This window comes from Agathobaculum massiliense (genome assembly GCF_900291975.1).
Classification (GTDB): domain Bacteria; phylum Bacillota; class Clostridia; order Oscillospirales; family Butyricicoccaceae; genus Agathobaculum; species Agathobaculum ammoniilyticum.
Map to the genome: position 1 here is coordinate 1,190,280 of NZ_OMPN01000001.1, position 225,493 is coordinate 1,415,772.

Annotated in this window: 221 protein-coding genes, 3 tRNA genes and 2 pseudogenes (2 of these 226 only partly in view); 62 read left to right on the forward strand and 164 right to left on the reverse strand. The window is 59.3% G+C overall.

The window, feature by feature from the left end:
* The 3 genes from cdaA to DBQ51_RS06225 form a co-directional block, all read right to left on the reverse strand.
* Positions 1-357 carry the start of a diadenylate cyclase CdaA gene (cdaA, locus tag DBQ51_RS06215; protein ID WP_054326659.1) on the reverse strand. The gene continues 546 nt to the left of window position 1, outside the view, so the window shows 357 of its 903 coding nt (coding positions 1-357); the start codon lies at positions 355-357; its stop codon lies beyond the left edge, outside the window.
* 104 nt (positions 358-461) lie between these two features.
* Entirely contained in the window at positions 462-1,589 is a 1,128-nt protein-coding gene (locus DBQ51_RS06220) for an aminotransferase class V-fold PLP-dependent enzyme (RefSeq protein ID WP_107631040.1), read from the reverse strand.
* Positions 1,586-1,825 (reverse strand): DUF3343 domain-containing protein, encoded by a 240-nt coding sequence (locus DBQ51_RS06225; RefSeq protein ID WP_054327471.1) that lies wholly within the window; start codon positions 1,823-1,825, stop codon positions 1,586-1,588. Before DBQ51_RS06225 ends, DBQ51_RS06220 begins: the two co-directional genes overlap by 4 nt.
* Before the next feature lie 109 nt (positions 1,826-1,934).
* On the opposite strand from DBQ51_RS06225, the gene DBQ51_RS06230 reads away from it, so the two are divergent.
* The gene (locus tag DBQ51_RS06230; protein WP_054327472.1) at positions 1,935-3,137 is read left to right on the forward strand and encodes an ATP-binding protein; all 1,203 of its coding nucleotides are present in this window, start codon (positions 1,935-1,937) and stop codon (positions 3,135-3,137) included.
* A gap of 216 nt (positions 3,138-3,353) precedes the next feature.
* Here DBQ51_RS06230 and DBQ51_RS06235 read toward each other — a convergent pair whose 3' ends face one another.
* The 3 genes from DBQ51_RS06235 to DBQ51_RS06245 all read right to left on the reverse strand — a co-directional run bounded on the left by DBQ51_RS06235 (position 3,354) and on the right by DBQ51_RS06245 (position 7,108).
* The gene (locus DBQ51_RS06235; RefSeq protein ID WP_054327473.1) at positions 3,354-4,823 is read right to left on the reverse strand and encodes a S1C family serine protease; all 1,470 of its coding nucleotides are present in this window, start codon (positions 4,821-4,823) and stop codon (positions 3,354-3,356) included.
* A 149-nt stretch (positions 4,824-4,972) separates the two neighbouring features.
* The gene (locus DBQ51_RS06240; protein ID WP_107631041.1) at positions 4,973-6,424 is read right to left on the reverse strand and encodes a HAMP domain-containing sensor histidine kinase; all 1,452 of its coding nucleotides are present in this window, start codon (positions 6,422-6,424) and stop codon (positions 4,973-4,975) included.
* A 3-nt stretch (positions 6,425-6,427) separates the two neighbouring features.
* Entirely contained in the window at positions 6,428-7,108 is a 681-nt protein-coding gene (locus DBQ51_RS06245) for a response regulator transcription factor (protein ID WP_054327475.1), read from the reverse strand.
* 163 nt (positions 7,109-7,271) lie between these two features.
* Here DBQ51_RS06245 and tsaA point away from each other — a divergent pair, with 163 nt between their 5' ends.
* Positions 7,272-7,952, forward strand: coding sequence for a tRNA (N6-threonylcarbamoyladenosine(37)-N6)-methyltransferase TrmO (gene tsaA, locus DBQ51_RS06250; protein WP_107631042.1), 681 nt, complete (start codon positions 7,272-7,274; stop codon positions 7,950-7,952).
* A 57-nt stretch (positions 7,953-8,009) separates the two neighbouring features.
* Here tsaA and DBQ51_RS06255 read toward each other — a convergent pair whose 3' ends face one another.
* Both DBQ51_RS06255 and DBQ51_RS06260 read right to left on the reverse strand, forming a co-directional pair.
* A complete protein-coding gene (locus DBQ51_RS06255; RefSeq protein ID WP_054327476.1) occupies positions 8,010-9,884 on the reverse strand; it encodes a DUF4914 family protein in 1,875 nt (624 codons plus the stop codon).
* Between the two features lie 258 nt (positions 9,885-10,142).
* Entirely contained in the window at positions 10,143-11,324 is a 1,182-nt protein-coding gene (locus DBQ51_RS06260) for a metallophosphoesterase (protein WP_107632143.1), read from the reverse strand.
* Between the two features lie 60 nt (positions 11,325-11,384).
* Here DBQ51_RS06260 and DBQ51_RS06265 point away from each other — a divergent pair, with 60 nt between their 5' ends.
* Positions 11,385-13,079: a DUF975 family protein gene (locus tag DBQ51_RS06265; protein ID WP_159068084.1), complete on the forward strand. Its 1,695-nt coding sequence runs from the start codon at positions 11,385-11,387 to the stop codon at positions 13,077-13,079.
* A gap of 3 nt (positions 13,080-13,082) precedes the next feature.
* On the opposite strand, the gene DBQ51_RS06270 is transcribed toward DBQ51_RS06265, so the two are convergent.
* The 6 genes from DBQ51_RS06270 to DBQ51_RS06295 form a co-directional block, all read right to left on the reverse strand.
* The gene (locus DBQ51_RS06270; RefSeq protein WP_107631044.1) at positions 13,083-13,868 is read right to left on the reverse strand and encodes a TIGR00282 family metallophosphoesterase; all 786 of its coding nucleotides are present in this window, start codon (positions 13,866-13,868) and stop codon (positions 13,083-13,085) included.
* Positions 13,869-14,078: 210 nt separating this feature from the next.
* A complete protein-coding gene (locus tag DBQ51_RS06275; RefSeq protein WP_054327481.1) occupies positions 14,079-14,606 on the reverse strand; it encodes a dihydrofolate reductase family protein in 528 nt (175 codons plus the stop codon).
* Between the two features lie 108 nt (positions 14,607-14,714).
* The gene (locus tag DBQ51_RS06280) at positions 14,715-15,674 is read right to left on the reverse strand and encodes a ribose-phosphate diphosphokinase (protein WP_054327482.1); all 960 of its coding nucleotides are present in this window, start codon (positions 15,672-15,674) and stop codon (positions 14,715-14,717) included.
* A 36-nt stretch (positions 15,675-15,710) separates the two neighbouring features.
* On the reverse strand, positions 15,711-16,961 hold the full coding sequence (locus tag DBQ51_RS06285; RefSeq protein ID WP_147574187.1) for a DapH/DapD/GlmU-related protein: 1,251 nt from the start codon (positions 16,959-16,961) through the stop codon (positions 15,711-15,713).
* 245 nt (positions 16,962-17,206) lie between these two features.
* Complete coding sequence (locus tag DBQ51_RS06290; RefSeq protein WP_107631045.1) at positions 17,207-17,650, reverse strand: NifB/NifX family molybdenum-iron cluster-binding protein; 444 nt, start codon at positions 17,648-17,650, stop codon at positions 17,207-17,209.
* The gene (locus DBQ51_RS06295) at positions 17,647-18,465 is read right to left on the reverse strand and encodes a P-loop NTPase (RefSeq protein ID WP_054327485.1); all 819 of its coding nucleotides are present in this window, start codon (positions 18,463-18,465) and stop codon (positions 17,647-17,649) included. The genes DBQ51_RS06290 and DBQ51_RS06295 overlap by 4 nt, the downstream gene beginning before the upstream one ends.
* Positions 18,466-18,578: 113 nt before the next feature.
* On the opposite strand from DBQ51_RS06295, the gene DBQ51_RS06300 reads away from it, so the two are divergent.
* Complete coding sequence (locus DBQ51_RS06300) at positions 18,579-19,082, forward strand: superoxide dismutase family protein (RefSeq protein WP_107631046.1); 504 nt, start codon at positions 18,579-18,581, stop codon at positions 19,080-19,082.
* Between the two features lie 686 nt (positions 19,083-19,768).
* On the opposite strand, the gene DBQ51_RS06305 is transcribed toward DBQ51_RS06300, so the two are convergent.
* From DBQ51_RS06305 to DBQ51_RS06320, 4 genes are all read right to left on the reverse strand, one after another.
* The gene (locus DBQ51_RS06305; RefSeq protein ID WP_054327487.1) at positions 19,769-20,761 is read right to left on the reverse strand and encodes an ATP-binding protein; all 993 of its coding nucleotides are present in this window, start codon (positions 20,759-20,761) and stop codon (positions 19,769-19,771) included.
* Positions 20,762-20,764: 3 nt separating this feature from the next.
* On the reverse strand, positions 20,765-21,694 hold the full coding sequence (locus DBQ51_RS06310) for a DnaD domain-containing protein (RefSeq protein WP_054327488.1): 930 nt from the start codon (positions 21,692-21,694) through the stop codon (positions 20,765-20,767).
* A 110-nt stretch (positions 21,695-21,804) separates the two neighbouring features.
* Positions 21,805-22,908, reverse strand: a complete 1,104-nt coding sequence (locus DBQ51_RS06315) for a DUF4179 domain-containing protein (protein WP_107631047.1) — start codon at positions 22,906-22,908, stop codon at positions 21,805-21,807.
* The gene (locus DBQ51_RS06320) at positions 22,892-23,386 is read right to left on the reverse strand and encodes an RNA polymerase sigma factor (RefSeq protein ID WP_107631048.1); all 495 of its coding nucleotides are present in this window, start codon (positions 23,384-23,386) and stop codon (positions 22,892-22,894) included. The genes DBQ51_RS06315 and DBQ51_RS06320 overlap by 17 nt, the downstream gene beginning before the upstream one ends.
* Positions 23,387-23,649: 263 nt before the next feature.
* Here DBQ51_RS06320 and DBQ51_RS17110 point away from each other — a divergent pair, with 263 nt between their 5' ends.
* Positions 23,650-23,907 carry a hypothetical protein gene (locus DBQ51_RS17110; protein WP_242977847.1) on the forward strand — a complete coding sequence of 86 codons (258 nt, stop codon included), beginning with the start codon at positions 23,650-23,652 and terminating at the stop codon, positions 23,905-23,907.
* Positions 23,908-24,325: 418 nt separating this feature from the next.
* On the opposite strand, the gene DBQ51_RS06330 is transcribed toward DBQ51_RS17110, so the two are convergent.
* Positions 24,326-25,789, reverse strand: coding sequence for a permease prefix domain 1-containing protein (locus DBQ51_RS06330; RefSeq protein WP_107631049.1), 1,464 nt, complete (start codon positions 25,787-25,789; stop codon positions 24,326-24,328).
* On the reverse strand, positions 25,776-26,123 hold the full coding sequence (locus DBQ51_RS06335) for a PadR family transcriptional regulator (protein WP_082397169.1): 348 nt from the start codon (positions 26,121-26,123) through the stop codon (positions 25,776-25,778). The genes DBQ51_RS06330 and DBQ51_RS06335 overlap by 14 nt, the downstream gene beginning before the upstream one ends.
* A 161-nt stretch (positions 26,124-26,284) precedes the next feature.
* Here DBQ51_RS06335 and DBQ51_RS06340 point away from each other — a divergent pair, with 161 nt between their 5' ends.
* The 5 genes from DBQ51_RS06340 to DBQ51_RS17435 all read left to right on the forward strand — a co-directional run bounded on the left by DBQ51_RS06340 (position 26,285) and on the right by DBQ51_RS17435 (position 29,690).
* Entirely contained in the window at positions 26,285-26,881 is a 597-nt protein-coding gene (locus DBQ51_RS06340) for a TetR/AcrR family transcriptional regulator (RefSeq protein WP_054327493.1), read from the forward strand.
* Positions 26,859-28,238, forward strand: a complete 1,380-nt coding sequence (locus DBQ51_RS06345) for an MATE family efflux transporter (RefSeq protein ID WP_107631050.1) — start codon at positions 26,859-26,861, stop codon at positions 28,236-28,238. The genes DBQ51_RS06340 and DBQ51_RS06345 overlap by 23 nt, the downstream gene beginning before the upstream one ends.
* A 49-nt stretch (positions 28,239-28,287) precedes the next feature.
* Positions 28,288-28,842, forward strand: a complete 555-nt coding sequence (locus DBQ51_RS06350; protein WP_107631051.1) for a prolyl-tRNA synthetase associated domain-containing protein — start codon at positions 28,288-28,290, stop codon at positions 28,840-28,842.
* An 83-nt stretch (positions 28,843-28,925) separates the two neighbouring features.
* A complete protein-coding gene (gene ndk, locus DBQ51_RS06355; protein ID WP_054327495.1) occupies positions 28,926-29,330 on the forward strand; it encodes a nucleoside-diphosphate kinase in 405 nt (134 codons plus the stop codon).
* A gap of 9 nt (positions 29,331-29,339) precedes the next feature.
* Positions 29,340-29,690: a hypothetical protein gene (locus tag DBQ51_RS17435; protein ID WP_199855186.1), complete on the forward strand. Its 351-nt coding sequence runs from the start codon at positions 29,340-29,342 to the stop codon at positions 29,688-29,690.
* 73 nt (positions 29,691-29,763) lie between these two features.
* Here DBQ51_RS17435 and DBQ51_RS06365 read toward each other — a convergent pair whose 3' ends face one another.
* The 4 genes from DBQ51_RS06365 to DBQ51_RS06380 all read right to left on the reverse strand — a co-directional run bounded on the left by DBQ51_RS06365 (position 29,764) and on the right by DBQ51_RS06380 (position 35,068).
* Positions 29,764-31,887 carry a polyribonucleotide nucleotidyltransferase gene (locus tag DBQ51_RS06365; protein ID WP_054327496.1) on the reverse strand — a complete coding sequence of 708 codons (2,124 nt, stop codon included), beginning with the start codon at positions 31,885-31,887 and terminating at the stop codon, positions 29,764-29,766.
* A gap of 172 nt (positions 31,888-32,059) precedes the next feature.
* A complete protein-coding gene (gene rpsO / locus DBQ51_RS06370; protein ID WP_031476090.1) occupies positions 32,060-32,326 on the reverse strand; it encodes a 30S ribosomal protein S15 in 267 nt (88 codons plus the stop codon).
* A 504-nt stretch (positions 32,327-32,830) separates the two neighbouring features.
* Positions 32,831-34,180, reverse strand: a complete 1,350-nt coding sequence (locus DBQ51_RS06375) for an MATE family efflux transporter (protein ID WP_107631052.1) — start codon at positions 34,178-34,180, stop codon at positions 32,831-32,833.
* 57 nt (positions 34,181-34,237) lie between these two features.
* Positions 34,238-35,068 carry a MerR family transcriptional regulator gene (locus DBQ51_RS06380; protein ID WP_107631053.1) on the reverse strand — a complete coding sequence of 277 codons (831 nt, stop codon included), beginning with the start codon at positions 35,066-35,068 and terminating at the stop codon, positions 34,238-34,240.
* A 123-nt stretch (positions 35,069-35,191) separates the two neighbouring features.
* On the opposite strand from DBQ51_RS06380, the gene DBQ51_RS06385 reads away from it, so the two are divergent.
* Positions 35,192-36,076, forward strand: a complete 885-nt coding sequence (locus DBQ51_RS06385) for an SPL family radical SAM protein (protein WP_107631054.1) — start codon at positions 35,192-35,194, stop codon at positions 36,074-36,076.
* A gap of 74 nt (positions 36,077-36,150) precedes the next feature.
* On the opposite strand, the gene DBQ51_RS06390 is transcribed toward DBQ51_RS06385, so the two are convergent.
* Positions 36,151-36,402 (reverse strand): helix-turn-helix domain-containing protein, encoded by a 252-nt coding sequence (locus DBQ51_RS06390; RefSeq protein WP_054327498.1) that lies wholly within the window; start codon positions 36,400-36,402, stop codon positions 36,151-36,153.
* A gap of 101 nt (positions 36,403-36,503) precedes the next feature.
* Here DBQ51_RS06390 and DBQ51_RS16500 point away from each other — a divergent pair, with 101 nt between their 5' ends.
* Positions 36,504-36,671 carry a hypothetical protein gene (locus DBQ51_RS16500; RefSeq protein ID WP_159068085.1) on the forward strand — a complete coding sequence of 56 codons (168 nt, stop codon included), beginning with the start codon at positions 36,504-36,506 and terminating at the stop codon, positions 36,669-36,671.
* A gap of 43 nt (positions 36,672-36,714) precedes the next feature.
* On the opposite strand, the gene DBQ51_RS06395 is transcribed toward DBQ51_RS16500, so the two are convergent.
* The 3 genes from DBQ51_RS06395 to DBQ51_RS06405 form a co-directional block, all read right to left on the reverse strand.
* On the reverse strand, positions 36,715-38,442 hold the full coding sequence (locus DBQ51_RS06395; protein WP_107631055.1) for a S41 family peptidase: 1,728 nt from the start codon (positions 38,440-38,442) through the stop codon (positions 36,715-36,717).
* A gap of 82 nt (positions 38,443-38,524) precedes the next feature.
* Positions 38,525-38,842 (reverse strand): RNA polymerase sigma factor, encoded by a 318-nt coding sequence (locus DBQ51_RS06400; protein ID WP_054327500.1) that lies wholly within the window; start codon positions 38,840-38,842, stop codon positions 38,525-38,527.
* Entirely contained in the window at positions 38,820-39,056 is a 237-nt protein-coding gene (locus DBQ51_RS06405) for a hypothetical protein (protein WP_054327501.1), read from the reverse strand. Before DBQ51_RS06405 ends, DBQ51_RS06400 begins: the two co-directional genes overlap by 23 nt.
* Before the next feature lie 148 nt (positions 39,057-39,204).
* On the opposite strand from DBQ51_RS06405, the gene spoIID reads away from it, so the two are divergent.
* Both spoIID and DBQ51_RS06415 read left to right on the forward strand, forming a co-directional pair.
* Positions 39,205-40,188: a stage II sporulation protein D gene (gene spoIID, locus DBQ51_RS06410; RefSeq protein WP_054327502.1), complete on the forward strand. Its 984-nt coding sequence runs from the start codon at positions 39,205-39,207 to the stop codon at positions 40,186-40,188.
* A 105-nt stretch (positions 40,189-40,293) separates the two neighbouring features.
* Positions 40,294-41,016, forward strand: a complete 723-nt coding sequence (locus DBQ51_RS06415) for a M23 family metallopeptidase (RefSeq protein WP_054327503.1) — start codon at positions 40,294-40,296, stop codon at positions 41,014-41,016.
* Between the two features lie 38 nt (positions 41,017-41,054).
* Here DBQ51_RS06415 and DBQ51_RS06420 read toward each other — a convergent pair whose 3' ends face one another.
* From DBQ51_RS06420 to DBQ51_RS06445, 6 genes are all read right to left on the reverse strand, one after another.
* Positions 41,055-41,744 (reverse strand): hypothetical protein, encoded by a 690-nt coding sequence (locus DBQ51_RS06420; protein WP_159068086.1) that lies wholly within the window; start codon positions 41,742-41,744, stop codon positions 41,055-41,057.
* Between the two features lie 93 nt (positions 41,745-41,837).
* Positions 41,838-44,954, reverse strand: coding sequence for an efflux RND transporter permease subunit (locus DBQ51_RS06425; protein WP_054327505.1), 3,117 nt, complete (start codon positions 44,952-44,954; stop codon positions 41,838-41,840).
* Between the two features lie 6 nt (positions 44,955-44,960).
* Positions 44,961-46,187, reverse strand: a complete 1,227-nt coding sequence (locus tag DBQ51_RS06430; RefSeq protein WP_159068087.1) for an efflux RND transporter periplasmic adaptor subunit — start codon at positions 46,185-46,187, stop codon at positions 44,961-44,963.
* A 38-nt stretch (positions 46,188-46,225) separates the two neighbouring features.
* Positions 46,226-47,476 (reverse strand): TolC family protein, encoded by a 1,251-nt coding sequence (locus DBQ51_RS06435; protein WP_054327507.1) that lies wholly within the window; start codon positions 47,474-47,476, stop codon positions 46,226-46,228.
* A gap of 16 nt (positions 47,477-47,492) precedes the next feature.
* The gene (locus DBQ51_RS06440; protein WP_054327508.1) at positions 47,493-48,758 is read right to left on the reverse strand and encodes a TolC family protein; all 1,266 of its coding nucleotides are present in this window, start codon (positions 48,756-48,758) and stop codon (positions 47,493-47,495) included.
* A gap of 26 nt (positions 48,759-48,784) precedes the next feature.
* On the reverse strand, positions 48,785-49,795 hold the full coding sequence (locus DBQ51_RS06445) for a LacI family DNA-binding transcriptional regulator (protein ID WP_054327509.1): 1,011 nt from the start codon (positions 49,793-49,795) through the stop codon (positions 48,785-48,787).
* A 311-nt stretch (positions 49,796-50,106) separates the two neighbouring features.
* Between DBQ51_RS06445 and DBQ51_RS06450 the strand changes: the two genes are divergently transcribed.
* On the forward strand, positions 50,107-51,204 hold the full coding sequence (locus tag DBQ51_RS06450) for a CobW family GTP-binding protein (RefSeq protein WP_107631058.1): 1,098 nt from the start codon (positions 50,107-50,109) through the stop codon (positions 51,202-51,204).
* A 12-nt stretch (positions 51,205-51,216) separates the two neighbouring features.
* The gene (locus DBQ51_RS06455) at positions 51,217-52,170 is read left to right on the forward strand and encodes a TIGR03943 family putative permease subunit (RefSeq protein WP_054327510.1); all 954 of its coding nucleotides are present in this window, start codon (positions 51,217-51,219) and stop codon (positions 52,168-52,170) included.
* A gap of 161 nt (positions 52,171-52,331) precedes the next feature.
* Here DBQ51_RS06455 and DBQ51_RS06460 read toward each other — a convergent pair whose 3' ends face one another.
* The 5 genes from DBQ51_RS06460 to DBQ51_RS06480 form a co-directional block, all read right to left on the reverse strand.
* Positions 52,332-54,158 (reverse strand): LTA synthase family protein, encoded by a 1,827-nt coding sequence (locus DBQ51_RS06460; RefSeq protein ID WP_107631059.1) that lies wholly within the window; start codon positions 54,156-54,158, stop codon positions 52,332-52,334.
* 73 nt (positions 54,159-54,231) lie between these two features.
* Positions 54,232-54,858: a VanZ family protein gene (locus DBQ51_RS06465; RefSeq protein WP_107631060.1), complete on the reverse strand. Its 627-nt coding sequence runs from the start codon at positions 54,856-54,858 to the stop codon at positions 54,232-54,234.
* A gap of 139 nt (positions 54,859-54,997) precedes the next feature.
* Entirely contained in the window at positions 54,998-55,336 is a 339-nt protein-coding gene (locus tag DBQ51_RS06470; protein WP_054327515.1) for a DUF1622 domain-containing protein, read from the reverse strand.
* A gap of 32 nt (positions 55,337-55,368) precedes the next feature.
* On the reverse strand, positions 55,369-56,739 hold the full coding sequence (locus DBQ51_RS06475; protein ID WP_107631061.1) for a TrpB-like pyridoxal phosphate-dependent enzyme: 1,371 nt from the start codon (positions 56,737-56,739) through the stop codon (positions 55,369-55,371).
* Positions 56,740-57,168: 429 nt separating this feature from the next.
* Positions 57,169-57,402, reverse strand: a complete 234-nt coding sequence (locus DBQ51_RS06480; protein WP_054327516.1) for a hypothetical protein — start codon at positions 57,400-57,402, stop codon at positions 57,169-57,171.
* A gap of 155 nt (positions 57,403-57,557) precedes the next feature.
* Between DBQ51_RS06480 and DBQ51_RS06485 the strand changes: the two genes are divergently transcribed.
* The 3 genes from DBQ51_RS06485 to DBQ51_RS06495 are packed head-to-tail and all read left to right on the forward strand — an operon-like array spanning position 57,558 to position 61,372.
* Positions 57,558-58,529 carry a leucine-rich repeat protein gene (locus DBQ51_RS06485; protein WP_107631062.1) on the forward strand — a complete coding sequence of 324 codons (972 nt, stop codon included), beginning with the start codon at positions 57,558-57,560 and terminating at the stop codon, positions 58,527-58,529.
* Positions 58,530-58,544: 15 nt separating this feature from the next.
* On the forward strand, positions 58,545-59,831 hold the full coding sequence (locus DBQ51_RS06490) for a vWA domain-containing protein (protein ID WP_107631063.1): 1,287 nt from the start codon (positions 58,545-58,547) through the stop codon (positions 59,829-59,831).
* A 53-nt stretch (positions 59,832-59,884) separates the two neighbouring features.
* A complete protein-coding gene (locus DBQ51_RS06495) occupies positions 59,885-61,372 on the forward strand; it encodes an AAA family ATPase (RefSeq protein WP_107631064.1) in 1,488 nt (495 codons plus the stop codon).
* A 377-nt stretch (positions 61,373-61,749) separates the two neighbouring features.
* On the opposite strand, the gene aguB is transcribed toward DBQ51_RS06495, so the two are convergent.
* Both aguB and aguA read right to left on the reverse strand, forming a co-directional pair.
* Positions 61,750-62,613 carry an N-carbamoylputrescine amidase gene (gene aguB / locus DBQ51_RS06500; RefSeq protein ID WP_054327520.1) on the reverse strand — a complete coding sequence of 288 codons (864 nt, stop codon included), beginning with the start codon at positions 62,611-62,613 and terminating at the stop codon, positions 61,750-61,752.
* A gap of 37 nt (positions 62,614-62,650) precedes the next feature.
* Positions 62,651-63,745: an agmatine deiminase gene (gene aguA, locus DBQ51_RS06505; RefSeq protein WP_107631065.1), complete on the reverse strand. Its 1,095-nt coding sequence runs from the start codon at positions 63,743-63,745 to the stop codon at positions 62,651-62,653.
* 121 nt (positions 63,746-63,866) lie between these two features.
* Here aguA and DBQ51_RS06510 point away from each other — a divergent pair, with 121 nt between their 5' ends.
* Positions 63,867-64,373 (forward strand): DUF4282 domain-containing protein, encoded by a 507-nt coding sequence (locus DBQ51_RS06510; RefSeq protein WP_107631066.1) that lies wholly within the window; start codon positions 63,867-63,869, stop codon positions 64,371-64,373.
* An 83-nt stretch (positions 64,374-64,456) separates the two neighbouring features.
* Here DBQ51_RS06510 and DBQ51_RS06515 read toward each other — a convergent pair whose 3' ends face one another.
* Positions 64,457-65,191: a YaaA family protein gene (locus DBQ51_RS06515; protein WP_159068088.1), complete on the reverse strand. Its 735-nt coding sequence runs from the start codon at positions 65,189-65,191 to the stop codon at positions 64,457-64,459.
* A 129-nt stretch (positions 65,192-65,320) separates the two neighbouring features.
* Between DBQ51_RS06515 and DBQ51_RS06520 the strand changes: the two genes are divergently transcribed.
* The 6 genes from DBQ51_RS06520 (at position 65,321) to DBQ51_RS06545 (ending at position 69,808) form a co-directional block, all read left to right on the forward strand.
* Positions 65,321-65,704 (forward strand): metal-dependent transcriptional regulator, encoded by a 384-nt coding sequence (locus DBQ51_RS06520; RefSeq protein WP_054327524.1) that lies wholly within the window; start codon positions 65,321-65,323, stop codon positions 65,702-65,704.
* A 65-nt stretch (positions 65,705-65,769) separates the two neighbouring features.
* Positions 65,770-66,459, forward strand: coding sequence for a tRNA1(Val) (adenine(37)-N6)-methyltransferase (locus tag DBQ51_RS06525; protein WP_107631068.1), 690 nt, complete (start codon positions 65,770-65,772; stop codon positions 66,457-66,459).
* Between the two features lie 20 nt (positions 66,460-66,479).
* Complete coding sequence (rsmI, locus tag DBQ51_RS06530) at positions 66,480-67,334, forward strand: 16S rRNA (cytidine(1402)-2'-O)-methyltransferase (protein ID WP_054327526.1); 855 nt, start codon at positions 66,480-66,482, stop codon at positions 67,332-67,334.
* Positions 67,335-67,411: 77 nt separating this feature from the next.
* Positions 67,412-68,092 carry a response regulator transcription factor gene (locus DBQ51_RS06535; protein WP_054327527.1) on the forward strand — a complete coding sequence of 227 codons (681 nt, stop codon included), beginning with the start codon at positions 67,412-67,414 and terminating at the stop codon, positions 68,090-68,092.
* A 10-nt stretch (positions 68,093-68,102) separates the two neighbouring features.
* Positions 68,103-69,644 carry a sensor histidine kinase gene (locus tag DBQ51_RS06540; RefSeq protein ID WP_054327528.1) on the forward strand — a complete coding sequence of 514 codons (1,542 nt, stop codon included), beginning with the start codon at positions 68,103-68,105 and terminating at the stop codon, positions 69,642-69,644.
* Between the two features lie 88 nt (positions 69,645-69,732).
* Positions 69,733-69,808: transfer RNA gene (locus DBQ51_RS06545), tRNA-Met, on the forward strand.
* A 142-nt stretch (positions 69,809-69,950) separates the two neighbouring features.
* On the opposite strand, the gene DBQ51_RS06550 is transcribed toward DBQ51_RS06545, so the two are convergent.
* The 15 genes from DBQ51_RS06550 to DBQ51_RS06620 all read right to left on the reverse strand — a co-directional run bounded on the left by DBQ51_RS06550 (position 69,951) and on the right by DBQ51_RS06620 (position 84,490).
* A complete protein-coding gene (locus tag DBQ51_RS06550; protein WP_107631069.1) occupies positions 69,951-72,065 on the reverse strand; it encodes a PTS transporter subunit IIABC in 2,115 nt (704 codons plus the stop codon).
* A gap of 5 nt (positions 72,066-72,070) precedes the next feature.
* A complete protein-coding gene (gene licT / locus DBQ51_RS06555; RefSeq protein ID WP_054327537.1) occupies positions 72,071-72,958 on the reverse strand; it encodes a BglG family transcription antiterminator LicT in 888 nt (295 codons plus the stop codon).
* Complete coding sequence (locus DBQ51_RS06560) at positions 72,955-73,212, reverse strand: HPr family phosphocarrier protein (protein ID WP_107631070.1); 258 nt, start codon at positions 73,210-73,212, stop codon at positions 72,955-72,957. The genes licT and DBQ51_RS06560 overlap by 4 nt, the downstream gene beginning before the upstream one ends.
* A 352-nt stretch (positions 73,213-73,564) precedes the next feature.
* Positions 73,565-74,659, reverse strand: coding sequence for a PTS transporter subunit IIC (locus DBQ51_RS06565; RefSeq protein WP_054327551.1), 1,095 nt, complete (start codon positions 74,657-74,659; stop codon positions 73,565-73,567).
* Between the two features lie 155 nt (positions 74,660-74,814).
* On the reverse strand, positions 74,815-75,855 hold the full coding sequence (locus DBQ51_RS06570) for an NAD(P)-dependent alcohol dehydrogenase (protein WP_107631071.1): 1,041 nt from the start codon (positions 75,853-75,855) through the stop codon (positions 74,815-74,817).
* A 10-nt stretch (positions 75,856-75,865) separates the two neighbouring features.
* Positions 75,866-76,831, reverse strand: coding sequence for a transketolase family protein (locus DBQ51_RS06575; RefSeq protein WP_107631072.1), 966 nt, complete (start codon positions 76,829-76,831; stop codon positions 75,866-75,868).
* 14 nt (positions 76,832-76,845) lie between these two features.
* Entirely contained in the window at positions 76,846-77,682 is an 837-nt protein-coding gene (locus tag DBQ51_RS06580) for a transketolase (protein ID WP_107631073.1), read from the reverse strand.
* A gap of 12 nt (positions 77,683-77,694) precedes the next feature.
* On the reverse strand, positions 77,695-78,174 hold the full coding sequence (locus tag DBQ51_RS06585) for an RpiB/LacA/LacB family sugar-phosphate isomerase (RefSeq protein WP_054327539.1): 480 nt from the start codon (positions 78,172-78,174) through the stop codon (positions 77,695-77,697).
* A 20-nt stretch (positions 78,175-78,194) separates the two neighbouring features.
* On the reverse strand, positions 78,195-79,316 hold the full coding sequence (locus DBQ51_RS06590; RefSeq protein ID WP_107631074.1) for an iron-containing alcohol dehydrogenase family protein: 1,122 nt from the start codon (positions 79,314-79,316) through the stop codon (positions 78,195-78,197).
* An 8-nt stretch (positions 79,317-79,324) separates the two neighbouring features.
* Positions 79,325-80,254 (reverse strand): DMT family transporter, encoded by a 930-nt coding sequence (locus DBQ51_RS06595; protein WP_054327540.1) that lies wholly within the window; start codon positions 80,252-80,254, stop codon positions 79,325-79,327.
* Positions 80,255-80,267: 13 nt separating this feature from the next.
* Positions 80,268-81,011, reverse strand: a complete 744-nt coding sequence (locus tag DBQ51_RS06600) for an ABC transporter ATP-binding protein (RefSeq protein WP_107631075.1) — start codon at positions 81,009-81,011, stop codon at positions 80,268-80,270.
* Between the two features lie 17 nt (positions 81,012-81,028).
* Positions 81,029-81,784, reverse strand: coding sequence for an ABC transporter ATP-binding protein (locus DBQ51_RS06605; protein WP_054327541.1), 756 nt, complete (start codon positions 81,782-81,784; stop codon positions 81,029-81,031).
* Positions 81,757-82,533 (reverse strand): ABC transporter permease, encoded by a 777-nt coding sequence (locus tag DBQ51_RS06610; RefSeq protein WP_054327542.1) that lies wholly within the window; start codon positions 82,531-82,533, stop codon positions 81,757-81,759. Before DBQ51_RS06610 ends, DBQ51_RS06605 begins: the two co-directional genes overlap by 28 nt.
* The gene (locus DBQ51_RS06615; RefSeq protein ID WP_054327543.1) at positions 82,533-83,312 is read right to left on the reverse strand and encodes an ABC transporter permease; all 780 of its coding nucleotides are present in this window, start codon (positions 83,310-83,312) and stop codon (positions 82,533-82,535) included. Before DBQ51_RS06615 ends, DBQ51_RS06610 begins: the two co-directional genes overlap by 1 nt.
* Positions 83,313-83,398: 86 nt before the next feature.
* Positions 83,399-84,490 carry an ABC transporter substrate-binding protein gene (locus tag DBQ51_RS06620; protein WP_082397182.1) on the reverse strand — a complete coding sequence of 364 codons (1,092 nt, stop codon included), beginning with the start codon at positions 84,488-84,490 and terminating at the stop codon, positions 83,399-83,401.
* A 242-nt stretch (positions 84,491-84,732) separates the two neighbouring features.
* On the opposite strand from DBQ51_RS06620, the gene DBQ51_RS06625 reads away from it, so the two are divergent.
* Together DBQ51_RS06625 and DBQ51_RS06630 are read left to right on the forward strand one after the other, a co-directional pair.
* A complete protein-coding gene (locus DBQ51_RS06625; RefSeq protein WP_107631076.1) occupies positions 84,733-85,587 on the forward strand; it encodes an SDR family oxidoreductase in 855 nt (284 codons plus the stop codon).
* 59 nt (positions 85,588-85,646) lie between these two features.
* Positions 85,647-86,855, forward strand: a complete 1,209-nt coding sequence (locus tag DBQ51_RS06630) for an ROK family transcriptional regulator (protein WP_054327545.1) — start codon at positions 85,647-85,649, stop codon at positions 86,853-86,855.
* Positions 86,856-86,982: 127 nt separating this feature from the next.
* Here DBQ51_RS06630 and sstT read toward each other — a convergent pair whose 3' ends face one another.
* Positions 86,983-88,197 carry a serine/threonine transporter SstT gene (sstT, locus tag DBQ51_RS06635; protein WP_107631077.1) on the reverse strand — a complete coding sequence of 405 codons (1,215 nt, stop codon included), beginning with the start codon at positions 88,195-88,197 and terminating at the stop codon, positions 86,983-86,985.
* A 202-nt stretch (positions 88,198-88,399) separates the two neighbouring features.
* Between sstT and DBQ51_RS06640 the strand changes: the two genes are divergently transcribed.
* From DBQ51_RS06640 to DBQ51_RS06655, 4 genes are all read left to right on the forward strand, one after another.
* The gene (locus DBQ51_RS06640; RefSeq protein ID WP_107631078.1) at positions 88,400-88,909 is read left to right on the forward strand and encodes a ferritin; all 510 of its coding nucleotides are present in this window, start codon (positions 88,400-88,402) and stop codon (positions 88,907-88,909) included.
* A gap of 160 nt (positions 88,910-89,069) precedes the next feature.
* Complete coding sequence (locus tag DBQ51_RS06645; RefSeq protein ID WP_107631079.1) at positions 89,070-89,990, forward strand: AraC family transcriptional regulator; 921 nt, start codon at positions 89,070-89,072, stop codon at positions 89,988-89,990.
* 192 nt (positions 89,991-90,182) lie between these two features.
* The gene (locus DBQ51_RS06650; RefSeq protein ID WP_107631080.1) at positions 90,183-90,452 is read left to right on the forward strand and encodes a DUF6110 family protein; all 270 of its coding nucleotides are present in this window, start codon (positions 90,183-90,185) and stop codon (positions 90,450-90,452) included.
* Positions 90,453-90,518: 66 nt separating this feature from the next.
* Positions 90,519-92,624 carry a heavy metal translocating P-type ATPase gene (locus tag DBQ51_RS06655; RefSeq protein WP_107631081.1) on the forward strand — a complete coding sequence of 702 codons (2,106 nt, stop codon included), beginning with the start codon at positions 90,519-90,521 and terminating at the stop codon, positions 92,622-92,624.
* 49 nt (positions 92,625-92,673) lie between these two features.
* On the opposite strand, the gene DBQ51_RS06660 is transcribed toward DBQ51_RS06655, so the two are convergent.
* From DBQ51_RS06660 to DBQ51_RS06670, 3 genes are all read right to left on the reverse strand, one after another.
* Complete coding sequence (locus DBQ51_RS06660; RefSeq protein WP_107631082.1) at positions 92,674-93,432, reverse strand: EFR1 family ferrodoxin; 759 nt, start codon at positions 93,430-93,432, stop codon at positions 92,674-92,676.
* Positions 93,433-93,553: 121 nt separating this feature from the next.
* A complete protein-coding gene (locus DBQ51_RS06665) occupies positions 93,554-95,035 on the reverse strand; it encodes a UxaA family hydrolase (RefSeq protein WP_107630736.1) in 1,482 nt (493 codons plus the stop codon).
* 13 nt (positions 95,036-95,048) lie between these two features.
* Positions 95,049-96,539, reverse strand: coding sequence for a tagaturonate reductase (locus tag DBQ51_RS06670; protein WP_107630737.1), 1,491 nt, complete (start codon positions 96,537-96,539; stop codon positions 95,049-95,051).
* 150 nt (positions 96,540-96,689) lie between these two features.
* On the opposite strand from DBQ51_RS06670, the gene DBQ51_RS06675 reads away from it, so the two are divergent.
* Positions 96,690-96,896 (forward strand): hypothetical protein, encoded by a 207-nt coding sequence (locus DBQ51_RS06675; protein WP_054328595.1) that lies wholly within the window; start codon positions 96,690-96,692, stop codon positions 96,894-96,896.
* Between the two features lie 37 nt (positions 96,897-96,933).
* On the opposite strand, the gene DBQ51_RS16505 is transcribed toward DBQ51_RS06675, so the two are convergent.
* The 11 genes from DBQ51_RS16505 to DBQ51_RS06725 all read right to left on the reverse strand — a co-directional run bounded on the left by DBQ51_RS16505 (position 96,934) and on the right by DBQ51_RS06725 (position 108,140).
* The gene (locus DBQ51_RS16505) at positions 96,934-97,098 is read right to left on the reverse strand and encodes a hypothetical protein (RefSeq protein WP_153802412.1); all 165 of its coding nucleotides are present in this window, start codon (positions 97,096-97,098) and stop codon (positions 96,934-96,936) included.
* A 157-nt stretch (positions 97,099-97,255) separates the two neighbouring features.
* Complete coding sequence (locus DBQ51_RS06680; protein WP_107631083.1) at positions 97,256-98,074, reverse strand: sugar phosphate isomerase/epimerase family protein; 819 nt, start codon at positions 98,072-98,074, stop codon at positions 97,256-97,258.
* 98 nt (positions 98,075-98,172) lie between these two features.
* Positions 98,173-99,291 carry a 3-dehydro-scyllo-inosose hydrolase gene (gene iolN / locus DBQ51_RS06685; RefSeq protein ID WP_054328598.1) on the reverse strand — a complete coding sequence of 373 codons (1,119 nt, stop codon included), beginning with the start codon at positions 99,289-99,291 and terminating at the stop codon, positions 98,173-98,175.
* 159 nt (positions 99,292-99,450) lie between these two features.
* Positions 99,451-100,440 (reverse strand): sugar ABC transporter substrate-binding protein, encoded by a 990-nt coding sequence (locus tag DBQ51_RS06690; protein WP_054328200.1) that lies wholly within the window; start codon positions 100,438-100,440, stop codon positions 99,451-99,453.
* 74 nt (positions 100,441-100,514) lie between these two features.
* On the reverse strand, positions 100,515-101,486 hold the full coding sequence (locus tag DBQ51_RS06695; protein ID WP_054328199.1) for an ABC transporter permease: 972 nt from the start codon (positions 101,484-101,486) through the stop codon (positions 100,515-100,517).
* A complete protein-coding gene (locus DBQ51_RS06700; protein ID WP_054328198.1) occupies positions 101,476-102,483 on the reverse strand; it encodes an ABC transporter permease in 1,008 nt (335 codons plus the stop codon). The genes DBQ51_RS06695 and DBQ51_RS06700 overlap by 11 nt, the downstream gene beginning before the upstream one ends.
* Complete coding sequence (locus DBQ51_RS06705) at positions 102,476-103,999, reverse strand: sugar ABC transporter ATP-binding protein (RefSeq protein WP_242977849.1); 1,524 nt, start codon at positions 103,997-103,999, stop codon at positions 102,476-102,478. The genes DBQ51_RS06700 and DBQ51_RS06705 overlap by 8 nt, the downstream gene beginning before the upstream one ends.
* Before the next feature lie 18 nt (positions 104,000-104,017).
* Complete coding sequence (locus DBQ51_RS06710) at positions 104,018-104,920, reverse strand: NAD(P)-dependent oxidoreductase (protein WP_107631084.1); 903 nt, start codon at positions 104,918-104,920, stop codon at positions 104,018-104,020.
* Entirely contained in the window at positions 104,917-105,951 is a 1,035-nt protein-coding gene (locus DBQ51_RS06715; RefSeq protein WP_107631085.1) for a zinc-dependent alcohol dehydrogenase, read from the reverse strand. The genes DBQ51_RS06710 and DBQ51_RS06715 overlap by 4 nt, the downstream gene beginning before the upstream one ends.
* A complete protein-coding gene (locus DBQ51_RS06720; protein WP_107631086.1) occupies positions 105,948-107,030 on the reverse strand; it encodes a zinc-dependent alcohol dehydrogenase in 1,083 nt (360 codons plus the stop codon). The genes DBQ51_RS06715 and DBQ51_RS06720 overlap by 4 nt, the downstream gene beginning before the upstream one ends.
* 12 nt (positions 107,031-107,042) lie before the next feature.
* Positions 107,043-108,140, reverse strand: a complete 1,098-nt coding sequence (locus DBQ51_RS06725; protein WP_242977850.1) for a zinc-dependent alcohol dehydrogenase — start codon at positions 108,138-108,140, stop codon at positions 107,043-107,045.
* 470 nt (positions 108,141-108,610) lie between these two features.
* Between DBQ51_RS06725 and iolN (DBQ51_RS06730) the strand changes: the two genes are divergently transcribed.
* The 4 genes from iolN (DBQ51_RS06730) (at position 108,611) to DBQ51_RS06745 (ending at position 112,763) form a co-directional block, all read left to right on the forward strand.
* Positions 108,611-109,561, forward strand: coding sequence for a 3-dehydro-scyllo-inosose hydrolase (gene iolN, locus DBQ51_RS06730; RefSeq protein ID WP_107632144.1), 951 nt, complete (start codon positions 108,611-108,613; stop codon positions 109,559-109,561).
* 20 nt (positions 109,562-109,581) lie between these two features.
* Positions 109,582-110,406, forward strand: a complete 825-nt coding sequence (locus DBQ51_RS06735) for a sugar phosphate isomerase/epimerase family protein (RefSeq protein WP_054328191.1) — start codon at positions 109,582-109,584, stop codon at positions 110,404-110,406.
* 96 nt (positions 110,407-110,502) lie between these two features.
* Complete coding sequence (locus DBQ51_RS06740; protein ID WP_107631088.1) at positions 110,503-111,180, forward strand: GntR family transcriptional regulator; 678 nt, start codon at positions 110,503-110,505, stop codon at positions 111,178-111,180.
* A 107-nt stretch (positions 111,181-111,287) separates the two neighbouring features.
* On the forward strand, positions 111,288-112,763 hold the full coding sequence (locus DBQ51_RS06745; protein ID WP_054328189.1) for a tagaturonate epimerase family protein: 1,476 nt from the start codon (positions 111,288-111,290) through the stop codon (positions 112,761-112,763).
* A 55-nt stretch (positions 112,764-112,818) separates the two neighbouring features.
* Here the strand turns inward: DBQ51_RS06745 and namA are convergent, their stop codons facing one another.
* Entirely contained in the window at positions 112,819-113,847 is a 1,029-nt protein-coding gene (gene namA, locus DBQ51_RS06750) for an NADPH dehydrogenase NamA (RefSeq protein WP_054328188.1), read from the reverse strand.
* Between the two features lie 310 nt (positions 113,848-114,157).
* Between namA and DBQ51_RS06760 the strand changes: the two genes are divergently transcribed.
* Complete coding sequence (locus DBQ51_RS06760) at positions 114,158-115,519, forward strand: condensation domain-containing protein (RefSeq protein ID WP_107631090.1); 1,362 nt, start codon at positions 114,158-114,160, stop codon at positions 115,517-115,519.
* 65 nt (positions 115,520-115,584) lie between these two features.
* Here DBQ51_RS06760 and DBQ51_RS06765 read toward each other — a convergent pair whose 3' ends face one another.
* The 4 genes from DBQ51_RS06765 to DBQ51_RS16510 all read right to left on the reverse strand — a co-directional run bounded on the left by DBQ51_RS06765 (position 115,585) and on the right by DBQ51_RS16510 (position 118,954).
* Positions 115,585-117,246 (reverse strand): SulP family inorganic anion transporter, encoded by a 1,662-nt coding sequence (locus tag DBQ51_RS06765; protein ID WP_054328185.1) that lies wholly within the window; start codon positions 117,244-117,246, stop codon positions 115,585-115,587.
* Between the two features lie 120 nt (positions 117,247-117,366).
* Entirely contained in the window at positions 117,367-118,239 is an 873-nt protein-coding gene (locus tag DBQ51_RS06770) for a glycerol dehydrogenase (RefSeq protein ID WP_199855187.1), read from the reverse strand.
* Positions 118,203-118,466, reverse strand: a complete 264-nt coding sequence (locus DBQ51_RS16815; RefSeq protein ID WP_199855188.1) for a hypothetical protein — start codon at positions 118,464-118,466, stop codon at positions 118,203-118,205. The genes DBQ51_RS06770 and DBQ51_RS16815 overlap by 37 nt, the downstream gene beginning before the upstream one ends.
* A 350-nt stretch (positions 118,467-118,816) precedes the next feature.
* Positions 118,817-118,954 carry a hypothetical protein gene (locus tag DBQ51_RS16510; protein WP_159068089.1) on the reverse strand — a complete coding sequence of 46 codons (138 nt, stop codon included), beginning with the start codon at positions 118,952-118,954 and terminating at the stop codon, positions 118,817-118,819.
* A 216-nt stretch (positions 118,955-119,170) separates the two neighbouring features.
* Between DBQ51_RS16510 and DBQ51_RS06775 the strand changes: the two genes are divergently transcribed.
* The gene (locus DBQ51_RS06775; protein WP_054328184.1) at positions 119,171-119,554 is read left to right on the forward strand and encodes a hypothetical protein; all 384 of its coding nucleotides are present in this window, start codon (positions 119,171-119,173) and stop codon (positions 119,552-119,554) included.
* Between the two features lie 626 nt (positions 119,555-120,180).
* On the opposite strand, the gene DBQ51_RS06785 is transcribed toward DBQ51_RS06775, so the two are convergent.
* The 12 genes from DBQ51_RS06785 to DBQ51_RS06840 form a co-directional block, all read right to left on the reverse strand.
* Positions 120,181-120,882 (reverse strand): response regulator, encoded by a 702-nt coding sequence (locus DBQ51_RS06785; protein WP_107631092.1) that lies wholly within the window; start codon positions 120,880-120,882, stop codon positions 120,181-120,183.
* A complete protein-coding gene (locus DBQ51_RS06790) occupies positions 120,875-123,496 on the reverse strand; it encodes a sensor histidine kinase (RefSeq protein ID WP_107631093.1) in 2,622 nt (873 codons plus the stop codon). The genes DBQ51_RS06785 and DBQ51_RS06790 overlap by 8 nt, the downstream gene beginning before the upstream one ends.
* 38 nt (positions 123,497-123,534) lie before the next feature.
* Positions 123,535-124,014 (reverse strand): hypothetical protein, encoded by a 480-nt coding sequence (locus DBQ51_RS06795; RefSeq protein WP_054328182.1) that lies wholly within the window; start codon positions 124,012-124,014, stop codon positions 123,535-123,537.
* A gap of 33 nt (positions 124,015-124,047) precedes the next feature.
* On the reverse strand, positions 124,048-124,698 hold the full coding sequence (locus tag DBQ51_RS06800) for a potassium channel family protein (RefSeq protein ID WP_054328181.1): 651 nt from the start codon (positions 124,696-124,698) through the stop codon (positions 124,048-124,050).
* Between the two features lie 30 nt (positions 124,699-124,728).
* The gene (locus DBQ51_RS06805) at positions 124,729-126,069 is read right to left on the reverse strand and encodes a TrkH family potassium uptake protein (RefSeq protein WP_082397368.1); all 1,341 of its coding nucleotides are present in this window, start codon (positions 126,067-126,069) and stop codon (positions 124,729-124,731) included.
* 137 nt (positions 126,070-126,206) lie between these two features.
* The gene (locus tag DBQ51_RS06810) at positions 126,207-126,401 is read right to left on the reverse strand and encodes a hypothetical protein (protein WP_054328180.1); all 195 of its coding nucleotides are present in this window, start codon (positions 126,399-126,401) and stop codon (positions 126,207-126,209) included.
* Between the two features lie 163 nt (positions 126,402-126,564).
* Entirely contained in the window at positions 126,565-127,233 is a 669-nt protein-coding gene (gene kdpC / locus DBQ51_RS06815) for a potassium-transporting ATPase subunit KdpC (protein WP_054328179.1), read from the reverse strand.
* Between the two features lie 18 nt (positions 127,234-127,251).
* Entirely contained in the window at positions 127,252-129,303 is a 2,052-nt protein-coding gene (gene kdpB / locus DBQ51_RS06820) for a potassium-transporting ATPase subunit KdpB (RefSeq protein WP_107631094.1), read from the reverse strand.
* A 16-nt stretch (positions 129,304-129,319) separates the two neighbouring features.
* A complete protein-coding gene (locus DBQ51_RS06825; protein WP_054328177.1) occupies positions 129,320-131,089 on the reverse strand; it encodes a potassium-transporting ATPase subunit KdpA in 1,770 nt (589 codons plus the stop codon).
* 33 nt (positions 131,090-131,122) lie between these two features.
* Positions 131,123-131,200 (reverse strand): K(+)-transporting ATPase subunit F, encoded by a 78-nt coding sequence (gene kdpF, locus DBQ51_RS17555; RefSeq protein WP_107632145.1) that lies wholly within the window; start codon positions 131,198-131,200, stop codon positions 131,123-131,125.
* Positions 131,201-131,467: 267 nt separating this feature from the next.
* The gene (locus tag DBQ51_RS06835) at positions 131,468-134,152 is read right to left on the reverse strand and encodes a sensor histidine kinase (protein ID WP_107631095.1); all 2,685 of its coding nucleotides are present in this window, start codon (positions 134,150-134,152) and stop codon (positions 131,468-131,470) included.
* 972 nt (positions 134,153-135,124) lie between these two features.
* Positions 135,125-135,310, reverse strand: coding sequence for a hypothetical protein (locus DBQ51_RS06840; protein ID WP_054328176.1), 186 nt, complete (start codon positions 135,308-135,310; stop codon positions 135,125-135,127).
* A 52-nt stretch (positions 135,311-135,362) separates the two neighbouring features.
* Between DBQ51_RS06840 and DBQ51_RS06845 the strand changes: the two genes are divergently transcribed.
* Positions 135,363-135,557, forward strand: a complete 195-nt coding sequence (locus tag DBQ51_RS06845; protein WP_082397366.1) for a helix-turn-helix transcriptional regulator — start codon at positions 135,363-135,365, stop codon at positions 135,555-135,557.
* A gap of 671 nt (positions 135,558-136,228) precedes the next feature.
* Positions 136,229-136,423: a hypothetical protein gene (locus DBQ51_RS06855; protein ID WP_054328173.1), complete on the forward strand. Its 195-nt coding sequence runs from the start codon at positions 136,229-136,231 to the stop codon at positions 136,421-136,423.
* 122 nt (positions 136,424-136,545) lie between these two features.
* Here DBQ51_RS06855 and DBQ51_RS06860 read toward each other — a convergent pair whose 3' ends face one another.
* From DBQ51_RS06860 to DBQ51_RS06890, 7 genes are all read right to left on the reverse strand, one after another.
* Positions 136,546-137,649 carry an NAD(P)-dependent alcohol dehydrogenase gene (locus DBQ51_RS06860; RefSeq protein ID WP_107631096.1) on the reverse strand — a complete coding sequence of 368 codons (1,104 nt, stop codon included), beginning with the start codon at positions 137,647-137,649 and terminating at the stop codon, positions 136,546-136,548.
* A gap of 88 nt (positions 137,650-137,737) precedes the next feature.
* Positions 137,738-139,684, reverse strand: coding sequence for an oxidoreductase (locus tag DBQ51_RS06865; RefSeq protein ID WP_107631097.1), 1,947 nt, complete (start codon positions 139,682-139,684; stop codon positions 137,738-137,740).
* A gap of 124 nt (positions 139,685-139,808) precedes the next feature.
* Positions 139,809-140,594, reverse strand: coding sequence for an SDR family oxidoreductase (locus DBQ51_RS06870; protein ID WP_107631098.1), 786 nt, complete (start codon positions 140,592-140,594; stop codon positions 139,809-139,811).
* An 89-nt stretch (positions 140,595-140,683) separates the two neighbouring features.
* A complete protein-coding gene (locus tag DBQ51_RS06875; RefSeq protein WP_054328321.1) occupies positions 140,684-141,658 on the reverse strand; it encodes a transketolase family protein in 975 nt (324 codons plus the stop codon).
* 6 nt (positions 141,659-141,664) lie between these two features.
* Positions 141,665-142,525, reverse strand: coding sequence for a transketolase (locus DBQ51_RS06880; protein ID WP_054328322.1), 861 nt, complete (start codon positions 142,523-142,525; stop codon positions 141,665-141,667).
* A gap of 24 nt (positions 142,526-142,549) precedes the next feature.
* Positions 142,550-143,614 (reverse strand): zinc-dependent alcohol dehydrogenase, encoded by a 1,065-nt coding sequence (locus tag DBQ51_RS06885; RefSeq protein WP_054328323.1) that lies wholly within the window; start codon positions 143,612-143,614, stop codon positions 142,550-142,552.
* A gap of 34 nt (positions 143,615-143,648) precedes the next feature.
* On the reverse strand, positions 143,649-145,082 hold the full coding sequence (locus DBQ51_RS06890) for an MFS transporter (protein WP_107631099.1): 1,434 nt from the start codon (positions 145,080-145,082) through the stop codon (positions 143,649-143,651).
* A 395-nt stretch (positions 145,083-145,477) separates the two neighbouring features.
* Here DBQ51_RS06890 and DBQ51_RS06895 point away from each other — a divergent pair, with 395 nt between their 5' ends.
* Entirely contained in the window at positions 145,478-146,389 is a 912-nt protein-coding gene (locus DBQ51_RS06895) for an AraC family transcriptional regulator (protein WP_107631100.1), read from the forward strand.
* 203 nt (positions 146,390-146,592) lie between these two features.
* Here DBQ51_RS06895 and DBQ51_RS06900 read toward each other — a convergent pair whose 3' ends face one another.
* The gene (locus DBQ51_RS06900; RefSeq protein WP_107631101.1) at positions 146,593-147,048 is read right to left on the reverse strand and encodes a hypothetical protein; all 456 of its coding nucleotides are present in this window, start codon (positions 147,046-147,048) and stop codon (positions 146,593-146,595) included.
* A gap of 1 nt (position 147,049) precedes the next feature.
* Here DBQ51_RS06900 and DBQ51_RS06905 point away from each other — a divergent pair, with 1 nt between their 5' ends.
* The 6 genes and pseudogenes from DBQ51_RS06905 (at position 147,050) to DBQ51_RS17120 (ending at position 149,877) form a co-directional block, all read left to right on the forward strand.
* Positions 147,050-147,271: a hypothetical protein gene (locus DBQ51_RS06905; protein WP_054328327.1), complete on the forward strand. Its 222-nt coding sequence runs from the start codon at positions 147,050-147,052 to the stop codon at positions 147,269-147,271.
* A complete protein-coding gene (locus DBQ51_RS06910) occupies positions 147,268-147,615 on the forward strand; it encodes a hypothetical protein (RefSeq protein WP_107631102.1) in 348 nt (115 codons plus the stop codon). Before DBQ51_RS06905 ends, DBQ51_RS06910 begins: the two co-directional genes overlap by 4 nt.
* A 223-nt stretch (positions 147,616-147,838) precedes the next feature.
* Positions 147,839-148,075, forward strand: coding sequence for a hypothetical protein (locus DBQ51_RS16515; protein WP_159068090.1), 237 nt, complete (start codon positions 147,839-147,841; stop codon positions 148,073-148,075).
* Positions 148,076-148,318: 243 nt separating this feature from the next.
* On the forward strand, positions 148,319-148,549 hold the full coding sequence (locus DBQ51_RS06915; protein ID WP_107631103.1) for a helix-turn-helix domain-containing protein: 231 nt from the start codon (positions 148,319-148,321) through the stop codon (positions 148,547-148,549).
* A 231-nt stretch (positions 148,550-148,780) separates the two neighbouring features.
* Positions 148,781-149,185, forward strand: a pseudogene (locus DBQ51_RS17560) (N-terminal phage integrase SAM-like domain-containing protein); the annotation flags it as partial.
* 293 nt (positions 149,186-149,478) lie between these two features.
* Positions 149,479-149,877 carry a tyrosine-type recombinase/integrase gene (locus DBQ51_RS17120; protein WP_407923233.1) on the forward strand — a complete coding sequence of 133 codons (399 nt, stop codon included), beginning with the start codon at positions 149,479-149,481 and terminating at the stop codon, positions 149,875-149,877.
* 143 nt (positions 149,878-150,020) lie between these two features.
* Here DBQ51_RS17120 and DBQ51_RS06930 read toward each other — a convergent pair.
* The 8 genes from DBQ51_RS06930 to DBQ51_RS06965 all read right to left on the reverse strand — a co-directional run bounded on the left by DBQ51_RS06930 (position 150,021) and on the right by DBQ51_RS06965 (position 155,491).
* Positions 150,021-150,111 (reverse strand) — tRNA-Ser (locus tag DBQ51_RS06930).
* A 33-nt stretch (positions 150,112-150,144) separates the two neighbouring features.
* Positions 150,145-150,233 (reverse strand) — tRNA-Ser (locus tag DBQ51_RS06935).
* Between the two features lie 105 nt (positions 150,234-150,338).
* Positions 150,339-150,692 carry an arsenate reductase family protein gene (locus DBQ51_RS06940; RefSeq protein WP_054328331.1) on the reverse strand — a complete coding sequence of 118 codons (354 nt, stop codon included), beginning with the start codon at positions 150,690-150,692 and terminating at the stop codon, positions 150,339-150,341.
* Positions 150,693-151,535 carry a hypothetical protein gene (locus DBQ51_RS06945; protein WP_107631105.1) on the reverse strand — a complete coding sequence of 281 codons (843 nt, stop codon included), beginning with the start codon at positions 151,533-151,535 and terminating at the stop codon, positions 150,693-150,695.
* A gap of 330 nt (positions 151,536-151,865) precedes the next feature.
* A complete protein-coding gene (locus DBQ51_RS06950; protein ID WP_054328333.1) occupies positions 151,866-153,092 on the reverse strand; it encodes a cation:proton antiporter in 1,227 nt (408 codons plus the stop codon).
* Between the two features lie 142 nt (positions 153,093-153,234).
* Positions 153,235-153,699 carry a hypothetical protein gene (locus DBQ51_RS06955; protein WP_054328334.1) on the reverse strand — a complete coding sequence of 155 codons (465 nt, stop codon included), beginning with the start codon at positions 153,697-153,699 and terminating at the stop codon, positions 153,235-153,237.
* Positions 153,700-153,732: 33 nt separating this feature from the next.
* Positions 153,733-155,001, reverse strand: a complete 1,269-nt coding sequence (locus DBQ51_RS06960; RefSeq protein ID WP_054328335.1) for an ArsB/NhaD family transporter — start codon at positions 154,999-155,001, stop codon at positions 153,733-153,735.
* Between the two features lie 319 nt (positions 155,002-155,320).
* On the reverse strand, positions 155,321-155,491 hold the full coding sequence (locus DBQ51_RS06965) for a DUF362 domain-containing protein (RefSeq protein ID WP_054328336.1): 171 nt from the start codon (positions 155,489-155,491) through the stop codon (positions 155,321-155,323).
* 311 nt (positions 155,492-155,802) lie between these two features.
* Between DBQ51_RS06965 and DBQ51_RS06970 the strand changes: the two genes are divergently transcribed.
* The 5 genes from DBQ51_RS06970 to DBQ51_RS06990 all read left to right on the forward strand — a co-directional run bounded on the left by DBQ51_RS06970 (position 155,803) and on the right by DBQ51_RS06990 (position 160,900).
* A complete protein-coding gene (locus DBQ51_RS06970; protein WP_054328337.1) occupies positions 155,803-156,258 on the forward strand; it encodes a CtsR family transcriptional regulator in 456 nt (151 codons plus the stop codon).
* Positions 156,259-156,310: 52 nt separating this feature from the next.
* Positions 156,311-156,856: a UvrB/UvrC motif-containing protein gene (locus DBQ51_RS06975; RefSeq protein WP_054328338.1), complete on the forward strand. Its 546-nt coding sequence runs from the start codon at positions 156,311-156,313 to the stop codon at positions 156,854-156,856.
* Positions 156,853-157,854, forward strand: coding sequence for an ATP--guanido phosphotransferase (locus DBQ51_RS06980; protein WP_107631106.1), 1,002 nt, complete (start codon positions 156,853-156,855; stop codon positions 157,852-157,854). Before DBQ51_RS06975 ends, DBQ51_RS06980 begins: the two co-directional genes overlap by 4 nt.
* Before the next feature lie 51 nt (positions 157,855-157,905).
* Positions 157,906-160,395, forward strand: a complete 2,490-nt coding sequence (locus DBQ51_RS06985; protein ID WP_107631107.1) for an ATP-dependent Clp protease ATP-binding subunit — start codon at positions 157,906-157,908, stop codon at positions 160,393-160,395.
* A 280-nt stretch (positions 160,396-160,675) separates the two neighbouring features.
* Entirely contained in the window at positions 160,676-160,900 is a 225-nt protein-coding gene (locus DBQ51_RS06990) for a helix-turn-helix domain-containing protein (protein ID WP_054328342.1), read from the forward strand.
* A gap of 54 nt (positions 160,901-160,954) precedes the next feature.
* Here the strand turns inward: DBQ51_RS06990 and acrA are convergent, their stop codons facing one another.
* From acrA to DBQ51_RS07005, 3 genes are read right to left on the reverse strand one after another with little or no spacing between them, the layout of a single operon-like run.
* Positions 160,955-162,064: an acryloyl-CoA reductase electron transfer subunit beta gene (gene acrA, locus DBQ51_RS06995; RefSeq protein ID WP_107631108.1), complete on the reverse strand. Its 1,110-nt coding sequence runs from the start codon at positions 162,062-162,064 to the stop codon at positions 160,955-160,957.
* 21 nt (positions 162,065-162,085) lie between these two features.
* Positions 162,086-162,886 (reverse strand): acryloyl-CoA reductase electron transfer subunit gamma, encoded by an 801-nt coding sequence (gene acrB / locus DBQ51_RS07000; RefSeq protein ID WP_054328585.1) that lies wholly within the window; start codon positions 162,884-162,886, stop codon positions 162,086-162,088.
* A gap of 21 nt (positions 162,887-162,907) precedes the next feature.
* Positions 162,908-164,059 carry an acyl-CoA dehydrogenase gene (locus DBQ51_RS07005; protein WP_054327986.1) on the reverse strand — a complete coding sequence of 384 codons (1,152 nt, stop codon included), beginning with the start codon at positions 164,057-164,059 and terminating at the stop codon, positions 162,908-162,910.
* Between the two features lie 326 nt (positions 164,060-164,385).
* Between DBQ51_RS07005 and asnB the strand changes: the two genes are divergently transcribed.
* Entirely contained in the window at positions 164,386-165,972 is a 1,587-nt protein-coding gene (asnB, locus tag DBQ51_RS07010; RefSeq protein WP_107631109.1) for an asparagine synthase (glutamine-hydrolyzing), read from the forward strand.
* Here asnB and pta read toward each other — a convergent pair.
* The 20 genes and pseudogenes from pta to eutS form a co-directional block, all read right to left on the reverse strand.
* Positions 165,886-166,857, reverse strand: coding sequence for a phosphate acetyltransferase (pta, locus tag DBQ51_RS07015; protein ID WP_054327927.1), 972 nt, complete (start codon positions 166,855-166,857; stop codon positions 165,886-165,888). The genes asnB and pta overlap by 87 nt on opposite strands.
* A gap of 15 nt (positions 166,858-166,872) precedes the next feature.
* A complete protein-coding gene (locus DBQ51_RS07020; protein WP_054327928.1) occupies positions 166,873-167,325 on the reverse strand; it encodes a cupin domain-containing protein in 453 nt (150 codons plus the stop codon).
* Positions 167,326-167,352: 27 nt separating this feature from the next.
* Positions 167,353-167,904, reverse strand: coding sequence for a BMC domain-containing protein (locus tag DBQ51_RS07025; RefSeq protein WP_107631110.1), 552 nt, complete (start codon positions 167,902-167,904; stop codon positions 167,353-167,355).
* 5 nt (positions 167,905-167,909) lie between these two features.
* Positions 167,910-169,259: a 4Fe-4S dicluster domain-containing protein gene (locus DBQ51_RS07030; RefSeq protein ID WP_107631111.1), complete on the reverse strand. Its 1,350-nt coding sequence runs from the start codon at positions 169,257-169,259 to the stop codon at positions 167,910-167,912.
* On the reverse strand, positions 169,256-169,561 hold the full coding sequence (locus DBQ51_RS07035) for a EutN/CcmL family microcompartment protein (RefSeq protein WP_107631112.1): 306 nt from the start codon (positions 169,559-169,561) through the stop codon (positions 169,256-169,258). The genes DBQ51_RS07030 and DBQ51_RS07035 overlap by 4 nt, the downstream gene beginning before the upstream one ends.
* A 61-nt stretch (positions 169,562-169,622) precedes the next feature.
* Positions 169,623-170,336, reverse strand: coding sequence for a hypothetical protein (locus DBQ51_RS07040; RefSeq protein WP_054327932.1), 714 nt, complete (start codon positions 170,334-170,336; stop codon positions 169,623-169,625).
* Positions 170,337-170,357: 21 nt separating this feature from the next.
* A complete protein-coding gene (eutJ, locus tag DBQ51_RS07045) occupies positions 170,358-171,173 on the reverse strand; it encodes an ethanolamine utilization protein EutJ (protein WP_107631113.1) in 816 nt (271 codons plus the stop codon).
* A 27-nt stretch (positions 171,174-171,200) separates the two neighbouring features.
* A complete protein-coding gene (locus DBQ51_RS07050) occupies positions 171,201-171,989 on the reverse strand; it encodes an ATP-binding protein (protein ID WP_242977853.1) in 789 nt (262 codons plus the stop codon).
* Positions 171,990-172,028: 39 nt separating this feature from the next.
* The gene (locus DBQ51_RS07055) at positions 172,029-172,313 is read right to left on the reverse strand and encodes a BMC domain-containing protein (protein ID WP_054327934.1); all 285 of its coding nucleotides are present in this window, start codon (positions 172,311-172,313) and stop codon (positions 172,029-172,031) included.
* Between the two features lie 34 nt (positions 172,314-172,347).
* Positions 172,348-172,638, reverse strand: coding sequence for a BMC domain-containing protein (locus tag DBQ51_RS07060; protein WP_054327935.1), 291 nt, complete (start codon positions 172,636-172,638; stop codon positions 172,348-172,350).
* Between the two features lie 43 nt (positions 172,639-172,681).
* Complete coding sequence (locus DBQ51_RS07065; RefSeq protein WP_107631114.1) at positions 172,682-174,166, reverse strand: acetaldehyde dehydrogenase (acetylating); 1,485 nt, start codon at positions 174,164-174,166, stop codon at positions 172,682-172,684.
* A gap of 278 nt (positions 174,167-174,444) precedes the next feature.
* Positions 174,445-174,687 (reverse strand): annotated as a pseudogene (locus tag DBQ51_RS17565) (BMC domain-containing protein); the annotation flags it as partial.
* 46 nt (positions 174,688-174,733) lie between these two features.
* Complete coding sequence (eutL, locus tag DBQ51_RS07075; protein ID WP_054327937.1) at positions 174,734-175,405, reverse strand: ethanolamine utilization microcompartment protein EutL; 672 nt, start codon at positions 175,403-175,405, stop codon at positions 174,734-174,736.
* Positions 175,406-175,426: 21 nt separating this feature from the next.
* On the reverse strand, positions 175,427-176,341 hold the full coding sequence (gene eutC / locus DBQ51_RS07080) for an ethanolamine ammonia-lyase subunit EutC (RefSeq protein WP_107631116.1): 915 nt from the start codon (positions 176,339-176,341) through the stop codon (positions 175,427-175,429).
* A gap of 17 nt (positions 176,342-176,358) precedes the next feature.
* Entirely contained in the window at positions 176,359-177,729 is a 1,371-nt protein-coding gene (locus DBQ51_RS07085) for an ethanolamine ammonia-lyase subunit EutB (RefSeq protein WP_107631117.1), read from the reverse strand.
* Positions 177,730-177,752: 23 nt separating this feature from the next.
* Positions 177,753-179,183, reverse strand: a complete 1,431-nt coding sequence (gene eutA / locus DBQ51_RS07090) for an ethanolamine ammonia-lyase reactivating factor EutA (RefSeq protein WP_107631118.1) — start codon at positions 179,181-179,183, stop codon at positions 177,753-177,755.
* 132 nt (positions 179,184-179,315) lie between these two features.
* Positions 179,316-180,716, reverse strand: coding sequence for a sensor histidine kinase (locus tag DBQ51_RS07095; protein WP_242977855.1), 1,401 nt, complete (start codon positions 180,714-180,716; stop codon positions 179,316-179,318).
* 2 nt (positions 180,717-180,718) lie between these two features.
* Positions 180,719-181,300, reverse strand: coding sequence for an ANTAR domain-containing response regulator (locus tag DBQ51_RS07100; RefSeq protein ID WP_307718889.1), 582 nt, complete (start codon positions 181,298-181,300; stop codon positions 180,719-180,721).
* A gap of 27 nt (positions 181,301-181,327) precedes the next feature.
* Positions 181,328-181,789 carry a EutP/PduV family microcompartment system protein gene (locus DBQ51_RS07105; RefSeq protein WP_054327941.1) on the reverse strand — a complete coding sequence of 154 codons (462 nt, stop codon included), beginning with the start codon at positions 181,787-181,789 and terminating at the stop codon, positions 181,328-181,330.
* A gap of 11 nt (positions 181,790-181,800) precedes the next feature.
* Positions 181,801-182,151, reverse strand: a complete 351-nt coding sequence (eutS, locus tag DBQ51_RS07110; protein ID WP_107631119.1) for an ethanolamine utilization microcompartment protein EutS — start codon at positions 182,149-182,151, stop codon at positions 181,801-181,803.
* A gap of 466 nt (positions 182,152-182,617) precedes the next feature.
* Between eutS and DBQ51_RS07115 the strand changes: the two genes are divergently transcribed.
* Positions 182,618-183,835, forward strand: a complete 1,218-nt coding sequence (locus tag DBQ51_RS07115) for a sugar diacid recognition domain-containing protein (RefSeq protein ID WP_159068092.1) — start codon at positions 182,618-182,620, stop codon at positions 183,833-183,835.
* Positions 183,836-183,934: 99 nt separating this feature from the next.
* Here DBQ51_RS07115 and DBQ51_RS07120 read toward each other — a convergent pair whose 3' ends face one another.
* The 5 genes from DBQ51_RS07120 to DBQ51_RS07140 form a co-directional block, all read right to left on the reverse strand.
* Positions 183,935-185,239 carry a TRAP transporter large permease gene (locus tag DBQ51_RS07120; protein WP_054327945.1) on the reverse strand — a complete coding sequence of 435 codons (1,305 nt, stop codon included), beginning with the start codon at positions 185,237-185,239 and terminating at the stop codon, positions 183,935-183,937.
* The gene (locus DBQ51_RS07125) at positions 185,239-185,772 is read right to left on the reverse strand and encodes a TRAP transporter small permease (RefSeq protein ID WP_242977969.1); all 534 of its coding nucleotides are present in this window, start codon (positions 185,770-185,772) and stop codon (positions 185,239-185,241) included. Before DBQ51_RS07125 ends, DBQ51_RS07120 begins: the two co-directional genes overlap by 1 nt.
* 34 nt (positions 185,773-185,806) lie before the next feature.
* Positions 185,807-186,865 carry a TRAP transporter substrate-binding protein DctP gene (dctP, locus tag DBQ51_RS07130; protein WP_054327947.1) on the reverse strand — a complete coding sequence of 353 codons (1,059 nt, stop codon included), beginning with the start codon at positions 186,863-186,865 and terminating at the stop codon, positions 185,807-185,809.
* Positions 186,866-186,989: 124 nt separating this feature from the next.
* A complete protein-coding gene (locus DBQ51_RS07135) occupies positions 186,990-187,775 on the reverse strand; it encodes an aspartate/glutamate racemase family protein (protein WP_082397312.1) in 786 nt (261 codons plus the stop codon).
* A 36-nt stretch (positions 187,776-187,811) separates the two neighbouring features.
* Positions 187,812-188,921, reverse strand: a complete 1,110-nt coding sequence (locus DBQ51_RS07140; RefSeq protein ID WP_054327949.1) for an NAD/NADP-dependent octopine/nopaline dehydrogenase family protein — start codon at positions 188,919-188,921, stop codon at positions 187,812-187,814.
* A 533-nt stretch (positions 188,922-189,454) separates the two neighbouring features.
* On the opposite strand from DBQ51_RS07140, the gene DBQ51_RS07145 reads away from it, so the two are divergent.
* The gene (locus DBQ51_RS07145; protein ID WP_262564626.1) at positions 189,455-190,981 is read left to right on the forward strand and encodes a recombinase family protein; all 1,527 of its coding nucleotides are present in this window, start codon (positions 189,455-189,457) and stop codon (positions 190,979-190,981) included.
* Between the two features lie 97 nt (positions 190,982-191,078).
* Here the strand turns inward: DBQ51_RS07145 and DBQ51_RS07150 are convergent, their stop codons facing one another.
* From DBQ51_RS07150 to DBQ51_RS07175, 6 genes are all read right to left on the reverse strand, one after another.
* A complete protein-coding gene (locus DBQ51_RS07150) occupies positions 191,079-191,669 on the reverse strand; it encodes a nucleotidyltransferase family protein (RefSeq protein WP_054327951.1) in 591 nt (196 codons plus the stop codon).
* Positions 191,666-193,966, reverse strand: coding sequence for a xanthine dehydrogenase family protein molybdopterin-binding subunit (locus tag DBQ51_RS07155; RefSeq protein WP_107631121.1), 2,301 nt, complete (start codon positions 193,964-193,966; stop codon positions 191,666-191,668). Before DBQ51_RS07155 ends, DBQ51_RS07150 begins: the two co-directional genes overlap by 4 nt.
* Complete coding sequence (locus tag DBQ51_RS07160) at positions 193,963-194,427, reverse strand: (2Fe-2S)-binding protein (RefSeq protein ID WP_054327953.1); 465 nt, start codon at positions 194,425-194,427, stop codon at positions 193,963-193,965. The genes DBQ51_RS07155 and DBQ51_RS07160 overlap by 4 nt, the downstream gene beginning before the upstream one ends.
* Positions 194,428-194,430: 3 nt before the next feature.
* Positions 194,431-195,225 (reverse strand): FAD binding domain-containing protein, encoded by a 795-nt coding sequence (locus DBQ51_RS07165; RefSeq protein ID WP_199855189.1) that lies wholly within the window; start codon positions 195,223-195,225, stop codon positions 194,431-194,433.
* Between the two features lie 177 nt (positions 195,226-195,402).
* Positions 195,403-196,821, reverse strand: coding sequence for a uracil-xanthine permease family protein (locus DBQ51_RS07170; RefSeq protein ID WP_054327954.1), 1,419 nt, complete (start codon positions 196,819-196,821; stop codon positions 195,403-195,405).
* A gap of 255 nt (positions 196,822-197,076) precedes the next feature.
* Complete coding sequence (locus DBQ51_RS07175) at positions 197,077-197,655, reverse strand: xanthine phosphoribosyltransferase (protein WP_054327955.1); 579 nt, start codon at positions 197,653-197,655, stop codon at positions 197,077-197,079.
* A gap of 141 nt (positions 197,656-197,796) precedes the next feature.
* Here DBQ51_RS07175 and DBQ51_RS07180 point away from each other — a divergent pair, with 141 nt between their 5' ends.
* Genes DBQ51_RS07180 through DBQ51_RS07195 form a run of 4 tightly spaced genes read left to right on the forward strand, consistent with a single transcriptional unit; the run spans position 197,797 to position 200,674 of the window.
* Complete coding sequence (locus tag DBQ51_RS07180; RefSeq protein ID WP_107631122.1) at positions 197,797-198,216, forward strand: asparagine synthase-related protein; 420 nt, start codon at positions 197,797-197,799, stop codon at positions 198,214-198,216.
* 41 nt (positions 198,217-198,257) lie between these two features.
* Positions 198,258-198,689 carry a hypothetical protein gene (locus tag DBQ51_RS07185; RefSeq protein ID WP_054327957.1) on the forward strand — a complete coding sequence of 144 codons (432 nt, stop codon included), beginning with the start codon at positions 198,258-198,260 and terminating at the stop codon, positions 198,687-198,689.
* A 6-nt stretch (positions 198,690-198,695) separates the two neighbouring features.
* Positions 198,696-200,126 carry a peptidoglycan-binding protein gene (locus tag DBQ51_RS07190; RefSeq protein ID WP_107631123.1) on the forward strand — a complete coding sequence of 477 codons (1,431 nt, stop codon included), beginning with the start codon at positions 198,696-198,698 and terminating at the stop codon, positions 200,124-200,126.
* Entirely contained in the window at positions 200,126-200,674 is a 549-nt protein-coding gene (locus DBQ51_RS07195; protein WP_054327959.1) for a peptidoglycan-binding domain-containing protein, read from the forward strand. The genes DBQ51_RS07190 and DBQ51_RS07195 overlap by 1 nt, the downstream gene beginning before the upstream one ends.
* Before the next feature lie 61 nt (positions 200,675-200,735).
* Here DBQ51_RS07195 and DBQ51_RS07200 read toward each other — a convergent pair whose 3' ends face one another.
* The 4 genes from DBQ51_RS07200 to DBQ51_RS07215 all read right to left on the reverse strand — a co-directional run bounded on the left by DBQ51_RS07200 (position 200,736) and on the right by DBQ51_RS07215 (position 205,305).
* Entirely contained in the window at positions 200,736-201,866 is a 1,131-nt protein-coding gene (locus DBQ51_RS07200) for a peptidylprolyl isomerase (protein WP_054327960.1), read from the reverse strand.
* 91 nt (positions 201,867-201,957) lie between these two features.
* A complete protein-coding gene (locus tag DBQ51_RS07205; protein WP_107631124.1) occupies positions 201,958-203,424 on the reverse strand; it encodes a hypothetical protein in 1,467 nt (488 codons plus the stop codon).
* Positions 203,421-203,948 carry an RNA polymerase sigma factor gene (locus tag DBQ51_RS07210; RefSeq protein ID WP_159068093.1) on the reverse strand — a complete coding sequence of 176 codons (528 nt, stop codon included), beginning with the start codon at positions 203,946-203,948 and terminating at the stop codon, positions 203,421-203,423. The genes DBQ51_RS07205 and DBQ51_RS07210 overlap by 4 nt, the downstream gene beginning before the upstream one ends.
* Positions 203,949-204,102: 154 nt before the next feature.
* Positions 204,103-205,305: a nucleotide sugar dehydrogenase gene (locus tag DBQ51_RS07215; RefSeq protein ID WP_107631126.1), complete on the reverse strand. Its 1,203-nt coding sequence runs from the start codon at positions 205,303-205,305 to the stop codon at positions 204,103-204,105.
* A 144-nt stretch (positions 205,306-205,449) separates the two neighbouring features.
* Between DBQ51_RS07215 and epsC the strand changes: the two genes are divergently transcribed.
* The gene (gene epsC / locus DBQ51_RS07220; protein ID WP_054327965.1) at positions 205,450-206,118 is read left to right on the forward strand and encodes a serine O-acetyltransferase EpsC; all 669 of its coding nucleotides are present in this window, start codon (positions 205,450-205,452) and stop codon (positions 206,116-206,118) included.
* 41 nt (positions 206,119-206,159) lie between these two features.
* Here epsC and DBQ51_RS07225 read toward each other — a convergent pair whose 3' ends face one another.
* From DBQ51_RS07225 to DBQ51_RS07300, 16 genes are all read right to left on the reverse strand, one after another.
* On the reverse strand, positions 206,160-206,324 hold the full coding sequence (locus DBQ51_RS07225) for a ribbon-helix-helix domain-containing protein (protein ID WP_107631127.1): 165 nt from the start codon (positions 206,322-206,324) through the stop codon (positions 206,160-206,162).
* Between the two features lie 289 nt (positions 206,325-206,613).
* Positions 206,614-207,018: a Mini-ribonuclease 3 gene (locus DBQ51_RS07230; protein WP_054327967.1), complete on the reverse strand. Its 405-nt coding sequence runs from the start codon at positions 207,016-207,018 to the stop codon at positions 206,614-206,616.
* Positions 207,018-207,926, reverse strand: a complete 909-nt coding sequence (locus tag DBQ51_RS07235) for an RnfABCDGE type electron transport complex subunit B (RefSeq protein ID WP_054327968.1) — start codon at positions 207,924-207,926, stop codon at positions 207,018-207,020. Before DBQ51_RS07235 ends, DBQ51_RS07230 begins: the two co-directional genes overlap by 1 nt.
* Positions 207,927-207,945: 19 nt before the next feature.
* Positions 207,946-208,557 carry an electron transport complex subunit RsxA gene (rsxA, locus tag DBQ51_RS07240; RefSeq protein WP_242977857.1) on the reverse strand — a complete coding sequence of 204 codons (612 nt, stop codon included), beginning with the start codon at positions 208,555-208,557 and terminating at the stop codon, positions 207,946-207,948.
* On the reverse strand, positions 208,558-209,205 hold the full coding sequence (gene rsxE, locus DBQ51_RS07245) for an electron transport complex subunit RsxE (protein ID WP_054327969.1): 648 nt from the start codon (positions 209,203-209,205) through the stop codon (positions 208,558-208,560). It abuts the gene before it with no gap.
* A gap of 15 nt (positions 209,206-209,220) precedes the next feature.
* Complete coding sequence (locus tag DBQ51_RS07250; protein WP_054327970.1) at positions 209,221-209,808, reverse strand: RnfABCDGE type electron transport complex subunit G; 588 nt, start codon at positions 209,806-209,808, stop codon at positions 209,221-209,223.
* Positions 209,809-209,811: 3 nt separating this feature from the next.
* The gene (locus tag DBQ51_RS07255) at positions 209,812-210,813 is read right to left on the reverse strand and encodes an RnfABCDGE type electron transport complex subunit D (protein ID WP_107631128.1); all 1,002 of its coding nucleotides are present in this window, start codon (positions 210,811-210,813) and stop codon (positions 209,812-209,814) included.
* A gap of 15 nt (positions 210,814-210,828) precedes the next feature.
* Entirely contained in the window at positions 210,829-212,205 is a 1,377-nt protein-coding gene (rsxC, locus tag DBQ51_RS07260; protein ID WP_107631129.1) for an electron transport complex subunit RsxC, read from the reverse strand.
* Positions 212,206-212,508: 303 nt separating this feature from the next.
* Positions 212,509-212,691 carry a hypothetical protein gene (locus DBQ51_RS07265; protein WP_054327973.1) on the reverse strand — a complete coding sequence of 61 codons (183 nt, stop codon included), beginning with the start codon at positions 212,689-212,691 and terminating at the stop codon, positions 212,509-212,511.
* A gap of 13 nt (positions 212,692-212,704) precedes the next feature.
* On the reverse strand, positions 212,705-213,247 hold the full coding sequence (locus DBQ51_RS07270; protein ID WP_107631130.1) for a stage V sporulation T C-terminal domain-containing protein: 543 nt from the start codon (positions 213,245-213,247) through the stop codon (positions 212,705-212,707).
* Positions 213,248-213,408: 161 nt separating this feature from the next.
* Positions 213,409-214,134, reverse strand: coding sequence for an alpha/beta hydrolase (locus DBQ51_RS07275; protein WP_107631131.1), 726 nt, complete (start codon positions 214,132-214,134; stop codon positions 213,409-213,411).
* 61 nt (positions 214,135-214,195) lie between these two features.
* Positions 214,196-215,464 (reverse strand): dihydroorotase, encoded by a 1,269-nt coding sequence (locus DBQ51_RS07280; protein WP_054327974.1) that lies wholly within the window; start codon positions 215,462-215,464, stop codon positions 214,196-214,198.
* Between the two features lie 103 nt (positions 215,465-215,567).
* Positions 215,568-216,734: a cation diffusion facilitator family transporter gene (locus DBQ51_RS07285; RefSeq protein ID WP_107631132.1), complete on the reverse strand. Its 1,167-nt coding sequence runs from the start codon at positions 216,732-216,734 to the stop codon at positions 215,568-215,570.
* On the reverse strand, positions 216,731-217,015 hold the full coding sequence (locus DBQ51_RS07290; protein ID WP_159068094.1) for a DUF1294 domain-containing protein: 285 nt from the start codon (positions 217,013-217,015) through the stop codon (positions 216,731-216,733). Before DBQ51_RS07290 ends, DBQ51_RS07285 begins: the two co-directional genes overlap by 4 nt.
* 149 nt (positions 217,016-217,164) lie before the next feature.
* Entirely contained in the window at positions 217,165-218,100 is a 936-nt protein-coding gene (locus DBQ51_RS07295; protein ID WP_107631133.1) for a zinc dependent phospholipase C family protein, read from the reverse strand.
* Positions 218,101-218,274: 174 nt separating this feature from the next.
* A complete protein-coding gene (locus DBQ51_RS07300; RefSeq protein WP_107631134.1) occupies positions 218,275-219,513 on the reverse strand; it encodes a glycerate kinase type-2 family protein in 1,239 nt (412 codons plus the stop codon).
* Between the two features lie 124 nt (positions 219,514-219,637).
* Between DBQ51_RS07300 and DBQ51_RS07305 the strand changes: the two genes are divergently transcribed.
* Entirely contained in the window at positions 219,638-220,297 is a 660-nt protein-coding gene (locus DBQ51_RS07305) for a GntR family transcriptional regulator (RefSeq protein ID WP_107631135.1), read from the forward strand.
* Between the two features lie 57 nt (positions 220,298-220,354).
* Here the strand turns inward: DBQ51_RS07305 and DBQ51_RS07310 are convergent, their stop codons facing one another.
* From DBQ51_RS07310 to DBQ51_RS07330, 5 genes are all read right to left on the reverse strand, one after another.
* Positions 220,355-221,800: a GntP family permease gene (locus tag DBQ51_RS07310; RefSeq protein ID WP_082397318.1), complete on the reverse strand. Its 1,446-nt coding sequence runs from the start codon at positions 221,798-221,800 to the stop codon at positions 220,355-220,357.
* A gap of 119 nt (positions 221,801-221,919) precedes the next feature.
* Complete coding sequence (locus tag DBQ51_RS07315; RefSeq protein WP_054327981.1) at positions 221,920-223,098, reverse strand: UxaA family hydrolase; 1,179 nt, start codon at positions 223,096-223,098, stop codon at positions 221,920-221,922.
* A gap of 14 nt (positions 223,099-223,112) precedes the next feature.
* Complete coding sequence (locus DBQ51_RS07320) at positions 223,113-223,412, reverse strand: UxaA family hydrolase (RefSeq protein ID WP_107631136.1); 300 nt, start codon at positions 223,410-223,412, stop codon at positions 223,113-223,115.
* Between the two features lie 12 nt (positions 223,413-223,424).
* A complete protein-coding gene (gene larA / locus DBQ51_RS07325; protein ID WP_054327982.1) occupies positions 223,425-224,702 on the reverse strand; it encodes a nickel-dependent lactate racemase in 1,278 nt (425 codons plus the stop codon).
* 308 nt (positions 224,703-225,010) lie between these two features.
* Positions 225,011-225,493: the 3' portion of a YebC/PmpR family DNA-binding transcriptional regulator gene (locus tag DBQ51_RS07330; RefSeq protein ID WP_054327983.1), read on the reverse strand. 261 nt of this gene lie beyond the right edge of the window; 483 of the gene's 744 nt are visible here — the last part of the coding sequence; its start codon lies off the right edge, out of view — the gene reads right to left on this strand; its stop codon occupies positions 225,011-225,013.

The window sequence follows — 225,493 nt, forward strand, 5'->3', positions numbered from 1 at the left end:
CAGGTTGCCCTTGCCGAGCTGCTCGAGCAGACGCCGCAGCTCGGGCTGGAAAATCACGATCACGGCGAACACGCCGATGCCCAGCGAATTGCGCAGGATAAACGAAATCGTGGTCAGTCCCGCCACGCTGGCGAGCAACATGACCAGCAGCAGCACGATGATGCCCTTGACCAGCCGCGCCGCGCTTGTATCCTTGAGCAGCTTCATCACGCGGTAAATGATATACGCGACGATCAAAACGTCGACCACGTCCATCAGGCCCGCTGTCTGAAGCGAGTTTACGCTGCTTCGCAGCGAGGACAGCAAATCGAAATTCTGGAACGCCGCTGTATTGAAAATATTTTGGAAAGTCTCCATAAAGCCACCTGTCCTGTGATTTTTCATTCCTCCGCACAGCAGGGGAGACGCGGGGTTTCAACATTACCTATACTACCACAATTCGCTTCCCCTGTATAGCGTATTCACAGATTTTTTACGGTTTTGCACAGCAAATCAGCCGCATGCTCCGCCGTGCGCGCGGTCGAATAAAAGGAGAAAGAGAAGCGCACGGTGCCGGTTTCCTCCGTGCCGGCCGTGCGGTGCGCGAGCGGCGCGCAGTGCAGGCCCGCGCGCACCGCGACCTGCCGCCGCGCCAGCTCCTCCGCCACGGTCTCGCAGGGCATCCCCCGCACCCGCAGCGACAGCACGCCGGTCTGCGGCGCGCCGGAAAAGCATTCGATCCGCTCCTCCCGCTCCAGCGCGCGCACAAACTCACGCCGGAGCGCCTGTTCATGCGCGAGGATGTTCTCTGGGCCGACCGCGCGCACAAACGCGATGCCCGCCGCAAGCCCCGCGATACCCGGCACATTGGGCGTGCCGCTCTCCAGCGCGTCCGGTAGGAAATCCGGCTGCCGCGGCTCTTCCGACAGGCTGCCCGTGCCGCCCGCCATCAGCGGCGCGGCCGTGATACGGTCGTCGAGCGCGAGCAGGATGCCCGTACCCTGCGGCCCGTACAGTCCCTTGTGGCCGGGCATGCACACTGCGGCAAGACAGGGATGGCGGCGCACGTCGATCCCGACCATACCGGCGGACTGGGACGCGTCGAGAATCAGCGGCACGCCCGCCGCATCCAGCAGCGCGGCGATCCCGTCGAGCGGCGCGGCAAAGCCAAACACATTGGACACATGGTTGAGGATGAACAGCTCCGTCCCCGCAGCCAGCGCTTCCCGCGCTTTCCGTTCCATCCCCGCGGCGTCCCAGAGCGGGGCGTCGAGCACGGCCGGCTCGATCCCGCGCAGCGTGAGCGGCCGCATGACCGCGTTGTGCTCATATCCGCCGACTGCGATCCGCATGCCCGGCTTCGCCAGCGCGTGAATAGCCAGATTGAGCGCGTGCGTGGCGTTCATCGTGAACACGACGCGCGCCGGATCGCGCACGCCGAACAGCGCCGCCGCCTGCTCGCGGCAGCCGTATACCAGCTCGCCCGCGCGCGCCGCCGCCGCGTAGCCGCCCCGCGCGTAGCCTGCCGCCGCGTGCATCGCGCGGCGCACCGCCTCATCCACCGCGCGCGGCTTATACAGCGTCGTCGCGGCGTTATCCAGATAGATCATGCGCCGCCCCCCTCGTCCGGCATGACGCGGCACGGCGAAAGCCCTAGCTGCCGCAGGCGGCGCACCGCCTCGTCCGCCTGCGACGCCCCGACGCGCACCGCCCAGCCGCACGACTCAGTCCGCTCGTGCCGCGGCGGCCGCGCGACCTCGCCCGGCACGCCCATCTGACCCAGATGGCGCCGCAGCCCGATCGCTTCCGTTTGGCTGCGGCATATCAAAAGCGCATATTGGCTCATTGTTTGTCTCTCCCTCCAAGCATAGTCTATTCTCATGCTATGTTGAAAAAGCCGCCGAAGTGTGTTATGCTGGAACCGATCGAAAAAATACAGTTTGGAAGTGAAACAAATGGAGCTTTCTATCCTTTCGCTGCGCGTGCGGGCGCTTTCCGTGCTGCGCGGCCTGCAGCGGCACCCGTTCGTCTCGTCCTACCTCGCGGTCTTTGACGCGCTCAAGACCGACGACGCGGATTTCGCGCGGGCCTACGGCGCGCTGTGCGCCCAGATCTTCGCCTGCGGCGACGTCAACCGCGCCATGCTGGACGCGGTGCATTTTGATGTCAACACCATGACCGATACGCTGGCCGCGCCCTCCGCCACCCTGCTGGGCGCGGCCACGCACGATATCCAGGCGCTCAACGCCCTGCTCGCCCTGGACGGCAATACGCTCAAGTCCGCGGCCGCCGGCGTGTACCGCATGCCCGCGCTACGCGACCTGCCGGATTATCCGGCCGCCGCTCCCCTGCCGTTCCGCGACGGGGCGGCGCTGGCCAGCTTTTACCGCGCGCAGGGCTACGGCTTTTTCGCACAGGCCTCCGCTTTCGCTGTACAGGATGACGGTACGGTGACGCCGATCGGGCATCCGGACGCCATCCGCCTGCGCGACCTGCCCGGCTATGAGCGCCAGAAGCAGCAGATCCTCAAAAATACCCGCGCGTTCCTGGATGGTCGCGAGGCCAACAACATCCTGCTCTACGGCGACAAGGGGACGGGCAAATCCTCTACCGTCAAGGCGGTGGTCAACGAATACGCCGAGCGCGGCCTGAAGATCATCGAGATGTCGCCGCGGCATATCGCCTGCTTCCCGCGCATCTTCGCGGACACGCTCCGTTCCCCGTTCCGCTTCATCGTATTCCTGGACGACCTCTCCTTCAGTCGGGAGGACGACAACTTCGCCGCGCTCAAGGCCTTTATCGAGGGCGGACTGGCGGGTAAGCCCTCCAATCTGGTCATCTATGCGACCAGCAACCGCCGCCACCTGATCCGCGAGACCTTCGCGGACCGCGAGGGCGACGAGGTGCGCGTGCGCGACAGCCTGGAAACCGTGACCTCGCTCTCCGACCGCTTCGGGCTGGAGATCACGTTCTCCGTGCCGGACAAGGACGAGTACCTGTACATCGTCGATCAGCTCGCCGCGGAGAACGGCCTGGCGCTGTCCGGCGAGCAGCTTCACCTGCTGGCCGAGCGCTTCGCGCTGCGCCGGAACGGGCGCTCCCCCCGCACGGCGCGCCAGTTCATCAGCCAGCAGCTCGCGGAGCAATACGAAAAGTAACCGCACACAAAAAACGCACCGCAAGGCGCGCATCAAACAGAAAACAGGCCGCAGAAGCGGCCTGTTTTCATAAAAGCCGAGGACAAGCGCCTCGGCTTTTATACCAGTGTGGAGTAAGGCTTCGCGCGCTGCGCGCGCCGGAGCTTTGGACGCATCCGCGGCCGCGCCGCGGTGCGTCCCACCTCACTGAAATCCGTATGCGTTCAGTGAGGTACGTTACCAGCCGAAGAACGGAAACGGGCTTTGGTAATACTGCGAACCATCATCCTGCTGGCTCTGCGCGTCCTGCGCAGCCGGATCCTCGCCCTCCAGGTCGTGCGCGTCCATCAGTGTGATCGTGACGTTGAGCCGTTTGCCGGTCGAAATGCGGTAAACCGTCAACGTGATCTTGTCGCCTGCCTTTTTGTCTTCCTTGACTTCATTCACGTCGTCCATGGTCGGGGTAGGCGTACCATCCACCGCTACAATGACGTCACCAACCTGCAGCCCCTCGTCGGCCGCCTTGGCGCGCGAGTCGATCGAGTCCACCTGCACGCCCGCGATGCTACCGTCCGCGGATTCCACATTATATCCCGAAATGCCGATGGACGGACGCCCCGCGACATAGCCGTTGACAATCAGCTCATCGACGACCTCCTTGGCCATGTTGATCGGGATGGCGAAGCCCATGCCCTCGATCGACGCCTCGCTGAACGCATTGCTCGAAAGCTTGGCAGAGGTAATGCCGACCACCTGCCCGTATTTGTTAATCAGCGCGCCGCCCGAGTTGCCCGGGTTAATAGAAGCGTCGGTCTGGATCAGGGTCATCACGCGGTCGTTGATGGTCACGTCGCGGTTGATCGCGGAAATGCGGCCGCCCGTGATCGTGTTGGCAAACTGCACGCCGCCGGGCGAACCGAGCGCGTACGCATATTCGCCGGGCTGCAGCTCATCCGAATTGCCGAACTCGGCCGCCGTAAGCGTCCCGTCCGGCTCCACCTTGAGTACCGCCAGGTCGGTCTGCTCGTCCGTGCCGATGATCTCGGCCGGCATCTGCGTCCCGTCGCTGAGTTGGACCATCACCTGCTCCGCGTCCTCGACAACATGGTTATTGGTGATGATGTACCCGTCCTCGCTCATGATAACGCCCGACCCGCTGCCACCGGTCGCAATGACCGATACGATCGACGGGCTTACTTTTTTGTAGATCTCCTCGCCCGCCAGACCGTTGACCACGTCGTAATTATCCGGATCGTATTCCGGCGTGTCGGATATCTGCACGGTGGGCATGCTGCCCGCCGTGGTGCCGCCTCCCGCAGGCGCGCCGCCGTTATTGGAAACGATATGCCCGATCACCGCACCGCCTGCAAACAGCAGGCAGGCCGCCGCGACGCTGCACAGGCCGATGACAATGCCCTTCCCGCGCCCTTTCTTCTTTTTCGGCGGCTGCGGCTGGCCGGCCGGTTCGGCATGCGGCGCCTGGTATGGGGCCTGGTACGCTGGATGCTGCACCGGCGTCTGGTACGGAGTGCGCGGTTCTTCGGCGCGCGGCGCGCCGGATGCCTGCGGCTCTTCCCGCGGCGTCTCCTGCGTTCCCTGAGCCGGCTGTGCTGGCGTTTCATTCTGCGGCTCCATAACGGGCTGCTGCGGTTCAGTATGGTCATCGCCGCCCGGGGCCGGCGTATAGTTGTTATTGAAGTCGTCCATTGTAATGGCCTCCCTATCGGTTTTGTGCTTTCATTCTACCCCGCCATTGTGGCAGTTTGTTGAAAACAATATGAACAAATCATGAATTCGGCCCCGTGTGCAAAAAACGGCGGAGGACCGGCCGGTCCTCCGCCGCTGCGCGCAGCGCGTCATTGTTTGCTGCCCGGCAGCTGCGGCGGGGCCAGCGGCAGCGTAAACGAGAACTCGGTTTCCCCGTCATCCGAACGGACGGAAATCTCCCCGCCGTGCAGGTTGATGATGTTTTTGACGATATACAGCCCCAGCCCCGCCCCTGTCTTGTCCAAGGAGCGCGAGCGGTCGGCCTTGTAAAAGCGGTCGAACACATGCGGCAGCTCCTCCGCCGAAATACCCGCGCCCGTGTTGCTGATGGAAAAGGCGCAGAACGTCCCCTCCGGATGGGCGCGCAGCGTGAGCCGGCCGCCCTCATTGATGAATTTGACCGCGTTGTCCACCAGGTTATATACCACGCGGTACAGATGGTCGCGATCACCCATGACCATCAGCCGGTCGTCCAGCTCGCACGCTACGTCGAGCCGCTTCTTTTCAATCTTCTGCTCGAACGAAAGGATGATCTGGCTGGTCATCTCGGAAAAATCGAACGGCGCGGGCGCAAGCAGCAACTCTCCCGACTGTATCTTGGCCGCATCCAGCATGCGGTTCACCATGCGGGACAGGCGGCGCGTCTCCTCGGCAATGATGCGCAGGTATTTGTCATGCTGGTCGGGGGGGATGGTGCCGTCGATCATCCCATCCACAAATCCGCCGATCGTCGTCATCGGGGTCTTGAACTCGTGGCTGACGTTGGAGATGAAGCCGCGCGTCAGCTCCTCGAGCTGGTTCAGGTCGCGCGCCATGTTATTGAACGACACCGCCAGCTCGTCTATCTCATACGAACGGTTGTCCTCTGGCACGCGCACATCAAAATTGCCGGCCGCGAATTCCTTCGCCGCCGCCGCGATCACCTTGAGCGGGCGGGTGACATGCTGCGAAATGATAAACGAAATAATCAGCAGGACCACCAGCGTAATCAGCAGGATCAGCACCAGGGTCTGTGTGGAGTGGCGCACCACGCCCGCGGTCTCCGGGTCCTGCGCGGAGACAAACACCAGAGCGGTAATCTCACCCGTCTCATTGATCACCGTCGTACCGACCGTATAGCTCGACGCCGCGGTCAGCACGCCGAGCGACCCGACCGCGGCATACGTGCCGGATGTGCGCACCTGGCTGGTGACCTCGGGCGGAATCATATAGCCTGGCATGGTGTAGGCCGTTCCATCCGGCGCGGCGGCCATCTGGATGATACCGTCCTCATCCGTGACCAGCACGGTGATGGCGTCCTCCTTGGCAACGCGCGCGATCGAAAGGATGTAAAACTGCTCGAACTCCTCCGAGGTGCTGCCGCGCAGCAGCTCGGTCTGCTCCGCGATGCTCTTCACGGTCGTGCGCAGCTCGGTCTGCTTGGCGGAAAGCGCGTAGTTGCTCATCTGATAGTAAAACACACCGCCCGCCATAGCAAACGCACATACGATCAGCACCAGGTGCGTCACATAGTTTTTAAAAAAAAAGCTGTGTCTGCCCATCGCTTACTCCTTAGTCTCGAACTTGTATCCCACGCCCCAGACCGTTTTCAGCTCCCATTTATCCGAAACGCCCTCCAGCTTTTCGCGCAGGCGCTTGACATGTACATCCACCGTGCGGGTATCGCCGAAGTAATCGAAGCCCCACACATCGTCAAGCAGCTGCGCACGCGTAAACACGCGGTTGGGGCTGGACGCGAGGTAGTACAGCAGCTCGATCTCCTTGGGCGGCGCGTCCACACGCTTGCCGCGGATGACCAGGTCATAGGCCTGCTTGTCGATCACCAGGTTGTCGAAAGACAGCTTCTCCGGCGCGTCATCCGGCGCCATGCGGCGGAACACCGCGCGCACGCGCGCGATGACCTCGGGCATTTCAAGCGGCTTTACGATATAGTCGTCCGCCCCCATCTCCAGACCGGAAACGCGGTCCGCGGTCTCGCCCTTCGCGGTCAGCATGATGATCGGCACATCGCTTTCCGCGCGGATCTCCTTGCAGACGGCCCAGCCGTCCATCACAGGCATCATCACGTCGAGCAGCAGCATGTCCGGCTTTTCGGACTTCCACTTTTTGATCCCCTCAACGCCGTTTTCCGCTTCTATCACGGTATAGCCCTCCCGCTCCAGATAAAGACGGAGCAGCTCGCGGATATTCGCTTCATCTTCAACAATCAATATCTTTTTGGGCATTGTTCTCCCCTGCTTTCCGATAGTATGCTTCCATTATACTGCTTTCCATTCGAAAAAGCATTAACAATCTGTAAAAGACTGCGCGGACCCTCCGCCGCCGGATTGCGCCGGCGCCGCGGGCATGCTATACTGGACACAACCCCAAAGCAGAGGAGCCACCCCCATGTCACATCTCATCCCCATGCACATCATCGCGCGCATCCGCAGCGACTTCCCCACCAAGTTCGGCATCCCGCGCCAGAGCGGGCTGGCGGACACGCCGGCCCGCATCGTATTCGAGCCCCCCTACCGCAACGCCGACGCGCTGCGCGGGATCGACGGTTTTTCCCACCTGTGGCTGATCTGGCAGTTTTCCGAAGCCATGCGGGAGGGCTGGTCGCCTACCGTGCGCCCGCCCAAGCTCGGTGGCAACCGGCGCGTCGGCGTATTCGCGACGCGCTCGCCGTTCCGGCCGAACGCCATCGGCCTTTCCTCGGTTCGGCTGGAGCGCGTCGAGCCGTGGACGCCGGACGGGCCGGTACTCCATGTGTCGGGCGCCGACCTGATGGACGGCACGCCCCTGTTGGATATCAAGCCCTACCTCGCCTACACGGACGCGCATCCTGAGGCTTCGAGCGGCTTCGCCTTGCCCACGGACGCCGTGCAGGTTTCCTGCCCGCCCCGCCTGCTCGACAGCCTGCCCGCCGGCCGGCGGCAGTCCCTGCTTGCGGTGCTCGCGCAGGACCCGCGCCCCGGCTATCAGGACGAACCTGGCCGCGTCTACGGGTTCCCGTTCGCCGGCTTCGAGGTGCACTTCACCGTGGAGGGCGGCGTGCTGACCGTGCTTTCCATCACACCCACTTAAAAAACCGCTCAGGGAATCCCCCTGAGCGGTTTTGCGTTATTCTTTCCGCCGCGCGGATCAAAGATTGGTCGGGGTGATCGCTTCGTAGTCCGCGAGCGTGCCGCCGTTCATGAAGCAGTCGATGATCTGCTTGCCGCGCGGATCGAGATCCGGCGTATCAAACTTGGCAACCTCCTTGCGGAAGAAGTCGGTCAGGATCTTCGCGCCGGCATCGTAGCCATCCTCGCCCACACGGTCCTGGGTATCGACGCGCAGGTACTTGGAGCGGATGCGCTGGCCGTCGATGGTCATATCCTTCATCGCGTAGCCAAGCAGCGGGCAACGCGCCGGCTCGAGATGCTCGCGGCGGATCTTCGCGCCGCCGTGGCGCGCCAGGTACTCGCGGCTGATCCACTCGGCCGCGAAGCCGACCTTGTACACGCCGATATGCTGGTTCGGGATCAGCACATAGCGGGTGTTCGGGCTCTTGAGGATCTGGTCGAGCAGCAGATTGGCCTGCTTGACGCGCAGACCGGTGGCAAACGGCCAGTAGGAGCCGACGCCCTCGCTCTTCAGCTCGTTGCCGGTCACAATGGACGGGTTGTTGAAGCCGCGCGGCGCGACCAGGCGCCACAGCCAGGCGAGTGCGGGCGGGATGATATGCATCATGCCCATGATGCCGTAGTTCGGGTTCTCGCGGGTGGAGGGGGGCATGCGCACACCGAACGAGCGCACGTCAACCTCTACCGGCTCCTTGACGATATGAGGGATATCCCAGCGCGGCACGATCGCGCGCGGGTTGGAGCAGGGCTTGCCGTTGGAATCGAGCGTATGCTCCCATATCAGCAGGGTCGCGCCCGCGTGGCCCTCCATGTTGAAGAAGCAGAGCGGCTCCTTCGGCTCGGTGCAGATGCGCTCGTATACCGGATCGCAGCCGTAATGGGTCACGCCGTCCATGCGGAGGAACCAGCCGTCCTCGCCGTCCACCAGGACGAGCTTGCCGGAGTTGTTCTGGACCGCCGGATAGCAGGTCGCCATATCGTCGCACACCGGCTCGATGGCACAGGTCTGTCCCATGTTGAGGTAGGTTTCCTCGCCGGTCACAGTGTTCTTGGAAAGCAGCACACGGTTGTCCGGCTCGCGGGCAATGTCCTGCAGCATCTCGCTCTTGCCGCCGCCGGACGCGCCCTCGTGCATAATAACCATTTCGTTCTCATACGGCGTAACCAGACGGCCGCAGGAGGTGTGGCAGGTAGTCCAGCCCTCCTGCTCGCCGATATCGAGCAGCACGGAGTACACGCCCTTTTTCGCGGACGGGCCGGGATACAGGTTGTAGGAGAACACCTCGTGGCAGTCGTCCAGACGGTTGTGTACAACGACCTGCTTGCCCTCGAAGTGGGTGTGGCGGAACGGGGGCGCGACGTAAACGATCGCGCGCGGCTTATAGCCCTCGGTCTCCTCAGCGTTAACAAAGCCCTGCAGATGTGCCAACGCGAACGCGAAGAACGCGCACGGCTTGGGGCAGACCAGCATGGAGCCGTAGCCGTAGATATTGCCGCCCGAGTTAAACGGCATGAGGATAAGCTCCTGCGTCTTGAACCACTCCATGGTTTCTTTCCGCAGGTCGCTGAAGGGATAGCCGTAAACGTCGGCGAAACGCTTTTTATCGGTCGGCTTATCGTCGGCGATGCGCATGCAGTCCGGCTCGCGGCGGCGCATGTAGTCCTCCACAAAGTTGACCGAAGCGCCGTTCTTGCAGCGGGTCACGTCCGCTTCCTTCACCGGACCCTTGCCCGGAACGTCGAACACAACGTCATATACATCGGCTTTGTCCGGACCGAACACCATGTCGTACAGCTCCGCCTTGCTGGTTGGCACGGATACGCCCTTACAGTTTTCGATGACATCGGTCAGTTCGTCTGTAAAAGTAAATTTTTTCAGCAACTGGTTCATCTGTTCTTTTCCTCCTTTCACACCGTTTTCCGGCGGTTTCCCACGCGCTCGATCGGTGTGCCATACACGGCTTCGACAATTTTTTCACATAATTTGCCAAGGCCTATTGTAGTTCATTTATAGCATACATCAAAACCTGGGGCGCCGTCAATAAATTTTCGAATTTTTGCAAGCTTTCTCTCAAGTTCTTGCACTATGTACAAATTCAGCGTTCCATTTTCGTGTGTTTCCCTCATATGGACACCTGTATTCCGTGCATTATCCCCCAAAATGCACACTGATTTTTACGACCTCGCTTGCCGTACCGACCCGCATATCCGGTCCCCACACCCCTAAACCGGACGTGACAATCGAAAACATGTCCTTTATTTGCACCATTCCGCAGGGATTTTCCCACAAAAAACCCATGATCAGGTTGCTGGGAAACACCTGTCCGTCATGCGTATGTCCGGACAAATCCAGATCAAAGCCCGCCTCGGCCAGCGCCTCCAGCTCCTTCGGCTGATGGTCGATCACGAAAGCGGGCTTTTCTGGTTCGAGCAGGCCAGCCCATTCTGCAGGACTGAGCCGTTCATCCCCCAATTTCCTGTCCCGCGAAGGGTCCTTGCGGCCGACGAGCTGGACGCCGTTTTTTAATGTAACTTTTTCATCTTCCAGCAGATTTATCCCCGCGCGTCGCAGGAAACCGGCCATTTGGGGGTCGTTTTTCTCCTCATCCTCGGTGTCCCAGGTAAAGCCCGCCAGGATCGGCTCAGACAGGTCGTGGTTGCCCCAGCATGCATAAGCGCCGTATGTGCTATGCATGGAAGCCAGCGCCGCCGCGATGCGGTCAGGCTCCGGCACGGCTTCGTATTCATTGTCAAAGATATCCCCCGCGACCACGATCAGGTCGGGCTGCATATCGTTCACCGCCTGCGCTGCCCGCTCGATATAGGCAGGGTCGGTGCTGTAGCCGAGATGCAGGTCGGCCAGCAGCGCGACGGTCATGTCTTCCCCCGCGCCCTCCAGCGTGACCGCATACTCCGTCACGCGCAGCGTACGGGCGTTGGCCATGCCGTACAGGCACACCGCGCACACCAGCGCCAGGGCGGCGCCGCCCTGCACCTGCCGCACGCGCTGCATTTGCGCGAAGTCCCTGCGCTGGATGCGGCGCAGGCAGGCCAGGAGCGCCTCCACCGCCAGCACGGCAAGGAGGAGGTACAGCATCCAGCCCAGCCAGTAATTGCTTACCTGCTTGAGCAGCCGCCGCAGCGCGGGCGGGGACTGCACCAGAAAGCCAGTCAGCGGGGTCAAGGCGGCAAAGCTGTAAACGGCCAGGAACAACACGCGGAACGCCCGCGTGCCGAACACCCGATGGCACGCACCCGTCCATCGCAGCACCCAGCGCGCCAAAAATACATTGACGAAACTATAAAAAGGTGCGAGAATAAAGGCAAGCATTGTCAAAACTCCATCATAATTTGTCAAATTCACAAAAAACAAAAAGGGAAAGCAATTTTTATGTGGCAACGAAAAGAACTCAAGCGGCGCGGTAAGCGGCAGTTTTTGCGGAACTGGGCCGCTACGGTCGCAGTATGCTTTATCCTCGCCTTCACGGGCGCGGAATTTGCGGGGTCGGCGGATTTCATCGGCCAGTTTGACCCATCCGCCATGCTGCCGGACGACCAGGTCGCGATCCAGGCGGCCAGCCTGTCCAACTGGGAGCTGCTGCTCGAATGGCTGCGCATCGACCCGATGGACGGCACGCACCCCATGTGGGCCGCGGCTGACCAGAGCCTCGCGCCGGCCTTTGATACACTTACCGCGCCGTTCTCCGCGTTTTTTGCGCTGCTCGAGCGCTCGCGGTTCGCAGGCTGGCTGGATATCGCGCTGGCCGCGCTTGGCATCGCAGGCGGGCTGTGGTTCTCCATCTGGGTACTGAGCGCAGTCAGCGTGGGCGCGCGGCGCTTCCTGCTGGAAAGCCGCGTGCGCGACAATATCAGCATCGCTGCGATGTTCACGCCTTTCCAGCACGGCTGCTGGCGGAACGTGGCAAAGGGCATGTTCCTGCGCTCGCTGTTCCTGCTGCTGTGGGCGTGTACCATCGTCGGCTTTCCGGTCAAGCTGTACTCCTACCGCATGGTGCCGTATATCCTGGCGGAAAACCCGCAGGCCAGGCCCGCCGAGACGCTCCGTCTGTCCCGCCAGATGATGCGGGGCAATAAATGGCGCTGCTTCGTGCTTGACCTGACGTTCTACCTGCACTGGACCTTTTTACCTCTGCTGGCCTCCACCGTGCTCGGAACGGCCATCGGCCTGGCGACCGGCGATGTCGCGCTGTGCCAGTCGCTCGCGGCGGCAGCGGCCGGACTGCTGTCCCTGCTGTTCGTCAACGGCTACCGCTCCGCCACCGACGCAGGCCTGTACGCCGCACTTCGGCAGGCGCAGCTTGACGCGGGCACGCCACTTTCCGCCCTGTTTGTGGTCCCCGCTTTCGGCGAGACGGCGCCGGCGGGCGAAAAGCCCCGCCTGCCCGACGCGGACGTGCGCCTACCGGAGGATCCGGTGTTCCACTACGCCCAGCGTCACAAGCTGGACTATAACCGGCATTACGGCCTGCGCACGCTTATCCTGCTGTTCTTCACTTTCGCGTTCATCGGCTGGGTCTGGGAGGTCGCGCTGCACATCGTCACCAAGGGCATGTTCGTCAACCGCGGCACGATGCTCGGCCCTTGGCTACCCATCTACGGCGCGGGCGGCGCGCTCGTGCTCCTGCTGCTGAAAAAGCTGTTCATCCGTCCGGTGGCGACCTTCCTGGTCTCCATGGTGCTTTGCTCGGTCATCGAGTATTTCTCCAGTTGGTATCTGGAGGTCACCAAGGGCATCCGCTGGTGGGATTACAGCGGCTACTTCATGAACCTGAATGGCCGTATCTGCCTGGAGGGCGCGGTGATCTTCGGCCTGGGCTGCTGCGCGGTCGTATATTTCGCCGGTCCGTTGCTCGGCGGGCTGCTCGACCGGCTCTCCCCTGCCCGGCAGAACACGCTGTGCGCCGTGCTGCTTACGCTGTTCGTGGCCGACCTGGCGTACTCGCACTTCCACCCGAACGCGGGCGAGGGCATCACGGACTATAACGACTGGCAGCAGGACGCCGCCAGGGACGCCCTGCTGCCCGAAGCTGCAAACGATTCTGTAACCGCCATCCTGTCCGAATAGCCCTTAGCGGACGGCCCACCGTTCCCATACGCGGGCGACGGACGCGCATCTGCCGTCCCGTCCGATCGTAAAGACCGCTCCCGAAAGCGCACAGTCGCCGGGGGCGGTTTTGAAATATTCAGTCAGGTCGCCGCGGAACATGGCGACCGACTGCTCCACGCACACCCCCAGCACGGACACGACCGGACCGGTCATGCCGATATCCGTGATATAGCCCGCGCCCTTGGGGTTGACGCGGTTGTCCGCGGTCTGCACATGGGTGTGCGTCCCCCAGACCGCGGCCGCGCGCCCATCCAGATAATAGCCCATGGCGAGCTTTTCGCTGGTGGCGTTTGCATGGATCTCGGCGAGCGCGATATCGTACTGTCCCGCCGCCTCGCGCAGGATTTTATCCGCGCACAGGAACGGGTTGTCCGGCCCGTAGTGCATATCGCAGCGGCCGATCAGGTTCATCACGAGCAGGCGCAAGCCCCGCGGCCCGTCGAAAACGCCCCAGCCTCGCCCCGGGCTCTGCGGGGCGAGGTTGGCCGGACGCAGCACGTCCGGATGCTCATCCAGATAGGGCGCGATCTGTTGCTTGGAAAACGCATGGTTGCCCAGCGTGATGATATCCGCGCCCGCGGAAAAAATATCGTCCGCCTGCTTTGGCATGATGCCGCGCCCTGCGGCGTTTTCACCGTTGACAATGACAAAATCCGCCCCGTGTTCCCGTTTGACGCGGCGCAGCAGGCCGTGCAGGGTATCGATCCCCGCCTCGCCGACCACGTCGCCAACCGCCAATACTTTCATTGCTTCACCTCTTGTTTGTTTTTCGCAGCTGCGCCACAATATCATACAGAGAAATGTCCCAGCAGCGGCTCCCTCCGGTTGTTTCCGTCTCCTCCTGCGAGCATTCCGCTTGGATGCGAATTGCTTTGAGCTTTTCTCCGAATGTCATCACCTCGCGTCCGGCATACCAGCCGGACGCTTTTGTCCACTACGGTGCGTTGCACCGGTATTTTACCCCATCGCCGGCTCATAGATCAGCTCTGCGGCACCGCCCACCTGCCGCACGGAAACCAGACGCAGGCGCTGCGCCCGCCCCTCGGGAAACAGCCGGATGCCACCGCCCAGCAGGACGGGCAGCACGGTCAGGTGCCAGCGGTCGACCTCGCCCGCGTCCGATGCCGCCGCGATCAGCGCCGCGCCGCCGCACAGCCAGATCCCCCTGCCAGCCTTTTGCTTTTCCGCATGCAGCCAGGCCGCCAGCCCGCCCTCAATACGGCGCGCGTGAGGCAGCGGGCCGTTTTGCTGCGTCCAGACCCAGCAATCCAGCCCCTCGTACGGCCACGCGCCGGGCGAGAGTTCTTCCGCGACCTGGCGGTAGGTCCGCCCGCCCATCACGACCGTGTCCACGCTCTGCACAAACGCCTCGTAACCTCTGTCCTCCTGCTCGTCTGCAAACGCGCCCAGCCAGCCCACGCCGCCGTCTGCGTCCGCGATATATCCATCCAGGCTGACCGCCAGATAGGCAACCGCTTTCCGCATATACGCTCCTTTCTTAAAAAGGAGGCGGACAACCGACTGTCCGCCTCCCCCATTCTCATTTCAAGCCGCAGCCTGCGCGGCATTTTTAACAAAGGGCCGCCCCGCTGCTCAGTCGAAGAGCGTCGATACCGATACTTCCTCGTAAATACGCGCGATCGCCTCAGTAAACACTGGCGCCACGGACAGGACGTTAATCTTGTCCAGCTTTTTCTCGCTCGCCAGCGGGATGGTATCCAGGATCGCCAGCTCCTTGATCGGGCTGTCCTTGATGCGCTCGATCGCGGGGCCGGAGAGCACGCCGTGCGTGGCGCAGGCGTACACCTCGGTCGCGCCACCCTTTTCCACCAGCGCGTCCGCCGCATGGCACAGCGTGCCGGCGGTGTCGATCAGGTCGTCCACCAGGATACATTTCTTCCCCTCGACGTTGCCGATGATGTTCATGACCTCGGACACGTTCGCCTTGGGGCGGCGCTTGTCGATAATCGCAAGCGGCATGTCCAGCTTTTCGGTGAATTTCCGCGCGCGCGTGACCGAGCCGAGGTCGGGCGAGACGATAACCGTATCGTCCGTGCCGACGCCGAACTTGCCCGCGATATACGGGATGAGTACGGAGGAGCCGAGCATATTGTCCACCGGTATGTCGAAAAAGCCCTGGATCTGCGCCGCATGCAGGTCCATGGTCAGCACGCGGTCCGCACCCGCGGCCGTGATCAGGTTGGCCACCAGCTTGGCGGAGATCGGGTCGCGTGCCTTGCTCTTACGGTCCTGCCGCGCATAGCCGAAATACGGGATGACCGCCGTGATGCGGCCCGCGGACGCGCGCTTGCAGGAATCGATCATGATGAGCAGCTCCATCAGGTTGTTGTTCACCGGACCGCAGGTGGACTGCACCAGGAACACATCCGAGCCGCGCACCGATTCCATAATGGACACCGAAATCTCCCCATCCGCAAAGGTGGAGATCAGGGATTTGCCGATCGGCAGGCCGAGCGCCGACGCGATCTGCATGGCGAGCGCCGGATGCGAGTTGCCGGACAGGATTTTAATGTTTTTTCCGTGAGAAATCATTCGATTTGCCCCTCCGTCATATTTTTTATGTCTGTTTTATTGGTCCTTTTCTTTTTCGTGCGCCGCGCGGCGGCGGTCGTTCCATCCCTCGAGCGTAGTCTGCCGCGCGCGCGCGACCGCCAGCGCGCCATCCGGCACGTTTTTCGTCACCGTGGTGCCGGCCGCGGTGAACACGCGGTCGCCCAGCGTGACAGGCGAAACCAAGTTGGTATTGCAGCCGATAAAACAGTCGTCCCCGATCACGGTCTGGTTTTTGTGATATCCGTCGTAATTGACAACCACCGTGCCGCAGCCGAAGTTGACCCGCTCGCCGACGGTCGCGTCGCCGATATAGGTCAGGTGCGACACCTTGGTGCCGTTGCCGATGGAGGATTTTTTCAGCTCAACAAAATCCCCGATGCGGCAATGGTCGCCCACCACGCACTGCGGGCGGATATAGGCGAACGGGCCGACCGTGGCGTGCGCGCCGACCGTGGACTCGTACACCTGGGAATTGTTGACCGTGGTACCCGCGCCGATCTCCGCTTTTTCCAGAATGGAATTCGGTCCGATGACCGCACCCGCACCCACCTTGCAGCCCGAACGGATATGGCAGCCGGGCAGGATGGTGGCGCCCGGGGCGATCTCAGCGTCCGGCGCGATATAGGTGTTCGCGGGGTCGAAAATCTGCACGCCCTGTTCGATCAGGCCGAAGTTGACCTGATTGACCATGGCTCGGAACGCGATAAACGCCGAGCCCCCGTCGCGGATCTCAACAATCTCGTTTGTGACCGCAACGCCTTTCTGCGCGCCCGCGGCGACCGCCGCGGCGACCAGGCTGTCCAGCGAATCCGAACCCGCCGCCAGCGCCTTCTGCAGCACCTCATAGGCAAATACCGCCACAACGCAGCGCTCGTCGTGCGGGAGGGGCTGCCCCTCCGCGTCAAAGCCCTGCTGCTCGGCGGCCAGCACGCTCACGCCATAGCCGGCGGCCGTATGCGTCTGCACCAGATGGTACAGCGCATCCTGTTCAGTCAGGGCAAACGGCGCCGCGATCACCAGCACATGCCCGCATGCGGGCAGCGCTTTTAGCGCGGCAAAACGGCCGTCCTCCTGCGCCGCGACGCACACTGTCCCCGCAACCTGCGGCTCGCCTTCTCCCTGCACGAAAAAGCGCGCACCCACCGCGTCGGGCAGATAGGCGCTTACCGCATCCCCCGCCGTGCCGAACAGCACCGGACGGGCGTAGGCCGGAACGCCATCCTCGTCAAACAGACCGCCAACCAGGGCGGCGGAAATATCCATCATCCTGAAAATCCTTTCGTTCTGGGCGCAATCGCCCATTTTTCAGTTACACGAGTATTATACAACACTCCCGTGCAAATTGCATCGGTATTTTTGGAGAAAAATACGATTTCCCCCGTCCGTTTTTGCATCCCTATGCCCGATGCACGCCCATGCCGATGCCAAACCCTCGCACCGGGCGGACCAGCAGCGCGAACTCTTTTTCATCTGAAAAAACGACGCGCCCCAAGGAACACGCCGTTTATGCCTTATTCCCCCGCTTCCTCCGCGGGTATCTGGCGGAGGATCTCGATCGGGCCGCAGCCCGCGCACTTCGCACAGTCGTGCATGCACGCCATCGGATCGTCCGGATCCTCCTCACGGCCGATCTCCAGCAGGGTCGGGTCGCCCTGTTTTTCGCCCACCAGGAACTTGGCGACCGCTTCTTCCGCCGCTCCCTCGCAGCCCGGCACAAGCAGCACGCCGATCATCTCCAGCGCGTTGCGCAGCGCAAGGCCGAGCGCGCCGCAGATCAGCACGTCCACCTTTTCCATGCTCACCATTTTGATCAGGTCGGTCGTATTCCCGCCTTCCACCGCGGCAAGGCGCTTGCCTGTCGGGTTCCCGTCCTCCGCAGAAACAATCAGGAACGTGCGGCAATCACCCAGATTGCCCGCGATCCGCCCGTTTTCATATGCTACGCCGATGTTCATCGGATATCCTCCACCGCTTTCAGCGCGCCGGCCAGCTCGTCCGGCAGCTTAGCGTCCTCTATCCTGCCCGCGTCGACCGCTGCGGCGAGCTTCGGGTCGATAGGCAGCTTGGCCAGCACGGGCAGCCCGTACTCCGCCGCAACCGCGTCCACACGGCTCTCCCCAAACACCGGAATATGCTTGCCGCAGTCCGGACAGGCGAGATAGCTGTAATTCTCGACCACACCGATCAGCGGAATATTCATCATCTTTGCCATTTTGACCGCCTTGCCCACAATCATCGAAACCAGGTCCTGCGGCGAGGTGACGACCAGAATGCCGTCCACCGGCAGGGACTGGAACACGGTTAGCGGCACATCGCCCGTGCCGGGCGGCATATCGACGAACAGGAAATCCACGTCGTCCCAAATCACATCTGACCAGAACTGCTTGACCGTTTCCGCGATGATCGGCCCACGATAGATGACCGGATCATCCTCGTTCGGCAGCACCAGATTAATCGAGATCATCTGCACGCCGCCTTCGCTGCGCGCGGGCAGGATGCCCTCCTCGCAGCCCTCCAGTTTGTCATGCACACCGAACGTCTTGGGAATGGACGGCCCCGTAATGTCGGCGTCCAGAATTCCACAGGTATAGCCCCTGCGCGTCATGCCGACCGACAGCATCGAGGTCAGCAGGCTTTTGCCTACGCCGCCCTTGCCGGAAACGACGCCGATCACCTTTCTGACCGTTGCCGCGGGATTGGCCGCGACTTTGAGGCTCTTTTCGCCGCCGCAGCCCGCGGAGCAGGAATCGCAGTTATGCGAACAACCCATAGTTAACAACTCCTAACATATCTTTTCTTGCCTGATTTTTAGTATACCGCATCCCCGCGTCTTTCGCAAGGGCAATCGCAGCCGCATAGGATGATTTACGGAGGGAATCAACCATGAAACAAACCAATTCACAATATTTTGCCTCGGTCATCCAAAACCGGCTTCCGGACGCGGCCGCCGTGCTGCAGGCCGCGCCGGACGGGAGACGCATCGAAGGCACCGTTTCGTTTTACCAGACGCCGCAGGGCGTGCTGGTCACAGCCGCCGTACGCGGCCTGCCGGTCACGCGCATGGCCTGTGCGCAGCCCATTTTTGCGCTGCACATCCACGAGGGCTCGTCCTGCACCGGCAACGCTAGCGACCCGTTTGTCGGCGCGGGAACACACTACAATCCCGCCGGATGCCCGCACCCCTATCACGCGGGCGACCTGCCGCCGCTGTTTGCGGACCTGACCGGCTTCGCATGGATGGCTGTGCTGACCGACCGCTTCCGCGTGCCGGATATTCTCGGCCGGACCGTTATCGTACACAGCCAGTCGGACGATTTCACGACCCAGCCTTCCGGCAACGCTGGCGCTAAAATCGCGTGTGGTGTAATCACGCCGACCAGGCGTTAGCCCTGCAAATGGAAAGCGCCGCTGCCTCGTTGGGGGAAACGAGACAACGGCGCTTTGCCAGTTCACTACACAGATTCAAAAAAAGGGGGTAAAAGAGAAATAAAAAGATCGGTAGGCTGTCAGCTTCGGGATTGCGGCTTCCCTTGCTGACGTATTCAGTATACCGCGCTTTGCCGCGGAATGTGTGAATAGATTTTGAACAGGCTGTGAAAGATTTTTGGCCGTCCGTTCCAGCGCTTCCAGTAAACGGGAAACGCCCGGCCTCCATGGGGGAAATGGAAGCCGGGCGCAGCCGTTGCTCTCAAAAAGAGGATAAAAGAAAAGATGAAAGAAAGGGGAAATAGGTGTAATAAGAGGTTGTCTTCCAGGAACGTTCCAATTCCTTTCGACGGTTATAGTATACCGCAGCCCGCGCCCGAATATGTGAATAACTTTTGAACAGACTTTAAAAGGTTTTTTACAAAGCGCTTCCTCTGCGGAACGGGAAAAAGCCCCGGTTCCATGGGGGAAACGGAACCAGGGCTTTTTCGGTCATTTCACAAAATAAAGGGGGGTAAAAGAGAAATAAAAGATCGGTAGGCTGCTTGTCGATTCGGGATTGCGGCTTCCCTTATCGACATGCTTAGTATACCCCATTTCCCCCGCGAATATATGAACAGAATTTGAACGTCCTGTGAAAGAATTGTTTACATTTTCTTTTTCAGCAGGCGGATGTCGTCCCCAAAAAAGCGCAACGCCATAAATTCCCCCAGCAGGCGGGAGGCTACGGCGGGCGAATACTTCTCGCCCAGCGTTTCCGGCAGAAGGTTGGTGTTGACGATCATCGGCCGCTTAGCCATCAGGCGGTTATTGATCAGGTTGTACAGCGCGGAAACCGTGAACGCCGTCCCCATTTCGGTCCCCATGTCATCGATAATCAGCAGGTCCGCGCGCTCATATCGCGCCGCGCGCTCTGCGGCGGCCTCCCCGTCGCCGTTGCCGAATTTGATCGTTTCATAGGCCGCGACAATGTTGATCGCCGTGTCATACGCCACAGAAAAGCCGCGCGCGGACACGGCCTCCGCAATGCAGGTGGATAAAAACGTCTTGCCCAGGCCGGTCGAGCCGTACAGCAGCAGGTTGGGGGAATCCTTTCCGAACCGCGCCGCGTATGCCTTACATTCGTCCAGGTTATATTCCATATTTTCGCGCGGGGACAGGCCAAGCCGCGCATCCGGACGGGTGGAATAATACGCCATATTGAATTTTGCAAAATTCTGGTCCTGGATCGGCAGGATATCGGACAGCCGCTCTTTGAGGAGACGGGCGTACCGCTCCCGCACGCAGGCGCAGACCGCGCTGCCCGCGTAGCCCGTGTCCCCGCAGGCCGCGCACATCGGCTTGTCCGTCAGGTAATCAGCCGGCAGGCCGAGTTGTTGCAGCAGCGCAGCCCGTTCCTCCTGCAGGGCAAGGTTTCGGACGCGCAACTGTTCAATCGCGGCAGAGGGATCGCCGCCGGATTCGAGCGCGGCCCTGAGTACGGCCGCGGCGGTCGTACCCAGCTCGCGGTCGATCGCGCGGACGCGCGGCTCGCGGGCGTATATCTCGCGCCGACGCGCCTCTAGCTCGCCCGCACGGGCGGCGCGGTCGCGCTCCAGCTCGCGGCGGGCGGCGGCGAGGACCTTTTTATCATATGCCATAGATTATTCCTCCGTTTTGCGGCGGTGGCTGCGCACGCGCGCGGCCCAATCCTGCTCCCACGCGGCCAGTGTGGCGCTATCGGTCGGCTGGGCGGTGGTCTGGCCGACCACCGCGCGCGCTTCCGGTTCGAGCGCGGTGATCTCGCTGACCGTATGTACCCCGCCCGCGTCCCACTTGCGCAGGATGCCGAGCGTATAATCCAAACTCCTGCGGCCCTGGTGCCTGTCCGTGCGGCGCACGGCCAACTCGACCGCCTCCGGCGGGAAGCCGTGCGCCAGCGCGAACCGGCAGACGCGCTGCTCCTTGGGCGCGGGCTGCGCGGGGTCGGCGCCAAGCGCCCGATAGACCGCGTCGCTGAGCGGCTTTTCGTTCACCCTACGCGCCAGGTATTGCTGCGCGTCCGGCGCGGTCACGATCCCCATATCCGCCCACTGGTAAGCCTCGCGCTTGATATCGGCCAGGCGCACCGTGCCTTTCTCCTTTTTCAGATAGGACAGCAGTTCAATGATCGCCCCCGCGTCCAGCCCCAAATGATCGTATGCGGTCAACAGGCAGCGGAGCTGCCCCTCGGTCAGCGTCCGGCCGAGCGTGGCCTCCGCGCTCTCGCAGACGGCCGCGAAGCGGTGGTCGTCCATGCGCGCGCGGCGCAACTCGTCCGTCGTATACTGCGGCGCATCCGCAGGCTTGTCCGTCTCCGACACCTGCACCGGCGCGGTGAGCTGGTTCAAAGTGAACGCCGCGCGTTCATACCGCTCTCCGGATAGGTGCAGCACCCGCGCGGCCACTTTCGCGTCCGCCGCGCCTCCGTGCCGCAGAATATAAAGATAAAGGAGCGCCGCGTCTCCATCGCCGACCGCGATCAGCTTGTCCAGCATATCGCAGCGCGCGACGCGCAGCTCGCCCTCGGGGAGCAGTACAGAGGTGGGGGCCATGGCTCATTTCCTTTCCAGATCGGGATTGTCTTTTATTATAACACACCCGATGCGTTGGGGCAAACACAAAAGGGGCCGCATCAATGCAGCCCCTTTCCGGCGGTATCCTGTTACTGCACCGGTATCTCCATACCGGCGACCGTGAGCGACGCGATCTCCTCAATCGGGATGATCTCGGTGAAAATATCACCCTTCTGGCAGACGGTCTTGCCGCCCTCGGGACGGATGCTGCCGCCCGCATTGGACAGGTCGATGCTGGCGCCATCCTTCCTGTTCACCAGGATCTGCACGCTTTCAAAATATTTGTGCATCTGCGCGCTATCATGCTCGCTCTGCCGGCCGGACTGCGCGTTTTCATCCCACTGCACCGTGCTGTCCACCGTGTAGTCCACGCGCAGCGCCAGCGGGGACAGCGTGATCTCGTCGATCACGGCGTTCATGCCGTTCAGCTCGAATGTCTGCCCCGCGGGCAGGCTGACCGAGGTATCCTCAAAATCCAGGTTGAACTTGAGCGACCAGTCGCCCTCGGCAATGACGCGGCGCTCAAGCTCGCCCGTATCGTTCTCCGCATACACGCACAGATCGCTGAACTTCGCCCGCACCGCGTGGCCGCGCACCTCGCCGTCGCTGATCTCGCGCGTTTCTACATACTGGATCGCGTTGTCTGCCGGATCGGCGTCGTAAAAGTACGAGCTGCCGTGCGCGCCGCCGAAATAGCCCATCAGCGAGGTATCCCCGTCGGCAAAGCCCATCGGCAGCAGGCCCTCGCCCACAGTATCGGTCAGGTCAATATCAAAGACGGCGCCGTCCTTCTTTTCGATCGAATAGGTGACCGCGTAGTGGTACTTGTCGCCGATAATGGCGTCCGCGGTGACGGTCACGCCATTATCCGTGTCGCTCGCGCCGACCGGCCGGCCGATCTTGTCGATAATCTCGGTATCCGCCGTGGGACCGAACACGCCCGCGAACGCCTCGCCCGCGGTTTTGAGTACGCCGGTCGCGCTCGCGCCCACACCCAGCGCCAGCGCCGCCGCCACGCCGATCACAGCGATGCGCGGCATGCGGCGGACGCGCCGCCGCGTCTCAGGCGCCTGTTCCGGCCGCTCCATGGTATCCATCAGTCTCTTTGCCATCCTTGCCTTTGCCTCCTCGGAAAAACGCAGCCCGTCGAGCGCGTTTTTATACTCTCTGTTATCATTATACTCCGTGTTCACAACATTCGCCTCCCAACATGGTACGCAGCCTGTTCCGGCCGCGGCTCAGGTGCGCGTTCACCGCCGCTTCGCTGCGGCCGAGCAGCGCGCCGATCTCTCTCGCGGAATAGCCCTCGTAATAATACAGATACACCGCCTCGCGGTATTTATCCGGCAGCGCCATCACCGCGTCCAGCACGCAGGATTCCGGCGATTCTGGCGCCGGCGCCTCCGCCACGGCCTCCAGCCCCACCGTGCGCCGCCGCCCTGCGCTGCGCAGCAGGTCCTTGCAGGCGTTAGCGGCTGCCCGAATGATCCACGCCTTTTCGTGCGCGGGGCTGTCGAAGGCCTGCCCGCCCGTCAGCAGCTTGAGGAATACGGTCTGGCTGATGTCCTCCGCGTCGTGCGTGGATTTCAGGTAGGTATAAGAAAGCCGCAGGATCAGGTCGGAATAGGCGTTCACCAGCCGTTCGGCCTCTTCCTGATCGAATTGTCTCATGGATTTATCAACTCCTTTGGGAACAGCCGACCGGCTGTGTCAGCAACGTCGCTTCACCTACAATACGAATGGTGTGCGCCATTCCTGACAGCGGGAGAAAATTTTTTTGGGCAAAGAAAAGGGCAGCCTGGTTGCAGGCTGTCCCTATTATACCACAGCGGCCGGCAGGATGAAGCGATATGGACCGGCTCATAATCTTGTGCTATACCTTTTCTAAAAAACAGAGCGGCAAATCCGAATTTGATAAAGAGGTCCGAGCGAATATGAAAAAGGAAGTATCCATATCTTTAGCAGGCGTACTCATTCTGATTTTAGGGGTTGCCGCGTGGTATAATACTCCAAATGACTTGATGAATTTAGACCCTAAAGAAGTTATGGAAATTGTTGTTTTTAATGGTAATAGCGGAAACGGGACACATATTGAAGATAAAGGGCAATTTCAATATAGTATTGATGACTTGAATGATATTGAAGTAAAGAGAACAAAACCCCCCTGTTGGCTATACAGGATATGGTTTTAAGATGACAATTTACTTATCTAATGGCAATGAAGCAGATGGTTGGAACAACTTTATCATCAATTCCGTTGACACTATTCGGAAAGACCTATTTTTCTATTCTGTCATAAAGGGAAGAATTGATTATAGCTATATAGAGAACATTATAGAATAATGCAACTCCCTATTTTTCGAACAATATACAACAAAACTAAATAATCCAGCCACAAGGACAGCCGAAAAAATCGACTGCCATTTTCCATGCCTGCAAGCAGAGAGAAGCGGCCGGTCAGGAAAATAAAACACCGTGAGAAATTGACCGCCGAAGCAATGGCGAAAATATATGAATCCTTATTCTGCTTTGGGAACACAAACGGGAATCGGAAGTAAAATAAACGTAAAATAGCCGCTTTGCGGCTATTTTACTATAATCGCGCAGACTTTACCGCACGGAACCGGCCGTTTTCCGCAGCGCGGGCCGCTGTTGTTCCGCGCGTTCCAGCCCGCCCGACCGCTGTGCGGAGAGCAGTAGGCCGAGCAGCAGCATGGTCTGGCACAGATATATGCCGCCGTAAGACAGCAGCGGCAGGCCGTGGGACGCGAACACGATGATGCCGCAGTTTTGCAGCACATACAGCGCGGCCTGCAGCGCAAAAGTGAACATCACGCCCATGCACACGCTGCGCGCGAGCAGACCGTTCTGCCGCCGCGCAATGCGGAAGCCCCATGCAAGCAGCAGCAAAACCGCTGCTAAAAGCAGGAAAACGGCCGTCCAACCCCAAAGGTATTTGACCGACAGCAGCATCCAATCGCCCGCGCCGTCCAGCTTGATCCACTGTGCGCCGTCAATCGTTCCGCTGCCCGCAAACGGGATGCCGAACATGATGTACTGGATCGCGGAGCCCTGATAGCCTGCTGCTGACGCATCCGCCTGCGGATGGAACACCAACGCCAAGCGCTCCCGCACATGCGGTACGGCATACAGCAGAAACAGGAAATATCCCAGCAGGGCCAGCAGCGGCGATACCGCCAATACGAGCCTGCCCCTGGTACACCTGCCGAACGCGCCGCGCCGCACCGCCATCACCAGCATCCCGCAGCAGACCACGGTCAATATGCCAAGGGCCGACATATACGGCGTGATATACGCCAGAAACCACATACCGAGCAGGCTCAGCAGGCAGTTGCGGACGCCCTCCGCCCCCCTGCCGCGCTGGCTGTACAGCACGCCCGCGAACAGCACCGGAAAAAACCATATCCACTGTGCCGTGTAGAAAAGCCGTCCGTTATATTCCACGCGCCACGGGCTGAACGCCAAAAACAGTCCGACCGCCAGCCACAGCGCATACAGCAGACGGATATGCCGCCCCAGTATGGTGTAATCCATAAAATACCCCAAAAACAGCAGCCCAGTGCCGATCGCAAAATAAAAGAACTGGTTTGCCAGGCTGTTCTCCGGTGGTATCCCCATCCATGCGCAAAACGGCTGCCGCAGGATGTACTGGAGCGCCAGCCCCGCCGCCGTTGTTGCCAGCACGATCACCAGCATCACCCAGTCCGGCCGCGGCCGCCACGCGCTATCCAGCCGTGTGCCGGCCTCCACCGCGTCGCCCATTTCGCGGATGGTTGCCTGCGCGGCTTCGTCCTCTCCCATGCCTTCGGACCGGAAGGCTTCGTACTGGTCTCTCAGGTGGTCGGTCAGCTCCTCTGCCGCAACCGGACGCGCCCGCTTCCAACGCATCTGTCCAGTCGCATCGTTCAGCCAGTCATGCAAGGCTTCAGGCAGCGGCGGCTCGTCATAATCCGCGGACAGCGAGTCCAGCTCTGCGGAGGTCTGCGCGCGCTCAGCCGCGTCGCACTCCAGCAGACGGATCATCTGCCGCCGCATGCATTCAGGCAAACGCATGGCTTTCTCCCCCCTTCAGCACACGCTCGACCGCGCCGGAAAACCGCCGCCACTCCTCGGTCTTTTCCGCCAGACGGGTATGCCCCAGGTCGGTCAGGCGGTAATACTTACGCACGCGCGCACCGTCCGCTGCCCGCTCGTAGGAGCGCACCAGCCCCTGCACCTCCAATGTGTGCAACAGCGGGTACAGCGTACCCGCCTTGAGGGAAAAGGTGTCGTCCGACCGCTCGCGCAGGCGCTCGATCATCTGGTAGCCGTACAGGTCGCCCTCCTCCAGCAGACGCAGGATCAGAAGCCCCGTACTGCCTGCCAGCAGGCTTTTGTCGATTGCCATGATTCCATCCTCCCATATATCGATATTCGATATGTTTATTATATGTAGACAATCGATATATGTCAAGCCTTTTTCCTCCCTCGCGCATGCTTGACAAACGCATCCCTTTCGGTTATGCTGAAGATATAGAAAACTAACGCCGTTAGTTTGGAGGAATGTATATGCCGCGAAAAGGACTCAGTCGGGAGGCGATCATCGACACAGCCGCCGCACTCGCCGAGCAAAAAGGGGCGGAAAATCTCACCCTGCGCGAGCTGGCGGAGACGCTTGGCGTCAAGACCGCCTCATTGTACAACCACCTACAAGGCCTGCCCGAGCTGAACGCCCGGCTGGCCGAATGCGCGCTCGACCGCCTGATGGACACGCTCGAAACCGCTATGGCAGGCAGAACCGGCGCGGAGGGGCTGCGCGCCCTTGCCACCGCCTATCGTACTTTCGCCCGCGAACAGCCGCAGCTTTACCGCGCCATGGTTTCGCTGCCGCGCTTTTCCGACCCCAGCTTGGTCGAACGCAAGCATGCCTTTATGGACCTGTTCAACCGCGTGCTGGCGCCCTGCCGCCTGCCGGATGACCGGCGCATCCATCTCTCGCGCACAATTCGCAGCGCGCTGCATGGCTACTGCGCGCTCGCCGCAGCGGGCTTTTTCCAATCCCCACTCGCGTCGCCGGTAGAAAGCTATGAGCAGATAATTGAATGGCTTTGCCAAATAGTTAAAGAAATGGAGGAGCAGGATCATGACAAAGCATTCTACCAATGAAGCACAGGAGCGCCGCTTTCACGAAATGACTGAAGCGCCACTCGAACCGTTGATCTGTAAGCTGGCTGTTCCAACCATTATAAGCATGTTGATTACCTCGATCTATAACATGGCGGACACGTTTTTTGTCGGCCAATTAGGTACGAGTGCGACCGGCGCGGTCGGTGTAGTGTTCCCGCTGATGGCACTGATCCAGTCAATCGGCTTCTTCTATGGCCAAGGCTCTGGCACCTATATTTCTCGGCAACTTGGTGCACAACAGCAGGAAGAAGCTGAACGCATGGCCGCGACCGGTTTCTTCCTCTCGATCTTCACTGGTTTTGTGATTCTTATGCTTGGTCTGTTACTGCGCAGCCCTCTTTGCCATCTGCTCGGTGCTACTGACACCATTTATCCCTATGCACTTGACTACATGCAGATTATTCTGTTTGGGGCGCCGTACATGATGGCCGCACTAGTACTCAATAACCAACTGCGTCAGCAAGGGAATGCAACCTATGCCATGATCGGCCTCGTATCAGGCGGCATCCTTAATATCGCTCTTGACCCCCTATTCATCTTTGTTTTTGATTTAGGCATCAGCGGCGCAGCTTATGCGACCATCTTGAGTCAGTTAATCAGCTTTTTTCTTCTATTGCTCGGCATCCGTCAGTCGCGCGGCGTACAAATCCGGCTACGCCAGTTTGCACCCAGTATTGACCGTTTTGTTGCCCTGATGGGCGGCGGCCTGCCCAGTCTGTGCCGCCAAGGGCTGGCATCCATCGCGGTCACCTGCCTGAACACGGCGGCCCGTCCCTACGGCGACGCAGCTATCGCCGCTATGAGCATCGTCACGCGCGTTTCCCAGTTTGCGGGCTCGGCTATGATCGGCTTCGGCCAGGGCTTTCAGCCGGTCTGCGGCTATAACTATGGCGCGCGTAAATACGACCGTGTCACACGCGGGTTCTGGTTCTGCGTCAAGTCGTCTTTCCTCGTATTACTCGGGTTAGCCGTGGCTGGCTGGGTATGCGCACCGCAGATCATCGCCATTTTCCGCTCGGACGACCCCGAGGTCATCCGCATCGGCGCGCTCACGTTACGGCTGCAATGTATCTCTTTCCCTCTGGTCGGGTGGGTGACCATGTGCAACATGCTGTTGCAGAACATCGCCATGACCATGCGGGCCAGTATCGTCGCCGCGGCGCGTCAGGGCCTGTTCTTCATCCCGTTCGCACTGGTGCTGCCCCTGTTCTGGGAGCTGTTCGGCGTGCAGCTCTGCCAGCCGGCCAGCGATATCTGCTCTTTTGTGCTTTCCATCTTTTTGACCGTCCCCGTGCTCCGCATCCTTTCGCACGGCGGAAGCCCTGATAAGCGCTGAATTCAAAAAGTAATACTTTTATCTAATAATACTAATAGGAGTCTTTGATATGAACGAATTCACCCTTGACCCTACCCTGTATGACGGACGTCCATCCGACTGCTCCAGCCGAAGCGCGGCTGAAGCCGCCTGTTATGATTTCCTTGACGGGCTGGGTGTACCCTACCGCCGCGCCGACCACAGCGAAACGCCCTCCATCGAGGCCTGCGCCGCGGTTGAAGCGCTGCTTGGCGCGGAAATCTGCAAAAACCTGTTTTTGTGCAACCGCCAAAAGACCCAGTTCTACCTGCTGCTGATGCCTGGGAACAAGCCGTTCCATACCAAGGACCTGACCGGCCAGCTCGGCTGCTCCCGCCTTTCCTTCGCGGGGGAGGAACCCCTGCACGAGCTGCTCGGCGTGACGCCCGGCTCGGTTTCGGTTCTCGGCCTGCTGAACGACACGGAAAACCGTGTCCGTCTGGTAATCGACCGCGATGTCCTGCAGCCGGAATTCTTCGCCTGCCATCCCTGCCGGAACACATCTTCCCTGCGCATCGCGACCGCCGACCTGACAGGCCGCATCCTGCCCGCCCTGCGGCACGAGCCGGACTATGTTTCCCTGTAAGCAAAAGGGGATTGTTTTTAGCCGAGCCTGTGTTATACTAAGGGCAGCGGCACGAAATAAAAAACAGGAAAGCAGGCGGTTTTATGGAACGGACCTATATTATGCTCAAGCCGGACGCACTGCAGCGCGGCATTGCCGGTGAAATCCTTGCGCGCATCGAACGCAAGGGCTACCGCATCACCCGCATGAAGACCATGCAGCTGGACGAACCGATTCTTCGGGAGCATTACGCGCACATTGCTGACAAGCCCTTTTTCCCATCTACGGTGGACTATATGACAAACGGGCCGGTTCTGGCTATGATCGTGGAGGGCGAAAACGTCATCCAGGGGATGCGCACCCTGATGGGTCCCACCCGAAACGAGGATGCCCTGCCCGGCACCATCCGCGGCGACTTCGCCAGCTCGACCACCTATAACGTGATCCACGGCTCGGACGCTCCGGAAAGCGCCGAGGCCGAAATCCGCCGTTTCTTCGGGGAGGTATGACACCGCGGGGTGTCCCCGTACCCGCATCTCCGTGACCGCAGAGGCGGCCACCAGCCGGGCGACAGCTTTGATTTTGACGCCGAACGTGGGTGCATCGCCCGCTGGCCATGCATGCTGCGTTTCTGTACGCCGATATCCTGCGCTACGGCGGCGCGCTTCCATGCGAGCCGTCCGGCACTGCACGCTTCTGTTGTCCGGATGCGGATACCGCCAATGTGTTCCTTCTCGAACGGCTCGAGGATGGGGGCGGGCGACCGCGCCGCGCCCATCCACGCCATCCGGCAGGCGAAACGGGAATGCGGCTCCTGCGGCTGCGCGCTCGATCGGCTGTATCCCCTCGCACGCGCGCTGCTTGGATAAAACGGCATACAAAAAAGGGCTTCGGAACCCAATGGTTCCAAAGCCCTTTTTTCACAGGATGCGGGAAGCAGGCTTACTTAATCTTTTCCTCTTCCTTAACATCCTTCATCGACAGGTTGACACGGCCCTTGTCGTCGATCTCCATAACCTTGACCCAGACCATATCGCCTTCCTTGACCGCGTCCTCCACCTTTTCAATGCGGTGGTCGGCCATCTTGGAGATATGCACCATACCGTCCTTGCCTGGCAGCAGATTGACGAACGCGCCGAAGTTCATCAGGCGCACAACCTTGCCGTAGTAGATTTCGCCCGGCTCCGGCTCCTTGACGATGGCTTCGATCATCTTTCTGGCCTTTTCCGCGTCAGCCGCCTTGACCGCCGCGATAGTGACCGTGCCGTCGTCCTCGATATCGACCTTGGCTCCCGACTCGGCAACGATGTTCTGGATCACGCTGCCGCCCTTGCCGATAACCTCTCGGATCTTATCCGGATGGATGTGCATAGTGGTCATCTTGGGTGCCCAGTCGGATACGTCCGCGCGCGGCTTGTCGATCGCCTTGAGCATGATTTCATCCAAAATGCCGTAACGGGCAACGCGGCACTTCTCGAACGCCTGCTTGATGATGTTCGGAGTCAGGCCGTCCACCTTGATATCTACCTGAATCGCGGTGATGCCCTTCTTGGTGCCGGCAACCTTAAAGTCCATATCGCCGTAGAAGTCCTCCACGCCCTGAATATCGGTAAAAGTGGTCTCCTGGCCGCCGTCGGTGATGAGGCCGCAGGAAATACCTGCAACCGGCGCGGTGATCGGCACGCCCGCGTCCATCAGCGCGAGGGTAGAGCCGCACACCGAGCCCTGCGAGGTCGAGCCGTTGGACGAAATGACCTCGGATACCAAGCGCAGCGCGTACGGAAACTCGCTCACGGGTGGAATGACCGGCAGCAGCGCACGCTCTGCGAGCGCGCCGTGGCCGATCTCGCGGCGGCCCGGGCCGCGGGACGGGCGGGTTTCGCCGACCGAGAAGGACGGGAAATTGTAGTGGTGGATATAGCGCTTTTCAGTCTCTTCAAAGATGGTGTCCAGCTCCTGCGCGTCGCCCAGCGTACCCAGCGTGCAAAGCGTCAGCACCTGGGTCTGGCCGCGGGTGAACATGCCCGAGCCGTGTACGCGCGGCAGAACGTGTACCTCGGCCGCCAGCGGACGGACTTCCTCCATACCTCGGCCATCCACGCGCTTGCCGTTCGCCAACCAGCGGCGCACGATCTTCTTCTGCAGCTTGTCCACACACTCCGCAAGGTTGGCGCCGTGCTCCTCCTTGTACTCATCGGAAAGGCCGGCCTCGAACTCGTCTACGATCGCGCGTACGCCCGCGTCGCGGACGGTCTTGTCGTCCGTGTCCATCGCGACCTCGAACTTGTCGCTTACCGCGGCCTCGAGCTTGTCAAACAGGTCGTGGTCAATATCGTGATGCTCGTACTCGAACTTGGGCTTACCGATTTCGTCCTTGATCCCCTGGATGAATGCGCAGATCTTTTTCAGTTCCTCGTGCGCTTCCATCAGGGCGTTGAACATGTCGTCCTCGGGTACTTCCTTCGCGCCCGCCTCGATCATAACGATCTTATCCTTGGTGGCGCACAGGGTCACGTCCATCTCGGAAACCTTGCGCTGCTCGCTGGTCGGGTTGATGACCGTCCGGCCGTCCACGATGCCGACCTGGCAGCCCGCTACAACATAATCGAACGGGATGTCCGAAATGGACACCGCGATGGACGCGCCCAGCAGGGCGACGACCTCGGGGGAGTTGTCATAGTCGTTTTCCAGCACGGTGCAGACGATGGACACATCGTTTCTGAGATCCTTGGGGAATAGCGGGCGCATCGGGCGGTCGATCTGGCGGGAGGCGAGAATCGCCTTTTCGCTCGGACGGCCCTCGCGGCGCATGAAGCTGCCCGGGATGCGGCCGACTGCGTACAGGCGCTCCTCAAAGTCCACGGAAAGCGGGAAGAAGTCGATGCCGTCGCGCGGCTTGGCCGACGCGGTCGCGGTGACGAGCACCGCGGTTTCGCCGTAGCGCACCAGGCAAGAGCCGTTGGCGAGCTGCGCCATCTTACCGGTTTCGACGGTCAGCTTGCGGCCGGCGATCTCGGTTTCGAAAACGCGGTAATTCTTAAACTCAAAGGGATTGATATTTGCCATTATTTTTCCTCCTTTTTGTTTGACGGAGGGCGGCTTTTTGCTTTGTTAGCACTTGAAGCAGGGGCGAAGCACGTGCTTCGGCGCTCCTTCAACTGCTAAAAAGCGGATTGGCCGCCTTCCTATAAAATACAGAAACAGGGGAGCAGACTGCTCCCCTATTTCCTTGTTTCACTTACTTACGAATGCCGAGCTTGGCGATCAGCGCACGGTAGCGGTTGATGTCCTTCTTCTGCAGGTATGCAAGCATGGAGCGGCGCTGGCCGACCATCTTGAGCAGGCCGCGGCGGGAATGGTTGTCCTTCTTGTGGACCTTCAGATGCTCGGTAAGCTCCTGAATGCGCGCGGTCAGAATCGCGATCTGGACTTCCGGAGAACCGGTGTCGGTCGCGTGCGTGCGGTTTGCCTCGATAACGGCAGTCTTGTCTTCCTTGCGGATCATGTGACGTTTCACCTTTCGTTGATAGATTTTTACTTACCCACAGGCCGGGCCGCGGCATGGTGAAATGGACACGGTAGGAACGTGTCCGGTTGTCCGTCGGCTAAGCGCGGGGCGAAAGTACAATTATCATATCATGCGTTTGCGGTTTTGTAAAGTATTTTCTATCTTTTTATTCACCTTACCGCATTTTTACACTTTTCTTTGTAAGTTTTGTCGAAATGAACAATTATGAATAAATTGTAAACGCGTTTTTGTCAGTTTTTCATCTTGCTTTCAAAATTTCCTGGCGCTATAATTTTAACATCTTCGGTGGACAGCTTTTTTGAGACGTTCTCGCTCGAAGCCGTTTTTTATTTATTGCTAAGACACGCGACGGGGCGGTGCAATAGCGCGGCCTGAAGTCGCGTTCTTTTTTGCGCAGAACCAGAAAAAGAGACAGGCCGGCGCCTGTCTCTTTTTCGTATGCCGGCCGGATGGTCCCCTTACGCGCCGGCCCCTTTTTGTTTAGCACAAGGCGGGGCGCAGGTCAAGTCGGAACTGCCGCACAGTGTACGCGATGGTGTACACCGCCATCACGCCCGAAACCAGCGGCGCGACGCAGCCGAGCAGGAACAGGCTGTCGGGGCGGTAGGTCTGCACCAGGTACAGCAGCGGGATGCGCACGCACAGTGCGCCGAAGCAGCAGGAGAACATGGTGAACAGCGTTTTGGAGCGGCCGTTCAGATACCCGTTCAGACAGAACACAAACGTCACCATCAGGTAGTCGAACGAGCAGGCGCGGAAGAACGGCACACCCACTGCGATGGTCGCCGCGTCGCGGGTGAACAGGCCAATCATGCTTTGCGGCGAAAGCTGCGCCCATAGGAAAAAGCACGCCGCCGCAGCCAGCGCAAACCCCAGCCCCGCGCCCACCGCGGTCCGCACGCGCGCCGGCCGCTGCGCGCCGTAATTCTGCGCCGTGAACGCGGCAAGCGCCGAGGCGACCGAGGTCGCGGGCAGCATGGCGAATACGTCGTACTTGCTCGCCACGCCGACCGCGGAGGCCGCGTCCACCCCGAGCGCGTTGACGACCGCGGTCAGGTACAGGAAGGAGATACGCACCATCAGCTCCTGGAACGAGATCGGGATGCCTACGCGCGCCAGCTCGCGGGCGCGCGCGCCGTCGATGCGCAGGTTGCGCACCGTAAACTTGAAAATGAAATGCCCGCGGTTAAGGTACACGATTGCGCATACCATGCTGACCGCCTGCGCCGCGATCGTGGCCACCGCCACGCCGCGTACGCCCCAGCCGAACACGCCGGTCAGCAGCAGATCGCCTGCGATGTTGAGCATGCACGCCAGTGCGATGAACAGCATCGGCCGCTGAGAGTCGCCATAGCCGCGCAGGATGGCGCTGATGGCGTTATACCCGCAGATGAACGGGATGCCCCAGCCGCAAGTCACCACATACTGGCGCGCCAGCACAAACGCCTCCTCCGGCGTTTGCAGCGCAGTCAGGATAGGCGAGGCCAGACCAATCACCAGGATCATCAGAACCACGGAAAACGCCGCGAACACGGTCAGCGTAGTGCCGATGGACTTGCAGGTCTGCTTCTCGTCGCGCATGCCGGTGTATTTGCCGACCAGGATGGTGCCGCCCAGCGTCAGGCCGGTGATCAGGCTGGTGACAATCTGCGTCACCTGCGTGCCGGTCGATACCGCGGCCACGCTCGCGGGATCGCAAAACCAGCCGATCACCGCCAGATCGACCGCGCCGTACAGCGCCTGGATGATATTAGCGATCAGGAACGGCACGGTGAAACGCATCAGCACGGGCAGCACGCGCCCCTCGGTCAATAGGTTTTTCTCTGTCATGGATATGCCTCCCTTGTTGTCTGCAAGAAAAGCATAAACCCTCCAGCAACCAGAGGGTCAAGAGGTATTTTCACTTTTTTTCACCGGCACCTGCAGCTCGGTCAAATACTGGGTCTCATCGCTGGTGAAGCCCGCATCGATATGCGTCACCTCAACCGAGTCCTCGGCCAGCTCGAACCCGCGCCGCGCGGCCTCGTCCAGCAGCAGCTCATAGGAGGGCGCGCTGTGCGCATGCGTGCCGCGGTAGCACACGGTCAACCATTCGCCCGCAGGCAGGTGGAGTACGGGACCGCCGTACTGCTCCTCCGGCTCGACGAACAGGAATATCCCTGTGTAGCGGTCGAACTGCCGCGCGTACAGTCGCTCGCGCGCGATTGACACGCCCACCTTGCCCAGGAACACCGCCGCATCCTGCCGGATATGGCTTTGCAGCTCAGCCAGCGGCGTTTCCAGATCGCCGCCCTGCGGGATCTCCTGCCGCAGGAATGCGATCGCGCGGGCGGGCAGCGCCTTTTGCAGCACAACGCCGGTCTTGGCCGTCCTCGCGTGCCGCAGGTCATCCAGCCGCCGGCCAATCCGCCGCTCGATGCGCTGCAGCTCGTCCAGCCGCCGCCGCGTGTCCGCCAGCTGCTCCTGCAGGAGCAGTTCCACCACGTCGGTATCGCGGTTTTCAAAAAAACCGCGAATGCGCTCGAGCGACACGCCCAGCGCGCGCAGGTATTTGATGGTGTTGAGCCGTTCAAACTGTCCCGCGGAATAATAGCGGTAACCGGTGCGCGGGTCCACCCGCTCGGGCCGGAGCAGGCCGATCTCGTCATAGAACCGCAGCGTGCGCACCGGCACTGCGAACAGCTTATGCATCTCCCCGATCGTGAACAAGTCCTTCATCCCTACCGTCCTTTCCGAGTTTGCCTGGGCATTCTCCTCCGGCTATTATAGCATATCCGGACACGCATTGCCCGCTTTTTCTGGTATAATGGTAGCGGAATCCTCAGGAAAGGCGGTGCGGCCATGCAGACCATACCGGCAAAGACCATCGTCACCAGCACCCAAAACGGCGCGGGCTGGTTCGGCGCGCGCTACAATATGAATATCTACCGCGGCTGCTCCCACGGCTGCATCTACTGCGACAGCCGCTCGGAATGCTATCGCAACGACGATTTCGACACCGTCTGCGCCAAGCAGGACGCGCTGCGCATCATTCGCGACGACCTGCGGCGCAAAACGCAGCCGGGCGTAGTCTCCACCGGCGCGATGAGCGACCCGTACAACCCGTTCGAGCGCACCGAGCAGCTCACGCGGCACGCGCTCGAACTGCTCGCGGCCTATGGCTTCGGCGCGGCCATTGCCACCAAAAGCGACCTGATCTGCCGCGACATCGACGTGCTGCACGAGATCCATGCGACCGCGCCCGTGCTGTGCAAGCTGACCGTGACCACCGCGGACGATGCGCTCGCACGCGCGATCGAGCCGCACGCGCCCCCGCCCTCCGCGCGGCTGGACGCGCTCGCACGCCTGTCGGACGCTGGCCTTCCCACCTGCATCCTGCTCATGCCTGTGCTGCCATGGCTGACGGATACCGAGGAAAACATCCGCACGCTGGTGCGGCGGGCCGGAGAGGCGGGCGTACCGTATATCTATCCCGCGCTCGGCCTGACCCTGCGCGACCGTCAGCGCGCCTACTTCTACCAGCAGCTAGACCGCTCCTTCCCCGGCCTGAAGCAGAAATACATCGCGCGTTACGGTACACGCTACCAGTGCGCCAGCCCGCACGCGCGGCAGCTTTGGACGGTTTTCACCCGCGCCTGCGACGAAGTGGGCATCTTTTACCGGATGCGCGACATCACCCGCCGCTACCAGCGCGGCTTCGGCTGCGGACAGCTTTCGTTTTTCTGACATGCGCAAAGCGCATAAAAATCCCCTGCTTCAATTTGTTCAAAACCGCCTTTGCGGTTTCGGCCTTCCCGCCGTCACTCCTCCGACAGCAGCTCCTCCGCAGGGACTTTGAAGATCGCGGCCAGCGCGCGCAGCTCTATATCCGTGACAAACCGCTTGCCGCACTCGATCCGCTGTATCGCATTCTTATCCAGATCAACGCCCTCCAACTGCATGCGTTCGGCCAACGCGCGCTGGGACACTTTCGGAGAAAGGCCAGAACGCAGCCGCGCGACCTTTCTTCCGCAGATATTGCAGCTTCCATCTGCTAAACGGTTCTTGTACATTCTTTTCCTCCTATTGACATTTAGTAATTGTCATCAGCCTTATTATGTGCTATACTGCAAGCAACGATGACATTCAGTAAATGTCAAATGGAGGTGGCACGATGTCTTTTTACGAACAGGCCCTGCAGCGCTTCCTCAGGGAATCCGGCGCCGCTGCGGACAGCGACGCCCGCCGCGCCCTGGCGGAGCAGGCTTTCCTTGCGGGCTGGCGCGCCGCCGGCGGAGAGCTGCTTCTGGTCGACCGTATCCCGATGGAAGACGAAAAATGATCCCCCAGACTCGTCTGGGGGATCATTTTTATTGCTTTCTTTTTCAAATATACGGCTTCGTTGTATCGATGCGGATGGTCTGCGCGGCGTCGTCCCATTCCACGCGCACGCCCAGCATGAAGCACAGGTCGCGTAGCTTGAAATAGTGATTGCCGTCGATCTCATACGCCTTGCCGACCAGCGGCATCCCCATATCCTGCAGATACACCTCCGCGGTGGCGCGGGTCGCGGTCTGCCCGCCGCCACTGAGCGGCTCCAGCTCGCCGCCGACCGGCGTATAAACGCCCGCGTCGATCGTCACTTGGTTCGCTTCCCCGTCCCAGGATACGCTGAACGCTGTATTCGTCCCCGCAAAGGCCATCGCCAGGTCGCGCAGCTTGAAATAGTTGCTGCCCTCGATCTCATACGCCGCAGCCGCGACCGGCGTGCCGTTCACCTCTATTTTCGCGCCGGAAACCACGGCGGGCTTGCGCAGCTCCGGCTTCACCGCGTCATGCGTCAGAATATACTGCACCGCGGTATCTATGCCGTTGAGGTAATCCGAGAAGGTCTGTCCGACCGTGATATCGGGCGGGAGACTTTCTACGCCGTAGGGCTTGGCCGCCTCATAATAGCTGCCCAGATCGATGAATTTGTTGGAATACTGGCCGCGGAACTTGGAGTTGGGCAGCTCGAACGCGGTCACGGCACCGAAATGATCCACGCTGCCGCCGGTCGGCGTACCGACCACAGCAGCGCCGATATCCTTGAGCTGCACCGTATTAATCAGCGCGGAGGAGAAAGTATTCTCTCCCGCGAGCGCGTACACAGCGTTCCCCTTGGCCAGGAATTGCTGTGCCAGATAGGTGATCGGGTACAGCACGCCGTCCGACCCGCCGCCGTTGCTGCGCAGGTCGATGATGAACTTTGTGTATTTGCCGGAGGCGAGCTTTCCTTCGACCTCGGCGGCAAACTGCTCCATCGGCAGGTTCGGATCCTCAAAGCATTTATTATACTGCATATACAGCGTGCCACCGCCCAGGTCGAGCAGCTTGTAGTAAACGCTCCGGTCCGGCTCGGTCACAGGCACGTCCTTCCGCAGCATGTCGCGGGTGATCCATTCCCCTGCTTTCAGCGCCGCCGTCGCTTCGGCCTGCGTCATGCAGGGGATATGCAGCACGGTTTCTTTTCCCGCCGCATCCCGCACGCCGACCGTAACCATATCGGAATCCGCATCAATGACACCGTAATGTTCCAACACATCGGCCACATAAAGCAGCTGCCCTACCCGTATGCGCTGCTCGACCGCGTTGTCGTAGCTTATCATGGGCGAAAGGCGCTCGGTCACCTCATCGATTGGCATGCCGTTGATCGACGTGATCTCCTGCCCGATATACGACCGGCAATCGGCCACGCCGCCGGTCAGCGTCCAGCGGCCGCCGTACCATTTCGGCACCATGCCAAGCTGTCTGAGCTGGCCGGAAAGCGCGCTGCCGACCGACAGCATCGTATGCGAATCATGCGCCAGCGCCGCCAGCTCGGCAAGCCCAATCGCAAAATCCAGATCGGACGCGGTATCCAGCTCGGCTTCGATCTCCGCCTTTTTGTCCGCGACCGCCTGCTCGGTCGTATTGGCGTAAAAATCCGGATGCTTTGTGGTCAGCGTCTCCACCAAATAGTCCAGATCCTCCTGTCGCCGCTGCGCCGCATCGTCCGCCGCGCCCGCCAGAGGCAGGCAGCCCAGTATGACCGCCGCGCCCAGGCAGCCTGCCAGCCAGCGTTTCATGTTCATGTTTCACCGCTCCTTTTGTATTATTTTAATAGCACAATTATATATCCTCCTCTCGGTATTTGTCAATCCCTTTTCGCACAGCCTAAGAGAAGCTCTGATTGCGCAGCTCCAGGTTATATGCCAGCAGCCGCCGCAGCCGCGTCTTTCCGCGCGTCAGGTGCCGAGACACCGCCGACTGGCTGATACCCAGTTTGTACGCGATCTCCTTTCCAGAAAGCCCTTCCACCTCGTTGAGCCACAGCACCTCATACTGTCTGCCGGTCAGTTGCTCCTTCAGGGCGCGGAAAAACGCCTCCCGAAACGCCGCGCGGAACGCGCTGTCGTCCCCGGCCAGCGCGGCGATATAGTCCTCGTATGCCGCGCGGTCGGCCTCGCGTTCAAACAGCCCGCTTGTCCTCATTCTGCCTGCCTCCTTTTTGATAATAATGCTCCAGCACGAACGCTGTCTTGCGGCTCTCGTTGATCAGCACGCGCAGACAGCCGATACGCTGCTTTAACCGGTATTTGACCTCTTTCTGGCGCGCGCGCCGCTGTGCCACCTGAAGCTGGCGCAGACGCAGCTCCAGCAGCGCGGTATTCGACCTGTATTCCCGCGCCATCTCGTGAAGCGTCATAACAGCCCTCCTATCAAATCGAACATTTGTTCGTATTCTATGGTTCAAATAATACTACATATTGGAAGTTCTGTCAACAACAACCTATATTTGGTGTTCTATCAATTAATTGCTTTGCATATAGTTCCAGAGAAAGGAGGCGTCGGACATGCGCAAGCTGTTACTGGCCGGCTGCGGCCTGGTTTCCGTCCTGTACCTGCTGCCTATGGTATGGTCGTTTGGCGGGATTGCGGACGGGCAGGCGCCGGAGACGCTCTTGATCCCCGACGCCGCGCCGGTGGACGCGGCCGCGGACGCCGGAGCGGCAGATTATTCAACCGTCACGGTGGAAATCGACGGGACTCCGACCGCGCTCCCGCTGGAAACCTATGTGGAGGGCGTTGTCGCCGCGGAGATATCCAACGATTTCCCGCTCGAGGCAATCCGCGCGCAGGCGGTCGCGGCGCGCACCTACGCGGTTTATAAGCTCTCCCGCGGCCGGCCCGACGTCCATCCGGACGCCGACCTTTGCGACGATTATCACCACTGTGCAGCCTACCGCGACGTTGCGGTGGAAACCGCCGCCGGCAGCGACCTGTCCCGCGTGCGGCAGGCGGTTCGGGATACCGAGGGGGAGATCCTCACCTACGACGGGGCTCCGATCGCCGCCGTCTTCCACTGTGTCAGCGGGCCGCGCACCGAAGCGGCAGCCGACGTCTGGGGCGAGGATATCCCCTACCTACAGAGCGAGGTCAGCCCCGGCGGCTCGGCCTGCAGTGAATACGAGTCGTCCGTCACCGTACCGGCGGAGGATTTCCGTCAAACTGTTCAGGAAAGCTTTCCTTCCGCCGAGGTGTCCGGCGCGCCGGACACCTGGTTCAAGGCCTCCGTCCGGTCGGACGCGGGCGGCGTCATCACGGTAAAGCTCGGCGGCCTGACGGTAGAAGGCACGGCGGTGCGCGAGCTGTTCGGCCTGAACTCCACCAATTTCACCATCACCACCACCGAGGACAGCATCACCTTCCACACGATCGGCTATGGACACGGCGTGGGCCTTTCCCAATACGGTGCGAAATACCTCGCGGAGCAGGGCGCGACGTACCAGGATATCCTGTCCAACTATTACCAGGATACGGTCCTGACGCGGATATGACTCTTCCCAAGGCGCGCCGGAGCGGTGCATCTCGCAGATAAATCAAATTTTTTGTATATTTTTTTATCTCCACGGCCATACTTGGGTCAACGGAGGTAAAGGGATATGAAACAATATAATTCCAAACACACCGCTGCCCTTTCTACGCGCGGCTTTTACACCATCCTGACCGTGTGCGGCCTGATCATTGCCGTATCCGCATGGGTGCTCTGGTCGGACTCCACCGCACCGGAGCAGGCAGCCTCGGCGCCAAGCACGCCGATCATCTCTCCGACAGAAGCCCTCCCCGACCTGTCCGACGATACGCCGGTCATGTCGGAGGAAGCGCCTGCGGACGAGGCGACCGAGCCGGTGGACGCGCCGGCCGAACCGGAGCCGGCTCCGGCCGAGCCTGCAGTCACCGTGTCCGCGCCGGTCTATGTGCGGCCGACCTCGGGCGCCGTCATTACGCCGTTCTCTGGCGACGAGCTGCTGTTCCAGCCCACGTTCGGCGACTGGCGCGTCCATTCCGGCACGGACTTTGGCGCGGAGGCCGGCGAAACCGTGCTGGCCCTGACCGACGGCACCGTGCAGGAGGTCTTTGAGGACGGGCTGTACGGCACCTGCGTCACGCTTTCGCACGACGCGGATCTGATCACCACCTACCGCGGCCTGACCGACGTGCGCGTCGTTGACGGCCAGGCGGTCACGGCGGGCGAGGCGCTCGGCGCATGCGCGGAAAGCATCGACGCGGAAGCGGCGCTCGACCCCCACGTCCATGTGGAGGCATCCCGCGCCGGCACGGCGATTGACGTGCTCGAGCTGCTGGGAGAAAGCGGCACGGAATAACAGAAAAGCCGCGGGACGGTCGTCCCGCGGCTTTTCTGTTATTCCGTTACCGCAGGCTGGGCCGTGTAGTTGCCTGTCAGCCCGCCGCCCGCAACGGTCACGATATTCTCCGCAAGCAGGAAATTGATCTCCCCGTCCGCGGATTTGGCGGTCTCGCCCGTTATATCGGCGACGCCCTCGGTGCCGTCTGAAAAGCAGTAGGTCAGCCGGCCTTCCTCCTCCTGCACGATCTCCAGCCCGACCGAAGCAGGCCCCGCATAGGAGCCCGCCCAACCGTATGTATGCACCGCCGCCGGATCATACAGCGGGAAAGTGGCGTAATCATCGAGCACACCGTCCCCCAGGTAATGGTACGTCTCTCCAGTTTCACGGTCGACCGCGAGCTTTCCGACCGACTCGCCCATCTCATCTCTGACCTCCACCACCAGGTATTCATGCGTCCGTCCGGCCTCGGCACCGACCGAAAGGGTTTCACCGGTCGCAGCGGCCATATAGCGCGCCGTATCAAACAGTTCACCCATCTGGCGAAGCACCTCTTCCTCGGACAGCGTCCCGCCGCTCACGGCGTCTCCGTCCAGCAGGCCGGCCTGCTCCGCCTGCTCCAGGGCCTGCATCTGGGGATTGACCTTACCGGCCTCCTCCGCCGCCGGCCCCACCGTATCAGTCTGTCCGGCGCAGCCGGACAGCACTAATACGCAAAGTGCGGTAACCGCGATCGATCGTTTCACCTTGCCCGCCTCCTTTTTCGCTGTTTCCATACGTTTTATTATGATACCGTATCCACGCGAAAAAAGCAATGGCCAGTTATCCGGCAAACGCGGTTATTCCTCGCCTTTTTTCCATTTCTTCCGCCAGCCATGCTCTTTTTTCGGCCGGTTCACCCATTTTTTGATCCGCTCAACCACGCTGTCCGTCAACGAATAGTATACCGGCGTGATGAACAGGGTCGCGACGGTGGAAATGACCATGCCGGTCATCATTACCACACCCATCGGCGCCATCATCTCCGAGCCTTCGCCGCCCGCAAACACCATCGGCACCAGGCCGAGGATCGTGGTCAGCGCGGTCATCAGTACCGGACGCACGCGGCGCGGGCAGGCGTTCAGGATCGCGGTGTTCTTATCCTCGCCGCGCTCCCGCCGCTGCAGGATATAGTCGACCAGCACGATCGAGGAGTTGACCACCGTACCGGCCAGGATAATAACCGCCAGGATCGCTACCATGGACACCTTGTTGCCCGTCGGCCACAGCAGCATCAGCGAACCGAGCAGGCCGATCGGCAGGATCAGCATGATCGCCACCGGCAGGGCGAACGAATTGAACTGGCTTGCCAGGATGAAATACACCAGCAGGATGGCGACCGCCAGCGCGGTCAACAGGGCTCCTGTCGTTTCCGCGATGCTGGAGGCCGATGTATCCCCGTCCTCAATCTGTACCCCTTCTGGGAACTGGTAGCCCGCTACGATCTCATTGACCTTTTGCATGATACCGACGCTGTCGCCCGATTCGCTTTCACCCGTGATCGTGACCGTTTCATCCTGATCGATACGGGTGATCGACTGCGGTGACAGCTCGGTGTAGACGTCCGCTACCATGGAGAGCGGCACCGTGCCGCCGGTCGCGGCCGGAAGCTGCAGCGACTTGAGCGCGTCGATATCCTGTGAGAGCGTCTCGTCGCCCGAAATGGTCACATCGTATTCCTCGCCGCCCATACGCAGCGTGGTCGCGGTCGAACCGGTCAACTCACCGCGCACCAGCGTGCCGATCGTGGCCGCGGTCAAGCCAAAGCGGGATGCGTTCTCGCGGTTGACCTTGACCGCCACACGCGGCACCTCGTCGCCGGAAGAGGACTCGACATTGATCGCGTCCGGTAGCGCGCTGATTTCCTGCACCAGGTCGTCAGCCACTTCCGCGAGCTGGTCATAATCCTTGCCGGAAAGCTGAACGCTGATATCCGAACCTTCGCCCATCGACGTGCTGCTGGCCGAGACAGTGATCTCGCAGCCCGCGATATCCGCCAGGTCGCGGCGAAGCTGGTTGGCGACCTCAGTGGATGAGCGGTCGCGATCCTCCAGATCGACCAGCGAAATCGTGACGCTCGAGCCGGACGCGCTCGACATGACCGAGGCCGAGCTGCCCGTGCTGTAGTATACCTGCTCCATTTCCGGTATGGTTTTTTCCGCGATCGCCACAATGCGGTCCTGAATCACCGCTGTCTCCTCCATCGTGGAGCCGCTCGGCATGCCGACCGATACGCTGATCGAGCCCTGATCCATCTCCGGAATCAACTCCATGCCGGCCATGCCCATGCTGAATACCGAAACGACGCAGATCACCACCGTAAGCAGGATGCCCACCGCGCGGCGGGTGATGAACAGCTTGAGTACTTTCTTATACATCCGTGCAAACGGGCGGTCGCCCATCAACTCTTCCCGCATGCCGGGCTTGCCACCGGCAATACGGTGTATGCCGCCGCGGTCGAGCAGGATATAACACAGCAACGGCACCAGCGTCAGCGAAATAATCAGGGACGAAGAAAGCAGCGCCACAATCGTGATGCAGAATTCCTTGAACATCATGCCGGTCATGCCGCCCGACAGGCCGATGGGCAGGAATACGGCGACCGTCGTCAGGGTCGAGGCGGTGACCGAGGTCACGACCTCCTTTGTACCCTTGGTGCAGGATTCCCAGCGGTCGTACCCGTCCGTCCGGTAATGGAAGATGTTTTCCAGCACGACGATGGAGTTATCCACGATCATGCCGACGCCGAGCGCGATACCGCCCAGCGACATCATGTTCAGCGTGATATCCAGCGCGAACATAATCAGGAAGGTGAACAGGATGCAACACGGCATCGCCACGGAAATGGCGACCGTCGCGCCCAGGTCGCGCAGGAACAGCAGCAGCACGACCGCCGCGAACAGCACGCCCATCCAGATGTTTGACACGGTGTTATCCACCGTCATGTTAATGTAATCCGACTGGTCCATGACCAGGCTCCAGTCAAGCGCCTCGTAGTCCGCGGTCAGGATATCCAGCTCGCTTTTCGCCAGTTCGGCAATCTCCACCGTGTTCGAACCGGATTGCTTGTTGACCGACAGCAGCAGGCATTCCTTGCCGTCCACTTTTGCCAGCGCGTCCTGGTCCTTGGGCCGCATGGATACGTCCGCGATCTGGCTCAGGCGCACTGTGCCGCCCGTGGGAAGCGAAATCAGGGCGTTTTTCACATCGTCCACTGACTGATACTCGCCGTCCGTGCGCACGGACAGCGTCTGCGAGCCGCTGTCCAGCTCGCCGCCCGGCACGGCCATGTTGTCCGCGCCGATCTGCTGCGCGACCGAGGACACGGTCAGGTTAAAGCCCTTGAGACGGGCCGCATCGGTTTTGACCGCGACCTCATTCTCATAGCCGCCCATGACGTCCACCGACGCCACGCCCTCCAGGCGTTCGAGCGCCGGCTCCAGCTCATCCTCCGCGATCGACTGCAGCGTGGCCAGATCGCTGCCCGTGAGTGCCACCATGATAACCGGCATGGAGTCGATGTCAATGGACATGACTGTCGGGTCGGAGGCATCCTCCGGCAGCTGGGATTTCACCATATCGACCTTGTCGCGCATATCGGTCAGCGTCTCATCCAGGTCGGTGCCGTAATCGAACTGCACAATGACCATGGACATGTTCTCCGCCGAGGTCGACGTCAGCGTATCCAGGCCCGCCAGACCCGCGCACGCGGACTCCAGCGGCTTTGTGACCTGCTGCTCGATATCCTCCGGACCCGCGCCCGCGTAGGTCGAATATACGATCGCCACCGGCAGCTCCATCTCAGGCATGAGCGCGAGCGGCAGCGATTGGAAGCAGTAAAAACCAAACACGACGATCAGGATGTACGTCAGTATGGTCATTACATTATGCTTGATACAGGTTTCCGCGATTTTCATAAGGAGTTAGCCCTCCCCATCCGCGGCGGCCGGCGCATCGTCCGGCCCTTCGGTCTCGTTCAGGACACTGTCCTCACCGGTCACGACGCGCACCATCGCGCCGTCCGACAGGTAGGACTGCCCTTTCACGACCACCACATCCCCCTCGGCCAGGCCGGAAAGGATCTCGGTATCCATTTTGCTGACCAAACCGGTCTCCACAGCAACGCGCGTCACGGTGTCCCCGCTGCCGAAGTCATCCACCACAAAAACATACTGCTCCTCATTCGCGCCGGTCAGGATCGCCTCGGTCGGCACGGAGAGTGTGTTTTCCCTGCGGTTGGTATAGAAAGTGACCGTCGCAAACGCGCCGATCGGCGGATTGACGTTGGACGGGAGCGTGATCGAGATATCATACAGACTGGTCTGTACATTGGCCGCCGCGGGCAGGGATGCAATCGTACCCCGCACCATATCGTCCGACAGGACCGAAATGACAACGCCCGCTTCGTCCCCCGCCTTGATGTTGGTGTACACATCCTCCGCGACCGAGGTCTGCACCTCGACCTTGCCGTCCTCCGCGATGACCACGCCCGGCTGAGCGGACGAGGCCATGCCACCGCGCACCAGGTTGACCGTGGTCACCGTGCCGCTGCAGGGCGCGGTAACCGTCCCCAGCTCGGCCTGCGAGGTGATCTGATCCAGCGAGGCCTGTATCTGGGCGAGCGAGGCCGCCTGCTGCGCCTGCGCCTGCGCAACCGCCGCCTGCGCCTGCACCAGCGCCTGCTTGGCATTGGTAACATCCTGCTCGGCGGCCGCGCCCGCCTCAAACAGCGCCTGCGTGTTATCCACCGTCCTCTGCGCCTGCTCCACGCCGATCTGCGCGGATTCGATCGCCCGGTCGGTCGCGGTCTTGGTAGCGCTGTAGGACTGCTGCAGCGCGCCCATCGTCGAGGTGACGGTAGTGGTATCCACGGTGAACAGGGTCTGTCCCTTGCTCACCTTATCCCCTTCCTTGACGGGGAGCGTCATCACCTGTCCCGCCAAAAGTGGGAACACCTGCACCTCATTGACCGCCGCGACCTTGCCGGTCACCGCGTATTCGGCGCTCATCTCGCCCGCCTGTACCTCCATCACCTCGACGGCAGTACCGGCCGGCGCCGCCTCCTCTTCCACCGTTTCCTCCTTGCCGCAGCCCGCGCTGAACAGCATCGCGCCCGCGAGCACCGCGGCAAAAATACGTTTACGTCTCATTTGGTCCTCCATTGTGGTCTGATTTTCCGGCTGTTCTGTCAGGCTGCGCTGTCCATCACGCCGCGCTTCGCCCACTCGTATGTATTATACGAGGTGAACAAATTGATCTCGGCCTCAGCCGCCGCCTCCTGCGCCGCCTCCAGGGTATCCTGCGCGTCCGCAAAGGCCATCTGCGAGATCATGCCGCGCTGGTACTGGACCTGCTGCACGGCAAACGTTTTTTCCGCCTGCTCCAGATCGGCGCTGGCCGCGCGCAGCGCGTCCCCTTTCTCCTGCACATCCTTGTACAGCTTGCGGAACGACGCGGTCACGTTCTCTTTCTCCGCGTCCAGCGCGATCTTGGCCGCCTCATATGCGTACAGGTTGTTGGTCACGTTGTCCTCATAGTCATCCGAAGCCTTATCCGCCGCGTCCTGCTTGGCCCAGATCGAATAGCTGTTCTTCACCGCTTCTTTCAGGTCGGTCTCATAGTCCATGGCGTCGAGCTGCTCCTGCGTCACGGCCGGCAGCGCCGCAGTCCTGAGCACAGTACCCGTATGGTAGCCACACTGGATGGCCAGGGTGTTGCTCAGGCTCTCATACTGGGTGTTCAGGGTGGTCCGGCTGGCCAGCAGGGTCTCCCGCTGGCTCTGCAGGCTCTTGAGTTCGTTCGATCCCGCCATGCCAAGCGATACCTGCTTCTCCATGGCCGCGATATTGCGGTCAAGCTGGGCCAAGCTGCGTTCGGTCTCGTTCAGGGAATACTGCAGGGCTTCCAGCGAGATATAATTATTTTCCGCATCCATGCAGATCTGATCCGCGGCGTTCTGCATCTCACGCCTTGTGCTGACCACGGTTTTCTGCTGATCCTCTTTGGCGTCGTCCTCCTTATCGTCTAGGTCGTTGTACGAGCCGTAGGCTGCCTGCAGGCTTCTTTCCAATGTGTTGAGCTGGGCCTGCAGCGTGCTTTTGAGCGCCGCCTGGTCTTTGCCCAGGTCATTGATCGCTTTTTCGAGATCTGCAATCTGCTGCCTGTATGAGGAGATCTGGTTGACGATTGTTATGTAATCCATATCATAATCGACGCTCACATCGGCTTCTTCCTCGCTCTTGACCGTATTGTCATACGACTTGATGGACACGTTGTTTTCTCGCACGGTCTGCTCCAACGTGTCAAAGGTCAGGCTGACCGGCGCGCTTTCCTCCGCTTCCGCAGCCTGCTCCCCGCTTCCGGCATCCGCCGCATACGCGGGCGCGCACATGCTGCACAGGAGCAGCGCGGAAAGCCCGGCGGCAATATATCTTTTCATCCTGTTCTCCTTTCTCTCACGCGATGGCAGTGGTCAGCCCGCGCTTCGCCCATTCATACTGATTAAAAGCGGACACCAGACCAAGCTCCGCGGTCTGCACATCCAGCTTTGCGTTTTCCAGCGTATCCTGCGCCTGCAGATAGTCCAGACGGGAAAGCATGCCGCGCTCATACTGCAGTTGGCTGGTTTTGAAATCCAGCTCCGCCTGCTGTTCGGCGGCCTGCGCGGCCTGCAGGGTGCCGCGGCAGTCCTGCACCGACTGGAACATGCTGGCGAAGGCCGCTTCCACGCTTTCCTGCTCGATGGCCAGCGCTTCGCGCGCGGACTGCACGGCATACACGCTGCTGTCATAGCTGTCGTCATACACGTTCTGCGCCTGCCGCAGCGTATTGCGCTTCTGCCAGATGGAAAAGCTGTTCTTCAGCGTTTCTTCCAAATCCGCTTCGTAGGACATCGCTTTCAGATCCTTTTCCGTCACCGCCGCGAAAGCCGCCGGCATCACCAGCGTTCCGGCGTCATAGCCACACATCAGCGCAAGGCTGCTTGCCAGGTTGTTGCACTGTGTCTGTAGGTTTGTGATGCCAAGCGCAAGGTTATCCCGCTGATTGCGCACGGTATCCATCTGGTACTGGCTGACCAGTCCAAGGGAAAGCTGCGTTTCCATTACATCCAGGCTGCGGTCAAGCGAGGCAAGCTGCCGTTCGAGCTTCTGCTGCGAATACTGCAGGTTTTGAATGGAGATCAACAGCGTCTGCGCGGCCATTGTAAGCTGGTCGGCCACGTTATCCGCCTGCTTCCTGAGCTGGTATACCGCATCCTCGATCTGCATGACCGCCGCCGCGCCCTGAACCGGCAGGCTGTCCGCGCTTTGCTGCAGGCTGTCCCGCTGGTTTTCCAGCAGCTTTTTCTGCGCCTCGTAGGTCTTATACAGGTCGCTCTCCTTATCAGCTATCTGCTCCATCGCCTCTTCCATTTTGCCGATCATCTCCTGGTACTGCTTGATCTGCAGTTCCAGCGCGCCGCCCTGTGCCTCAAACTGCTCGGACAGGCTCGAGCCGGTATCCATACCGGCCGCGGTCTTCCGCAGCGACTGCACGCTCGCGTTGTTTTCCGATACCGCGCGCTCGACCGCCCGCAGTCCCATCTGCTTGACGGTAAGCGTTTCCGGCGGCGCCTCCTCCTGAACGGCGACGCTCCCACCGCCGTTCACGGCGCCGGCCGGCGCGACCGTTGCCATACACAGCGCGCCGGCCAGCAGCGCGCCGATTACTCTTCGATTCATGGTCTTTCCGTTTGTCTCCTCTCCTGTCACAGCAGCTCGCGTGTGATAATGCGTATGTCCATATATTCTTCTGTTTGACGCGGCGACTCCCCCGTCCGCAGCGCCCGCACCAGTATCTCGACCGCGCGCGCGGCCTGCAAAAGCGGGTTCTGGTCTATTGCGAAGTCCAGCCGCCCCCGCTCCAGATATTGCTGCACGGCCGCGGTCATCCCATGGCACACGGTCCGTATCGTGCCTGCCCGACGCAAATAGGCGGGGTCCTCCAGACATATCCCCGCCAGTTCGCTAGGCATATAAATGGCGCGGACATGCGGATGCCGCTGCAGCAGCCCTTCGCACGAGCGGTCGTATGCGCCCTCGCTTTCCACCAGCTCAACGTGAAACCGCCCGTCGGCCAGCTCGCGCATCCGTTCCAGAAAGCCCCGCATGCGCGCCTCCCGTCCGGCGAATTCCCGCTGATCGGACAGCGCGAGCACCGTGCCACCGGCGACGAACGGGGCGATCAGCCCTGCCGCGACGCGGCCGGACTTTTCCATATCCGCGCCGACATAGCACAGCCGCCCGCTGCGCCGTACATCCGCGCAGCAGGCGACCACCGGCACACCATGCCCTGCTAGGCGGTCGATCTCCTCAGCCATGGCGACCGTATCGGGCGCCGCCACGATCAGGCCGCCGACGCCTTTTTCCTCCATCCGGCCGATCGCTTCAAAATACGAGCGGTGCGACCGGCTTTTCAGCTCTTCCACCCAAAGGTTCACATCGGCAGCGCCGCACTGCCGCACCGCCAGCCGAAGCCCTTCGCGCATTTTCCGGATCAGCAGCGTATCAAGGCACGGCAGCAGCACGCCGATGCGGCAGTCTCCCTCCGCGCGCAGCGCATGCCGCTGCGCCGGCGTGGTGTACCCATATTCCCGAATGACTTTCTGCACCCGTTCGCGCACCGCCGGCGCGACGTTCGGCCGACCGTTGACCACTCGGTCGACCGTGCCGCGCGACACGCCGCACTGCTCCGCGATCCACTGTGCAGTTATTTTCATAGCGGATTCCCTCTCTTTTGTGACCATGACCATCTTTTTCACAAGATGAATTCATTTTAGCACAGGCAAACTGCCCATACAAGCGCTTTTCCCCATTTTAGACATCTGTCTTCGATGTGTTGTATTCTCATTGTGCATTTTATTTTTGCACAGTTTTATCGTTTTTTGCACAGTATTCTCTGGCTTTTCCACGGTGAAATCATGCTTTTTGCACTTTGATTAGCAAAAGCTAACTCTAAAACTTTTCTTTTTTGCTAAAACGTGGTATACTAGGTTCATCCTATAAATTTTACATTGGTGAGGCGAAAGCTATGACAAAAATTGATATCGTTTCCGGCTTCCTCGGCGCGGGGAAGACCACGCTCATCAAGCGCCTGCTGGCGGACGCCCTGCAGGGCGAGCAGGTCGTGCTGATTGAAAACGAGTTCGGGGAGATCGGCATCGACGGGGGATTCCTCAAGGAAGCCGGCATCGTGGTGAACGAAATGAACGCCGGCTGCATTTGCTGCTCGCTCGTCGGCGACTTCGGCAAAGCGCTGCATGAGGTGGTCGACCAGTACCATCCGGACCGCATCCTGATCGAGCCTTCGGGCGTCGGTAAGCTGTCTGATGTAATCGCCGCCGTGCAGAACGCGCATCTGGATGTGACGCTCAACTCGTTCGTCACGGTTGTCGACGCGCTCAAGGCGAAAATGTACCTGAAAAACTTCGGCGAATTTTTTGAAAACCAGGTCGCGCATGCCGGCGCGATCCTGCTTTCCCGCACGGCGGAGTGTACGGCGCGGCGTCTGGACGAAACCGTTGCCCTGCTGCGCGGCCTGAACGAGCACGCCCGTTTCGTCACCACGCCGTGGAAAGAGCTGACCGGCGCACAGCTTCTCGCAACTATGGAGGGCAGCCGCGACCTGGTGCAGGAGGTGCTCGACGAGATCGCACGCGAACCGCATCATGCGCATCACCACCACGAGCATGCACACGAACACCATCATGACCACGAACACGAGCATGACCATGAACACCACCACGAACATGGTCCGGACTGCACCTGCGGCTGCCACGACCATGAGCACGGTCACGCGCATCATCACCACGAGCACGACCACTGCAGCTGCGGCCACGACCACGACGCGGACGAGGTGTTCACCTCCTGGGGCGTGGAGACCCCGCATCTGTACACAGAGGAGGACCTGCAGAATGCGCTGACCGGCCTGGGCGACCTGTCGCTCGGCACCGTGCTGCGCGCCAAGGGCATCGTACCCGCGGCCGACGGCGGCCAGTGGCTGCATTTTGATTATGTTCCGGGCGCGCCCGATATCCGCCGCGGCGCCGCCGACTATACCGGCCGCCTGTGTGTGATCGGCGCCGAGCTGGACGAGGAGCGCATTGCTTCCCTGTTCGGCCTTGCCTGAGGAGGAAGCCTTATGCCCAAAAAGGACCCGATACCGGTTTATATATTTACCGGCTTTCTGGAAAGTGGCAAAACCCGTTTTATCAAAGAGATTCTCGCCGACCCCGGCTTCACGGAGAACGAGCGCACCGCGCTCCTGCTCTGTGAGGAGGGCATCGAGGAGTATGACGAGCAGGAGCTGCTGCGCTATGGCACAGCGCTCGTCCCCATCGAATCGGCCAGCCGGCTGACGCCCAATATCCTCAAGCGCGTCGAGCAGAAATACGACCCCGACCGCATCCTGATCGAATACAACGGTATGTGGAAGCTGGACGACCTGACCTCCGTTTTCCCCGCCCGCTGGGAGCTGTACCAGATCGTCACAACGGTGGACGCTTCCACCTTTGCGCTGTACTCGGCGAATATGGGGCCGATGATGTTCGAGCATATCACCACCGCCGACCTAGTGGTGTTCAACCGCTGCACCGATGCGCTCAAGGAGATGCTCTATCAGAAGAACATCCGCGCCATGAACCCGCGTGCGACCATCTATCTGGACGACGTGGACGGAAACAGCGAGGACTACGCCCGCAACATGCCCCTGCCGTTCGATCTCAACGCGGATATCATCGATATCGGGGATGAGGATTACGGCCTGTGGTATATCGACGCCACCGGCGATCCCAGCAAGTACGACGGCAAGACCATCCGCTTCCGCGCGCAGGTGTATGTCGGCGGCAATGTGCCGTCCGGATCGTTTGTCCCCGGCCGGTTCGGCATGGTCTGCTGCGCGGACGACGTCACGTTCCTCGGCTTCCTGTGCCGCTATCCCAACGCAAAGGACCTCAAGCTGCGCGACTGGGTGCGCGTAACCGCCTCGGTCACGGTCGAAGCCCTGCCCCAGTACCGCGGCGAAGGCCCTGTGCTGCATGCGGTCGAGGTCGTCCCCGCCGACAGGCCGGCGGAGGAGCTGGTGTATTTCAACTGACCGCTGTCACAAAACCAAAGGCTTCCCTTTTGGGGTAGCCTTTCATCTTTGCGGCGGCGCGTGCCTGTTTCCCCAGTACTGGACGACAGTCTGCCGGCTCATTCCGCTCTACAGTCTCTTAAAAACACGAACCGGCTTCCCTTGTGGGAAGCCGGTTCGTTTTATATCTCTCTATAATAATCCGTGTCAAGGATCGCGTCGTTGACCTCCTGGAAACGGCGTGCGTAGGCGTTCATCTCCGCGACCTCCTCTTCGGCCATCCCGTCGTTCCACACGACCTTTCCATTTTGGACATAGGCGGCGTCGGTCAGCCAGGTGCCGTCAGGAAAAATGGCGCAGCCTGCGTATGACGGGTCAAAGGCATCCCGCCCCAGGGTACGGGGCGCAGGCAGACCGAACAGGTTCGCCAGCGTCGGCAGCAGGTCAACGGTCTGCATCGTCTTGTCCACCGTGCGCGGCGTGCAGCCCTCATACCAGATAAAGCATGGCGTGCGCTCCAGCAGGCGGCCGCCTGCGGCCGCGGAATATTCCTCCAGCACCGCGCGGTCGGTCAGACCGTAGGCATAATGGTCGTCGTACACGCAGAGCACTGTGTTTTCCAGCAGCCCGTCCTCCGCAAGCCGCTCGAGCAGGCGCGCAAACATATCGTCGGTCAGGCGCGCCTTGGCAAACAGGCCGTTTATTTCATACGGTCGGCTGTCATCCGCATATTCCGGATACTGTTCGAGCGCGTAGGTAGTCAGCGCGTCGATCTCGTCATAGCCAAGGTGGCCGCTGTAAGTGATCAAAAAGTCCAGAAACGGTTCCGTGTCGATCATGCGCGCATACAGCTCGTCGCAGTCCACCAGGAAGCGATCCACCCCAACCTCCAGCTCGCCGGACGCATAGTGCAGCGCGGAATGGTACTGTTCATAGCCGAACGCCTGGTGCATCGCGCCGCGGTTGTAAAACTTGGCCTCGCTCTTATGAAAGGAGTTTGCGGTATAGCCGGCGTCCCCAAACAGGCTGCCCGCCGCATCGGGAAACGCGCTGCGGCTGAGCGAATAGGCGACGTTTCCGTTAGCATAGGGATAGAGTCCGGTCTGCGCAGCAAATTCCGTATTAAAGGTATAGCCGTTGGAATACTGAGGGGTATAGAACTCGGAAAAACAGATCCCCTCACGCTGCAGGCGCGCGAGCGTAGGCGTATTCTGTTCGTTCAGGACGAAATCGTCAATGCTTTCCAGCTGCACCAGGATCAGGTTTTTGCCCGCGAGCAGGCCGGTCATCTCGTTTTCCTGATGGGCGGGCCGCTCCGCGAAAAACGCGTCCACCCGCGCCCGCTTTTCCGCCCCGTCCGGATCGGGCGCGACCGACAGCCATGCGTCGTGCAGCACAAACTGGTACGGTCCAGTCAACGCCAGGTCGTAAACGGGCGAAGAAAAGCGTTCGTATTCATACCCGCTCGATTCCCATGCATCCCAGTCCAGCGTTTCCGGCACCGGCGCGTACAGGCGCGGCGCGAATCCCTGCGCCAGAAGGAACGCCGCCAGCAGTGGGAGAGCCTGCCGCCGTTCCGTCCCCGCGGGCAGCGACCAGACGCCCAGCACGCCCCACAGCAGCAAAAGCATCGCAACCGCTGCGAGCCGCCCGTCGATGATCTGGCGGGCATAGCCGGCAAAATCCAGCCCCTCCCCCGCGAACAGGAAATCCGAGAGGAATAAAACGCGGTCGAGGATGCGCCATACGGCATACTGCACCACGGCATAGACCGCCCACACCGCGTAAATCAGCCCGTAAAGCAGGCGTCCCCAGCGGCGCGGGGGCAGCAGCGCCAAAGCAGTGAACAGCGCGCCGAAGCCAAGGGAGAACAGGTTGGGCGCGGCTGCGTACAGCGGATACCACGCCGCGCCGCCCGTTGCCGCGCGCAGCGTCAGATCGAGCAGCCAAAACGGCAGGGCCGCCAGTAGAATATGCAGCAACAGCCGTTTCCGTTCCCGCGTCTCCATGTATACCGTCCTCCTGTCTCATAAAAGACAGTATACGGTATATTCCGCCGGAACGCAACCGGCTTTTGTGTTTTCATCCGGCAAAGCCGTACAGCAGCCCCGCCGCCCACAGCTCATGAAACAGCAGGAAGCGCCCGGCGAACAGCGCCACGATGTACAGCGCGGGCGTCGGTTCGCAAACCTCTCCCCGCTTTCTCCCACAGCGCAGCCCCGCCCATGCCAGCGCCCGATACAGCAACAGCCCCAGCGCCGCGCCCAGCGTGTTCATCAGCAGGTCGTCCACATCCGTCCGGCGGTTGTTAAGTAGCTGGCTGAGCTCGATCAGCAGGGAAAAGGCAAACCCGCCCGCGGCCACGCGTCCCAGCCTGTCCAGCGCGGGCCAGAGCAGGGGCAGCAGCAGGCCGAACGGCAGGAACAGCACGACATTCAGCGCATAGCCCATCGGATCAGCTTCCCGTGAAAACGGCAGCAGGTTGACCTGACCGGCGTTCCACTCCAGCCCGCGCTGGAGCGCGTCGTACATCGTTCCCGCGCCGGTCACATGGAACACCCCAAACAGGTATATGGCAAACAGCAGGAGCAGCAAAGGCGGCGCAGCCCGTCCCGTTTTCCCGCCTCGCCGGTACAGCGCCGCGCACAGTACAAGGCCGGGCAGCAAAACCGCTGCCGCTTCATAGGCCAGAAGCAAAAGGTTCCGCATCCGTATCCCTCCTTTATCTCAGGATACCAGACAAATATTAAGAAAAACCGAGGGAATTTCTTAATATTTTCGCTCGCCCCGTTTAGCACACCACGAAAACGGAAAAAGCAGGCCGCGCCGATCGCGCGGCGCGGCCTGCTCAGGGCTCCTCGGGCGGATGCCCGGCGGTCCTCTCTTCATTTGTGATCTCCCAGTGGATCAGGAACGTGAGCGCCGCGCGCAGGAGGATGATCGCGCCAACGAGTACGATCTCCCGAAGCTCCCGCACGACCACGGTTCGCAGGATCTCGCTGCCCAGCTTGAATTCAAGCCCCATCGCCAGGCCTTTGGCCAGCTTAAGGCGCGTTTCCGGATCGCGCCGGACATAACACACCGCGCCCCGCACGCCGGACGCGACGATCACGCCCACGCCCACATATTCAAACAGCAGTATCGCCCACGACACGATGGTATCCAGCACCTGATCCGCCCACGGCAAGCAGACGCACGCCCTTTCCGGTTGTTATGTAGCTATTCCGGCTGGCCGGGCAGGGTGTCGAAGCCGGTCTGCAGTTCCTCGTCTGTCGGCACATGGTTGCGCATCGTGCCGTTATGATATGCCTCGTAAGCCGACATATCAAAGTAGCCCGTGCCGGTCAGGCCGAACAGGATGGTCTTGGCCTCGCCGGTCTCTTTGCACTTAAGCGCCTCGTCGATCGCACAGCGGATCGCATGGCTGGACTCGGGCGCAGGCAGGATGGTCTCGACCTTGGCAAACTGCACCGCCGCGTCAAACACATCGGTCTGCTTGACCGAGGTTGCCTCCATGTAGCCGTCATGGTACAGCTTGGAAAGGATAGGGCTCATGCCGTGGTAGCGCAGGCCGCCCGCGTGGTTGGAGGCGGGCATGAAGCCGTTGCCCAGCGTATACATGCGCGCCAGCGGGGTGACGTGGCCGGTGTCGCAGAAATCATACGCGTATTTGCCGCGTGTGAACGACGGGCAGGAGGCAGGCTCGACCGCGATGATACGCGGGTCGGCCTTGCCGGTCAGCTTATCCCGCATGAACGGCGCGATCAGGCCGCCAAGATTGGAGCCGCCGCCCGCGCAGCCGATGACGATGTCCGGATATTCGTCCAGCAGTTCCATGGCCTGCCTGCTTTCCAGGCCGATGATGGACTGGTGCAGCAACACCTGGTTGAGCACCGAGCCGAGCACATAGCGGTAACCCTCCTGCGTCGTCGCCATTTCGACCGCCTCGGAGATCGCGCAGCCGAGCGAGCCGCCGGTGTTCGGGTCGTGGGCGAGGATGGCGCGGCCCGCCTCGGTGGTGTTCGAGGGGGAGGGCGTCACATCCGCGCCGAAGGTCTGCATGACCGCCTTGCGGTACGGCTTCTGCTCATAGGACACCTTGACCATGAACACCTTGAGGTCCAGCCCAAAGTACGCGCACGCCTCGGAGAGCGCGGTACCCCACTGGCCCGCGCCGGTTTCGGTCGTCAGGCCCTTTAGCCCCTGCTCCTTGGCGTAATACGCCTGCGCAATGGCCGAGTTGAGCTTGTGCGAGCCCGAGGTGTTGTTGCCCTCGAACTTGTAGTAGATCTTCGCGGGCGTGCCGAGCGCCTTTTCCAGGTTATACGCGCGGCACAGCGGGGATGGGCGGTACAGCTTATACATATCGAGGATCGGCTCCGGAATATCGATATAGCGCGTTTTCCCGTCCAGCTCCTGATGGGCGAGCTTTTCGCAGAAAATCGGGTACAGCGCCTCCTCCGGAAGCGGCTGGTGCGTGCCGGGATGGATCAGCGGATCAGGCTGTTCTTTCATATCGGCGCGCAGGTTGTACCACTGCTTCGGCATCTGGTCTTCGGTCAAATACAGTCTGTGCGGAATCTTAGCCATGGTAGGTTCTCTCCTTTTTCTATGTTTTATGAATGAATGGACAAAATAAAAAAGCCCCTGTCCCAAATCCATGGGACAGGGGCTTGTAAACAAACCCTTGCGGTGCCACCCAAGTTGACGCGCCGACGCGCCCGCTCGCTTCCGCGCATCCGACAATGCACGCTCCCCTGATAACGGGCGGAGTCCCCGTCGCAGTTACTCGGGCGGAACGCCCTTTCGCCTTGCCCTGGTGAAGTCCATTCACAAGGCCCTTGCCTGCCGCGATCCCACCGCCCGCGGCTCTCTTGGAGGTTCGGTCTCCCTGCTACTCGTCTTCGTCATTGGTTTGTTCAGTATGGTCACAGTATATTCTTATTTCCCCGCTTTGTCAAGCGCATTTTGAGAATTTTTATAAATTATTACAATGATATTTTATTATCATAATATCACCTATTCCTTTTCCCCGTCCTCCCGAACGCCTGTCAATTGATCCAGCCGCCGTTCCAGCTCATCGATCCGGCAGAGCAGGCGAAATGCAGCATAGAACAGCAGCGTGACCAGAAAAGCGCCGAAAAGCAGAAGAGACCAAAAACCCCCTTTCACACCCGAAAGGACGGTTGCCGCAATCAGAAGCACTATAACGCATAAGAAATACATAATCAAAAAATCTTTAATCCCTTTCATCCTCCGCACCTCCTTGCTTTTCTATTGTAACCGGTGCGCCGGAACACGGTCAAGCGGCAAAACACACAAATCCACGGCACATTTATTGCCGCGCCGCCGCGGCTGTGTTATAATCAAAAACGAACATCAAACCGGAATGGAGGGAGGTGTACGCCATGTACACGGTCGAGGGCGAAAACGAGCTGCTTCTGACCTGCAGGGAAATACCGGACGGCGTTGCCATCCTGCGCTGCGAGACGCGCGACGACAGCGTGCGCCTGCCGGACGAGATCGGCGGCGCACCGGTGGTCTCGCTCGGGAATTACGCGCTCAGCGAACGCGCGCCGGACCTGCGTGGGCAGGACGTTTTTCCCGTCCGCGTGACCTGCGGCGGGCCGGAGCCGAAGCACGACGCAAACGCCGTCCGTTCGGTCGCGCTGCCGCAGCCGCTTCAAAGCGTGGGCAGCTATGCGTTTTACAACTGCCGCCGGCTGAAAACGCTTACACTGTCCAGCGCGGTGACCGATTTCGGCGGCGGCGCGCTGATGAACTGCCGCGCGCTGCGCGAGGTGCGGCTGTATGCCGACCCCTCTGCCCCCACCTGCCTGTACAAGCTGCTCGGCGAGTACGCGGGCGAGCTGGATGTGCGTTTTTTCTGGAACGGGACAGTGTACTACCTGCTCTTCCCCGCCTATTCCGAGGACCTGGAAGCGCTCACGCCCGCGCATATCTTCCAGCGGCGCATCCACGGCGCGGGCTACGGCTACCGCCAATGCTTTGACGGCGGCGCGCTCAGCACGCACCAGTACGACCGCGCGTTGTCCGGCCTGCTCGAACGGCACGATTTCCTTGTCGCAGCCCGCGTCACCATACGGCGGCTGGCAACGCCGTTCGGCCTGTCGGACGCCGCCCGCGCCACCTGTCTGGACTGCCTGCGCGCCCACGGCGGCACGCTCGCCCGCCGCTGCGCCGCCGCGGGCGAAAGCGCGGCGCTCACCTTCCTGCTGTCGCTCGGTGTGCTGTCTCCAGCTGAAATCGACGCCGCGTGCGATACCGCCCGCGAAAAGGAGCAGACCGCCGCGCTGTCCGTGCTGCTCGCCGCCGGACAATCATCCCCCAAGGGGCGCGCAAAAACGTTTGACTTATAAAAGAGGGGGTTATGTATGGCACAAAGTGAACGCTGGCAAAAAATCGGGCGGGAAATTCTGTTTTCCGCCCGCACCGAGCTGTATATGAGCCTGCCCTTTCTGGATACGGCGCTGGCCGCGCTGACCGTCTCGGACGGGTACGATACTGCGACGCTCGCAACGGATTCCCGCGCGCTGTATTACAGCGGCCCGTGGCTCGCCCAGCAGTACGAGCGCTCGCGCGCAAATGTGTGCCGCGCATACCTGCACACGGTGTTCCACTGTCTGCTGCGGCATCCCGCCAAGGCGCGCGGCCGCGACCGAGCGCTGTGGGATCTTGCCTGCGACGTAGCGGTTGAAAGCATGCTGGACGCGCTCGACTACCGCTGCCTGCAGGCGGACAAGCCCTCCGTGCGCCGGCAGCACCTGTACCGGCAGCTTCGCGAAAGCATGCCAGTGCTGACTGCCGAGGCGGTTTACCGTCAATTCCGGCGCGAACGGGCGGGGCTTTATGACTGCGCGGCGCTGTCCCGCGTATTCCATGTGGACGACCACGCGCTCTGGCCGGAGGAAAGCGACGACGAGCAGGAGCGTCAGTGGCAGCGCGCCGCCGAGCAGACCCAGACCGCGATGGAAACCGTATTCTCCAACCAGGCGGCCGGCGGCGAGGCCGTGCGCGAGCAGCTCGCGGTCTCCGCGCGCGGGACCGCGGACTACCGTTCGTTCCTGCGCCGTTTTGCCGCGCTGCGCGAGGAGGTTGCGGTGGACGCGGACTCGTTCGATTACGGCTACTACGCCTACGGCCTTCGGCACTTCGGCAACATGCCGCTGATCGAGCCGCTCGAAACGCGCGAGGTACGCCGGATCGAGGATTTCGTCATCGCGATCGATACCTCCATGTCCACCTCGGGCGAGCTGGTGCGCGGCTTTTTATCGCACACCTACGCACTGCTGCGGGAAAACGAGAGCTTTTTCCGACGCTTCAACCTGCGCATCCTGCAGTGCGACGACCAACTCCGCGCGGACAGGCGCATCACCTGCGAGCGCGAGCTGCGGGAGTATATGGAGCATTTTGAGCTGATCGGCCAGTCCGCCACCGATTTCCGGCCGGTATTCGCGCATGTGGACCGGCTGGTCAGCGAGGGCGCGTTCCATCACCTGCGCGGCCTGCTCTATTTCACCGACGGACTGGGCATCTATCCGAAAAAACGCCCCCGATACGACGCGGCGTTCGTCATGCTGGAGGGCGAGGCCTATCCCGACAACGTCCCGCCGTGGGGCATCCGGCTGATCCTGCGGGAAAGCGAACTCTCCGCCGGATAACGGCGGCCCGCCCGTCCCCTTACACCAACGGATAACGCACGAGGTAATGCTTTATGAATATCAAACGAGCAAAAAACGAGATCAAAAACGCACTGCGCGCCTATCTCGCGCGGGATGCGTTCGGCGCGTACCGCATCCCGCCCATCCGGCAGCGTCCCATCCTGCTGATGGGGCCGCCGGGCATCGGCAAAACCCAGATCATGGAGCAGATCGCGGAGGAGACTGGCGTGGGGCTGGTGTCTTACACGCTGACCCACCACACGCGCCAGTCCGCGCTCGGCCTGCCCTTTATCGAAACCGTGCAGCTCGGCGGTGCGGAGCGCACGGTCACCGCCTACACCATGAGCGAGATCATCGCCTCGGTCTACCGCGAGATGGAGCGTACGGGTACCAAGGAAGGCATCCTGTTCCTTGACGAGATCAACTGCATCTCAGAAACGCTCACGCCCATGATGCTGCAGTTTCTGCAGTGCAAAACCTTCGGCAACCAGCGCCTGCCGGACGGCTGGATGGTCGTGGCGGCCGGCAACCCGCCCGAATACAACAAATCCGTGCGCGAGTTCGATGTGGTCACGCTCGACCGCGTCAAGCGCATCGACGTCGAGGAGGACTTCGCGGTCTGGAAGGAATACGCCTACCGGCGCGGCATCCATGGCGCGATCCTCTCCTATCTTGAGATCCGGCGCGACCATTTCTATCGGGTGGAGGCGACCGCGGACGGGCTGCAGTTCGTCACCGCGCGCGGCTGGGAGGACCTGTCCGAGCTGATGCAGGTATACGAAACGCTCGACCTACCCGTCGACCGCCAAGTGGTCGGGCAATACCTGCAGCTCCCCCGCGTGGCAGCCGATTTCGCCAACTACCTGCAGCTTTATGAAAAATACAAGCGCGTCTACCGCGTGGAGGAGATCCTGGACGGCGCCTGGGAAAAGGTGCGCGCCTCCGAGCTGGCGGGCGCGGCGTTCGACGAGAAGCTGGGCGTGCTTGGCCTGCTGCTCGCGCGGCTGGCGGACAGCGCGCGCGAGGCATACCGGCTGGACCGTCTCACCGACGCGCTGCATCAGGACCTCGTCCATATCCGCGAGGGCGAAAAAATGCTCGGCACCCTGCTGGACGAAAAACAGGCCGCGCTCACGCGCCGCCGCGACGCAGGCTCGACCGACAAGGACGCGCTGTTTACCGCCGCGCGCGAGGCCGAGCGGCTCGCGGCTTTCCAGCAGGCGCTCGCGCTGGAAAAGGTGCCTAAGGGGCAGGCGTTCGAGCGGCTCAAGGCGCTGTTCCAGGAGGATGTGCAGGCGCGCGCGGACGCGGCGGACCGCACGGACCGGCAACTGGCGAACGTCTTTGCTTTCCTCGACGCGGCCATCCCGAACAGCCAGGAGCTTGTGCTGTTCGCCACCGAGTTGACCGCGAATTACTTTACCTCCTGGTTTATCCAGAATTTTGGCTGCGAGGCCTACTTCGCGCACAACAAGCAACTGCTGTTTGACGATACGCGCCAGCGGCTTCTGCGGGAAATCGGCAGCGCCGAACCGGACTGAGGCGCGGAACCTTCTGCCTAAGCCGGAAAAGGAGGTATGTATCGTTCTTTTCTGCTCCTGCCGCTGCTTTCCCTTCCGCTATACAGCTGGGGAGCGGCTCCGGACAGCGGCGCGGGCCATCTGGAGGCACCGCCGTCCCCCACTGTAGAGGAGAACCACCAGCACCACCCCACGGACGAGCTGCAGTTGATCGCGAACAGCCCAACCGGCGGTTACTGCGGCAACACCCTTACGCAGGTGCGCCCGTTCAACGCCGCGCTGGGCGGCGACGCCCAGGCCGGACTGACCGCGGAACAGGTTGAAGCGATTCGTGATATTCCGGCCGCAACGGCGTGCAATAGAAAAAGGACAAGGCCCCGCCTTGTCCTTTTTTGCGGTTATCCGAAGCGCCCCAGCGCGCCGTACATCTCCGGCCGCCGGTCGCGGAACGTCCCCCAGCTCCGGCGCAGCTCGCGGATCCCGTTCAGATCGAACGTATGCGTCAGGACGCAGGCGTTTTCCCGATCCGCCTGCTCGACCAGCGCTCCGGTCTCATCCGCGATGAAGGACGAGCCGTAAAACGTCAGCGAGGACGACTGGTTCTGGTTGTCGGGCGAGGGGGTCACGGTTTCCGTACCAATGCGGTTGGCCGCGACCAGCGGCATGATGTTCGCCGCCGCGTGGCCCTGCATGCAGCGGCGCCAGTGCGGCATGGAATCGCATTCCAGGATCGGCTCGGAGCCAATCGCGGTCGGATAAAACAGCAGCTCCGCGCCCATCAGCGCCATGCAGCGCGCGGATTCCGGAAACCATTGGTCCCAGCAGATGCCCACGCCGATTTTGGCATAGGCCGTGTCCCACACGCGGAAGCCCGTGTCCCCGGGAGTGAAATAAAATTTCTCCTGATAGAAATGATCGTCCGGAATATGCGTCTTGCGGTACTGGCCGAGGACCGTCCCGTCCGCGTCGATCACGGCGACCGTATTGAATGTGGTGTTGCCCACGCGCTCGTAATAGCTGACCGGCAGCACGACCCGAAAGTCGCGTGCGACCGTCCGCAGCGCGTTCACCGCGGGGTTTTCCTCCAGCGTTGTCGCCAGATGGTAGTTTTCATAGCTCTTTTCCTGGCAGAAATACCAGTTTTCAAACAGCTCGGGCAACAGGATGACCTGCGCGCCCTGCGCGGCCGCCTCCTCGACCCTTTGCACCGCGTTTTCCAGCCCATAGGTCATCTGTACCGCGGCTACGGTTACTTTGCTCATATGCTTTCACTCCTCATACGGTTGGTGATTCCCGCGCTCACGCGCGGGGGATCTGCTGCGTGATGCAGTGGATGTTCCCGCCGCCAATCAGAATATCGCGCGCGGGGATGGCGACCACCCTGCGCGTCGGAAACAGGCCCTGCAGGATTTCTTTCGCCGTCTCGTCCATCGGGTCGTCAAACGCGGGCATGACGACCGTCCGGTTGGCGATATAAAAATTGACGTAGCTTGCCGCCAGCCGTTCGCCCGGCGTGCGCGTCGGCTCGCCCTCGCACAGGTCGAGCCCCTCACATTCCTCCTCCGTGATGGTCACGGGCGCGGGCAGCGGCAGCTTATGCACCCGAAGCCGGCGCCCCTTTGCGTCCACCGCCGCCTCAAGCGCGTCCAAGCTCGCCCTGGAAAGCGCATACTGCGGGTCGCTTTCGTCGTCCGTCCACGCCAGCACGACCTCGCCGGGCGCTGTGAACGCGCATACGTTGTCCACATGCTCGTTGGTTTCGTCATGGTAGATGCCGCGCGGCAGCCAGATCACCCTGGAAACGCCGAGGTACGCGCACAGCGTGCGCTCGATCTCCTCCCGCGACAGGGACGGGTTGCGCCCCGCGGAGAGCAGGCAGGCCTCGGTGACGAGCGCGGTACCCTCCCCGTCCACATGGAGCGAGCCACCCTCGCAAATGAAATCCCGCTTGTCATAGCAGTCGTTTTCCAGCAGGTCACAAAATTTGCGGGCCACGCGGTTGTCCTTTTCCCAGCTTGGGTAAAGCCCGTCCACCGCGCCGCCCCAGGCGTTAAAGCCCCAGTCGATGCCGCGGCGGCCGCCCCTGCCGTCGATCACAAAGGTCGGCCCCACGTCGCGTGCCCAGGCGTCGTCTGTCTCCATCACAACCAGCCTCACCGCATCCGGAAGCTGGGCGCGGGCATTGTCATACTGCCCCTCCGAGCAGAGCACGGTCAGCTTTTCGCTTTCCGCGATCGTCCGCATCACCTGAATAAACGCGCGCCGCGCCGCATAGGCTCCATACTGCCAGGAATCCCCGCGCTCCGGCCAGATCATCAGGCAGCCGTCGTGCGGCGCGAACTCCGCAGGCATAAAAAATCCGTCCTGTGCGGGCGAAGTGTGTAAAATCCTCATTGTCGTTTCTCCGTATCGTTTTCTCCCTTATAGCGTACAACATTTCGATTTAACTTGCAACGCTTTCCCGCATATGTTACACTAAATACACAAATGCTTCAATATTTTTCAGGAGGAAACTATGAGCAGCTACCCTTACCTATATACGCAAACCTATTCCTATACGCCGTTTTTTAGCCTCGTGCTGCCGGTGCTGGCGCTGCTCGTCATTGTAGCGGGCGGGCTTGCGCTGTATTTCCTTTTCGTGCGCAAGCCCAACATCTATAAAGGGTCGGCCGCCAAGCTGCATGATATTTTTACGTTCCGCACCTTTTTCACCGAAAAGCTGATCCGCGCCCTATACTGTATCGTTGCAGTCGCCATCGCCGTATACAGCGTCATGCTGCTGTTCTCGCATTTTTTTGCCGCGCTTTTCGTGTTCGTGGTCGGCAATCTGGTTGCCCGCATCACGTTTGAGTATGCGCTGCTGCTGCTCGTGCTATGCCGCAACACGCAGGAGATCAACCGCAAGCTGGGACCCCTGCCCGCTGAAGAAGCCGCGCCGCAGGAGGCCGCGCCCCCTGTCCCGCCCCAGCCGCCGGAGCAGGCGCCCGTGCCGCCCCAGCCGCAGGACAATCCCCCGCATTAACGCCATACCAAGGCCCCGCCCGTCCTCCAAAGGACAGGTGGGGCCTTTCTCGCTTCAGGACATCTTCCCGCGGCGCTTCCCTGTCACGCGCGGACAATAAAGGTCAGCGTTTGGTTGTCCGACAGGCTTTGCTCATACCGGAAATCGTTCCAGTCAAACAAAGTGAGCTGCTCAGGCGACTCGATGCTGTTTTGCAGGATATACCGCGTCATGCGGCCGCGCGCCATTTTCGCCATGGTGGGCAGGCAGCGCAGCTTCCCCTTGCGGTAGGTCAGGAATTCGCAGGTCACCATCCGGTCGCCTGTCTGCAGATAGCGCCGCACCGCCTTGCTGTATTCATTTGAGGCGAGGTTGACCACCGCTTCACCCGCACCGAACAGATCGTCGTAAAACGCACGGCCCCAGAACTCGTACAGGCTGCGCCCATCCAGCCGGTGCGCCAGCTCAAGCCGGTAGGGGCGGATTGCGTCGAGCGGCCGCAGCGGACCGTAAAACGCGGAAAACAGCCGCAGGCTGTCCTGCGCGAACCGCAGTTCTGCCGCCGTGAGCGTTTCCGCCTCCAGATATTTATAGGCCAGCCCATCATACGCCAGAATCGCGGGTACGCCGCCCGCGTCTGTCCAGTCCTGGTAGAGCGCCGCCGCCCGCAGCGCGATCGCCGGACTGGTCTGCAGGATGCTCTCCAGCTCAAACGGCGCCTTGGCACGCAGGGCCGCGGCGAGCGCTTCCGCCTGCTGCAGATAGCGCGGCGCTGTCATATCCGGCAGCGCCGCCGCTGCGGCGCGCATATTTTTCGCCGGGGATAAAAATACTTTCATGGGGCATCCCTCCGTCTTCCCCATTGTACCCAAAATTGCGCGGCCTTGCAAGCATCGCTATATTGCCAAAATCAGCCGGATATGCTAAAATAAAAAACATGGAAAAGAGAAAAAGGAGGATAAGGCACGATGAAAGTGCAGGAGAGTGCTGAGAATTATCTGGAAGCAATCCTGATTCTGCAGCACCAAAAAGGGTCGGTCCGCTCGATTGACGTTGCCCACTACACCGGCTTTTCCAAGCCGAGCATCAGCCGCGCTGTCGGCCTGCTGCGGGACAACGGCTATGTTTCCATCGATCAGAACGGCTTGCTGTGCCTGACCGACGCCGGACGCACGATCGCGGAAACGATCTATGAGCGCCATACCGTGCTGACCGAGCTGCTGACCATGCTCGGCGTTTCGCCCGAAACCGCGGCCGAGGACGCCTGCCGCATTGAGCATGTCATCAGCGCGGAAACCTTTGCCAAGCTTAAGGAGCATGCGCGGCAACACGGCGTGAAAGCCGGCAGATAAACCAAACGCACCTGCGGCCGGTCCGTCACGGACCGGCTCTTTCTGTTTCCGGATAAGGAGGTATTATGGCGCAGACAACCGAACGGCTTCCCAACGGCCTGCTCCTGCATCAGGACGACCGATATTTCAAGCTTGGGCAGGACAGCGTACTGCTTTCTTCCTTTGCCAGACCGCGCCGGAACGCGCGCGTGCTCGACCTCTGCTGCGGCACGGGCACGCTCGCCCTGCTGCTTTACCGCCCCGACCTGCGTATGACCGGCCTGGAGCTGCAGGAGGGCGCGCTCGCCCTGTTCCGGCGCTCGATCCGCGACAACGGCGTGGACATCACCGCTCTACAGGGCGACCTGCGCGAGATCCGCACGCTCCTCCCCCACGGCAGTATGGACTATGTGGTGTGCAATCCCCCGTATTTCGACCGGAACGCGGGCAAAAACGCGCCCGCGCCGGAACGCCGCGCCGCCCGTCAGGATGGCACCTGCACGGTGGAGGACCTTGCCGTGGCCTGTTCCTTTGTGCTGCATACGGGCGGCAAGGCCGCGTTCGTGTTCCGTCCCGAGCGCATGTGGACGCTGCTGGAAGCGCTCGCCCGCGTTCGTCTCGTCCCTAAACGGCTCCGCTTCGTACACCAGACCGCGCAGGCCGTCCCCAGCGCGGTGCTGGTCGAATGCCGCAAGGGCGGCAGCGCGGAAGGCCTTTCGGTCGAACCGCCGCTGCTTGTCCAAAGCGAGGAATATAACAAAATATACAAAAAATAATTTTTTAAGGGAATATTACAATGAGTGAATCCATTCTGTATCTGGTCGCCACGCCGATCGGCAACCTGGGCGACCTGTCCCCCCGCGCGCGGGATATTCTTTCGTCGGTCGATTTCATCGCCGCAGAGGATACGCGCGTGACGCAAAAGCTGCTGACCGCCTGCGCTCTGCCCAGGAAGCCCCTGATCTCCTATTATGAGCATAACCGCCGCGCGCGCGGCGAGGAGGTGCTGGCCAGGCTGCGCGCGGGTGAAAGCTGCGCCCTGGTCACGGATGCGGGTACACCCGCCGTTTCCGACCCCGGCGAGGATCTGGTCGCACTGTGCGCGGCGCATGGCATACCGGTCGTGCCCATCCCCGGCTGCTGCGCCGCGGTCTGCGCGCTCGCGGCCTCCGGCCTGCCGACCGGACGCTGGTGTTTCGAAGGCTTTTTATCCGTGAATAAAAAGGCGCGCCGCGCGCACCTGGACGCGCTGCGAAACGAAAAACGCACCATGATCTTTTACGAAGCGCCGCACAAGCTGTGCGCCACCCTGCGCGACCTTGCGGACACCTTCGGCGGGGCGCGCCGCCTTTCCCTGTCCCGTGAACTGACCAAGCTCCACGAGGAAACACTCCGCATGACGCTGGACGAAGCCGTTCAGTACTTCGACGCACATCCGCCGCGCGGCGAATTTGTGCTGACCATCGAGGGCGCGCCGGACGAACCGGATGCCGCGCCGGACGAACCGGCGCGACTGACTGCGGCGGCGGAGGCCGTGCGCCTCCGGATGGCAGACGGGCAGACGCAGAAGGACGCAATCAAAGCGGTGTCCGCGCAGACCGGCGTCAAAAAGAACGCCCTGTACCGGTATGTATTGGAGCAGGATATGTAAAAACCTGTTTTTTGTTCACAGAACGGACAAACTGACACGGTATACTGGTATTATCCGATACAAGGGGTGAAAGCCTGATGTCAATGATATTGATTGCCGACGACGAGGCGCGCATCCGGCGCCTGGTCAGCGATTTTCTCAAGAGGGACGGCCACAGCATCCTCGAGGCCGCGGACGGCCGTGAGGCCCTGCAGATGATCGAAAACCGCCAGTCTGGGCTTGACTTGGCGATTCTGGACGTGATGATGCCCGGCATGGACGGGTTCGAGGTGCTCCGCGCGCTGCGCGCACAGGAAAGCGGAGACAAGCACCTGCCTGTCATGATGCTGACCGCGCGCGCGGAGGACGCCGACCAGGTCCGCGGGCTGGAGGAGGGCGCGGACGATTATGTGACCAAGCCGTTCTCTCCCATCGTTCTGGCCGCGCGTGTACGAGCCCTGCTCAAACGCGAGGGCCGCGCCGCCATGCCGGTCGAGCAGTTGGGCTCGCTTTCCGTCAACGAGTTGCGCCGCGAGGTGCTGGTGGACGGCGCTCCGGTCGACCTGACGCCCAAGGAATACGAGCTGCTGATTTATTTCAAGAACAACCGTGCCATCGCGCTATCCCGCGAGAGCATCCTCAACGCCGTATGGGGCTATGATTACTTCGGGGACCTGCGAACGGTGGACACCCATGTGAAAAAGCTGCGGGCCAAGCTGGGCGGCTGCGGCACCATGATCGAGACGGTGCGCGGCTACGGCTACCGCTTTGAGGGATGACGGATACAACATGAAGGGCCATTCGATCCGGTTTAAGTTTTTTGCCGCGATCAGCGCCGTTGCGCTGGTCTTTATCGGCGTGCTTTTGCTGCTCAACCTGTTCTTTTACGAGGATTATTACATGCTGACGCGCCGCGGGGAGCTGCGCGACGCCTATCAAAGCATGCGTGGCAGCTATACCGGCAACGTGGAGGATATCGCGGCCGTGCTGGACAGCTACGAAAGTCGCTCTGCCATCCGCCTGTCCGTGGTCCGTGCGGACGGGACGGTGCTGTATTCCTCCGCGTTTTCTCCGGACGCGGCCCGACCAGAGGAGGACGGACCGCTGCAGTTCCATCTCCCCGATTTCAATCGGGTGGAGCAGCAGTACCGCAGCTATGCCATCCTCAGCTCAATCGCGCAGAGCATGGACCGCGAATTTATCACCAAGCATAATTACCAGTTTTTGAACGTCTCCCTTTGGGATAACGACCAATACCTCTGCCTGGTCGGCGCACTCGACCGTAATGCGGGCGACTGCCTGTTCGCCTATATGCCGTACGCCTATATCGAGCAGAACTCCTCCCTTAACCTGGTTTTCCTTCTGATCGCGGGCGGCTGCGCGCTGCTGATCTGTCTGGTCTGCGGCTTTTTCATCTCCCGCCAGTTCACCCGCCCGTTGATCGCCATGGCCGGCGTGGCCGACCGGATGAGCGAGCTGGATTTTTCCACCCAGTATCAGGGCGGCGAGCGCGACGAGATCGGCCAGCTCGGCCAGTCGCTCAACCGCTTGTCCGCTTACCTGGAGCAGACGATCCGCGAGCTGCAGGAGTCCAACGACCAGCTTGCTCTGGAAATCAAGGAAAAAGAACGCGTGGACAACATGCGCCGTGAATTTATCGTCAATGTTTCGCATGAGCTGAAAACGCCGATCGCGCTGATACAGGGCTATGCGGAGGGTCTGACCGCCGGCGTGGCCGACGATCCGGAGGACCGGAAATTTTACTGCGACACAATCGCGGACGAGGCCGACCGCATGAACAAGCTGGTCATGCAGCTTTTGAACCTCTCCAAGCTCGAGTTGGGCGCGGAGCAGACCTATTACGAGGATATCGACCTATACGCCCTCTGTCGGAACGCGGTCGAAAAGACCGCCGTTTTGTGTGCAAGCCGTGGCCTGGCCGTCCGGTATGCGGATACGCACGTCACCATCCGCACGGACGGCGACCTGCTTGAGCAGGTGCTTATGAACTATCTGTCCAACGCGATCCGTTACACGGCGGATGGCGGCCGCATCGAGATCACCGCCGCCTATACCGAAAATGGGATGCGGCTGGCCATATTCAACGAGGGCGACGGGCTGCCGGAGGATGAGCTGCCGAAGATCTGGGAAAAATTTTACCGCACCGACCGCGCGCGCACGCGCGAGGCCGGCGGCACAGGCATCGGCCTGTCCCTGGTGCGCGCGATCGCGGACACGCTGCACGGCAGTTGCGGCGCGGAAAACGTGGAGGGTGGCATTTCCTTCTGGTTTGAGCTTCCCTATTTTCCGGAGCGGGATGCGCCCGCGTAAATTGTCGACGTTTTTTCTTTACACACTCTTGACAACCCTTTCAAATCATGGTATAGTTAATAGGCTCCTTAAAGCAAGGGGCTTATATCGCGGGGTAGAGCAGTTGGTAGCTCGTCGGGCTCATAACCCGGAGGTCGTTGGTTCAAGTCCAGCCCCCGCAACCATAAAAGACCTGATTTCATTTGAAATCAGGTCTTTCTTTTTTGTCTGGAGGATACCGGCGCTGTCTCCTTCCCCATCGTAACGAAAAAACAGCAGAGGCGGCGCCCGTTCCGGCATGCCGCCTCTGCTCTTATTTTTCCGCTGTTATTTCACCGTGAGCACGTTCTCCCCGGGCTTTACCGCGCCGGTTTTGCACAGCTCAAACGACGAGTATTGATCCGAATTCGTGACCACTACCGGCGTTACCGTGCGATAGCCCGCGTCCAGGATGGCCTTTTCGTCGAAGCTGCCAATCAGGTCGCCTTTCTTGAGCGTGTCGCCCTCCTTGACTTGGATGGTAAAGGGCGCGCCACCCAGCTGCACGGTGTCGATGCCCAGATGGATAAGCAGCTCGCAGCCCTCCGTCATCACCAGACCGATGGCGTGCTTGGTGCCAAACACGGTCGCCACCTCGCAGTCGGCCGGCGCGTAAACCTGGTTGCCCGACGGTTCGACCGCGAAGCCGTCGCCCACCATCTTTTCGGAGAACACACCGTCCGCGACGTCCTCGAGCGGGATCACCTTGCCCGCGAGCGGGGACGCGATAACGATGGGTTGACCGGCCGCAGGATCGGAAGAAGCCGTTTCTGGAGCCGCTGAAGGTGCTGCGGGCTCCGGCGCGGCCTGGTCGCTCACCGGAGAGGCCAGGAAGGCTTCCAGATCGGACTTGATGTTGGATACGCGCGGGCCGTAGACCACCTGTACGCCCTGGCCCTTGCAGATGACGCCCGAAGCGCCGGTTTCCTTCAGAAGCTGCTGGTCGACCTTGGACGCATCGTGTACCGTGCAGCGCAGGCGGGTGATACAGCAGTCCACATCCGAAATGTTAGCCTTGCCGCCCAGACCCACCATGATCTGGCGCGAGAGCGAATCCTCGCGGCCGCCTTGCGCAGCCGCCTCGCCCTCCTTGCGGGCGTTGACATCCTTGCGGGTGTACAGCTTGATTTCGCTGTCGTCGCGGCCCGGGGTCTTATAGTCGAATTTCTTAATCATGAACGAGAACACCAGGTAGTAGACGATGAAGTAGATAACACCCACCACTGGAATCCACAGCCAGCTCGTTTTGGCGTTACCCTGCATCACGCCGAACAGCGTCAGGTCGATCAGTCCGCCCGAGAAAGTCAGGCCTACACCGACGTTCAGGATGTGCATAATCATATAAGACGCGCCCGCAAACACACAGTGTACCACATACATCACCGGCGCGACGAACAGGAAGGTGAACTCGAGCGGCTCGGTGATACCGGTGAGCATGGAGGTCAGCGCCGCGGAGAGCAGCAGGCCGCCGACCGCCTTGCGGTTTTCCGGCTTGGCGCAGCGATACAGCGCGAGCGCCGCGCCCGGCAAGCCGAAGATCATCAGCGGGAACTTACCGGCCATAAAGCGGGTCGCCTCGACCGAGAAATGCTTGATGTCCGGAGTGGCCAGCTCGGCGAAGAAGATGTTCTGCGCGCCCTCCACCAGCGCGCCGCCCACCATGGCCGTGCCTCCGAGCGCGGTCTGCCAGAACGGAATATAGAACACATGGTGCAGACCGAACGGGATGAGCGCGCGCTCAATAAAGCCGTACAGCCAGGTGCCGCCATAGCCGGACGCGAGGACAAAGCCGCCGAGCGCGTTGATGCCGCTCTGAATCACCGGCCAGATATAATACATTGCGATGCCCACCACCAGGTAGACCGCCGCTGAGATAATCGGCACGAAGCGCGTGCCGCTGAAAAAGCTGAGCACCTGCGGAAGCTGAATCTTGTAAAAGCGGTTGTGCAGCGCCGCCGTACCCAAGCCGACGATAATACCGCCGAACACACCCATTTGCAGCGAATTGATGCCCAGCACGCTCGCGGTCGCGCCGGACAGGTCGGGCGCGCCGAAGTCACCAATCATCGCACCGATGGTCGCGTGCATAACGAAGAACGCGATGACCGCCGACAGGGCGGAGACCTCCTTCTCCTGCTTGGCCATGCCGATGGCGACGCCAATGGCAAAGATCAACGGCAGGTTATCGAACACGACCGAACCGGCCGCGTTGAGTACCTGCAAAATCGCGTTGATGAACGTGCCAGGCCCCATCAGCCCCATCAGGCCATAGGTTTCCAGCATGGTTTCATTGGTAAACGACCCGCCTACGCCCAGGAACAGGCCGGCTACCGGCAGGATCGCGATCGGCAGCATGAACGAACGGCCGACACGCTGCAGCACGCCAAAAATCTTATCTTTCATATACCTTACTCCTCTTTATCAGATATACCCATATTCATGGCAAGGCGGTGCAAATGGATGGTCAGGAAGGTCATCTCCTCCGGCGGCAGCCGGATGGAGAACGCCTGCGCCAAATCATCTCGGATGCGCTCGGCGCACTGGTAGTCATACCGGTAGCGCCGGACGATCATGGACTGGAACTCGGAATCATTATCTTGTGCATACTGGCCCTGTGTAATGCGCTGTCCCAGAAATTTGAGGTGGGTGATGAACCGCCCGTAATCCAGGGATTGGTCGTCCAGCGCAACGCCATAATACGCCTGCACCTCTGCGACAATGCGGCTGATGAGCTCGGTGATGCGGACCATGTCGGCCATACGCCCGTCGATCTCCGCGTTGACGATATGAAGCGCGATGAATCCTGCCTCATCCTTGGAAAGGCGGTAACCGAGCCGCCGCTCGATGATATCGAGCGCTTGAATCCCCATGGCGAACTCGGTGGGGTAGAAGTTTGTGATCTCCCACAGCAGTTGATTGGAATACGCCGTGCCGGTGCGCAGGCGCTCCACCGCAAAGCAGATGTGATCGGTCAGGGTGATATAAATATTTTCGCTCAGCCGCCGTCCAGTCATCCTTTTCGCTTCCTCTATGATCTCCGTGCTGACATCCAGAAATTCCGCCGGCACGTCGCCGAGCAGCTCCATCAGGCGGGAGGATTTCTCCGGATCGCGCAGGTCGTAGATCTTCTCCACCTTACACGCGGGTACAAGGTCGCCCGACTGCTTTTTGAAGCCGATCCCCAAGCCGCGCAGGATAACCTCGCGTCCATCAGGGTCAATGATACATACAAAATTGTTGCCAATGACGCGGCTGATCCGGTAGGCCTCCTGCCCGCCCAGCTCCGCCGAGGTCATAGCGTCTCCCGAAAGAACGCCTGAAGTTGCTGCGCCGCAGCCTCCTCGTCCGGTCCCTCCATGGTAACGGTGACCACGCTGCCATGCCGGATGCCCATTCCCATCACGCTCATCAGGCGGGTAGCCTCGGTCTGCTTCCCGTTATACTCCACCATGACCTTGCTCTGGAACGCCTTCGCGGTCTTAACCAGCTGTCCTGCCGGACGAGCGTGGATACCAATGGGATCGGTGATCTCATACTGAAATGTTTTCATAGTGCAACTCCCCTTCATCTTCTGAATCTGAACCGTGCTGTTAAAACAAAAAAGACCAAACGCCCGAATACGGATAATATTTCCCGTTCGGTTGTTTGGTCTTGCCTGCCATACCAGTCACAAGCCTGTATGATTTTCTGATGGAAGCATACTATAACTGCGGCGCTTTTGTCAATAGCTTTGCTCGGAAAGCCGGTAAAACTGTAAGTTTGTCCAACCAGAAGCGTGTCGTTTTGTTCACAATACCAATATTATGTTGCATGTACTTCCACAAAGGTTATAATGTCCTCTATCATTGCAAAGGCATCCGCCCTCCGCTCCTACAGGCGTTGGCATTGGTGCCGCCGCGCGCTCACAGCTTCATGTCCCCATCCTTGACCCAGCCGAGACGGCGTACCGCCAGGTTGATCAGCGGACACAGCACCGCTGGCAGAAGGAACGATACCAGCAGCAGCCCAACCCAGTCCTGCGCCGTAACGGCGGCCTTGGTTCCGGCCGCGATATCGTTCATCCAGCCGGTATAAACCCCGATCTGGCCGACCAGTCCACACGTCCCCATGCCCGAGGAAACCGGCGTACCATTCATCTGCAAACCAAATACACAGGTCGCAATCGGTCCGGTGATGGCCGAGGTCAGGATAGGCGCGATCCAGATGCGCGGGTTCTTGACAATGTTGCCCATCTGAAGCATGGAGGTGCCGATCCCCTGAGACACCAGCCCGCCCCAGCGGTTCTCCTTGAACGACATGACCGCAAAGCCGACCATCTGCGCGCAGCAGCCCGCCACCGCCGCGCCGCCCGCCAGACCGGTCAGACCGAGCGCCGCGCAGATCGCGGCGGAGGAAATGGGCAGCGTCAGCGCCACGCCCACCAGCACGGACACCGCAATCCCCATCAGGAACGGCTGCAGATTGGTTGCCCACATAATCAGGCTGCCGACCTGCATCGCCGCCGCTCCCAGCGCGGGCGCCCACCAGGCGGACAGCGCAATGCCCGCGCCGATCGTGACCAGCGGGGTGACCAGGATGTCCACCTTGGTCTCACCCGCGACCGCCTTGCCCAGCTCGGCGGCGATGACCGCCACAAACAGCACGGCGAGCGGCCCGCCCGCGCCGCCCAGCGCGTTGGACGCAAAGCCGACCGTAATCAGCGAAAACAGCACGAGCGGCGGGCAGCGCAGCGCATAGCCGATCGCCACCGCCATCGCCGGCCCGCTCATCGCGGAGGCCAGGCCGCCCACTGTGTAGGATACGTCGCTCACCGTCGCGACCGGCATGGTCAGAAACGGGATGCCGAACTGTGCACCTACCGTATCGATGATTGTCCCAATCAGCAGCGAGCAGAACAGCCCCTGCGCCATTGCCCCCAGCGCGTCGATCCCGTACCGCCGGACCGAGATTACAATGTCCTTGCGTTTGAGAAACGCCTTTACCTTTTCCGTAGTTATCCCCTCCCAACACAGCCGCACGGCGGCTACACTGCTGCTATTATAGCACACCTGACGGCGGCGCGGCGCTGTTTTTGTATTTTTTTGCGGCACCGTGTTCCTCCGCGCAAAAAAGCGACACGCAGGGCCGACTGCCTGCGTGCCGCCGTATTGGGTCAGTCTGAGACTTTAATCAGGGTCTTGATGACTTCCTGCGCATGGGTGATCGTATACTGGAAAGCCTCGTCCGCCTGCTCAAACGGGAATTCCTTCGGCTCGATCGCCTTGAGGTCGATATAGCCCTTTTCGACCGCCTCGATTGCGAGTGGATAAATATTACGGTAGCGGAACACCGTGCGGATCTCCACTTCCTTGCGGGATATCTCCAAAAAATTATAGCTGACATCCTGTGCAATGTTGCCCACCACAACGATCACGCCGCCGCTTTTGACATACCGGCCGGTCTGCGACATTGTCACCGGCGAGCCCGCCGTTTCAAAGACCACGTCGCAGCCCTTGCCGCCCGTCGCCTGCAATACGGCCTCGGTCACATCCACCTCTTTGGGGTTGGCCGTGACCGTCGCGCCCAGACGCTTCGCGCTCTCCAGCCGGTGCCCCACCAAGTCGGACACGATGATCTCGGTCGCGCCCATGGCCTTGCAGGCCAGCAGCGTCATAATGCCGATGGTACCCGAGCCCAGGATGCAGACGCTCTTCCCCAGCCCAACGCCGCCGCGCCTGGCCGCATGCATGCCGACCGCGAGCGGCTCCAGCATGGCGCCCTCCTGCATGGTCATATCGTCCGGCAGCTTGAAGCACATTTTGGCCGGAAAGGCCATGAACTTACGCAGCGCGCCGTCATACGGCGGCGCCGCGAGGAAATGCACATCCGGACAGAGGTTGTATTTTCCTGTCAGGCAAAGCTCGCACTTGCCACAGGGTACGCCCGGCTCGAGCGCCACACGATCGCCGGGCTGCAGAGCAGTCACATCCGCGCCGCATTCGGTCACATATCCCGACACCTCATGCCCCAGGATAAACGGCAGCGGCGCCACCTTTTTCCCGATGCGGCCCTCCTTGTAAAAATGCGCGTCCGAACCGCAGATGCCGCAGTACTCCATCCGGACGACTACCTCGTCCGCGCCCGCCGCCGGCATTGGGCAGTCGGCCAGCTCAATGCGGCCCACCGCGGTCATATGCGCTTTTCTGTTTTTCAATGCCGTTCCCTCACTTTCGCGCGATCGCCTTTTTCGCCTTTTCGCAGATCGCCTGCGCCGTCAGGCCGAAACGCTCCTGTAGGTAATCCACCGGACCGACTTCGCCGAACTCGTCCTGCACGCCGACCTTTTCCAGCGGTGCCCAGCAGGCCGATGCAAGCACATCCGCGACCGCGCTCCCCAGGCCGTTGATGACGTTGTGGTTTTCCGCAGTCACGACCGCGCCGGTCTCCTGCGCCGCACGGATGACTGCCGTCTCGTCCAGCGGCTTTACGCAAAACATATCCAGCACGCGCGCCTGTATCCCCTCTTTTTCCAGCAGCTCGGCCGCTTTGAGCGCCTCGGCCACACAGAAGCCCATCGCGATGATCGTCACGTCCTTGCCATCGCGCAGCAGGTTGGCTTTGCCAACCTCGAACGTCGTACCCGCCTCGTAAATCGCGGGCGCGGTCTTGCGGTGCAGGCGGATATACCAGACGCCGTACGCCTCCTTTGCCATGCGCACGATCTCGCGTACCGCGACCGCGTCCGCAGGCTCCACGACCGTGATCTCCGGAATGCTGCGCATGATCGCGATGTCCTCAAACGGCATGTGGGTGCCGCCGTTGAGCGCGGTCGTGATGCCGGGGTCGGAGCCGACGATCTTGACATTCTGCTTGGCATAGGCACAGGAGACAAAGATCTGGTCGCAGGCGCGGCGCGCCGCAAAGGGCGCGAACGTATGGGTAAACGGGATCTGTCCGGTCGCGGACAGGCCCGCCGCCACGCCGAGCATGTTGGCCTCCTGTACGCCGCAGTCAAACGTATTTTCCGGAAACGCGGCCGCAAACGGCTTGGTCGCGGAGGCGTTCATCAGGTCCGCATCCAGAACGCAGACGCGCTCGTCCTCCGCCGCCAGCTCCATCAGAGTGCTACAGTACACCTTACGCAGCTCGGTATCGCCGTGCTTGTGAAAATCAGCTACTATTACGCCCATGGCTCTCCCCTCCTTTACAGCGCCGCGAGCTGGCTGTCCAGCTCGGCCATGGCCTGATCCATCTGCTCCCTGGTAACCGGCATGTTGTGCGAGCCGACCTTGCCCTCGGCCAGCGAAACGCCCTTGCCCTTGACCGTGTTCAGCACGATCATGGAGGGCCGCTCGCCCTGCTGCTTGGCCTTATGGATGGCCTCGCTGATCTGCTCTACGTCGTGTCCGTCCACGCTCTGCGCGTACCAGCCGAACGCCTCGTATTTGCCCGCCAGATCGCCCAGCTCGCAGACCTCGCTGATCGTCCCGTCGATCTGGCACTTGTTGTAATCCGTAAACGCGATCAGGTGGGACAGCTTGTGCTGCGCCGCGAAAAGCGCGGCCTCCCATACCTGGCCCTCCTGGCTCTCGCCGTCGCCGATGATCAGGTAGGTGTAGTTATCCAACCCCTTTTTGCGGTTGCCGCAGGCGATGCCCACGGCCGAGCTGGTCCCCTGTCCCAGCGAGCCGGTCGTCATGTCGATGCCGGGCGTGCGGTTCATGTCGCAATGGCTGGGCAGGTTGGTACTCGGCTTGTTGAGCGTGAGCAACTCCTCTTTTGGGAAAAAGCCCTTCAGCGCCAGCGTGGCGTATACCGCCGGCCCCGCATGCCCCTTGGAGCAAACCAGCCAGTCCCGATCCTCCTTGTGCGGGTCGGCTGGATCGATGTTCATTTCCCCGCCGTACAGCACGGCCAGCACGTCGCAGATGGACAGCGCGCCGCCCACATGCCCAACGCCCAGCGTGCCGATCGCGCGCATGGTCTCCTTTCGGATGGAAACGGCAAATTTCTGGAGGTCTTTTTTGGCCTGCATATCCATATTTTCCCCTCCTCAGTTGTGGTAGATGCCCTTTTCGATGCCCTTGACTTCCTCGCGCGCCTTGGTCAGGAACTCCTGGCGCCACGGCTCCAGGTTCTCGGTGAACGCGGTGTTCAGGAATTTATCCACAATGGCGCAGCCCGCAAAGTCCGCGGTGATCCAGCCGCCCATGGTCAGGATGTTTGCGTCGTTGATGGCGCGACACTTTTCCGCCGCATAGGTATTCTCGCAGACCGCCGCGTAAACGCCCGGATATTTGTTCGCCACGATCGCCATGCCCATACCGGTGCCGCAGATCAGGATGCCCTTTTCATACTCCTTCCTGGAGATCTTTTCCGCGACCACGGGCGCCACCATGTAATACGGCTGGCCGTGCTCCATATCCTGCGTGCCGCAGTCCTCCACCTCATACCCAAGCTCAACCAGGTGCGCCTTAACCGCCTCCTTGAGCGGGAAGCCCGACTTATCCGAACCAATCACAATCTTTTTCATAGATATCCTCCCCTTCTTTATCACAGGATGCCTTTCAGCAGTGCATATACGGTTTGTTCATTCATTACTGCGGGCGTGAGCTGGATGATCGCCGCGCCCAAGCCGACCTTGGTGATATGCTCCAGGTTTTCCTCCCGCACGCCCAGCTGCCCCAGGCGGGTCGGCATGCCCATGGATTCCATCAGCGCCTCGACCGCGTCCGCGAGCGCGCCCGCATCCGCATAACCCAGGTAGGCGGACAGCGCCTGCAGCTTTTCCGCCGCCCCTTCCCTGCACAGGCGGATAAACGCCGGCAGGGTGATCGAGCAGGCGGTGCCGTGGCTGGCGTGGTACTCGGTGGTCAGCGGAAAGCTGAGCGCGTGGATGCCGGTCGTGCGCGTCTGGCTGAATGCCACGCCTGCGATCATGCTCGCCTTGATCATGGCGCCGCGCGCCTCGAGATCGTTCGGGTCGTCATACGCCCTCTTGATAAAGCGGAGGATGAGCTGCATCGCGCCCATCGCCAGCATATCGCACATGGGCTGGCTCTCCTTGTTCCAATACGCCTCGATCGCGTGGCAGAATGCGTCCATGCCGGTCGAAGCGGTCACGGCGGGCGGCAGCGAATAGGTCAGTTCCGGATCGATCACCGCATAATCCGCCCAGAAGCGGTCGGTAACGAGCGGCATTTTGATGCCGGCCTTTTTATTCGTGAACACGCCGACATTCGTGACCTCGCTACCCGTACCCGCGGTCGTGGGTACGCAGATCAGCATGGTCTTGCGCTCGGAAAAGGTCTTGGTGCCGCCGCTGTAATAGTCGTAGATGCTGCCCTCATCCCGCGTCAGGCAGGCGACGATCTTGGCAACGTCCATCGAGCTGCCGCCGCCCAGACCGATCACGCAGTCCGCTTTCAGCGCGCGCGCGGCCGCGGCCGCGGCATCCACGCTTTCGCACGACGGATTCGGCTCGATATCGCTGAAATAGCCGACGGTTTTGCCGATCAGGCTTTCGCCGATCCGCTGCGCCACGCCGTTCTGGTACAGGAACGGGTCGGAAATAATCAGCACGTTTTCGCCCGCGATGTAAGACGCCATCTTTTGTGAGACCCCGTAATCAAACAGGATCTTGACCGGCATGTAATAATGAAACGCTTTTTCCATTTTGAAATTTACCCTCTTTCCTCAACAGGTTCCATGCTGCCCGTCTCGTTTTTGCGCTGCTCCAGCAGAATACCGAGCGCGCCAATCAGGATGACCGCCATGCCGCCAAGCTGCACCACGGTCAGCTTTTCCCCGAACGCGAAAAAGCAGATCAGCGACGCCACGACCGGCATGAACAGCAGAAACACCTTGACAAACCATACGGGGAACCGCCGCAGGTCGTAATAGTAAACAATGTAGACCAGCGTCTGCCCCACGCTGGCGAGCAGCAGCATCCAGCCATAATAGGGCGTGCGGATACAGTTCATGATCTCGCCCAGGCTGCCCGCCGCCGCGGATGCCGCGATAAAGCACAGCATACAGACGAAATTGTTGTAGTACGCCACCACGTTGTCGCACACGGGGTTGCGCTTGTCGTGCTGCGCGCTTTTGATTACAAACGCGTTGATCGACACAAAGAGCGCGCTAAGCAGATAGAACAGGTTGCCCAGGTTGAACAGCTCCAGATGGGCGGGGTTCAGCCCCATCGTGATGAACACGCCCAGCAGCATGACCACGATGCAGCACCACTGCTTCCAGCTCAGGCGCGTCTTGTAGATCACGGCGGAGATCACCGCCACCATCAGGATATCGCACTTGAGCAGCGCCGTACCCGTGCTGGCGCTGCCGAGCGACAGGCCCACGAACGCGGTCGCATCCAGCAGGAAGCCCAGCACGCCGATCGTCACCAGCTTAGGCCAGACAAAGCGCACCTGCAGCAGAAGCTTCAGTTCCCCGCGCAGCGCCATCAGCACGGTCAGGAACACCATGACGATCAGGCGGATGTATACGCCCATTGAAAACACGGACATGCCCGCCACCGTCTGCTGGCTCGCCACATAATAGGTACCCCAAATCACGGCAAGAAGCAGTACGGGGAAGACCGGTCTTCCTTTCATGTCGCCTCGCCCCTTACCACCATTTGATTTGGCTCGTTACATATTCGCGCAGGCGGATGAATTCCTCGCTCGCAATATCGCGCGGGCGGGGCAGTTCGATCTTCAGCTCTTCCTTGACCGTTGTCGGCTTCTGCGACAAAATCAGGCACTTGTTGGAGAGGTAGACCGCCTCCTCCACGTTGTGCGTGATGAAAATGACCGTGCTTCCGGTCGCCTGCCACAGCTTGATGACCTCGTCCTCCAGATAGTACCGCATTTTAATATCCATCTGGCCGTACGGCTCATCCATCAGCAGCAGGTCGGGGTGTAGCGCGAAGCTGCGCCCGATGACAATGCGCTGCTCGGTCGAGGTACTCAGCTCATGCGGATAGGCGTTGCGCGCCTTTTCCAGGCCGAGGATCTCCAGGATTTCATCCGTGCGCTGCTTGATCACCTTTTCCTCGACCTTTTTGGTTTCCAGCCCGAAGCGGATGTTCTGTTCAACCGTCAGCCACGGGAACGCGGACGGTTCCTGAAACACGAACGAGAGGTTGTGCTTCTGCGGGTCCGCCGGTTCGCCGTCGATCAGGATCTGCCCCTCGGTCGGCTCGATCAGCTTGACGAGTAGGTTGAGGAACGTCGTCTTGCCGCAGCCCGTCGGGCCGACAATGCAGACAAAGTCGCCCTTATTGATATCGAACGAGATATTGTCCAGCACTTTCAGGTCGCCAAAACATTTTGTCAGGTTCCTGACCTTTACCTTTACTTGATCGCTCATACGGACACCTCCCTGCGTCACAGGCTCAGATCGGTATCCGCCACGATTTCGTTACGAAGCCGCAGGAATGCCTGATCGGTATAGTTTCTTGGTCTGGGCATTTCGGGTATGTATTCCTTCTTCACGCTGGTCGGATGGCCGCCGAGCAGGATGATCCGGTCGCCCAGATAAATGGCCTCCTCCACGTTGTTGGTGACGAAGATGACCGTGCGCTTGTTCTTCTCCCAGATCTTGAGAATCTCGTCCTCCATGGAATAACGGGTCTGCGCGTCCAGCGCGCCGAACGGTTCGTCCATCAGCATAATGTCGGACTCGCTGGCATAAGCGCGCGCGATGCCCACGCGCTGCTTCATGCCGCCGGAGAGCTGCTTGGGCAGCGCCTTTTCAAAGCCCTGCAGCCCGACCAGGTCGATATATTTCTGCGCGTTTGCCTGTCGGGTGGCCTTATCCACGCCCTTGAGCTTCTGGTTCATCTCTACGTTGCCCATGACCGATTTCCATGGGAAAAGCGCGTAGCGCTGGAACACCAGACCCAAGTCGCCCATTTTGGGCCGCCCGTCCGCAAATTCCACCGTACCCGAGGTCTGCTCGTCCAACTCGGCAAGGATGTTCAGCAGAACGGTTTTGCCGCATTGCCCCGGCCCCAGAATCACGAGGAATTCGTTTTCCTTCACCGTCAGGTTGATATCCTTCAAAACCTCTACCGAGTTCTTTTTGGAAGCGAATGTTTTGGAGAGGTTTTTGATCACAATTTTGTCTCTGAGAACTGCCACGGGCAAAGCACTCCTTCCATTTTCTGCAGTATCGTGGACAGCAGGAAGCTTACCACGCCGATTGCCAGCATGCAGACGACGATCAACGCCGTGTCGCCGCTCTCCTGCCCGCGGACGATCAGGAAGCCGACGCCCTGCCGCGCCACGATCATTTCCGCCGCAACCACACACATCCAGCCGCTCGACAGCGCGGTGCGGATGCCGGCCAGGATAGCGGGGATGGTGGCCGGAAACGCCACGTCAACCAAAAGCTGCTTACGGTTCGCGCCCAGAACCTTGCCCGCGCTGATCATCAGCGGGTCGATCGCACGGATGCCCGCGCTGGTGTTCAGCACGATCGGCACGAACGAGCCGATGAATACGATCACCCATTTGGAAAGCTCGCCGATGCCGAACCACAGGATGATCACGGGGATCCATGCGATCGGCGGGATCGGGCGCAGCATTTCGAAAAGCGGCCCGAAAAGCGCGTTAAAGCCCTTGCTCCAGCCGATGCCGATGCCGAGCGCAACGCCCAGCACAACCGCAAAGAAGAATGCGATCAGAACACGCTGCAGGCTGGCCCAGATATGCGCCGGCAGCGTTGCGTTAGCGATCGGGTCGGCCATGATCTGCAGGAATTTCTCCAGCGTTGCCGCCGGTGTCGGTACCATCGAGCCCTCCTGTCCGGAAAGGACCACCCAGAGGACAACGAAAATACCGATCGAGCAGACGGACAGCAGTATATTCACCCATTTGATATTTTTCATCACTTATACCTCCAGGGCGCAACCTTTTTCTCGCAGAGGCTGAGCAACCCGCTCATGATGGCGCCGGTGACGCCGATGACCGCCATGCCGACAATGATGATCTCCGGCCGGCTAAGCGAGCGGCCGATCTGGATCATATAGCCGAGGCCCTGCGTGGAGGCGAGCATTTCCGCCGCGACCAGCGTGGACCAGGAGTTTCCGAGCGATATGCGTATGCCCGTGAACACCATGTTCATGGACGAGGGGATGCATACCTTTGTGAACACCTGCCATCGCGAGGCGCCGAACGTTTTCGCCACGTTAATCAGCGTCTGGTTGGTCAGCTTGATGCCCAGGTACGAGTTAACCACGCATGGCACAAACGCTGATACAAATATGATGAATACCTTTGCGTTAAAGCCGATGCCCATGGTCAGGATAATGATCGGGATCCATGCGATCGGCGGGATCGGGCGAATGATCTCAAACAGCGGGGTGAACAGCGAATCCAGCACCTTATAGTATCCCATGAACAAGCCGAGCGGGATGCCGATGACAATCGCCAGCAGGAAGCCGCTCAAAGAAAGCTTGATGCTTGCCAGGAAATGCACCGGAATGGTCGCGCCGTCCGGCTTCTTTTCGACCATTTTGGTGAACAGGGTTTCCAGTGCTGTGGAGGGCGCGCACAGCGTGCGCTCGGATACCAGGCCGAACCGGACGCTGCATTCCCATATGCCGAAAAACAGGACCAGGCCCAGTATGCTCAACAGCACCAGCTTGAGTTTTTTGTTTTGTTTCATAATCCACCAGCCTGCCTCACTTGATGATTTACAAAAGGAGAGGGGCGGAGAGCCCCCCTCCTTTGCCAACAAACGTGTTTGGGTTGTCAGTTCATCGTCTTGCCATGACGCTCGGCAAGCTCTCGAATGAAGGTGTCGTCGATAAAGTTGTTTTCGATCAGGTACTGCTTATCGGATTCTTCGATCGAGCCGGTCTGCACGAAGAAGTCCATCAGGTTTTCCATCGTCGTATCGACATAGCGGGTTCCCTTTTCGCCGGAGAACCATTCGATCTCGTCGTCCAGCGTGGACAGCGGGCGCTTTTCTGCGCAGCGGGTGGCGATCTCCAGGGTCTGCTCCACACCGTTGTCCAGACCGATATCCATCATGTACTGTCCGTATGCGTCCAGATCGTCCGCGTACTTCTCACAGATCTGATAATAGCAGTCCAGGAAGTCCAGAATCTCGTCATGCTTGGTCTCGATCGCTTCCTCAGAGGCGACGATAACGGTCGGCTGGTCCTCGCCGGTCGCCTTGCCGGAGGAAATGCAGACCCAGTCCTCGTTCTCCGCGTCGAAGCCCTGCGGGTCCCACAGGCAGACAATGTCAGCCTCGCCAGCCTTAAACGCCGTGTACGCTTGGGCAACGCCCATATCGATGATGCTGACGTCCTCGGTCGTCAGACCGAGCTTTTCCAGCGTTGCGACCAGAGTGAAGTGCGCCGAGGTACCGAGCGGGCAGAGGATGGTCTTGCCGCGCCAGGTATCCGCATTGCCGTAGATCTCGTCATAGCCCGCGACCTGGCCCTGAATCTGCGCGATATCGCTGTCGCTTCTCGCCCAGATCGTGACCGCTTCCGTATCCGGCGAGCCGAAACCGATCACCTTGGCGCCGTAGGCAATGCCGCCGGTGATGGACGGGGGCGAACCGTAGCAGCCAACGTCCCATTCGCCCGCGCCGAGCGCTTCGTTCTGCACATTGCCGCCCGTGAACATAATCAGTTCCACATCCAGCCCCACGTCTTCAAACTGCCCTTCCTCCAGGCCGATGTAAGCGGGGAGTGTGTGCGAATAGGGCTGGCCGCTGACCGTCAGCGAACGGCTTCCGGAATCGCCGCCCGCAGCGTCGTCTCCGCCACCGCAGGCTGTCAGAGAAACTGCCATTGAGAGTGATAATGCCAATGCGATTAACCTTTTCATAGTGTCCTCCTTCTTCCTTCTCTACATTTCGTCTCAAATTAATTAATTGAATTAACTAATTTGTATGCTCCTATTATAGCGATTCTTTCCATTTGTGTCAATTTATCAAAAGCAATATATTTGTTTTTATCTTTTTGTATATACCGCACAATATTTCTATTTAATTTTCTGATTAGCTGCTATGTTGATTTTTTTAATTATATTGATATAATAAAATTAGAACAAAAAAGGAGTTGAATTTCATGCTCACGCCCAACCCGTTCCCCCTGGACCTGGGCGGCCGCACCGCTGTTGTCACCGGCGCCGGCGGCATTATGTGCAGCCATTTCGCGGGCGCGCTCGCACAGGCGCATGCGACCGTGTGCTTGTTGGATATCAACCTGCCTGCGGCGCAGGCTGCGGCGGATGCGCTGACCGCAGCGGGGTATCGTGCATATGCCTATCGGGCCGACGTGCTGGACAAGGCGCAGCTCGAAAGCGTACACGCGCAGATTCTGGCCGCGCACGGCCCCTGCAGCATCCTGATTAACGGCGCGGGCGGCAACCATCCGGATGGAAATACGGAGGACGAATATTTTCGCCCCGAAGCGGTGGAGCCGGCGCTCAAAACCTTTTTTCAGCTTGACCTGAACGGCTTCCGCCGGGTGTTCGACCTTAACTTTATCGGCACGGTGCTTCCCACCCAGATTTTTTCCGCCGACATGACCGGCCGCAAAGATAGCTGCATCGTCAACATCTCCTCCATGAACGCCATCCGGCCGCTGACCAAGCTGCCGGCCTACAGCGCGGCCAAATCCGCCGTTTCCAACTTCACGCAATGGCTGGCCGTCTACTTCTCCAGGGCGGGCATTCGGGTCAACGCGATCGCCCCCGGTTTTTTTATCACCAACCAGAACCGCCCCAACCTGCTCCACGCAGATGGCTCGCTTACCCCGCGCGCGGAAAAGATCCTGTCCGGCATACCGGCGGGCCGGTTCGGGGATATTTCTGAATTGACGGGCGCGCTGCTCTTCCTGCTCTCCCCGCAGGCGGCGGGATATGTGAATGGGGTCGTGCTGCCCGTGGACGGCGGCTTCAGCGCCTATGCCGGCGTATAATCCCTGCCCTGCCGCATACGCGGCGTCGGAATTCTATCGATAGCTTAGGAGATTTGCTTATGCGCCCTCTTGGAATCAACATGAGTAATGTAAAACAGGTCAATCGTTCCCATGTTTTGTGGCTTTTGCTGACGGAAGGCGCAATGTCGAGGACCGACCTGGCCAGCCGGCTCCGTCTCACGACCGCCACGCTGACCTCGATCTGCGGCGACTTCATCAGCCGCGGCATCATCATCGAGGAGGGGAAAGAAGCCTCCTCTAGCCTAGGCCGCAAAAAAAGCCTGTTGTCCATCAACCAGACCTATAAATACGTTATTTCCGTCAATATCCACTACACGGGCAGCACCATTGCCATCACCAACCTGATGGGGGAGCCGCTTGCGCTCGAGCACTTTGCGATCGACCCCGCGCTTGATGTGCCGGGCGCCTTTCAGGATATTGCCAACCGGATCGTACTGCTGCTTTGGAAAACCAAGCTCAAAAACAAGGATATCCTCGGCATCGGCGTGGACATCCTTGGTCCTGTCAACCACAACGAAGGCATCGCCCTGCATCCTTTCCATGTTTTCCACGGACAGGAGGTGCCTATCCAGAAGATATTGGAGGAGCTGCTCCCGTTTCCAGTCTGTGTGGAAAGCAACGTCTGCTCGTTCCTGAACGCGGAAAACCTTTACGGCACGGCAAAATACACCGCCAATACCATGGTCGTGAAATGGGGGCCGGGCGTCGGCTCGGCGGCGTCGATCAACGGCGCGCTGTATAAGGGCGCTAATTACCAGTCCTCGGAGATCGGGCATACCTACTTTTACCGCGGCTCGACCACAGTTTGCCGCTGCGGCAAAACCGGCTGTCTGGAAACCGGTGTCCACTTAAACCAGATCACCGAAAAAATCCTCTCGCTGCAGGAAAGCTCTCCGGTTATCCGCGGCGCCCTGCTCGAATACGGCCAGCCGACTATCCATAACATCCGCAAATACCTTGCGCTGGACTGTCTGGAGCTGCGCAGCTATCTGACCACCTTGATCTATGACCTCTCCATCGGCATCAACAACGCCATCTCGGTTTTCGCGCCCAATAAGGTCATTTTGTTCGGCGAGATTTTCGAATGCCCCTTTGTGATGGAAACGTTCATCCAGCAGGTATCTAAAATCAACCCGTTTTTGTCCACGGACATTTTCGAGCAGAGTTCCCTCGCCCCCCGCAAGGAATTCATCGGCGGCGCCGCGACCGCGGTGCAGAGCTTTCTGCTGGAGCCCGGGGGCGCCTGACGCCTCCCTTCTCCGCCGCACATCCTCCTCTCTTCCAGACAGGGGACGGAAGCATCCGCTTCCGTCCCCTGTCGCTTTCGCCAAAAAAGGGCCTGCTTGTACGAAGCAGGCCCTTTCCGGCTTGTATTTATTTTTTCTGCAGCTTACGCTTTTGGGTATACTCTGCCACCGCGGTATACAGCACGTCGGTCGAGGAATTGATCGCGGTTTCGCAGGAATCCTGGATCACGCCGACGATAAAACCGACGCCCACTACCTGCATCGCGATATCGTTTGGAATGCCGAACAGGCTGCAGGCCAGCGGGACCAACAGCAGCGAGCCGCCCGCCACGCCGGATGCGCCGCACGCGCTGACCGCAGAGAGCACGCTCAACACGATCGCGGACGCCAGATCCACCTCTATGCCCATGGTATGCGCCGCGGCAAGCGCGAGTATGGAGATCGTGACCGCCGCGCCGCCCATGTTGATCGTAGAACCCAGCGGGATGGATACCGCATAGGTATCGCGGTCCAGCCCCAGCTCCTCGCACAGCTTCATATTGACCGGAATGTTGGCGGCCGAGCTGCGCGTAAAGAAAGCGGTGATGCCGCTGTCCTTCAGGCATTTCAGCACCAGCGGATAGGGGTTTTTGCGGATGCCGATAAAAGCGATGATCGGGTTGACGATAAACGCCACGAACGCCATGCTGCCGACCAGCAACAGGATCAGCTTGCCGTAGCTGAGCAGGGCATCGATTCCCTGCTCAGAGATCGTGGTGAAAACCAGGCCCATTACGCCGAACGGCGCGCAGTTGATAATCCACCGGACGATCTGCGAGATCGCGTCCGCAACATTGCCGATCGCACGCTTGGTGCCGTCCGAGGCCTTGCGCAGCGCAATGCCGAGCAGCACCGCCCAGGCCAGGATGCCGATATAGTTGGCGTTCGCCAGGGCGCTGATCGGGTTGGAAACCAGGTTCATCATCAAAGTGTGCAGCACCTCGCCGATACCGCCCGGGGGCGCCACATCGGAAGCGCTTTCCGCCAGCGTAAGCGAGATCGGGAACAGGAAGCTCGCCACAACCGCCACGCAGCCCGCCAAGAACGTACCCAACAGATACAACCCGATGATGCTTTTCATGTTGGTCTGCTTACCCTCTTTGTGGTTGGACAGCGCGCCCATGACCAAAAACAAGACCAGCAGCGGCGCGACCGCCTTCAGCGCGCCGACAAACAGATCGCCCAGCAGGGAGAGCGCCGTCAGCTGCGGCGCGGCCACCCCGAGGAGGATGCCGACCGCCAAGCCGCAGATAATCCGTTTGACCAGGCTGATGTCATTCCATTTTTTGAGTATTTCTTTCATATTTCCCCTCGTTCCATTTTTCTTGTTTTTTAGTATACCACATTTTTCTTATTTCGTAAAATAAATTCATACTTCTCTTTCCCACGCCAGTATTTCCGTTTTTTCTCTTGACAGCGGACGCGGATGTGTTATAATTGATATATAATATCAATTAATATTTTAGGTGGTTTATCCCATCCCCGCTCTAAGGAGGTTACTTAAAATGGATCGCAAGGTTTCCGAATTGCTCAACGACCAAATCAACAAGGAATTTTATTCTGCCTATCTGTATCTTGACATCGCTAACTTTTACTCCGACAAAGGGCTGGACGGTTTTGCAAACTGGTACGAAATCCAGGCCAGGGAGGAGCAGGACCATGCCATGCTGATCTATCAGTACCTGCACAACAATAACCAGAAGGTCACGCTGGAAGCGATCGCCAAGCCGGACAAGGCGTTCTCCACGCTGATGGACCCGCTGCAGGTCGCATACGAGCACGAACAGTACGTCACCGCATTAATCAACGCCATTTATGGGGCCGCCCAGTCGGCAAATGATTTCCGCACTGTTCAGTTCCTCGACTGGTTTGTCAAGGAGCAGGGCGAGGAAGAAAAAAATTCCTCCGACCTCATCACCAAGATGGAGCTGTTCGGCAGCGACGCCAAAGCACTCTACATGCTCAACAGCGAGCTGCAGGCACGCGTTTACGCCGCTCCCTCCCTTACCCTGTAAATAGCCATACGGCCAGGCGGACGTCCCGATCGGGGCGTCCGCTTTTTTTGCATTATCCAAGCCTTGACAAACCCCGCTGTTTTGGCGTATAATTCTGGCTATGAGTTAGTTTTAGCTAACTGCAAGTTAGTCATTGCAAACTTTTCTATGGAGGATCGGCATGCTGGAAGCGCTATTGGAACAATTATCGGATGCCGGGCTTTCGTCCGGCCATATCCGCTGGACCGCCCCCATGGCCGGCGTGCGCGTCTGCGATTTTGACTGCGCGCCGCCGGAGCGCTTTCCCGCCCGCCCCACACATCCGCACCTTGAAACGCTGTACTGCTGCCGCGGCGGGCTGCTGCTTTCTTTGGCGGGCGGGCGGCAGGTCAGGCTCAAGCCGCGGGAGATCCTGCTGCTTTCCGATCCCGCGCAGGTTCGATCCGTCCAATTTGCGGACAGCCGTTTCGCGGGCATCCTTATTTCGTTCGTCTGCTGTGAGGCTCGGCACAGCCTGCAAGGGCTTTGCGCCCTGTTTGGCGGCCTGACGCTGGACACCCGCCAGGTAGGCGCGCTGATGGCAGCGCATCACGGCTGTGCGGCGGTGCGCGGCAGCGCCTGGGGCAACGCGGTGTTCTTCGCGCTCAGGGACCTGCCCGCTTCCGATCGCGGGCAGTACTGCACGCTCAAGGCGGTGGAGCTATTGTATCTTCTGTGCCGCCAAAGCCCGCTGGTCTCTCCGGTAGCCGCGAGCTATTACGATCAATACCTGACGGACGCCGTGCAGCAGGTCCATGCCTATATGTTGGAGCACCTCGCGGAGCATCTGACGATCAGGTGCCTTGCGCAGCAGTTCCATATCTCCCCCACCTCGCTCAAAAGCTGCTTCCGGCAGCTATACGGCCAGCCGCTCCACCAATACCTCCAGCAGCAGCGGCTACAGCGCGCGGCCGAGCTTTTGATCTCCTCCCCCCTGTCCGTGATGCAGGTTTCGGTTGCTGTGGGGTACGGCAGCGTCAGCCAGTTCGGCGTGGCGTTTCGCCGCCTGTACCATCTTCCCCCCTCCCGCTACCGCCGCATTGCGGCCGAGAAAAATGTCTAAAACCGTTTATCTCTGTCCAAATCCGGTGGAATTTGCCGAACAGATATGCTATGCTTATCCCCAACGGGAAACGACCCATCCAGGAGGTGTTCGCCTTGAAACAACATCGGTTTTGGGCCTGGGGCGCTGTGATCTGCATGGTCATGGTCATGATCACAGGCTACAGGCGCAAGTGATAAGGAGGAAGCATTTATGAAGAAATACTGCAAGGATATCGCCCTGTTTGTCGGCGGCGCGCTGTTCGGTTCGGCCGGCATTAAGCTGCTGTCCAGCAAGGACGCCAAAAAGGTTTATACCCATGCCACCGCCGCCGCGCTGCGGGTGAAGGAATCCGTCATGACCACGGTCAACACCGTGCAGGAGAACGCGGCCGACATCCTGGCTTCCGCGCAGGATGTCAACCAGGCCCGCACGGCGCAGGAAGAGGCCGTTGAGGATACCGCCGCAGAAACCCAGGGCTGATTACAACCCGTTTGTCAAAGAGGGGCGCATAGGCGGCCCTCTTTTTCCCGTTTTGGAGGTCAAGCAATGAAAGCAACCATTTTACACGAAAGCAACGGACGCCTGCGCGTCCGTCTTGCCCAAAAGCGGATGACGCCGGAGCAGGCAGACCTGCTGGAAGCTTATCTGCAGTCCTGCACAGGGGTGGCGCAGGCCGCAGTTCATGAGCGCACCCGCTGCGCCGTAATCCGCTATCAGGGCGGCCGAGCAGCCGTACTGGCGGCGATCGGCCGCTTCTCCTATCAGGACCCGCGCGTCGCGGCGCTCGCCCCCCTGCACAGCAGCCGCATGCTCAACCGGCAGTATCAGGAAAAGCTGGTCGGCAAGGTGCTGGTCAAAGCGGCTTGCAGCCTGTTCCTGCCCTCCCCGCTTCAAATTGCGCGGATCTGCTGGATTTCCTTTCCCTTCCTGCGGCGCGGCCTGTGCTGCCTGCTGCGCCGCCGCATGCACGTTGAGCTGCTCGACGCGCTTTCCATCGGCATCTCGATCGCCCGTCACGACTTCGGCACGGCCGGCTCGGTCATGTTCCTGCTCGAGCTGGGCGAGCTGCTGGAGGAGTGGACGCACAAAAAGTCGGTCGACGACCTGGCCCGCTGCATGGCGCTGGGCGTGGACCGCGTCTGGCGCAAGGACGGCGATACCGAAACCCTCGTCCCACTCGGCCAGATCGGCGCGGGCGACTGCATCGCGGTCCGCATGGGCGGCGTGATCCCGATTGACGGAACGATCGCCGAGGGCGAGGTCATGGTTAACCAGGCGTCCCTGACCGGCGAATCCATGCCGGTCGCCAAGCGCCCGGGTACGGCCGTTTACGCCGGAACGGTCGTCGAAGAGGGCGAATGCGTGCTGCGCGTCACCCAGCATTCTGGCGAAAGCCGTTATGACAAGATCGTCTCCATGATCGAGCAGTCCGAACGGCTCAAATCCGCGGCGGAAGGCAGAGCCTCCCGCCTGGCCGACCGCCTGGTCCCCTATACGCTCGCCGGCAGCGCGCTCAGCTTCCTGCTGACGCGCAGCGTCACGCGCGCGCTGTCCGTCCTGATGGTGGACTTCTCCTGCGCGCTCAAGCTTGCTATGCCGCTGGCGGTGCTGTCCGCCATGCGCGAGGCAAGCGCTTACCATATCACGGTCAAAGGCGGCAAATTTCTGGAAGCGGTCGCGGGCGCGGATACGATTGTGTTTGACAAAACCGGCACGCTGACCCACGCCTGTCCGGTCGTCGCGCGAGTCATTCCGTTCGGCGGACGCAGCGAGGCCGAAATGTTGCGCGTCGCCGCCTGCCTGGAGGAGCATTTCCCGCATTCCATGGCCAACGCGGTCGTGCGCGCCGCCAGAGAGCGCCGGCTCGCCCACGAGGAAATGCATTCCCAGGTCGAATATCTGGTCGCGCACGGTATCTCCAGCACGGTGGACGGGGAAAAAGTCATCATCGGCAGCGCGCACTTTGTCTTTGAGGATGAGAAAACCGTAATCCCCGCTGGAGAGCAGGCGGCGTTTGACGCGCTTCCCCCGGAATTCTCCCACCTGTATCTCGCCATCGGCGGCGAACTGGCGGCGGTTATCTGCATTGCGGACCCGCTCCGCGGCGAGGCAAAGGCCGCGATACAGGCGCTGCGCGCGCTCGGCATCCGGCGCACCGTCATGCTGACCGGTGACAGCGAGCGCACCGCGGCCGCGATTGCGGCGCAGGTCGGGGTGGACGATTACCGCGCAGAGGTCCTGCCCGAGGACAAGGCGCATTTTGTAGAGGCCGAACGCGCCGCCGGCCGTACGGTCATCATGCTGGGCGACGGCATCAACGATTCGCCCGCCCTGTCCGCCGCCAGCGTAGGCATTGCAATCAGCGATGGCGCGGCGATCGCGCGTGAAATCGCGGATGTCACCATCGCGGCGGACAACCTATTCGAGCTGGTCGCACTGCGGCGGATCGCGCAGGGGCTGATGCTCCGCATCCACTCCAATTACCGGTTCGTGATCGGCTTCAACGGCATGCTGATCGTCCTGGGCGCGGCTGGCGCGCTCATGCCGGCCGCGTCGGCCATGCTGCACAACCTTTCCACCCTAGGCATCAGCCTGCGGAGCATGACCAATCTGCTGTCGCCCTCCTTTGACGCGGTTGCGGCCGGCGAATAATGCCAACCAATCCAAAAACACGGCTGACCCAAACGGTCAGCCGTGTTTTTTACAAAAAAAGCTCGTTCTCACGCCGCTCTGCGTCAAACGGCGCCAACTTTCCCCGCAGCGCTTCCAGCATCGGGGCAGGCAGGGCGCGGGCCTGCTGCGGACAGATGGCGACACAGCGCATGCACAGGATGCAGCGCGACGGGTCGGTCGTATCCGGCTGTCCGGTCGGGATCGCCCGTGCGGGACATTTTTCCGCGCACAGGCCGCAGCCGGTGCAGGCTTCCGATACCTGCGGCACGGCAGGCATGCCGCTCCACTCCTTATAGGGGTGGCTGCCTGGCACGGCGGGTTCCTCCTGCGAGCCGTGGTCCAGCTTCGCCGCGATCTGCCTGCCGAACGCGCCGAGCTGCCGCGCGTCCTGTTCATCCGGACGTCCAGCGGCAATATGTACGATCGAATGCTCCGCCAGCAGCGCGGCCGCTGCCATGACGCGGAATCCCTGCCCGCGCAGCAGGTCGCTCAGCTCGATCAGCGTGTCCTCATAGGCCCTGCCGCCGTACACCGCAGCCGCCACCGCCCGCGCGCCGTTGCCCTGCCATTTTTTCAGCCGTCCGGTCATCATGGCCGGCAACCGCCCGCCGTAAGCAGGGCCGGCAACCAGCGCCACGTCGTCCGGATGAAACACTGTCGGCTCGGCCTGCGGATCGCAGAGGTCATACTCCCGCACGTTGGGTGCGATCCCCTTTGCGAGCAGCAGCGCCACGCGCCGCGTCCCTCCGGTTGGGCTGAAATGCAGGATTTTGATGGTTTGTGGCATAAACACCGCTTCCTCTCCTCATGTTTCCCTACATGGTGCTTACCAGTATAGCACCTTCTTCCTCCCGTTGCAATTCGCTTTCAACAGTCCGGCTGGCTGCAAAAGCGCCGCCTGTGTTTATTTACAGCGTAACGCCGTTTTTAAAGATGGCGATTTCACGGTAGCCCAGCAGCTCAGTTTTGGAGGGTCTGCCGCCCGCGATGTCCAGCACCAGCGCGTACAACCGCTTCGCCGCCTCCGCGATCGGCTCGCCGTCCGCTACCGGACCCGCGTCAAAGTCGATCCATCCCGGCTTGCGCGCCGCAAGGCCGCTGTTGCTCGCGATCTTTACCGTCGGCGCCGGCGCGCCGAACGGCGTCCCGCGTCCCGTCGTGAACAGCACAATATGCGCGCCCGCCGCGGTCAGCGCTGTCGCTGATACCAGATCGTTCCCAGGCCCGTACAGCAGGCTCAGGCCGTGCGCCGTTACCTGCTCCCCGTACCCGATCACGTCCGCCACCGGCGCCGTGCCGCCCTTCTGCACGCACCCGCACGACTTGTCCTCCAGCGTCGTGATGCCGCCTTTCTTGTTCCCCGGCGACGGGTTCTCGTACACCGTCTCGTTGTGGCTGATAAAGTAATCCTTAAAGCTGTTGAGCATGGCGGCCGCCTTCCCGAACACCTGCTCGTTGACGCACCGGCTCAGCAGCATCCCCTCCGCGCCGAACATCTCCGGCACCTCGGTCAGCACTGTCGAGCCGCCACGCGCGATCACCATGTCGCTGAACGCTCCTACCGTCGGGTTCGCCGTCACGCCGGACAGGCCATCCGACCCGCCGCACTTCAGACCGATCACCAGCTCGCTCACCGGCACCGCCTCACGCCGGTACCGTCCCGCGTATGACGCGCACTGTTCCAGCAGCGTGCGTCCCGCAGCGAACTCGTCCTCCACGTCCTGGCAGGTGAGGAACTTGACGCGCTCCGCGTCGTACTCCCCCAGCTCCTCTACGAACTGGTCGTGCTGCAGGTTCTCGCACCCCAGGCTCAGCACCAGCACTGCACCCGCGTTCGGATGCCGCGCCAGCGCCGCCAGCAGCTTCCTCGTCTGCGCGTGGTCATCGCCCGTCTGGCTGCACCCGTATGGATGCGGAAACGTGTACAGCCCGTCTATGCTTCCGCTCACCAAGTCCTGGTTGTCCGACACCAGCTTTTTCGCCACGTCGTTGACGCAGCCCACCGTCGGGATGATCCAGATTTCATTCCGCACCGCCGCACGGCCGTCCTCCCTCCGGTAGCCCTGGAATGTCTCCGCCTCCGCCGCCTCTATCTCGGGTACCGACGGCTCATAGGCGTACTCCTCCTCGCCGGACAGGTTGGTCCGCATGTTGTGCGTATGCACCCAACTGCCCGCCTCCACCGGCTCCGTCGCATGGCCGATCGGGAAGCCGTATTTCACCACCGCTTCCCCTGCCGCGATCGGTACGAGCGCGATCTTATGCCCCTGCGGGATATCCTCCCGCGCGGTCACCACCGCGTCTCCCGCTTTCAGCGTTTCTCCCTTCGCCGCAGCATGCAGCGCCACCGCCACGTTGTCCCGCTCTGTGATCCGTATCAGCTTTGTCATCTTATCCTCCCTCTCACAGGCAGGAGGCGAACGCGGCCTCCGCGCCCTCCGCGCGGATCTTCGTAAGCCCCGCCAGCACCGCGGCTTCCAGCCCCGCGATCTCCGTCAGGTCCTGATCCCACATCTGCCGGTTGGTCAGCACCGCGTGTACCAGGTCCGCCGCGCTGTCGTCCTTATGCGCCCAGTAAAATTCCAGCGCCCAACGGTCGTCCGAGCAGATATAGGTGTTGCCCTTCGCGCGCCTGCACACCAGACCCGCTTCGGTCAGCTCCTGCACATCGCTCGTATAGAACGCGATATACGCCGCAAGGCTCATACTCAGGCATTCCGGCAGCCTGCCTGTCTTTTCCACATATTCCAGCAGGCTCGGCAGGTTGCGCGCTTTCCATTTGGAGGTCGAATTGAGCGAAATGCTCATCAGCTCATGGTCCACGAACGGGTTGTTGAACCGGTCCTGCACCGCCGCCGCGAACTCCTCCAGGTCCTTTTTATCCAGCGGCAGGGTCGGGATGACCTCCTCGTACAGCATCTTGTTCATAAAGCCGCGGATGCTGTCGTTGTGCATGCAGTCCCGCACGATATCCAAGCCCGCCAGGTACGCACCCAGCACAAAGCCCGTATGCGCGCCGTTCAGGATGCGCACCTTGCGCTTTTTGTACGGCGTCACATCCGGCACCACGATACAGTTCAGCCCCGCCGCCTTGAACGGCAGCTGCTCCTCCAGCCACGACGGTCCCTCGATGTTCCACACGCCGAACACCTCGCCCACGTCGATCAGCTCGTCATGGTACCCGTTTTCCTCCTCCATGCGCGCCGCTTCCGCCGCGTCCTTGATGCGCCCCGGCACGATCCGGTCCACCAGCGTCGAGCAGAACGTGCAGCTCCCGCACCAGGCTCTGAACGCCTCCTCCAGACCCCACTGGCCGATGTACTGCTCCACGCACTTCTGCAGCTCTTTGCCGTTGTTGTCGATCAGCTCGCAGGAGAGGATGACCACCGGCTTTTTCCCTGCCTGCCAGCGCCGGTACAACACCTGCGTCAGCTTCGCCGGAAACGACGCCGGCGGGCAGTCCTCCTTCCGGCAGGCAGGGTCGTACACAATCCCCGCCTCGGTTGTGTTGGACACGATGTATTCCAGATCGTCCGACTCCGCGACCTGCATCATCGCGTCGTAGCCCGCCTTTTCATATGGGTTCAGGCACCGCGACACCGACGAGATCACCCGCTTCCGGTCCACCTTTTCCCCGTTCTCCCGACCGCGCAGGTACAGCGTGTACAGCCCCTCCTGCCGGTTGATCTGCTCCGCCAGCCCCTGCGCGATCGGCTGCACCAGCACCGCCTTGCCGTTCCAGCCCACGCGCTCGTTCGATACATCAAACCAGTAGTCCACGAACGCGCGCAGAAAATTCCCCTCGCCAAACTGCAGAATCTTCTCCGGCGCTTCCTCCAGAATATATCCCTTGTATCCGCTCGCTTTTATTCTTTTGTAATTCAGTTCTTCCATCGCCAGGTCTCCTTTCCTATCCGTCCTGTTCTTATCGTAAAACACCGGCGGCGTTCTGTCAATTTCCGTATTCCCTCTGCCTGTATTTTTCACCCGCCGCAGCAAAGCTGCATACGTTGACATTGAACACGATTGCAAGAGGTGATTTTCATGACCATGTGCGCTACCGTGCTTTGTGTGCAGAGCGGTTCACTTTTGGTATGCGACCACTGCACCCGCCAGCAGGTCGTCGTACACACTGCCGGCACAAGCTGTTTTCGGGCGGGCGACCGCGCCTGCATCCGCTACAACGGCACCATGACAAACAGCATTCCTCCGCAGATTTCAGCGCAGCATATCTGCCGTATCTGCCATTGATAAAGCAAACACCGCTCCTGCACGGAGCGGTGTTTTTCTATTCTACCCATTCCGCCGGCGCCGCGTACAGCGTTTTATCCTCCCCGCGCAAAACGCGGTATCTTTCGCCGTCCGCAGCAACGGTCCCAACAAACGTACAGCCCGGCGGCGGCGCGTCGGTCACCTGCGCCGCCCCATGACTGCACATCAAAAACCGTCTCATCAGGCTCCCTCCTTCTTCGGTAGGTTGCCCGCGCGGCGGCGCCTTATCCGCACCCCTGTCCAGAGCGCTGTATGGCAAAGGTAACGGGGAACCGCCCGGCTCCTGTTCGATGCATCCGTTCCGTCCGGCTTCCCCGCAGCCGCCCTTTCCTCGCTTTTTATTCCCGCATCATTGCGGATACCGCCTCAATCCAGCCGCGCGCGGCCGCTTCCTTTGTCGGCTTGGGCAGGATCTCCGCGCTCAGCACGCCTTGATAGCCGCATTCCTGCAGCTTGCGCAGAATGCCCGCCATATCCGTGTGTCCCGCGCCGGGATACCAGCGGTTAGAGTCGGAAAAATGTACATACCGGATCTCCGGACTGCATGCCTCGATCGAGGCCATCATATCCGACTCCTCGATGTTCATATGGAACGTGTCGATCAGAATACCCGTGTTCGTCAGGGAATGGCTACGGATGAAATGCGAGATCTCCCCCATCGTACACAGGAAATTGTTTTCATACCGGTTGATCGGCTCAAAGACAATATCCACGCCCGCTTTTGCCGCCGCGTGATCCAGATACTCCATGGAAACCGCCAGACGGTCCAGCGCGGCCGGCAACTCTTCCGCCGTGGCTACGTTACCGCGCATGCAGCCGATGATTACGGTTGCATGCAACCGCCCTGCCAGTTCGAGGAAAGCTTCCAGCCGCTGCACAGCCGCCCGCCGGCGCGCCTCATCCGGATCCGTGATGGACAGGCCATGGTTGACGTAAGCGCGTCCCGTCCCGATCGCGGTCAGGCGCATGGAATTTTCCGCAAGCGCCTGCTCGAGCGCAGGCAGGTCGACATCGGCCGGATCCGCGATGTGCAGCTCAACACCGTCGTACCCCAGCTCGCGCGCTTTCGCAACCCCCTGCGCGAAGTCCCCCTCGTAAACAAACGGCGCGCTTCCTATAATCTGATCGACCATTGTCATGGATGTGATAAACTTCATTTAAGACACCTCTTTTAGTATCCAGTTATGGCAAAGGCCGCCCATAAGGGCGGGCCTTTACCCGACGTAAGAAAGAAAAAAGAAGAAAAGAGAAAGGGTCAATCAATAAAGAGGCCGCGTCTGGGGAGCTCATGCACGCTCTTCCAGCCGTCGCTGAGGGGCTCGCGGAGGCAGGGCTCGATCTCCTCGTAAGGACGGAGGGAGAATTTACGGGGATCGGGTACCTTGCCCGCGGGATAAGCTTCCAGGATGTCCTCGACCATGCAGTTCAGGTATTCACAGATCGCGGCAATCGGACGTTTTGCCTTTCTTGCTTCACCTCTTGACGGGTAGCCCACAACACCCTCAGGGGTACCGAAGCGCTCAATTACACGGTGGCCTTCCGCCTCGGACCACTTGTTCGGACGGTGGAATGAGTCCACGGAGCCATCATAGAAGCCTTCGTCCAGCATCCCCATTGACTTCGCCTGCGCGTCCACCACACAGCCCATATCCACCATGCCCGGGAACATGAGCAGCGCCGCAGAGGTTTCCGCTTCGTCCGCATGCACAAACGGCGTGCTGACGAAGTCCGGCCGCTCATCGCCCAGCGGATACCAAAATTCACGAATCGCACGATGCCACTCAACGACCGTTGCGAATGCCGGAAGCTCAAAGCGCTTAAAGAATTCCTGAATCGCGGACTCGAGCATCCAGTCCATGCCGTGGTTGTTGACAAGGATGATCTTGCGGAAACCATCGTCCCACAAGCCGACCATTACGTTAATCAGCGTATCAACGATGGACTTCTCGCTCGTCATGACCGTGCCGGGCATACCGCAGTGATGGTAGGGATGGCCGCCGTAGTTGATCGGTGGAAGCGCCAACGCGACCTCGTGGCCCGCCTTAGCCGTCTTGCGTCGCACCGCCTCGCAGATCGAGGTACACATAAACGTGTCCAGGCCGGAGTTGTTATGGATGCCGTGATTCTCGGTGCAGCCGATTGGCACCAGGACGATATCGTTCTTATGGCGTTTCTCAATCACCATCTTGCGAGGCGAGGTCTGGATATAGCAGCCCGGCTTTCCGATCTCACTGTCGGACGGGATGCCGTAATCATCCAGAATGGCCTGGATCTCCTCCTCCGAGGCGTCCCACAGCCGTTTCTTCAGCCGTCCTACCTTGTTATCCTCAAAAAATATGTTCGGATACGCTGTCGTTAAGTACTTCTCTTGCATAGCTGCATTCTCCTTGTATAAATGTAGGTTTTTTTCGCTTGGGTCCTACCGTCAGGAAGCGATACCCCTCTCTCCCTCACGGCCAGATCCAAGAACTCAACAAGTGGGAGGCGCTGCCGCGGCGGCCTCAAACCGCCGCGGCGCACCAAAAATCATATTTTATTCGTCTTTGAACGAATCGACATTCGTCTCGTCAACAACCTTGGTCGAAACCTCATAGAATTCCTTGACCTCGTTGCCCTCCAGTACGTCTACCGCAGCCACTACACCTTCATAGCCCTGCATATACGGATCGCCCCAAGAGGTAAGCGTGATCTTACCTTCCTTCAGCGCGGAAACCGCATCGTCGTTTGCATCCTGACCAGAAATCATAATCTCACCCGTCTTACCTGCAGCATCGACCGCCTCCGCAGTGCCCAACGCCATCTCGTCGTTGCAGCAGAAGAACGCGTCTACATCTGGGTAGGACTGGAGCAGGTTCTGCGCCACGTTCAGCGCCTCCGCACGGGAGTAGTTCGCAGACTGAGAAGCAACAAGTTCAATGTCCGGATACTCCTCGAGCGCTTTCTTGCAACCTTCGATACGGTCAAGCGAGGTCTGCGCACCGGTAGAGCCCTCAATGATGATCAGCGTACCCTTGCCGCCCATTTTTTCAAACAACGCTTTGGCAGTCTCGTAGCCCTGCTGTACGTTCTCCAAGCCGACAAAGGTTTCACACAGGCTCTCGTCACCCAGGCGGGTGTTAAGCGCTACAACAGGGATATCTGCATCAACGATACGCTGTGCAGCCGGAACAATTGCCTCGGTATCGACCGGACACAGAACGACGCAGTCTACGCCGTTCACGATTGCTTCATCACAAAGCTGATTCTGCTGCTCGTTGCCCGAACCCTCGGCGGTATCGACCGGCGTTTTTACCTCGACATTGTAGCCCAGCTCTTCGCCGGCAGCCTGTGCCCCCTCAGCCATGCTGATAAAGAACGGTGCGGTAGAGTTCTTCAGGATAACGGTAATGTTTTTACCCCCCTCTGCGTTTTCGCCTCCGTCGCCCGCCGCATTTCCACCATCGCTGCCGTTGCCGCAGCCTGCGAATGTGGCTGTCATGGCCGCTGCCATCAGCAGCGCCGCAATTCTTTTGCTCTTTTTCATGATACATTCTCCTTTTCTGGCTCTTTCTTTATCATCATACGGCGTGATGCCGTTATGACACACAAACAGATGCCTCACTTATTGCCTTTTCCCGCATATTTTGCCATCAGGTTGTTGAGTACGCGTTCATAAACAATTGCAAACAGAATTACAAAACCGACTACCGCCTGTTGCCAGTTGGTCGATACACCCATGATGTTCATACCGTTTCGGATAAACATAATGATCATTGAACCGATCACCGTATTGACAACCGAACCTGTGCCGCCGCAAAACGCGATACCGCCGATCAGCGCGGAAGCGATCGAATCGTTTGTCAACGTGCCTCGGATACTGGGATCGGCCGCATTCAGGCGCGCCAGATACAGGATGCCGGTCAGCGCGGCCAGCAGGCCGTTTGTGACATAAACGCCGAGGATAACCCCATCAGAGTGCATGCCAGACAGCTTGGTCGCCTTTTTATTGTGGCCCAAGGAGTAAAGCGTACGGCCATAAATTGTGCGACGCGTCAGGAAATACAGCACCGCGAACACAAGGAACGTGACCAGCGCAACATTCGGGATACCCGGGATCAGGTATCCGTTTACGATACTGCGGAAGCCGTCCGAAAAGCCGTAGACATACTCGCCGTTACATACGACATAGGCCAGGCCAAGCGCCATAAAGTCCACACTGAACGTTGCGATAAACGGTTCGATCTTTACCTTGCTGATCAGCACGCCATTGAACAGGCCGAATCCAAGTCCCACACCGAACGCAACCACAAGCCCCATAAAATAATTCCCTTGCTGGAAATAGGACGCGCTCAGATAACTGGAAAGAACCATGGTGGACGACATCGAGATATCAATACCGCCCGAGATAATGGCAAGGCTCATGCCGAATGCCATCAGGATCGTGAATGGAGTCTGCTGGAACACAACCTGTGTGATATTATCGACCGACAGGAAAGCCTCCGGCCGGAGCAGGGCGAAGCCCACGCATACAACCGCCAGGATCAGGAAACGGGAGAGCAGGTCGATCTGGTTTTTCTTTTTAACCGACATTGTTGTATACCCTCCTCTGCGCCTTGATATTCTTCCTGTGGTCGTTGACCACATCAATAATGATCAGAGCAACGATCACAAAGCCGGTGATCGCCTTCTGCCAGGTGGCAGGGATGCCAACCAGGCTGAGGCCGCTCGCCAGAATCTTCATCAGCAGCGCGCCGAGGATCGTGCCGCCAATGCCGCCTTTGCCGCCGATGAACGGCGTGCCGCCAATGACGATGGCCGCCATTGCGTTGAATGTATAGTCCACACCCACTGCCGGACTGCCTGAATTGGTCATGCAGGCGATCAGCACGCCGGCCAGCGCCGCAAACAGCCCGCTGAGCGCATAAACGATAATCGAAGTCTTGACCACGTTGATGCCGCTCACAGAGGCTACAGCCTGCGAACCGCCGAGCGCGAAAACATCGTAGCCGAATTTAGTCTTCTTCTGTATCCATACCATCAGCGCCGCCAGGATGACCGTGATCCAGATCACAACGTAGATACCGGCAATCTTTCCGTTGCCGATCCAGTTGACGATATCGTTCTTGATCGCCACGGTATTGCCGTCCGTCGTTACCAGCGCCAAGCCGGCAAAAACGCTCATCATACCGAAAGTGACAACCCAAAAGTCAAAATTACATTTGGCAATCAATAGCCCGTTGATCACACCGACCGCAATACCGATCAGCAGCGGCAGCAGCAGAGCCAGCGCGACCGGCACGCCGGCGTTATACAGCACCACCACGGAGACTGCAGCCATTGACACCACCGAACCGACCGACATATCAATCTTACCGATCAGGATGACCAGTGTGAAGCCCAGCGCCGCCATCAGCAGTGTGCAGGTGTTGCGGAAAATCATCATGATATTGTACGAGGATAAAAAGCGTTCGTTGGCCAAGCCAAACAGGACGAACAGCACGATGTTGCCGATCAGGATACCGGGGATGTTCAGCTTTCTCAGCCCTGCCAGCAGACCTGCCGCGCCCCCTTTCTGCGATTTATTCATTCACCGCACGCTCCTTTCCTCCAACAGCGAAGCGCATGATGGCCTCCTGCGTCATATTCTCGCGCGTCACCTCGCCCGTGATCTCGCCATCCTTCATGACATAGACACGGTCGGAGATGCCGATAACCTCGTTCATTTCGGAGGAGATCATCAGGATGCCGTACCCCTCCCCGACAAGGCGGTCGAGCAGCTTGTATATTTCGCTCTTCGCGCCGACGTCGATGCCGCGTGTCGGCTCGTCAATGATCAGAAATTTACAGCCGGTTTCCAGCCATTTGCCGATAACGACCTTCTGCTGGTTGCCGCCGGACAGCTCTCCGACCAGCTTTTCCGCGTTCGGAGTCGCGATACGAAGCTCCGCCACATATTTTTTGCCGATCTCGTCCTCCGGCCCCGAGCGCAGGACGCCACCCTTAAACACCTTTGTCAGGCTTGCCGCGACCAGATTTTCCTTGATGGGCATCTGCAGTACAAGCCCCTCAGCCTTGCGGTCCTCGGAAAGATAACCCATGGAGTTACGCACGCTCTTTACAGGGGTAGTCCGCGTGATTTGCTTGCCGTATAGCGTATAGCTGCCGTGTTCGATCGGCTCGTCCCCGAACACAGCCTTGGCGATCTCGGTACGTCCCGCGCCAATCAGACCGGACAGCGAAACGATCTCGCCCTCGCGCACATTTATATTCACGTTGCGGAAGCGCCAGCCGGAAAGGTCCTTTGTCTCAAAGATCACCTTGCCGGGTTCGCGGTAATGCCGTTCGTACATGTTCTCTATCTTGCGGCCGACCATCATGGAAATCAGCGTGTCCAGATCCATATCCTCTACATCCACCGTATCGATGTACTGTCCGTCACGCATAACGGTGACACAGTCCCCAATGCGCTTGATCTCGTCCATACGGTGCGAGATATATATGATCGCCACATTGTCTCTTTTCAGCTTTTCCACAATCTCGAACAGCTTATCGATCTCACGATCGGTCAGGGATGAGGTCGGCTCATCCATAATGACCAGCTTAACCTCCTTGGAAAGCGCCTTTACCACTTCCACCATTTGCATCTGAGCGATACTCAGCTTTTTGACCAGGATGTTGGGGTCCAGATCCAGTCCCAGGCGGTCCATCAGCTCACGGCTGTCCTTTACCATCTTTTTATAGTCGATTACGCCCTTGAGACCTTTTACCATCGGCTCGTGGCCCAGATAAATGTTCTGCGCGATCGTCCGTTCCGGCAACAGGTTGAGCTCCTGGTGGATCATGCTGATGCCGGCCTCCATGGACTGGCGGACATTGGTGAAATTGACCTCCTGTCCGTCATACCAGACCGTTCCCTCATCCCTGGTGTATACGCCGGAAATAATCTTCATCAGCGTGGATTTACCCGCTCCATTTTCACCGAGCAGGATGTGGACCTTGCCCTTTTCACAGGTAAGCTGAACTTTGTCAAGCGCCAAAGTGCCCGGAAAACACTTCGTAATCCCTGTCATGCGCAAGATCACGTTATCTTGTTTTACGTCCACTGAATTACCTCCTTGTCCTTAATCTGGCGTGCGAGCCAACTGATTCATCCTTTCGTTTACCAGAAGAATCGCCGTGTTATCTCTCTGCTTGAGCCCCATGGCGATCAGGCTGTTGTACATCTGCATGGTCAAGCTGGCGGTCGGCAGGTTTGCGTCAACCTGCTTTGCCAGTTCCATCGCCATACGCATGTCCTTGTGCATGTTATAGCCGGTCGAGGTCGGCGTGAAATCCCGCGCTTTCATGGTATCTGCCTTATAGCGCAGAATCGGCGCGGCGGCAGCGCTGTCCCCGATGAGATCGATCATTGTCTCCCAAGGGAGCCCCAGCTTTTCCCCCAGCACCAGTCCCTCGGAAAAGGACTGCAGCGCCTGCGCCAGCATCATATTAATGATGATCTTCATATATCGGGACTGCTCGCCGTCTCCCAGCCAAGTCTGGCGGTCGCCCAGGACCTTCAGATACGGCCGACAGGTCTCAAATACCTGCCGGTCGCCCGATACCATGATGCCGAGCGTTCCCGCCGCGGCAAAATGAGTACTGCCTGTCACTGGCGCGCGAAGCAACCAGCCGCCGTTCTTCTCCATCCGTTCTGCCGCCCTCGCAGAGGAATCCGGATCCACCGTACTCATATCAACCACTATTTTCTCCTGCAGGCTGGCCTTATCCAGACCGTCCGGCCCAGTGATTACATCCAGCAGAACCTCCCCGTTAGGGATCATCGTGAAAATGATATCCGCCTGCTCGGCCACCTCACGCGGGTTATGCGCCAGTCTTGCGCCAGTCTCCATCGCGTAACCGGACAGATCACGCCGGCCCGAGCCGCATATCGTTACCGGATAGCCAGCCTTGCAGAGCCGCGCAGCCATCGGGCCGCCCATCGCTCCGGTGCCGATCCAGCCCAGCCGCTTCGTGCCGCTCACAGCGTCAACACCACTTTCATCGTCCCCTCCGGCACGCGCGCAGTCGCAAACGCCTGCGCCGCCTCCCCGATGGGATAATAATGGCTGATCAGCTTATCCGCAGAGGCCGGATTTTTGCACAGGAATTCCATCGCGCGCGGGAAATCGCCCGTGCCGCCGATCGAACCGATGACTGTCAGCGACTTGGTAACGATCAGCTTTTGCGCGATCTCTACCTTGGCGATCATTCCGACGCAGCCCAGCACACCGCCCGGCTTTACCAAGTTGAGCGCATTGGCAAATACCGGCGCGACTCCCGTCGTTTCGATCACCACATCGTATTTCGCCGCAGCATACAGGGAAGCGTAATCGCCGCCCTCGCTGCTGGGCGCAAGCTCCTGTGCTGCGGGGATACGCGCGCCTTCGCCGCGTGCCAGCGCGGTGCGCGATTCCGCCAGATCGTATAGTTCGGCTTGCCTGCAGTTTTCCATATGCAGCAGAAGCATCAGCGCGCTCATGCCGATCACACCGCCGCCCAGTACCAGTACGCGCTTATCCGCGAAACCGCTGGGGACCGCTTTGCGCACTTTTTCCACTAAGTGCGCCGCGACCGCAACCGGCTCGGAAAGGCAGAGATGCTTGATATCCAGCCCCTCCGGCGCTCTGTATAAGTACATTTCATCACGCAGAATATAGTCGGCCGAAGCCCCGTCAACCGTGATGCCGAACTTTTCAATATGCTGGCACAGGTTTTTGTCCACCTCGCAGGACGGACAGGCGCCGCAGTACCGCGAGCAGTCACCGGTCACGACATCGCCGACCTCGACGCGGGTCACTTCGCTGCCGACCGCCTCCACCACGCCCGACCATTCGTGTCCGAACCGCATGGGATAGCTGTGCGGCCCGTTATAGGTGCCGTTGAACAGATGGATATCCGAGCCGCAGATGCCGACATAGCGGATACGGACCAGCACCTCGCGCCCCTGTGGGACCGGTTTTGGGCCTTCCTGCGCCTCCACGCATTTCGGCTCCTTCAAAATATACGAGATCATTCGTTTTCCTCCTCGCCGTTGGGATGGATGACCACCTTGACCGCGCCGTCCTTATGGTTGATAAAGGTGTCAAACGCCTGCTCCGTCTGCTCGATGGGGAATGTGTGTGTGACCAGACGCCGAGCGTTGACCTTGCCGTGGCCGATCATCCCTAGCAACGGCAGCGAGCAGTTCGGATTCGCGCGCACACCCTGAACCGTGATTTGGTTCTTTACCATATAATAAAGAGCTTCCTGTGTGGTCGGGACCTTGGGATACGCGATCACACCCACTTTGCCGTTTTTCGCGGTCATGCGGATCAGCTCGTCGAGCGTATCGCCGGCGCCCGCGCAATCAAAGCTGCGGTCGGCACCCCTGCCGCCGGTGAGCCGGCGCACCTCCTCCACAACGTCCGCAACCTCGGTCGTCTCGATCGTATGATCTACGCCCAACTCTCTGGCGACAGAGAGGCGGTCATGATCCCTGTACCCGATCACTATGGTTTTGGAGCCCATGGCCTTCGCCATCTGCGCCAGCAGAATTCCCATCGGACCAGGGCCGATCACCGCTGTCCAGCCGCCCGGCACAATGCCGATCAGGCGGATGCCGTTAAACGCCGTACCGCCGGTATCGATCATGGCGCCCTCATCATAGGTCACGTTTTCCGGCATGACGGTCAGCGCTTTCTGATCATAAACCTGATACTGCGCGTAGCAGCCGGGATGCGCATGCCCGTAATGGTGGTGGCCGGAATGCCCGTAATTCATACACAGATTATACAAACCCTGCTTGCACATTTCGCAGGTGCCGCAGCCGCTGTGCGCCTCGCCCGCTACACGGTCGCCGGGCTTCAGGTTGCTCACACCCTCGCCGATCGCGGCGACCCTTCCCGCAAACTCATGTCCAGCGATAAAGGGATAGTGCGGCGGCCAGCCGTCTTTGCGCACCTTTCCGGCGAAGATGCCGGGGTCTGATCCACAGATCGCGATCGACCGGATCTCTACCAGAACCTCGTTATAGCCCGGCTGCGGGATATCAACCAGTTCTACCTGATATTCGCCCGGCGCATGCAGCACAACGGCTTTCATTTTTTGTTCCATCAGCAATCCACCTCAGCAATCCCCGTTTGGATGAACGATGACCTTGAGCGCGCCGTCTTTCCGTCCGATAAAGGTGTCGAACGCTTCGTGTATCTGCTCCATGGGGAAGCGATGTGTAATCTGATCCTTTACGTTCAGGCTTCCCTGCGCCATCAGGTCAAGCACAATTTTGGAGCAGTTCGGGTTCGCACGCACGCCATGCAGTGTAATCTGGTTCATGATCAGCGACTTGAGCGCCGCCTCCTGCCCGTCTTTAGGCGGAATGCTGATCAGCGCCACATGGCCGCCCTTGCGCGCCATCTGCACGGATTCAAAATATGCCGTTGCATTGCCGGCCGCTTCAATCACCTGATGCGCGCCGCCACCGGTGATGCGCCGTACCTCCTCAACCGGATCGTCCACCTTTTCATAATCGATCGTATAGTCCGCGCCGAGCCTTGCCGCCATCGCCAAACGCTGGCGCCGGCCGATTACAATGGTCGCCGACCCCATGGCCTTTGCCAGACACATTGCCATAATGCCCATCGGCCCCGGTCCGATAATGGCGGTAAAGCCGCCCGGCTCCACGCCGGTCAGGCGCAGCGCGTTGTAAGCAGTACCCGCGGTATCCACCAGCGTCCCTTCGTCGTAGGTAACGTTATCCGGTAGCAGCGTCAGCGCTTTCTGATCATACACCTGATACTGCGCGTAACAACCCGGCGAACTATGCCCGTAGTGATGATGCCCCGCCGCCTGATTGCCATAATTCAGGCACAGGTTATAATAACCCTTTTTGCACATTTCGCAGGTGCCGCAGCCACAATGCGCTTCACCTGCTACCCGATCGCCCTGCTTGAGGTTGGTCACGCCCTCTCCCAGCGCTACAACCTGCGCCGCGAACTCGTGTCCGGCGATAAAGGGAAAGTGCGGCGGCCAGCCGTTCTGCAGCACCTTTCCATTAAAGATGCCGGGGTCCGACCCGCAAATCGCAACCGCTTTCACCTCTACCAACACTTCGCCGCGTCCCGGATGCGGTACAGGGACCCAATCCACGGAGAATTCTCCCGGCGCGTGTATCTGCACGGCCCTCATTTTCTCCTCCATCGCTTTAGACGCATCTCCTTTCTCCATGCACCGGCCTTCGCGGCCAAACTGTATGGTACAGACAGCCTATCATATTGCCATAATAAAATAACATCTATCTCACTGTCACTTTTTTGCATATGTAGAATATACTGGTTTTTCCTGCTTTTTTGGCATTTGAATGGCATGCCATATAAATGCCATTTGATTCCTCCGTCTTTTTTAGCGCCTCCCCTCTGTGTAAGACTATAATTCCACATTTCAACCAAAAAATCAAGTGTCTAAAACCTCATTTTTCATTCAATAAGCCACAAATTTTCGCTTCGCCTATTGTGCGAAAATCACAAAAATGAATTTTACCTCTTTATTTTTCCTTTTTCCTATTGATAAAACAAAGGAGCGGGCGTATAATGCAGCCAAAGTGGCATGCCATTGACATGTCATTTGCTGATCCTATCTATCACACCAACGATCCCATTCCATTTACAAATTTTAATACGAAAGGCAGGTACAAAAAGATGAGCAAATGGGAAATTCCGGCGAAAGGCGGGAATATGGAAGCGGACAACGGTATCTATTATCAGAACATGACGCGCAAGGAAGTGAGCGAGCGTCTGGAGAAGAACGACGTGATTCTGATTCCAGTAGGCTCCACGGAGAACCATGGAGCAAGCGCGCCGTTTGGAGAGGATACCTATCTTGACACGCGGCTGTGCGAGCAGGTGGCAAAGGCGACGGGCTGCACAGTGGCGCAGCCGATCTGGTACGGCTCCCACCCGTATCACCATCTGGGGCAGAAAGGGACGATCATCATTCCCGAGGAGACGCTGGCGGATTACCTTGTGTATGTGTTCGCGGGCTTCTGGAACGCGGGCTTCCGCAAGATGATCGTGGTCAACGGTCATGGGCAGGATTATGTGATCCCGCTGGCGATCCATAAATTCGGGAAGAAGTTCCAGGTGCCGTCAATCATCCTGTACACACACTTCTGGAACTGCGCCAAAGAGCAGCTGGACACAAAGGACAGGGGCGGTCCGTACGATACGCCGTTCGTACACGCGGATGAAGTGGAGCAGTCGTGGTCGCTGGCGCTGTTCCCCGAGCTGTGCAAGATGGAGTATGCGGAGAAGGTAGAAGCAGCGCCGATGCTGCCCAAGGGACATATCAACAACTCGGCGGAACGCGGGAGCGGCCCGATCAAGTGGTACAATGCGCTGGGCTCATGCGGGATGGAGTGCATCTGCCAGCCGCAGGGCGTAATCGGAGACGCGAAGCTGGCGGATCCGGAAAAGGCGCGCAAGGGCATTGAGATGACGCTGGACTATCTGGAGAAGCTGGTAAACGACATTCTGGAGCGCTACCCTGCGGGTCAGCTTCCGCCGACCGAGCTGATGACCCAGCGCGATCCCGAGGCGGTACGCGCCGTCCTCGCCGGCGAGCGCCATATCTATACCCTCGCATACGATTGACCGGAGGAGAGTGAGCGAACATGAAAAATCTGCTCGCCATCACGGCGATCACCAGCGGAGCCCCGCGCGCGCCGCTGGTGCTGCGCGGCGATCTGGTGAAGGCCGTCGGGCAGGCTGCGGATTGGGGGTATGACGCCATCGAAATCCACATCATCGACGCGGGCGATTTTCCGCTCCCGCTGATGAAAGACGCATGCTCCCGTTATGGCGTCAAGGTTTCCGCTATCGTCACCGGTCAGATCTTCACCCGCCGGAACCGGTGCATCACCTCCCCCGATCCGGCGAACCGCGAAGCCGCTATGGCCGAAGTAAAGGCCTATATCGACATCGCCGCCGCGCTCGGCGCGACGGACGGCGTCGTGATCGGCTGGGTAAAGGGCAACCGGCCGGATACCCAGCAGGAGGAGTTCGACCGCCTGCTGGCCGGCCAGCTGCGCGAGCTTGGCGCCTATGCCTCGAACAAGGGCCAGCGCATCCTGGTCGAGGTCATCAACCGGTATGAAACCAACCTGTTCAACACCGCCGCCGAGCTGCGGGAATTTCTGGACAAATGGGAGCTGCCGAATTGCTGGGTCCATATGGACACGTTCCATATGAATATCGACGAAGCGGATATGCCGCAGGCAATCCGCACCGCCGGCGACAAGCTGGGCTATCTCCATGTTGCCGATTCCAACCGCTTGTATCCCGGCGCGGGGCATTTGGATTTTGCCCCTATCCTTGCCGCGCTGCAAGAGGTGGATTACCAGGGGACCATCTCGCTGGAGTGCATCCCCGAGCCGGACAGTATGACTGCCGGCGTCCGCGGCATGGCATTTCTGTCAAAAGCCGTGAAATGTTCTTGACAGTACTTGGAGATTATAATAGACTAATTTTAGCAATTCGATGCAAAATAACAAAATTATGGTCTCCTAAAAGGCTGTGAAGAATGGTGAAAACGAATGGAATTTTTTGACGAAGGCACTGCAAACGGCGAAAGCAAATCGGAATTTGTATATCGGGTCCTGCGGGATAATATCCTCAACGGCACTTATGGCCCCGGCGCTGCGCTGTATATCCGCGAGCTCAGCAGCCAGCTTGGGGTCAGCCGCACGCCTGTGAAGGAGGCCATCAGCCGCTTGGCGTTTGAGGACTATGTCGAGCTGCTTCCCAACCGCTGCGCCATCGTCTCCAGGATCAGCGCTACCGAGGTCATCGAATTGCTGGAACTCCGGGAGAGCCTGGAACGCTCCGCCGCCTACTATGCCGCGCTGCGGCATACCGAGGCGGATATCATGGAGATGCAGCAGATCCACGATTACCACCGAACGATACCGGCTGAGCAGAAAGAGGCTGTGGCGGAATGCGACCAGCGCTTCCACATGGCGATCGCCAAGGCCACCTACAACCGCCAAATGTATCAGACGATCGAAAAGGTGTTTACCAAGCTGGTTCGCGTATCCGTCGCGATTTCCCAGGCGCGCCTCCCCGACTCCCTCGTACAGCATACCAACATCCTCAACGCCATCCGAGAGGGCAACGCAGAGGCCGCGCGCCGCTACATGTCGGAACACGACCAGGATATCCTGACCTCCGTAAAGCTGTTCCAGTATCAAAATATCCATTTGTTCCGCTCGTAACCCTTACATCCATAAAAAGTTCCAGATTCCAAACGGATCTGGGGCTTTTTTTGTCTTTCCGCGCATTACCGCGCCGCGTTTGCGCGCGAACAAAGGAGAAATTGAAAATGGAAAAACTGATTGACCTTCTTCCCTCCCTGCAGGACAAGCTGCAGGACAAGCCGCTCGCCCTGTACCCCGAATCCTGGAACCAACTGGAAAACGGCCAGCTCTGCATGGCGGATTTCGGCTCTTACGACGCGATCCTTTTCTGGGGCAGAAACTGCCCGTTTCAGGCCGACGAAGTCGTGGAAATAGACCAGCTCCCACTCGCCAAGGTCCCCCTGACCCACGAAACCGCGGTCTGCCTGCACCATCTTCTGCCCTTCACCGCCCCGCAGCCGGTCCTGGGGCAGGACCGCAGCTTTGGCATGGGCGACCGGCTCGGCATCGCCACCCTGGGCCATATCCATGCCATCCGGAAATATGATGTGTACCCGATTTTTGCCCAGCAGTCCATGCGCGAGATCAAGCTGATGAACCGGACCTATGACGACGTGCTGGACCGCGTGACGTTCCAGGTGCTGCAGGCTGGCTTCAAAAAGGGCTACGGCGCGGACGGCGACCACCTCAAGTCCCTGGAGGAGGTCAGATACGCGATCGACTGCGGCTATACCATGATTACCCTGGACTGCAGCGAGCATATCCGCGGCGAGGCGGCGTCCATGTCCGGCATGGAGCTGGAAGCGCTGCGCCCGCTCCCTGCCGCGCTGGAGCAGGAATATCTCGGCCGTTCGTTCCAGCTTACGGGCGACGTTTCCGTCCAGTTCACCCGCACCACCCTGCACCAGGCCTACCTGATCTATGGCGAGGCCATTTCCTTTGCCAAATCGATCTATGACGCCTGCATCGCCGGTTCCAGCGTGGAGCTCGAAATTTCGATCGACGAGACCGAAACACCCACCACGCCCGCGCAGCATTTCTTTGCCGCCAATGAGCTGAAAAAGGCCGGCGTGGTTTTCAAAACCATGGCGCCCCGCTTCTGCGGCGAATTCCAAAAAGGCATCGATTATATCGGCGACCTCGCGCAGTTTGACGAGGAATTCAAGGTGCATGTTGCGGTGGCCGACCATTTCGGCTATAAGATCAGCGTGCATTCCGGCTCGGACAAATTTGCAGTCTACCCCTCCGTCGGCCGCATGACGCACGGGCGGTTCCACGTCAAGACCTCGGGTACCAGCTGGCTGGAAGCGCTGCGCCTGACCGCGGTCGCGGAACCCGCGCTCTTCCGCGAGCTGTACGCCTATGCCATCGGCGTATTTCCGGAGTCGCGCGCCAATTACCATGTTTCCACCGAGCCCGAGCAGATCCCCGATATCTCCGGCATGGCGGACAAGGATCTCCCCTCCTTGCTCAATCTGGCCACATCGCGCCAGCTCCTGCATATCACTTACGGCAAAATCATGAACGAAACCAATCCGGACGGCTCGCTCCGCTTCAAGGACCGCCTTTACCGTTTCTGGCGGGAGCACCGCGCGGAATACGACAGCATTCTCGAGCGGCATATGGACCGCCATCTCAGCCTATTGATGCCCCATATGTAACTTTGTGGAAAAACGCCTCCAAAGCGCTGCTTTGGAGGCGTTTTTCCCGCGTTTCTTATCGGCGGGCCTTGAAGCCACGCGCATACGCCGCGGGCCAGTCGTAATCGATCCGGTAATCCCGCGCCGTGTTGAGCACCCAATAGGGGTTGCGCAACAACTCGCGGCCAAGTGCTACAAGGTCCGCGCGGCCGTTCCCCAGGATTTCTTCCACCTGATGCGGATCGGTAATCAGACCAACCGTGATCACCGGCAGGCCGGACGCCTGCCGGAGAAATTCCGCCGCCTTGACTTGATAGCCAGCATACAAGGACGCGGGCGGGGTCGGCACAACGCCACCCGTGCTGACGTCAAGGATATCCGCATAGGGCCGTATGAGCGCCGCGACCCGCGCCATCTCCTCCGGATGCATTCCATCCGGCTCGTAATCCTCCGCAGAAACACGCACCAGCACCGGCTTTTCCGCCGGCCACACCTCATGCACCGCCTGCAGCACCTCAAGCAGCAGCCTGCAGCGGTTTTCGGTCGAGCCGCCGTAGCCATCCGCACGCCTGTTGGTCAACGGGGACAGGAACTCGCTGAGCAGATAGCCGTGCGCCGCGTGGATCTCGATCGCGTCGAACCCAATCCGCGCCGCCCGTGCAGCCGCGCTGCGGAACGCCGCGACCGTTTCCCGTATATCCGCTTCGGTCATTTCGCGCGGCAGGGGCGCGCCTTCGTCAAAGGGGATCGCGCTCGGCGCATAAACCGCAGGGACCGACGCCTCGCATTTGCGCCCCGCGTGGTTGAGCTGAAGCGCCATTTTCGCCCCCTGCTCCTGGCAGGCTCTGACGATCGGCGCAAGCGCCTCTGCCTGCTCGTCGTTCCACAGGCCCAGGCAATGATCGGAGATCCGTCCGCAGGGCAGAACCCCTGTGGCCTCCATAATAATCAGCCCCACACCGCCTACGGCGCGCGCGGTGTAGTGTGAAAAATGGAACGCTTTCGCCATCCCGTCCGTCCCCGCGCTGTACATGCACATGGGGGGCATCACAATCCGGTTGCGCAGCGTCATATTTTTTATAGTAAAAGAGGTCAATCCGTACATATGCAGTTTCCTTTCCCGCCGGATACCGGCGCGCAGCAGATTTCTGTTTTCTTTTCAAGGCGGCGGCTCCGGCCCTGCCGCCGCTTCCGCCACTATATTTACAGTATACGCCAAATGGTCCGGCGGCACAATCCGCTCCGTTTATTTTTCCGCGGGAGGCCTGTCGGACTGTACACGCCTTAAACGTTCACTATCCATACATTTCACGAATTTTTGTCTAAAATCCGACTTTCTTTTTCCTCTTTCCGCACTTATAATAAAATTGGTATAAACCGGTAAAACAACGGAGAAAGAAAAAGGGGGAGCCTTGATGGAACAGTATCCGATCACAGCCGCGCAGCGGCTGCACCTTGTCACGCTGCAGAATGCGTGCGAAAAGCAGGTGCTCAATATCTGCGTCAGCCTGTTCATCCATCTGGATGTTGATTTTGACGCGCTCGCGCGGGCGGTGCGCCGCGCGGTCGAGCGGGACGACTCCGTGCGCGTCCGCTTCACCTGCGGGAAGGACGGAACAGCCCGCCAGTATATCGTGCCGGCGGACGACCGTCCGGTCCGCCATGTCGATCTGTCCCGCATGACCGAGTCCGAGGCCATGCTTGAGCTGCACCGCTGGAGCCGCCAGCCGTTCGAGCCGCGGTGGGACGCGCCGCTGTTTGAGATCGTCACCGTTGCCATGCCGGATGGCTGGAACGGCGCCTTTGTCCGCATCGATCACATGCTGTCCGACTCCTGCGCCATGATCGTGCTGCTCTGCGATGTGGTCGAGCTGTACGCCGCCGAGGTGTTCGGCACCAAGCCGCCCGCAGACCGCGCCCCCTACCTTGCCTCTCTGCAGCGCGACCTGGAGCGCGCGGCCGATCCGGTCCGCACGGCGCGCGACCTTGCGTTCTGGAAAGAGCAGGCTGAACGGGCGGGCGAACCGCTCTACACCGATATCCGCGGCCCCGGCCATACCGCCTCCGGCGCGCGCTGGGCGCACAACGAAAAACACGACCTGACGGTCGGCCAGCGCACATTCATCCTTGAGTCCGCGCCCGCCGAACGCCTGCTCGAATTCTGCGAGGAACAGAATATCTCCATGACCAATCTGCTGCTCATGGGCCTGCGCACCTATCTGTCCAAGCAGAATGACGGCGAGCCTGATATCAGCGTGCGCAACTATGTATCGCGCCGCGTGTCCCGCATCGACCGCAAGGCCGGCGGCACGCGCATCCACTGCTTCCCCTGCCGCACGGTGATGCCCGCAGATACCAGCTTTATCGAGGGCGTGCGCCAGATTGCCGCGGTCCAGAACCAGGTATACCGCCATACGGATTTCGATACGCTGGAAGCCGACCGCCTGCGCCGCGAGCGCTGGGGCGCGCCCGCGGACGCACTGTACGAAAGCATTGCGCTCACCTACCAGCCGTTCCCCATGCGGATGCAGGACGACCACCTCAACCAGATCGAATACCGTTCGATCTGGCACGATAACGGCACCGCTGTGCAGCCGCTCTACCTGACGGTTATGCACCGTCCGCTCGGCACGGGCATGGATTTCTATTTCAAATACCAAGCCGCATGGTACAGCCTGGAGGAAGTCGAAAAGCTTTACTATTACCTGATGCGCATTCTGTTTGCCGCGGTCGAGGATCCGGAGATCACCATTGGAGAGCTCATCCGCACGGTCTGACGCTGCTCTGTCCCACCGCGAAAAACCGCCTGCCGGCCTACAAACCGGCAGGCGGTTTATGCTTTTTATACCCGCTGGACCGTCTGCGCGTTTTCCGGACGGGGACGCGGATCAAGCAACGCCCGCTCGACGCTCCAGTAGAACGCCTGCTCACCCATCAGCTCCACAATGCCTGCCCGCCGCAGCATGGTCATGGAGGCCGTGGGCAGCCCGCAAATCGCCACATCCACGCCCCTTTCGCGGAAGCTCTCCAGAATGGCCTGTAGGGTTTGCGCGGCGGATACATCCACCGTCGGCACCCCGCGCATGGACAGCAGCAGTGTATCGCAGCCCGCCACGCGGTCGGGCAACTCCTCGAGCACGCTGATGTTGGCGAACAGCAGCGGACCAGTGATGTAAGCGACCATCGCGTTGCTGTACCGCGCGTTCAGCACCGGATCGTCGTTTTTCAGGCGGGACATATCCACCCGCTCGTAGTTGATCTGCAGCTTGGACAGGCGCGCGACCATCAGTATCAGCCCGAGACCCACGCCGACCACGATCGCAACCGTCAGGTCGAACATGATCGTGCAGACCATCGTGACCGCGAATTTCGCAATCGCCCCCTTAAACCGGTGGGAAAACATATACCGGATCGCATGCCACTCGTTCATGCGCCACGCGGTCACCATCAGGACACCAGCCAGCGCAGCGAGCGGCACGTTACGAATCACAGGCGCGAGCGCGAACATCATAATCAGCAGCCCAACCGCATGGAACACGCCGGTCAGACGGGTCTGCGCGCCCGAGCGCACCGCGACCGAGGTGCGGGCCAGCGCGGCGGTCGCCGGTATGCCGCCGAACAGCGGCAGCACCAGATTGCCTACCCCCTGCGCGAACAGCTCCTGGTCGTTGTTGAGCCTGACTCCGGTCGCCCGCCCCGCGGACGCGCCGCACAGCAGGCTTTCCAGCATGTTCAGCACCGCGATGGAAAAAGCGGGCGCCAGCAGCGCGGGTACGGCGCTCCAGTCGACCGCCCGTGGGGAAAGCCGGTCGGGCAGCAGCAGCGTCTGCGGTATTTCTCCCACCGTCGCGATATCCAGGCCGAGCAGCATGGTCGCGGCAGTCGCCAGAATAATGCCGATCAGCGACGCCGGAACAACCGCGTTCCACTTCTTCGGGAACACCACCATCAGCACCGTCACAAACAGTGCGACCGCCGTGGTTGCCAGATCGGGCCGGAAGCCAAGCGTGCCGTAGCTTGCCAGCTTGGCCAACGCCGACCCGCCCTCGGAATATGTGCCGAAAAAGTTGTCGATCTGCCCCATGGCAATGATCACCGCGATACCAGAGGTGAAGCCTGTGATGACCGGAGCGGGTACGAACGCCGTCAGGTTGCCCAGATGCAGCACTGCTGCGATCAACAGCATGATGCCCGCCAGGAAAGTGGCCACAAACATCCCCTGCATCCCATATGTACCGATCAGCGAGCCGAGAATCGCCGCCATCGCTCCGGTCGGACCGGATATCTGATAGTAGCCTCCGGTCAGCGCCGAGATCACCAGTCCGGCAACGATTGCCGTTACCAGGCCGCAGGCCGCGGTCGCGCCCGCGGAAACGCCGAACGCCAGCGCGAGTGGCAGCGCAACCGCCGCCACTGTCAGCCCTGCCATCAGATCCTGTGACAGTTTATGCCCGTTGTATCCCCTGAACTCGTTCCTGAGCTGCTGCAGGAATGCCTTTCCCATTTCATTTCCCCCATTTTCTGATTTTTCCCGCGCCCCTCGCGGCGCGAAAAGCCCCGCAATGCTGCATCGCGGGGCTACGGGACATGGAACGGCGCTGCACCGCCATGTCCCCTGTTTGTTTCAGCGCGCCAGGTACTCCCGACCGATCCGGTCCGCTTCCAGAAGCGCCTGGTACACGTCCTCCGCCGTAATATCGGGGGACAGGTTTTTGGTGGACTGCGTCGGTACGCAGGCCGCCTCCGCCACCTTGCGCAGGGTTTCCTCCCTGATCTCGGTAATGCCGAGCTGTGCGAGCGTCATCGGCAGCTCGACCCGCGCCAGGAACCCCAGCACCTCCTCAAGCGTCTGCGCATCCGCCTTTTGCAGCACAAGCTGGGTCAGCACGCCAAACGCGACCTTTTCGCCGTGGTACATGCCATGCGCCTGCGGCTCCTGCGCGAAGCCGTCGTTGATCGCGTGGGCCGCCGCAAGGCCGCCGCTCTCAAAGCCGACGCCGCTGAGCAGGATATTCGCCTCGACCACCTTTTCAAGCGCGGGCGTGTATTCGCCGCGCTTGACGCCATCGAGCGCTTCCGAGCCGTAGCGCAGCAGCAGGTCGTAGCACAGGCGGCTCATCATAGCGACGGTTTCGGTCTCCTGACCGCGCGCCATGGTCTTGACGCCGTTTTTGCGGCACGCCTCCGCCTCGAACCAGGTCGAAAGCGCATCGCCCATGCCGGCCGACAGCAGGCGGGCCGGTGCCTTGGACAAGATCTCGGTGTCCACCAACACGAGGTCCGGATTGCGGCGCATCATGACCGCCTTGACCACCACGCCCTGCTCATTATAGAGTACCGCCACGCCCGAGCACGGCGCGTCGTTCGAGGCCACGGTCGGGATGATGATGCAGGGCAGGCCGCCCAGGTTCTCGGCAACGGTCTTCGCCGTGTCGATCACCTTGCCGCCGCCCATGCCGATCACGGCATCGCAGCCCGCGGCCTTGCAGGCATCCATATGGCGAAGACCTCAGCCTTGGTCGCCTCGCCGTGGAATTCGGCAAAGACAACTGTTTTTTCCTGCTCCGTCAGGCTTTGCTCGATCTCCTCGCCAAACCGGCGGCGGCCGCCGGGCGAACAGAGCACATAAAACGTGCTGCCAAGCTTTTTCACACTCTGACCGAGCTTTTTGCGCTCCCCAAAGCCCTGTACATACCGGCCGGGCGCTTTCATTGCGATAGACATTGTGGTTCATCCTCCTTGTTGTTCCCCGGGCGTCCCCTGTCCGTCCGGTGCAGTTTGTATTGCCGAAACGAGCCGCTGTATCCGCTTCTGCGGCTATTATATCATATGCATCCGTATTTTTGAAGAAAAAACCGTTCCCGCGCGCAATTTTCTTCCATATGGATGTTTCCTTCTCTCTCCTCTTACTTTTCGTTCCCACGCTGTGTAAAGTACGGGGGCCGTTAGGGCGGCGAAGACCATCCGCAACACTGAACCGCGCCTATAGAAAGGCGCTCCCTTATTCAGCCGCCCATTGTAACCGCCGCCCAGATGAAAGCGCTGGAACACGCAGCGGATAGAGTCAGCCTGTCCTACCAGCAGCGGTTGTGCAGGGCGCGTTCTGAGCCAACCTGACCATCACATTCCACGCGCTCAAGCAGGGCCAGAGCGCCCCTGCCGCCGCCGCGCTGCGCCCAAACCGCGCTGAGTAGCCGGACGTTCCTCCTCATTCTCGCGGCCCCCCCTTGCAGCCAATGCCCGAAAAGCATCGGAAAACGGAACTTATCTCATCTAAACCCGTCGCATGCCGCCTTTCCGCCTGCGGGATTTCTTTTCCTGAACCGTTTTGGTTGCATTAATTTTTGTCGTTTCATGTCGCCCGTTGTCGAATATTACATATTTTGTCATATCATGGAATCATCTTACAGTCAAGGTGGTTTTATCATATGGAAAAATCCGAGCGAATCATTCGAACAATTATCGGCGCGGAAAAGGCAAACACCCATGCGCTCGCGCTTTCCGTGGAGGTCATGGCCGACCTGCTCTTCCGGCAGAAAATCCCCATGGATGATATTTATGTCGGCAGCGACGTCTATCCGGTCGTAGCCAAGCGGTCGGGTAAATCGCTGACCGCCGCCACGCGCCAGATCGAACGCACCGCCAACCTATGTCTGGACGCGCTGCACAGCCCGCTGGCCAAGCAGTATATTGGCCGCACGATTTCCGCCCGGCCAACGCCGCGCATGCTGATTATTTATCTGGCGTTTTACGTCCATTTCGACAAGCCTTTTTTCGAGGTCATCCAGGAGCATCCCTCGCTCCTCTTCTGAGTCTGCCGATTCCCGCGGCTTATCTCACATGACAAACAGGCCGGAGGCATAAGCCTCCGGCCTGTTTGCCGTTTATATCCGATTGTGTCCGGCACGCCGCGTTTCCCGCAGGCCGATGAATAAATAGGTGCGCGCTCCCTGTTCGGTATAGCGGAGCATCTGTCCATTGTTACATCCAGCATGCAGTCCCATGCCGCTCGATCGCGGTAATCATCCGGTACATGGCGGCATGAAAATCCGGATCGGTCTGCGTCCTTTCATCAGGGATGGTCCAGCACTGCCTTTCCGAAAAGCAAGCTTTGATTAAGATGTTGCACGCTGCAACTTTCCGCGTGGCACAGCTCCTGCTGCATGCTCTCTAAAAAATAATGTATCCCGTCTTTGCGCAGTCTCCGCGGACGGAGCCAGGAAAAGCTGGCGCTGCAGGCGGAAAGCACTCCTGCTTTTTAAGGATGGCGCGGGAAGCTATTATTTCTACACGATTCGAGACAAAATGAAACCCGCACTTTTTCATTAAGAAAAAGTGCGGGTTTTTGGCGGAGATGGAGAGAGTTGAAGACGAGCGTAGAATTATTTTCACCCAATTATGCCTATATTTTCCCTTTCCAATGAGGACTGGCAACATATTATTCCACCTTCATCATGCGGTAACCAACTCCAATATGGGTCTGGATATACTGCGGTGCATCAGGATCTTTCTCCAGCTTTTTTCTCAGCGTTGCCATAAATACCCGAAGCGAAGCCACATCATTTTCCCAGCTTCTTCCCCAAATTTGCTGCGTGATAAAGGTATGTGTCAGCACCTTTCCTACATTTTTGCAGAGAAGGCACAGCAGCTTATATTCACTTGGGGTCAAGTGCAGTTCCTGTCCGTCCAAAAATGCACATCCCGCAGCAAAATCGACTTTCAGCTTACCATTTACAAATACAGACTCTGTATTGACCGCCCCGATTTGCAGAGCGGATAACCGGCGCTGCGTCACACGCAGCCGCGCCAGCAGCTCCTCTACGGAAAACGGCTTGGTCAGATAGTCATCCGCGCCAGCATCCAATGCTTTAATCTTATCTGAGTCCTCGCTGCGGGCGCTGATGACAATAATCGGCATATTGGACCAGGAGCGGACGCGATGTATCACCTCTACGCCGTCTATATCCGGCAGCCCTAAATCAAGCAGCATAATATCAGGATTGTGTGAGCTTGCTTCCAGAATGGCTGTTTCTCCGTTGAGCGCTGTTATGGAGCGATATCCGTGCGCTTTCAAGGTTGTTGTGATCAGGTTTCGGATCGGCATATCATCCTCCACGACCAATATTAACGGTTTATTCATGCAATTCGACCTCCCCAGCCGGTATTGAAAAAGTAAAAACCGAACCCTGCGGCAAATGATCCGACACAGTGATTTCTCCGCCGTGGGCGTTAACAATGGACTTGCATAACGCCAGCCCCAGCCCCATGCTGCGGCGGCTGTCGGCGATACGGTTCGACGCGCTGTAAAACATATCAAATATCCGCGGCTTTGCAGAATCTGGTATCCCCGGACCGTTATCCGCAACAGAAACATCAACATATTTCCCCTGACGCTTCCAGCCGATATTGATTTCCGAACCCGGCGGCGAATATTTTATCGCATTATTCACAATGTTGATTATCACCTGAATAATGAGCCTTGCGTCTATTTCCACCAGTGTAAATTCGTCGCTGCTTTGTACATGCAAATGATATTCTGTGCTTTTCCGGTCGATATGGCGCAGTGCCTCTGCAACCACCTCATCTATCAGCTCCGTAGAAAGGCTGAGGTTCATCCGGCCTGATTCAAGCCTGCTGACAGACAACAGATTCTCTACCAGATTGATCAGCCACATTGCATCGTCATAAATATCAGCATACATCCGGTTTTTTGTCTGTTCATCAAACAGCTTTCCATTGGAAAGGAGGTTGCTCGCATTACCCGAAATCGCCGTAAGCGGGGTGCGGAGATCATGCGAAATGGATCGCAGCAGATTTGCCCTGAGCTGCTCGTTCTTCGCCATAACGGCAGCCGCCTCTTTTTCTTCCAAATTGTTCTGGTTTTCAAGCGCCAGCGCGCATTCCCCCAGAATGGACAGCAATATGCTGGTTTCTACGGAATCCATTGTTTTTCCCATAGCCGCAATGCCGATCACGCCATATACCTGCTTCCCTGTACGGATGGACAAGTAGGTGCAGCGGGCCCCGGGCAAATTGTCCGTGCCTGCGCCGGCGCGTCTGTTGTTCGCCAGCACCCACTGCGCTACCTGCTTTTCCTCTGCCGATCGATAGATCTCGCCAGTCTGCGTGTCATCCATCAGAAAAAGCGTCGGGGTGTTCAGCGCGCCGTTTTCTATATTATACACAACGACATCGCGCTGAAATATTTTTTGCAGCTGGGTTGCGGTTATGGAAAGGATTTCTTCCTGTGTCTGTGCTTTTTGCAGGCACTGGTTCGTTTCAAAAAGGAGCTTTGTTCGCCACGCGACCTGCGCCGAATGCTTTGCATGCGCTTTCAAGCGCGCAGCCATGGAACCGGTGATGAGGGATACGAGAAACATGACCAGAAACGTGACCGGATAATCGCTTCCATGCGCCTGCAGCGTAAAACGCGGCTCTGTAAAGAAAAAATTAAACGCCAGCACGGCGATGACTGACCCTGTCAGACTGCAAACCGAGCTTTTGGTAAATACGGAGATCAGCATGACCCCCAACAGATATATTGCTATGACATTCGCTTCCGTTGAACCGAAATGGTAAAATACCCAACCGGCCAGCGTGACCAATATCAGAATCAATGCGCTTTTCATCAGATCCAGTAGGGATACCGGTGATACATACATGGCTTCCATGTATTTTGCAGCGGTTTGATTCGCCGGATGGTTATCCGGTATGATATGGATATCCAGTGCCGGAGCCAGATAAATCAGCCGTTCAATCAGGGAGGGCCTTCGGAAAAACAGACGGCCCTGCTGTGTGCTGCGGCCTATTACAATTTTAGCCGCGCCAGACAGCCTTGCAAATTCTGCGATCTGATAGGCAACATCATCACCATACACGGTTTCAACGGTCGCGCCTAACTGCTGCGCCAGCCTGATGTTTTCCTGAAGCTGTTCACGGTCAGCCTCTGTCCCCCATTGAAAGCTCTTTGTCTCTACAAAGAGCGCGATCAATCCGCATTGGAACGCATTTGCCATTTGCGCAGCGGCACGGATAATCCGTTCGCTCGATGGAGAAGCGGAAATACAGACAAGGATCTGGTCATGCGTATGGGGCGGCGTCTGCTGCATACAGGCTGCCGCCCTATCTGCGCAACGGCGCAGCCCGACTGCCCGCAATGCGTTCAGTTGAGAGAGCGGGAACGCCTTTCGGTTTTGCCGCAGCAGCCGCTCGCACAGGAGCTCGGGTTCGATATCGACAAACTCTACACGGGCGGCCTGATCAAAAATACGATCTGGGATACGGTCTGGAATAGTTCCCCCAAATATATCGGAAACCGTGTCCTGAAGGCTTTCGATATGATGGATATCCAATGTTGTATATACATCTATTCCGGCTTTGAGCAGTTCCTCGATATCCTGATAGCGCTTCCTGTGGCGGGCGCCATCAATATTGTTATGCGAAAGATCATCAATCAAAATCAGATCCGGCATACGTTTCAAACACATTTCCAGATTGACTTCCCTGTCTGTCCGGCCATTTTTCTTTAGCTCTTTACAGGGCAGCATTTCAAAGCGATCCGCAAGCACTCGGGTATCTTTCCACGCATCGCCGGAAAGCAGCCCGATTACTACATCCTGTCCCGCCTGCCGGACGCGTTCGGCCGTTTCCAGCATCCGCCAACTCTTCCCCGTGCCGGAAAAATAGCTGGCAAAGATCGTCAGCTTTCCATACTGTTTCTCCACATCAGACAGCCCCTCTGTCTTGAATGCCATTGCACTCCCCCCTTGATTCAGGAGTATTATATCACTGCCTATGCCTTGTGTATACAAAACTGATGTACAAATTCCTGTGCAAGCGGGTTGGGGGCATCCATTCTCCACATAACCTTTTGCTGCTGGGATTCCTTTTCAGCCGATGCCAGTAGCGCCCCATCCTCATCCATCACCAGCGGCTGGGACGAAATAACGGAAAGACGGTGCAGAAGCAAGCGACCGCCTGCTGCCTCTGGGGTGACGACAGCCGCACCTAAGCGGCGGCTGTTCAGCATTTGCAGGATTTCACCTCCCTGTCTGATCGACAGGGTGTAATGCTTATCGGAATGCAATGCTTTCATGTCGTTCAGGATTTCCATGATCCGCTTTACCACGCATGGATTCGACGTCGCAATATAGAAGCAGTCCGTTTCCTTATGCTCCCGCATTTCCTGCATCGTCTTCGCCAATTTCACCATGAGGTAGAGCCCCAGCAGCATGAGAGCTAAAAAGCCGGCTGCCAAAGCAATATCTTTCATTGGTTTCCCTTCTTTTCTGTAGCAGAAACAGTATCATATATGGAAACACCTTTGGACGTCATGATAGCTTCCCAAAACCAAAATCGTACTGTTTTCCTTCAGGGTGGTTTCCGGTGTGACCGCAGTCTCCTCAAATCTGCCGTCTTTCTTGACGGCCATAATATTCACATGGTACCGTTTCCTTACATCCAATTGCCCGACTGTTTTTCCTGCCCATCCTGCCGGCACCTCAACTTCAAAGATGGCGTGGCCATCACCCAACGCGATATAGTCTGCAATGTGATCCGAGCTGTATCGGACAGCGGTCCATATCGCCATCTGCTTTTCCGGATACACCACTTCATCCGCGCCGTTCCGCAGCAGAAATTTTCTCTGGACATCTCTGGACGCCCTCGCTACGACCCTTTTTGCACCAAGCTCCTTCAATAGCGAGGTGGTCTCCAGCGAACTCTGAAAATTGTCGCCGATTGCCACAATGCAGATATCAAAATTCCTCACCCCAATCGACGAAAGGAATTCCTCGCTGGTGCTGTCGCCGATCTGGGCATTCGTTACAAATGGCAATGCAGCGTTTACCCTCTCCTCGTCCTGATCCACCGCCATGACCTGATGATTCATTTCATTCAGTTGTAAGGCGATATGGCGTCCAAAGCGCCCCAGACCAATCAGCAAAACCGCTTTCATAGGCAATGCCTCCTTTGTTTCTTTGATAATTCAGCCGACTGTAATCCGTTCCAGAGGAAGCCTTGCGCTGGAACGCATATTCTGGGGCTTGAACAGCGTAGCAAATATCAGGGTGAGCCCTCCTACTCGCCCAAAGAACATCAATGCAATCAAAATCAGATGGGACACGTCGTGCAGCTGAGGCGTGAGTCCCAGCGAAAGCCCTACGGTCCCGATTGCCGAAGCCGTTTCAAACAGGCAGCCTAAAACCTCAACGCCTTCCAATCGGCTGATCACCAGGCCACCGGCTAAAAACAGTATCAGGTACATCCCCAAAATAGTTGCCGCCTGCGATACCGTTTCGCCTGCGATCCGTCGATGAAAAACCTGTGCATCCTCTTTATGCCGGAAGGTCGAAATCATGTTTGCAAACAGGACGCCCACTGTCGTGGTTTTCATTCCGCCTGCGGTAGACCCCGGCGATCCGCCAATCAGCATCAGGATTATAATGATAAGCTGCCCGCTTTGGCTCATAACGGTTAAATCCGCAGTATTGAATCCGGCAGTTCTCGGCGTGACCGCCTGGAAGAAGGATAGCAATATACGCTCCTGTATTGGCGCTTCCGAAAATTCAAAAAAGAAAAAGTAGAGCGCCGGCAGCACAATGAGCCCGCCTGTAACGGTAAGGATAACCTTGCTCTGCATCCGGTATTTGGAGAAACGCCAGCGGTTCGTGCGGATATCGTTCCAGGTAAGGAAGCCAATTCCTCCTACCACGATAAGGCATGCGATCGTAACAGAAACCAGAGGATTATCCGCATAATCCGTCAGGGATGAAAACGGCTGCTTTATCCCCATCAGGTCGAACCCTGCATTGCAGAAAGCAGATATGGAATGAAATACTGCGTACCACGCGCCCCTTGCGAAACCGAATTCCCCGGAAAAAACCGAAAACAGCAGCATTGCGCCCAGCATTTCAATCAGCAGGGAGGTCCTCAATATAAAGCCGGTCAGCCTCACGATACCACCCACATTGGGCGCAGCAATAGCCTCCTGCACTATACTCCGCTGCATCAGATCAATTTTCCGTCCGGAAGGAATCATAAATGCGCAGGCCACGGTTACGACCCCCAAGCCGCCGATTTGAATTAATATGATGATAATCAGCTGGCCGAAAAATGACCAATATGCAGCTGTGTCATGTATGACCAGCCCAGTTACGCATACCGCAGATGTTGCAGTAAAGAGCGCATCCATAAATGACGTGCTGACGCCTGCTCTGGTTGCGGCCGGCAGCATAAGCAGCAGGCTGCCCAGCAGGATAACCAGCAGGAAGCCTGCAATGATAATCCTGAAAGGGGATTTATTGTTTTTGTGCCATACCCACCGCATCGCACGCACCTCTTAATATCCACTTATATTATCTTAACACATTATCCATGCGCAGATATTAAAACGGTATTAGCAATATAACCGCAATATTAAGAATGCATTAAGGCGCTTTGGCACACTGTTTGCGGCGCTCTGCCTCAGATCAGCCCCCAAAGCCATGCGATCGGCAGCACAATAAGCGTTGAGCAAATGCACACGGCAGCCAGCGTCACCAGAGGCATCCCAATAAAAACCATCAGGAACCCTAAAAATCTATGATGAAATATGTACCGCTCCATTGCGGCGTCAAATTGCTCTCCCCAATGGATCAGACGTTCTTTCAATGCGGGCATCTCCACTCCTCCTCACAGCTTTATCATAGAGGAAAATATCTAAATCTGGGGCAAAGATTATAAAACCGGTATTAAAACAAAATAAAAAGCGAAGGGCGGCCTGTACCATGCAGGCTACCCTTCGACCTTAAATCTTTGTATTGCATTCCGGCAGCAGCTCCGGTTACTCGGAAACCTCGCCGATCAACCCCATTTCACGGGCAATATCCAAATTAACACCCAGTACATTTACCGTTACTTCACCGAACACACCGAACATCTTGTCGGTTGTATTGTCTGCCACAATCTGGCGCAGGATGTCCTCGCTCAGACCGGAAGCCTCGGCGATTGCGGGAATCTGGATTTCGGCGGAAGCAGGGGAGATGTGCGGGTCAAGGCCGGAGCCCGAAGCCGTCATCAGGTCGGCTGGGATCTCCTCGCGCGTGACATTCGGGTTTGCCGCGAGGAAGGCCTCAATATCAGCCTCCACACGCTCGACGAGCGCGGGGTTGGAGGCGGCGTAGTTGTTGGAGCCCGAGGACAGGCCAGCGAATTCACTGCCATCATTATAGAACTGGTTGCCTTCCGCATCCTCATAGTAGGTATTGTAATGGTACGCGGACGGACGCCCCTTCATAAAATAGGGCTCAGTGAACTCTTGCCCTACATATTCGGCGCCAACCGTCTTGCCATCCACTTCGATCAAGCTGCCCGTCGCCTGATGAGGAAAGATGACCGCAGACAGGCCGGAAAGCACGACCGGAAACAGGAAGCCGCAGAGCAGCAGCAGCACCAGTGTAACCAGCACCGCCTGCCGGATATTATGCAGCAGACCGGATTTCGTGTTATTCATGATAAAATCAAAGCCTCCTTAGAAACCAATGAGGGTCAGCAGCGGGTGGATCAGGATATCAATGATCTTGATGCCCACGAACGGGGCGATGATACCGCCGACGCCGAAGATCAGCATATTGCGTGCCAGCAGCTTGCCTGAGGACATCGGGCGGTATTTAACGCCCTTCATCGCCAGCGGAATGAGGCAGGGGATAATGATCGCGTTGAAGATCAGTGCGGAAAGAATCGCGCTGTATGGCGAAGCCAAATTCATGATGTTCAGCACGCCCAGCTGCGGGATCGCCTGCATAAACATGGCAGGGATGATGGCGAAGTACTTGGCAATATCGTTTGCAATGGAGAAAGTGGTCAGCGAGCCGCGGGTGATGAGCAGCTGCTTGCCGATCTCGACAACTTCGAGGATCTTGGTCGGATCAGAGTCCAGATCGACCATGTTGGCCGCTTCTTTTGCAGCGGTCGTACCGGAGTTCATCGCAAGGCCTACGTTCGCCTGCGCAAGCGCCGGGGCGTCATTCGTGCCGTCGCCGGTCATAGCAACGATCTTGCCTTCAGACTGTTCCTTTTTGATGAGCTTGATCTTGTCCTCCGGCTTGCATTCTGCCACAAAGCCGTCAACACCGGCTTCCTTGGCAATGGTCGCCGCAGTCAGCGGGTTGTCGCCCGTACACATGATGGTCTTGATACCGATGGCGCGCAGGCGCTCGAAGCGCTCGACCATGCCTGCCTTGACCGTATCCTTCAGGTAGATGACGCCGAGGATTCGGTCGTTCTCGCAAACGACCAGCGGCGTGCCGCCGAGGGACGAGATCTGGTTTACCTGCTCATGCAGGTCGGACGGGATCTTGCCGCCCAGATCCTTGATGTACTGCTCGATGGCGTCGGACGCACCCTTGCGCACCTTGGTGCCGTCCGGCAGGTTGACGCCGCTCATGCGGGTCTGTGCAGTAAACTCGAGGAACTCGGAGCCTGGGGTCTCCTCGCTCGCGTCGCCGAGACGGCGCGCCAGCTCAAGCGTGGACTTGCCCTCCGGCGTCTCGTCGTGCAGGCTGGTCAGTGCAGCGCAGCGGATCAGCTCCTCGCGCTTCGCGCCGCCTACCGGATAGAAATCCGCAGCGAGACGGTTGCCGTAGGTGATGGTACCAGTCTTGTCGAGTATCATGGTATCAACGTCGCCGCAGGCCTCGACCGCCTTGCCGGACATGGCAATGACGTTAAAGCGGGTGACGCGGTCCATGCCCGCGATGCCAATGGCGGACAACAGGCCGCCGATGGTGGTCGGGATCAGGCAGACCATCAACGCGATCAGCGTGGACATCTGGATCTGGACGCCGGAGTACAGGCCGATCGGGTAGAGCGTTACGATAACGATCAGGAAAATGATGGTCAGCGAAACAAGCAGTGTGTTCAGCGCGATCTCATTCGGGGTCTTTTTGCGGGACGCACCCTCAACCAGCGCAATCATGCGGTCGAGGAAGCTGTTGCCTGGTTCAGAGGTAATGCGGATCTTCAGCCAGTCGGAAACAACGGTCGTGCCGCCTGTTACCGAGCAGAAGTCGCCGCCCGACTCGCGGACAACCGGAGCGGACTCACCTGTGATGGCGGATTCATCGACCGACGCAATGCCCTCGATAACCTCGCCGTCGCCCGGGATGATCTCTCCCGCGGAAACCATGACGACATCGCCTTTTTTGAGTTCGCTGGACATAACGTCCTTGGTCGAGCCGTCTTCCTGCAGCAGATGCGCCAGCGTATCCTTCTGCGTCTTGCGCAGGCTTGCCGCCTGTGCTTTGCCGCGGCCCTCTGCTACGGACTCGGCGAAGTTCGCGAACAGCACGGTAATCAGCAGGATAACTGCAACGATGATATTGTAAATGCGGGCGTTTGCCGACGTGTCTCCAAACAGTCCGGGCACGAAAGACAAAAGCAGCGAGATGAGAAAGCCGATTTCAACCACGAACATGACGGGATTCTTCATCATGTAACGCGGATTCAGCTTGGTAAAGGAGCCGATGATTGCCTGACGCAGGATCTCGGGCGTCACCAGCTTCTGATTCTTTTTTTTGCTCATAGTTCCATTCTCCTCCTTAACTCCACAGCGTCAGGTGCTCTGCGATGGGGCCCAACGCCAGCGCAGGTAAGAAAGTCAGCGCAGCAAAAATATAAACAACAAATACCAGAATAATGGCAAACGACAGTGTGTCGGTATGCAGCGTGCCGGTAGATTCACTGACAAAGCGCTTTTTCATCAGCGAGCCTGCAATAGCCAGCTGGATTACAATGGACAGATAGCGGCCAAAGAACATCGCAAGGCCGGCTGTAATATTCCAGAAATAAGTATTATCTGCCAGACCTTCAAAGCCGGAACCATTATTCGCGGCGGAGGATGCGTATTCATACAGCACCTGACTCAGGCCATGATAGCCCGGATTGGTGATGCCCTCCATACCGCCCGGCGTTGCAACCGCCAACGCGGAAAACGCCAGAATCAGCATCGGATGGATGATGATGCACAATGCAGTGAGCTTCATCTCACGGCCTTCGATTTTCTTGCCGAGGTATTCCGGGGTACGGCCGATCATCAGGCCACAGATGAATACCGCAAGGATTGCGTACATAATCATGTTCATCAGGCCGACGCCCTTGCCGCCGAAGACGACGTTCAGCATCATATGCAGCAACGGGATCATGCCGCCGAGCGGGGTCAGCGTATCATGCATGTTGTTGACCGTACCGGTTGTGAACGAGGTGGTCGTGGTCGTGAACATCGCGGACTGCGCGATACCGAAGCGCACTTCCTTGCCCTCCATGCTGCCCATCGACTGGTTCAGGCCGGCGTTTGCAAGCGCCGGGTTACCCTGACTTTCCGCCCAGAAGCATACCGACAGGCCGATGATGAAGATGAGGCCCATTGCAAGGAAAATGCTGCGGCCCTCGCGGCCATAGATGCGCGCAGTCAGGCTGCGGCCCTCGTTCAGGGCAGGCGCGGTGACGCTGTTCTGGCCAGCCGCTTCCATTGCCGCCTGCTTGCGGTCACGCACCATCTTACCAAAGGTGATAACACAGGCGCCCGGCATGAGCATCATGGAGTAAAGCTCGATCAGGTTGGACAGGATGGTCGGGTTCTCCAGCGGTGTTGTCGAATTCGCGCCGAGGAAGCCGCCGCCGTTCGTACCGAGGTGCTTGATGATCTCAAGCGCCGCGATCGGACCCATTGCGATGGTCTGGAAGGTGCCTTCGATAGTTTCGACAACGACATTCGCATCAAAGTTCTGCGGAACGCCCTGCCAAACCAGCAGCAGGCCGCCAACAACCGAGAACGGGATCATAATGCGGGTTGTGATGCGCACCAGATCCGCGAAGAAGTTGCCGACGTTGTCCTTTGTCTTGCCGGCGAGGCCGCGGATAAACGCGACGCAGGCGGCGTAGCCGCTCGATGCGGAGACGAACATCATAAAGATAATGACCAGCATCTGGGAGAGATAGCTCAGGCCGCTCTCACCCGAGTAGTGCTGCAGGTTGGTGTTCGTCATAAAGCTAATGATCGTGTTAAACGAAAGGGTCGGCTCCATGCCTTCAATCCCGTTCGGATTGAACAGCCCGATAGACTGGATGCGCAGGATCAGGTATCCGATGAACACCATGACCGCGTTTGTGCCAACCAGCGCAAGCGCGTATTGTTTCCAGTTCATCCCTTTCTTCGGATCGACCCCGCCGATACGGTAGATGACACCGTCTACGCGGTCAAACACCGGATCGGCAAATGTATGAGCCCCTATGGAAATATGGTACATATACCGTCCCACAGGGATGACGATGATCAAAAAAATGATAATCGTCAAAAGCAATTGAAGCATTGCTGGTTCCTCCTTTTCTTTTATCTCCCGGAATCAAAATTTCTCCGGATGCACCAGCGCATAGACAAGGTATGCGCCCAGCAGCAGGACAACAAGTCCGATCAACAGCATACTCACAGGTTTATTCCCCCTTATTCATCGTTCTCGACTTGCTTGCCGCACCATTTGATCAGCAGCCACACCAGACCGAAACAGGCCAGAAGCGTTGCAACCATCAAACAATCCATCATGGTTTATTTCTCCTTTCTGCATCACGCGCCCGCTGCCAACAGCCAGTGCAGCTGGCAGGCTTTTTATTTTGCTTCCATAGGATAATACAGCAAAATATAATAAGCGGGGATTAAGAAAACCGGGCCGGCATTAACAAGAAATAAATATTCATCCAATCCGGATTTCCGGCCTTTCTGTCCGATCCGTCCGGAAAACCGGAAGCGTAAATTGAAAAATTGTGCCGGTGGGGCGGTTATCCGATATCGTTAATTGTCCCCCGTGCAGCGAAACAATTGACTGGCAGAGGCCCAGACCGATCCCCAGCCCCCTCTGGCAGTCGGCTTTTCCCTGGCCGACCGTATAAAACATATCAAACAAATGCTTTTTCGCTTCCTCCGGAATACCCGGCCCGTCATCCGCTACGATGATATGCGCCATATCGTCCTTCCTGTATCCACGCAAGGTGATGTTGGAGCCTTTTGGCGTATACTGGATCGCATTATCCATCAGATTCACGAGTACTCGCTCGACCAGCTGTGCATTCACCGAAACCATGAGCATCGGGTCATCCATCTGCACGGCAATATGATGATCCGCCAGCCTCCTGCCCAGCCGGGATACCGCCGAGCGGAACAGATCATCCAGCAGCTCGGGCGTCATTTTGAAGTTTTCCTTATCCGTCTCCAGCTGCGTGGCAACCAACAGGTTTTCTGTCATGTTGATAAGCCAATTGGTGTCGTCATGGATCAAAGTATACAGTTTTTTTCTGGATTCCCGAGGCAGCTTGTCCTCATTTTGCATCAAAATGCTCGCGCTACCGTTGATGTTGGTAAGAGGCGTCCGTAAATCATGGGAAACCGCACGAAGCAGGCTGGCCTGCAGCCGCTCTTTCTGCGTCTGGAGGGCGGCCCTGTTTTTCTCCTCTTCCAGCCGGATTCTTTCCTGGCTAAGGCCGCATTCGCTCAGGAGAGCGATCATCAGGTTCTTCTCAAAGGCATCCGGAACCGAGTACCCCACAACCGGGATGCCGACGATTCCCATGACACCCTGCGATCCGCGCACGGATAAAAACAGCCATTTGGAGTTCGGCAGCGTATTGGTCGTCGCGCCCCCATGCTTATTGTTTTTTTGCACCCATCCGGCAACGGCCATCTCCTCTGCGCTTAGCTCCGCCAAGGTTCTCTCTTCATCTGCCGGTTCAATCCGGAACACGAGCTCCTTGCCCGATTCACTCAAAGCGTAAAGAATCGGGCGGTCGAACAGACGGTTCAATTGCTCAGCCGTCAGTCTCAGGCAGTCCCACTCGGTACGTCCTTGCTGTAATTTCTGGCTGCTTTCCAGAAGCAGTTCCGTATAATAACCTTTTTGCGCAGCAAGGCGCGCCTGCTCTTTCACCCTGCTTGCGAGCGAGCTGGCAATCATGCTGGAAAAAAGCATGATTATAAATGTTACCGGATAGCTTGGGTCGTTCACCTGAAAGGTGAGCTGCGGCTCTGTGAAAAAGTAATTAAACGCCGCAACACTGAAAAAGGAACAGGCCGCGCCATAAATGTGGCTGCCGGTCCAGACTGCGGCTATCAGCACGCCCAGAATGTAGACTGTTATAATATTCGACTCACTGAAGCCCGCGTTATAAAACAAGGCTCCTACCATGGTAGAAACCAGCAGGCACAGGAGTATGCTCCCCGTGCTTTTCCATGTAAACCGTTCTTTGGGCATTCGGGACTTATGAAATGTTTTTTTGTAGAGCGGCTGCCGGTCCGGAATAATATACACATCCAGATCTGTCAGCTCAATCAGGCGGTCCGCCAACCCTTTTCTGCCGAGCAGCGGATTCTGCCGGTGATTCATCCGCCCCATCACAATCTTAGTGATGCCGCTGACCCTTGCATATTCCGCAATCTGTTCCGCCGGATCAGCGCCATACACGGTCGCAATCTGCGCCCCCAGCTGCTCTGCAAGCCTGAGATTGCTCCGCAGGCGTTTAATATTTTCTCCCGATAGCTCTTTTGTTCCCGGGGTTTGCACAAAGAGCGCGGTAAACCCGCTGTGGAACGCATCCGCCATCCGCGCCGCAGTACGGATTACCTTCGCATTGGATGGCGCCGAGGAAAGGCAAAGCAGAATATGTTCCCCTGCCCTGGCTGATTTTTCTTTTCCCTCATGCAGTGCGGCGCGGTTGAGCTGATCCGCTGTCCTGCGCATGGCGATCTCGCGCAGCGCGGCCAGATTTTCCGTTGTGAAAAAATGGCTCAACGCCCGTTTTGCCTGACGCTCCCGGTATACTTTCCCCTCCTCCAGACGCTTGACCAACGCTTCCGGTTCAATGTCCACCAGTTCAACCTGATTGGCACGGTCAAATACATGGTCAGGAATGCGTTCGTTTACCATCACCCCTGTGATTGAAGACACCAGATCGTTCAGCGATTCCAGATGCTGGACATTGACCGTAGTATAGACATTGATCCCCGCCTGCAGAAGCTCCTCTACATCCTGATACCGCTTGGTATGGCGGCTGCCCGGTGCGTTATTATGCGCCAGCTCATCTACCAGAATCAGCTGAGGCTTCCTCTGCAGCGCGCGGTCCAGATCCAGTTCCTTCAGTGTGATCCCCTTGTATGCAATCTCTTTATTGGACAGGGTCTCCAGACCCTCCAGCAGCGCCAGCGTATCCGGCCGTGCATGCGGTTCCACATAACCCACGACAACGTCAATGCCTTCCCGCTGCGCCTGATGGGCTGCTTCCAGCATTGCATAGGTTTTTCCCACACCTGCCGCATAGCCAAAAAAAATTTTTAATCGGCCCTGCTTTGCCGGCAGATCCCGGCCGGATGAAACAGTTCCCTTTTCCATATGTCCCCCTCCTTTATAAAGCGCGTATTCTCTCGTGCAAAATATAAATATCATCCCTCACCTTACGGAAAGATAAAGAAAATCCAATTTGTATTAAAACTGCATAAAGCCCACTTCCAAATACATCCATATCAGCCGATGCCCCTCCATCTCGATCACAGATTGCTGTGCTGCGGAGATGATAGGGGCAGGGCCAACGCATTTTACAAACAGGTAAAACGCTTTGTCCCTGCCCTATACATCGTGGTGTTATTCCTGATACGGTCATACAATGCGACACTATGTTCCGACATTCATATCCGCAGCGGGCGGTTGAGCTCCTATTGGCATTGTATTACGCTATCGTCACAGCACAAACTCGCTCTTACAATCCCGAGGCATAGATACTTCTACGTCACCAAAATTCATCCACATCGTTTTCCGCTGTATTCATTTCGGCTGTTATCTTCTGTATCCTCCTTATATGAAGTCTATAACCCACCGTGTCATTTCCATCTCGCTAAAATGGGAAAGAACATGGTCTGGCATATCCCAATTCTCAGATATGCCATCACACCATCTGATATATGATTTTAGTGCAATAAATAATTGAAAAGCACATGCGGATATTTCTCATCTACGCAACTGCAGCCACAGCATCGGTACTGCTTCACTTTTTCAGCCACGCTTCAAAAGCATCCAGAGAGATTTCCCCATTCCGGCACGCATCCCGATGCTTTTTCGCCTCTGCCGTCCATGCATTGAATTTTCCCGCGTCATCGTGCCGTAGCGGATGCAGGCGTTGTGCGTCTTGTAAGCACGGTTTTAGGCGCGGGGGATCGGGTTTCCGAGCAGCTTTTTCTGGTAGACACACGCGGCACCAGCATCCCGGCAGGTCTTGCTTTTTCATATTCGTGCGAACAGAGGGTAAGCGCATCGGTGTACGTTTCCAGATCTCCCAGTACCGGCGGTAAATATCCTCCGTTTCCGGGCTCAGGCAATCGAACAGAAGCGTTGCACATCTGTCCTGACCTTGTCCAGCTCATCGCGGAAATCAGTGGCAATCGAAGGAGCAATATTGTAGAAGCTTTTGACAAGCAGCGGCGCAAGCTGCATAACCAGCAGATAGAGAAAAGGATTATCCACACATGCTGGAAACGGAACAGGAGTTCGTTCCATTCCCCATGTTTTCCTCTCCTGCCTGTTCCCTCTGCAAAAAGAGGGGATGAATATGAAACGGATGGCATATGAGGACTATTCTGACGTGCCGAACGCCGAGCAGCTTGCCGCACTGCTTGGCATCTCGCGCGCGAGCGCGTACCAGTTGATGAATCGCGCAGACTTCCCCACGCTCCACATCGGCAAACGTAAATTGGCGCCCAAAGACAAAGTCCTTGCATGGGTAGACCGGCAGACCATGCCATGACCACGCAAGCGAAATTCAGCGTTTTCCGAACTTTTGGCGGCTTTTCGGCCCCGCGGTTTTGCTTCCAGGTCCAGCGGTAATTTGGCCGAAAGCACACCTTTCTTCCCATAAACCGAAAGTACCGAAAAGGTGTACTTTTACAGGCGCTGTAAGGTTATAAATACCGCACCAAGAAGTTGTTAAACAGAAATGGCTTGCAACAAGTAAGAATTATAGCAGTGTAAAGGTAAGAGATGACAGTGCGCGTCTGCTCACTGCCGGAAGAAAAGACCGCGTTCCTGTGCTGGAGGCATCACGGAAATACCAACGGCCATGATTCTGAGCGGAGGTGATGTGTATGGCAGCTTTTCTCTGTCCCAAAGCTGAAGCCATAGCAAAACCGCAGTTTTATCACACCTCCGGCATCGGAACATTGAAACTTAACTGATTGGCGTCGCGTAATTGGACGGCCGTGATATATCGCAGCTTTGTAAAGAGTTGCAGCAATATAGCGCGGAGATCCAACTGACTACATGGAGCTTTCGCGAAGTCTTTTGCTATCTGCTCGAAGCGAAAGGTTACAGTGAAAAAGAACTTTGCAAAAAATGTAACCTTGCAATTGCTTGTTATGCTCTTTATCGGCATAGGATTCAGTATAACGGTATCTGAGTATCTGTTGGGACTGAGAGGGTATGGCACTCAGCAAACGAAATCTTGTCCACCTTGCTTACCGCTACTTGATCGAGAACCACCAGGGTATCCCGATCGAGGATGCAAATAAGCTCCTGACAGAACTGTTCAAGGGAACGCATACATCGCTTGACAGGATATTGTTGGGACCCAAGGGATACATACCCGACAACGACCAGACAGGTAAGAAGAAGTAAGAATGCGGCAATAAATGGAGGGATGCTTCATAAAGCATCCCTCCATTTTCTATACATATTTCTATTATCAACAAGCGCGCCCCATCTATGCGTGCCGTGATTCTAACGCCCAACAGGATTTCCTACAGCATCTTCAATACCGCCTTGATGCACTTGCCGGAGCCGGACTCCTCAAACGCTTCGTTGATCTGCTCGAACGGATAGAACTTGATCAGTTTATCAAACGGGAACATGCCCTTTTTGTAGTAGTCGAGCAGTTTGGGGATGAACAGCTTGGGAATGGCATCGCCCTCGACAATGCCGATCAGGCTCTTGGCGTCGCCCATCAGCTCGGCCTGGATGTTGAACGTCACGTCGCCGGTTGCGCCGAGCACGACCGCCGTACCCATGAAGCGGCAGGACGCCAGGGCTTTCTTGACAAAATCGGGTACGCCCGACGTGTCGATGGCATAATTGACACCGCCATCTGTGATTTCATTTTTGATTGTACCCACGATGTCGTCGACTTCCTTGCGGTTGATGGTGTGGGTCGCGCCCAGCTCTTTTGCCAGCTCCAGGCTCTTCGGGTTGCCACCTACCGCAATAATCGTTTCACAGCCCGCGATCTTGGCAGCCATAATCGCACTCATGCCGACCGTACCGCAGCCAAACACCGCTATGGACGAGCCGAACTCCGGCCGCAGGCGGTTGAGCACAGCGCCTGCACCGGTCTGGATGCCGCATCCCATCGGCCCGACGAGCGCAAGGTCGATATCGTCGTACTGCACCTTGACCGCGCTGGCTTCGTTGACGACCACATGAGTCGCAAACGAGGACTGGCCGAAAAACGTAGCCAGCGGCGTACCATCCAGCGCAGACAGGCGCGACGTGCCATCCGGCTGCACGCCGCCGAAGTTGATGGCGTTGAAGTTCTCGCACGCGTGCTGGTGGGCGGTCATGCAGTTGTGGCAGCGGCCGCAGTAGCCGAACGATATGCCCACCTTGTCCCCAGGCTGGAATTCCGTGACCTCGGGGCCGACCGCCTCGACGACGCCGCAGCCTTCATGGCCGAGCACTGCGGGCAGTGGGACCGGAATGACCTGCTGGCGGGCTGCGTCGTCGGTGTGGCATACGCCGCAGGCGGTGATCTTCACCAGGATTTCATGCTTCTGCGGGGCGGCCAGCTCGACTTCCTCGATCTGGAACGGCGCGCCGGGCGCGTGGGTAACGGCAGCTTTGATTTTCATGGAGTGGTCCTCCTCGTATCAGGATAAAAATGGAATTTCCAAAGGCCCGCGGGGCGCGGACCAAGGATGCGGGGATAGGCGCGGCGGTTCAAATATCGAGCGCGCGGTAGTAGCCGTCCGTGACCGCGTCCACGACGCGGCCGGCCCTGATGCAGTCGCCGATCTCGAACACACGCGGCGCGGCGTTGTAGAAGCTTTCCGCGCACACGCGGTCAGCCTTCATGCCCGCGGCGAGCAGAATGGTGTCCGCTTCCAGCAGCCTTTCGCCGTTCGGGCTGTCGCACAGCAGGCCGGCGTCGGTTACGGCCTTTGCGGTGGTGTTTACATGGATGCGGATGCCGCTGTTCCGCATATAGATCTTCATAGCGTTCTTGTGCATGAAGTAGGAGTCCGCAGCCCAGTCGTCCTTCATCTCCACAATGGTCACGTCCTTGCCCAGACCGTCCAGATAGATCGCGCACTCGCTGCCCACCAGACCGCCGCCCAGGATGACCACCTTTTGACCGATGGCAGGGTCCTTCTGGTGCAGCGCGTCCAGGGTAACGACCTTCGTACTGTCGATGCCCGGGATGGGCGGCACGATGGGCTTCGCGCCCACGGCGGCGAGGATGACGTCGGCCTGCAGCGCCTCGGCCTGTTCCGCGGTCAGAGCGGTGTTCAGGCGCACATCCACGCCTGCTTCGCGCAGCCGGCCCTCGAGCACCTGCACGAAGCGGTACATGTCCTGCTTGAACGGGATGTACTGCTCGGAGAGCAATTGCCCGCCCAGACGGCTGTTTTTCTCATACAGCGTGACCGTGTGGCCGCGCTGGGCAGCCGTGATGGCGGCGTACATCCCGCCTGGGCCTCCGCCGACGACCACGACCTTTTTGGGCGTTGTCGCTGGCGCGCCGTAAAAGCTCTCCATCTCGCGGCCGACGATGGGGTTGAACGCACAGCAGAACGTGCGGTTGGTCAGATAATTGTAGAAGCAGGTGAAGCAGCGGCAGCAGCGGGTGATATCGTCCTTGCGGCCGGAGAACGCCTTTTCCGGAAAATAGGGGTCGCAGATCGACTGGCGGGCGATCTCGATGATGTCCGCCTTGCCGGAAGCGATGATCTCCTCCATCATATCCGGATCGTTCAGCCCGCCCAGTGTCGCTACCGGCGTTTTGACATGCTTTTTGATCTCCTCAGCCAGGTAGACGTTGCAGCCGTGCTCGACAAACATTGAGGGATGGGTCAGTACGAACACGTCAGGGTCCTCGTGTACGCCGGCGGAAACATGGATGATGTCCACCTTGCCGTCGATGGCCTTGGCCATCGCAATGCCCTCGTCCAGCCCGTATCCGCCCTCGGTCAACTCAGCGCCGCTCATGCGGAATTCGATCGGGAACTGGTCGCCCACCGCCTCGCGCACTTTCTCGATCACGAGCAGGGGGAAACGCATGCGGTTCTCCAGACTGCCGCCCCAGCGGTCGGTGCGGTGGTTCATGGACGGCGACATAAACTGCCCCAGCAGCCAGCCGTGGCCGCCGTGGATCAGCACCATGTCAAAGCCCGCCTGCTTGACCAGCGCGGCCGCGCGGCCGAAAGCCTCGGCGGTGTGGACGATCTCGTCCTCGGTCATACTGCGCACCGGCAGGCCGTCTGGGTTGACTTCATCGTTCGGGCCGAGCGCATACCGCTCGGCTGCCTGCCCATGCCCTCGGGCGTTAGCGTACTTGCCGCCGTGCGCCAGCTCCATGACCGCGTTGCAGCCATGGCGGTGCATAGCCTTGGCCGCCTCCTTGAGCGAAGGGAGCGAGCCTACGTCGTACAGCGCGACCTCCTTGGTGTGCGTGCGGCCCACTGCGTCCACAATGCCCAGGCCGATGGCCACGCTGGCCAGGCCGCCCCGCGCCCGGTTTTCATGGAACGCCACGTCCTCTTTGCGCATATGGCTGTCCGGATCCATCTCCGGATTGGACATCGGCGCGCCCAGGATCCGGTTTTTGAACGTCAGCCCCTTGATGGTCAGCGGGCTTGCCAAATGGGGGTAATATTTATTCTGCATAGCCGAGATCAATCCTTTCCAAAATCCGGTTTGCCGCGCCGCCCAGCAGCGCGGATAGCGGAAAACCGGTTTTACGGCATCGCTCCGTAAAACCGATTTCCCAAAGCATTTTTATTGTATCCTGTTAAAGCACGGTGAAGAAACCGCCGTCCACATTGATGTCCACACCGTTCAAGTAATCCGATGCACGGGAGGCCAGGAACACCATGGTACCCATCAGGTCGTCCAGCTCGCCCCAGCGCCCGGCTGCAATGCGGTTTGTGATCTTATTGTAAAACGCAGGGTCTTTACGCAGCTCTGCGTTGACCTCGGTAGCGAGGAAGCCGGGGCAGATCGCATTGGTCTGGATGTTGAACCGCCCCAACTCGTTGGCAAAGTTGCGGGTAATGCCGATGACACCGTGCTTAGCCGCGGTATAGGGCGGGCACTTAGCGTCCGAGGTATAGCTGAGCGCGGAACCGATGTTGATGATCTTGCCGCCGCCCTTCGCCTTCATGATGTGCGCCACCTCTTTGGACAGGTAATAGACCGCATTGAAGTCCAGGTTGATGCACATTTCCCAGTATTTATCCGGGTAATCGTCGAAATCGTGGAAAGCGCTCGCGCCCGCGTTGTTGACCAGAATATCGATGCGTCCGTACTGCTTCATGCATTCGTCTACGCAATCCTTGCGGTATGCCTTGTCGGTCAGGTCACCGCGCAGGAAATGCACCTGCCGGCCTTCCTTTTCAATCAGCGCCTTGATTTCGGAAACATCCTCGGTGAAGTGCGGGATAAACAGGTCGGCGCCGGCCTTGGCGAATGCAACCGCATACGCCATCCCAAGGCCCTGGTTTGCACCGGTGACCATAGCGATCTTCCCGTCCAAGCGGAACCAATCCATATTGAACTTATCCAATGGGTTCGACATATTAACTTTCCTTTCTGCGGCAGGCCGCACGATATGAGGGAGGCGGGACGCGCACAGCATCGCGCGCCCCGCAGCGTGCATGGTTCGGTTTATTTTGCAAGGTGCAGCATGCGTTCGAGTGCCTCGACTGTACCGTCGCGATCCATATGGTAGTAGTGGTAAATCGCATCCACCGAGCCGAGCACAGCGAACTCATCCGGCATGCCGACGCGCTTGAAGTTGCCCTTGTAGCTCGATTCGCACAGCACTTCCGCTACCGCGCCGCCCAAGCCGCCGTTGATGGAGTGGTCCTCTACGGTGACGATATTGCCGGTCTTCTGCGCAACGCGCAGGATCGCATCCGTATCGAGCGGCTTGATGGTGTGCATATCCAGGATGCCGATGCTCGCGCCATGCTTTTCCTTCATCGTTTTGGCCGCCATCAGGCATTCATACAGGTTGGAACCGCAGGAGATGATATAAGCGTCCGTGCCCTCCATGGTTTCGATCGCCTTGCCGATGGTCAGTTCATAATCCTCGGCGTAGACGTTGGGCGAGCCTGCACGGTCGATGCGAATGATCATCGGGCCGACAAAATCCATCGACTGGCGGATGAACTTGCAGCACTGGTTGGCGTCCGCCGGCACAACGACCGTCAGGTTCGGGATAGCGCGGTAGAGCGCAAGGTCCGCGATGTCGTTATGGGTCGGGCCGCCGCCCGCGGTCACGCCCGAGTGCGTGCCGATCAAACGGACGTTGACGTCGTTGTAGGCGATGTCCGTGTGGATCTGGTCGGCTGCGCGCAGCGGCAGGAACGGACCAAACACCTGGGAGAACACGGTGCAGCCGGAGAGCGCAAGGCCGGCGGACGCGCCCACCTGATCGGGCTCGGCGATACCGAAGTTAAAGCAGCGCTCGGGGAATTCCTTCAGCAGCTTGCCCGCCGAGGAGGACGGTGCGACATTGTCCGAATAGGTGAAAACGAAATCCTTACCCTCGCAGGCCATCTTGTAAAGCTCCTCGCCGTAGGCTTCACGGGCGTTGGAGAGCATCATATCAAAATCGTACGTTGTTTTCGCTGCCATAAATCATCACGCCTTTCTCATTTTTGCAACGTCTGCGAGCGCAATCTTGAGGTCTTCCTCGCCAATACCGCCGCCGTGCCATTTGTGGTTGCCTTCCATGAAGGAAACGCCCTTGCCCTTTATCGTATTGGAGATAATAAAGGTCGGCTTGGCTTCCTTGGAATAATCCAGCGGGGGCAGCTGGTCGAGCGCTGCGCACACCTGCGCCATGTCGTTGCCGTCCTCTATTTCAATGACATTCCAGCCGAACGCGCGCACCTTGTCGGCAACCGGGTCGATATTCATGATCTGGCGGGTGTTGCCGGTCATCTGGAGCTGGTTTTTATCCAGGATACACACCAGGTTGTTGAGCTTGTAATGGCCGCCCGACATCAGCGCTTCCCAGTTGGTGCCTTCGTCGAACTCGCCGTCGCCGATCATGACGATAACGCGGTAGTTTTCCTTGCGGTAGCGCGCTCCGAGCGCATAGCCGACCGCGATCGGCAGGCCATGGCCGAGCGAGCCAGCGGAAACCTCGATCTGCGGGCACTTCTTGCGGTTGGAGTGCATGCCGAACTTGTAGGTATCCAAGCTTTCAAAGTGCTCTACCATGTAGTCCTGCGTATAGGCGCCCTGATCGGAGAAGATCGTATACAGGGTTTCCGAGCAATGGCCCTTGGACAGGATGAAGCGGTCGCGGCCCTCCTTGTGCGGGTCCATCACGTCGTAGTTCAGGTACTTGTAGTACAGCGCGACTGTCATTTCCACGATGGACAGCTCGCCGCCCAGATGTCCCATACCGATGCGGTAAATGAAGTTGAGCAGATTGGAGCGGATGTCTACACACTTGTCCTCCAGCTCCGTGATGGTTTGCAGTTTAACACTCATTTTGTCTCATCCTTTCCGTTTGGCTTATTCGCCTTCAAATTTGTTGCAGCGAATGAGGATCTTGGGGTATTTACTGGTCAGATGCATGGCGAATGCCGCTTCCACGTCGTCAATGTCATACACCTGCTCGTCTGATGTAAACGCGGACAGGTCGACATACTTGAGGTATTCTGCGGTGCGCTCGAAGTTGAAGTGCGCGCAGTACATGCCGGTGACGTTGACCTGGCGCATGTAGGAGTATTCAAACAGGTTGAGCGGCAGTTCGTAATCGGTCGGGAACTGGGCGACATACAGCAGGTTTGCATATTTCGACGTACATTTCAGCACCGTTTCCGCCGCGCTCGGCACCGCCGAGCACTCGATAATGACGTCGTAGCCCAGGCCGTTCGTGATCTCCATGGCCCGCTCGTACACATCTTCGGTGATCGGGTTGATGATATGCTCCACGCCGATCTTTTTTGCCAGCTCGCAGCGGCTTTCAACCGGCTCGGACAGGGTCAGCTCGGCCGCGCCGAATTTGGCCGCCAGCTGTGCGCACAGCTGGCCGATCGGGCCGCCGCCCGAGATCAGCACGCGCTTGCCGACCTGCATGCCCGCCTTGTCCATGGCGCGCACAGCGATGGAGAGCGGCTCCATTAGGCTGCCTTCCCGCAGGCTGACGCCGTCGGGCAGCTTGCAGACCTGGGATTCGTTCCAGACAACGTATTCGGCCATGCACGGCTCGTTGCCGACATCCGTACAGTATTCCGGGTGGCCGATCGAGCACTGGTAGCACTTGCCGCAGTAGCCGAGGAAGTTACCGCCAACCCGGTCGCCGACCTTGAGACCCTTCGCCGTGGCATTCTTGCCCAGCTTTTCGATCACGCCAGACATCTCATGGCCGATGCCGAACGGTGCGTCCTCGGGTTTGTTGAAGCAGCCGTCCACCACATGCGGGTCGCTGCCGCAAATGCCGCAATAGGCTACCTTGATCAGCACTTCGTCGTCCTTCAGCTCCTTGATGGGCATATCGACGATGCCGACTGTGCCGCGGGTTTCCGGGTTCGGGTCCTTCATGTTGCCCACTCGGGTTGCGCATACAACTTTCATAGCTTAATATCTCCTCTCTGTGTTCCAATACGGTTTATTTTACTGCCTTCTGCGCTTCGCGCGTTTCGTTGCGCCCGGCAATTTCCTTTTGGATCTGGCTGATTTTCTCTTCGTTCAGGTGATAGAACAGGCCGTAGACCAGCATAGCTACCACAACCGCTGCCAGCGGCAGGAGCGTGGTCATCATGCGGATTGCGCTCAGAGTTGCTTCGTTCTGCGCCTGGTTTGCGACATAGCCGGTCGCTTCCAATACCGCAGTCGGCAACGAGCCGCCGATGATCATGGAGAATTTGATGCCCAAGCCGACCAGCGTCATGACAATCGCGGTATAGCGCTTACCGGTTTTCCAGTCGGCGTATTCCACCGGGTCGGTGATGACCGACCAGCAAATGCCCATCAGGATGCCGTAGCCATAGCCGGTGATCGCACGGGAGACCATCATGCCGGTGATGGCGGTGGTCGGCATCAGGTACAGCATCAGGCAGCCGATGCCCGCAATCGCAAGGCCGAACATAACCGTGCCCTTTTTATGCAGGCGCTTGACCAGGAACGGTACGCACGGCACGCCAATAACTGAAAATAGCATCATGATCATGGAAAACCAGGAAAGCATATCGCCGCGGTTTGCGTAATAATTGATGTAGTACGCGCCCATTGTGGACTGTACTTGGCTCATGGTGTAAACGCCCAGGAACAGGATAAAGGTGACGAATACCGGACCAACACGGAACAGAAGGTAAAAGACATCCTTGATGTTGGCCTTGTTGTTCGGGTCAACCGGCTGGGGCGGGATGCGTTCCACGATCTGGCTCGAGCCCCACAGCAGGATGACGACCATGATAATGGCCATGATGATCGTGGTAACCATGTAGCCCTGCGCCAGCGTCATATACTTCGAGAAGAAACCGGACAACTCGGGCAGCATGATTGCGCATACAACGCCGCCGACCTGCGCGAGCGTCATGCGGGTCGATTGCAGGCGGGTGCGCTCGCTCTGGTCGTTTGTCATCAGGGACGCCGCGGAAATGTACGGCTGGATGATAAAGGTGTACAGCATATTCAGCAGGTTATAGGTGACCAGCGCCCAGACGATCTTCAGGCCATAGCTCAGATTCGGGGTAGTATACGTCAGGACAGCAGCCAGGCCGAACGGAACTGCGCCCCAACGGATGTATACCCAGTACTTGCCCTTCTTCGGCTGGAGGCGTTCGCAGATCGTGCCCATCATCGGGTCGTTAATTGCGTCCCAGATACGTGATACCGCAAAAATAATGGCGACATGGCCGGGCTGCAGCCCAAAGATATCAGTGTAAAAATAGCTGATGTATAGCGCAATACACTGGAACACCAGATTCATCGCAAAATCAATCGAGGAATAACCCCATACTTCTTTTTTCGGCAACTTGTAATAGCCAAACTGGGAGGACGTTTTTGCCCAGCTTGCAGGATCCTTGGGATTGTTGTTCATAGCAGACGTTTACCTCCTCTTTTTCTTTTTTTAGACCGCCGTATCTCCCTGCCCTCCTTCCTTCTGCCCTGTGTGATTGTGGCTATATTGTACCGAGAGAATGGCCGGATTGGCAATTCCGAAAAGAGACATATCCACCAACAAACTCGTCTGTTAGATATGTGCATTTTATAGAATATGACAGATGCGTCTCGCTGCTATTGTGTATAAGTCACATAAAATACCGTATTTTCTGTTATTGTTTTAACATTGTGTCAAAAAGGGACATCATTTCAGAAATATCAGTCTTTTTTGAAACATTACTTTCCATAAATCCTGTTTTTTCACAGGGGAAAATATGATAAGATAGATAATAAAAAGTATGTACTCCGCGGATCTGAGGAAAGAGACAGCATATGAAATATCAGCAGAAGCGTTATCCGTTTTATAATCCCAATCTGGTTCGGATGTCGATGGGCACGTTGGACTTTGTGGTCAACTATGCGGACATGCTCGACCAGACCTGTGTGGAATTCCGGCATGTCCATGAATGCTATGAAATTTATTACTGTCTGAGCGGTATGCAGCATTTGATGATCGATGGACACCCCCATACTCTGGTCGGCGGCTCGTTTGCCGTCATCCCGCCCGGAATATACCATTACACACAATACGAACCGCTGCTGCTCAAGCAGTATGTGGTGTTTGTGTTCACGTCCCCAACGGTCAATTCGTTGAAAAGCCGCAGCAAAAGCACGCAATCCGAGATGGATTTCCTTTCCGCAGCACTCAAGTATTTTGATGAAAACACATATTTCATCTGCAAGGACCGGTATAAATCAGACAAAGTGCTCGCGCGGCTTGATGAGGAAATCAGTAGGGACCTGCCCGGCAAAGGGCAAATGATCAACGCGCTGTATCAGGAATATCTGATAAAGATATTCCGCAACATGGTCTCCACCGGCAAGGAGGAACCGGCAGCGGTTAATATGTCCAATATCAACATGGCAGTTGAAATGACAAAATACATGCACGCCAATTACAATAAAAATATTACCGTGCAGGATATCGCGAATGTCTTTTATGTTTCGCCGCGCCATATCAACCGTGTTTTTGAGGAGTATTTTGGACAAAGTTTTAAGCGTACGCTGAATATTTACCGTCTCAACTATGCAAAAAATTATCTGCTCGACACCAATTATCCGGTAGAACGCATTGCCGAACTGGTTGGTTTTTCCTCAGCAAAAACCCTGTACCAGCTTTTTAAAGAACATGAAGGAATGACTGTTTCTGAGTTCCGCGCAAAATGCAGGGAGTCGAAGCCATAACCGTATAGCAGACCTGCTCAACAAGGAGCGGTTTTATTCTTATGAGCCTTGCATAAACCGCGGGATTAACAATAGCTTTTCGGCTGCTATCACGCGTAACGCGGCTCAAGCATAGAAAGGGCCACGCACATGACATTGTGCGTGGCCTTTTCTATGCAAACCCGACAAATTTTATTTTCCTATTTACGCGCGGAATAGTGGAATTAAACGGAAGTTGCATCCATGCCCTTATCAGAAATAAGGCAGAAACTGCGGTAGCGGGCAGCTTTGAAGAATACGGTCATGTGCCTGAACCGCAAATCGAAAAAGCCCCGGAAATGTCCGCCCTGCTCGAAGGCATTGCAGCCGGTAAGGCGACCACGCAGATCATCCGCGAGAACCCCAGGCTGGCATTCCGGGTGAATGACATTGATACGCTGCGGCAGACGTTTCTTTCCGAGAAATACGCCGAACAAAACCGGGCGGTAGAAGTACAGTACATCTACGGCGCGACGGGTACGGGTAAGACCCGCGGCATCTACCAAAGGCACGGCGCACACGACATTTACCGCGTAACCAACTACCAAAACGGCAAAGGCGTCTCTTTCGACGATTATCACGGGCAGGATGTGATCGCGTTTGAGGAATCCACCTCGCAGCCCAATCGAGGTAATGCTCAATTTGCTGGATGTTTATCCTCCCATACTACCCGCGCGGTACAGCGACAAGGTCGCGTGCTTTACCAAGGTGTACATCACGTCCAACCTGCCGCTGAACCGGCAATATGAGACGGTGCAGCTCTGTCACCCTGACACATGGAAAGCATTCCTGCGCCGTATTCAGAGCTTTACCGAGTATCGGGAGGAAAAGCCGCCTATTACCCGAATGGAGGTGAATTTTTGAAGATGAACAGCAATAAACGCAGTCTGCTGGAAAAAGAAACGTATCGGAACTACATGCTCCTGATGTTCCGATACGGCCTCAGGGAGATCTGGACAGACCAGCACCGGCTCAAACTGCTTGTGCTCTATCTGCTGGCCGCACTGACCTTCAGCATCGTCCGCCCTTGGGACATTGCGTACAGCGGGCCGGATATGTTCGATGCGATCAGCCGGATCGCGTTCAGCCTCTGCTTCCCGATCCTTGTGTTTGGCGGGCTGGCAGTACTCATCATATGGGCTGGGACGCCCTCCAAGGCGAAAAGTATCCAGAACAACCTGCATTGGGCTGGTCAACCACGCCGGTGAAGTACCGCTGCTGGTTGCTGTCCGTCAGGATGAAACAGATGATGCACACAGCAACATCACGGTTCTCGAATTTCTCGCCTGCGGCGTCCCCAAATCCGTATGGGAACAGAAAAGCGCGGATATCGAAACCGCGCTGAATGTCCATGTCGCATATATTCAGGAGTGCGACGGTTAGCGCCGCATCCGGCCGTTTACTGTTCCTGACAAAAGCGGCCTGCCCAAGATGCTGCGATGGAAAGACGAATATCTGCAAAGCGGTTTCCCTGCCTGCCGGCTGGTGCTCGGTAAAAGCCTGCTGGGGACAGTCTCGCTCGACCTCAACCTGATCCCGCATGTGCTGCTGGGCGGCGGGACCGGTTCGGGCAAATCCGTTCTCCTCAAGTTGATTTGGCCGCAGCTGGCGCAAACACCCAAACTGCAAGCTAATCCTCGACCGCGACGCTTTGATAGCCTATCTTGACAGTGTATCTGAAAAGCTGGAACAGCGCAAGGATCTGCTCGGGAAGGCAGGGTGTACAAATACCTATGAGTATCACCGCCGTGAGACGCTCCCGATGGACTGCATTGTATTTGCGGTAGAAGATTCTGTACAGCACGGACGCGAGCGACCGGATTCTGCGCGACGCCCACGTCCGTTTCCTCACGGGTGACGGCACAGTATTTCAATCCTACTGGTTCGACGACACAAAGGAGGTTTTCTAAAATGGATAAGAGTACATACAGCGCACTCGAGCTTGCGATCCTGCTCGGTATCAGCCGCAGCGCGGCTTACAACCTGATGCACCGCGCGGATTTCCCGTCCTTCCGCATCGGCAAACGCCTACTGGTAAAGCGGGACAAGCTGATCGAACGGCTGGACGTGCAGGACAAAACAACCCATGGCTACCCTACCTGCTCCCAGACAGTGGCTGCTGATCGAATAAACAATAAATAGGCACACTGCAAACTGAGCTGCCCGAACATGGGCAGCCCTGCTTTTATGCAGAACAAGGAATATTTCATGTTATAGACTTAAATACCTTTTGTTCCTATAACATCAACCGAAACAGCATGTGTCGAAAAGGAGACTACAGTTATAATGGCACGCAAAAAGAAAAAACGAGAAACTGGTAGCGGAACAATTTATAAGCGTCCCGACGGACGGTGGATTGCGCAATATACCTCTATGCCCGATCCTGAAACCGGCAAACTGCTCCGCCATACGATCTACGGCAGGACACAGACACAACAGGAGGTCGCGGAAAGGCTGCGCGCGGCGACTTCAAGCATCGACAACGGCACGTTTCAGGAGCCGAACAAGCTCACGGTTGCCGAATATGCGGAAGAATATATGCAGAGCCATGTTTCCACGCTCGCGCCGTTTACCCAGCGGACGTATGAAAAGAACTTGCGGATTCATATTCTTCCCGCGCTGGGTAAAAAGAAGCTGACAGACCTGACGCATCGGGAAGTGCAGCGGTTCGCCGCGTCGCTTGGCGTGAACGGCAAAGGCTTAGCGCCCAAAACCGTGCATACCGTATTCGGGACGCTTCACGCTCTGTTAGCCGCCGCCCAGCGTGACGAGATCATTATCCGCAACGTCGCCGACAAATGCACCCTGCCTCGCGTTACGCAAAGCCGGGCAAAGGCAATCACTTCCTCGGAACTGTCCCGTTTCCTGAAAGCAGTCGAGGACGACGAGTTTTACAACATCTTTTTCCTCGATATCTTTTCCGGCATGCAACAGTCTGAAATCCTCGGCCTGCGCTGGGATGATATCCTGTGGGGGAAAAACAGCATTGTCATTCGACAGCAGTTGCAGCAGAAGCACGAGCGCGGTGCATTCGACTACTATCTCACCCCGCCAAAAGAAAACAAACAGCGGTGCATTGTGCTGCCGCAAGCGCCATCCGCATTTTGCGGAAGCAGCACCGCAAGCAGCAGGCGCAAAGGCTGCTCGCTGGTGAGCTGTGGGCTAATGCCTTTGATCTGGTGTTCACCAATGGCTTCGGCCGTCCGCTCAACCATCAGACGGTATATAAGCATCTGAAAAAGGCATTGCAATCCTGCGGTATGGAAAACTATACCTTCCATTCGCTTCGTCATTCATTCGCTACAATCTCGATTGAAAATGGCGACGACATCAAAACCGTGCAGACCAACTTGGGCCATTTCGCACCGGCATTCACGCTCAAGACCTATGCCCATGTCAGCAACCAAATGCAGCAGAGCAGCGCCGCCAGAATGGAGGAACTGATCGCCAGTTTGCCGGTGGCAAAATAGCCGCAAACCCGCACTGCGTCTGGCTTTGCAGACCCCATTGCAGTCAAGATTGCAGTATAGATTCTTGAAAACACCGAAAAAGTTCTAATATTCCCACACAAAAGAAAAATCGCACTTTTCCTCCTCAGAAAAGTGCGAAATTTTGGCGGAGACGGAGAGATTTGAACTCTCGCGCCGGTTTCCCGACCTACTCCCTTAGCAGGGGAGCCCCTTCACCAGCTTGGGTACGTCTCCATGTCAAGTTTGTAGCTTCCGCCATCAGGTATTTGGCGGAGCGGGTGGGATTCGAACCCACGCGCCCTTTCGGACAAACGGTTTTCAAGACCGCCTCGTTATGACCACTTCGATACCGCTCCGTAGCTTTGCCCGATAAGCATGATTGATTATACTACATCCATCGGTAAATGTCAATGCTTTTCTCGGCAGAAGCGCAGCTTTCCCACGCTTCTGCCAAAAATCCGTCAGCCTTCCAGCCGTTCCTGCCATTCTGCGGGCTTGAAGCCGGGCAGGGCAAAATCTGCCCCGACCAACAGCGGCCGCTTGACCAGCATGCCATCGGTCGCCAGCAGGGCGAACTGCTCGTCCTCGCTCATGGACGGCAGCTTGTCTTTCAGACCCAACGCCTTATACTGCAGACCGCTTGTATTGAAAAAGCGCTTGAGCGGTAACCCGCTCATCGCGTGCCACTGGCGTAGTTCCTGCTCGGTCGGCTTTTCCTGCTTGATATCACGGAACTGATATTCCACCCCCTTTTCCTCCAGCCACTTCTGCGCTTTCTGGCAGGTGGTGCATTTCGGATAACATACAAACAGCATTCAGGCTACCTCCTTTTCCATTTCCTGATGTCCAGCGGTCAATACAGAAAGTTCCGCCAGCAGCAGCAGCGCCGCTGCCACAGACAGGCCGCCGCGCAGTACCATTTTTGCGGGCCATGCCACGCCATGCACCCCCATTAGCCAAGACAGGCCATAGCCCGCCGCATCCGATACCGCCATCGTGACCGCAATCGCGCCAAAGAACGCCAGCATGGCCGGACGCGGTTTTCCGTACAGCAGCCGCGCCAAATGGTAAAACGCCAGAACCAGCAGGATATCGCCTACCAGTCCAAAGCCGAACGACGGGAGCTTGGGGTCCACGCAGGTCATGCGGTAATTGACGAGCAAATGTAGGCAGCTCCACAACAGGGGAACCAGCGTCAGCAATGCGGAATGGGATGTCATTTCCACGCCCTGCGCTTTCGCCAGGCCAATGCTGCAGAGGCCGGCGAGCACGGTTATGCCCGCGTAGGCAAGCTCCAATGCCTGCGCCCATCCGGCCGCGTCCTCCTCCACCGTAGTCATCGTGAGATAAAGGTATCCCACGCCGCCCAAAACCAGCAGCAGGCCGGAGATGACCGCCATCATCCGGAAACCCACGCCCTGCGTACCCAGCAGCTGCTCAAACGGCGTTTTCCGCTCCGCACGAAGCGGCGCCGCCATGGCCGCATAAGCGGCCGCGCACAGCAGGAAAAAAACAGCGCAGTACCAGACCCATGCGTTGCCGGTCACCGGCAGGCCGTTCCTGCTATCAAAACCGTTCAAAAAATGGAGCGCGCGCGCCACAACGCCGGGTACGCACAACACCACCGCAAAAACGGGCAGAAATTTGGATCGCTTCATTTCATTCCCTCCAGTTTGAACTTTAATATACGCAATAAGTATACCACAATACGGCGGCGTCAGCAAGGAAAGCTGAAAAAACTCCCTTTTAGAACAAGGCTCAAACTCAACGAAATGTCTTTACGCTCTACATATCTAAAAATCTCCAGCATCTCCTCCCTTTCAACTTCTGTTTTCCGGCCTAAGTCTGTCGCGGTCAGCCCTGCGCTTGCAATATGCAGCGAGCCAACCTGTCGGCACCCCATCGCAGTGGTACTTAAACGAACAGGGACGGAAAAATGACAGACGGACCCACAAAGACGAACAGGCCCGTCTGGTTTCCGTATCCGGTCAGTAGCGTTCTGTATTAGGCAACATTTCCGCCTCCTTGCCCGAAAGCTCGGTATTCGCCGGCGTCTGCCGCCGCATGCCGATCTTGAGCAGAATCGGTGTGATCAGCGTGGTTACAATAACGACCAGAACAATCGGCGGGAACATGTTTGCGTCGATCAGGCCCGCCTGCGCGCCCTTCTGCGCCACGATCAACGCGACCTCGCCGCGTGACACCATACCCAGTCCAATTGAAATCGCGTCATAGGTTTGAAAGCCCATCATCCGCGCCCCCAGCCCGCAGCCAATGACCTTGCTCAGAATCGCGACCAGCGTCAGGACGACCGCGAATACCACCAGCCGTCCGGTCAGCCCGCCCAGCTCGGTCTTGATGCCGATGGAGGCGAAAAACAGCGGCGAGAACATCATATAGCTCAGCACATTCAGCTTACTGGCCGCGTATGCGCGCGTATTACTGATATTGCACAGAATCAATCCCGCGAAATATGCGCCTGTGATATCCGCGATGCCGAAAAAGCGCTCTGCTACAAAGCTGAGCAGGAAGCAGAACACCAGCGCATAAATAGCCAGTCGGCGGTGATGCCCCCACAGCTTATCCATTTTGATGAACGCCTTGTGCATGACAATACCGATCAGGCAGAGGAACACGAAAAACGCCGCGATCCGCACAAATACCATCATCGGCTGGACGGTCGGATCGGTAAAGCCCGTCAACACGGTCAGCACGATGATGCCGAGGATGTCATCAAGCACCGCCGCGCCCAAAATGGCCGTACCCACCTTGCTTTTGAGCTTGCCGAGCTCCCGCAGCGTCTCTACCGTGATAGAAACAGAGGTCGCTGTCAGCACGACGCCGGTGAACGCCGCTTTTATCATATTCTGGGTATCCGCCGGATCATTTTCCAGCAGCAGATAACAGGCGACGCCGCCGATAAACGGCACAATCACACCAATCAGCGCAATTACAAAGGATGCCAAGCCCGTGGATTTCAGCTCATCCAGCTCGGTGTCCAAACCAGCGCTGAACATCAGGAGGATCACCCCAATTTCCGCGGTTTTGATCAGAAAATCATTCTCCCCCACCAGTCCCAAGCAGCTTGGTCCCAGAATCACGCCCGCGACCAGTGCGCCCACCACCTGCGGCATATGGACACGCTCTGACGTCAGGCCGAAAATCTTTGTAAATAGCAGGATAATCGCAATGGTCAGGAGGAAATCATAGGACACGAGTCTCCACCCCTCTCAGTCTTAAAAAAACATCTATCTATCATTATAGCGTTTTTTTCAGTTTCATCCAGCCTACCTGTCAAAAAAAAGACAAAAAGATCAACAAAAGAGCTTCTGCATTTTTGTGCAGAAGCTCTTTTGTTCATTCTTCAATCTTGGGCGCGCGATCATGGATGTCCTTGATCTTATGCAGGCCGCTCTGGATCGTCTGATAAATACTGTCCAGATCCTCCGGCGTAACATTGCGCTCCAGAAAGAGCAGCTCTACCGCATGGGAAAACAGGACCATCGCATTAGTCGTATCGAGAAACTTCGGGAAGTTATGAGAATTCTGGGCATTGCGGAACTTCCGGATATCTTTCCGGATGAACTCCACAACCTCCTGCGCGCTGGTAAAATCGCCATGCGAGATCGGGTAGGGCGTCACGCGCTGTAGAAAATAGCGGTCGCGCTTGGTCACGTCAAACACATAGGTGACGCACAGATCCTCCGAAAGCTCAAATTTAGCAATATATAGTATCCCGTTCCTGATCTCCTTGATGGAGGATGCGCCGAGCTGACGCAGGCTGGCATTGATAATATCGCCGGAAAAGCTGCTTGTAATCATATGATCTCCCTCTTTCTCGATCTGTTTTATCTATCAATGAAAACGAACAAGCAGGAATACGGTTGAAATAACGACCGACAGCAGCATTATCGGAAAGCCCACCTTCAGGTAGCTTGCAAACGTAATCGGGTGGCCATGCTTTGCCGAAATGCCCGAAAGGACAACATTTGCCGACGCGCCAATCAGCGTGCCGTTGCCGCCGAGGCAAGCGCCCAGTGACAGCGCCCACCAGAGCGCCGTTACGTCCATTCCTTCCGCCTGCATGGAGAGGATCAGGGGGATCATCGTCGCGACAAATGGAATATTGTCCAGAAACGACGAAAACAATGCCGACCCCCATAGGATCAGGATCATCAGCAGCATAGCGTTGCCGTCAGTCACCGTGACCAAAGCGTTGCCGAGCGCCGTGATCACACCGGTCTGAACCATGCCGCCGACGACAACGAACAGCCCTGTGAAGAACAGGATCGTGGACCATTCCACGCCCAGTACAATTTCCTCAGTCTCCTGGCCACCAATCAGTAACATTATTGTAGCACTTGCCAGAGCGATAATGCAAGAGTCCACGCCCAGGGTGGAATGGAAAACAAAGCCCAACACCACCAGAATAATCATCACAATACTTTTTATCATCAGCGGTCGATCCTTGATCGACTTGTTTTCGTCCAGGCGCATGACCGCCGCCATCTTATCGGCTTCCACCACCATACGGCGCCCGTACATAAAATAGAAACAAACACAGACCGCCGCCATGATAAAGAACACCGCCACACCGGTATTCATAATAAAATCCACAAAGCTCAGCCCTGCCTGCGAGCCGATCATAATATTCGGCGGGTCGCCGATCAGGGTCGCCGTACCGCCGATATTGGATGCCAATATCTGCGTCAGCAGGAACGGCACCGGATTCAGCCCCAGGATACCCGCGATCGAAATTGTCATCGGGCCGACCAGCAGCACGGTCGTCACGTTATCCAGAAACGCGGACAGCACGGCCGTCAGTACTGCAAACAGCAGCATAATCCGCCAAGGGTTGCCTTTTGCGAGCTTTGCCGATTTAATTGCCACATATTCAAATAGGCCGGAGTTTCGCACCACCGCCACGAACAACATCATGCCGATCAGCACGCCGATGGTGTTAAAATCGATATAGCCGACCGCGTCATCCACCGTAAGTACATGTAGGCACACAAGCAGGACGCCGCCCGCCACCGCCGCCACCGTGCGGTGGATTTTTTCCGTCACGATCGCAGCCATGACCGCCAAAAAAACAACGACAGAAAGGATCTGCATAGTGTCCATTTTCTTACCCCCTTCTTATGCGTCGGTTGTCTTTCCCAGCGCACAGCTCTCAATTTTTATTACGACATATTATAGCGCCGTTTTTCTCCATTTTGCAATGTGTATTTTCTCCTGAATTACTCGGAATTCGTGTGAAAGTTTGGTCATTTAGTGACAAAGCATCCCCCCTTTCTTTACGTTTTTTTAACACATCGCCCTTTTGTCCGGTGATGCGCACACGCTTTCCGAGGCGCGGCGTACCCCCTCACCGCAGGCAAAAAAAGACCCCGCTCCGAATGGAGCGGGGTCTTACTTTCGCTTTTAAGTAAGTTAAAAAAACTTAGCCCTGCGAAATCGCGCCTACCGGGCAGGAACCTGCGCAGGAACCGCAATCGATGCAAGCGTCCGCGTTGATCTCGTACTTGCCGTCGCCTTCAGCAATAGCGCCTACCGGACACTCGCCCGCGCAAGAGCCACAGCTAATGCATGCGCCACTGATAACATATGCCATTGGTATTGCACCTCCAAAAGTATTTTACACACTTATTGTAACACAAGATAAGAAAAAATCAACAAAAACAGACGGTTAGTTATCGGTAACTTTTCACACATATATAAAATAGGTGTGATTATCCAAAAAAGTTAGAAAAAATTTGTTTTAACGAGAAATCCTGAGAAAACCCTCTGTTTTCCTATTCTGTTTCTCTGCAAAGGTCAAATTTAGTCAGAAAAAATCCTTGCTTTTTCATCAGTCATCTTCTATAATAAAATCAAAGGTCAGGAAAGGTCAAACGAAAATCCCTGGCTTAAGGAGTGACCACCATGAAAATGTCAGATATCATCGCCGACTTTATCGGAGAGATGCTATCAGAGGGCGGCGGCGTGGCGGAGGTGCAGCGCAAAAGCCTGGCGGACCGGTTTTCCTGTGTTCCCAGCCAGATTAATTATGTGATCGAAACGCGCTTCACGCCGGAACACGGCTACTTGGTCGAAAGCCAGCGCGGCGGCGGCGGCTATATCCGCATCGTCCGTCTGCTGGACGATAAGCAGCGCACGCTGCTGGAAGCCGCGCGCGGCATCGGCGGACGGCTGACGCAGAATGACGCGGCCCGCCTGACACGGGCGCTGGTTTCCGCTGAGCTGCTCACCCAGCGCGAGGGACAGCTTCTGCTCTCTGCCTGTTCGGACGGCGCGCTGGCGGAGGTCGAAAAATCCGACCGCGACCGGTTGCGCGCCGCAATCTTCCGATGCGCCGTAATGGGCGTTGCAACCATCTAAATCCTGTAAAAATTTCACGATACACCATCCTCTTTGAAAGGAGAAACGACTTATGAAATGCGAAAAATGCGGCAAGAATGAAGCGACCATGTATTATAAGGAAACTATCAACGGCGTCACGCGCGAGATGCACCTGTGTCCGGAATGCGCGCAGAAAGAAAACCTTGGCGGCACGTTTGAAAACGCGTTCCAGTCCATGAACCATTTCTGGAGCGATCCGTTCCATTCGTTCCTTGGCGGCGGCTTCGGCAGCCTGTGGAACGATATGCTCGGCACGGCGGCACCCACCTCCACCCTGCTCGGCACCGAGCGCAAATGCCCGACCTGCGGCATGACCGAAAGCGAGCTGCGGCAGACCGGCCGTGTGGGCTGTCCGGATTGCTACAGCACGTTCGCGGATATCCTGAACCCGTATGTGCGCAAGCTCCACGGCGCGGACCGCCACATTGGCACGGCGCCGGCCGCACCGGAGCAGCCGCAGGCCGATCCGGTCGAAGCCCTGCGCGCGCAGCTCAAGGCGGCGGTGGAAAGCGAGGATTATGAGCAGGCCGCGCGCCTGCGCGACGAGATCCGCAGAATGGAGGGCGAGCAGAAATGAGCCTGTTTTCATTACACGGCGGCTTCACCGGTTTGGCCGCCTCCAGCCGTGTCAGGCTGGCGCGCAACCTCAAGGGGTACCCGTTCCGGCTGACGCCGGCGCAGCACAGCGAGATCGCGGACAAGGTGTTTTCCGCGCTGCGCGGCAACCCTACCATTGGGCCGGAATTCGAAAAAAAGCAGATCATTCCCCGCTCGACCGAAGCGTCCCAGCTCGTCGAGGAGCATCTGATCTCCCCCGAGCTGGCGCGAAACGGCGGATGGCTGATCGTCTCCCGTGATGGCGGCGTGTCCATCATGGTCGGGGAGGAAGACCATCTCCGCTTGCAGGTCATCGGCACGGGCCTGTGTCCCAAGGAGTGCCTGGAAACCGCCAACCGCATCGCGGCGCTGATCGAAGCCACCCTGCCATTCGCCTATGACGAGCGGCTGGGCTACCTGACCGCCTGCCCGACCAATGTCGGCACCGGCCTGCGCGCCTCTATCATGCTGCATCTGCCCATGCTGACCGCCACCGGCGGCATCAACCAGTTGGCCGGCTATGCCGGCAGCCGCGGATGCGCGATACGCGGTGCCTACGGCGAAGGCTCCCAAGCGGTCGGCGGTTTTTATCAGATTTCCAACCAGATCACGCTGGGCGCTTCCGCAGCCGAGCTGACCGATAAACTGGTTGAGACCGCGACCGCGATCATCGACGCGGAAAAGAAGGCGCGCGAACAGGTGCGCAGCCAGAACGAAGCCGCGCTGCGGGACCGCGTCTGCCGCGCCGCCGGCACGCTGCGTTCGGCTTACCTGATCGATACAGGCGAAGCCATCCAATGTATTTCGGACGTACTGGTCGGCCTGCAGATGGGTCTGCTGTCCGGCGTGGAGCCGCAGGTACTTTACGGGCTGGAACAGCGCATCCGGCCGGCCATGCTGACCGGCGCGCCGCAGGAGCGCGACCAGAAGCGCGCCGCCCTGCTGCGCGAGACCGCGCAAAGTCTGCGCTTCGCGTGAGCTTTCCTTATTCACTTTCCATTTCCCACCCCCTGAAAGGAGTGTTGACTTATGTTTTATCAAAACCGTTTCACCGAACGTGCCCAGAAAGCCCTGACGCTGGCGCAGGAAGCCGCCGGCTCTTTCGGCCACAGTTATATCGGCTCGGAGCATCTGCTGCTCGGCCTGCTGCGTGAGGGCGGCGGCCCTGCCGCCAAAGCGCTTGCCGCGGCGGGCGTGACCGAGGATGCACTGGTGAAGCAGATCGAGGACCTGTCCGGCCGCGGCGCACCCGACAGCGCCGCGCCGCAGGGCATGACCCCGCGCACCAAGCGCATCATCGAGCTGTCGCTGCAGTCTGCGGGCCAGATGGGGACCAATTACGTCGGCACCGAACACCTGCTGCTCGGCATCCTGCGCGAAGGGCAGAACGTGGCGTTGACCGCGCTGGCCAACCTCAAGGTCACGCCGCAGACGCTGGCAGAAAAGCTGAGCGAAACGCTCGGCGGCGCACAGCAGGGCGGCTTTGCGGAAGCAGGCGCGACTGGCGGCGCTTCGGATAAGGACGCTCTTACCCAGTTCGGCCGCGACCTGACTGCCGCCGCCAGGGAGGGCAAGCTCGATCCGGTCATCGGCCGCGCCAAGGAAATCCAGCGCGTGATCCAGATCCTGTCCCGCCGCACCAAAAATAATCCGGCGTTGATTGGCGATCCGGGCGTTGGCAAGACCGCCGTTGTCGAGGGCCTCGCGCAGAAGATTGTGGCGGGCGACGTGCCGGAAACGCTCAAAAACAAGCGCGTGATCTCGCTCGACCTGACCGGCATGATCGCTGGCACCAAGTACCGCGGCGAGTTCGAGGAGCGCATCAAAAAGGTTATCGAGGAGCTGACCGCCAAGAAAGACACCATCCTGTTTGTCGATGAGATGCACATGCTGATGGGCGCGGGCGCCGCCGAGGGCGCGGCGGACGCGGCAAACATCCTCAAGCCCGCACTATCCCGGGGCGAGGTGCAGGTCATCGGCGCGACCACGCTGGATGAGTACCGTAAAAACATCGAAAAGGACGCCGCGCTCGAGCGCCGCTTCCAGCCCGTGCAGATCGACGAGCCGACGCCGGAGGACGCGGTCGAGATCCTCAAGGGCCTGCGCGACCGGTATGAAGCACACCACCGCATCAAGATACCGGACGAGGCGATCGATGCCGCGGTCAAGCTGTCCGTGCGTTATGTGACCGGCCGCTATCTGCCGGACAAGGCGATCGACGTGATCGATGAGGCATGCTCGCGTGTGCGCCTGTCCACGTTGACCGCGCCGCCCGACCTGAAAGCGCTGGAGGACGAAATCGCCGCCGTCGCCGCGAAAAAGGAGGAGGCTGTCAAGAGCCAGGACTTCGAAAACGCCGCCAAGCTGCGTGATGAAGAAAAGCAAAAGCGCGAAGCGCTCGAAGCACGCAAAAAGGAATGGTCTGAACAGCAGACCAAAACGCACGGCGCGGTCACGGCGGATGATATCGCCGCTGTGATCTCCGGCTGGACAGGTGTCCCCGTCGCCCAGCTTACGGAGGACGAGGGCCAGCGCCTGCTGCACTTGGAGGACACGCTGCACCAGCGCGTGATCGGCCAGGACGAGGCCGTTACCGCGGTCGCAAAGGCCATCCGGCGCAGCCGTGTCGGTCTGCGTGACCCCAAGCGCCCGATCGGCTCGTTCCTGTTCCTCGGCCCCACCGGCGTCGGCAAGACCGAGCTTTCCAAGGCGTTGGCCGAAGCCATGTTCGGCGACGAAAACGCCATGATCCGCATTGATATGTCCGAATATATGGAAAAGCATGCGGTTTCCCGCATGATCGGTTCGCCTCCGGGCTATGTGGGCTACGACGAGGGCGGCCAGCTCTCGGAGAAGGTGCGCCGCCACCCGTACTCGGTCGTGCTGTTCGACGAGATCGAAAAGGCACATCCGGATGTGTTCAATATTCTGCTACAGATTCTGGAGGATGGCGTATTGACGGACGGCCAGGGCCGGCACATTGACTTTAAGAATACCATCATCATCATGACGTCGAACATCGGCGCGCAGAAGATCACAGGCCATACCCGCAAGTCGCTCGGTTTTGCCGCGGACGGCGCGAGCGATGCCGAACGCACCTTCGAACAGATTAGGGAGGATGTGCTCGGTGAGCTGAAGAACGCGGTCCGGCCGGAATTCCTCAACCGTATCGACGACATCATCGTGTTCAACCGCCTGACCGAGGAGGAGATCGCTCAGATTGCGGACGGTATGCTGCGGCAGGTCGCCGAACGCATGCAGGATATGCAGATCGTCATGGACTGGACCGACGCCGCGAAAAAGCATCTTGCCAAGGCCGGCTTCGATCCGATATATGGCGCGCGGCCGCTGCGCCGCGCGGTCACAAACGAGGTGGAGGATCTCGTTGCCGAGCAGTCCCTTGAGGGCCGCATCAAGGCGGGCGACCATGTAACGCTGGACGTCGCGGATGACAGGCTGACGCTGGCGCAGCAGGCTCCTGCCGAATCAAATCCCAGCGAAAGCGCAAAGGACGCATAACCCTTGACTAAAAAATCCCGATCCATATGGATCGGGATTTTTTTGCGTAAAAACTACCCTGCGAATCGCTATTGCTGTCTCATCAGCGTTTTTCCACCAAAATAAGCACGATGTTTAATACCCCAAACACAAGCAGGCTGAGAATAACCGATACGCTCCCCATTAAACGACTCCCCCTTTATTCCTTGCTTATTATATAACATTTTGTTTTATAAATCAATATAACAATTCGTTTTGCGTACACTTGAATATAGCCATTTCTTCTAAAAGAGGAGCAACTATGTACGCACGAATCAGAAATTTACGCGAGGATGCCGACCTGCTGCAAAGGGACATTGCACAAATATTAAACTGCACACAGGTTTGCTACTCCAACTATGAGATGGGGAAACGCGATATCCCCACCGACGTTCTCATTAAGCTGGCGAATTTTTATCATACCAGCGTGGACTATCTGCTCGGAGAAACCGATGTGCGTGCGCCCTACCCCAAAAATCATAAATAAGTAGTAAAAAAGCCCCTGTCCAATGGACAGGGGCTTTCGCTTAAGCTCTGTTTTTTACTTAGCAGCTTTAGCAGCCTTGATAGCGTCGATCATCATGGGAACGACCTTGAACAGGTCGCCGCAGATGCCGTAGTCGGCAACGTCAAAGATCGGCGCGCCATCAGCCTTGTTCACCGCGATAATGCACTCGGAATCCTGCATGCCGGCCTTGTGCTGGATCGCTCCCGAAATGCCCAGCGCAATGTACAGCTTCGGATGTACCGTCTTGCCCGTCTGGCCTACCTGGTGGTCCGCCGTCAGCCAGCCCGAGTCGATCGCCGCACGGCTGCCGCCTACTACGCCGCCAAACTCCGACGCCAGCTCTTCCGCCAGCTTGATGCCCGTCTCTACATCCTTCGAGATGCCGCGGCCTACCGATACCACTACCTCTGCACCCGTCAGGTCTACCAGCTCCTTGGCTTCCTTTACGACCTCAAGCACCTTGGTCTCGATGTCCGCTTCGCTCAGGCTGATGCTCAGCTTCTCTACCACTACCGCATTCGCCTTCGCTTCGTCGTACTCGCTCTTCTTCAGCACGCCCGGGCGAACCGTCGCCATCTGCGGACGGAAACGCGGGCAGATGATCGTCGCCATCAGGTGTCCGCCGAACGCGGGACGCGTCATCTTCAGGTTGCGGTCAGAGCGGTCCAGCGCGTCGATCTGCGCCTCCGGCAGCGTCGACGCTTCCTTCAGGAACGCCGCGTACTTCTCCACATCTACGTCCAGATGCGTGCAGGCTGCGGTCAGGCCCGTGTGCAGACGCGCAGCGCAGCGCGGACCCAGGTCTCGGCCGATGTTCGTCGCCGCGATCAGCATGATCTCCGGCTTCTTCTCCATTACCGTGTCGCAGATTACTTTCGCGTATGCGTCCGTCGTGTAGGTCTCCAGCAGCGGCGAATCCGCGATGTATACCTTGTCCGCTCCGTATGCGCCAAGCTCCTTGGCCATTCCGTCTACGTCCTTGCCCAGCAGCAGGCCGCACAGCTCTACGCCCATGTCGTCCGCCAGTTTGCGCCCCTCGCTCATCAGCTCAAGCACCGTCGGCTGCAGCTTGCCCTGGCGCTGCTCCCAGAATACCCAAACCCCGCTGAAATCGGCCAGATTGGTGTTGTTAAATTCAGCCATTGTTCATTATTCCCCTTTCCTTCAGATGATGTGCTTCTTCAGAAGCTCCGCCGCGAGGGTCTCGCACGTCGCCTTGTCCGCGCCCTCAAGCATCTTGCCCTTGCCCTTCTGCGGCGGCGTAAACGACTTGAAGATGTTCGTCGGCGACCCCTTCAGACCGATCGTGGTGGGATCGATCAGCGGATCATCCTTCAGGGTGTTGTAATCATATACCGCCACCGGCTTGGCGTAGCAGTCCATGATCCCGCTCAGCGACATATAGCGCGGTGCGTTCAGCTCCTTGATGCACGTCAGCAGGCACGGCGTCTTCGCCTGGATGGTCATGTACCCGTCCTCCAGCATGCGCTTGACGGTTACCGTGTTGCCTTCCTTCTTGATGTCCGCCGCGTACGAAATCTGGGGTACGCCCAGCTTCTCCGCGATCTGCGAGCCTACCTGCGCCGTATCGCCGTCGATCGCCTGCCGTCCGCAGAATACGATATCGTCGTCCTCTAGGCCCACCTTCTTCACTGCCGCCGCGAGGATCTGCGAGGTCGCGAAGGTGTCCGATCCGCCGAACTCACGGGCCGATACCAGCACCGCCTCGTCCGCGCCGCGCGCCAGCAGCTCACGCAGCATGCCTTCCGCCGGCGGGGGACCCATCGTGATTACAACTACCTTGCAGCCCGTCTCATCCTTCAGCTTCAGCGCCGCTTCTACCGCGTTCAGGTCGTCCGGATTCGTGATCGTTTCCATCGACGCTCGGTTCAGCGTCCCGTCCGGATTCACCGCTACCTTGCCGGAGGTATCCGGAACCTGCTTTACACATACGATTGCTTTCATAGTTCTGTTCTCCTCCTTTTCTTAGCGCAGTACCTGACCAGCGATGACCATTCTCTGAACCTGAGAAGTACCCTCGTAGATCTCGGTGATCTTGGCGTCACGCATCATGCGCTCCATCGGGTACTCACGGATGTAGCCGTAACCGCCGTAAATCTGCACGCACTTGGTGGTAACGTCCATAGCGACCTCGGAAGCGTACAGCTTAGCCATAGCGGCTTCCTTGGTGAACGGCAGGCCAACATCGTGGTTGAACGCCGCGCGGCGGACGAGCAGGCGGGCAGCGTCGATCTGGGTGTACATATCGGCTACCATCCACTGCAGGCCCTGGAACTTATCCAGCGTCTTGCCGAACTGTACGCGCTCTTTCATGTACTGGATCGCCTTGTCCAGCGCGCCCTGCGCGATGCCGAGCGCCTGAGAAGCGATACCGATACGGCCGCCGTCCAGCGTCATCATCGCGATCTTGAAGCCGCCGTTTTCCTTGCCCAGCAGACGGTCCGCCGGCAGGTGTACGTCTTCAAAGATCAGCTCTGCGGTCTGCGAGCCGCGAATGCCCATCTTGTGCTCGATCTTGCCGATCGAGAAGCCCGGGTCATCTTTATCTACGATAAAGGCGGAAATGCCCTTGTTGCCCTTTGCTTTGTCGGTCATGGCGAAAACGACATAAGTATCCGCGCGGCCGCCGCCGGTGATGAACACCTTGGTACCATTGAGGATGTAGGAACCGTCTTCCTGCTTCTCAGCGATGGTCTGCTGTGCCGCGGAATCGGTACCGGCATTAGGCTCGGTCAAACCGAACGCGCCAACCTTCGCGCCTTCCTTGGGCTCGATCAGCGGGCGGAGCCATTTCTCCTTCTGCTCCGGCGTGCCGAACGCGTAAATCGGCCAGGCGCCCAGCGTGCCGTGCGCAGAAATGATCGCGCCGGTCGTACCGCAGACGCGGCTGATCTCTTCGATCGCGATCGAATAGCAAACGTAGTTGCCGCCGGAACCGCCGACTTCCTTGGGGAACTGAATGCCCATCAGGCCGTACTTCATCAGCTTCTGGACAGTCTCTTCCGGATAGCGCTCCTGCTCGTCGATCTCCGCGGCGATCGGCTCAACTTCGTTAAGCGCGAACTCGCGGCACATCTTCTGGAACAGTGCTTCTTCTTTTGTAAGCCTAAAATCCATGCCATATACCTCCCAAAAAAAATTCGCAGGTGAACAGAAAAACACAGCGCCGGACACCATAGGTATCAAGCGCCGCATCCACCGACACCCAACTTTGGAGCATGTCTACTTCTATTATACTGTTTGGCCGCAATATGTCAAGGATTTAACAGACTTTTGCCTGAGAATTTCGCCCCGCATTTTTGTGCAGATTGGATTTTTTACCCCTCGTTAATTTGCCGTTTCAGTCTCCGTTTTGTAATCATCTATCGTGCGTCTGGGCGCATATCCGGACGCATACCGGCATAAAAAGGATGGAAGACCAAAATTTTAAGGAGGAAAAGCCTATGTGTGGAATCGGAGGCTTTGTCGATTACGAACATGATACACGCGGCTATGGGCCGGTCGCGGAGCGCATGAAACGCACGCTCGCGCCGCGCGGGCCGGACGCGGAGGGGCAGTTCTGCGATCTGGACGCGATGCTCGTCCACCGCCGCCTGATCGTTATCGATCCGGACGGTGGCCAGCAGCCCATGACATCGTCCGACGGGAATACTGTCCTGATTTATAACGGAGAGTTATATAATACCGAGGATATCCGGCACGAGCTTATCCTGCGCGGCCATCGGTTTGCCGGGCATTCGGATACCGAGGTTGTGCTGCACGCCTTTCTGGAATGGGGTACGGATGCATTCCCGCGGCTCAACGGGATTTTTGCTTTCGCCATCTGGCAGAAAGCCGAGCGCCGCCTGACCCTTTGCCGCGACCGGCTGGGCGTCAAGCCCCTGTTTCTCGCGCATACGGGCGGCGGGCTGGTGTTCGGCTCGACCATCGGTACGGTGCTGTGCCATCCGGAGGTCGAACCTGTGATCGACGAGGACGGCCTGCGCTCCCTGCTGCTGCTCGGTCCGGCGCGGCCGCCCGCTTCCGGCGTGTTCCGGCAGATCGACTCCCTACTGCCCGGCCACTATGCCATCCTTACCCCCGAGCATTATACGGACGCCGCATACTGGAAGCTGGAGGCGCATGAGCATCCGGACGACTTGGAGGCCACAATCGAGCGCACGCGGGAGCTGATCTGCGACGCGGCGCAGCGCCAGCTCGTATCCGACGTGCCGCTGGCCTGCTTCCTGTCCGGCGGGCTGGATTCCTCCATCCTGTCCATGCTGGCCGCCAGGGACTACGCCGCGCGCGGCGAAACCCTGCACACCTGGTCGGTCGATTACCGCGACAACGACAAGTATTTTACAAAAAGCAGCTTCCAACCAAACAGCGACAACGCGTATATCAAAATGATGGCGGATGCGCTTCATACTGCGCACCATAACGTTGTCATTGAACCGGAGGCGCTGTGCGCCGCGCTTCTGCCCGCGACCGACGCCCGCGATCTGCCCGGCATGGCGGACGTGGATTCCTCGCTGCTGCTATTCTGTGCGGAGGTGAAAAAAGGCGGCACGACCGTATGCCTTTCCGGAGAGTGCGCCGACGAGCTGTTCGGCGGCTATCCCTGGTACCACCGCGAGGAGATCCTGTTCGAGGACACGTTCCCGTGGTCCCGATCGGTCGGGCTGCGGCTCGGCCTGCTCGCACCGGACGTGGTGCGAGATGGGGCGGCGTTCGTCCGCGAGCACTATCTTTCCACCTGCCGCCGCGCAGAAAAGCTGCCCTCGGACAGCAAAAAGGACGCGCGCATGCGCGAAATGTTCGTTCTCAATCTGGACTGGTTTATGGCGACCCTGCTGGAAGGCAGCGTTGCGGGAGGATACGGCCGGCGGTATCCGCGTTGCAGCCGCGCGAAAAGGAAAAGAGGGGCATCCGCCCCTCTTTTTTGTATTCCCGTCAAGGCCTCACCGCAGCCCCGCCGTGATGATCGCCATATAATAGACTTCCTCCGCGTTGCAGCCGCGGGACAGGTCGTTGATCGGCGCGTTTAAGCCCAGCAGGATCGGCCCATAGGCCTCAAAGCCGCCCAGGCGCTGCGCGATCTTGTAGCCGATATTGCCGGCGTTGATATCCGGAAAGATAAAGGTGTTGGCATGTCCCGCCACCGGCAGGCCCTTGCACTTGGTCTGCGCGACCTCGGGCGATACCGCCGCATCAAACTGCAGCTCTCCCTCGATCATCAGATCGGGACGCGCCTGCTTCGCCGTTTGGGCCGCGCGGCGCATCTTGTCTACATCCTCGCCTTTTCCCGACCCCTTGGTCGAATAGGACAGGAACGCCACCTGTGGGTCAATGCCGAACAGCTTCGCGCATTCGGCGGTTTCGACTGCGATCTCGGCCAGTTCATCCTCATCCGGCTTGATATTGATTGCACAGTCCCCCATCGCCAGCAGTTCCGCGCTGCTTCCGCTCCCGCGGGTCAGGATAAAGCACGAGCCGACGATCCGGTGTCCCGGCTTGGTACGGATCAGCTGCAGCGCCGGACGCACCGTATCCGCCGTGGAATAGGTCGCACCGCCGAGCAGGCAGTCTGCCACGCCGAGCTTTACCAGCATGGTGCCGAAATAATTTCCCTTTTGCAGCAGCCCGCGGCATTCCTCAGGCGACAGCTTGCCCTTCCGCAGCTCTACCATTTTATCCACCAGCTCGTCCATACGGCGGTAGTGCAGCGGATCGACGATGCGGATATCCGCAATGTCGAAGCCGCCTGCCCGCGCGGCCTGCCGCACCTCCTGTACGTCCCCGATCAGCAAGGGCTGCAGAATGTCCTCCCGCTTGAGGCGGGAGGCAGCCTCCAGGATACGCGGGTCCGCCCCCTCAGTGAACACCAGCGTGGTATAATTCTTTTTCAGTTTTTCGATCAGCTTAGTAAACATAACAGCGCCCCTGTCTCACCAATCCGCCGGAAATACTGTATAGGCAAATTTCGCATACTGCGGCGTTGTAAAGTGGATATGGCTACCGCGCGGGATATACAGCACATCCCCTGCGTCGCCGCCTACGGTGCGGCCGTCTATGCGGATCTCCAGCCGCCCCTCCAGTACAACGTCCCATTCGTCGTAAGTGAGCGTCCATTCAAAATCCGCGCCGTCGCGCAGCTCCATGATGCCGCAGCCGATGCGCGGCGCCTCCTCGAGCGTCGCCACGTCTTTCAGGCGCACGTCATCGCGCCCCTCAAACGGCTCAAGGCGCACGGTCGGCACGCGCACGCTGAGCACGCCGCTGGGATCTACCGTTTTCTCAAAGCCGCACCCGCCGCTTTCGCTCTGCGCCGGCTTTTGCCAGCTTGTCTCGGCCAGCACCTTTTCCACAAGGCTGCGAATCAGCTCCTCGTTTACTTTCATCGTCATCCTCCCCTTTCCGCTGCCAGGTCACATCAGAGCCTCAAACACCTTGGGCGATGGGCGCGGGATAATGCTTGTGCCGACCAGCAGCTCGGCCTGCTTCCTGGCGGCGGCCACTGCGGCGCGCACCGCGCCGACATCGCCGGTCAGCGTCACATAGCCCTTGCCGCCGATCGCATAGCCGATGCGCACCTCGATCAGCTGCACATCCGCCGCCTTGGCCGCGATATCCGCGCCAATGATGGCGGACGCTACCGAATAATACTCCAAAACGCCGACCGCGCCCGGCCTTTCAATCTGCGTGGTCATGCTGATGGCCTGAATCACATCCGCGTGGATGTTGGGGATGGTCAGCGTGTCCACCACGCACTCGCCGCCCCGCTTGATTCCCTCCGTCATGGAGGCTTTCACGTCCCCTGTTTCGCCCGCGATCAGGATCAGGTATTTGCCCGGACACACCGTGGAGGAGCGGAGCAGCTCCACCGTCGCCGCCTTTACCATATAGTCACAGGTTTCGATGCCCCGCGCAATGCTGTTCAGTTCCACCATGCCGATGGCCATCCTGCTGGAAATTCCCATAGTGCTCACTCCTTCCGTCCGCGGATGCGGGCGCCTCTTTCTGTAATTTCCGTCACCACGCCCGAAATACTGGCGTGAATCTGTGCGGACAGGCCTTCCGCCGCCTGCGCCAGCACTTCGCCCCGCTCGACTGTGTCGCCGGCCTGCTTGACCGAATGCGCCGGCTTGCCGATATGCTGGGAGAACGGCAGGAATACCTCATCCGGCGTAAGAGTCCGGCAGTCGTGCGCGTGCAGACCGTAATACGCCGACAGCCCCAGCCGGCTGACCAGGCGGTCGGTCGGCGTATGGCGCTGATCGACCTCGGCTCGCGCCTGCGGCGCGCTGTCCCGCGGCACCTGAAGTCCCTTTTCCCGCAGCCAGCGCTTGACGTATTGGTTGACCTTGCGCGGCGAAAGCTGCATCGGGCAGGCGAACATTTCGCATACGCCGCAGTCGCAGCAGTTGGCTGCCTCGCCGAAAATACGGACGTATGCCGCGTCGTCCGTTACCCCCTGCTCACGCCACAGGTTGCGCATAATCAGGTGCGGCCGAATGGCGTGGCCGATCAGGTATCGCGGACACAGGTCGGTACACATCCGGCACTGGATGCAGGCGCTGCGCGCCTGGTGACGGATTGTTTCCAGCGGCGTCGCGGCCCGCCGGAACAGATAGTGGTCACGCGGCAGCACAATGATGTTGCCCGTGGTCTTGGTTACGACCGCGCCGCGTATTTCGTCCGCGCCGGTCAACTGCCTGCCCATCATCGGCCCGCCGAGGATCAGCGCATAGTCCGCGAGCTGCGGCTCGGCCGCGCGCACGCAGTCGATGACCGGCGTCCCGATCGGTACATGCAGCATAACCGGCTCTTTCACCTCGCCCACGACCGACAGGTATTTATCCACCACCGGCCGTCCCTGCAGCGCGTCGTAAATATTGAGCATGGTGCCGACGTTGTCCACCACGCAGCCGACATCAAGCGGCAGGCCGCGCTCGGGGACCGAGCGTCCGGTCACCTGCTGCACCATGGTCTGTTCGTCGCCCGCCGGATAGAACGTACCCATCCGGAAGATCTCGACCGGCGCGGCCGCCGCGCGGATCGCCTCGGACAGCGCGCCGATCTCCTGTTCGTATTTGCCTTTCAGGGCAATGACCGCGCGGCCTGCGCCCAAATGCTCTTTGACCGCCAGCACCGCCTGGATGATCTGCGGCGCACAGGTGCGGCAAAGGTATTTATCCGTCTCGATCAGCGGCTCGCACTCGGCCGCGTTGACGATCAGGCACTCCGCCTTGGCGTCCAGCTTGACATGCGTCGGGAATCCGGCGCCGCCCGCGCCGACGATGCCGGCCGCCTTGATGGTTTCGGTCAGATTCATGGTTTCACCGCTTCCCTTTCCTCCAGAATACCGGGGTCGAACTCCTGATCGTCCACAATGCCGACCACGGTCGCGTCCACCGGCACCGACATATCGCCCGCCGCGCTGCGTGCCGAGCTTCCGCCGACGATGATGACCGTCTCCCCCATGCCCGCGCCGATCATATCGGCGGCCACGATGGGCGCGCGGTCCGGCGAGCCGTCCAGGATGTTGACCGGCTGCACGATCAGCAGCTTATAGCCCGCCAGCCGTTCCTCCTTGCGGGTGGCCCAGATATTCCCGATCACTTTGGCAATTTTCATATGGTTCCCCTCCTGTCGGGCATACGTTGGCGCGCCGGCGGCTCAGCCCGCGCCGCGGTTTTCAGTCCTGCCCCTTGATAATCGTGATGCCTCTGCCCGCCGCCAGGTCTTTGGCCAGCGCCGTGATGATACAGCCCGCGCCCACGCGGATGCAGGCAACGCCCTGCTTTTCCGCGTCGATCAGGTCGCGCTCGGTCAGCACCCGCTTGGCCAGCGTCTTTTCCTTTGCGTTGGACGCCTCCGCAGGCGGCACCTGTAATTTCGCCGCGGGCTGCTTTTCGGTCAGCAACTGCCCGACATCGGTCTGCGTGCAGAGAACCGCGCCGCTTGCCTGCAAAAAGTCCAGCTTTTGCTGCAGCATCTTATAGTACACCGCTGGTGCCGACTCCCGATACCGGTACAGCTCCACCCCCTCCGCGAGGATATAGACCTTTTTCCCCGCGAGGATGGCCTGCACCGCCAAACGGGTAAAGGCGCAGTCTCCCACGCCGGAAGCGATCCGGTCCAGCGCGCCGCAGCTCAGGTCGCCGAGCAGCACCGCATCGTAATCCGCCAGCTCCACGTCATACTCGCGCTGCAGGGCGCAGTCCACCCGCCATTTCCGGCGGACCGCCTCGCTCTCCAGCACGCTGTGACAGGCCGTGCCGTGCGCCTGTGTCAGGATCAGCAGGCCCTGCTTGCTCTCAGACGGGTCTGCCTGCTCCGCTCCCTCCAGCTCATGCAGTCTTGCCGTGACCCGCCGCACGATTTCCTCGACCAGCTCTGTTCGCTCCATGGCTCCCCTCCTTTCCGCTTATCACTTACAGTTCATGGCAATCCCTGCGGGCGTCACCAGAAACGGGTCGGCAGGCTTTACCGTCCGGATGCCCGTTTCCCGCGCAAAGACCTCTTCGATTCCGGTCAGGCAACAGGTGCCGCCGCACAGGTAGAGTGTTTCCGTTTCTGTTTTATCGACATATCGTTTTACGATCGCCGCCATTTTTTCCACAACGGGTCTGACCACGGGAAAGATCTCCTTATGACGCGCGTAGTCCTGCTTGATGGACTCAGCCTCCGCGAAAGGGATATGATAGTTGCCCGCCAGCACCAGGGTCAGATGCGTGCCGCCGGTCGGCTCATCCTCGATGCGGACCACCTTTCCCTCCCGCAGGACGGCCAGGCCGGTCGTGCCGCCGCCGATATCCACCACCACGCCGTTGTCGATCTGGTAGACCGCGTTCGCAGCGGTCGGCTCATCCAGCACGGCGGTCACTTCAAACCCCGCGCCCTCGGCCACATACTGATGTGTCCGCGCGCTCGACTCCGTCCCCGCCGGCATGGCGATGGCGCACCGTTCCAGCTCCCTGCCAAGCCGCTGCTCCAGTCTGCGCTTCAGCTCGCGCACGATCTGCAGCGCGCCGAGGTAATCGACCACCACGCCGTCCCGCAGCACCGAGGCCGCCTGCTTTTCGCACGCCACAGGATTATCCGCCCCGTCCAGCACGACCAGCACGATATAGGCCGTACCCAGGTCCAGCCCCACCTTCATTTCTCCGTCAGCCGGCGGAAAGGTGGTATGCTCCGACGCGCTCACGCGGGCCATATAGTCGTTAACGCGCTCCATATCCATCATTTGTTCCAGCGCTCCTTCCGTTTTCCGCTATGCCCCATATTGTCCGGCCAGATAACGGCACATCATAATGTGCAGCGCGCTGGACATACGGTTTAGTTCTTCGATCAGATCCTCTCTGGTGCATTTCGCGCCCTCGCGAAACGCCAGCGCCGCCGCGACCTCGGTCTCCCGCACCGCGGCGCGCAGGCTGTTGAGCAGGGCGAAATCGCGCCCCATGGTATACTCGGGCAGCGTCATCGCCTTGACGCCGAAAAAGCGCTGCGGGTCGTGCGACTGCTCCCGCAGGCCGGCGTGTGTCAGTCCGATCAGCGTTTCCATGGTGAACGGCTCATCGAGCACGTCGCAACGCATCACCTCGCGCAGCGCGTGCAGCAGGTCGTTCAGGTCCTCCAGCAGCTTTTCGCTGCCTCCGCGTCCGCTGATCTCGGTCTGCGCCAGCACGACAGACGCCTGCAGCGCGTCCAGCCTGCCCCGAAACAGGATGCGCGGATGGCTTTTCTGTACCAGTAGGTTGCCCGCGAGGTGCGTCATATGCTCGGGCTTTTCCGCGTAAAACGCGCCGGTCTCATAGTCAACGAACCTCGCCGCTGCCGTCGGCACAGCCGCGGGCGCCGCCAGCGCGTTTACCACCCCTGCCGAGCAGGGGCTGGCTTTCCCCTGCCGCTCCTCCGGCACAATCTTGATTTTGCGCGTCTGAAGATACTCGCGCGCTGCCGGCGTCAGCTTCTGCCCCCTGGGTACCACATAGCTCTCCGGCTCGATCGCGTGCAGCTCATGCCGCAGCGCTGTCTCCGTGATATATTTCAAACGCTTCACCTCCTCAAGGCGGATGGGCTTCTGCCGTACCGCCGCGCCTTATTTGTCCAGAGTCGGCAGGATGTACTCCACTTCCTCATGCGGCCGCGGGATCACATGTACCGAGATCAGATCGCCCACTCGCTCCGCTGCCGCCGCGCCCGCGTCGGTCGCGGCCTTGACCGCGCCCACATCCCCGCGCACCATCACGGTCACCAGGCCGCCGCCAACGTGTACCTTGCCGATCAGCGTTACGTTTGCCGCCTTTACCATTGCATCGGCCGCCTCCACGGATGCGACCAGTCCCTTTGTCTCGATCATGCCGAGTGCCTGCATATTTGCCATGTTACCTTACTCCTTTTCTGTCGTTTTCCGCTTTTTACTGCTTATCCAGCGAGGGCAGAATATACTCCACCTCTTCGTGCGGCCGCGGGATCACATGTACCGAGATCAGATCGCCCACTCGCTCCGCTGCCGCCGCGCCCGCGTCGGTCGCGGCCTTGACCGCGCCCACGTCCCCGCGCACCATCACGGTCACCAGGCCGCCGCCGACATGTACCTTGCCGATCAGCGTTACGTTTGCCGCCTTTACCATTGCGTCGGCCGCTTCCACGGATGCGACCAGTCCCTTTGTTTCGATCATGCCGAGTGCCTGTGTCGTCGTTGCCATAATCAATTCCTCCTAAGCTTTATTGAATGGTTGATGAACCTGTTTACGCCTTTTTCATCCGGCTGACGACCATGCGGACGATCGCCTCCAGATCGGTCTCACTGATCCCGCCGCCCGTGCTCTGGCAGATGCCGTCGCTGCAGTCGGGCGCGCCCTGCCGGATATCGTCCAGCTCCCGAAGACCGTAGGCCACCTTGCGGGTATTGAGCAGCTGCATGGGGCCGACGTTTTCGCTCGTCGCCGAGTCGCCCACCGCGCCGCAGCCCAGCGTCAGCGCGGGCATGAGCGCCGTGGAGGCGCCGATACCGCCCAGCGCGGACGCGGTATTGACGATCACGCGGGAAACCGGCACGCGCTTTGCAAAATAATCGACCATCTGCTCGTCCTTGGTATGCATGGAGAACGTATGGCCCGCGCCCTCGTAGCGCAGGATCGTGCAAACCTTTTCACACACGTCCCGATAGTCCTTTCCGGTATAGAACGCAAGGATCGGCCCGAGCTTTTCATTGGAGTACGGATGGCCGCGGCCCACGCCGTCCTCACGGGCGACCAGCACGCGCGCCGACACCGGCACCCGATCCAGGCCGGCCAGCTTGGCAATGGTTTCCACGCTGCGGCCGACGATCTCCGGATTCATCGTGCCGTTGGCGCGGAGAATGAATTTGCCGAGCTTGGCGCGCTCCGCGTCGTCGAGGAAGTAGGCGCCCTGCTTTTCCATTTCGGCCTGCACCGCAGCCGCCATATCCTCGTCGCAGATAATGGACTGCTCGGAGGCGCAGATCGTACCCCAGTCAAAGGTCTTGGAATCCAGGATGCGCTTGACCGCGAGCGGCAGGTCGCAGGTCTTTTCCAGATAGGCCGGACCGTTGCCCGGCCCCACGCCGATCGCCGGCGTGCCGGAGGAATAGGCCGCGCGCACCATGGCCGAACCGCCGGTCGCCAAAATCAAAGCAACGTCGCGGTGGCGCATAAGGTTATCGGTGGCCTCCATGGTGGGAATCGTGATACAGGAGACCAGGTTCTCGTTCCCGCCCGCCTCGGAAATCGCCTGGCGGATGACCTTGACCGTCTCCATGATGCAGCGCAGTGCGGTCGGATGCGGGGAAAACACGATCGCGTTGCCCGCCTTGATCGCGATTTCGGACTTGTACAGCGCGGTGGACGTGGGATTGGTTGAGGGGATCAGACCCGCGATCACGCCCACCGGCACGGCGATGGTGCGCGTTTTATTGACCTCGTCGCGTTCAAGCTCGCCCACGGTTTTCATATCCTTGATGTATTCGTACACGCCGCGGCTGCCGAACACGTTTTTGATGACCTTGTCCTCGACCTTGCCGAAGCCGGTGTCCTCATTGGCCATTTCCGCCAGGCGCCGCGCGTTGCGCACGCCCGCGTCCGCAATGGCGCGGACAATGCGGTCCACCTGCTCCTGGGTCATGCCGGCCAGCTCCTGCTGGGCTTTTTTGGCCGCGCCGACCAGTTCACGGACCTCCTGCATGGACAGTAAATCCTTGTCATATAGCTGCATGATTCAACTCTCCTTTATCCGCGGATGCTTCCGCTTGAATTTCATTTGCCCTGATCGCGGAACGCCCGAATCGCCGCGATCAGCTGCTCCTTTTTGGCAAATCGGATATCGCGCCGCGTCATGCTGGTCAGCCCCAGCTCCCGCGCGGCGGTGCGCAGGCTGGCGACCGACATGCCCGCCAGCGTCTCGTCATCCGGCGCCCCTTCGCATACCCGCGTCGGGACGGGCTCCTGCGCGCGCCGAGGCGAGGCGCGGACCGGCGCCGCGGGCGGCGGGGACAGGATCGTTTCCACTTCCTCATGCGGCCGCGGGATCACATGCACGGCGACCAGCTCCCCGACCCGCTCGGCCGCCGCCGCACCCGCATCCACCGCAGCCTTGACCGCGGCCACCTCGCCGCGCACCATGACCGTCACCAGACCGCCGCCGACATGCTCCTTGCAGGCCAGCGTGACCTCGGCGGCCTTTACCATTGCGTCAGCAGCCTCTACCGAAGCTACCAGGCCGCGCGTCTCGATCATTCCCAACGCTCTCACCGGCCGTCACCTCCGTTGCGCGCCGCGCCGTTCACAGGCTGTCCCCCGCAATGCATTCGGTGGGATGCTCCGCCACAAACTCGACCGCGTCGGCAAATGCTTCGCACGCTGCCTTGCAGGCGGCCTGGCTGCCTGTCAGCAGGCCGCCGCCGAAGTTCGTCTCGCTCGGCGGAGCGTACAGCACGCACATGTGTACGTCAGCCGCTTTGAGCGCGGCGTCCAGACCGTACACCGCCTCCAACGGCGGCGCGATCAGGTACGCCAGTGCCTCGCCCTCCGCAATGCCCGCGCCCTCGGACAAATACGAACCGGTGCGCGAAATACAATGCGCATAGTAGACGATATCGCCCTCGTCGTTTGCGGAAACAAAATGGCATACGTTCTCAATCATATCAACACAGGCGTCCAGACCGGCCTTGGCCTCCGCCGGATTGGGCGCGGCCAGGATGCCGATAATCTCGCCTGCCAGGCGCGTGCTCGCGTGGTCCGCGCCCGCATAGCAGCTTTTGGCGTATACCACGCGGCAGACCGCTTTTTTGGTCGCTTCATCCAGCGCGGTATAGGTCACGTCGTCGTTGTCCGCCGTGATCAGCGCGAGCGACCGCTCCTCCGGCCGCAGCGACAACTGTTCGGCGAGGTCGGGCGCAACGTTTGGGATCAGCTTTGTCGCCAGCACCCTCGCCTGAATGGGATCTCTTTTCATAGGTAAGCTCCTCCCTGCCTGTTACAGCTTCAAATCCGTACCGCTGGCCTTTTTCTCCAGCATCAGCTTGATAATATCGGCAATGTGCGCGCCTGCCTCGGCAGGGTTGGTGCCGCTTCTGTGGATATTGGAAAGTACGGTGCGCCGCGCCTCCGGCATGCCCACCGTCGCCCGATAGGCAATATAGGCGGACATGGATTCCGCGGTGATCAGGCCGGGCCGCTCGCCGATCAGCACGCAGGTGACCTCGGCGCCGAGCAATTCGGACACCTCATCCATCACGCCGACACGGCCGTATCGCACGAAAAACGGCGTACCCACGTCTATTTTATAGTTCTGCAGGCCTTGCAGCAGCGCGGGCAGCAGATCCGGAATATTGGCCGACACCGCCGCGGAGGAAAGCCCGTCGGAAACATATATCTGAACCGTGGGATGGGCCCTGCACCGCTCGCGGATGGTATCCGCTGCCGCCTTGCTGAGCCTGCGCCCCAGGTCGGGCCTCGTCAAATAGGTATCCTTGCTGTCGCACTGGCTCTGCACAAGGAACACTCCCTGCGAGGCAATAAACGCCTCGTCCACATCGCTAAAAACCGCGTCCTGCGCCGCTGAATGCGCCGCGCGGAATTCCAACTGCGGCAGCGTTTTATAGCGCGCGCCCGCTTTGCCGATGCCGAGACGGCAGGGCGCGTTCCGCTTGAGGTCCGCATACGCCTCGCCATGCTCCGGCTGTTCTACCAGATACTGCTCCCTTATGTCGATCTCCGTGATGTCGGGCAGGCAGCCCGCCTCCCCCGCCGTCTCCGGCATCCGGATATCGGGAGCCGCCGGCTCTGTCCGGGCGGCGGGCGTCGGAGCCGGCTTTTCCGGCGGCCGTTCGTCCTGCGCAAGCTCCGCGACCACCTGTTCGATGATGCGTGTCAATGTAGCTTCGTCCAACACTCTCACTTCCTCTCCTACTTCGCCAAAAAGACCGAGGCGTCGCCCGCCCTGGGCGTCAACTTTCCGTTCTCCGAAAAGCCCATTTTTTCCAGCCAGCGGTCAAATTCCGGAATGGGCCGCAGGCCGAAGACCTCGCGCAGCGCGGGGATCTCATGATAGCCCGTACACTGGTACATCAGCATGCAGTCGTCGCCCTCCGGAATAGACATCAGGTAAGTACAGCCGGCGGCCACCAGCAGCGTGGCCAGGTTCTCGATATCGTTCTGGTCGGTCTTCATGTGGTTGGTGTAGCAGGCGTCGCAGCCCATGGGTACGCCGGTCAGCTTGCCCATGAAGTGATCCTCCAGCCCCGCGCGCGTGACCTGCCTGGCATCATACAGGTATTCCGGCCCGATAAAGCCGACCACCGTATTGACCAGGAACGGCTGGTACCGCCTGGCAAAGCCGTAGCAGCGCGCCTCCATCGTCACCTGATCCCAGCCGTTGTGCGCCTCGGAGGATAGTTCCGAGCCCTGTCCGGTTTCGAAATACATAACGTTGGGGCCGGTGCAGGTGCCGCGGCTGAGCATGGTCGCGCGCCCCTCCTCCAGCATTGCCGCAGTCAGGCCGAACGCCTCGTTCCCCTTCTGGCTGCCCGCGATCGACTGGAACATCAGATCGAGCGGCGCGCCCAGTTTATCTGCCGCGGCGACCTGGGTGGTAACATGCGCCAGCACACAGATCTGCGTCGGTATCTCCCATTTATTCTTGAACTCGTCGAACATCTTGAGGATGCGGGCGACCGATTCCACCGAATCGTCCACCGGATTCAGCCCCAGCACCGCATCGCCGCAGCCGTAAGAGAAGCCCTCCATCGCGGAGGCCAGGATGCCTTTCGGGTCGTCGGTCGTATGGTTGGGCTGCAGGCGGGAGGAAAACGTCCCCGGCAGGCCGATCGTAGTGTTGCAATGCGCGGTCACTTGGATCTTTTTGGCCGCGTAAATCAGGTCCAGATTGCTCATCAGCTTGCATACGCCCGCGACGATCTCGGACGTGATGCCGCGCGACGCGCGGCGGACCATTTCGCTTGTGGTATTGCCGTCGAGCAGCCACTCGCGGAACTCCGCGACCGTCATATTCCGGAACTCGCGGAAAATTGTTTCGTTCACATCGTCCTGTATGATGCGGGTGACCTCGTCCTCCTCATAGGGGACGGCCGGCGCGTTGCGCAGATCGTTCAGCGTCAGGTTTGCCAGGACTACCTTGGCCGCCACCCGTTCCTCGGCCGTCTCGGCCGCGATGCCGGCCAGCCTGTCGCCCGATTTTTCCTCGTTGGCCTTGGCCATCACCTCGCAGATGCTCTTGAATTCATAGACATGCCCGAACAGCTTTGTTTTCAGGATCACATCGTTTCACCTCTCCCTGCTTGTTATGAATTGAAGATCAGCGTCTTGACCACGACAGGCACCACATGCCCGTCCGCGACCGGCGCGCCGATATCCACATAATCGCCGTCCTGCGTCCGTATCCCGTCGATGCAGATGACGTCCTTGCGGAAGTCCAGCCGCACGTTGAGCGCATTTCCCAACACCTTGCCAATATCGGCCTCCACCACCAGGATCAGCGGGTTCCCGCCCGCGATGCTCTCCGCCGCCCCGTCCGTTACCGCTGCGGCCAGCTTTTGGATGGCGGCGAAGCTGGTATAGGACCTGCCGCTGAACGCGATCGCGACCTGTTCGATCCGTCCCTCCGGCTGGTACATCGGCATTTGACGCCGGATGGCGTCGCGCAGCGTTTCCGGCGCGGCCTCGTCCTCCTCGGATACACGGAGCACAGGTACATTTTTGACCGGCAGGCGTCCCCGCGCATAATGGATGGTGCTGCCGCTGACCTCGGTCGTATGCGTCCCCGCGCCGACCACGGTGGCGCGGATGGTTTCCGCCGGCCGGAACAGCCGCAGCCCGCCGAGATCCGCGTTTCCCCGAATCGCCTGTCCGAGCAGCACGCCCACATCGCCGTACCGGAACACATCCCCCTCCGGCGGCGTATAAATGCAGTCCGCCACGCCGCCCGAGTAGGTGACCGCCCGCGCACGCGCTGCTTCGGGCAGCGGCTTCCCGCCGTTAGTATACAGTCCGGCGTGCTGCCCATCCGGCGGCCGGCGGGACAACGCCTGCGCGAGCTGGTCGGCCATCAGGCCGCATACCCGCCGCAGCATCTCCACATCTGCCGCATCTCCAGCCCGCAGCGCGATGCCGTGCGCACGGGCCAGCGCCTCAATCTTATGATAGACATAGGCGATCCGGCCATGCTCCACGCGGATCAGCCGCCCGCCGATATCCAGACAGCAGACGCCGGCCAGCTTCCCTTTATCGAATACCGCAATGTTGGTCGTTCCGCCGCCGACATCCAGGTTGGCTACAGCCGTGCGCGCCTCCTCAGAAAGCCGGTCGGCGCCCGCTCCCCGCGCGGACAGCACGGATTCCAGATCCGGTCCGGCCGTGGCGACCACAAAATCGCCCGCAAGGCTTGCCAGCGCCTCCAGAACCTCGTTCGCGTTCTGCTTGCGCGCCGTCTCGCCGGTAATGATGACCGCGCCGGTCCTGACATCAGCCGGACGGATACCCGCTGCGGCGTATTCCTTCCGCACGATTTCCTTGACCGCCTCCGCGTCGATCTCCGTCCCCGACCGCAGCGGCGTAAAGTATATCCCGCTGCGGTGGACGACCTCTTTTTTCACGATCTGGATGCGCGGCGCGGTATAACTGCTCGCCCGGTTCTCGATCGTCAATCTGCTAAATATCAGTTGTGTGGTGGATGTCCCGATATCCACGCCCACGCTGCATATCTCCTCGTGCATGGCGCGCCTCCGATCTTGCAAAATATACTTTCATCAAAAAAGTCCGGATACACAGACTGATAGCCTGTATATCCGGACTGCGCCGCCCGTTTGCTTCGCCGCGGCATTCCATCATGCCGCAGCCTTATTCTTTTACTGGTTTCTGAAATCAAACATCACATGCGTGCCACCACTGCCCGATTCGGTCTTCAGGCTGCCGTGCAACCGATCCTCCACCATTGTACGCACGATGGAAAGGCCCAGGCTGTCCGGCCGGACAGCCACCGTATCATAGCCGCACCCGTCGTCAATGACCTCAATGCAGGAATACAGCTCCCCGCGGCTCACAACGATCCGGATGCCGCCCTGCTCTCGCCCCCGAAAGGCATATTGCAGGGAATTCTGAAGCAGCTCATTGATTACCAGCGCGGCCGATGTGGCAGTATCGGAATTGACCGGAAAGTCATCCCCTTCCTGCCGGATCTGCACATGGAAATCCGGCCGGCTGAACGCGCGGATGATATTGTTCCGGATATTGCGGATGACCTCCCCGATCATCACCTCGTCCACACCGGACCGCGAGAGCAGCTCATGCGTGGTAGCGATTGAGAGGATGCGGTTCATACTCTCCTCCAGCACGTCCTGCAGCGCCGCGTCATCCAGCCGCCGCATCTGCAGCCGCAGCAGGCTTGCCACGGTCTGCAGGCTGTTTTTCACCCGATGGTGCATCTCCTTGACCACCGCCGACTTCAGCACAAGCTGCTTCTCCTGTTCGCGCTTCCACGTCAGATCCTGCACGATCACGGCAAACGCCATATCCTCCCGCGCCAGCCGGATCTGCTTGACCAGCAGGCTGTGGCGACCCAACGTAACCTCCGCCGCCGCGTAACCAGCCTGCTCGCCCTCCTCCCGTACCTCGGCCAGCCGCACGTTTTCATACCGCTGCCCCAGGGGGTCGTCGAGATATCCCAGCGTCTGATAAAGGCTGCGCGCCAGGCTGTTGCAGAACGCCACCCGCCCCGTCCGGTCGACGATCAGCAGGGCCTCGTCGATACACTCGGTCAGCCAATCGTTTCCCGCCATATGCGCGAGCGCGTTGGCGATCTTTGCAGGGTCACGGTCGGAAAAATGCAGCCGGCCGCTTGCCTGCCGCCGTTCGTCCATCCGCTGTTCCCGCACCAGCGCGCCGATCACCTTGCCTGCGCTGTTTTTGATCGGTTCGACCGACTGGACCGTGCGCCGGTTTTCCTGGGTCAGCGCTTTCATCTGCTTGGTTCCCACGCCCAGGCGGAGCGTCCGCGCCACGGCCGGCTCGTTCTCCCTGCGCGCCAGCAGCCCCACCACGCTTTTCCGGTAGGAGGACGGCGCGCCGTCCGGCTTTGCCTCCGCCACAACGATGGCGTCGCCGTCCCGACAGGGGCAGTCCACAAAAATGTCCGCCTCCTCCCAACTGGCCAAAGCCCTCAGAACGGTGCTCATTCCCTGTATCACGGCAATATCCGCCGGCGCCAGGCTGGTATATTTCCGGCAGAGTGCCTCGATCGTATCCATCATACTCAGCGTCCCCCGCTTCTCATCAGGATGATCTCCGCGACCCGCCGCATGGACAGCTTTTTGCTCTGGCTCAGCTTGCGTATGTAATCATATGCACTCTGTTCGGTCATTCCCTCCTGCGACATCAACAGGCCCTTTGCCTTTTCGATCACGGTACGGCTTTCCAGCCGGTCAGTAACCTGCCGGATGTCCTTTTTGAGCTGGCGCATCTCCTTGCTGCGCGCCACGGACAGCTCTATGCTTGGCACCAGCGAGCTTTCGCCCAGCGGCTTGACCAGATATCCCGCCACGCCCTGATCCCGCGCGGTTTTGACAAATTCCCATTCGCTGTACGCGGTGAGCATGATAATCGTTTCCGCGATATCCTCTTCGTAAATGATCCTGGCGGCCGAAAGGCCGTCCAGCAGCGGCATCTTCACGTCCAGCAGCACGAGGTCGGGCTGTGTCTGCCGGCACATCTCGATCGCGTCGAAACCGTCCGCCGCCTCGCCAACCACCTGGTAACCCTGCGCCGACAGCAGCTCCTTTAAATCCATGCGGGTGATCGGCTCGTCGTCCGCAATCACCACTCTGATTCGGCTCATATCCATTCTCCTTACCCTCAGGCGGCATCACTCCTCCGCCTGTTCATAGCCCAGATAGGCCATCAGTGCGTCCATCCCTTCGCCGGTGACGCTGCTGGTGACGAACACCGTTTTGGCGCCCGCCATATGCAGGTATTTTTTTGCCTTTTCTATCTGCTCCTGCGCAGCGATATCGCTTTTTGTCACTACGCCCAGCACCGGCTTGGCAAACTGGCTGTTATAGGAGGGCGGGAACATGGTACCCTCCTCTGTGGCGGACTGCACGAATACCACATAGTCCGCTTCCACCGAGGTGACCATCAGCGCCCCCCGAAAGCTGCGCCGCTCCAGGTATTCGCCGGGCGTATCGATCATCGTCTGGTTGATAACCTGCACGGTCTGTGTTTTGTGATACGCCAGATCGCGTCGGCTGATACGCTGGCACAGCGTTGTCTTGCCCGCCGTGGATCGCCCGACCAGCATGATCCGCTTCTTTTCCCTGTTTTCCATGGCCAATTCCCCTACGTCCTGGTCATCGGCGCAGGGCTGAAGCCCATCATGTCGCACAGCACCTGCATCACACCGGCAAGCGCTTCCTCCACCGCCGCCACCTCGCCGGTGATGACCAGCGAGCCGTTGAAACGGTCCACAAAGCCGACCTCGACCGAGGCCGCCTTGGCCGCCACGTCCGCGCCGATCATCGCGGCCTCGCTCGGCGTGATGGTCATAATGCCGATCGCCCCGTGCGCGTCGATCAGTCCCAGCTTGGCGTAAAGCGTATCCTCGGGACTGGCGATCACATGGCACAGGGTGACCTGCTTTCCTGGCACAAACTCCTGGATAATCCTTTTTTTCTCATCCAGCTCGATCAACTCCGCCGCCCCCTTTCCTAAAAATAAAAGCCCCCAAAGGACCCCGCCTGTCGGCCGGATTCTCGGGAGCTACGTCGCTCTTTTATTGGAAAATCGCTTTTTGCATTGGACACTAACGGCGCGTCCTCTGCCTGAAATAAACAAAACAGCTAATTTCAGCTTATTGCTTTATGGTTAGTTTAGCAGTATTTTGGCTGTCTGTCAATGACTTTTCCGGCGTATATAGCTCCTGAATTTAAGCGCGCGCCCCTGCCGGCCCGCCGGCCTGCGGGCGCCTGTCGCAAGGAGGGATTTCCCATTTCTTTCAATATATTTCCACATCCCAATTTCTTCCTATTTGGTATGTTTGACCATTACAGGAAGACCGTGCTATAATGTAAAAAACACGTTAAAAATATCGTGCGGTTTTCGCACTGCGAAAGCGAAACGACCCACCGCCCGCATCCAAAAAGAAAGGGAGATTTTTGTGTCTAACTCGGATCTACTGGACAAAAAGCTATGCGAAAAATTGGCGCAGTCGGCAAGTCTGACCATTGGACACGACGTGCTTATTACCGACTCCTTTGGCTATGTCGTCGCCTCCAACGATCCCGACCGCGTCGACTCGCTGCACGAGGCTTCGCTTGAAGTCATCCAGAGTGCGCGCAAAATCTACCATGACGCCGCAGCAGCCCGTAAATTCGCCGGCACCAAGCCCGGCATCACCATCCCCATCATCATCGATTCCATCGTCATCGGCACGATCGGCATTACCGGCGCCCCGCACGAGATTTCGCAATATGCCCTGCTGATCCAGCAGCTTGCGCAGATATTTCTCGATTTTGAAAAGCGCCAGCGCTCCACGACCCGCACCGATTACCGGAAGAAAAACCTCCTGCGCGAAATCATTACATATGATTCCCGCTCACACGATGAAGCCGCCATCTGCGAAAGCGCTTACGAATTCGGCATTGACCTGAACGCGGCGCGCATCGCCGTCAAACTGGAGGAAATCGAAGGCCGGCACGACGACGCTTCCGAGGAAACGCGCGTGCATCAGGCGAAAATCATGGAATGCCTGCTGCGCCATTTCGATCATCCGCAGGATTTTGTCTGCCCGCAGAACAATACCGGCTATGTCGTGTTTGCCTTTGGGCTGCGCAGCATCCAGCCGCAGCAATACCTGGAAATGCTGCAGCAAAAGTGCCTTTGCGTGAGCAGCGAGTGCCTGACCGTCGGCATCCGCCTCCGCATCGGCATCGGCTTCTTCTCCCACTCGGTCGAGACGCTGCGCCAGTCCTATGAGAATGCCTGCTTCGCCTTAAAAAGCATCCATGCCGGCATACGGAACAGCACCTGCCTCTATATCGGCGATGTGGTTCTGGAGAAAATCGCTGCCAGCCTGCCGGACGGCATCTGTAGCGAGATCTCCGCGCAGATGTTCGGGCGGGTCATGCAGGCGAAAAACCGCAAGGAGGTCCTGTTAACGATTGAACACTGGTTCCAGCAGCGCTTTAACTTTGTGCAGACCGCGCAGGCGCTGCATATCCACAAAAGCACCCTGGTTTACCGCTTCCGCCGCATCCGCGAAACCTGCGGGCTGGATATGTACGATCTGGACAAGGTGCTTGCCATCTATCTTCTGGATATCCGGCACAAGTTGTGCGGCCAGTCCGACTCCCGCACCAGTTCCATCGTCATGTGAAAGAATTTCGATACGCTTTTTGCCGGAAGGGGCCGCGCTGTCAGGTTACAGCGCGGCCCCTTTCAGCGAAGAAACAGATAATCCTTTTCTATCGGCGGGTCAAACCGAACCCATAATCAAGCGCGGTAGCCAGAGCGAAAGCTCCGGTATGTAGGTGGTGAGGATCAGCGTAGGCACATAGCAGAAGGCGATGATCGTCAGCATCGGCTTCATCATGCTCTTGGTGTCCACCTTGCAGATACGCCCGCCCAGGTAGAGGAACGGCGCGGTCGGCGGGGTTACGTTGCCCATGCCGAGGTTTACGCCCAGAATAGCCGCCATTTGATAGGGGTTCACGCCAAGCTCCATGCCAATCGGCAACAGGATCGGCGCCACCAGCAGGGTGCCGCTGACGTCATCCATCAGCATGCCGATGATGACCATAAAAATGTTAATCATCAGCAGAACCAAGTACTTGTTGTTGCCGGTCACGGTGAGCAGTGCGTCCAGAATCATGGATGGAACGTTGTTCATGACCAGAATGCGGCTGACGACCATGATGGTGCCCAGCATAACCATGATAACGCCGGTGGTGACCGCGGATTCCTTGAAGGTGCGGCCCAGTTCCCTCATCTTGGTCCCTCGGTAAATCAGAATGCTGACAGGGATCGAGTAAACGATCGCCACGCCGGCCGCCTCAGACGGGGTCATAAAGCCACCGTAGATGCCGCCCAGCACGATGATCGGCATAAACAGCGCCGGAATGGCGTGTACGGTGGAGCGGTAGGTATTGGACATCCAATCTTTCCGCGACATCTTTTCCGTGACCATGACATCCGGATACTTTTTACACATGACAATGCCGCAGATACCGATAAGTATCGTCAGGATAATGCCTGGGATGACCGTTGCCATAAAGCAGGTCAAAACCGAGAGGTTGCCCGACCATGCAAACAGTATCTGAATCGAGCTTGGCGGGATAAGCATGCCGATCGGCGCGGCGCAGGCCAGGACGGCCGCCGCAACCCCCATCGGATAGTTGCGCTCGCGCATTTTCGGCGCCATGATCGAGCCGATGCAGGACAGAGTCGCCGCGCCGCTGCCGCAGATCGCGCCGAATACCGCGCAGGCTACCGAAGACACCGCGCACAGCGCGCCCTTGACACGACCGGTAAAGGCCTCTACAAAATTGACCAGCGCGCTGCCGACGCCGCCCTTTTCCATAATCGCACCCAGAATGATAAACAGCGGGATCGCGATCAGCACCGAGCTGTTCATCTTACTGTAAACTGTGGTGAACACGAAGGAGGCGTCGAAGCCGAGCGTCAGCACGAGCCAGATCGTCGCCGCACCGAACGAATACACGACCGGTACGCCCACGACAATACAGACCAGCAGGATTGCAAATGCAACACCCAATTCCATTACTCGCTTCCCCCTTCCTCCGCAGGCTCTTTCGCCTTGCCGAAATCCTTATCCAGTAACACACGGAAGAAGTTAAACACCGTGTACAGTTCCATCAGCAGAAAGCCGACCAGCAGCGGCATCTGCGAAAGGGACATGGGGATTTTCAGGCCGGTCGTCACGGCATTGAACCTGAGGTTGAACGCCATATACTCAAAGCCCCAAATGCAGAACACCAAAATCACCACAAAGCTGACCGCCTGGATGACCAGTTCCACAATCTTCTTGGAGCGCGGCGACTTGAACACCGACGACAGCATATCGCCCTTGATATGCGAGCCTTCGTAGCTTCCGTAGATGCCGCCAAACCAATAAAGCCACATTGCCACAACGCACAGGACCTCTTCCTGTCCGAAAAAGTTCATCTGCAGGATATACCGCATCACCACGCCGACAAACACAATGCCGGCCGCCAGGATGCTGGTGATAATCATTACGGCAGATTCCACTTTCAGCAACGCGCGGAATATGATATTATTTTGGATTTTATCCATGATCGCCACTGCACGATTCCTCCTTCCGGATATGCTATGCAGCCTCCCGCAGGCCGTTTGCTATCAGTGAATTGAATATTTCCGTATCCAGCGTGTTTTCGTACTTCGGCCATACGTTGGTGCGGAAATGCTCGCGCATCGTTTCATATTCTTCCTCTGTCGGCCGGTAAATCTCGATACCCATGGCTTCCATATCCTGCATCGCCTGCTCGTCCAGCCCCTCCATCTGGTCTGCAAAGCTCATTGTGGATTCTGCAAACGTATCGCTGATAATGGTTTGGTACTCAGCAGGCATACCGTCGTACAAATCCTTGGTCATAATACAGATGATACTTTCAAAACTGCAGCGCGCATCTCCGAAATATTTTAAAACATCGCGGAAGCTAAGATAATTGACATAAGCACCGCCGCCGAGCCAGCCGTCACATACGCCGGTCTGGAGGGAGGAATAAAGCTCGCTGTAGTTAATTGTTACGCTGTTAAAACCAAATCCTTCTGCGGTCCACAGATAACCGTCCGTCGAGGGGCAGCGAATCAAATACGGCTTTGCTGCATTTGGATCCATCAGATTATCGATGACCTTGGCAGCACCGACTCCCTGCGCGCCGGCAAGATAGATACCCAGGGTTTCAATATTCAAATTCCTCTGGTGTTCCAGGACCGTCTGGAAGAAATACGAATCGGGATTAACGATATACTCCTTTGCTTCCTCATATGAACTGGCCAGATATGGTATGTTCATAATTTCCAGATTGGAATCATATGTCGTAAGCACGCCGCTGACCATCAGGTCGATCGTGCCTTTCATGATCTCCTCATAAACCGAGGTATAATCGCCCAGCTGGTCGGAGGGGTAAATCTGGATCTTGACGTTCCCGCCGGTTTCCTCTTCGATTTTGTCGCACGCGGCCTGCACGGCAATGGTCATTTCATGGTCTGCCGGATACAGCGTGGCTAAACGCAGTTCATATGTCTGCTCGCCGTCCGCGTTGGTTGCGCCGCTGGAGTTGCCGCATCCGCCCAGCGCCAGCGTGGATGCGCCCATAGCGCCCAGCAGGGCCAGGCTGATAATTCTCTTTCCCAGATGTTTCATTGATGATCGCTCCCTTTCTCTCCAATTTCTTTGTTTCGGACTGTATACCCATCTCCCCGTGAAATCCTAAGCATCTGTGCCGCGCGCATTGCGGCGGCACAGATGCCTGCGTTCGGTCCGGCTTTCAAAGGAAGCCGTAATAAGGGGTCTGCGTTACCGTGGACTTAACGTATTTGATCAGCGTGATCGCATCGTATACCGGCAGGTTCAGCTCTGCCTGCAGGCGGTGCGCGTAAGGCGGCATATCCGTGCATTCCAGCAGGATCGCGCCGATATCCGGATTCTCCTCGATCATGCGGTGCGCGATGCCGGAAAGCTCATCCCCCACCTTGTCGTAATCCAGGCCGCCCTTTCCAGTTAGGATATTGGGGAACTCCTCCTCGTCCTGCGCGCCGTATACCACGCAGCGCTTCTGCAGCTCTTCGCTGATGCTGCACGCCTCGAACAGCGATTTGGTCAGCGTGTTTTTGTTTGCAGTCATAATGCCGACCTTCTGATCGGATTTCAGGCCGACCAGCACCCACGGCACCTGCACCATGGAGGACAGGTAGCAGGGTACGTCCAGCTGGTCTGCGACCAGCTTCTGATAATGGCCGAAGAAGCCGCAGTTCGCGCAGATCGCGCGGCACCCATCCATTTCCAGCTGCTTGGCGGCAGCCACGATATTATCCACCAACGACATATCGCCCGCCAGGATATTATCGATGCCCGAGCCTTTCACCTCGATGAATTTTACTGGAAAGTCGTAGGTATAGGCATTGGATACGTTGCCGGGAAAGAACGGAAGATGCGCCCACAACTGAAGAATACCGATCGGGAAGCCGTTCATCAGCTGACCTTCCGTTGTATCGTATCTTCTGTTGGGTGTATTGGGACCCATATAGCCCCAATTTCGAATGATCTTGCTCATGGCGTTTCCCTCTCTTCGCTGTCAGATGTTTTTTATTTACTTCTTGCCTGTGCGCACATAGGCGAGCAGTGTATCCTTGTCCATGCCCTCGATGCCCAACTCGTCCAGGCCGCAGCCTTCGGCGCGCCAGTCGCGCTCATGTACGATATTGATGATGTCGATGAAGCCGTTGGTCAGCGGCATCGGAACGCCCACCACCTCGGCGATCGCCGCCCACGGAACCAGTCCGAACGGGATATCCTCGGTCAGATAGCGGCTGCTGAGGTCGTTCGGGCCGCAGATCGGCGTCAGGCCGATCGAGCCATGTCCCTCCTTATACAGATCCTGCCAGGTCCATTCATAGTCGTCCGGACGGCCGGCGAAATCCTCCATCGGGCGGAGGTTGTAGCCCAGCACGTTGCCCAGCGCCTTGCGCTCCTTATCCATCGCGATGTTCAGGCGGCACGCGGAGGGCGTCCAGCCGTGCTCGTACAAGAAGAAATTGACCTGCGGGCTTTCAATGCGGGAGATGTTGAACAGCACCGGTCCGGCGTGCCAATCGGGGTTGACGATCGCAAGGCCGCACTCCAGGCAGTCATGGTAGATTTTCTCAAACGGGAACAGATCCTCGCGCATCTCGTCGATCAGCTCCGGCCCCTTATCCGCCGGCAGGAACGCAATATTGATCGGGTTGCGGCCGAATACGTTGACCTCGCCCGAGCCAGGGGCGGTCAGACGGGAGTCATACGGCAGGTTGTTCGCATCCGCGAAGATCGGGCAGTCCGGATCGTCGCCGAATATGTTTTTCATGACCAGCGCGGAGAACGCGCCCGGATAGGTGACGACAATCTGATCCTTATGCAGATGGCCCTTGAGCAGCTTGGCGTAGCCCAGGTGGGTGAACGCCGGCGCTACCAGGCAGATATACCGGCAGCCTTCCACTGCCTCGGCGATATCGTCAGTGACCATATTCAGCTCGACCGGCCCCTGCAGCTCCTTGATATTGCCTTTCAGTCGGATGGTCTTGGTTTCGAAAACCTTTTTCATGTTGCCCTTGAACTGGGGCATTTCGTACAGATTGACCGTGTGTCCCTTAAGCGCAAACTCTGCCGCCATCGTGTGCGCGCCGTTGCCGCCGCCCAAAACTGCAATTTTTTTCGGTGTCATAACCCATTCATCCTTTCAGCATTTTGATAGAATCAACAAATATCGCCTGTGGTTTGTATTTCGATATTAGCATAGTCCACAAAATACTACATCCTACGATATGGATTAAATTTTTTTATCAAGCGGGCCGTTTCTGCATCATACCATACGACAACATGGACGAAACGAACAAATTTCTTCCCCCGCGCCTTATGCACTTTTATGCTGCTTTTCTATTTTTCCGGCGCCGCCGCAAACACCGCCGCGTCCGGTTCTCTCCACCCCCATTCAGGCATACGATAAAAGCAGGGCGCACGCCCTGCCCGTGTCCTTGTCTTTCTCCCGTGGTTCCCCGCCATTTCGCGAAAGGAGGCCTCCCCCATGACAACGATGGTCAGCATCGAGCCCTGCGACCCGCCGGTGACGCAGGGCGAATTCAAGGCGCAGCTCTGCCGGATCCGGCAGGGCTTCGCACGCCCGCTTCCAGCAAAACCGGCATAGCGGTCATCCTCGCCTCGTAAAACGCACAGAAAGGAGAACGCTGTACGGTCGCCATCTATACCCGACAGTCCGTGGAACGCGCGGACAGCATATCGGTCGAGCAGCAGGCGCAGCTCTGCCGCGGCGCGCTCACTACACGCGAGCTGCAGTCCTGCCGGGTGTACACGGACAAGGGCTTTTCCGGCAAAACCATCAACCGGCCCGCGCTCCAGCGGCTGCTTCACGACGCGGAAAACGGCCTGGTTGACAAGATCCTGGTCTACCGTCTGGACCGCATCAGCCGTTCGGTCCATGACTTTACCGGCCTGTGCGCCCAGCTGTCGGCGCGCGGCGTCCACTTCCAATCGGTCGCCGAGGGCCTTACGCTCGACGACTCCCCCTCCGGCACGGTCATGGCGCAGATCATGATGGTATTCGCGCAGTTCGAACGCGAAACCATCCAGCGCCGCGTCACTGACAATTATTTTGCCCGTGCGAAAGCCGGCATGTATCTGGGCGGCCGGCCACCGTTCGGCTTCAGCAAGGGGGAAACCACGATAGGCGGCAAACGAACCGCCTGCTATGTGGCCGATCCCGTGCAGTCCGCGCTGATGGCCTCGCTCTATGCGCGTTACCTGCAGGATGGGGAAACGCTGGGCTCGCTGGTGCGCTGGCTGAACGCGGGCGGGTACCACACCGCGCGCGGCGGGAGCTGGTCGACGCTGCCGCTGGGGCGCCTGCTGCGCAGCCCCGCTTTCGTGCGGGCGGACGCCGCGGTTTACTGCTATCTGCAGGGCAAGGGCGCCACGATGAACGATCCAATTGACGCCTATGACCAGCGGCACGGCTGCTACTGCTATGCGCCGCACCAGTCCGGCCACCGCCTGTCCGACCTGTCCGGCAGCTTTATCACCCTCGCGCCGCACGAGGGGATCGTGGACGCTGCGTGCTGGCTGGAAGCGCAGCGCAAGCTCGACCGCAACCGGACGCTGTGCAGCAGCGGCGCAGGGACGCACAGTTGGCTGTCCGGCTTGATGAAATGCCAAAAATGCGGCTACGCGATCACTGTGGTCAACAAGCCCGCCGGCATGCGCGGCCACTATATCAACTGCGGCGGGCATAAGCGCGGGAACGCGGTCTGCCCGGGCCGCGGCACGGTCGTGACGCTGGAGCAGATCGAGGAAGCAGTCCAGACGCGCCTGCTCGATTTCCTGCGCAGCTACCGTGCGGTGGCCCCCCAAACGCAGCGCCGTCCCGACGCCCGCCTCAACCGGCTTGCGGCCGCCATCGCCCAGCAGGAAGACGAGATCGGCCAGCTCACGCGAAACCTTGCGCACGTTCGCGAGACCGATGTCATACATATCGTTTCCGCGCAGATCCACGAGGCCAACCACGCCCTGTCCGAGCTGAAGCGCCAGCGCGACGCCCTGCTCTACACCCATCCGCAGGACGATCTGGAGCCGTTTTTCCAGGCCATTCTGACCGAGTGGCCGGATTACACCATTCCCGAAAAGAAGAAGATTGCGCAGGCGGCTATCCGGCGGGTCGTCGTCGGCGACGATACCGTCGAGGTCGTGTTCCGTTTGCCCTATGGCGCCTGAATAAAAAAACGGACGAAGGCCGTTAGGCCTCCGTCCGTTCTGGCGGATCGATCCGGTATTCCCCGTAGCAGCGGCCGGCCGCTTTTCCGCAGCGCTTTCATGCCTTGGTTTGCTTTTCCAGGAAAGGGAGCTGGCTTTTTGTATCAACATCATACAATTCGCGCGCGCTGTCCGCAGGGACGAGCACGCAGTCCGGCCGCCGGAGCAACGCGCGGCCGCCCTCGTCGCCTGTGAGCGCGTACAGGCCGGACACAAGCGCTGCGGCGAACAGCGCGGGGTTGCCCAGCCGTCCGCCGCAGCACACGCGCGCGCAGGGTACGCCCGGTCGGGCCGCATCCAGCAGGCGTGCCATGGTGGAAGCGGTCAGGTACGGCTGATCGGCTACGACAAAGGCGACGAAATCGCCCGCCTGCAGCGCAAGCGCGTCCAGTCCCGCGCGGATAGTGCAGGACAGGCCATTTTCACTATCCGGACTGTACACAGCGCGCACGCCCAGTGCCCGCGCGCCGTCCAGCACCGCGCCGTACCGCGAGACCACGGCCAGCGTACAGTCGTCCCGCGTTTTGGCAAGCGAAGCGAGCATGTCCAGCCCGTGACGGTAGAGCGGCCTGCCCTCTAATGGATACAGCAGCTTGTTTTCCCCAAAGCGGCGGCCGCTCCCGCCCGCAAGAAACAGGATATGCGTCATGCCTGCCCGCGCCGGATGCCCCGCAGCACCTTTTCCGGCGTGATAGGCAGCTCGCGGTGCCACACGCCGGTGGCGTTGTAGATCGCGTGCGCGATCGCGGGCGAGGGCGTGTTGATGACGATCTCGCCGATCGACTTGGCGCCGAACGGGCCGGTCGGCTCGTAGCTGGATTCAAACTCCACATGCAGTCTGCCCATGTCCAGACGGGTGGGGAGCTTGTACTGCATCAGCGAATTTTCCATGATGCGTCCAGTCGGCTCGTAGGTCACGTCCTCGAAAAGCGCCATGCCGATGCCCTGCACGATGCCGCCCTCGGTCTGCACCCGCGCGAGGCTGGGGTTGACCGGCGTGCCGCAGTCCACGACCGCGGTGTAATCTAAAACGTCTACCTGGCCGGTTTCGGTGTCCAGCTCGATCTCAACCATGCCCACCATAAACGGCGGGGGCGAAACCGGCGAGGAGTGCGAGGCCGTGGCTTCGACCGCTGTGCCGTTGCCGCACATGGACTTGGTCGCAATGTCGAACAGCGTGACCTCGCCCGTGCCGTCCAGCTTGCGCACCGTGCGGCCCGCGAATTCCAGCCCGTCTGCCGCGCAGCCCAGCAGATCCGCCGCGACCGCGCAGATGTTCTCCTTGAGCTGGCTGCACGCCTTTTCGACCGCCTTGCCGGTGACGTAGGTGGTCGAGGACGCATACGAGCCCGAGTCGTAGGGCGATGCGTCCGAGTCCGCGCCGAACACCGCGATATCGTCCACCGAGCAGTCCAGGCACTCGGCCGCCATCTGGGCGAGGATGGTGTCGCAGCCCGTACCCATGTCCGCCGCGCCGATCATCAGGTTATAGAAGCCCTCGTCGCTCAGCTTGAGGGTCGCGGAGCCCACGTCCACGCCCGAGATACCCGAGCCTTGCATGGCCATGGCCACGCCCGCGGCGCGCACCTTACCATTCCCCATGTCGCGCACGGGGTATTTTCCGTCCCAGCCGAACAGCTCCTTGCAGCGCGCCATGCAGCGGTCGAGCGCGCAAGCGCTCGCCGGCTCGTTGTAGTACGCGGCCATGACTTGGCCCTCGCGCACCATGTTCTTTTCGCGGATCGCAACCGGGTCGATACCCAGCCGCGCCGCCAGCTCGCTGACCGCGCTCTCGACCGCGAAGATGCCCTGCGTCGCGCCGTAGCCGCGGTACGCACCCGCGGCCTGCACGTTGGTATACACTACGTCGTAGGCGAAGCGGAACGCCTCGAGATTGCCTGTGTACAGCGGGATGGATTTATGGCCGGACAGGCCGACCGTGGTCGGGCCGTGCTCGCCGAACGCGCCCGTGTTGGACAGGGTGTATACGTCAATCGCGCGGATCACGCCGTCCTTATTTGCGCCCACGCGCACATGCACCTCCATCTCGTGACGCGGCGAGCCGGCGATCTGGCATTCCTCGCGGGAGTAGATCATCTTGGCAGGCTTGCCGGTTTTCCACGTGACGAGCGCAGGGTACACCTCGGCCACGACCGTCTGCTTCGCGCCGAAGCCGCCGCCGATGCGCGGCTTCTCGACGTGGATTTTGCTCTTGGGGATGTCCAAGGCGTTGGCGATGATGCGCCGCACATGGAACACGATCTGCGTGGAGGACACGATGTGCAGGCGGCCGTAGTGGTCGATCTCAGTGTAAGTGCGGAAAGTCTCCATCATGGCCTGCTGGCAGGCCTTGGTGTGGTAGACGCGATCCACGACCTCGTCGCAGCTGGCCAGCACCGCGTCCACGTTCCCGTCGCCGCAGATGTCGCTCGCGCACAGGTTGCGCCGGTTGTCCGCCCCGACCGGACAGAGCGAGCGCCAGTTTTCCTCTGGATGCACGAGAATTGCGTTATCCTTGGCCGCGCGGAAGTCAAGCAGCGGCTCAAGCACCTGATACTTCACTTTGATAAGCTCCAGCGCCTTATCCACCACTTTTTCGGTTTCGCCCGCGACGACCGCCACCGCGTCGCCCACGAAACGCACGCGCCGGTCGAGGATCAGCCGGTCGTAGGGCGACGGCTCGGGGAAGGTCTGCCCCGCCATAGTAAAGCGTTTTTGCGGCACATCCTTGTAGGTGAAAATGCACTCGATGCCCGGCACCTTGCGCGCAATGTCCGTATTGATCTCCTCGATCAGCGCGTGGGCGTGCGGCGAGCGCAGCACCTTGACCACCAAGCAGTCATGCGGGGTCACATCGTCCACATAGGCGGGCCTGCCAAGCAGGAGCTGCATGGCGTCCTTTTTGCGCACGGGCTGATTCACCACGCGGAAGCGGCTCTCACTCATGCCCGCGCCTCCTTCCGGCTGTCCAGATACGCTCGGATGCCGCGCAGTTGCCCCTCATACCCCGAGCAGCGGCACAGGTTGCCCGCAAGATAGGCGCGGATCTCGTCGTCGGTCGGGTCGTGGTTCTCTCGCAGCAGCGCGATGGTGTTCATCACAAAGCCCGGGTTGCAGAAGCCGCACTGCTCCGCGCCCTGGTCGGCGATAAAGCCGACAAAGTCCGCAGCTTCCTCCTGCAGACCCTCAAGGGTCTGCACATGGCGCCCCGCCACGCGCGCGGCGAGCACGCTGCACGACAGTACAGGCGTACCGTCCAGCAGTACGGTGCAAAGGCCGCAGTTGGCGGTCTCGCACCCGCGCTTGACCGAATAGCAGCCATGGTCGCGCACTAGGTCGATCAGCAGGGTATCTGCGCCGATGGACGCGGTCAGCGACCTGCCGTTGAGCGTCAGTTTGATCTCCATGCCTTATCCCTCCTTACTGAGCGCGAGCGCCGCGCGGCGCACCAGTACCTCGCAGACCGCACGGCGGTAATCCGCTCCCGCGCGCAGGTTGCCGCCCAGCACCGCTCGGGCAGCGATATCGGCCGCAAACGCGCGCGCGCTGTCCTCTGTGATACCCTGTGCAAGCGCGCCTTTCTCGTCCGCAAACGCCGCGGCGGGCATGGGGCGCGCGCCAACGGCGCATGTATACCGGCCGTCCCGCTCGCTGAGCGCCACGGCCAGCACAGGGAAGTCGGTCGAGATGTTGCGCTGGGACAGATAAACCGCCCGCTGCGACGCTTTGGGGAGGGTGACGTGCGTCAAAATATCCCGCGTGACGCGCGGCAGCGCAGCAAAGTCCGCAAGCGGCATTTCGCCCGCGTGATGCAGCGTGACCGCCGCGTCCAGCGCGAGAAACAGCGTCAGTACGTCCGAAAAACCGAACCGTCCCCACAGGCTGCCGCCCACGGTGGCGCAGTTGCGGAACTGCACGCCCACAATATGGCGCAGCGCCTCGGCCATCGCACCCTGCGTCAGCGCGGCCAGGCCCGCGTGCGTCTCGAGCGCGCGCAGAGGGACCATCGCGCCGATGCGGTATCCCGTTTCTGTCTCTTCGATCCGGTCCAGCCCAAGCCCGCACAGGTCGATTGCCGTCCCAACACTCCTGTGCTGCATCTTGAGCCAGAGCATACCGCCCAGCACTACGCTGCTTTTTTTCTGACAAAGCGCGTACGCTTCGTCCAGGCTCTCCGGCCTGACATATTGCCCGATCGTCAACAAAGCTGTTCCCTCCGTATGGTCTGATGTGCTTATCATAGCATGTGCGCGCGCAAAAAACAATTTGCCGCGCGCTTTTTCGTTATCCTTTGTCAATAACAACGTCTCCCTGACGCACAACCGGCTTCCGGCGCGCCTGTGCGCCGGAAGCCGGTATCCTCTGTGCCTACGGGAAAAAGCCTATGCGTTTTCCTCTTTTTTCTCCTGGGGCAGCAGCACGTTTAGCAAAATCGCCACGAACGCCGCGGGTACGATGCCCGAGCCGCCGAAAATGAGCTGCACCGCCTGCGGCAGCCCCGCCAGGACCGCGGTATTCGCGCCCAGGCCGTAGCCTAGGCCGAGCGCGACCGAAACAATGGTCATATTGCGCGCGGTCAGCGGCTCGCGGGTGATGAGCTGGATGCCACTCATCACGATGGACGAAAACATCATGACCGCCGCACCGCCCAGCACGCTCTGCGGCATGATCGACACCAGCGCCGCCAGCTTGGGCAGCAGGCCGCACAGGATGAGGAACACCGCGCCGCACGCGAGCGCGAAACGGTTGACGATCTTGGTCATCGTGACCAAGCCCACGTTCTGGCTGAACGAGGTATTCGGCAGCACGCCGAATACCGCCGCGAACGAGGAGCCAAGCCCGTCGCACACGATGCCGCCGGAAAGCTCCTTATCGGTCGCCTCGCGGCCCATGCCGCCCTCCATCACGCCGGAAATGTCGCCCACAGTCTCCACCGCGGTAACGATGAACATAATCATCACCGGCGCGATCGCACGCACGTCGAACACGACCGGCACCGGCATGAGCTCAGGCACCGCGAACCAGCTTGCCTGGGCAACCTTGTCCCAGTTGAGCACCCACGCCTTAGTGTACTCCACGCCCTCGGCCGTTACCCCTGTCGTGGGCAGGAACAACGGCAGCACCGCGCAGATCACATAGCCAACGATAATGCCGATCAGGATGCAGGAGTAGCTCAGCATGCCCTTGGAACAGTGCTTGAGCACCAGGATGACCACCAGCACGGCCAGCGCCACCAGCAGGTTTTCCACCGAGCCGTAGTCCTGCGCCGAGCTGCCGCCGCCGAACGAGGCCACACCCACGCTGATCAACGACAGGCCGATGGACAGCACGACCGTACCCGTGACGACCGCGGGGAAAAACCGGCGCAACGGCTTGAGGAAAAAGCCCAGCACGCCTTCAAACAATCCGCCGATGATGGACGCGCCCATCATCGCACCATAGGCGAGGATGCCGCCGCCCATCACCTGCGCCACGCTCTGAAACACGCCAATAAAGCCCGAGCTGGTACCCATGATGATCGGCACCTTGCCGCCCACCGGCCCGATCGAGAAAAGCTGTACCAGCGTGACGATACCCGCCACCAGCATTGCATTCTGCAGCAGCGACACCTGGACCGCCGCGAACTGCTCCGCGTCGCTCATCGCGGCGCACGCGCTGGTGATGATCAGGATGGGGGTCAGGTTGCCGACGAACATCGCCAGCACATGCTGCAGCCCCAGCGGAATCGCCTGCCCCAGCGGGATTTTGGCCGTGAAGTTATACGGCCCGAAAAAGGATTGCTCCTTCTTTTCGTTTTCCATATTGTCCTCCCTGTTTTGATTTAGTGAAATGATACCCCCATTATAACAAATATCCCCGTTTTGTCCCACTCAGTTTGACAATTTTTTGTCCAAATCCCGCATTTTCTACATTTGGTTCAAGTCCGGCCGCCCAAAATCCGGCCGCGTTGGCCTTTTTTGCCATATCCCGTCTGCATTTCGGTGCGTCTTACCGGACCGTATGAAAAAAACCGGCTGAATCCAGCCGGTTTTTTTCATACGGTCCCTGCAGCGCGCTCAGTCGCGGAACTGCACGGTCTGGGTTGCCGCATCCATCCCGTCCACGATGGCGAGAGATTCCACGCGCAGCCCCTTTTCCCGCAGCAGCTTTCCACCGCACTGGAAGCCCTTTTCGATCACGATGCCAATACCGGCCACGCGCGCGTGCGCGGCCTCGACAATCTGGCACAGGCCCATGGCCGCGCAGCCATTGGCCAGGAAATCGTCGATAATCAGGATGTTTTCCCCGGGCCGCAGGAAGCGGCTGGCAACAATGACCTCATACCGGCGCTTGTGGGTAAACGATTCGACCGGCGCGGACAACATGGTCCCGTCCAGGTTGATCGACTGCGCTTTTTTGGCGAATACAACGGGTACGCCGAAATACTGCGCCGCGATCGCCGCAATGCCGATGCCGGAGGCCTCGATCGTCAGGATCTTATCGATCCGCTCGTCCGCAAACCGGCGCTTGAACTCCCTGCCGATCTCGTTAAACAGACCGATATCCATTTGATGATTGAGGAAATTGTCAACCTTGAGCACATTACCCTCTTTGATCACACCGTCTTTTCTGATCCGTTCTTTCAAAAGTTCCATGGTCGCGTTCTTCCTTGTCCGTACTGAAGTATCTTTGTTATAAAGCATACCATTTTTCCGTCCGGCTGTATAGCTTTTTTTCGACCTTTTTTCCAGAGGCTCCCGTATCCTCCCGCAACGCTGCGCGACCGCAAGGACCGCATGAGCATGTATTCCGGCCTGGAGGTGCGCGTGCCGTTCTGCGACCACCGTATCGTGGAATATGCTTATAATATGCCGTGGGCGTTCAAAGCGCTGGACGGGCGGGAAAAGGGCGTTGTGCGCAAGGCCTTTGAATCCATGCTGCCGGAGGAGATCGTCTGGCGCAAGAAAAGCCCGTATCCCAAGACCTTTCATCCGGTCTATACCCGCCTGTGCGCCGACTATGTGCGCCGCATTTTCGCGGACAGCGAATCCATCGCCTCCGCCCTGTTCGACCATGCCGCGGTGGAGGCGCTGATGGAGCGGCCGGAAAGCCTTGCCGAGCCGTGGTACGGCCAGCTTATGCGCACGCCGCAGATCTTCGCCTATATCGTGCAGCTCGACCGGTGGTTCAAGCAGTATAAGGTCCGTCTGGCCTGACCACCGGCACATCCATCCAATCATACAGGAGGTCGCTATCTATGCCCGATCCCGCTACCAGCTCGGCCGTGCTGCGTGTTGTCGTAACGACCGCGCTAGGCGCGCTCCCCCTCGCGGGCGCTTCCGTGACTGTATCCACCGCAGCCGACCAACCCGGTGAACGGACGCTGCTTTACAGCGTCCGCACCGATCAGAACGGCATGACGCCGCCCATGGAGCTACCCACCCCGCCGCTGTCCAACTCCATGACACCGGACAGTGGCACGCCGTTTTCCCTCTATACCGTAGAAGTTGCCAAGGAGGGCTATACGCCGCTTACCGCTCTGCATATCCCCATGTTTCCCGGCATTCCAGCCGTGCTGCCGGTCGCGCTGACCCCGCTGGAGGAAAACCAGCCGTCCAGCCAGACCGATCTGACCGCCACCGGCGACCCACAGGTGCTATACCATTCCGAAACGGGCGGAGAGGAGTGAACGAAATTGCCTGAACAATCCCCCGTCGTTATTCCGGAAACGATCACCGTGCATCTTGGCGCGCCCTCATCCAACGCGCAGAACATCACCGTTCCCTTTGCCGACTATATCAAAAATGTAGCCTCGTCTGAGATCTACCCCACCTGGCCGGAGGAGGCGATCCGCGCCAACATCTACGCGCAGACATCCTATGCTCTCAACCGTGTGTTTACCGAATGGTACCGCGCGCAGGGCTATGATTTCGACATCACAAATTCCACGCGCTACGATCAGTCCTTCGTCCCTGGGCGCGATATCTTTGAGAACATCTCCACCATCGTGGACGATATGTTCAACAACTATCTGACGCGCGGCGAAGCAATCGAGCCGCTGTTCGCCCAGTACTGCAACGGCACGACCACGACCTGCCCGGGCGGGCTGAGCCAGTGGGGTACGGTCCCGCTCGCCGAGCAGGGCATGAGCGCGGAGGAGATTGTGCGTTCCTTTTACGGGGACGACATCAACTTTGTACGCAACGCACCCATCGCCCCCAACCTCGGCGGCTCCTGGCCGGGCATCACATTCCGGCTGGGCGACGTGTCAGAGGAGGTCCGCATCATCCAGAACCGGCTCAACCGCATCTCGACCAACTATCCCAACATTCCCAAGATCTATCCCGTGGACGGAATTTTTGACGCGGACACCGAGCGCGCCGTGCGCGCGTTCCAGCAGCAGTTCAACCTTGCGGTAGACGGGATCGTCGGCAAGTCCACTTGGTATCGCATCGCCTTCATATATAACAATGTGAAACGTCTGAGCGAGCTGGACAGCGAGGGGCTGCGGCTGGAGGATGTTTCGCGTCAGTTTCCAACCGAACTGCGCGAAGGCGCGACCGGCCCCGGCGTGCAGCTTCTGCAATATTTTCTGGCCGTGGCGGGAGAATATTACGACCAGCTCCCCCGCTGGCAGATCAATCAGCTGGACGGCGTCTTCGGCCCCCAGACGCGCGAGGCCGTTACCGCCTATCAGCGTATGATGGGCCTGCCGGAAACCGGCGCTGTGGACCGCACGACCTGGAACGAGCTGCTTTCCACCTACCAGTCCATTCTGGCGGCCCGCCCCGAGCAGGAATGGCTACAGGAGCTTGCCGGCCTGCCCGAGATCTTCCTGGTGGAAGGCATGCGCGGTGAAGAGGTGCGTCGGGCGCAGCAGGTGATCAATATTATCGCGCGCTCCTATCCGGAGGTGCCGGCCGTCGGCGTTGACGGTATTTTCGGCCCCGCGACGCGCGACGCGGTCTCGGTCGTGCAGGCGCTGGTCGGCCTGCCCGCCACCGGCGCCATCGGCCCGCTGACCTGGGAGTATATGGCGCAGCTCGCCAGCGATGTGCTTGCGGGCAGTCAAACCAGCGAGGGGCAGTACCCCGGCTATCCGGTGGGAGAGGAGGCAAGCGCCTGATGTACAGCGAAGCACAGCGCCGCGCGCATATTTTTGACCTGCAGACCTTCCTGCGCCGTATCCAGCTCGATCAGGCACATGTCCATCCACTGGTTCCGGACGGCATCTTCGGTCCGGAAACCGCGGCGGCGGTACGCGATTTCCAGCGCCGCAACGGCCTGCTCGTTACCGGCACGGCCGGCTATGAAACATGGACTGCAATTTACCAAGCCTATCTGCTCCTGCTCTTGGGCGACACGCTGCCTGCCGCAGTCTCCTTTTCCCCTGCCGGTTCTGACGGGCAGTTGGCTGCCGGAGACAAGGGCCCGTCTGTCCTTGTTCTGCAGCTCCTGCTTTCCTCGGCGGTGCCCCATTTTTCCTCCGTGACCCCTGTTCCGCTCACCGGAGAATACGACCGCGCGACAGCGGACGCTGTCCGCCTTGCTCAAGGGGTGTTCCTGCTCCCACAGAACGGCGTGACCGACCGCGCCACTTGGGAAGCGCTCGCCCTGTTTCACAACAGCTTCTTCGGCCGCACGCCGCTTCCCTGGCTGCTTGCGGAGCTCTGATACCCGTTTTCGTAGCAAAAAAGGACGCTCCCTTCCGGAACGTCCTTTTTGATTTTCCCGCTTATTCCGCGGCCGCTTCATCGGAAGCCGCGCTGTCGTCCGAGTCCGAGCCGTTCAGAATCTCCGCGACTCCTGCCGGCGCGTAATCGTATACGTTCTTATAGTTGATCTCGTCGTACACGTCGGTGGTTTCGACCTCTGCTTCGGTCATCCACTGGCTGAGGAGCGCGTCCATCGTCCGGCCCATCTGCGTGGCCAGGTCAGCCTGATAATTGATGAACTGGTTTTCGTAATCGAGCGCCGTGCGCTGGATGATATGATAGCCGTAGTCGCTCTTGACAAGGTCGGAAACCTCGCCCTCCGCCAGCGCCTTGGCGCCCTCGTAGAACGGTGTGACCATATCGCCCTCGGTAAAGATATACCCGTCCGGATTGCCTTCCAAGCCGCCGTCCTCGCTGTATTCGTTCATCAGGGCGTCAAAGTCCTCGCCCGCGTTGATGCGGTCCAGGATGGACTGCGCCAGCGCCCTGGCCTCCTCGTCCGTGCGGAGCGTCTCGCCTGTCGAGGGGTCGACGGTCAGGATCAGGATATGCTTGGCCGAGATGTAGTTGTCGCGGAAGTGCTCCATCAACTCCTCGTCCGTCGGCTTGTCGATCCCGTCCGAGCCGTAATAATACTCGTTGAGCGCGGAGTAGCACTGCGTGATATACAGGAAATTCATATAGGTCTGGTCGTTGAAGCCGAGCTGCGCGATCTTCTGCAGGTAGCCGTCGTAGCCGCCTGCCTGGTCAATGGTGTCCTTACGCAGGGTAGACAGCTCTTTCTGGTTGCTGTAGGACAGCTCCAGACCGGCCTTTTCAAACTGCTCCAGCACAACGCGCGAGTAGACCGCCTGGTCCTTGGCAAAGCCCGGCATCATCACGCCCAGCATCTCGGCCGAGCTGTCGTCGCTCCACAGGCCCATCATGCCGTACTGTGAATACATGTTTTCGTAGTACTTCATGTTATAGATCATGTAGGTTGCGAATTCCTCCGCCCTGACCTCATCGCCGTTGACCGTCATCACGACAGGCGAATCCTCCCCCATCGGCTGATAGGAAACCGATACCTTGGAGCCCTGCCAGTAGGTGATGCCCAGTACGATTGCCAGCAAAACGACCAGCGCGGCAATACGCTGTACCCATTTGTTCATATTCCGACTCTCCTTGTATTGCAAAAAACTAAACAGACTTTTGTTATTATAGCACTGTTTTCCGTTCTATACAAGGAAAAACACAAAAACGTCACAAAGCGCCGTCGTTCTTCTCCCACTCGCGGTATTCCCGTGTCGCGTAATTGGTATAGCTGTTCTGCAGATTTTTTCCGCTCCACCCCTGCGTCAGCTCTTCCGGCGCGCGGTACGGGAGGCTGACCGGCTGCCGGCGGTGGCAGTAAATCAGGTTCGCGCCGCCGAACACGTTGCTGCCTTCCAGCTCGATGATATACAGCGTGTAGCCGCGTTGCGCCTGCGCGCCGAACGGGTAACTGACCGTGCCGGTGATGCGCGGCGCGGTCTGTACGCCGAAAACCCAATCGGTCGTGGTCACCATTTCGTTTTTGAGGTTGGGCATCGCGGCCGTATAGCTCTGCCCGTCCTTTTCATAGAGCAGGACGCCGCCAACCAGTTCCGCCGGCTCATCCTGCCACAGCAGCGCCAGCGCATCGCCCCACCAGGCCGCGCCCCGCCGCCATGCAAAGTGGTTGAGCACCGCCATGCGGTTGCCCGGCAGCTCAATATACACGGCGCTGACATCCATCCATTCCGCGCTCTCGGAATAACCCTCCGGATAATTCTCCGGCATGTTGCTGACGCGGCCCTCGCCCGGGTCAAAAAGCATCTGTTCCTGAACGCTTTCCACATAGAGCGCGCCCTCCAGCACGGCCACATGCTCGTCGGACAAGTCGGCCGCCACGTTCTCCGGCATGCCGAGCGCCGCCAACGCCTGCCGCTCCGCCGCCATCTCAGGCGAGGGCCGCGGCTGCGCGTCCAGCCGGGGATGGTTGACCCACAGGCTGCCGCCCACCACCAACGCCGCGCACAGTGCAACATAGCACCAGCCGAAGCGCTTGCCGCTCACCTGCACCGGCGCAGCGGTCAGGCAGTAGCCCGCGTCGCCCAGCCCGTCGCTGATGCGGAACATGGCTTTGACAATCACAACAAACGCAACGAGCATCGGAATCCCCGCCAGCCAGCTGTGCGACAGCGGCGACAGCGCCAGCGCAACGCACATGAGCTGCCAGACAACCGCCGAGCGGAGCGGGTCGCCCTCGGGTGCGACGCCTGCCTGCTCGTACACGCGCCGGAGGCCCGCCCGCAGCGCGCAAAGCTGTACGATCCCCGCCGCCGTATGCACAAGGCCAAGGGCGACGGCGCACGATCCCTCCGGCAGGTGCGGCGTGACCAAAAGGCCGAGATACACTGCCTGCCAGACCAGCTCTGCAAGGGCCAGCGCCCATGCCGCGCGGAACCCCGCGCCGCACCGCCGCAGCGACCGGAAGCCCAGGTAGGACAGCAGCACGCCGATCATAGGCATCAGGTATTGCAGGTACAGGAATTCCAGCCCAATATGCGTGAGGATCACGCCCCAGACGATATAGCGGATGGGCGTGTCCCAAGGATTGACCTCCCCGACCGCGCTCTCGCGCGGCAGGGCTTCCCCAAGCTCCTGTTCCAGATAACGGTCGAATTCCTCCTGTTCCCGTCCGGTCATAGCGCATCACCTCCCATCAGCCTGCGCAGCCGGCCGCGCAGGCGGTACAGTCGCCCTTCGACCGCCCGCTCGGTCAAGCCCAGCTCGGCGGCGATCTGCGCGGTGGACTGCAGATAATAATACTTGCGGTAAAACAGCAGCCTTTCGTTGTTGCTCAGCGCATCCACCGCGCGCCGGAGCTGTGCGGCGCGTTCCCGACGCAGCACTTCCTCCTCCGGCGAGGGGGACGCGCCCGTCCGCTCCTCCAGTGTCTCCTCTGGCGTATGCCGCCGCCGGAGGCAATCCACCGCCGTGTTGCGGGCCACCGCGGTCACCCAGGCCGCAAGGCTGCCCCGATCGCTCCGGAATGTGCCGAACCGGTCCCAAACGCGCAGGTAGACGTCGCTGACGCATTCCTCCACATCCTGCTCGTCCCGCAGGATACCACGCACGATGTACCGCACCATATTGCCGTACTGCTTCTGTAGCAGGGCGATACCCTCCTGGTCGCCCGCGGACAGCAGCTCGGTGATTCTGTCATCCATACCGCCGCCCCCTTTCCCCATCTGTCTTTACTCTATCTTACGGAAATTTCCCACCGAACCCACGCCCTGTTTTCAATTTGTAAACCACATACAGGGCCGTCCGCGGGATGAAAAAACGGCACAGCGTTCCGCTGTGCCGTTTTCCGTTGTTTGTTTATTCCATCAAGCCGACACAGTCGTAATACGGCTTTTCAGCAATCAACTTTTTGTTATCTTTAAACAAAGTATGTCCCAATGTAATCACCAAATAGTCCGCTTTCTGCAAAACCTCCGCAAAGGGTACATTCGGGATGCCCTGCACCTCGCCGTCTTTTGCGAACGGCTCGCAGGCGATCACATTCACGCCTTTTTCCTGCAGAATATGGCACAGCTCGATCGAGGGGGACTCGCGCAGGTCGTCCACATCCGGCTTATAGCTCAGGCCGAGCACGCCGACCGTATCCGTCACCCTGGCGAGCGAGGATACCACCTTGCCCGCGACAAAGTGCGGCTTGTTCTCGTTGCGCTCGCGCGCGGCGAGGATAACCTTGGCCTCGGCCGGAAACTGCTCATAGATGAACCACGGATCTACCGCGATGCAGTGGCCGCCCACGCCCACGCCCGGCGTCAGGATATTGACGCGCGGATGGCAGTTGGCCAGCTTGATCAGTTCGAACACGTCGATCCCCATTTTGTCGCAAATGACCGACAGCTCGTTGGCATAAGCAATATTGACATCGCGGAAGGTATTTTCGGTCAGCTTGCACATTTCGGCGGTCAGGTCGTCAGTCTTGTGGACGACCCCCTTTTCCAGCACCTTCTCATAGATGGACGCCGCCATCTCAGCGGCTTCCGGTGTGCGCGCGCCAACGATGCGATCGTTGTTCTTCAGCTCGTACATCATATTGCCGGGGATGACGCGCTCCGGACAATGCGCGACGTGCAGCCGGTTCATATCGATGCCGGACTCCTCGCCCAGCACGCGCGCGAGCATCTCGGTCGTATGCGGCGGCACGGTGGATTCCAGAATGACCAGATTGGACGGTTCGATCACCTTGCCCGCCATGCGGCCCGCGGACTCCACGAATTTCAGGTCAGCCTTGTGGCTGCCGGTTTCGTCCTGGTAGAACGGGGTCGGCACGGCAATATAGAACACATCCGATCGGGTCAGCTTGGAGGAAAAATGCAGATGCCCGTGGGCGACCGCCTTCTCGAACGCTTCCTGCAGGCCCGGCTCCACGATATGAATATGGCCGCCCTTGAGCGTCTCAATCGTTTTTTCGTTCACGTCAAAGCCGCAGACCTCAAACCCTGCCTCGGCCAGCGTGATCGCGGTCGGCAGGCCGATGTAGCCCAGCCCCATGACAGTAATTTTCATAATTTTCGTACCTCATTCAGCAAAATCTTCTTACATTATACCACTTTTTTCGCAAAATTCAACGTAGTGTTTGAATTTTTGCCCAAATACCGCTATAATGGATACTGTAGCGATTTCATACCCAAACGATAGGATGTATGCTTTATGATTTTTCAGGGCCTGCTGGACGATGCGCGCTCAATCCGCGACCGCGATCCCGCCGCACGCACAACACTGGAGGTCTTTTTGCTGTACCAGGGCTTCCACGCGCTGATCTACCATCGCCAGGCACACTGGCTGTATCAGCACAAGCTCTTTTTCCTTGCGCGGGCGCTTTCCCAGTTTGCCCGCCATATGACCGGCATCGAGATCCATCCGGGCGCGACCATCGGCCGCCGCCTGTTCATCGACCACGGCATGGGCATCGTCATTGGCGAAACCGCTGAGATTGGAGACGACTGCACGATCTACCACGGGGTCACGCTCGGCGGCACCGGCCATGACACCGGCAAGCGCCACCCGACCATCGGCAACAACGTGCTGATCGCGACCGGCGCCAAGGTGCTCGGCCCGTTCACCGTGGGCGATAACAGCCGCATCGGCGCGAACGCGGTGGTGCTGCAGGAAGTGCCACCCAATTCCACGGTCGTGGGCGTCAAGGCGCGCGTGGTCAAGATTGACGGGCAGCGCGTTTCCTCCCCGTCCTACGATCTCGACCAGGTCAACCTGCCCGATCCGCTCGCGCAGGAGCTTTGCCGCCTGCAAAGCCGCGTATACGCCAACGAGCAGCGGCTCAAGCGCGAGGAACAGCGGGAACGCGAAGCAGACGAATAACACCGAAAAAACAGGCAGGGAGCCGCGGCCCCCTGCCTGTTTTATTCTCCGGACAGTTTCTTTTTGTCCAACGCATGCAGGTATTTTCGTAAGATCACGTTGATGTACTGGGAAAACGGGCGGGCATCTTCATCAGCCAATTCACGCAGGCGGGCAACAATATCGCTGTCCAGTGTAATCGTTACTCGTTCCTTCAACGGCCTCACTTCGCTCACCTCTTGTTATCCAGCATACCATTAAATTATACTTAATATTGATTTATCATATAAAATAGTATATAGTATAACCACAGGAGATGGGTATCATGATAACTTGGATCAAAAAACACTTGCTTACATTGTTATTGTTTTTTGGGGTTTTTTTGCTTGGCATTTTCGTCGGTTGGTTCATTGGTGCTTTTGATACCTTTCACTATCTTGGGTATTCTGTCACCCTATCCTTTTGATACTTCTTCACGATATAAAAGCGCCCCGTACAAAAGTACGGGGCGCTTTTTCACTGAAACCCCTCCGCGATCACGCCGAACAGCTCGTTGATGCGGCCATACCTCTGTTTAAGGTACAGCCAGCCGAACAGCGCTTCGAGCGCGGTCGCCTGCGCATATTCCGCAACAGACGAGGAGCGCGGCACGCTCTTGGGCTTTGCGTTGCGGCCGTGACGGTACACGTCCTGTTCCTCCCCGTCAAGCAGGGGAAGGATGCGCTGCGCCGCCTCCGCCTGCGCGGAGGCGCGCACCAGCGCGACCGTATGTCTGTGCAGGTTGCGCGCGGTCTGCATGCCGCCGCACGCCAGCCAGGTGCGCACCATGACCTCATAAACGGCATCGCCCACATGGGCGAGCGCGAGGCTCGACATGCGGGCGATAGCAGCGTCATCCAGCTTGGGATGCAGATAATCCATTACTGTTCCTCAGTCGCCTTTTCAGCGGCAGCGGCCTTTGCAGCCTCGGCCTTCGCCTTGGCGGCGGCAGCCTGCTTGGCCTGCATCTCCTTGAACTTTGCCTTCTCCTCTTCGGTCGGGACAGGCTCGATGCAGCCCTTTGGACAGGCCTTGGCGCACATCTTACAGTTCTTGCACTTGTCGTAATCGATCTTGGCAACGCCGTCGATCACATGGATGGCGTCAAACTTGCAGGTCTTTTCACACATCTTGCAGCCGATGCAGCCGCTCGCGCAGACCTTCATGACCTCCGGCCCCTTATCCTTGTTCACGCAGTTGACGTGGACCTTCTTGGATTCCGGAACCAGGTCGATCAGCTTCTTCGGGCAGGCCGCGACGCACTTGCCGCAGGCCACGCACTTTTCGGTATCAACCTTGGCAACGCCGTCCACCACATGAATGGCGTCGAACGCGCACGCCTTGACGCACGAGCCGAGGCCCATGCAGCCGTACGCACAAGCCTTGGGGCCGCCCGCGACGCGCATCGCAGCGGTGCAGTCCTGCAAGCCCTCATACTTGGTCTTATCGACCGCGTTGCAGCCGCCGTTGCAGTAAACATGCGCCACCTTGCGCTCGCCCGCTTCAACCGCTACGCCCATAACCTCGGCGATTTTGGCGGCAGCCGCCGCGCCGCCGACCGGACAGCCGTTGACCGGCGCGGTGCCTTCCACGATCGCGGCCGCCAGGCCGTCACAGCCTGGGTAGCCGCAGCCGCCGCAGTTTGCGCCCGGCAGGCACTCGCGAACCAGCGGTACGCGCTCATCCACCTCGACGGCGAACACCTTGGCCGCCACGCCGAGCAGGATCGCAAACACGATGCCCATGATAAACAGGACAGCGACCGCGTAAACAATATTCATGGTATCCATTTCTTATCCTCCTCCTTGCTTACCAGATCGACAGGCCGGAGAAGCCCATGAAAGACATAGCGAGCAGCGCGGCGGAAACCAGCGCGATCGGGAAGCCTTCAAAGCACTTGGGGCATTGGGCCGTTGCGTCCAGACGCTCGCGGATCGAAGCGAACAGCACGATCGCCAGCGTGTAGCCGAGGCCGGCGCCTACGCCGTAAACCATCGAACCAATAAAGGAATAACCGTTGTCGATATTCGAGATCGCCGCGCCGAGTACCGCGCAGTTGGTGGTGATCAGCGGCAGGAAAATGCCGAGCGCGGAATACAGCGCGGGCATCGCCTTTTTCATGAACATTTCAACAAACTGCACGAGCGTCGCGATAACCAGAATGAATGCGATGGTCTGCATGTACTCCAGGCCGAGCGGGTCGAGGATGAAGTACCATACCGCCCAGGAAACCGCGCTCGCCAGCGCCATAACAAACACGACCGCCATGCCCATGCCGATGGCCGTATCGGTCTTTTTGGAAACGCCGAAGAACGAGCAGCAGCCCAGGAACTGGACAAGGATGTAGTTGTTGACCAGCACGGCCGCCACCGCGAGCGACAGCACCTCGGTCAAGCCCATTGCATCAGGGAAGTTAAACATTTACTTGTCCTCCTTTCCGGCCATGACCTTCTGGATCACCGCGAAGATGAAACCCATCATCAGGAAGCCGCCCGCCGGCAGGATCATCATGACCGCCGGGTTGGCGCTCAGGCCGGGGATGGCGAAGCCTTCCGCCGGAATGAAGCTCAGGAAAGGCAGCAGGGTGGACAGGCCGGACAGCACCGTACCCGCGCCCAGCAGCTCGCGGAAGAAGCCCATCAGGACCAGCGCGAAGCCAAAGCCCAAACCCATGCACACGCCGTCCAGCGCGGAGGGGAGGACCTTATTCTTGGAAGCGTACGCCTCGGCACGGCCGAGGATAATGCAGTTAACCACGATCAGCGGCAGGAACAGTCCCAGCGAAGCCGCAAGGCTGGGTACGAACGCCTGCAGCGCCAGATCAATCATGGTAACAAAGGTTGCGATAATGGTGATAAAGCACGCAATACGGATCTTATCCGGAATAAACTTGCGCAGCGCGGAGATAACCACGTTGGAGCAGATCAGTACAACGGTCGCCGCAACGCCCATGCCGATAGCGTTGGACAGCGAGGTCGTGGTGGCCAGTGCGGGACACAGGCCGATGGTCTGCATGAAGATCGGGTTGTCGAGGATGACGCCCGCTTTCAGCTGTTCAGAAAATTTCATTTGGCTGTTCCTCCTTTAACCCAAGCTTGCAACGCAGTTGGCCGCGGTGTTGACGCCGAGGGTCACTGCGCGGGACGTGATGGTGGAACCGGTGATGGCGTTGATCGTGCCGCCGTCCTTGGAGACTGCGAGGCTGCCATCCGCCGGCTGGCCCGCGAACTGGGTGATCCAGTTCTTATCGCTCTGCGCCTTGGCGCCCAGGCCCGGGGTCTCGCCATGCGCCGTTACCTGCGCGCCCGCGATAGTGCCGTCTGTGTTGACGCCGACGATCAGCGTCAGCTCGCCGCCGAAGCCCTTGGGCTTTACTTCTACACAGTAGGCGATCGTCTCGCCGCCCGCCTCTGCCGCGTATACGCCGCTGATTGCCGGCTGATTCTTATCCGCCGGCGCGGTCCATTCCTCGCCGACCTCTACGTCGGTAAAGCTTTCCGCGTCCGCAATGATGGCGCTCATAGCCTCGTTGCGGGTCTCAATACCGTTCTGCTCGATCTTATCCTTGGTCACGCCGTTGGTAAAGCCCAGAAGCAGGGCGCATACAAAGGTGATCAGGCCCAGTACGACGACCAGCATCAGAATGCCGCCGCCCTTTTTGCTGCTATCCATAATTTACTGTGCCTCCTTCTTCTTATCCAGCGCATAACCGAACTTGCGGGGATGGGTGGCCTTGTCGATCGCCCAAACCAGCGTGTTCATGATCAGGATGGAGTACGACACGCCTTCCGGCAGGCCGCCGAAATAGCGGATGAACACCGTCAGCAGGCCGCAGCCGATGCCGAAGATGATCTGACCGCGCGGCGTGACCGGGCTGGTGACGTAATCGGTCGCCATGAAAATCGCGCCGAGCATCAGGCCGCCGGACAGCACCTGGTACAGCATCCACTGCACACGGGATACGTCTCCCATCGGGAACAGGAATGTAACGACCGCAACGGTCAGGATGTACGCTGCGGGGATATTGATGGTGATGACCTTGCGCCACAGCAGATACAGACCGCCTGCGATCAGCGCAAGCGCAGACGTTTCACCGATCACACCGCCGGTCTGGCCAAGGAACATATCCATCAGCGTCGCGTCCGGCAGGACGCCGTTCTTGAGCGAGGCCAGCGGGGTCGCCGTGGAAATCGCGTCGGTCAGGCTGACCGTGCCGAACAGCGGGAGATTCGCGTGCGGCGCGGTCCAGGTGGTCATCAGGCCGGCCCAGGAAGCCATCATGAACGCGCGCGCGCCGAGCGCCGGGTTCATGAAGTTCTTACCGATGCCGCCGAACAGCATCTTGACGATGATGATGCCGAACAGCGCGCCGAACACAACCATCCACCACGGGGCGGATACCGGCACGTTGAACGCGATCAGAACGCCTGTGACGAAGCACGACAGGTCGCCGACCGTGTTGGGGTGGCCGACAATTTTATTATAGATCGTCTCGAATACTGCACAGGCAACCATGGAGATGACTGTCAGGACGAGCGCGCGCCATCCAAAGGTATAAACCGCCACGCAAAGCGCGGGCAGCAGCGCGATCAGCACGTCGAGCATCAGGCTGCGGGTATCGTCCCCTGCCTTGATATGGGGCGAGGAGGTGACGACGACTTTACTCAGATCATACATTTTCGTTTCCCCTCCTTACTTCTTTTCCGCCTCTGCCTTTGCCTTTTCGGCATCGGCCTTGGCCTTTTCCGCCATGCGCTTGGCCTGGATCTTGCCCTTGGTCAGGCGGAACTGCGCGACCAGCGGAATGCGGGCCGGACACACATAGGCGCACGAGCCGCACTCGATGCAGTCCAGCATGCCGCACTCAACCGCGTTATCCAAGTCCTCCTGCTTGCCGTATACGTTCATATAGACCGGCAGCAGGTGCATCGGGCAGGCGTTGATGCACTTGCCGCAGCGAATGCACTGCGGGTCGGCCACGCGCTTATCCTCGTCCCCTGCGAATGCAAGGAACGCATTCGTACCCTTGAAAATCGGGATTTCGAGCGAGTATTGGGCAACGCCCATCATCGGGCCACCCATCAGAAGCTTATTAGGGGCCTCCTTGAAACCGCCGCATGCGTCGATCAGCTTTTCGACCTGCGTGCCAATGCGTACTTCAAGGTTCTTCGGCTCCGCAATCGCGGAACCCGAAACCGTTACGATACGGCGGATGACCGGCATACCGGTCGTAAAGCGGCGGTAAACCGCTCCCGCGGTGTCGACGTTGAATACCGCGCAGCCCGCGTCGGCCGGCAGCTTGCCGGACGGCACCTCGCGGCCCGTGCAGGCATTGATCAGCTGCTTTTCTGCGCCCTGCGGGTATTTGCACTTGAGCGGGTACAGCTTGAGGCGCGGGTCGTCCGCGATCAGCTTTTCAATGCCCGGGAATGCGTCCGTCTTATTTTCCTCGACCGCGATGATCGCGTTCTGAACCCCCATAATGTCGGCCAGCATCTTCAGCCCGCCGACGACCTCCTCCGGACGCTCGAGCAGCAGGCGGTGGTCTGAAGTTATGTACGGCTCGCACTCGGCCGCGTTGATGATGACCGTATCGCACTTGCCGATGCCGGACTGGATTTTGACGTGCGTGGGGAATGTTGCGCCGCCGTGGCCGACGATACCGGCCGAACGGATGCACTCGATACGCTCTTCGTTGGACATGGATGCGAAATCATACGGGTGTACGGACTCATGCGGACGGTCCTCCCCGTCGTTTTCGATCACGATGGACAGGACCTTGCTGCCGTTCGGATGCAGGCGGGGTTCGACCGCCTTTACCTTACCGGACACGGTTGCATGGACAGGAGCGCTGACAAAGCCGCCGGCTTCCGCGATGGGCTGTCCCAGATCCACGGTATCGCCGACGGAAACGATCGGCTTTGCCGGGGCGCCGATGTGCATGGAAACGGGCAGGATGACCTGGTCGGGCAGCGCCAGTTTCTCGATCGGCTTGGTGTTTGTCGCGGATTTATACCCCGGGTCTGCGTGGGTGCCGGGGTGAATGCCGCCACGGAACGAATACACCATGTTTTTCACCTCTCTAGTTTTTTGCGCAAGAAGAACCGAACCGCGGGTTCGGTTCCATCTACTAATGAAATCGGCAGACCATGTTGAACGCATAGTCTTGCAAATTAGATTATACTGTTTTTGGCCCCCAATAAGCAAGCCTAAAACGCAAAAAATTTGTCCAAAAATCAAAAAAATTTGTTTTAGACCCTGCTTATCCCGTCATTTTGTATACCCACTTTGTGAACAAATCGTCATTCTTTTCCTCCAAAGGAAACAGAAAACGGAAAAACAGGCTGTAAAAACAGCCTGTTTCCGCCCATATTACCTTTTTTCCCTGGGTTTGCAATACCGTTCGGTATATTCGGTCGCCGCCGGATCGCCCCGCTGCACCATGCTCTGCGGATATGGCGGGAGCGGCGCGACCGCCGCGGAATCCACATGCCCCGCCTCATCATATTGCGGGAACGCTTTTGGCTGGCGTTCTTCTCCGTTCTTTCTGCCCATCCGGCGCGCCTCCTTACAGCCCAAGACGCTTGGACAGGAACTGGGCCGCCGTTTGGCACAGCTTGACCGCCACCTCGTCCGCAGAGGCGTTTTCCTCCTCGCCGACAAAGGCGACGCAGCCCGTTACGTCCCCATCCGTGATGATCGGCACGGCGACGATCACATTATACACGTCATTTGCGGTGATCGCGATATCCTGCGTCTCTCCTACGCCGCGCTCATAGGTGGCGCGCTGCTCCATCACAAGCTCCAGGTCGGGCGAGATGCTCTTTTCCAGGATGTCCTTTTTCGCTCCGCCTGCCGCGGCGATGACCGCGTCGCGGTCACAGATCGCGCAGCTCATGCCCGCGGTGCGCGCCAGCGCCTCCGCCAGTTCGGCGACGACCGTACCAAGCTCCCCCATGGGGGAATATTTTTTGAAGATGACCTCGCCGTCGCGATCGGTGAAGATTTCCAACGGGTCGCCCTCCCTGATGCGCAGGGTGCGGCGGATCTCTTTCGGAATAACGACGCGTCCAAGATCATCGATGCGGCGTACAATGCCGGTTGCTTTCATTTACGCGTTCCCTCCCATACGAATTTCTGGTTGTACAGGTAGTATGACAGCAACGCGGACAAATATGCGGGATTTTCCACCGGCGCGGCTCTGGCAATTTTTTCTCGGCCTGTTATTTTTGATTAAATGGAAAAGCGAGGGCGGCACTGTCGTTTGGCGGGCTAACGGGTCTGAGTGCCGTTAGCCGCGGCGCTTCGTTCGAGCCAACGGTGCAGGAAATCCATCTGCTCCTGCGTGTGGAACCAATGCTCGCCGTTTTCCATCACCGTCAAGCCACAGCGAAACCGCTGGGCGAACTGCTCTACGGTATCACGATCTATCAGGGCATCGCTGCCGCCGTATAATATTTCCGTGGGGCTTTCCCATGCCGTGATCGGATGGGACGCCGCATATTCCCAATACTCCCACGACAAGGTCTGCCCAAAATCGGTTGGGATCACGCGCTCCTGCCTGAGCCGTTCCTCTGAAACGTCCGCCCAGCCCATCATTTTTTGCAGCAGCCGCTTCATATCGAGGACAGGCGAGACAAACAGACAGCGGTCCAGGCGCTTGCCGCGCAGGCCCAGCATGCCAAACCACGCCCCGATGCTGTTTGCGAACAGGGAAATCCCTTTCCAGCGCGCCTCAGCAAACCGCATCACCGCGGCCAGCTCCGGTGCGACGTGCCACGGGTCAAAGAAAGGCATCTCGTCCGCCCGTTCCCCATGCCCCGGCAGGTCTAGGCTCAAGGTCTGGCACCCATACCGCTGCAGGCTTTCGGCAACGCCGCACGCCTCCTCTTTATTCCCGTTTTGGCCGTGTACATATAAATACACTTGATTGGACGGCTCGCCCAGCACGAGCGCGGGAATACCGCCGATCCGCAATTCTTCTCTCGCAATAGACATGTTGCTGCTTCCTATCTTGTGTCGTTGTCCTGCGGCCGGATTTTCCGGCGCAGCCGTTTTGTCACCGCGCCGTGACCTTTGCGCCAGTCACGATCGCGCGCGGCGCGCCGGTCAGCGGCATGCCGGTGTACGGCGTGTTGGCCGCTTTCGAGCGGTAGCTCCGGTACACGGTCTCCCGCTTCCAGTCCAGCAGCACCAGGCGGGCGAAGTTCCCCTCGCGTACCGCGCGGCCGGACAGTCCGTACAGCTCCGCGGGCGTCCGGCTCATCCGCTCCACCAACTGCATGGGCGACAGGCGTCCGGTCTGCACCAGAAACGTATTGCATACGGAAAACGCGGTTTCCAGCCCCGTGATGCCCGACGGGGCCTTGGCGAATTCGCGCGCCTTTTCCTCCGCCGTATGCGGCGCGTGGTCGGTGGCGACCATGTCGATCGTACCGTCCGCAAGCGCGCCGATCAGCGCCTCGCGGTCAGCCTCCGTGCGGAGCGGCGGATTCATCCGCGCATAGGCTCCGTGCGTGCAAACATCCGCCTCGGTCAGGGAAAGGTGGTGCGGCGTGACCTCCGCATAGATCCGCGCGCCCAGCGCCTTGCCCGCGCGGATCAGCGCGACCGACTGTGCCGAGCTGACATGCTGGAACAGGACCCGTGCGCCCGTGTCCAGCGCGAGCGCAATATCGCGTGCGATCATCGCGCTTTCCGCGCTTGCCATCGCGCCCGGCACCCCAAACTCCTTCGCCGCCTTGGAGCCGTAATTCACGCCGGGCGAGGGTACGAGGGACGGCTCCTCCTCATGGAACGACAAAAGGATATCCTGTGCCGCCGCGCGCGCCATCGCCTCCCGACACAGGCCTGCGTCCGTCAGGTTAAGGCCGTCGTCGGTCAGACAGGGCGCGCCCGCGGCCTTGAGCGCCCCGAAGTCGGTCAGCTCCCGCCCCTTCAGACCCTTTGTCACCGCGCCCGCCTGCAGAACCTGCACCGCGCAGCCCCGCGCCTTTTCAGTCACATACCGGATTGTTTCAGGCGTATCGCATGCGGGCAGGGTATTCGCCATGCAGATCACGGTCGCGTAGCCGCCTGCGGCAGCAGCAGCAGCGCCGGTGAGCACGTCCTCCTTTTCCGTCTGCCCCGGATCGCGGAAATGCACATGCCCATCCACAAATCCGGGGGAAACCGTCAGTCCGGCCGCGTCCCAGCACTCGCAGCCCGGCGGCGGCTGGAGCCGCTTGGACACCGCCGCGATCACACCGTCGTCCCCGATCAGCACGTCGCGCGGCGCGTCCGTGCCTGTGTAGGGGTCAAGCACCCGTCCGTTTTGCAGTAAAAGCATGGAAAACCTCCGTCCTTTTCTCTATTCGTTTTTATATTGTATCATGGATGCCCTAGCCATGCAAAATAAAACGGCCGCTGGGCGGCCGTTTTTCCGACGGGCATTACATCTGATGGTCGAACGTAACCACCGGATTATACCGCCAGTCGATTTTTTTCAGCTGGTCCCGAATCCGCATCATCAGCTCCCGCTTTGCATCGTTGTCGTAGCTGAACGGGACGACCACGTCAAAAATCAGGTTGATCTGCCGTTCCCCGTCCACAACGCGGAAATCGTGCATGGAGAGCCTTTCGTCGATCGACCGCAGCACGGCGTCCGCCTGCTCGCGCAGCGCGGCGACATGCGCGTTGTTGACGTCGATCGGGTCCATGTGGATAACCACATATACCCCTGTCTGCTGCCAAACCCGTTTCTCCGCCTCGTCGATCACCTCATGCACGGCGACAAAGTCGGAATCGCTCGGCACTTCCGCATGGAGTGACGCCAGCGAGCGCCCCGCGCCGTAATTATGGACGATCAGGTCGTGTACGCCCACGATGTAGTCCGAATCCATCACAATGCGCTCGATGCTTTTCGCAACCTCGGGGTCCGCGGCCTCACCGAGCAGCGGCGCGACCGTATCGCGCGCGATACCGGCGCCCGCCCAGATGATGAACAGCGCCACCAGCACCCCTATATAGCCGTCCACCGGCAGGGTGGTGAAACGGCCCGCAATCATGCCGACCACGACCACGCCGGTCGTGATGACATCGTTCCGGCTGTCCTGCCCCGCGGCCATCAGCACGGGCGAATCGATCCGGCGGCCGATCCCCACGTTGAACGCACCCATCCACAGCTTGACTGCCATGGAAACCGCGAGAATGGCGATCAGGATGGGCGATGCCTCGACCGGCTCTGGATGGAGGATACGGCCGGCCGAGGTTTTCAGAAACTCAAAGCCGACCAGGACGATGATAAACGATACGATCAGCCCCGCGATATATTCCGTGCGCCCATAACCGAACGGATGCTTTGCGTCCGGCTCCTTGCCGGAAACCTTGAAGCCCACAATCGAAATCAGGCAGGAAAGGCCGTCCGACAGGTTATTGAACGCATCCGCGGCAATGGAAATCGCGCCGCTGAGCAGGCCGATCGCCATTTTGAGCGCAAACAGGAACAGGTTGCACGCGATACCCACCGCGCCGGACAGCACACCATAGCGCTCCCGCACGCGGGCGTCCCGCGTATTTTCCGCATCCTTCACAAACAGGCGGATCAACAGGCTGGTCATAGCATCCCCCTCGTATACAGAATATTATATATGCCCATACAAATTACTAATTGTAATATCATAATTGCTGGGATGCCTAACATAAAGCTGCGGTGCAGCGTTTTGTGGCGGATCAGTAGCATGCTCGCATACACGCCCGGCCCGCCGCCGACCAGGGCCCAGAAAAACAGCGTGCGCTCCGGCACACGCCCCCATCCATTCCTCGCGGCTATTTTATCATATATGCTGACCAGCGCGCCGATCGCACTGACCACAAGCAGATAGTACCAAACGCCTTTCACGGCTGACAGCCCCTCCCCCGCCGGAATTTCCTTATATTTTAGCATAGGCGCCTGCGGGATGCAACCAGACGCACAAAAAGTAGCCGCGACTAACGTTTTCGCGCGTGAGCAGCGGAAAGGGGACGCGCGTCTGCGCGTCCCCCGTACTGCTATTCTGTCTGCGCGGCGAGCCGCTTGGGGTTGCCGTTGTCGAACGGCGCGTCGAAATGGTACCGCAGCAGCCAGCCCGCGTCAAACTGGGCGGCATACTGTCCCGCGAGCGACGCGGCGCGGATGCGCGCCAGGCCGAACAGCTCGGGTACGGAATCCGTGCGCACCTCCCCCGGCGTCCACAGGCTGCCCCACGGCTCATGCTCCAGATTGAGCGCGTCCCATGCGGGTAGCTCGGTCTTCATATGGCCGGTCAGCAGCGCGCCGCGTCCGGCAAGGCGCTCCAGCCGCTGTGCGGCGCGGTATATGCCGCGGCTCTCCGAATAGAAAAACGTTTCCCACGCCAGCATCTCGTCAAACGCCCGCCGGAGGCTGTACGGCGGCGCGTCCGTCCCATATACCGCTTTCAGCACCGCGTGGAGCAGCGCGGCAAGCACGGCCTTCTCCTCAGCCTCCAGCGTGTAGGAATCCGCCGGTGAAAAGGTTGTGACCGGCGCGCGGCGCACGCGCTCATATACCAGGGAATCGATATCGCTTTCGATCTGACAATGGACCGCGGAGCCGGACAGGCGCGTGTCCACGGAACGGATCTGCTCCTGCCGGCAGTATACATACGGGTGTATCTCGCTGTCGAGCGCATAATGGCACAGGAAGCCGTAAAAATACGCGCTGGCGATCTCATGGGCCGCGCCGGTCAGGTCGTGTACGCCGTGCGCGAGTGCCGCGAACAGCCGGTCCGTCCGCTCGGAATGCATCCGGTTGCCCAGCTTATGCAGCGGGCTGCCGAACAGGACTTTCCGGTAAAACAGCGGGTCCGGCCCCTGGCAGCCCCAGTAAAAGCAGGCCGGACGGCTTTCGGCAAGCGCCTGCACCGGAGCCGGAAAAACCGCGAGCGCCTGCTCTCCGAACAAATGATGGGATACGAAATCCGCCATAACAGCTCTTCCTTTCTTTGTTGGCGTCAGCAGTCTGCGCCCTCATTATACACGCTTTTCCGACAAAGGGAAAGCGTGCAGGAGAAAAAACTGCGGCGTTTTTTTGCTGCCGGCGGCTCGCTTTACCTTTTCCCCTTGGCATGCTATAATATAAGCAGGCCATCTTCGCCGCGTTCAGGCCCGCGGGCGCAGCAGCAGCACGGATACGTCGTTGACGTTGGTTCCCGTGGGTCCGGTCTTAATCAGCCCGTCCACCCGGGCAAGCGCATGATAGGCGTCGTTATCCGACAGCACGCGGTCGATGGATATGCCCTGCGCGGCAAGACGGCCGCAGGTCGTCCCGTCCACCAAGCCGCCCGCCGCGTCGGTAGGACCGTCCGTCCCGTCCGAGCCGACCGAAAACACGGCCGCGCCCACCAGTCCCGCAATCCCGCGCGCGGCGGAAAGCGCAACCTCCTGATTGCGGCCGCCCAGCCCCGTGCCTGTGATATGCACGACGGTTTCGCCGCCCGCGATAAACGCAAGCGGCTTTACTGTATCCGCATGGTACTGCGCGACCGACGCGAGGAAGCTGCCCGCCTCCCGCGCTTCGCAACACAGGCTCGCGGTCAGCACGGTCGTTTCATAGCCCAGCGCGCGGCACGCGCCTGCCGCCGCCGCGCACAATTCGCGCACCGAGCCGGTGACCCGCGTTTCCACATGATCCAGACGGCGCGGCAGCGGCCGGTCGAGCAGCGGCAGCACCTCCGGCGGGAGCCGCAGCCCGTATTTTTCCACGACCGCGTGTGCCTGCTCCGCGGTCGAGCGGTCCGGATAGGCCGGTCCGGAAGCGATCATGTCCAGCGGGTCGCCCACGATGTCCGACAGCACGATGGCGAACACCCGCGCGGGCGCGCAGAGCTGCGCGAACCGTCCACCCTTGACCGCACTGACCCGCTTGCGCAGCGTGTTCATCTCAACGATATCCGCGCCGCAGCGCAGAAGCTGGCCGGTCAGGTCCGCGAGCGCCTCCGGCCCGCAAAGCGGCTTTTCAAACAGCGCCGAGCCGCCGCCCGATATGAGCAGCAGGACCAGGTCGTTTTCCCCCAGCGGCTCCACCAGCCGTATCGCCTCGTCGGTGGCGTCGAACGAATTCCAGTCAGGCACTGGATGTCCCGCCTCCCGAATACGCAGGCCCGGGATATCGCCACCCGCGTGGCCGTATTTGGTGATCACGATACCGTCCGACACCGCGCCGCCCAGACAGCCGGCAGCGGCCTTCGCCATCTGCCAGGCTGCCTTGCCCAGCGCGACCAGGACCAGCCGGCCGGTCGGGGGCGTAAACCCTTTCAGCGCGCGCGCCACCGCCTCGTCCGGCAGCACGGCGCGGATCGAAGCGTCGATAATGCGCGCCGCGTCCTCACGAATTTTCATAGCGCTCAAACCATCCTTTCCAAACAGCGCCCCGGCGGGGCCTGTCTTGCAAAATCAGAGGAAATCCATATAATATAAAAGTATACAGGGAATAGCTCCCCGACTCAAGTCAGGAGGCGGAATTATGCCAAAAAACAGGCCGATTCAAACCATTGCGGATCAGGTTTACGCGATCCTGCGCAAAAACATCTGCAACGGGCTGTACGCGCCCGGCTACTGGCTGCAGGAGGCCGAGCTTTGCGAGCAGCTCGGCGTCAGCCGCAGTCCGGTGCGCGAGGCCCTGCTCCGTCTCGCGTCGGACGGGCTGCTCGTCAGCATCCCTAACAAGGGGACGTTCGTCAAGGAGTTCACCTGTAAGGATATCGACGAGATCTTTGATATGCGTGTGCTGCTGGAGGGTTACGGCATCCGCAACAGCCGTGCCAACCTGACTTCCACCCATATCCAGCGGCTGCTCGACATTCTGGAGGACCTACAGACCATGATCGACGCGGGCGACCTGGATGCTTACGCCCGCGTGGACGAGCAGCTGCACAACGAAATCGTCTCCCTCGGCAACAACAGCATCGTCAGCTCGGCCTACTACCGCGTCGGCTCGATGAACCAGCAGTTCCGCGTGCTTTCCCTCAACATCCGCCAGCGCTTCGAGGAATCCCAGGACGAGCACCGGCAGGTTATACACGCCATCATTCGGGGCGACGCCGAGCTGGCCGAGAGCGTCAACCGCCGGCATCTGGAGCTGGCCCGCTCCTGCATCAAGGAGCAGCTCGAAAAAAAGAAATGATCCCCGCAGACAAATGGCTGCCGCATTTGCGGCAGCCATTTTTATTTGCTTTGTCCCTTAGTGGATGAAGAACGACAGGACGATGAAAATGCATGAGCCGAAAGCCGGAATCAGGATAGAGCCGACCGACCAGGTTTTGAGGCTGGTCTTGATATCCATGCCGGAGAAGTTCGTGACAACGTGGAAATACGAGTCGTTCAGGTAGCTTGGACACATGGTGGTCAGGCAGAGCGCCATCGCCGCCAGATACGGATTGACTGCCAGACCGGCCGCCACCATCGGGGCGATAATCGCGGAGCCGGTGATCATCGCGGTCGTACCGGAACCCTGCGGGAAACGCATGATCACGCCGATGATGATCGGAACCAGTATGCCGGGAACGCCCGCGGCAACGATCGCGTCCGCCATCATCTTGGCAGCGCCGGTCGCGTTGATGACCGCGCCCAGCGCGCCGCCCGCGGCAGTGATGAACACGATCGGACCAGCGTCGCGGCAGGCCTCCTGCATCAGATTGACACAGGTCTTCTTGTCGTAATCCCTGCAGAGCAGGAACGCGCCCATACACAGGGAGATGAACAGCGCGATGACCGGCTGGCCAAGGAACTGGACGACGTTGGCGACCATGGTGCCTTGCAGCGAGGAGATCTGGCCGACCAGCGTGTTGGCGAAGATCAGTACGATCGGTACCAGCAGCGTTGCAAAGGACATAAACGCGCTCGGCAGCTTTTCCGCCGCCAGCAGATCCGCAAAGTCCTCGGTAACAAGGTCTTCGTTCTTCTGATACTTTTCGTTGATGCGGTCGAGCACGCGGAGTTGCGCTTCGCTGTACTGGGAGCGGTCGATCTCATACGGGACAACCAGATTAGGGTATTTCTTGCCGAAGTGGCGGAACAACGGTACCGCAAAGGCAAACAACGGGATTGAGATACCGATGCCGCACAGGATAAACATGCCCAGATCGATACCCAGACCGTTTTCCTGGAACGTGCTGACGACTGCCAGCGGGCCTGGGGTCGGCGGCACCATAAAGTGCGTGATGTACAGGCCCATGCCGAGGATACCGCCCAGACCGACCATGGACCTCTTGGTCAGTCGGGAGAATTCCTTGGCCAGCGAGGACAGGATAACGAAGCCGGAATCACAAAACACGGGTATGGAAACGACCCAGCCGGTCAGGCCAAGCACGACGTCGCAGTTCTTCACGCCGACCGCCTTGAGGATGGTCAGCGCCATGCGCTTGGCCGCGCCGCTCTTTTCCAGAAAGATGCCCATGATACAGCCAAAGCCAATTACCACGCCGATACTTGCCATCGTGTTGCCGAAGCCGGTTGTCACCGTGCTGACGCACTGGGTCAGTGACGAAACCTCGCCGAACGGCATCGCCAGCACCGCGATCAGGATCGCCGAAATAATCAGCGACGGGAACGCGTGCATCTTGGTAAAAATGATCAGCACCATCATCACAACAATACCGATCAGCATTGCTACTACAGGATTTAGCATGTTTTTACCCCCTTATTCACTCGTCTTTTTCTTATCTTCCTCATCTTCCAATCCGATTCCGGCGATGGCCCATCCCCCTTTCCGCTCCGGCCGCAAAGCTGTATCCACAGCCCCTATGGTCAAATGACCGGACCGAGACAGAAAATGTCCATCGAGCCGAAATAGCCCAGCGCCTCGTTCTTCGTCATTTCGCCCGACAGCACGCGTATCAGCAGCTCGAACGCCTCTTCGCCGACCTCTTCAATGGTCTTTTCACCCGTGATGATGCGGCCCGCGTTCAGGTCCATATCGTGCTGCATGCGCTCATATGTATTGGGGTTGCCGCAGATCTTGACGACCGGCATGGAGGGGAAGCCCTGCGGCGCGCCGCGTCCGGTCGAAAACAGCATGATCTGTGCACCCGTGGCGGCCATGCCGGTCAGGATCTCCGGCTCACGGCCGGGCGCGTCCTTGATCCAGAGCCCCTTCTGGTCGGTCACGCGGTCGGTGTATTCCAGCACGCCCTGGATCGGACGGTGACCGCTTTTGACGATCGCGCCCAGGCTCTTTTCCTCGATGCTGGACAGCCCGCCCGCGATATTGCCGGGCGTCGGCTGGCCACCGCGCATGTCCTCGCCGACCGATTTCGCACGCTTTTCCATGCGATCGACGATCTCGTAGATCTTCCGGCCGACCGGCCCGTCCTCGCCGCCGACCGCACGCCGCGCGAGGATATGCTCGCCACCGAGGAATTCGGTCGTCTCGCCGAAGACAACAGTTGCGCCCAGGTCGACCAGCTTATCCGCCACATAGCCGATCACGCAGTTGGAGGCCATGCCGGAGGTGGTATCCGACGCGCCGCACTTGATGGACATGATTACGTTTGAAATATCGGCCGGCTCGCGCTGCAGGCCGGAGATCTGCTGCACCAGCCGCTGCGCCGCGTCAATGCCCGCCTGGATCGCCCGCGAGGTGCCGCCAAGCTCCTGGATGCGGATGATCTCGACCGGCTTGCCGGTCGCGCGGATCTCCTCCACCAGCCGCTCGTGGTCGGTTCCCTCGCAGCCGAGGCTGACGATCAGCGCCGCGCCGACGTTCGGGCTCTGCCCGAGGTTGGACAGCGTATCCGTCACCCGCTTGAGGTCGATCGGCAGCTGGCAGCAGCCCTGATGATGGAAATAGCCGATCGTTCCCTGCACCTGCCGGCAGATCGCCTGGCCCACGTCGTTGGCGCAGATAACGCTCGGAATGACCGCTACCAGATTGCGCGCGCCGAACGTGCCGTTCGCGCGCCGGTAGCCCTGAAACGTATAGCTCATAACGTAATTCCTCCTCAAAGGTCACCGCGGCCGCGCAGCGCCTCAAGATTGTGTACATGGACGTAATCGCCCTTTTTGATGTCGCAGCTTGCCGCGCCGATGCACTCGCCGTATTTCATGATGTGCTCTCCCCTGGCGATATTGCATAACGCGATCTTATGGCCATACGGCACATCGCCGTGTACGGTGATCTCCTCCATATTCCCTTTCTTATCCCGCACCTCAACCCTTGTTCCGTCTGTGATTGCGTCGGCAAAAATCGTGGCGACGTTATCCAGGTCGTCGACCTTAAGCGCAAGCTTCAACTCTTCCATAACCGTTCCTCCTTACTCCTTTACCGCGAGGACCGCCACGCCGTCCGGAATGACGACGACCTCCGCGTCACGGCCCATGATCTCATACGCCATTTCCAGCGCCTCATCCGGCGTGGAAGCCGGTATCATGTTCGCCTTGCGGACCAGCTCATGATCCAGATAGGTGGTGACCAGAATGACTTTGTGTTTTTTCAGGATGCGCGCGAAAATCTGCGCGCACCACTGTTCGGGGATGGTTTCCTTAGGCGGGATTTTGGAAAGGTACGCGTCGATCTCGTCCACCGTCCCCTTCACGATCAGCTTTTCAAAATGCGTGCCTCCCATCCCGTCGCAGCAGGAGGCGCACATGATAATGACGCCGCCCTCCCGACAGCAGGCCTCCGCGGTCGCGACCGCCTTGGGGCTTTGATAGAGGTTCTGGTCCAACGGGTAGCCGCCGTTCGAGGTGATGACGATATCCCCCTCCACACTCGGGCACTGCGCCAGGCTGCGCACGAACGTCACGCCCTTTTCGTGCGCCTGTTCTAGGTCGCCCGCAAAGGCCGCGATCACTTTCTTTTCCGCGTTGAGCGCAACGTTCATGATAAACTGCACATTGACCGCGCGCGCCGCGCATACCATATCCTCATGGATGGGGTTATGCTCCAGCACGCCTGTTGTGGAATACGGGCTGGAAATCGCCTTGTACGAGTGGTTTTCGTTCACGGTCGCCGCGTTGCAGATGCCGGGCAGGATGCTTTTGCGCCCGCCCGAGAATCCGGCGAAGAAATGCGGCTCGATAAATCCCTCGGTCACCAGCAGGTCGCAGTGCAGCGCGACCTTGTTCACCCACAGCTCCGCGCCCGAAGGCAGGTCGCACACCTTTTCGAAATCCTCGTCCACGAACGCCTGATTGACCACGATCTTTTCGTTGTCCACGATAGCATCGCCGAACATGCGGCGCTGCTCCTCCTCCGTGGTCGCGCGGTGCAGGCCGGTGGCGATCAGGATGGTGATATCCGCCTCCGGATTGCCGCGGCGGATCTCCTCCAGCAGCAGCGGCAGCGTCAGCTTGCTGGGTACAGCGCGGGTATGGTCGCTCGTAACCAGTACGATCCGGTTCTTGCCCTTTGCCAACTCGCACAGCCGCGGTGTGCCGATCGGATTGGCGAGCGCCTCCCGAACCAGCTCGGCTTCCCCTTTGCCGGCATCATAGCTGTCCGTCCGCGAATTCAGCTCCGCTTTGAGGTTTTTCTCGTCCACATGCAGTTCCAAGGCAGAGGTATAGTACGGGATAGAAAATGTTTTCATATACAATCACCCTATTCTTTCATTTCCCCGGCATCCAATACAATAATTTGTATGTTGTATTATGTATACATAGTACAACATTTATTTGGCAAATTCAATTGATATATACGACTACCCCCCCCCTATTTTTGGGCAATATTTACAATATTCACAATTTCCATTGGGAAAATCAACAAGAATTCTTCATTTATTTTGAACAGCTATTCCCGCGCCTCTTCCAACTGCATAATCATTTTTCTGCAAAAAGCACCGGCACAGCCAAGCTGCGCCGGTGCAAATCACTTTCCAAAGCGGAGAGCCGCCTTGCGTTATCCCTCGTAGTCGTCCTCGTTCTCCCAGTTGTGCCAGACCGCCTGCACGTCGTCGTTGTCCTCCAAGTTGTCGAGCAGCTTGCGCATCTGGGCCATGTCCTCCTCTTTTTCGAGGGTGATATAGTTCTGCGGCACCATTTCCACTTCGGCCTCGACAAAGGAGTACCCCAGCGTTTCGAGCGCCTCGCGCACGGCGGAAAAATCGTCCGGCGTGGTATAGATTTCAAAGGTTTCCTCATCCGCCTGGAAATCCTCCGCGCCCGCCTCGAGCGCCTGCATCATCACAGTATCCTCGTCCAGCTCGCCGCGCTCCATAATGATCACGCCCTTTTTATCGAACTGCCAGGATACGCAGTTGGTGGCGCCCAAGCCCGCGCCATACTTATCGAACAGGTGGCGCACATCCGCGACCGTGCGGTTTTTGTTGTCCGTCAGCGTTTCCACAACAACGGCGACGCCGCCCACGCCGTAGCCCTCATA

Excerpts from the sequence above, each read along its gene's own strand:
- DBQ51_RS06720 (WP_107631086.1), bottom strand. The coding sequence starts at position 107,030 with ATGGAACAAAAAATGAAAGCCGTTGTGCTGCATGCGCCGGGCGAATAT.
- DBQ51_RS06630 (WP_054327545.1), top strand. The coding sequence starts at position 85,647 with ATGCGCCCTCTTGGAATCAACATGAGTAATGTAAAACAGGTCAATCGT.
- DBQ51_RS06825 (WP_054328177.1), bottom strand. The coding sequence starts at position 131,089 with ATGCTTCAATTGCTTTTGACGATTATCATTTTTTTGATCATCGTCATC.
- DBQ51_RS07170 (WP_054327954.1), bottom strand. The coding sequence starts at position 196,821 with ATGGAAAACGAAAAGAAGGAGCAATCCTTTTTCGGGCCGTATAACTTC.
- DBQ51_RS06680 (WP_107631083.1), bottom strand. The coding sequence starts at position 98,074 with ATGAAGTTTATCACATCCATGACAATGGTCGATCAGATTATAGGAAGC.
- DBQ51_RS06810 (WP_054328180.1), bottom strand. The coding sequence starts at position 126,401 with ATGCCCGCATTGAAAGAACGTCTGATCCATTGGGGAGAGCAATTTGAC.
- DBQ51_RS06575 (WP_107631072.1), bottom strand. The coding sequence starts at position 76,831 with ATGGGCGTAATAGTAGCTGATTTTCACAAGCACGGCGATACCGAGCTG.
- kdpF (WP_107632145.1), bottom strand. The coding sequence starts at position 131,200 with ATGCTGTTGATCGGACTTGTTGTCCTGCTGCTGGGCGCATACCTTGTC.
- DBQ51_RS07235 (WP_054327968.1), bottom strand. The coding sequence starts at position 207,926 with ATGGATACCATGAATATTGTTTACGCGGTCGCTGTCCTGTTTATCATG.
- DBQ51_RS06775 (WP_054328184.1), top strand. The coding sequence starts at position 119,171 with ATGGAAAAATCCGAGCGAATCATTCGAACAATTATCGGCGCGGAAAAG.
- DBQ51_RS06590 (WP_107631074.1), bottom strand. The coding sequence starts at position 79,316 with ATGGAAAAAGCGTTTCATTATTACATGCCGGTCAAGATCCTGTTTGAT.
- DBQ51_RS06890 (WP_107631099.1), bottom strand. The coding sequence starts at position 145,082 with ATGAACAACAATCCCAAGGATCCTGCAAGCTGGGCAAAAACGTCCTCC.
- DBQ51_RS06375 (WP_107631052.1), bottom strand. The coding sequence starts at position 34,180 with ATGACAGAGAAAAACCTATTGACCGAGGGGCGCGTGCTGCCCGTGCTG.
- DBQ51_RS07270 (WP_107631130.1), bottom strand. The coding sequence starts at position 213,247 with ATGAAAGCAACCGGCATTGTACGCCGCATCGATGATCTTGGACGCGTC.
- DBQ51_RS06525 (WP_107631068.1), top strand. The coding sequence starts at position 65,770 with ATGGCGCAGACAACCGAACGGCTTCCCAACGGCCTGCTCCTGCATCAG.
- DBQ51_RS06535 (WP_054327527.1), top strand. The coding sequence starts at position 67,412 with ATGTCAATGATATTGATTGCCGACGACGAGGCGCGCATCCGGCGCCTG.
- DBQ51_RS06955 (WP_054328334.1), bottom strand. The coding sequence starts at position 153,699 with ATGATTACAAGCAGCTTTTCCGGCGATATTATCAATGCCAGCCTGCGT.
- DBQ51_RS06495 (WP_107631064.1), top strand. The coding sequence starts at position 59,885 with ATGAATATCAAACGAGCAAAAAACGAGATCAAAAACGCACTGCGCGCC.
- DBQ51_RS06740 (WP_107631088.1), top strand. The coding sequence starts at position 110,503 with ATGGAATTTTTTGACGAAGGCACTGCAAACGGCGAAAGCAAATCGGAA.
- DBQ51_RS06400 (WP_054327500.1), bottom strand. The coding sequence starts at position 38,842 with ATGAGGACAAGCGGGCTGTTTGAACGCGAGGCCGACCGCGCGGCATAC.
- iolN (WP_107632144.1), top strand. The coding sequence starts at position 108,611 with ATGAGCAAATGGGAAATTCCGGCGAAAGGCGGGAATATGGAAGCGGAC.
- DBQ51_RS06970 (WP_054328337.1), top strand. The coding sequence starts at position 155,803 with ATGAAAATGTCAGATATCATCGCCGACTTTATCGGAGAGATGCTATCA.
- DBQ51_RS06700 (WP_054328198.1), bottom strand. The coding sequence starts at position 102,483 with ATGAATAAATCGCAGAAAGGGGGCGCGGCAGGTCTGCTGGCAGGGCTG.
- DBQ51_RS06295 (WP_054327485.1), bottom strand. The coding sequence starts at position 18,465 with ATGGGTTGTTCGCATAACTGCGATTCCTGCTCCGCGGGCTGCGGCGGC.
- DBQ51_RS07140 (WP_054327949.1), bottom strand. The coding sequence starts at position 188,921 with ATGACACCGAAAAAAATTGCAGTTTTGGGCGGCGGCAACGGCGCGCAC.
- DBQ51_RS06785 (WP_107631092.1), bottom strand. The coding sequence starts at position 120,882 with ATGAATAAACCGTTAATATTGGTCGTGGAGGATGATATGCCGATCCGA.
- DBQ51_RS06660 (WP_107631082.1), bottom strand. The coding sequence starts at position 93,432 with ATGCCACAAACCATCAAAATCCTGCATTTCAGCCCAACCGGAGGGACG.
- aguB (WP_054327520.1), bottom strand. The coding sequence starts at position 62,613 with ATGAGCAAAGTAACCGTAGCCGCGGTACAGATGACCTATGGGCTGGAA.
- DBQ51_RS06665 (WP_107630736.1), bottom strand. The coding sequence starts at position 95,035 with ATGACAAAGCTGATACGGATCACAGAGCGGGACAACGTGGCGGTGGCG.
- DBQ51_RS06445 (WP_054327509.1), bottom strand. The coding sequence starts at position 49,795 with ATGAAAATAACTGCACAGTGGATCGCGGAGCAGTGCGGCGTGTCGCGC.
- DBQ51_RS06510 (WP_107631066.1), top strand. The coding sequence starts at position 63,867 with ATGAGCAGCTACCCTTACCTATATACGCAAACCTATTCCTATACGCCG.
- aguA (WP_107631065.1), bottom strand. The coding sequence starts at position 63,745 with ATGAGGATTTTACACACTTCGCCCGCACAGGACGGATTTTTTATGCCT.
- eutA (WP_107631118.1), bottom strand. The coding sequence starts at position 179,183 with ATGCACGAGGAGATATGCAGCGTGGGCGTGGATATCGGGACATCCACC.
- spoIID (WP_054327502.1), top strand. The coding sequence starts at position 39,205 with ATGCGCAAGCTGTTACTGGCCGGCTGCGGCCTGGTTTCCGTCCTGTAC.
- DBQ51_RS06805 (WP_082397368.1), bottom strand. The coding sequence starts at position 126,069 with ATGCGGTGGGTATGGCACAAAAACAATAAATCCCCTTTCAGGATTATC.
- eutL (WP_054327937.1), bottom strand. The coding sequence starts at position 175,405 with ATGAAAAGAGATCCCATTCAGGCGAGGGTGCTGGCGACAAAGCTGATC.
- tsaA (WP_107631042.1), top strand. The coding sequence starts at position 7,272 with ATGTCACATCTCATCCCCATGCACATCATCGCGCGCATCCGCAGCGAC.
- DBQ51_RS07300 (WP_107631134.1), bottom strand. The coding sequence starts at position 219,513 with ATGAAAATTCGTGAGGACGCGGCGCGCATTATCGACGCTTCGATCCGC.
- DBQ51_RS07155 (WP_107631121.1), bottom strand. The coding sequence starts at position 193,966 with ATGAGTGAGAGCCGCTTCCGCGTGGTGAATCAGCCCGTGCGCAAAAAG.
- DBQ51_RS06260 (WP_107632143.1), bottom strand. The coding sequence starts at position 11,324 with ATGCTTGCCTTTATTCTCGCACCTTTTTATAGTTTCGTCAATGTATTT.
- DBQ51_RS06465 (WP_107631060.1), bottom strand. The coding sequence starts at position 54,858 with ATGCGGAACCTTTTGCTTCTGGCCTATGAAGCGGCAGCGGTTTTGCTG.
- DBQ51_RS06515 (WP_159068088.1), bottom strand. The coding sequence starts at position 65,191 with ATGAAAGTATTTTTATCCCCGGCGAAAAATATGCGCGCCGCAGCGGCG.
- DBQ51_RS06640 (WP_107631078.1), top strand. The coding sequence starts at position 88,400 with ATGGATCGCAAGGTTTCCGAATTGCTCAACGACCAAATCAACAAGGAA.
- DBQ51_RS06715 (WP_107631085.1), bottom strand. The coding sequence starts at position 105,951 with ATGATCTCGTATATTTTGAAGGAGCCGAAATGCGTGGAGGCGCAGGAA.
- DBQ51_RS06280 (WP_054327482.1), bottom strand. The coding sequence starts at position 15,674 with ATGATTTCTCACGGAAAAAACATTAAAATCCTGTCCGGCAACTCGCAT.
- DBQ51_RS06990 (WP_054328342.1), top strand. The coding sequence starts at position 160,676 with ATGTACGCACGAATCAGAAATTTACGCGAGGATGCCGACCTGCTGCAA.
- DBQ51_RS06485 (WP_107631062.1), top strand. The coding sequence starts at position 57,558 with ATGTACACGGTCGAGGGCGAAAACGAGCTGCTTCTGACCTGCAGGGAA.
- DBQ51_RS16505 (WP_153802412.1), bottom strand. The coding sequence starts at position 97,098 with ATGAGACGGTTTTTGATGTGCAGTCATGGGGCGGCGCAGGTGACCGAC.
- DBQ51_RS06310 (WP_054327488.1), bottom strand. The coding sequence starts at position 21,694 with ATGGCCCCCACCTCTGTACTGCTCCCCGAGGGCGAGCTGCGCGTCGCG.
- DBQ51_RS06870 (WP_107631098.1), bottom strand. The coding sequence starts at position 140,594 with ATGTCGAACCCATTGGATAAGTTCAATATGGATTGGTTCCGCTTGGAC.
- DBQ51_RS06475 (WP_107631061.1), bottom strand. The coding sequence starts at position 56,739 with ATGGCTAAGATTCCGCACAGACTGTATTTGACCGAAGACCAGATGCCG.
- DBQ51_RS07250 (WP_054327970.1), bottom strand. The coding sequence starts at position 209,808 with ATGGATAGCAGCAAAAAGGGCGGCGGCATTCTGATGCTGGTCGTCGTA.
- DBQ51_RS06620 (WP_082397182.1), bottom strand. The coding sequence starts at position 84,490 with ATGAAAAGGTTAATCGCATTGGCATTATCACTCTCAATGGCAGTTTCT.
- DBQ51_RS16510 (WP_159068089.1), bottom strand. The coding sequence starts at position 118,954 with ATGAGGAGGAACGTCCGGCTACTCAGCGCGGTTTGGGCGCAGCGCGGC.
- DBQ51_RS06650 (WP_107631080.1), top strand. The coding sequence starts at position 90,183 with ATGAAGAAATACTGCAAGGATATCGCCCTGTTTGTCGGCGGCGCGCTG.
- DBQ51_RS06980 (WP_107631106.1), top strand. The coding sequence starts at position 156,853 with ATGAGCCTGTTTTCATTACACGGCGGCTTCACCGGTTTGGCCGCCTCC.
- DBQ51_RS06560 (WP_107631070.1), bottom strand. The coding sequence starts at position 73,212 with ATGAAAACATTTCAGTATGAGATCACCGATCCCATTGGTATCCACGCT.
- DBQ51_RS06395 (WP_107631055.1), bottom strand. The coding sequence starts at position 38,442 with ATGAACATGAAACGCTGGCTGGCAGGCTGCCTGGGCGCGGCGGTCATA.
- DBQ51_RS06290 (WP_107631045.1), bottom strand. The coding sequence starts at position 17,650 with ATGAACATCGGCGTAGCATATGAAAACGGGCGGATCGCGGGCAATCTG.
- DBQ51_RS07215 (WP_107631126.1), bottom strand. The coding sequence starts at position 205,305 with ATGAAAATTACTGTCATGGGGCTGGGCTACATCGGCCTGCCGACCGCG.
- DBQ51_RS06385 (WP_107631054.1), top strand. The coding sequence starts at position 35,192 with ATGCAGACCATACCGGCAAAGACCATCGTCACCAGCACCCAAAACGGC.
- DBQ51_RS06645 (WP_107631079.1), top strand. The coding sequence starts at position 89,070 with ATGCTGGAAGCGCTATTGGAACAATTATCGGATGCCGGGCTTTCGTCC.
- DBQ51_RS07310 (WP_082397318.1), bottom strand. The coding sequence starts at position 221,800 with ATGCTAAATCCTGTAGTAGCAATGCTGATCGGTATTGTTGTGATGATG.
- DBQ51_RS06430 (WP_159068087.1), bottom strand. The coding sequence starts at position 46,187 with ATGAGACGTAAACGTATTTTTGCCGCGGTGCTCGCGGGCGCGATGCTG.
- DBQ51_RS06915 (WP_107631103.1), top strand. The coding sequence starts at position 148,319 with ATGGATAAGAGTACATACAGCGCACTCGAGCTTGCGATCCTGCTCGGT.
- DBQ51_RS06365 (WP_054327496.1), bottom strand. The coding sequence starts at position 31,887 with ATGGCAAATATCAATCCCTTTGAGTTTAAGAATTACCGCGTTTTCGAA.
- DBQ51_RS07020 (WP_054327928.1), bottom strand. The coding sequence starts at position 167,325 with ATGAAAGTAAACGAGGAGCTGATTCGCAGCCTTGTGGAAAAGGTGCTG.
- DBQ51_RS07005 (WP_054327986.1), bottom strand. The coding sequence starts at position 164,059 with ATGGATTTTAGGCTTACAAAAGAAGAAGCACTGTTCCAGAAGATGTGC.
- larA (WP_054327982.1), bottom strand. The coding sequence starts at position 224,702 with ATGAAAACATTTTCTATCCCGTACTATACCTCTGCCTTGGAACTGCAT.
- DBQ51_RS17110 (WP_242977847.1), top strand. The coding sequence starts at position 23,650 with ATGAAAAAGGAAGTATCCATATCTTTAGCAGGCGTACTCATTCTGATT.
- DBQ51_RS07175 (WP_054327955.1), bottom strand. The coding sequence starts at position 197,655 with ATGGAACTTTTGAAAGAACGGATCAGAAAAGACGGTGTGATCAAAGAG.
- rsxC (WP_107631129.1), bottom strand. The coding sequence starts at position 212,205 with ATGGTGTATTCGTTCCGTGGCGGCATTCACCCCGGCACCCACGCAGAC.
- DBQ51_RS07150 (WP_054327951.1), bottom strand. The coding sequence starts at position 191,669 with ATGACGCATATCCTGTTTCTTGCGGGCGGGAGCGGCCGCCGCTTTGGG.
- DBQ51_RS07065 (WP_107631114.1), bottom strand. The coding sequence starts at position 174,166 with ATGCAGCTATATGACAAGGATTTACTGTCCATGCAGGAGGTCCGTGAA.
- DBQ51_RS06690 (WP_054328200.1), bottom strand. The coding sequence starts at position 100,440 with ATGAAAAAGAGCAAAAGAATTGCGGCGCTGCTGATGGCAGCGGCCATG.
- DBQ51_RS06695 (WP_054328199.1), bottom strand. The coding sequence starts at position 101,486 with ATGTCGGTTAAAAAGAAAAACCAGATCGACCTGCTCTCCCGTTTCCTG.
- DBQ51_RS06580 (WP_107631073.1), bottom strand. The coding sequence starts at position 77,682 with ATGGATATGCAGGCCAAAAAAGACCTCCAGAAATTTGCCGTTTCCATC.
- DBQ51_RS16815 (WP_199855188.1), bottom strand. The coding sequence starts at position 118,466 with ATGTCTATCGCAATGAAAGCGCCCGGCCGGTATGTACAGGGCTTTGGG.
- DBQ51_RS06265 (WP_159068084.1), top strand. The coding sequence starts at position 11,385 with ATGTGGCAACGAAAAGAACTCAAGCGGCGCGGTAAGCGGCAGTTTTTG.
- DBQ51_RS07035 (WP_107631112.1), bottom strand. The coding sequence starts at position 169,561 with ATGAAAATTGCCAAAGTGATCGGGAATATCTGGGCCACCCGCAAGGAG.
- DBQ51_RS07040 (WP_054327932.1), bottom strand. The coding sequence starts at position 170,336 with ATGGAGCGAACAGAGCTGGTCGAGGAAATCGTGCGGCGGGTCACGGCA.
- DBQ51_RS06380 (WP_107631053.1), bottom strand. The coding sequence starts at position 35,068 with ATGAAGGACTTGTTCACGATCGGGGAGATGCATAAGCTGTTCGCAGTG.
- DBQ51_RS07055 (WP_054327934.1), bottom strand. The coding sequence starts at position 172,313 with ATGGCAAATATGCAGGCACTCGGCATGATCGAGACAAAGGGACTGGTC.
- DBQ51_RS07135 (WP_082397312.1), bottom strand. The coding sequence starts at position 187,775 with ATGAGCAAGATCATTCGAAATTGGGGCTATATGGGTCCCAATACACCC.
- DBQ51_RS06670 (WP_107630737.1), bottom strand. The coding sequence starts at position 96,539 with ATGGAAGAACTGAATTACAAAAGAATAAAAGCGAGCGGATACAAGGGA.
- kdpC (WP_054328179.1), bottom strand. The coding sequence starts at position 127,233 with ATGAATAACACGAAATCCGGTCTGCTGCATAATATCCGGCAGGCGGTG.
- DBQ51_RS06415 (WP_054327503.1), top strand. The coding sequence starts at position 40,294 with ATGAAACAATATAATTCCAAACACACCGCTGCCCTTTCTACGCGCGGC.
- DBQ51_RS07100 (WP_307718889.1), bottom strand. The coding sequence starts at position 181,300 with ATGAGCCGAATCAGAGTGGTGATTGCGGACGACGAGCCGATCACCCGC.
- DBQ51_RS07200 (WP_054327960.1), bottom strand. The coding sequence starts at position 201,866 with ATGAACAAATGGGTACAGCGTATTGCCGCGCTGGTCGTTTTGCTGGCA.
- DBQ51_RS06840 (WP_054328176.1), bottom strand. The coding sequence starts at position 135,310 with ATGGAACGAACTCCTGTTCCGTTTCCAGCATGTGTGGATAATCCTTTT.
- DBQ51_RS06480 (WP_054327516.1), bottom strand. The coding sequence starts at position 57,402 with ATGAAAGGGATTAAAGATTTTTTGATTATGTATTTCTTATGCGTTATA.
- DBQ51_RS07205 (WP_107631124.1), bottom strand. The coding sequence starts at position 203,424 with ATGACCGGACGGGAACAGGAGGAATTCGACCGTTATCTGGAACAGGAG.
- DBQ51_RS06600 (WP_107631075.1), bottom strand. The coding sequence starts at position 81,011 with ATGAGCGATCAAGTAAAGGTAAAGGTCAGGAACCTGACAAAATGTTTT.
- DBQ51_RS06800 (WP_054328181.1), bottom strand. The coding sequence starts at position 124,698 with ATGAAAGCGGTTTTGCTGATTGGTCTGGGGCGCTTTGGACGCCATATC.
- DBQ51_RS06795 (WP_054328182.1), bottom strand. The coding sequence starts at position 124,014 with ATGAAAGATATTGCTTTGGCAGCCGGCTTTTTAGCTCTCATGCTGCTG.
- DBQ51_RS06440 (WP_054327508.1), bottom strand. The coding sequence starts at position 48,758 with ATGAATCGAAGAGTAATCGGCGCGCTGCTGGCCGGCGCGCTGTGTATG.
- DBQ51_RS06965 (WP_054328336.1), bottom strand. The coding sequence starts at position 155,491 with ATGGCATATGTTATCAGTGGCGCATGCATTAGCTGTGGCTCTTGCGCG.
- DBQ51_RS06240 (WP_107631041.1), bottom strand. The coding sequence starts at position 6,424 with ATGGGCAGACACAGCTTTTTTTTTAAAAACTATGTGACGCACCTGGTG.
- eutJ (WP_107631113.1), bottom strand. The coding sequence starts at position 171,173 with ATGATGGATATGGAGCGCGTTAACGACTATATGGCCCGCGTGAGCGCG.
- DBQ51_RS06270 (WP_107631044.1), bottom strand. The coding sequence starts at position 13,868 with ATGAAAGTATTGGCGGTTGGCGACGTGGTCGGCGAGGCGGGGATCGAT.
- DBQ51_RS06845 (WP_082397366.1), top strand. The coding sequence starts at position 135,363 with ATGAAACGGATGGCATATGAGGACTATTCTGACGTGCCGAACGCCGAG.
- DBQ51_RS06300 (WP_107631046.1), top strand. The coding sequence starts at position 18,579 with ATGAAACAAACCAATTCACAATATTTTGCCTCGGTCATCCAAAACCGG.
- DBQ51_RS06615 (WP_054327543.1), bottom strand. The coding sequence starts at position 83,312 with ATGAAACAAAACAAAAAACTCAAGCTGGTGCTGTTGAGCATACTGGGC.
- DBQ51_RS06235 (WP_054327473.1), bottom strand. The coding sequence starts at position 4,823 with ATGGACGACTTCAATAACAACTATACGCCGGCCCCGGGCGGCGATGAC.
- DBQ51_RS06220 (WP_107631040.1), bottom strand. The coding sequence starts at position 1,589 with ATGATCTATCTGGATAACGCCGCGACGACGCTGTATAAGCCGCGCGCG.
- DBQ51_RS06550 (WP_107631069.1), bottom strand. The coding sequence starts at position 72,065 with ATGAAAGATAAGATTTTTGGCGTGCTGCAGCGTGTCGGCCGTTCGTTC.
- DBQ51_RS06320 (WP_107631048.1), bottom strand. The coding sequence starts at position 23,386 with ATGAGACAATTCGATCAGGAAGAGGCCGAACGGCTGGTGAACGCCTAT.
- DBQ51_RS07180 (WP_107631122.1), top strand. The coding sequence starts at position 197,797 with ATGAGCATGTATTCCGGCCTGGAGGTGCGCGTGCCGTTCTGCGACCAC.
- DBQ51_RS06305 (WP_054327487.1), bottom strand. The coding sequence starts at position 20,761 with ATGGCATATGATAAAAAGGTCCTCGCCGCCGCCCGCCGCGAGCTGGAG.
- DBQ51_RS06405 (WP_054327501.1), bottom strand. The coding sequence starts at position 39,056 with ATGACGCTTCACGAGATGGCGCGGGAATACAGGTCGAATACCGCGCTG.
- DBQ51_RS06275 (WP_054327481.1), bottom strand. The coding sequence starts at position 14,606 with ATGCGGAAAGCGGTTGCCTATCTGGCGGTCAGCCTGGATGGATATATC.
- DBQ51_RS06725 (WP_242977850.1), bottom strand. The coding sequence starts at position 108,140 with ATGGAGAAAGGAGATGCGTCTAAAGCGATGGAGGAGAAAATGAGGGCC.
- DBQ51_RS07095 (WP_242977855.1), bottom strand. The coding sequence starts at position 180,716 with ATGATGGATACGATCGAGGCACTCTGCCGGAAATATACCAGCCTGGCG.
- DBQ51_RS06335 (WP_082397169.1), bottom strand. The coding sequence starts at position 26,123 with ATGGCAATCGACAAAAGCCTGCTGGCAGGCAGTACGGGGCTTCTGATC.
- DBQ51_RS06790 (WP_107631093.1), bottom strand. The coding sequence starts at position 123,496 with ATGGCATTCAAGACAGAGGGGCTGTCTGATGTGGAGAAACAGTATGGA.
- asnB (WP_107631109.1), top strand. The coding sequence starts at position 164,386 with ATGTGTGGAATCGGAGGCTTTGTCGATTACGAACATGATACACGCGGC.
- DBQ51_RS06865 (WP_107631097.1), bottom strand. The coding sequence starts at position 139,684 with ATGCAGAATAAATATTACCCCCATTTGGCAAGCCCGCTGACCATCAAG.
- rpsO (WP_031476090.1), bottom strand. The coding sequence starts at position 32,326 with ATGATCCGCAAGGAAGACAAGACTGCCGTTATCGAGGCAAACCGCACG.
- DBQ51_RS07160 (WP_054327953.1), bottom strand. The coding sequence starts at position 194,427 with ATGGAGATCAAACTGACGCTCAACGGCAGGTCGCTGACCGCGTCCATC.
- pta (WP_054327927.1), bottom strand. The coding sequence starts at position 166,857 with ATGTTTACTAAGCTGATCGAAAAACTGAAAAAGAATTATACCACGCTG.
- DBQ51_RS06450 (WP_107631058.1), top strand. The coding sequence starts at position 50,107 with ATGACAAAAATTGATATCGTTTCCGGCTTCCTCGGCGCGGGGAAGACC.
- namA (WP_054328188.1), bottom strand. The coding sequence starts at position 113,847 with ATGTACGGATTGACCTCTTTTACTATAAAAAATATGACGCTGCGCAAC.
- DBQ51_RS06885 (WP_054328323.1), bottom strand. The coding sequence starts at position 143,614 with ATGAAAGTTGTATGCGCAACCCGAGTGGGCAACATGAAGGACCCGAAC.
- DBQ51_RS06945 (WP_107631105.1), bottom strand. The coding sequence starts at position 151,535 with ATGAAGCGATCCAAATTTCTGCCCGTTTTTGCGGTGGTGTTGTGCGTA.
- DBQ51_RS07295 (WP_107631133.1), bottom strand. The coding sequence starts at position 218,100 with ATGGCGGATTTCGTATCCCATCATTTGTTCGGAGAGCAGGCGCTCGCG.
- DBQ51_RS06975 (WP_054328338.1), top strand. The coding sequence starts at position 156,311 with ATGAAATGCGAAAAATGCGGCAAGAATGAAGCGACCATGTATTATAAG.
- DBQ51_RS06245 (WP_054327475.1), bottom strand. The coding sequence starts at position 7,108 with ATGCCCAAAAAGATATTGATTGTTGAAGATGAAGCGAATATCCGCGAG.
- DBQ51_RS06585 (WP_054327539.1), bottom strand. The coding sequence starts at position 78,174 with ATGAAAAAGATTGTGATTGGTTCGGATAAGTCGGGCTTCCCGCTCAAG.
- DBQ51_RS06875 (WP_054328321.1), bottom strand. The coding sequence starts at position 141,658 with ATGGCAGCGAAAACAACGTACGATTTTGATATGATGCTCTCCAACGCC.
- DBQ51_RS06770 (WP_199855187.1), bottom strand. The coding sequence starts at position 118,239 with ATGGATGCCTGCAAGGCCGCGGGCTGCGATGCCGTGATCGGCATGGGC.
- DBQ51_RS06855 (WP_054328173.1), top strand. The coding sequence starts at position 136,229 with ATGGCACTCAGCAAACGAAATCTTGTCCACCTTGCTTACCGCTACTTG.
- DBQ51_RS06595 (WP_054327540.1), bottom strand. The coding sequence starts at position 80,254 with ATGAAAGGAAGACCGGTCTTCCCCGTACTGCTTCTTGCCGTGATTTGG.
- DBQ51_RS07185 (WP_054327957.1), top strand. The coding sequence starts at position 198,258 with ATGCCCGATCCCGCTACCAGCTCGGCCGTGCTGCGTGTTGTCGTAACG.
- DBQ51_RS06760 (WP_107631090.1), top strand. The coding sequence starts at position 114,158 with ATGGAACAGTATCCGATCACAGCCGCGCAGCGGCTGCACCTTGTCACG.
- DBQ51_RS07030 (WP_107631111.1), bottom strand. The coding sequence starts at position 169,259 with ATGAATCTGACCGAAACCATCAAGGCGGCCGGCATCGTCGGCGCGGGC.
- kdpB (WP_107631094.1), bottom strand. The coding sequence starts at position 129,303 with ATGAGCAAAAAAAAGAATCAGAAGCTGGTGACGCCCGAGATCCTGCGT.
- DBQ51_RS07210 (WP_159068093.1), bottom strand. The coding sequence starts at position 203,948 with ATGGATGACAGAATCACCGAGCTGCTGTCCGCGGGCGACCAGGAGGGT.
- DBQ51_RS06285 (WP_147574187.1), bottom strand. The coding sequence starts at position 16,961 with ATGATGGATATTTCCGCCGCCCTGGTTGGCGGTCTGTTTGACGAGGAT.
- DBQ51_RS07305 (WP_107631135.1), top strand. The coding sequence starts at position 219,638 with ATGCCAAAAAACAGGCCGATTCAAACCATTGCGGATCAGGTTTACGCG.
- DBQ51_RS06860 (WP_107631096.1), bottom strand. The coding sequence starts at position 137,649 with ATGAAAATCAAAGCTGCCGTTACCCACGCGCCCGGCGCGCCGTTCCAG.
- rsmI (WP_054327526.1), top strand. The coding sequence starts at position 66,480 with ATGAGTGAATCCATTCTGTATCTGGTCGCCACGCCGATCGGCAACCTG.
- DBQ51_RS07315 (WP_054327981.1), bottom strand. The coding sequence starts at position 223,098 with ATGAGCTATACGTTTCAGGGCTACCGGCGCGCGAACGGCACGTTCGGC.
- DBQ51_RS07025 (WP_107631110.1), bottom strand. The coding sequence starts at position 167,904 with ATGGGAATTTCCAGCAGGATGGCCATCGGCATGGTGGAACTGAACAGC.
- DBQ51_RS06520 (WP_054327524.1), top strand. The coding sequence starts at position 65,321 with ATGAAAGTGCAGGAGAGTGCTGAGAATTATCTGGAAGCAATCCTGATT.
- DBQ51_RS07230 (WP_054327967.1), bottom strand. The coding sequence starts at position 207,018 with ATGGATTATCTGCATCCCAAGCTGGATGACGCTGCTATCGCCCGCATG.
- DBQ51_RS06745 (WP_054328189.1), top strand. The coding sequence starts at position 111,288 with ATGGAAAAACTGATTGACCTTCTTCCCTCCCTGCAGGACAAGCTGCAG.
- DBQ51_RS07320 (WP_107631136.1), bottom strand. The coding sequence starts at position 223,412 with ATGGAAGAGTTGAAGCTTGCGCTTAAGGTCGACGACCTGGATAACGTC.
- DBQ51_RS07125 (WP_242977969.1), bottom strand. The coding sequence starts at position 185,772 with ATGGATAAAATCCAAAATAATATCATATTCCGCGCGTTGCTGAAAGTG.
- DBQ51_RS06225 (WP_054327471.1), bottom strand. The coding sequence starts at position 1,825 with ATGAGCCAATATGCGCTTTTGATATGCCGCAGCCAAACGGAAGCGATC.
- DBQ51_RS06655 (WP_107631081.1), top strand. The coding sequence starts at position 90,519 with ATGAAAGCAACCATTTTACACGAAAGCAACGGACGCCTGCGCGTCCGT.
- DBQ51_RS06340 (WP_054327493.1), top strand. The coding sequence starts at position 26,285 with ATGCCGCGAAAAGGACTCAGTCGGGAGGCGATCATCGACACAGCCGCC.
- DBQ51_RS06230 (WP_054327472.1), top strand. The coding sequence starts at position 1,935 with ATGGAGCTTTCTATCCTTTCGCTGCGCGTGCGGGCGCTTTCCGTGCTG.
- DBQ51_RS07280 (WP_054327974.1), bottom strand. The coding sequence starts at position 215,464 with ATGCTTTTACTGCAAAACGGACGGGTGCTTGACCCCTACACAGGCACG.
- DBQ51_RS16500 (WP_159068085.1), top strand. The coding sequence starts at position 36,504 with ATGTCTTTTTACGAACAGGCCCTGCAGCGCTTCCTCAGGGAATCCGGC.
- DBQ51_RS06625 (WP_107631076.1), top strand. The coding sequence starts at position 84,733 with ATGCTCACGCCCAACCCGTTCCCCCTGGACCTGGGCGGCCGCACCGCT.
- DBQ51_RS06540 (WP_054327528.1), top strand. The coding sequence starts at position 68,103 with ATGAAGGGCCATTCGATCCGGTTTAAGTTTTTTGCCGCGATCAGCGCC.
- acrA (WP_107631108.1), bottom strand. The coding sequence starts at position 162,064 with ATGGCTGAATTTAACAACACCAATCTGGCCGATTTCAGCGGGGTTTGG.
- DBQ51_RS07105 (WP_054327941.1), bottom strand. The coding sequence starts at position 181,789 with ATGGAAAACAGGGAAAAGAAGCGGATCATGCTGGTCGGGCGATCCACG.
- DBQ51_RS16515 (WP_159068090.1), top strand. The coding sequence starts at position 147,839 with ATGCTGCGATGGAAAGACGAATATCTGCAAAGCGGTTTCCCTGCCTGC.
- DBQ51_RS06490 (WP_107631063.1), top strand. The coding sequence starts at position 58,545 with ATGGCACAAAGTGAACGCTGGCAAAAAATCGGGCGGGAAATTCTGTTT.
- DBQ51_RS06425 (WP_054327505.1), bottom strand. The coding sequence starts at position 44,954 with ATGAAAATCGCGGAAACCTGTATCAAGCATAATGTAATGACCATACTG.
- DBQ51_RS06330 (WP_107631049.1), bottom strand. The coding sequence starts at position 25,789 with ATGCGTTTGCCTGAATGCATGCGGCGGCAGATGATCCGTCTGCTGGAG.
- DBQ51_RS06345 (WP_107631050.1), top strand. The coding sequence starts at position 26,859 with ATGACAAAGCATTCTACCAATGAAGCACAGGAGCGCCGCTTTCACGAA.
- DBQ51_RS06610 (WP_054327542.1), bottom strand. The coding sequence starts at position 82,533 with ATGAAAAATATCAAATGGGTGAATATACTGCTGTCCGTCTGCTCGATC.
- sstT (WP_107631077.1), bottom strand. The coding sequence starts at position 88,197 with ATGAAAGAAATACTCAAAAAATGGAATGACATCAGCCTGGTCAAACGG.
- rsxE (WP_054327969.1), bottom strand. The coding sequence starts at position 209,205 with ATGAAATTTTCTGAACAGCTGAAAGCGGGCGTCATCCTCGACAACCCG.
- DBQ51_RS06940 (WP_054328331.1), bottom strand. The coding sequence starts at position 150,692 with ATGCTGTTTGTATGTTATCCGAAATGCACCACCTGCCAGAAAGCGCAG.
- DBQ51_RS07275 (WP_107631131.1), bottom strand. The coding sequence starts at position 214,134 with ATGTCTATTGCGAGAGAAGAATTGCGGATCGGCGGTATTCCCGCGCTC.
- DBQ51_RS06675 (WP_054328595.1), top strand. The coding sequence starts at position 96,690 with ATGACCATGTGCGCTACCGTGCTTTGTGTGCAGAGCGGTTCACTTTTG.
- DBQ51_RS07120 (WP_054327945.1), bottom strand. The coding sequence starts at position 185,239 with ATGGAATTGGGTGTTGCATTTGCAATCCTGCTGGTCTGTATTGTCGTG.
- licT (WP_054327537.1), bottom strand. The coding sequence starts at position 72,958 with ATGACCTCGGCGGAGCTGGGCGGGCAGGAGGCCTACCGGATCAGCCGC.
- acrB (WP_054328585.1), bottom strand. The coding sequence starts at position 162,886 with ATGAAAGCAATCGTATGTGTAAAGCAGGTTCCGGATACCTCCGGCAAG.
- ndk (WP_054327495.1), top strand. The coding sequence starts at position 28,926 with ATGGAACGGACCTATATTATGCTCAAGCCGGACGCACTGCAGCGCGGC.
- DBQ51_RS06460 (WP_107631059.1), bottom strand. The coding sequence starts at position 54,158 with ATGGAGACGCGGGAACGGAAACGGCTGTTGCTGCATATTCTACTGGCG.
- dctP (WP_054327947.1), bottom strand. The coding sequence starts at position 186,865 with ATGAAACATCTGGGAAAGAGAATTATCAGCCTGGCCCTGCTGGGCGCT.
- DBQ51_RS06835 (WP_107631095.1), bottom strand. The coding sequence starts at position 134,152 with ATGGAAAAGGGAACTGTTTCATCCGGCCGGGATCTGCCGGCAAAGCAG.
- DBQ51_RS06895 (WP_107631100.1), top strand. The coding sequence starts at position 145,478 with ATGAAATATCAGCAGAAGCGTTATCCGTTTTATAATCCCAATCTGGTT.
- DBQ51_RS06765 (WP_054328185.1), bottom strand. The coding sequence starts at position 117,246 with ATGGGAAAGGCATTCCTGCAGCAGCTCAGGAACGAGTTCAGGGGATAC.
- DBQ51_RS06960 (WP_054328335.1), bottom strand. The coding sequence starts at position 155,001 with ATGGACACTATGCAGATCCTTTCTGTCGTTGTTTTTTTGGCGGTCATG.
- DBQ51_RS07255 (WP_107631128.1), bottom strand. The coding sequence starts at position 210,813 with ATGTATGATCTGAGTAAAGTCGTCGTCACCTCCTCGCCCCATATCAAG.
- DBQ51_RS06880 (WP_054328322.1), bottom strand. The coding sequence starts at position 142,525 with ATGAGTGTTAAACTGCAAACCATCACGGAGCTGGAGGACAAGTGTGTA.
- DBQ51_RS06455 (WP_054327510.1), top strand. The coding sequence starts at position 51,217 with ATGCCCAAAAAGGACCCGATACCGGTTTATATATTTACCGGCTTTCTG.
- rsxA (WP_242977857.1), bottom strand. The coding sequence starts at position 208,557 with ATGTTTAACTTCCCTGATGCAATGGGCTTGACCGAGGTGCTGTCGCTC.
- iolN (WP_054328598.1), bottom strand. The coding sequence starts at position 99,291 with ATGCAAGAGAAGTACTTAACGACAGCGTATCCGAACATATTTTTTGAG.
- epsC (WP_054327965.1), top strand. The coding sequence starts at position 205,450 with ATGATTTTTCAGGGCCTGCTGGACGATGCGCGCTCAATCCGCGACCGC.
- DBQ51_RS07195 (WP_054327959.1), top strand. The coding sequence starts at position 200,126 with ATGTACAGCGAAGCACAGCGCCGCGCGCATATTTTTGACCTGCAGACC.
- DBQ51_RS06435 (WP_054327507.1), bottom strand. The coding sequence starts at position 47,476 with ATGAAAAGATATATTGCCGCCGGGCTTTCCGCGCTGCTCCTGTGCAGC.
- DBQ51_RS06735 (WP_054328191.1), top strand. The coding sequence starts at position 109,582 with ATGAAAAATCTGCTCGCCATCACGGCGATCACCAGCGGAGCCCCGCGC.
- DBQ51_RS06255 (WP_054327476.1), bottom strand. The coding sequence starts at position 9,884 with ATGAACCAGTTGCTGAAAAAATTTACTTTTACAGACGAACTGACCGAT.
- DBQ51_RS06350 (WP_107631051.1), top strand. The coding sequence starts at position 28,288 with ATGAACGAATTCACCCTTGACCCTACCCTGTATGACGGACGTCCATCC.
- DBQ51_RS06390 (WP_054327498.1), bottom strand. The coding sequence starts at position 36,402 with ATGTACAAGAACCGTTTAGCAGATGGAAGCTGCAATATCTGCGGAAGA.
- DBQ51_RS07265 (WP_054327973.1), bottom strand. The coding sequence starts at position 212,691 with ATGGGCAGAAAGAACGGAGAAGAACGCCAGCCAAAAGCGTTCCCGCAA.
- DBQ51_RS07285 (WP_107631132.1), bottom strand. The coding sequence starts at position 216,734 with ATGACCAGCCTGTTGATCCGCCTGTTTGTGAAGGATGCGGAAAATACG.
- DBQ51_RS06985 (WP_107631107.1), top strand. The coding sequence starts at position 157,906 with ATGTTTTATCAAAACCGTTTCACCGAACGTGCCCAGAAAGCCCTGACG.
- DBQ51_RS07060 (WP_054327935.1), bottom strand. The coding sequence starts at position 172,638 with ATGGCAACGACGACACAGGCACTCGGCATGATCGAAACAAAGGGACTG.